Origin of the sequence: Pseudomonas sp. IC_126 (assembly GCF_004331835.1) — a bacterium.
Lineage (GTDB): Bacteria > Pseudomonadota > Gammaproteobacteria > Pseudomonadales > Pseudomonadaceae > Stutzerimonas.
Genome location: NZ_SJSS01000004.1, coordinates 168,856 through 397,830, shown reverse-complemented (window position 1 = coordinate 397,830; position 228,975 = coordinate 168,856). Strand labels below are relative to the sequence as shown.

207 protein-coding genes, 2 tRNA genes, 1 other RNA gene, 3 pseudogenes and 1 riboswitch (2 of these 214 cut by a window edge) are annotated in these 228,975 nt (G+C 60.7%); of the genes and pseudogenes, 113 read left to right on the top strand and 100 right to left on the bottom strand.

Annotation, left to right across the window (positions count from 1 at the left end; all coding sequences use genetic code 11):
• The 9 genes and pseudogenes from E0D86_RS15220 to E0D86_RS15185 all read left to right on the top strand — a co-directional run.
• A protein-coding gene (locus tag E0D86_RS15220) for an ABC transporter ATP-binding protein (RefSeq protein ID WP_131650873.1) crosses the window boundary here: on the top strand, positions 1-88 show its 3' portion. 839 nt of this gene lie to the left of the window's left edge; 88 of the gene's 927 nt are visible here — the last part of the coding sequence; the start codon falls outside the window, past its left edge; the stop codon is at positions 86-88.
• The gene (locus tag E0D86_RS15215) at positions 85-912 is read left to right on the top strand and encodes an ABC transporter permease (RefSeq protein ID WP_131650872.1); all 828 of its coding nucleotides are present in this window, start codon (positions 85-87) and stop codon (positions 910-912) included. The genes E0D86_RS15220 and E0D86_RS15215 overlap by 4 nt, the downstream gene beginning before the upstream one ends.
• Before the next feature lie 25 nt (positions 913-937).
• Complete coding sequence (locus tag E0D86_RS15210; RefSeq protein WP_131650961.1) at positions 938-1,501, top strand: nitrous oxide reductase accessory protein NosL; 564 nt, start codon at positions 938-940, stop codon at positions 1,499-1,501.
• Between the two features lie 13 nt (positions 1,502-1,514).
• Positions 1,515-1,697 carry a twin-arginine translocase TatA/TatE family subunit gene (gene tatA / locus E0D86_RS15205; protein ID WP_177493057.1) on the top strand — a complete coding sequence of 61 codons (183 nt, stop codon included), beginning with the start codon at positions 1,515-1,517 and terminating at the stop codon, positions 1,695-1,697.
• A 990-nt stretch (positions 1,698-2,687) separates the two neighbouring features.
• Positions 2,688-3,878 carry an NnrS family protein gene (locus tag E0D86_RS15200; RefSeq protein WP_131650871.1) on the top strand — a complete coding sequence of 397 codons (1,191 nt, stop codon included), beginning with the start codon at positions 2,688-2,690 and terminating at the stop codon, positions 3,876-3,878.
• 111 nt (positions 3,879-3,989) lie between these two features.
• Positions 3,990-4,733, top strand: a complete 744-nt coding sequence (locus E0D86_RS15195; protein WP_131650870.1) for an SDR family NAD(P)-dependent oxidoreductase — start codon at positions 3,990-3,992, stop codon at positions 4,731-4,733.
• Positions 4,734-5,122: 389 nt separating this feature from the next.
• Positions 5,123-5,398 (top strand): annotated as a pseudogene (locus tag E0D86_RS21990) (methyl-accepting chemotaxis protein); the annotation flags it as partial.
• Between the two features lie 30 nt (positions 5,399-5,428).
• Positions 5,429-5,863 (top strand): CZB domain-containing protein, encoded by a 435-nt coding sequence (locus tag E0D86_RS21985; RefSeq protein ID WP_371924079.1) that lies wholly within the window; start codon positions 5,429-5,431, stop codon positions 5,861-5,863.
• 219 nt (positions 5,864-6,082) lie between these two features.
• On the top strand, positions 6,083-7,222 hold the full coding sequence (locus E0D86_RS15185; protein WP_131650868.1) for a CBS domain-containing protein: 1,140 nt from the start codon (positions 6,083-6,085) through the stop codon (positions 7,220-7,222).
• A 9-nt stretch (positions 7,223-7,231) separates the two neighbouring features.
• Here the strand turns inward: E0D86_RS15185 and E0D86_RS15180 are convergent, their stop codons facing one another.
• The 4 genes from E0D86_RS15180 to nirJ form a co-directional block, all read right to left on the bottom strand.
• Positions 7,232-8,095, bottom strand: a complete 864-nt coding sequence (locus tag E0D86_RS15180; RefSeq protein ID WP_131650867.1) for a LysR family transcriptional regulator — start codon at positions 8,093-8,095, stop codon at positions 7,232-7,234.
• A 248-nt stretch (positions 8,096-8,343) separates the two neighbouring features.
• Complete coding sequence (locus tag E0D86_RS15175; RefSeq protein WP_131650866.1) at positions 8,344-9,864, bottom strand: nitrite reductase; 1,521 nt, start codon at positions 9,862-9,864, stop codon at positions 8,344-8,346.
• The gene (gene cobA, locus E0D86_RS15170) at positions 9,855-10,691 is read right to left on the bottom strand and encodes a uroporphyrinogen-III C-methyltransferase (protein WP_131650865.1); all 837 of its coding nucleotides are present in this window, start codon (positions 10,689-10,691) and stop codon (positions 9,855-9,857) included. The genes E0D86_RS15175 and cobA overlap by 10 nt, the downstream gene beginning before the upstream one ends.
• 78 nt (positions 10,692-10,769) lie before the next feature.
• Positions 10,770-11,963 carry a heme d1 biosynthesis radical SAM protein NirJ gene (nirJ, locus tag E0D86_RS15165; protein ID WP_131650864.1) on the bottom strand — a complete coding sequence of 398 codons (1,194 nt, stop codon included), beginning with the start codon at positions 11,961-11,963 and terminating at the stop codon, positions 10,770-10,772.
• 355 nt (positions 11,964-12,318) lie between these two features.
• Here nirJ and E0D86_RS15160 point away from each other — a divergent pair.
• A pseudogene (locus E0D86_RS15160) lies at positions 12,319-12,523 on the top strand (aminoacyl-tRNA hydrolase); the annotation flags it as partial.
• On the opposite strand, the gene E0D86_RS15155 reads toward E0D86_RS15160, so the two are convergent.
• The 11 genes and pseudogenes from E0D86_RS15155 to E0D86_RS15105 all read right to left on the bottom strand — a co-directional run bounded on the left by E0D86_RS15155 (position 12,507) and on the right by E0D86_RS15105 (position 20,350).
• The gene (locus tag E0D86_RS15155) at positions 12,507-13,130 is read right to left on the bottom strand and encodes a hypothetical protein (protein ID WP_131650863.1); all 624 of its coding nucleotides are present in this window, start codon (positions 13,128-13,130) and stop codon (positions 12,507-12,509) included. The pseudogene E0D86_RS15160 and the gene E0D86_RS15155 sit on opposite strands and share 17 nt — an antisense overlap.
• The gene (locus E0D86_RS15150; protein ID WP_131650862.1) at positions 13,127-14,281 is read right to left on the bottom strand and encodes an AAA family ATPase; all 1,155 of its coding nucleotides are present in this window, start codon (positions 14,279-14,281) and stop codon (positions 13,127-13,129) included. The genes E0D86_RS15155 and E0D86_RS15150 overlap by 4 nt, the downstream gene beginning before the upstream one ends.
• A gap of 61 nt (positions 14,282-14,342) precedes the next feature.
• A pseudogene (locus E0D86_RS15145) lies at positions 14,343-14,702 on the bottom strand (IS30 family transposase); the annotation flags it as partial.
• Positions 14,703-14,848: 146 nt separating this feature from the next.
• Positions 14,849-15,349: an Lrp/AsnC family transcriptional regulator gene (locus tag E0D86_RS15140; protein WP_131650861.1), complete on the bottom strand. Its 501-nt coding sequence runs from the start codon at positions 15,347-15,349 to the stop codon at positions 14,849-14,851.
• Entirely contained in the window at positions 15,324-15,767 is a 444-nt protein-coding gene (locus E0D86_RS15135) for an Lrp/AsnC family transcriptional regulator (protein WP_131650860.1), read from the bottom strand. The genes E0D86_RS15140 and E0D86_RS15135 overlap by 26 nt, the downstream gene beginning before the upstream one ends.
• Positions 15,760-16,275 (bottom strand): Lrp/AsnC family transcriptional regulator, encoded by a 516-nt coding sequence (locus E0D86_RS15130; RefSeq protein ID WP_131650859.1) that lies wholly within the window; start codon positions 16,273-16,275, stop codon positions 15,760-15,762. Before E0D86_RS15130 ends, E0D86_RS15135 begins: the two co-directional genes overlap by 8 nt.
• Positions 16,272-16,730 (bottom strand): Lrp/AsnC family transcriptional regulator, encoded by a 459-nt coding sequence (locus tag E0D86_RS15125; RefSeq protein ID WP_131650858.1) that lies wholly within the window; start codon positions 16,728-16,730, stop codon positions 16,272-16,274. The genes E0D86_RS15130 and E0D86_RS15125 overlap by 4 nt, the downstream gene beginning before the upstream one ends.
• 1 nt (position 16,731) lies before the next feature.
• The gene (locus E0D86_RS15120; RefSeq protein WP_131650857.1) at positions 16,732-17,907 is read right to left on the bottom strand and encodes a cytochrome D1 domain-containing protein; all 1,176 of its coding nucleotides are present in this window, start codon (positions 17,905-17,907) and stop codon (positions 16,732-16,734) included.
• On the bottom strand, positions 17,904-18,245 hold the full coding sequence (locus tag E0D86_RS15115; protein ID WP_165914250.1) for a cytochrome c: 342 nt from the start codon (positions 18,243-18,245) through the stop codon (positions 17,904-17,906). Before E0D86_RS15115 ends, E0D86_RS15120 begins: the two co-directional genes overlap by 4 nt.
• Before the next feature lie 25 nt (positions 18,246-18,270).
• Positions 18,271-18,585: a c-type cytochrome gene (locus tag E0D86_RS15110; RefSeq protein ID WP_131650856.1), complete on the bottom strand. Its 315-nt coding sequence runs from the start codon at positions 18,583-18,585 to the stop codon at positions 18,271-18,273.
• Positions 18,586-18,640: 55 nt separating this feature from the next.
• A complete protein-coding gene (locus tag E0D86_RS15105) occupies positions 18,641-20,350 on the bottom strand; it encodes a nitrite reductase (RefSeq protein ID WP_131650855.1) in 1,710 nt (569 codons plus the stop codon).
• Positions 20,351-20,708: 358 nt separating this feature from the next.
• On the opposite strand from E0D86_RS15105, the gene E0D86_RS15100 reads away from it, so the two are divergent.
• From E0D86_RS15100 to E0D86_RS15075, 6 genes are all read left to right on the top strand, one after another.
• Positions 20,709-21,488: a CbbQ/NirQ/NorQ/GpvN family protein gene (locus E0D86_RS15100; RefSeq protein WP_165914251.1), complete on the top strand. Its 780-nt coding sequence runs from the start codon at positions 20,709-20,711 to the stop codon at positions 21,486-21,488.
• Positions 21,472-22,059, top strand: coding sequence for a cytochrome c oxidase subunit 3 (locus E0D86_RS15095; RefSeq protein ID WP_131650853.1), 588 nt, complete (start codon positions 21,472-21,474; stop codon positions 22,057-22,059). The genes E0D86_RS15100 and E0D86_RS15095 overlap by 17 nt, the downstream gene beginning before the upstream one ends.
• 10 nt (positions 22,060-22,069) lie before the next feature.
• The gene (locus E0D86_RS15090) at positions 22,070-22,318 is read left to right on the top strand and encodes a cytochrome C oxidase subunit IV family protein (RefSeq protein ID WP_131650852.1); all 249 of its coding nucleotides are present in this window, start codon (positions 22,070-22,072) and stop codon (positions 22,316-22,318) included.
• Between the two features lie 546 nt (positions 22,319-22,864).
• Positions 22,865-23,305: a cytochrome c gene (locus tag E0D86_RS15085; protein ID WP_131650851.1), complete on the top strand. Its 441-nt coding sequence runs from the start codon at positions 22,865-22,867 to the stop codon at positions 23,303-23,305.
• Positions 23,306-23,308: 3 nt separating this feature from the next.
• Positions 23,309-24,736, top strand: coding sequence for a cbb3-type cytochrome c oxidase subunit I (locus tag E0D86_RS15080; RefSeq protein WP_131650850.1), 1,428 nt, complete (start codon positions 23,309-23,311; stop codon positions 24,734-24,736).
• Between the two features lie 75 nt (positions 24,737-24,811).
• Positions 24,812-26,656: a nitric oxide reductase activation protein NorD gene (locus tag E0D86_RS15075; protein WP_131650849.1), complete on the top strand. Its 1,845-nt coding sequence runs from the start codon at positions 24,812-24,814 to the stop codon at positions 26,654-26,656.
• 95 nt (positions 26,657-26,751) lie between these two features.
• On the opposite strand, the gene E0D86_RS15070 is transcribed toward E0D86_RS15075, so the two are convergent.
• From E0D86_RS15070 to ytfE, 4 genes are all read right to left on the bottom strand, one after another.
• Positions 26,752-26,943, bottom strand: a complete 192-nt coding sequence (locus tag E0D86_RS15070) for a DnrP protein (protein ID WP_131650848.1) — start codon at positions 26,941-26,943, stop codon at positions 26,752-26,754.
• Between the two features lie 123 nt (positions 26,944-27,066).
• Positions 27,067-27,750, bottom strand: a complete 684-nt coding sequence (locus tag E0D86_RS15065) for a Crp/Fnr family transcriptional regulator (protein ID WP_131650847.1) — start codon at positions 27,748-27,750, stop codon at positions 27,067-27,069.
• Positions 27,751-27,912: 162 nt separating this feature from the next.
• On the bottom strand, positions 27,913-28,425 hold the full coding sequence (locus tag E0D86_RS15060; RefSeq protein WP_131650846.1) for a DnrO protein: 513 nt from the start codon (positions 28,423-28,425) through the stop codon (positions 27,913-27,915).
• Between the two features lies 1 nt (position 28,426).
• Positions 28,427-29,098 carry an iron-sulfur cluster repair protein YtfE gene (gene ytfE, locus E0D86_RS15055; protein WP_131650845.1) on the bottom strand — a complete coding sequence of 224 codons (672 nt, stop codon included), beginning with the start codon at positions 29,096-29,098 and terminating at the stop codon, positions 28,427-28,429.
• 158 nt (positions 29,099-29,256) lie between these two features.
• Here ytfE and norR point away from each other — a divergent pair, with 158 nt between their 5' ends.
• From norR to E0D86_RS15030, 5 genes are all read left to right on the top strand, one after another.
• A complete protein-coding gene (gene norR, locus E0D86_RS15050) occupies positions 29,257-30,786 on the top strand; it encodes a nitric oxide reductase transcriptional regulator NorR (protein ID WP_131650844.1) in 1,530 nt (509 codons plus the stop codon).
• A gap of 122 nt (positions 30,787-30,908) precedes the next feature.
• Positions 30,909-31,118 carry a hypothetical protein gene (locus tag E0D86_RS15045; RefSeq protein WP_131650843.1) on the top strand — a complete coding sequence of 70 codons (210 nt, stop codon included), beginning with the start codon at positions 30,909-30,911 and terminating at the stop codon, positions 31,116-31,118.
• Positions 31,119-31,591: 473 nt separating this feature from the next.
• Positions 31,592-32,587, top strand: coding sequence for a peptidase U32 family protein (locus E0D86_RS15040; RefSeq protein WP_131650842.1), 996 nt, complete (start codon positions 31,592-31,594; stop codon positions 32,585-32,587).
• Between the two features lie 14 nt (positions 32,588-32,601).
• On the top strand, positions 32,602-33,492 hold the full coding sequence (locus E0D86_RS15035; RefSeq protein ID WP_131650841.1) for a U32 family peptidase: 891 nt from the start codon (positions 32,602-32,604) through the stop codon (positions 33,490-33,492).
• A complete protein-coding gene (locus E0D86_RS15030; protein ID WP_131650840.1) occupies positions 33,486-33,983 on the top strand; it encodes an SCP2 domain-containing protein in 498 nt (165 codons plus the stop codon). The genes E0D86_RS15035 and E0D86_RS15030 overlap by 7 nt, the downstream gene beginning before the upstream one ends.
• 41 nt (positions 33,984-34,024) lie before the next feature.
• Here the strand turns inward: E0D86_RS15030 and E0D86_RS15025 are convergent, their stop codons facing one another.
• Positions 34,025-34,420: a putative zinc-binding protein gene (locus tag E0D86_RS15025; protein WP_131650958.1), complete on the bottom strand. Its 396-nt coding sequence runs from the start codon at positions 34,418-34,420 to the stop codon at positions 34,025-34,027.
• Positions 34,421-34,516: 96 nt separating this feature from the next.
• Complete coding sequence (locus E0D86_RS15020) at positions 34,517-35,194, bottom strand: Crp/Fnr family transcriptional regulator (RefSeq protein ID WP_131650839.1); 678 nt, start codon at positions 35,192-35,194, stop codon at positions 34,517-34,519.
• 231 nt (positions 35,195-35,425) lie between these two features.
• On the opposite strand from E0D86_RS15020, the gene E0D86_RS15015 reads away from it, so the two are divergent.
• The 3 genes from E0D86_RS15015 to E0D86_RS15005 all read left to right on the top strand — a co-directional run bounded on the left by E0D86_RS15015 (position 35,426) and on the right by E0D86_RS15005 (position 38,450).
• On the top strand, positions 35,426-37,441 hold the full coding sequence (locus tag E0D86_RS15015; protein ID WP_131650838.1) for a ribonucleoside triphosphate reductase: 2,016 nt from the start codon (positions 35,426-35,428) through the stop codon (positions 37,439-37,441).
• A gap of 152 nt (positions 37,442-37,593) precedes the next feature.
• Entirely contained in the window at positions 37,594-37,758 is a 165-nt protein-coding gene (nrdD, locus tag E0D86_RS15010; RefSeq protein WP_131650837.1) for an anaerobic ribonucleoside-triphosphate reductase, read from the top strand.
• Positions 37,755-38,450: an anaerobic ribonucleoside-triphosphate reductase activating protein gene (locus tag E0D86_RS15005; protein ID WP_131650836.1), complete on the top strand. Its 696-nt coding sequence runs from the start codon at positions 37,755-37,757 to the stop codon at positions 38,448-38,450. Before nrdD ends, E0D86_RS15005 begins: the two co-directional genes overlap by 4 nt.
• 650 nt (positions 38,451-39,100) lie before the next feature.
• Here the strand turns inward: E0D86_RS15005 and E0D86_RS14995 are convergent.
• Both E0D86_RS14995 and E0D86_RS14990 read right to left on the bottom strand, forming a co-directional pair.
• Complete coding sequence (locus tag E0D86_RS14995) at positions 39,101-39,943, bottom strand: oxaloacetate decarboxylase (RefSeq protein WP_131650835.1); 843 nt, start codon at positions 39,941-39,943, stop codon at positions 39,101-39,103.
• A 31-nt stretch (positions 39,944-39,974) separates the two neighbouring features.
• Positions 39,975-40,793 carry an aminotransferase class IV family protein gene (locus E0D86_RS14990; protein ID WP_131650834.1) on the bottom strand — a complete coding sequence of 273 codons (819 nt, stop codon included), beginning with the start codon at positions 40,791-40,793 and terminating at the stop codon, positions 39,975-39,977.
• A gap of 72 nt (positions 40,794-40,865) precedes the next feature.
• On the opposite strand from E0D86_RS14990, the gene E0D86_RS14985 reads away from it, so the two are divergent.
• A complete protein-coding gene (locus E0D86_RS14985; RefSeq protein WP_131650833.1) occupies positions 40,866-41,216 on the top strand; it encodes a MerR family transcriptional regulator in 351 nt (116 codons plus the stop codon).
• Positions 41,217-41,659: 443 nt separating this feature from the next.
• Here E0D86_RS14985 and E0D86_RS14975 read toward each other — a convergent pair whose 3' ends face one another.
• From E0D86_RS14975 to E0D86_RS14960, 4 genes are all read right to left on the bottom strand, one after another.
• On the bottom strand, positions 41,660-43,036 hold the full coding sequence (locus E0D86_RS14975) for a 4Fe-4S binding protein (protein WP_131650832.1): 1,377 nt from the start codon (positions 43,034-43,036) through the stop codon (positions 41,660-41,662).
• A complete protein-coding gene (locus E0D86_RS14970) occupies positions 43,033-43,890 on the bottom strand; it encodes an FTR1 family protein (protein WP_131650831.1) in 858 nt (285 codons plus the stop codon). Before E0D86_RS14970 ends, E0D86_RS14975 begins: the two co-directional genes overlap by 4 nt.
• A 76-nt stretch (positions 43,891-43,966) precedes the next feature.
• Positions 43,967-44,299, bottom strand: a complete 333-nt coding sequence (locus E0D86_RS14965; RefSeq protein WP_131650830.1) for a cupredoxin domain-containing protein — start codon at positions 44,297-44,299, stop codon at positions 43,967-43,969.
• Positions 44,300-44,313: 14 nt separating this feature from the next.
• The gene (locus E0D86_RS14960; RefSeq protein ID WP_131650829.1) at positions 44,314-44,847 is read right to left on the bottom strand and encodes an iron transporter; all 534 of its coding nucleotides are present in this window, start codon (positions 44,845-44,847) and stop codon (positions 44,314-44,316) included.
• Positions 44,848-45,158: 311 nt separating this feature from the next.
• Between E0D86_RS14960 and mdtD the strand changes: the two genes are divergently transcribed.
• On the top strand, positions 45,159-46,568 hold the full coding sequence (mdtD, locus tag E0D86_RS14955; RefSeq protein ID WP_131650828.1) for a multidrug transporter subunit MdtD: 1,410 nt from the start codon (positions 45,159-45,161) through the stop codon (positions 46,566-46,568).
• 12 nt (positions 46,569-46,580) lie between these two features.
• Here the strand turns inward: mdtD and E0D86_RS14950 are convergent, their stop codons facing one another.
• The 3 genes from E0D86_RS14950 to E0D86_RS14940 all read right to left on the bottom strand — a co-directional run bounded on the left by E0D86_RS14950 (position 46,581) and on the right by E0D86_RS14940 (position 48,325).
• On the bottom strand, positions 46,581-46,793 hold the full coding sequence (locus tag E0D86_RS14950) for a hypothetical protein (protein WP_131650957.1): 213 nt from the start codon (positions 46,791-46,793) through the stop codon (positions 46,581-46,583).
• 174 nt (positions 46,794-46,967) lie between these two features.
• A complete protein-coding gene (locus E0D86_RS14945) occupies positions 46,968-47,267 on the bottom strand; it encodes a hypothetical protein (RefSeq protein WP_131650827.1) in 300 nt (99 codons plus the stop codon).
• 50 nt (positions 47,268-47,317) lie between these two features.
• On the bottom strand, positions 47,318-48,325 hold the full coding sequence (locus E0D86_RS14940) for a TerC family protein (RefSeq protein WP_131650826.1): 1,008 nt from the start codon (positions 48,323-48,325) through the stop codon (positions 47,318-47,320).
• Positions 48,326-48,661: 336 nt separating this feature from the next.
• On the opposite strand from E0D86_RS14940, the gene E0D86_RS14935 reads away from it, so the two are divergent.
• Positions 48,662-51,235, top strand: a complete 2,574-nt coding sequence (locus E0D86_RS14935; RefSeq protein WP_256681233.1) for a mechanosensitive ion channel family protein — start codon at positions 48,662-48,664, stop codon at positions 51,233-51,235.
• Positions 51,236-51,357: 122 nt separating this feature from the next.
• Here the strand turns inward: E0D86_RS14935 and E0D86_RS14930 are convergent, their stop codons facing one another.
• The gene (locus E0D86_RS14930) at positions 51,358-52,491 is read right to left on the bottom strand and encodes an SRPBCC family protein (protein ID WP_131650825.1); all 1,134 of its coding nucleotides are present in this window, start codon (positions 52,489-52,491) and stop codon (positions 51,358-51,360) included.
• An 88-nt stretch (positions 52,492-52,579) separates the two neighbouring features.
• Between E0D86_RS14930 and E0D86_RS14925 the strand changes: the two genes are divergently transcribed.
• Positions 52,580-53,488, top strand: coding sequence for a LysR family transcriptional regulator (locus E0D86_RS14925; protein ID WP_131650824.1), 909 nt, complete (start codon positions 52,580-52,582; stop codon positions 53,486-53,488).
• A 457-nt stretch (positions 53,489-53,945) separates the two neighbouring features.
• Here the strand turns inward: E0D86_RS14925 and E0D86_RS14920 are convergent, their stop codons facing one another.
• Entirely contained in the window at positions 53,946-54,770 is an 825-nt protein-coding gene (locus E0D86_RS14920; RefSeq protein WP_131650823.1) for a hypothetical protein, read from the bottom strand.
• 436 nt (positions 54,771-55,206) lie between these two features.
• On the opposite strand from E0D86_RS14920, the gene E0D86_RS14915 reads away from it, so the two are divergent.
• From E0D86_RS14915 to E0D86_RS14880, 8 genes are all read left to right on the top strand, one after another.
• Complete coding sequence (locus E0D86_RS14915) at positions 55,207-55,437, top strand: AlpA family transcriptional regulator (RefSeq protein WP_131650822.1); 231 nt, start codon at positions 55,207-55,209, stop codon at positions 55,435-55,437.
• Between the two features lie 495 nt (positions 55,438-55,932).
• Positions 55,933-56,631, top strand: a complete 699-nt coding sequence (locus E0D86_RS14910) for an inovirus Gp2 family protein (RefSeq protein ID WP_131650821.1) — start codon at positions 55,933-55,935, stop codon at positions 56,629-56,631.
• Between the two features lie 100 nt (positions 56,632-56,731).
• Entirely contained in the window at positions 56,732-58,882 is a 2,151-nt protein-coding gene (locus E0D86_RS14905; RefSeq protein ID WP_256681232.1) for an NERD domain-containing protein, read from the top strand.
• 134 nt (positions 58,883-59,016) lie between these two features.
• On the top strand, positions 59,017-59,172 hold the full coding sequence (locus E0D86_RS14900) for a hypothetical protein (RefSeq protein WP_131650820.1): 156 nt from the start codon (positions 59,017-59,019) through the stop codon (positions 59,170-59,172).
• Positions 59,173-59,220: 48 nt separating this feature from the next.
• Positions 59,221-60,792: a hypothetical protein gene (locus E0D86_RS14895; RefSeq protein WP_131650819.1), complete on the top strand. Its 1,572-nt coding sequence runs from the start codon at positions 59,221-59,223 to the stop codon at positions 60,790-60,792.
• A 538-nt stretch (positions 60,793-61,330) separates the two neighbouring features.
• Positions 61,331-64,594, top strand: coding sequence for a DISARM system SNF2-like helicase DrmD (gene drmD, locus E0D86_RS14890; protein ID WP_256681231.1), 3,264 nt, complete (start codon positions 61,331-61,333; stop codon positions 64,592-64,594).
• A complete protein-coding gene (locus E0D86_RS14885; protein ID WP_177493056.1) occupies positions 64,591-69,681 on the top strand; it encodes an Eco57I restriction-modification methylase domain-containing protein in 5,091 nt (1,696 codons plus the stop codon). Before drmD ends, E0D86_RS14885 begins: the two co-directional genes overlap by 4 nt.
• Positions 69,681-75,632, top strand: coding sequence for a DEAD/DEAH box helicase (locus tag E0D86_RS14880; protein ID WP_131650818.1), 5,952 nt, complete (start codon positions 69,681-69,683; stop codon positions 75,630-75,632). Before E0D86_RS14885 ends, E0D86_RS14880 begins: the two co-directional genes overlap by 1 nt.
• A gap of 114 nt (positions 75,633-75,746) precedes the next feature.
• On the opposite strand, the gene E0D86_RS14875 is transcribed toward E0D86_RS14880, so the two are convergent.
• The 6 genes from E0D86_RS14875 to E0D86_RS14850 all read right to left on the bottom strand — a co-directional run bounded on the left by E0D86_RS14875 (position 75,747) and on the right by E0D86_RS14850 (position 79,933).
• On the bottom strand, positions 75,747-75,929 hold the full coding sequence (locus tag E0D86_RS14875) for a hypothetical protein (protein ID WP_131650817.1): 183 nt from the start codon (positions 75,927-75,929) through the stop codon (positions 75,747-75,749).
• Positions 75,930-75,939: 10 nt separating this feature from the next.
• Positions 75,940-76,437: a DNA repair protein RadC gene (gene radC, locus E0D86_RS14870; protein ID WP_131650816.1), complete on the bottom strand. Its 498-nt coding sequence runs from the start codon at positions 76,435-76,437 to the stop codon at positions 75,940-75,942.
• Positions 76,438-76,465: 28 nt separating this feature from the next.
• The gene (locus E0D86_RS14865) at positions 76,466-77,368 is read right to left on the bottom strand and encodes a hydrolase or metal-binding protein (protein WP_131650815.1); all 903 of its coding nucleotides are present in this window, start codon (positions 77,366-77,368) and stop codon (positions 76,466-76,468) included.
• Positions 77,369-77,459: 91 nt separating this feature from the next.
• Positions 77,460-78,464, bottom strand: a complete 1,005-nt coding sequence (locus E0D86_RS14860) for a YqaJ viral recombinase family protein (protein WP_131650814.1) — start codon at positions 78,462-78,464, stop codon at positions 77,460-77,462.
• A gap of 74 nt (positions 78,465-78,538) precedes the next feature.
• Entirely contained in the window at positions 78,539-79,507 is a 969-nt protein-coding gene (locus E0D86_RS14855; RefSeq protein WP_131650813.1) for a DUF932 domain-containing protein, read from the bottom strand.
• A gap of 96 nt (positions 79,508-79,603) precedes the next feature.
• Positions 79,604-79,933 (bottom strand): hypothetical protein, encoded by a 330-nt coding sequence (locus tag E0D86_RS14850; RefSeq protein ID WP_131650812.1) that lies wholly within the window; start codon positions 79,931-79,933, stop codon positions 79,604-79,606.
• A 177-nt stretch (positions 79,934-80,110) separates the two neighbouring features.
• Here E0D86_RS14850 and E0D86_RS14845 point away from each other — a divergent pair, with 177 nt between their 5' ends.
• A complete protein-coding gene (locus E0D86_RS14845; protein ID WP_165914249.1) occupies positions 80,111-81,334 on the top strand; it encodes a dsDNA nuclease domain-containing protein in 1,224 nt (407 codons plus the stop codon).
• A 33-nt stretch (positions 81,335-81,367) separates the two neighbouring features.
• Complete coding sequence (locus tag E0D86_RS14840) at positions 81,368-83,095, top strand: hypothetical protein (protein ID WP_131650810.1); 1,728 nt, start codon at positions 81,368-81,370, stop codon at positions 83,093-83,095.
• A gap of 16 nt (positions 83,096-83,111) precedes the next feature.
• On the opposite strand, the gene E0D86_RS14835 is transcribed toward E0D86_RS14840, so the two are convergent.
• The 6 genes from E0D86_RS14835 to E0D86_RS14810 all read right to left on the bottom strand — a co-directional run bounded on the left by E0D86_RS14835 (position 83,112) and on the right by E0D86_RS14810 (position 91,471).
• The gene (locus E0D86_RS14835; protein ID WP_131650809.1) at positions 83,112-84,368 is read right to left on the bottom strand and encodes an integrase domain-containing protein; all 1,257 of its coding nucleotides are present in this window, start codon (positions 84,366-84,368) and stop codon (positions 83,112-83,114) included.
• A 184-nt stretch (positions 84,369-84,552) separates the two neighbouring features.
• Positions 84,553-84,931: a transfer-messenger RNA gene (gene ssrA, locus E0D86_RS14830) on the bottom strand.
• Positions 84,932-85,081: 150 nt separating this feature from the next.
• Positions 85,082-85,390: a hypothetical protein gene (locus E0D86_RS14825; RefSeq protein ID WP_131650808.1), complete on the bottom strand. Its 309-nt coding sequence runs from the start codon at positions 85,388-85,390 to the stop codon at positions 85,082-85,084.
• A 163-nt stretch (positions 85,391-85,553) separates the two neighbouring features.
• The gene (locus E0D86_RS14820) at positions 85,554-88,388 is read right to left on the bottom strand and encodes an FAD-binding and (Fe-S)-binding domain-containing protein (RefSeq protein WP_131650807.1); all 2,835 of its coding nucleotides are present in this window, start codon (positions 88,386-88,388) and stop codon (positions 85,554-85,556) included.
• A gap of 52 nt (positions 88,389-88,440) precedes the next feature.
• On the bottom strand, positions 88,441-89,610 hold the full coding sequence (lldD, locus tag E0D86_RS14815) for an FMN-dependent L-lactate dehydrogenase LldD (RefSeq protein WP_131650806.1): 1,170 nt from the start codon (positions 89,608-89,610) through the stop codon (positions 88,441-88,443).
• Between the two features lie 166 nt (positions 89,611-89,776).
• Entirely contained in the window at positions 89,777-91,471 is a 1,695-nt protein-coding gene (locus tag E0D86_RS14810) for an L-lactate permease (RefSeq protein WP_131650805.1), read from the bottom strand.
• Positions 91,472-91,742: 271 nt separating this feature from the next.
• Between E0D86_RS14810 and E0D86_RS14805 the strand changes: the two genes are divergently transcribed.
• A complete protein-coding gene (locus tag E0D86_RS14805; RefSeq protein ID WP_131650804.1) occupies positions 91,743-92,525 on the top strand; it encodes a GntR family transcriptional regulator in 783 nt (260 codons plus the stop codon).
• A gap of 52 nt (positions 92,526-92,577) precedes the next feature.
• On the opposite strand, the gene smpB is transcribed toward E0D86_RS14805, so the two are convergent.
• Entirely contained in the window at positions 92,578-93,060 is a 483-nt protein-coding gene (gene smpB, locus E0D86_RS14800; protein WP_131650803.1) for an SsrA-binding protein SmpB, read from the bottom strand.
• Between the two features lie 237 nt (positions 93,061-93,297).
• On the opposite strand from smpB, the gene E0D86_RS14795 reads away from it, so the two are divergent.
• Positions 93,298-93,732, top strand: coding sequence for a type II toxin-antitoxin system RatA family toxin (locus E0D86_RS14795; RefSeq protein ID WP_131650802.1), 435 nt, complete (start codon positions 93,298-93,300; stop codon positions 93,730-93,732).
• Positions 93,725-94,045 carry an RnfH family protein gene (locus tag E0D86_RS14790; protein ID WP_131650801.1) on the top strand — a complete coding sequence of 107 codons (321 nt, stop codon included), beginning with the start codon at positions 93,725-93,727 and terminating at the stop codon, positions 94,043-94,045. Before E0D86_RS14795 ends, E0D86_RS14790 begins: the two co-directional genes overlap by 8 nt.
• A gap of 33 nt (positions 94,046-94,078) precedes the next feature.
• Here E0D86_RS14790 and E0D86_RS14785 read toward each other — a convergent pair whose 3' ends face one another.
• Complete coding sequence (locus E0D86_RS14785) at positions 94,079-94,579, bottom strand: outer membrane protein assembly factor BamE (protein ID WP_131650800.1); 501 nt, start codon at positions 94,577-94,579, stop codon at positions 94,079-94,081.
• Between the two features lie 93 nt (positions 94,580-94,672).
• On the opposite strand from E0D86_RS14785, the gene fur reads away from it, so the two are divergent.
• Positions 94,673-95,080, top strand: coding sequence for a ferric iron uptake transcriptional regulator (gene fur, locus E0D86_RS14780; protein WP_131650799.1), 408 nt, complete (start codon positions 94,673-94,675; stop codon positions 95,078-95,080).
• Between the two features lie 57 nt (positions 95,081-95,137).
• On the opposite strand, the gene recN is transcribed toward fur, so the two are convergent.
• Positions 95,138-96,811, bottom strand: a complete 1,674-nt coding sequence (gene recN, locus E0D86_RS14775; protein WP_131650798.1) for a DNA repair protein RecN — start codon at positions 96,809-96,811, stop codon at positions 95,138-95,140.
• Positions 96,812-97,064: 253 nt separating this feature from the next.
• On the opposite strand from recN, the gene grpE reads away from it, so the two are divergent.
• The 8 genes from grpE (at position 97,065) to E0D86_RS14735 (ending at position 107,252) form a co-directional block, all read left to right on the top strand.
• Positions 97,065-97,634 (top strand): nucleotide exchange factor GrpE, encoded by a 570-nt coding sequence (gene grpE, locus E0D86_RS14770; RefSeq protein WP_131650797.1) that lies wholly within the window; start codon positions 97,065-97,067, stop codon positions 97,632-97,634.
• A gap of 99 nt (positions 97,635-97,733) precedes the next feature.
• Positions 97,734-99,647, top strand: coding sequence for a molecular chaperone DnaK (gene dnaK, locus E0D86_RS14765; RefSeq protein ID WP_131650796.1), 1,914 nt, complete (start codon positions 97,734-97,736; stop codon positions 99,645-99,647).
• 120 nt (positions 99,648-99,767) lie between these two features.
• On the top strand, positions 99,768-100,895 hold the full coding sequence (gene dnaJ / locus E0D86_RS14760; protein WP_131650795.1) for a molecular chaperone DnaJ: 1,128 nt from the start codon (positions 99,768-99,770) through the stop codon (positions 100,893-100,895).
• An 84-nt stretch (positions 100,896-100,979) separates the two neighbouring features.
• Entirely contained in the window at positions 100,980-101,786 is an 807-nt protein-coding gene (gene dapB / locus E0D86_RS14755; RefSeq protein ID WP_131650794.1) for a 4-hydroxy-tetrahydrodipicolinate reductase, read from the top strand.
• 178 nt (positions 101,787-101,964) lie between these two features.
• Positions 101,965-103,113, top strand: a complete 1,149-nt coding sequence (gene carA / locus E0D86_RS14750) for a glutamine-hydrolyzing carbamoyl-phosphate synthase small subunit (protein ID WP_131650793.1) — start codon at positions 101,965-101,967, stop codon at positions 103,111-103,113.
• 35 nt (positions 103,114-103,148) lie between these two features.
• A complete protein-coding gene (gene carB, locus E0D86_RS14745; protein WP_131650792.1) occupies positions 103,149-106,370 on the top strand; it encodes a carbamoyl-phosphate synthase large subunit in 3,222 nt (1,073 codons plus the stop codon).
• Complete coding sequence (greA, locus tag E0D86_RS14740; RefSeq protein WP_131650791.1) at positions 106,367-106,843, top strand: transcription elongation factor GreA; 477 nt, start codon at positions 106,367-106,369, stop codon at positions 106,841-106,843. The genes carB and greA overlap by 4 nt, the downstream gene beginning before the upstream one ends.
• 10 nt (positions 106,844-106,853) lie before the next feature.
• Positions 106,854-107,252: a DUF4149 domain-containing protein gene (locus E0D86_RS14735; protein WP_131650790.1), complete on the top strand. Its 399-nt coding sequence runs from the start codon at positions 106,854-106,856 to the stop codon at positions 107,250-107,252.
• Positions 107,253-107,279: 27 nt separating this feature from the next.
• Here E0D86_RS14735 and E0D86_RS14730 read toward each other — a convergent pair whose 3' ends face one another.
• On the bottom strand, positions 107,280-107,591 hold the full coding sequence (locus tag E0D86_RS14730; RefSeq protein WP_131650789.1) for a YhbY family RNA-binding protein: 312 nt from the start codon (positions 107,589-107,591) through the stop codon (positions 107,280-107,282).
• An 82-nt stretch (positions 107,592-107,673) separates the two neighbouring features.
• On the opposite strand from E0D86_RS14730, the gene rlmE reads away from it, so the two are divergent.
• The 16 genes from rlmE (at position 107,674) to E0D86_RS14650 (ending at position 123,614) form a co-directional block, all read left to right on the top strand.
• Entirely contained in the window at positions 107,674-108,300 is a 627-nt protein-coding gene (rlmE, locus tag E0D86_RS14725) for a 23S rRNA (uridine(2552)-2'-O)-methyltransferase RlmE (protein ID WP_131650788.1), read from the top strand.
• Positions 108,301-108,507: 207 nt separating this feature from the next.
• Positions 108,508-110,418: an ATP-dependent zinc metalloprotease FtsH gene (gene ftsH, locus E0D86_RS14720; RefSeq protein WP_131650787.1), complete on the top strand. Its 1,911-nt coding sequence runs from the start codon at positions 108,508-108,510 to the stop codon at positions 110,416-110,418.
• 13 nt (positions 110,419-110,431) lie between these two features.
• Positions 110,432-111,283 carry a dihydropteroate synthase gene (gene folP, locus E0D86_RS14715; protein ID WP_131650786.1) on the top strand — a complete coding sequence of 284 codons (852 nt, stop codon included), beginning with the start codon at positions 110,432-110,434 and terminating at the stop codon, positions 111,281-111,283.
• A 10-nt stretch (positions 111,284-111,293) separates the two neighbouring features.
• Entirely contained in the window at positions 111,294-112,631 is a 1,338-nt protein-coding gene (gene glmM, locus E0D86_RS14710) for a phosphoglucosamine mutase (RefSeq protein ID WP_131650952.1), read from the top strand.
• 66 nt (positions 112,632-112,697) lie between these two features.
• On the top strand, positions 112,698-113,453 hold the full coding sequence (gene tpiA, locus E0D86_RS14705) for a triose-phosphate isomerase (RefSeq protein WP_131650785.1): 756 nt from the start codon (positions 112,698-112,700) through the stop codon (positions 113,451-113,453).
• Between the two features lie 4 nt (positions 113,454-113,457).
• Entirely contained in the window at positions 113,458-113,841 is a 384-nt protein-coding gene (gene secG / locus E0D86_RS14700) for a preprotein translocase subunit SecG (RefSeq protein WP_131650784.1), read from the top strand.
• A gap of 7 nt (positions 113,842-113,848) precedes the next feature.
• Positions 113,849-113,934, top strand: a tRNA-Leu gene (locus E0D86_RS14695).
• A gap of 92 nt (positions 113,935-114,026) precedes the next feature.
• Positions 114,027-114,103, top strand: a tRNA-Met gene (locus tag E0D86_RS14690).
• Between the two features lie 128 nt (positions 114,104-114,231).
• Positions 114,232-114,690 (top strand): ribosome maturation factor RimP, encoded by a 459-nt coding sequence (rimP, locus tag E0D86_RS14685; RefSeq protein ID WP_131650783.1) that lies wholly within the window; start codon positions 114,232-114,234, stop codon positions 114,688-114,690.
• 48 nt (positions 114,691-114,738) lie between these two features.
• Entirely contained in the window at positions 114,739-116,220 is a 1,482-nt protein-coding gene (gene nusA / locus E0D86_RS14680; RefSeq protein WP_131650782.1) for a transcription termination factor NusA, read from the top strand.
• A gap of 29 nt (positions 116,221-116,249) precedes the next feature.
• A complete protein-coding gene (infB, locus tag E0D86_RS14675) occupies positions 116,250-118,736 on the top strand; it encodes a translation initiation factor IF-2 (protein WP_131650781.1) in 2,487 nt (828 codons plus the stop codon).
• Between the two features lie 100 nt (positions 118,737-118,836).
• Positions 118,837-119,226: a 30S ribosome-binding factor RbfA gene (gene rbfA / locus E0D86_RS14670; protein ID WP_131650780.1), complete on the top strand. Its 390-nt coding sequence runs from the start codon at positions 118,837-118,839 to the stop codon at positions 119,224-119,226.
• Positions 119,227-119,229: 3 nt separating this feature from the next.
• Positions 119,230-120,147 carry a tRNA pseudouridine(55) synthase TruB gene (truB, locus tag E0D86_RS14665; RefSeq protein ID WP_131650779.1) on the top strand — a complete coding sequence of 306 codons (918 nt, stop codon included), beginning with the start codon at positions 119,230-119,232 and terminating at the stop codon, positions 120,145-120,147.
• A gap of 119 nt (positions 120,148-120,266) precedes the next feature.
• Positions 120,267-120,536, top strand: coding sequence for a 30S ribosomal protein S15 (gene rpsO / locus E0D86_RS14660; protein WP_003280896.1), 270 nt, complete (start codon positions 120,267-120,269; stop codon positions 120,534-120,536).
• Positions 120,537-120,705: 169 nt separating this feature from the next.
• Positions 120,706-122,811 carry a polyribonucleotide nucleotidyltransferase gene (gene pnp, locus E0D86_RS14655; protein WP_131650778.1) on the top strand — a complete coding sequence of 702 codons (2,106 nt, stop codon included), beginning with the start codon at positions 120,706-120,708 and terminating at the stop codon, positions 122,809-122,811.
• 431 nt (positions 122,812-123,242) lie between these two features.
• On the top strand, positions 123,243-123,614 hold the full coding sequence (locus tag E0D86_RS14650) for a BON domain-containing protein (RefSeq protein WP_131650777.1): 372 nt from the start codon (positions 123,243-123,245) through the stop codon (positions 123,612-123,614).
• Between the two features lie 62 nt (positions 123,615-123,676).
• On the opposite strand, the gene E0D86_RS14645 is transcribed toward E0D86_RS14650, so the two are convergent.
• The 17 genes from E0D86_RS14645 to dksA all read right to left on the bottom strand — a co-directional run bounded on the left by E0D86_RS14645 (position 123,677) and on the right by dksA (position 143,833).
• Positions 123,677-123,985, bottom strand: coding sequence for a DUF2845 domain-containing protein (locus E0D86_RS14645; RefSeq protein ID WP_131650776.1), 309 nt, complete (start codon positions 123,983-123,985; stop codon positions 123,677-123,679).
• A gap of 11 nt (positions 123,986-123,996) precedes the next feature.
• A complete protein-coding gene (locus E0D86_RS14640; protein ID WP_371924075.1) occupies positions 123,997-124,293 on the bottom strand; it encodes a DUF2845 domain-containing protein in 297 nt (98 codons plus the stop codon).
• Positions 124,293-127,226 (bottom strand): DUF748 domain-containing protein, encoded by a 2,934-nt coding sequence (locus tag E0D86_RS14635; RefSeq protein ID WP_131650774.1) that lies wholly within the window; start codon positions 127,224-127,226, stop codon positions 124,293-124,295. Before E0D86_RS14635 ends, E0D86_RS14640 begins: the two co-directional genes overlap by 1 nt.
• 85 nt (positions 127,227-127,311) lie before the next feature.
• Positions 127,312-128,328, bottom strand: a complete 1,017-nt coding sequence (locus E0D86_RS14630) for a class I SAM-dependent rRNA methyltransferase (protein ID WP_131650773.1) — start codon at positions 128,326-128,328, stop codon at positions 127,312-127,314.
• An 82-nt stretch (positions 128,329-128,410) separates the two neighbouring features.
• Positions 128,411-129,589: an acetyl-CoA C-acetyltransferase gene (locus E0D86_RS14625; RefSeq protein WP_131650772.1), complete on the bottom strand. Its 1,179-nt coding sequence runs from the start codon at positions 129,587-129,589 to the stop codon at positions 128,411-128,413.
• 93 nt (positions 129,590-129,682) lie between these two features.
• Positions 129,683-130,558, bottom strand: coding sequence for an oxygenase MpaB family protein (locus E0D86_RS14620; protein ID WP_131650771.1), 876 nt, complete (start codon positions 130,556-130,558; stop codon positions 129,683-129,685).
• Positions 130,559-130,674: 116 nt separating this feature from the next.
• Positions 130,675-132,339: a glucose-6-phosphate isomerase gene (gene pgi, locus E0D86_RS14615; protein WP_131650770.1), complete on the bottom strand. Its 1,665-nt coding sequence runs from the start codon at positions 132,337-132,339 to the stop codon at positions 130,675-130,677.
• A 352-nt stretch (positions 132,340-132,691) separates the two neighbouring features.
• Complete coding sequence (panD, locus tag E0D86_RS14610; protein ID WP_003298244.1) at positions 132,692-133,072, bottom strand: aspartate 1-decarboxylase; 381 nt, start codon at positions 133,070-133,072, stop codon at positions 132,692-132,694.
• A gap of 98 nt (positions 133,073-133,170) precedes the next feature.
• Complete coding sequence (gene panC / locus E0D86_RS14605) at positions 133,171-134,034, bottom strand: pantoate--beta-alanine ligase (RefSeq protein ID WP_131650769.1); 864 nt, start codon at positions 134,032-134,034, stop codon at positions 133,171-133,173.
• Positions 134,031-134,831, bottom strand: a complete 801-nt coding sequence (gene panB / locus E0D86_RS14600; protein WP_131650768.1) for a 3-methyl-2-oxobutanoate hydroxymethyltransferase — start codon at positions 134,829-134,831, stop codon at positions 134,031-134,033. Before panB ends, panC begins: the two co-directional genes overlap by 4 nt.
• A gap of 166 nt (positions 134,832-134,997) precedes the next feature.
• Positions 134,998-135,492, bottom strand: coding sequence for a 2-amino-4-hydroxy-6-hydroxymethyldihydropteridine diphosphokinase (gene folK, locus E0D86_RS14595; RefSeq protein WP_131650767.1), 495 nt, complete (start codon positions 135,490-135,492; stop codon positions 134,998-135,000).
• Positions 135,492-136,892 carry a polynucleotide adenylyltransferase PcnB gene (locus tag E0D86_RS14590; RefSeq protein ID WP_131650766.1) on the bottom strand — a complete coding sequence of 467 codons (1,401 nt, stop codon included), beginning with the start codon at positions 136,890-136,892 and terminating at the stop codon, positions 135,492-135,494. The genes folK and E0D86_RS14590 overlap by 1 nt, the downstream gene beginning before the upstream one ends.
• Positions 136,893-137,545: 653 nt before the next feature.
• Positions 137,546-138,964, bottom strand: coding sequence for a sigma-54 dependent transcriptional regulator (locus E0D86_RS14585; RefSeq protein WP_131650765.1), 1,419 nt, complete (start codon positions 138,962-138,964; stop codon positions 137,546-137,548).
• Between the two features lie 202 nt (positions 138,965-139,166).
• Positions 139,167-142,121, bottom strand: a complete 2,955-nt coding sequence (locus tag E0D86_RS14580; protein ID WP_131650764.1) for a sensor histidine kinase — start codon at positions 142,119-142,121, stop codon at positions 139,167-139,169.
• Positions 142,105-142,281: a hypothetical protein gene (locus E0D86_RS14575; protein WP_003095129.1), complete on the bottom strand. Its 177-nt coding sequence runs from the start codon at positions 142,279-142,281 to the stop codon at positions 142,105-142,107. Before E0D86_RS14575 ends, E0D86_RS14580 begins: the two co-directional genes overlap by 17 nt.
• 112 nt (positions 142,282-142,393) lie before the next feature.
• The gene (gene gluQRS / locus E0D86_RS14570) at positions 142,394-143,296 is read right to left on the bottom strand and encodes a tRNA glutamyl-Q(34) synthetase GluQRS (protein WP_131650763.1); all 903 of its coding nucleotides are present in this window, start codon (positions 143,294-143,296) and stop codon (positions 142,394-142,396) included.
• A gap of 93 nt (positions 143,297-143,389) precedes the next feature.
• The gene (gene dksA, locus E0D86_RS14565; protein ID WP_131650762.1) at positions 143,390-143,833 is read right to left on the bottom strand and encodes an RNA polymerase-binding protein DksA; all 444 of its coding nucleotides are present in this window, start codon (positions 143,831-143,833) and stop codon (positions 143,390-143,392) included.
• A 193-nt stretch (positions 143,834-144,026) separates the two neighbouring features.
• Here dksA and E0D86_RS14560 point away from each other — a divergent pair, with 193 nt between their 5' ends.
• Together E0D86_RS14560 and sfsA are read left to right on the top strand one after the other, a co-directional pair.
• Positions 144,027-145,199 carry a pyridoxal phosphate-dependent aminotransferase gene (locus E0D86_RS14560; protein WP_131650761.1) on the top strand — a complete coding sequence of 391 codons (1,173 nt, stop codon included), beginning with the start codon at positions 144,027-144,029 and terminating at the stop codon, positions 145,197-145,199.
• Positions 145,199-145,906, top strand: coding sequence for a DNA/RNA nuclease SfsA (sfsA, locus tag E0D86_RS14555; protein WP_131650760.1), 708 nt, complete (start codon positions 145,199-145,201; stop codon positions 145,904-145,906). Before E0D86_RS14560 ends, sfsA begins: the two co-directional genes overlap by 1 nt.
• A 6-nt stretch (positions 145,907-145,912) precedes the next feature.
• Here sfsA and E0D86_RS14550 read toward each other — a convergent pair whose 3' ends face one another.
• The 4 genes from E0D86_RS14550 to E0D86_RS14535 all read right to left on the bottom strand — a co-directional run bounded on the left by E0D86_RS14550 (position 145,913) and on the right by E0D86_RS14535 (position 149,581).
• Positions 145,913-147,232 (bottom strand): sorbosone dehydrogenase family protein, encoded by a 1,320-nt coding sequence (locus E0D86_RS14550; protein ID WP_131650759.1) that lies wholly within the window; start codon positions 147,230-147,232, stop codon positions 145,913-145,915.
• 43 nt (positions 147,233-147,275) lie between these two features.
• Positions 147,276-147,809: an MgtC/SapB family protein gene (locus tag E0D86_RS14545; protein ID WP_131650758.1), complete on the bottom strand. Its 534-nt coding sequence runs from the start codon at positions 147,807-147,809 to the stop codon at positions 147,276-147,278.
• A 64-nt stretch (positions 147,810-147,873) separates the two neighbouring features.
• Entirely contained in the window at positions 147,874-148,896 is a 1,023-nt protein-coding gene (locus tag E0D86_RS14540) for a DUF5924 family protein (protein WP_131650757.1), read from the bottom strand.
• 202 nt (positions 148,897-149,098) lie between these two features.
• Positions 149,099-149,581 carry a DUF2726 domain-containing protein gene (locus E0D86_RS14535; protein WP_131650756.1) on the bottom strand — a complete coding sequence of 161 codons (483 nt, stop codon included), beginning with the start codon at positions 149,579-149,581 and terminating at the stop codon, positions 149,099-149,101.
• 981 nt (positions 149,582-150,562) lie between these two features.
• Here E0D86_RS14535 and E0D86_RS14530 point away from each other — a divergent pair.
• On the top strand, positions 150,563-151,474 hold the full coding sequence (locus tag E0D86_RS14530; protein WP_131650755.1) for an SDR family oxidoreductase: 912 nt from the start codon (positions 150,563-150,565) through the stop codon (positions 151,472-151,474).
• Between the two features lie 66 nt (positions 151,475-151,540).
• Here E0D86_RS14530 and dauA read toward each other — a convergent pair whose 3' ends face one another.
• The gene (gene dauA / locus E0D86_RS14525) at positions 151,541-153,259 is read right to left on the bottom strand and encodes a C4-dicarboxylic acid transporter DauA (RefSeq protein WP_131650754.1); all 1,719 of its coding nucleotides are present in this window, start codon (positions 153,257-153,259) and stop codon (positions 151,541-151,543) included.
• Positions 153,260-153,444: 185 nt separating this feature from the next.
• On the opposite strand from dauA, the gene E0D86_RS14520 reads away from it, so the two are divergent.
• The 3 genes from E0D86_RS14520 to E0D86_RS14510 all read left to right on the top strand — a co-directional run bounded on the left by E0D86_RS14520 (position 153,445) and on the right by E0D86_RS14510 (position 156,318).
• Positions 153,445-153,732 carry a PA4642 family protein gene (locus E0D86_RS14520; protein WP_131650753.1) on the top strand — a complete coding sequence of 96 codons (288 nt, stop codon included), beginning with the start codon at positions 153,445-153,447 and terminating at the stop codon, positions 153,730-153,732.
• 315 nt (positions 153,733-154,047) lie between these two features.
• Positions 154,048-155,553: a malate dehydrogenase (quinone) gene (mqo, locus tag E0D86_RS14515; protein ID WP_371924078.1), complete on the top strand. Its 1,506-nt coding sequence runs from the start codon at positions 154,048-154,050 to the stop codon at positions 155,551-155,553.
• A gap of 180 nt (positions 155,554-155,733) precedes the next feature.
• Positions 155,734-156,318: a YajG family lipoprotein gene (locus tag E0D86_RS14510; RefSeq protein ID WP_131650751.1), complete on the top strand. Its 585-nt coding sequence runs from the start codon at positions 155,734-155,736 to the stop codon at positions 156,316-156,318.
• 300 nt (positions 156,319-156,618) lie between these two features.
• Here the strand turns inward: E0D86_RS14510 and E0D86_RS14505 are convergent, their stop codons facing one another.
• Entirely contained in the window at positions 156,619-157,995 is a 1,377-nt protein-coding gene (locus tag E0D86_RS14505) for a DUF1329 domain-containing protein (protein ID WP_131650750.1), read from the bottom strand.
• 426 nt (positions 157,996-158,421) lie between these two features.
• Between E0D86_RS14505 and E0D86_RS14500 the strand changes: the two genes are divergently transcribed.
• Positions 158,422-158,697 carry a hypothetical protein gene (locus tag E0D86_RS14500; RefSeq protein ID WP_371924074.1) on the top strand — a complete coding sequence of 92 codons (276 nt, stop codon included), beginning with the start codon at positions 158,422-158,424 and terminating at the stop codon, positions 158,695-158,697.
• A gap of 23 nt (positions 158,698-158,720) precedes the next feature.
• Here E0D86_RS14500 and E0D86_RS14495 read toward each other — a convergent pair whose 3' ends face one another.
• A complete protein-coding gene (locus tag E0D86_RS14495) occupies positions 158,721-159,884 on the bottom strand; it encodes a 1-acyl-sn-glycerol-3-phosphate acyltransferase (RefSeq protein ID WP_177493055.1) in 1,164 nt (387 codons plus the stop codon).
• A gap of 105 nt (positions 159,885-159,989) precedes the next feature.
• On the opposite strand from E0D86_RS14495, the gene E0D86_RS14490 reads away from it, so the two are divergent.
• From E0D86_RS14490 to E0D86_RS14475, 4 genes are all read left to right on the top strand, one after another.
• On the top strand, positions 159,990-160,172 hold the full coding sequence (locus E0D86_RS14490) for a CPXCG motif-containing cysteine-rich protein (protein ID WP_131650747.1): 183 nt from the start codon (positions 159,990-159,992) through the stop codon (positions 160,170-160,172).
• A complete protein-coding gene (locus E0D86_RS14485) occupies positions 160,173-160,433 on the top strand; it encodes a DUF2007 domain-containing protein (protein WP_131650746.1) in 261 nt (86 codons plus the stop codon).
• A 77-nt stretch (positions 160,434-160,510) separates the two neighbouring features.
• Positions 160,511-161,131: an SOS response-associated peptidase gene (locus E0D86_RS14480; RefSeq protein WP_131650745.1), complete on the top strand. Its 621-nt coding sequence runs from the start codon at positions 160,511-160,513 to the stop codon at positions 161,129-161,131.
• Between the two features lie 154 nt (positions 161,132-161,285).
• Complete coding sequence (locus tag E0D86_RS14475) at positions 161,286-162,095, top strand: M48 family metallopeptidase (RefSeq protein ID WP_131650744.1); 810 nt, start codon at positions 161,286-161,288, stop codon at positions 162,093-162,095.
• 21 nt (positions 162,096-162,116) lie between these two features.
• Here the strand turns inward: E0D86_RS14475 and E0D86_RS14470 are convergent, their stop codons facing one another.
• From E0D86_RS14470 to E0D86_RS14455, 4 genes are all read right to left on the bottom strand, one after another.
• Positions 162,117-162,560 carry an ester cyclase gene (locus tag E0D86_RS14470; RefSeq protein WP_131650743.1) on the bottom strand — a complete coding sequence of 148 codons (444 nt, stop codon included), beginning with the start codon at positions 162,558-162,560 and terminating at the stop codon, positions 162,117-162,119.
• Between the two features lie 83 nt (positions 162,561-162,643).
• Complete coding sequence (locus E0D86_RS14465; RefSeq protein WP_131650742.1) at positions 162,644-163,231, bottom strand: TMEM165/GDT1 family protein; 588 nt, start codon at positions 163,229-163,231, stop codon at positions 162,644-162,646.
• 111 nt (positions 163,232-163,342) lie between these two features.
• Positions 163,343-163,448: riboswitch (yybP-ykoY riboswitch) on the bottom strand.
• A gap of 44 nt (positions 163,449-163,492) precedes the next feature.
• Positions 163,493-164,491, bottom strand: coding sequence for a class I SAM-dependent methyltransferase (locus E0D86_RS14460; protein WP_131650741.1), 999 nt, complete (start codon positions 164,489-164,491; stop codon positions 163,493-163,495).
• 62 nt (positions 164,492-164,553) lie between these two features.
• Complete coding sequence (locus tag E0D86_RS14455; protein ID WP_131650740.1) at positions 164,554-165,516, bottom strand: 2-hydroxyacid dehydrogenase; 963 nt, start codon at positions 165,514-165,516, stop codon at positions 164,554-164,556.
• Between the two features lie 55 nt (positions 165,517-165,571).
• Between E0D86_RS14455 and E0D86_RS14450 the strand changes: the two genes are divergently transcribed.
• Positions 165,572-166,201 (top strand): LysE family translocator, encoded by a 630-nt coding sequence (locus tag E0D86_RS14450; RefSeq protein WP_131650739.1) that lies wholly within the window; start codon positions 165,572-165,574, stop codon positions 166,199-166,201.
• A gap of 176 nt (positions 166,202-166,377) precedes the next feature.
• Positions 166,378-168,060: a fatty acid--CoA ligase gene (locus tag E0D86_RS14445; protein ID WP_131650738.1), complete on the top strand. Its 1,683-nt coding sequence runs from the start codon at positions 166,378-166,380 to the stop codon at positions 168,058-168,060.
• A 2-nt stretch (positions 168,061-168,062) separates the two neighbouring features.
• Here E0D86_RS14445 and E0D86_RS14440 read toward each other — a convergent pair whose 3' ends face one another.
• Complete coding sequence (locus tag E0D86_RS14440) at positions 168,063-170,159, bottom strand: ATP-binding protein (RefSeq protein ID WP_256681228.1); 2,097 nt, start codon at positions 170,157-170,159, stop codon at positions 168,063-168,065.
• Between the two features lie 475 nt (positions 170,160-170,634).
• Here E0D86_RS14440 and E0D86_RS14435 point away from each other — a divergent pair, with 475 nt between their 5' ends.
• The 3 genes from E0D86_RS14435 to E0D86_RS14425 all read left to right on the top strand — a co-directional run bounded on the left by E0D86_RS14435 (position 170,635) and on the right by E0D86_RS14425 (position 177,386).
• Complete coding sequence (locus E0D86_RS14435) at positions 170,635-171,291, top strand: OmpA family protein (protein WP_131650737.1); 657 nt, start codon at positions 170,635-170,637, stop codon at positions 171,289-171,291.
• Positions 171,292-171,446: 155 nt separating this feature from the next.
• Positions 171,447-175,160 (top strand): response regulator, encoded by a 3,714-nt coding sequence (locus E0D86_RS14430; protein WP_131650736.1) that lies wholly within the window; start codon positions 171,447-171,449, stop codon positions 175,158-175,160.
• A gap of 96 nt (positions 175,161-175,256) precedes the next feature.
• Positions 175,257-177,386 (top strand): bifunctional diguanylate cyclase/phosphodiesterase, encoded by a 2,130-nt coding sequence (locus E0D86_RS14425; protein WP_131650735.1) that lies wholly within the window; start codon positions 175,257-175,259, stop codon positions 177,384-177,386.
• 62 nt (positions 177,387-177,448) lie between these two features.
• On the opposite strand, the gene E0D86_RS14420 is transcribed toward E0D86_RS14425, so the two are convergent.
• The 3 genes from E0D86_RS14420 to E0D86_RS14410 form a co-directional block, all read right to left on the bottom strand.
• Entirely contained in the window at positions 177,449-178,357 is a 909-nt protein-coding gene (locus E0D86_RS14420) for an acyltransferase (protein ID WP_131650734.1), read from the bottom strand.
• A gap of 255 nt (positions 178,358-178,612) precedes the next feature.
• Positions 178,613-180,721, bottom strand: a complete 2,109-nt coding sequence (gene pta / locus E0D86_RS14415) for a phosphate acetyltransferase (protein ID WP_131650733.1) — start codon at positions 180,719-180,721, stop codon at positions 178,613-178,615.
• 106 nt (positions 180,722-180,827) lie between these two features.
• Positions 180,828-182,015 (bottom strand): acetate kinase, encoded by a 1,188-nt coding sequence (locus E0D86_RS14410; protein WP_131650732.1) that lies wholly within the window; start codon positions 182,013-182,015, stop codon positions 180,828-180,830.
• A 230-nt stretch (positions 182,016-182,245) separates the two neighbouring features.
• Between E0D86_RS14410 and E0D86_RS14405 the strand changes: the two genes are divergently transcribed.
• The 4 genes from E0D86_RS14405 to E0D86_RS14390 all read left to right on the top strand — a co-directional run bounded on the left by E0D86_RS14405 (position 182,246) and on the right by E0D86_RS14390 (position 185,236).
• A complete protein-coding gene (locus E0D86_RS14405) occupies positions 182,246-182,731 on the top strand; it encodes a peptidylprolyl isomerase (protein WP_131650731.1) in 486 nt (161 codons plus the stop codon).
• A gap of 104 nt (positions 182,732-182,835) precedes the next feature.
• Positions 182,836-183,318, top strand: a complete 483-nt coding sequence (locus E0D86_RS14400; RefSeq protein WP_131650730.1) for a glutathione peroxidase — start codon at positions 182,836-182,838, stop codon at positions 183,316-183,318.
• A gap of 147 nt (positions 183,319-183,465) precedes the next feature.
• The gene (locus E0D86_RS14395; protein WP_131650729.1) at positions 183,466-184,062 is read left to right on the top strand and encodes a TetR/AcrR family transcriptional regulator; all 597 of its coding nucleotides are present in this window, start codon (positions 183,466-183,468) and stop codon (positions 184,060-184,062) included.
• 64 nt (positions 184,063-184,126) lie between these two features.
• Entirely contained in the window at positions 184,127-185,236 is a 1,110-nt protein-coding gene (locus E0D86_RS14390; RefSeq protein ID WP_131650728.1) for an NADH:flavin oxidoreductase, read from the top strand.
• A gap of 89 nt (positions 185,237-185,325) precedes the next feature.
• Here the strand turns inward: E0D86_RS14390 and E0D86_RS14385 are convergent, their stop codons facing one another.
• From E0D86_RS14385 to E0D86_RS14355, 7 genes are all read right to left on the bottom strand, one after another.
• Positions 185,326-185,931, bottom strand: coding sequence for a flavodoxin family protein (locus E0D86_RS14385; RefSeq protein ID WP_131650727.1), 606 nt, complete (start codon positions 185,929-185,931; stop codon positions 185,326-185,328).
• 57 nt (positions 185,932-185,988) lie between these two features.
• Positions 185,989-186,747 carry a sulfate transporter CysZ gene (gene cysZ, locus E0D86_RS14380; protein WP_131650726.1) on the bottom strand — a complete coding sequence of 253 codons (759 nt, stop codon included), beginning with the start codon at positions 186,745-186,747 and terminating at the stop codon, positions 185,989-185,991.
• 326 nt (positions 186,748-187,073) lie between these two features.
• Entirely contained in the window at positions 187,074-187,415 is a 342-nt protein-coding gene (locus E0D86_RS14375) for a HopJ type III effector protein (RefSeq protein WP_131650725.1), read from the bottom strand.
• Entirely contained in the window at positions 187,412-187,705 is a 294-nt protein-coding gene (locus tag E0D86_RS14370) for a DUF1244 domain-containing protein (protein WP_131650724.1), read from the bottom strand. Before E0D86_RS14370 ends, E0D86_RS14375 begins: the two co-directional genes overlap by 4 nt.
• A gap of 98 nt (positions 187,706-187,803) precedes the next feature.
• Positions 187,804-188,178 (bottom strand): dihydroneopterin triphosphate 2'-epimerase, encoded by a 375-nt coding sequence (gene folX / locus E0D86_RS14365; RefSeq protein ID WP_131650723.1) that lies wholly within the window; start codon positions 188,176-188,178, stop codon positions 187,804-187,806.
• A 16-nt stretch (positions 188,179-188,194) separates the two neighbouring features.
• A complete protein-coding gene (folM, locus tag E0D86_RS14360; RefSeq protein WP_131650722.1) occupies positions 188,195-188,905 on the bottom strand; it encodes a dihydromonapterin reductase in 711 nt (236 codons plus the stop codon).
• A 162-nt stretch (positions 188,906-189,067) separates the two neighbouring features.
• Entirely contained in the window at positions 189,068-189,712 is a 645-nt protein-coding gene (locus tag E0D86_RS14355; RefSeq protein ID WP_131650721.1) for a PilZ domain-containing protein, read from the bottom strand.
• Between the two features lie 214 nt (positions 189,713-189,926).
• Here E0D86_RS14355 and E0D86_RS14350 point away from each other — a divergent pair, with 214 nt between their 5' ends.
• Both E0D86_RS14350 and E0D86_RS14345 read left to right on the top strand, forming a co-directional pair.
• A complete protein-coding gene (locus E0D86_RS14350) occupies positions 189,927-190,379 on the top strand; it encodes a flavodoxin (RefSeq protein ID WP_131650720.1) in 453 nt (150 codons plus the stop codon).
• A gap of 101 nt (positions 190,380-190,480) precedes the next feature.
• Positions 190,481-191,257 carry a class II aldolase/adducin family protein gene (locus E0D86_RS14345; protein ID WP_131650719.1) on the top strand — a complete coding sequence of 259 codons (777 nt, stop codon included), beginning with the start codon at positions 190,481-190,483 and terminating at the stop codon, positions 191,255-191,257.
• 3 nt (positions 191,258-191,260) lie between these two features.
• On the opposite strand, the gene E0D86_RS14340 is transcribed toward E0D86_RS14345, so the two are convergent.
• A complete protein-coding gene (locus E0D86_RS14340; protein WP_131650718.1) occupies positions 191,261-191,845 on the bottom strand; it encodes an ACP phosphodiesterase in 585 nt (194 codons plus the stop codon).
• A 404-nt stretch (positions 191,846-192,249) separates the two neighbouring features.
• On the opposite strand from E0D86_RS14340, the gene E0D86_RS14335 reads away from it, so the two are divergent.
• The 3 genes from E0D86_RS14335 (at position 192,250) to E0D86_RS14325 (ending at position 194,345) form a co-directional block, all read left to right on the top strand.
• Entirely contained in the window at positions 192,250-193,410 is a 1,161-nt protein-coding gene (locus tag E0D86_RS14335; protein WP_131650950.1) for a phosphatidylserine/phosphatidylglycerophosphate/cardiolipin synthase family protein, read from the top strand.
• A gap of 44 nt (positions 193,411-193,454) precedes the next feature.
• Positions 193,455-194,036, top strand: a complete 582-nt coding sequence (locus E0D86_RS14330; RefSeq protein ID WP_131650717.1) for a DJ-1/PfpI family protein — start codon at positions 193,455-193,457, stop codon at positions 194,034-194,036.
• Positions 194,037-194,120: 84 nt separating this feature from the next.
• Positions 194,121-194,345 carry a VF530 family DNA-binding protein gene (locus E0D86_RS14325; RefSeq protein ID WP_131650716.1) on the top strand — a complete coding sequence of 75 codons (225 nt, stop codon included), beginning with the start codon at positions 194,121-194,123 and terminating at the stop codon, positions 194,343-194,345.
• 197 nt (positions 194,346-194,542) lie between these two features.
• Here E0D86_RS14325 and E0D86_RS14320 read toward each other — a convergent pair whose 3' ends face one another.
• A complete protein-coding gene (locus tag E0D86_RS14320) occupies positions 194,543-196,066 on the bottom strand; it encodes a fumarate hydratase (protein WP_131650715.1) in 1,524 nt (507 codons plus the stop codon).
• A 355-nt stretch (positions 196,067-196,421) separates the two neighbouring features.
• Between E0D86_RS14320 and E0D86_RS14315 the strand changes: the two genes are divergently transcribed.
• Entirely contained in the window at positions 196,422-197,552 is a 1,131-nt protein-coding gene (locus E0D86_RS14315) for a diguanylate cyclase (RefSeq protein ID WP_131650714.1), read from the top strand.
• Complete coding sequence (locus E0D86_RS14310; protein ID WP_131650713.1) at positions 197,545-198,480, top strand: iron-sulfur-binding ferredoxin reductase; 936 nt, start codon at positions 197,545-197,547, stop codon at positions 198,478-198,480. Before E0D86_RS14315 ends, E0D86_RS14310 begins: the two co-directional genes overlap by 8 nt.
• A gap of 80 nt (positions 198,481-198,560) precedes the next feature.
• Here the strand turns inward: E0D86_RS14310 and pyk are convergent, their stop codons facing one another.
• A complete protein-coding gene (gene pyk, locus E0D86_RS14305) occupies positions 198,561-200,015 on the bottom strand; it encodes a pyruvate kinase (protein ID WP_131650712.1) in 1,455 nt (484 codons plus the stop codon).
• Between the two features lie 169 nt (positions 200,016-200,184).
• Between pyk and E0D86_RS14300 the strand changes: the two genes are divergently transcribed.
• The 4 genes from E0D86_RS14300 (at position 200,185) to sbcB (ending at position 203,060) form a co-directional block, all read left to right on the top strand.
• Positions 200,185-200,562: a tol-pal system YbgF family protein gene (locus tag E0D86_RS14300; protein ID WP_131650711.1), complete on the top strand. Its 378-nt coding sequence runs from the start codon at positions 200,185-200,187 to the stop codon at positions 200,560-200,562.
• 38 nt (positions 200,563-200,600) lie between these two features.
• Complete coding sequence (locus E0D86_RS14295) at positions 200,601-201,029, top strand: DUF4124 domain-containing protein (protein WP_131650710.1); 429 nt, start codon at positions 200,601-200,603, stop codon at positions 201,027-201,029.
• 49 nt (positions 201,030-201,078) lie between these two features.
• On the top strand, positions 201,079-201,513 hold the full coding sequence (locus E0D86_RS14290) for a PilZ domain-containing protein (RefSeq protein ID WP_131650709.1): 435 nt from the start codon (positions 201,079-201,081) through the stop codon (positions 201,511-201,513).
• 119 nt (positions 201,514-201,632) lie between these two features.
• Positions 201,633-203,060, top strand: coding sequence for an exodeoxyribonuclease I (gene sbcB, locus E0D86_RS14285; protein ID WP_131650708.1), 1,428 nt, complete (start codon positions 201,633-201,635; stop codon positions 203,058-203,060).
• Positions 203,061-203,139: 79 nt separating this feature from the next.
• Here sbcB and mvaT read toward each other — a convergent pair whose 3' ends face one another.
• Positions 203,140-203,517, bottom strand: a complete 378-nt coding sequence (gene mvaT, locus E0D86_RS14280; RefSeq protein ID WP_131650707.1) for a histone-like nucleoid-structuring protein MvaT — start codon at positions 203,515-203,517, stop codon at positions 203,140-203,142.
• A gap of 415 nt (positions 203,518-203,932) precedes the next feature.
• On the opposite strand from mvaT, the gene purU reads away from it, so the two are divergent.
• The 3 genes from purU to E0D86_RS14265 all read left to right on the top strand — a co-directional run bounded on the left by purU (position 203,933) and on the right by E0D86_RS14265 (position 206,526).
• Positions 203,933-204,784 (top strand): formyltetrahydrofolate deformylase, encoded by an 852-nt coding sequence (gene purU / locus E0D86_RS14275; protein ID WP_131650706.1) that lies wholly within the window; start codon positions 203,933-203,935, stop codon positions 204,782-204,784.
• Between the two features lie 26 nt (positions 204,785-204,810).
• Positions 204,811-204,996, top strand: a complete 186-nt coding sequence (locus tag E0D86_RS14270) for a hypothetical protein (protein WP_131650705.1) — start codon at positions 204,811-204,813, stop codon at positions 204,994-204,996.
• 63 nt (positions 204,997-205,059) lie between these two features.
• The gene (locus tag E0D86_RS14265; RefSeq protein ID WP_131650704.1) at positions 205,060-206,526 is read left to right on the top strand and encodes a helicase HerA-like domain-containing protein; all 1,467 of its coding nucleotides are present in this window, start codon (positions 205,060-205,062) and stop codon (positions 206,524-206,526) included.
• A gap of 69 nt (positions 206,527-206,595) precedes the next feature.
• Here E0D86_RS14265 and E0D86_RS14260 read toward each other — a convergent pair whose 3' ends face one another.
• The 3 genes from E0D86_RS14260 to yaaA all read right to left on the bottom strand — a co-directional run bounded on the left by E0D86_RS14260 (position 206,596) and on the right by yaaA (position 210,035).
• Entirely contained in the window at positions 206,596-206,805 is a 210-nt protein-coding gene (locus E0D86_RS14260) for a hypothetical protein (RefSeq protein WP_131650703.1), read from the bottom strand.
• Positions 206,806-207,131: 326 nt separating this feature from the next.
• On the bottom strand, positions 207,132-208,577 hold the full coding sequence (locus tag E0D86_RS14255; protein ID WP_131650702.1) for a mannose-1-phosphate guanylyltransferase/mannose-6-phosphate isomerase: 1,446 nt from the start codon (positions 208,575-208,577) through the stop codon (positions 207,132-207,134).
• 681 nt (positions 208,578-209,258) lie between these two features.
• On the bottom strand, positions 209,259-210,035 hold the full coding sequence (gene yaaA / locus E0D86_RS14250; protein WP_131650701.1) for a peroxide stress protein YaaA: 777 nt from the start codon (positions 210,033-210,035) through the stop codon (positions 209,259-209,261).
• 137 nt (positions 210,036-210,172) lie between these two features.
• Between yaaA and dmeF the strand changes: the two genes are divergently transcribed.
• The 5 genes from dmeF to moaE all read left to right on the top strand — a co-directional run bounded on the left by dmeF (position 210,173) and on the right by moaE (position 214,057).
• Complete coding sequence (gene dmeF / locus E0D86_RS14245; protein WP_131650700.1) at positions 210,173-211,120, top strand: CDF family Co(II)/Ni(II) efflux transporter DmeF; 948 nt, start codon at positions 210,173-210,175, stop codon at positions 211,118-211,120.
• A 261-nt stretch (positions 211,121-211,381) separates the two neighbouring features.
• Positions 211,382-212,770, top strand: a complete 1,389-nt coding sequence (locus E0D86_RS14240) for a PhoH family protein (RefSeq protein WP_131650699.1) — start codon at positions 211,382-211,384, stop codon at positions 212,768-212,770.
• 117 nt (positions 212,771-212,887) lie between these two features.
• A complete protein-coding gene (gene moaC, locus E0D86_RS14235) occupies positions 212,888-213,358 on the top strand; it encodes a cyclic pyranopterin monophosphate synthase MoaC (RefSeq protein WP_131650698.1) in 471 nt (156 codons plus the stop codon).
• Positions 213,355-213,603: a MoaD/ThiS family protein gene (locus E0D86_RS14230; RefSeq protein ID WP_131650697.1), complete on the top strand. Its 249-nt coding sequence runs from the start codon at positions 213,355-213,357 to the stop codon at positions 213,601-213,603. The genes moaC and E0D86_RS14230 overlap by 4 nt, the downstream gene beginning before the upstream one ends.
• Before the next feature lies 1 nt (position 213,604).
• Entirely contained in the window at positions 213,605-214,057 is a 453-nt protein-coding gene (gene moaE / locus E0D86_RS14225; RefSeq protein WP_131650696.1) for a molybdopterin synthase catalytic subunit MoaE, read from the top strand.
• A gap of 2 nt (positions 214,058-214,059) precedes the next feature.
• Here the strand turns inward: moaE and E0D86_RS21420 are convergent, their stop codons facing one another.
• The 4 genes from E0D86_RS21420 to E0D86_RS14210 form a co-directional block, all read right to left on the bottom strand.
• Positions 214,060-214,224: a hypothetical protein gene (locus E0D86_RS21420; RefSeq protein ID WP_165914247.1), complete on the bottom strand. Its 165-nt coding sequence runs from the start codon at positions 214,222-214,224 to the stop codon at positions 214,060-214,062.
• Positions 214,225-214,376: 152 nt separating this feature from the next.
• Entirely contained in the window at positions 214,377-215,786 is a 1,410-nt protein-coding gene (rhlB, locus tag E0D86_RS14220; protein WP_131650695.1) for an ATP-dependent RNA helicase RhlB, read from the bottom strand.
• 98 nt (positions 215,787-215,884) lie between these two features.
• A complete protein-coding gene (locus tag E0D86_RS14215) occupies positions 215,885-216,820 on the bottom strand; it encodes a GGDEF domain-containing protein (protein WP_131650693.1) in 936 nt (311 codons plus the stop codon).
• A gap of 213 nt (positions 216,821-217,033) precedes the next feature.
• The gene (locus E0D86_RS14210) at positions 217,034-217,690 is read right to left on the bottom strand and encodes an alpha/beta hydrolase (protein WP_131650691.1); all 657 of its coding nucleotides are present in this window, start codon (positions 217,688-217,690) and stop codon (positions 217,034-217,036) included.
• A gap of 339 nt (positions 217,691-218,029) precedes the next feature.
• On the opposite strand from E0D86_RS14210, the gene E0D86_RS14205 reads away from it, so the two are divergent.
• From E0D86_RS14205 to E0D86_RS14180, 6 genes are all read left to right on the top strand, one after another.
• Entirely contained in the window at positions 218,030-219,058 is a 1,029-nt protein-coding gene (locus E0D86_RS14205) for an amino acid ABC transporter substrate-binding protein (protein WP_131650690.1), read from the top strand.
• An 88-nt stretch (positions 219,059-219,146) separates the two neighbouring features.
• Positions 219,147-220,331, top strand: a complete 1,185-nt coding sequence (locus E0D86_RS14200) for an amino acid ABC transporter permease (protein ID WP_131650688.1) — start codon at positions 219,147-219,149, stop codon at positions 220,329-220,331.
• Positions 220,332-220,341: 10 nt separating this feature from the next.
• A complete protein-coding gene (locus E0D86_RS14195; RefSeq protein WP_131650687.1) occupies positions 220,342-221,439 on the top strand; it encodes an amino acid ABC transporter permease in 1,098 nt (365 codons plus the stop codon).
• 10 nt (positions 221,440-221,449) lie between these two features.
• Entirely contained in the window at positions 221,450-222,226 is a 777-nt protein-coding gene (locus E0D86_RS14190) for an amino acid ABC transporter ATP-binding protein (RefSeq protein ID WP_131650685.1), read from the top strand.
• Positions 222,227-222,402: 176 nt separating this feature from the next.
• Positions 222,403-226,299, top strand: a complete 3,897-nt coding sequence (gene purL / locus E0D86_RS14185) for a phosphoribosylformylglycinamidine synthase (RefSeq protein ID WP_131650684.1) — start codon at positions 222,403-222,405, stop codon at positions 226,297-226,299.
• A gap of 197 nt (positions 226,300-226,496) precedes the next feature.
• Complete coding sequence (locus E0D86_RS14180; RefSeq protein ID WP_131650682.1) at positions 226,497-226,814, top strand: YqfO family protein; 318 nt, start codon at positions 226,497-226,499, stop codon at positions 226,812-226,814.
• A gap of 32 nt (positions 226,815-226,846) precedes the next feature.
• Here the strand turns inward: E0D86_RS14180 and E0D86_RS14175 are convergent, their stop codons facing one another.
• Both E0D86_RS14175 and E0D86_RS14170 read right to left on the bottom strand, forming a co-directional pair.
• The gene (locus E0D86_RS14175; protein WP_131650680.1) at positions 226,847-227,347 is read right to left on the bottom strand and encodes a murein L,D-transpeptidase family protein; all 501 of its coding nucleotides are present in this window, start codon (positions 227,345-227,347) and stop codon (positions 226,847-226,849) included.
• Positions 227,348-227,372: 25 nt separating this feature from the next.
• Positions 227,373-227,927, bottom strand: coding sequence for an NUDIX hydrolase (locus E0D86_RS14170; RefSeq protein WP_131650678.1), 555 nt, complete (start codon positions 227,925-227,927; stop codon positions 227,373-227,375).
• 196 nt (positions 227,928-228,123) lie between these two features.
• Between E0D86_RS14170 and E0D86_RS14165 the strand changes: the two genes are divergently transcribed.
• A complete protein-coding gene (locus E0D86_RS14165) occupies positions 228,124-228,738 on the top strand; it encodes a CoA pyrophosphatase (protein WP_131650676.1) in 615 nt (204 codons plus the stop codon).
• A gap of 2 nt (positions 228,739-228,740) precedes the next feature.
• A protein-coding gene (locus E0D86_RS14160; protein ID WP_131650949.1) for a gamma carbonic anhydrase family protein crosses the window boundary here: on the top strand, positions 228,741-228,975 show its 5' portion. It continues 290 nt past the right edge of the window; only the first 235 of its 525 coding nucleotides appear in the window; its start codon is at positions 228,741-228,743; its stop codon lies beyond the right edge, outside the window.

Here is a 228,975-nt window from a genome sequence, read left to right as displayed (position 1 = left end):
CGAGATCCACCAGCCGTCGCTGGAGGATCTGTATCGCTACTACATGGAGCGCGCCGGCGATGTGCAGGCGGCGGAGGGCAAGGCATGAACCAGGTCTGGAATATCGCCCGCAAGGAACTCAGCGACGGCCTGCGTAACCGCTGGTTGCTGGCCATCAGCCTGTTGTTCGCGGTACTGGCCGTGGGCATCGCCTGGCTCGGGGCCGCCGCGTCGGGGCAGGTGGGCTTCACCTCGATCCCGGCGACCATCGCCAGCCTGGCGAGCCTGGCCACTTTCCTGATGCCGCTGATCGCGCTGCTGCTGGCCTATGACGCCATCGTCGGCGAGGACGAAGGCGGCACCCTGATGCTGTTGCTGACCTATCCGTTGGGCCGCGGACAGATCCTGCTCGGCAAGTTCGTCGGTCACGGACTGATTCTCGCGCTGGCGGTGCTGATCGGCTTCGGTGGCGCCGCACTGGCCATCGCCTTGCTGGTCGAGGACATCGAATTGGGCCTGCTGCTCTGGGCATTCGGCCGCTTCATGATTTCCTCCACGCTGCTGGGCTGGGTGTTCCTTGCCATGGCTTACGTGCTCAGCGGCAAGGTCAACGAGAAATCCAGTGCCGCTGGGCTGGCGCTGGGCATCTGGTTCCTGTTCGTGCTGGTGTTCGACCTGGTGCTGCTGGCGCTGCTGGTACTCAGCGAGGGCAAGTTCAGTCCGGAATTGCTGCCCTGGCTGTTACTGCTCAACCCCACCGACATCTATCGGCTGATCAACCTGGCCGGCTTCGAAGGCGGCAGCGCCATGGGCGTGCTGTCGCTGGGCAGCGAACTGCCGGTGCCCGGTGCGGTGCTCTGGCTGTGCCTGCTGGCCTGGGCCGGGGCGTCGCTGCTGCTGGCCTATGGCATCTTCCGCCGTCGGCTGGCCTGATTTCTTCGTTAAAGGAACTGCAATGATGAATGCGTTATACGTACAGGCTTCTCGAGCGCTGGTTGCCATCTTGCTGCTGGGGTTGGCCGGCTGTAATGAATCCGAGCAGGTGGAGCAGGTGCTGGAGCCGGTCGCTTTCCATGCCAACGATGAGTGCCATGTCTGCGGCATGATCATCACCGATTTCCCCGGCCCCAAGGGGCAGGCGGTCGAGAAGGGCGGCGTACGAAAGTTCTGCTCCACGGCGGAAATGCTTGGCTGGTGGCTGCAGCCGGAAAACCGCGTGCTGAACGCCAAGCTGTACGTTCACGACATGGGTCGCAGTACGTGGGAGCAGCCTAACGACGAATACCTGATCGATGCCACCAGCGCCTATTACGTGGCCGGAACCGGCCTCAAAGGTGCAATGGGTGCGGTGCTGGCTACGTTCGCCGAGGAGGCCGCCGCACAGAAGCTGGCTTCCGAACAGGGCGGGCGGGTACTGCGCTTCGAGGAAATCGATCAGTCGGTGCTTCAACAATCGTCGGGTATGCAGCATGGCATGGCCGATGACCACAACGCTCACAGCGGTCACCAGACCGGACACTAATGAGGTAACGAAAATGATGGGTATCAGTATTTGGCAGCTTCTGATCGTGTTGCTGATCGTGGTGATGTTGTTTGGCACCAAGCGCCTGCGTGGCCTCGGTTCGGATCTGGGTGGCGCGATTAGTGGTTTTCGTAAATCCATGAGTGATGGGGAAAGCGCAACGCAGGGGGATGCGGTTAAGCAGGAGTTGAAATAAGGTTTTCGTATTTCATGGACTGGCAGGTTTGGGTGTGTTGATTGGAAGTTCTGGGTTCATAAGGGTTTATCGAGCTGCTTGATGGCTTGGTTTCGCCCTGCTGGGCGAGTCACTTTTTTCAGTCGCGAAAAAAGTAACCAAAAACGCTTGCCCCTGCATCCGGCCCTTCGCTTCGCTCCGGGTTCGTTACTCGCTTCGCTCGCCCTTCGGGCCAGCCTTCGGCTGTTACTACGCTGCGCTCCGTTTCGCTCCACCGCCGCTCCGAGGGTCGCCGTACAAGGGCCATCCATGGCCCATTACGGCTCTCGCCGCGTCCTGCGGCTCGCCCCTCTGCGCGACGATTCCGCTCACCCTCCTGACGGGGCGGCTGGTGTCGTCTGTTGGCCCGCGTATAAAAAGCGAAGCCAAAGCAAGTCCGGGTCTTAACGATCTTCCAGGCGACTCGGACCCTGTCCCCTTCAGGAGGCCGAGTGGAGGTGTTGCGCAGGGGACGAGCGGCATGGATGCCGCGAGAGGCTTAAAGGGCCATGGATGGCCCTTGTAAGCCGGGCCCCGGAGCAGCGCCGGAGCGAGGGAAGTTTTGCGAAGCAAAACCCGGATGTTGGGGTGGCCTTCTTTTTGGTTCCTTTTTCTTGGCCAAACAAGAAAAAGGGACTCGCCCAGCAGGGCGAAACCTGAAGTGTCAGCGCACTCGGTAATCGCCCTGATCTCCAAAGTGCAAGCCTAAACGAGCTGGCAGTACCAATAAGCGATACGACTGCCATCACGCTCACGCACGAAACCCCCATCCAGACTCCCTGGCACCGGGCCTAAAGCCCTGCCAACCGTCGGCACCAATGCGGCTCGGCAAAAAGATGATTGCAATCAAGTCTGTCAGAGCCTCCTAACCTGTAGAAAGTAATCCTGGCTCCGCGGTATCGGGAGCAATCACCGCTCTATCCGCCGGGACTACACCCTGCTGGCAGACACGAAGAAGTTCAGGAGGCCTTTGTGCAAGTTATCGATCGGCGAAAAGCCCTGAGTATCCCGCCCTTGTGGCGGCTCGCCTTTCGCCCGTTTTTCCTCGCCGGCAGCCTCTTCGCCATGCTCGCGATCCCGCTCTGGGTCGCCGCCTGGACGGGCTTTTGGCCCGGTTTTCAGCCAACCGGCGGCTGGCTGTCCTGGCATCGCCACGAGATGCTGTTCGGTTTCGCCATGGCCATCGTCGCGGGTTTCCTGCTCACCGCCGGGCAGACCTGGACCGGCCAACCCGGTGTGTCCGGCAACAAGCTGATGGCACTGGCCGCCGTCTGGCTGCTGGCGCGGCTGGGCTGGCTGTTCGGCCTGCCGCTGGCGCTGGTGATCCCGCTGGATCTGCTGTTCATGCTCGGCGTGACCGGGCTGATGGCGCGCATGCTCTGGGTGGTCAAGCAGAAGCGCAACTACCCGATCGTGGCGGTACTCACGCTGATGATCGGCGCCGATGTGTTGGTGCTCTGCGGTATCGCCCAGGGCAACGACGGCTTGCAACGCCAGGGCGTACTCGCCGGGCTGTGGCTGGTGGCGGCGCTGATGGCCATCATCGGCGGACGCGTAATCCCCTTCTTCACGCAGCGCGGCCTCGGTCACGCCGAGGCGGTGAAACCTTGGGTCTGGCTGGATGTGGCGTTGCTGGTTGGCACCGGCCTGATCGCGGTGCTCTACGCCGCAGGCGTCGCATTGCAACAAAATCTGCTGATCGGCGCGCTGTTCCTCGCTATCGCCGCCGGCCACCTGCTGCGGCTGGTGCGCTGGTACGACGGCGGCATCTGGCGCGTGCCGCTGCTTTGGTCGCTGCACGTGGCGATGCTCTGGCTGGTGGTCGCAGCGGCGGGGCTGGCGCTGTGGAATTTCGGCTTGCTGAACAGCTCCAGCCCTTCGTTGCATGCGCTATCGGTGGGCTCCATGAGCGGCCTGATCCTGGCGATGATCGCCCGCGTCACGCTTGGCCACACGGGGCGTCCGTTGCAGCTGCCGGGTGGCATCGTCGGTGCCTTCGTGTTGTTCAACCTCGGGGCGGCCTCGCGAGTGTTCCTGTCGGGCCAGTGGCCGGTGATGGGCCTCTGGCTGGCGGCGATCTGCTGGGCGCTGGCCTTCGCGCTCTACGCCTGGCGTTATGCGCCGATGCTGCTGAGCGCGCGGGTCGACGGCCATCCAGGCTGATCGTTCCGTACCAAGCACTGCCTGCTTATTCATTCAACTGAGAAACCGCTGCCTGTCCAGTTCCGGGACGGGCAGCCTGCGGCTCGGCGGACGCCGGCATCGGAGATGATGATGAAAAGTGAATTCAAAGACCGCCTGGCAGTCGTCACCGGCGCCAGTTCGGGGATCGGCCTGGCGCTGTGCGCGGCGCTGCTGCAACGTGGCGCGCGGGTGCTGGCCATGTCGCGCAGCCTCGGCGGCCTCGGGCAATTGATCGAAACCTATCCCGAGCACTTGCACCGGATCGCCGGTGACGTGACATCGGCGGACGATCTGGCCGCGTTGCGGTGCCGCGCGACGGAACTCGGTCCGGTGGACTATCTGGTGCCTAACGCCGGCATCGCCGAGCTGGGCGATAGCCTCGACATGGCCTGTTTCGACCGGCAATGGGCCGTCAACGGCGCCGGTGCGCTGAACACCCTGGCCGCGCTACGCACCGAACTGGCCAAGCCGGCGTCGGTGGTCTTCATCGGTACGTTCCTGGCGCGCGGGACCTTCCCCGGCCTCGCCGCCTATATCGCCAGCAAGGCCGCGCTGATCGCCCAGGCGCGCACGCTGGCGGTGGAATTCGCGCCGCTGGACGTGCGCATCAACGTGGTTTCGCCGGGACCGACCGCGACGGCGATCTGGGGCTCGCTGGGCCTGGCCGACGAGCAGTTGGAGCAGGTTGCCGAAGGCGTCAGCAAGCGCCTGCTGCCGGGACATTTTCTCGAGTCCGCGGCGGTCGCCAACGTCATCCTGTTCCAGCTGTCCCAGGGCGCCCGTGGCGTTTACGGTCAAGACTGGGTCGTCGACAACGGTTACACCATCAACTGATCGCGAGGCTGACGATGTTCAAATGGAAGCGGACCGCCCAGGATCTTCAGCAACAGCGCGATGCTCTGCAGCGGACCTGCACCGGCCAGGCTGCGCGTATCGCGGCGCTGGAAGAGCAAGTGGCGGCGGCCAACGCGGAGAGCGCCGCGGGTAAACGCCAGCTGGACTATTACCGTGGCGTGGCCGGCAACCTGGTGCGCTTCAGCGATTCGGTGGCGCACCTGGGCGACTCATTCGAATACCTCACGGGCCGGCTCGGCGACAACCGCGATCGTGCGGAGCAGGTCGCCGATGCGGCGCTGAGCAACCAGCAGCACTTCGGCGAATTGCGCAGCAAGGCTGTCGACATGGAGCGCGGGCTCAACGAGGCTTCGCAGAAGGTCGACACCCTTGCGCAGCATTCGCAGGAGATCAATGGCATCGTCGATCTCATCAGCGGCATCGCCAGTCAGACCAATCTGCTCGCGCTCAATGCCGCCATCGAGGCGGCGCGGGCCGGGGAGTCCGGTCGCGGCTTCGCCGTGGTCGCTGGCGAGGTGCGAACACTGGCGGAAAAGACCGCGCTGGCCACGGCCGACATCGTGCGCAAGATCACCGAGGTTCAGCGCGAGATCGCCCATGTGCACGACTACATTCAGCTGCAGGGCGAACTGGCCCAGGGCTTCAGCCGAACCACCGAACGTGCCGTTGCCGCCATGCGACAGCTGCATCAACTGGCTGGCACCATGCGCCAGGGCATCGAGCATTCGTCGTTCCGTGCCGGCGTCGAACTGGCCAATCTCGATGAGCTGTCGCTGAAGTTCGTCGTCTATAACCATGTGCTCGGCTCGGGCGATCCAAGGCCGTCGGCTCTGCCCAGCGAGCGCGACTGTCGCTTCGGTCGCTGGTATTACGCTCAGAGCAACCGTGGCATGCAACGGCTGGAGCAATTTCAGCAGATCGAGCGGCCCCATATGGCGGTGCATCACCAAGGGCAGCAGGCGCTCGATGCATTCGGTCGGCATGCGCTGGAAGATACGCTCACGTACCTGAGCAGGATGGAGGAGGCCAATCTGGAGGTGATGCGCATCGTCGCGGCGCTGATCCGAGAACACGAAAAGGCCGCTCAGCCGGTGACCGAGGCGTCGTAGCCAGACTGCCGGGACCGGTTACGTTCTGCGCGCGCCTGCTTGGTGCAAAAATATTGCGGGCGCGATTCAATAGTATTCATTGGCGATGTACTGGCGGCGCGCCGACAATGTCGCGCGCTTTTGACCGGTGCGACGTTTCAGTGCACCGGCCTACACAGCTAGCCTCGCGCAGCGAGCGCCGTCGGCTAGCGGAACGACCTCCCAACCAAAGCAGAAACAATGCAAGAACGCCTTCTCGACTGGTGCCGGTCTTTTGCGCCCGCGCCATTGTCCGCGCGTCCCGCTGAATGGCTGCGCGCCGCACTGGGCATTGGCCTGGCGCTGCTGGTGACGATACCTGCCTGTGCCTGGGTCTTCGGCACCTCGATTGCCCTGCCTCTCGCTGCACCGGCCGCCGCATCGGCGGTGCTGGTGTTCGTCGCCTCATCGAGCCCTTTCGCACAGCCATGGTCGGTGCTGGCCGGCAACCTGTTCGCGACCGCCGTGGGCGTGGCGCTGGGCATCAGTGGCATGCCCATCGCCACCGCTGCCGGACTGGCCGGCGCGCTGGCGATCTTCTGCCTGTTCGGCCTGCGCTGCCTGCATCCACCCGGCGCGGCGCTGGCACTGGTCGCGGTGGTGGGCAGCCCGGAGATTCATGCGTACGGTTTTCAACTGCTCTATCCGGTGGCGTTCAACTCGGCCTTGTTGATCGCGGTTGCGCTGATCTACAACAACCTCAGCGGACACGCCTACCCGAAACCGCGCCCGCAGAAGGGCAACATTCATCACACGCAGGACGCACTGCCCAGCGAGCGGATGAGTTTCAGCGAGGATGACGTCGAGCGCGCGCTGGCGGACTTCGGCGAATACGTGGACGTCACGCGCGACGACCTCGCGCAACTGATCAAGCAGACCGAAAAGCACGCGTTGCGGCGCAGCATGGGCGAGATCACCGCAGGTGACATCATGTCCCGTGACCTTTACTGGAGCACACCGGACTGCTCGATCCAGCGCGCCTGGCAGACCCTGCGCGAGCACCGTCTGCATTCGATGCCGGTGCTGCAGCCTGACAGCCACAAACTGGTGGGCATCGTGACCCTGGTCGACCTGCTCAAGCACTTCCGCCCGGCGTCCGCGCGCATCAACTTCGGCCAGCTCAAATTTCTTCGCGGCGTGCAGCTTCGCGCGATCATGAGCAGCCCGGTGGTGTCGGTGACCGAAGACACTCACATGGTCGACCTGGTATTCCTGTTGTCCGACCGGGGGCTGCACTGCTTGCCGGTGGTGGACGACGAGCAGCGCCTGGTAGGCATGATCACCCAGACCGATCTGATCGCCGCGCTCTATCGGAACTGGCTCAAGCATCTTCCGGACTGATGGCCGTGCTCACTCGATCTGGTAGTTCCAGCGCGACCAGTCGTAGTCGTCCTGGGCCACTTCACGCAACAGTTCGATCGCCTTGAACAAGGCGGGCGACTGCGCCGCGCGCGCATACACCAGATAGACGGGATAGCTGAATTCCGGCGCGTGCTCGACGCGCTTGAGCGCACCTTCGTCCAGATAGCGTTGCACCACTCGCGTGCGGAAGTAGCCACGACCACCGCACTGCATCAGGTACTGCAGGGCCAGCGGGCCCAGGCTGAACGACATCGCCGTGCGGATGTGGCCCGGCAGCGCGAGATCGTGCTGTTGGCGAAACGCGGGGCCCCAATCCACATAGACGTAGGGCTCCGCGATGCTGCAGTGCTCCACCTGGATCAGCTTTTCTTCCAGTAGCTGCTCGACCTGCAGGCCCGGCCAGTATTCGGGTTGATGCACCAGCGCCGCGTCCAGTGCGCCAAGGTCGAGTTGCTTCTGCAAGGCGGTGCCGCTGTCCACCTCGTTGCGAAGCGCGTGATCGGGCATTTCCTGGCGCAGGCGCTGGACCCAGGCAAGCATCAGTGGGTTACACAGGCTCACCTCGGCGCCGAGCGACAGCAGATTGTCGAAACCGCGCGGCAACGGCAGGTCGCGCCGCGCGGTTTCCCAGGTCTGCACCAGTTGCGTGGCATAGGTGACGAAGCGCTCGCCATCACTGGTCAGCCGCGCGCCGGCGCGGTTTCGTATGAACAGCCGACAGCCGAGCTGCGTTTCCAGACTGCGTACTCGCGCGGTCACCGCCGTTTGCGTGATATGCAGCCGCTCAGCCGTGGCGACGAAGCTGCCGCTGCGAATGATCTCGAGAAAAGTGCGGGCGAGATCTATATCCATGGTCGGGGACTCATATCAATCGGGTCGATATGAAAGCAGCTTGGAATGAAAGATAAAAGTAGATAAGCCGATAACGTCACTGGAGGCTGAGGTAGCTGCGGTGGATCACTAGCCTGACGGCCTCGGTAGGGTGGGCTTCAGCCCACCGGGTACCATTTGGGCCCATTATGGTGGGCTGAAGCCCACCCTACGATCCTATAGCTTACGCCCCAGCCCTGAGCTTCCGGCGCTTCTATCGTCCTCCGCCTTCAATGCGATGTCCCTTCGGCGAATTCGATCTTGTTGCCGACGTTGTACTTGCCCGAGGGCTTGTTCATCGGGATGCGCTTGATCTCTTCAAGGGTGTCGCTGTCGTAGACGATCAGCGCGCCGTCAGTGTCCCAGACGCTGAGCAACAGGTGCTTGCCGTCCCTGGTGAACTCCACGTGCGCGGCGTTCTTGCCGGGCATCGGGCGCAGGGTATGGGCGACTTCCAGGGTCTGTTTGTCGATCAGGTGCACGGCATCGTTGTTGGGGCCGAAGAAGACGTCGGTCCAGGCGTACTTCGAATGCTCATGGCTGCGCATGAAGAAGCCCGGACCTTCGGTGGGAATCTCCTTGATCAGCTTCCAGCTCTGCATGTCGAGCACCGAGATCAGGCCCTTGCTGACATTCGGGGTGGCGAACACCCATTCGCCGCCGCGTCTCCAGTAGATGCCCGAACCCAGGTGCGGCATGCCGGGCAGCGGAATGTCGGTGACGGCCTTGCCAGTGTCGAGGTCGATCACCTGGCCGCCGTGGGCCTTGCGCGAGGTGGCGAGCAGGTGGCGATAGTCGGGTGTGAAGGAGAAATCATCGAGAAAGTCCGCGGCTTCGATGCGCCGAGGTTCGAAATCTGGCTCCCCGGCGTAGGAAAGCTCCCAGGCCTCCTTCACATCCTTCAGTGCGACCACGAAGCTGTCGCGCGGCGGCGCGGTGTAGACGGCGCTGACCCGTGATGGCGTGCCGTCCGCGCCGACTGCCGGGATGTGCTTGACCAGCGACAGGTCGCGGGCATCCAGCAGCACCAGGTTGCCCGGCAGATAGTTCCCCACCAGTACCCAGCGGCCGTCGTTGCTCACAGCCAGGTTGCGGGTATTCAGCCCGGCGCGGACCTCGGCGATCATGGTCAGGTTGTTGAGGTCGTAGACGCTGACCCAGCCGTCACGCGAGGCGAAATAGACGAAGCGTCCGTCCGGGGAAAACTTCGGCCCACCGTGCAGAGCGAAATGCGAGGGGAAGTTGGCCAGCTCCTCGAAGCGATCACCGTCGAGAACACGCACATGATGATTACCGGCCTCGACCACGACGAACAGGTTGAGCGGGTCGGCGCCGTGTTGAGGGCTGTCGGGCAGCTTGGCGACATCCACCAGCATCCGGTGGCTGGCGCGAATGTCGGCATCACTCCAGGTCGGCGGCACGGCGGAAGGCCGATAGAGGTAGCTGACCAGGCTGTCGATCTGCGCTGCGTCGAGCAGCGTCGAATAGGCCGCCATCTGGCTGGCCGGGCGGCCGTCCCGGATGACCTTGCGCGCCTCGTCCGGCTTGATCCGGCCAAGGCTTTCCGGCAACAGCGCGGGGCCGGCGCCACCGAGGCGATCGACGCCGTGGCAGCTTTGGCAGTGCTGCTGGTAGAGCGCATGGGCATCGATTGTCTCAGCGGCAGCGGCGCGCGGAATGGCCATGTCGAGCGCGACGAAGGTGGCGGCCGGCAGGGCGGCGGCCACCAGCAGGGCAGGAATCAGCCGCATAGGGCCTCCTTTTGCTCAGCGACGTCGCCACGCAGGCGAGCGGGGTACTGGACCTGCCGGCTATCGAACAGCCCGACCACCTTGCCGATCACCGTCAGCGTCGGCGGGGTCAGCTGCTGCTCTTCGGCCATGCTCGGCAATTGCTTGAGAGTGCAGCGCACCACCTGCTGATCTTGACGAGTACCGTTGCCGATCAATGCGGCGGGCGTATCCACCGGCAGGCCGGCGGCGATCAGATTGCGCGAGATTTCGCCGAGGCTGGCCAGCCCCATGTAGAACACCAGGGTCTGGTTGCCTTCGGCCAAGGCTGTCCATGGCAAGTGCAGCTCGCCGTTCTCCTGCAGGTGGCCAGTGATGAACTGGCAGGAATGGGCCAGATCGCGGTGCGTCAGGGGGATGCCTGCGTAGGTGCTGCAGCCGGCGGCAGCGGTGATGCCCGGCACCACCTGGCAGTCGATGCCGCGTTCGAGCAGGAATTCCAGCTCCTCGGCGCCACGGCCGAAGATGAAAGGATCTCCGCCCTTGAGGCGCACCACGCGCTTGTCCTGCCGCGCCAGGTCCACTAGCAGCTGATTGATGTGCGGCTGCGGGAGGCTGTGGTAGCCGCTGGTCTTGCCGACATAATGGCGGCTGCAGGTATCCGGCAGCAGGTCCATGAGGTCCTTACTGACCAGACGGTCGTAAACCACCGCATCGGCCTGTTGCAGTAGGCACCAGGCGCGCAGGGTGAGCAGACCCGGATCTCCAGGGCCGGCGCCAACTAGGGCGACTTCACCAGGGGCGAATGCGGCGCTCAGCGAAGCGGGGAGTGTGATTGGCTGGTCCATGCGGACTCCTGTGATTCTCATCAGGTTGACGGTTGCGCTTGGCTGAGTACGGTTCTGACGACCGCTGGGGTTGCTGATTTACAGGGCACTGATTTCCACGCTGGGGATGCGTACGGGAAGCGGCAACCCGATTTCCTCGTCGCTCAGGTAGCAGCCGGGGTCTTCCGCCCACAGGTCACCGGCGGCCCAGGCACGGGTACGGGTGTTGCCGTTGCAGATCGGTAGCCAGCGGCATTCGGCGCAGCGGCCCCCTACGGCGCGAGGGTGCTGGCGCAGTTCGCGCAGCAGCGGCTCGGGCTTGTCCAGCCAGAGTTGGCGGAAGCGCTGCCTGCGTACGTTGCCAACGGTGTGCTGCCACCAGTAGGTATCGGGGTGCACATCGCCGATGTTGTCGATGTTGGCGATACCGTTGCCCGAGGCATTGCCGCCCCAGGCGCGCAGCATCTGCTCCAGGCGGTCGCGATGCTGCGGCAGGCGCTCCTCGACCCACTGCAGCAGCAGGATCGCGTCGGCGTCGTTGTTGCCGCTGACGAAATCGGTCTCGCGGCCGTTCTGCACGTCGTTCCAGGCCTGCTCGAACAGTTGGCGCATGGCGTCGCGGGTCATCTGGTGATGCGCGTCGGCCTTGCGGCTGCGCTTGCCGCGCCCGCTGTAGTTCAGGTGCGAGAGATAGAACTTCTGCACGTCGTGCTCGCGCATCAGCGCCAGCAGGGCGGGCAATTGTGGGTAGTTGTTCTGCGTGAGAGTGGTGCGCAGCCCGACGCGAATGTCGTGCTGGCGGCACAGGTCGATGGCGTGCATCGAAGCGACGAAGCTGCCCTTGAGCTGGCGCCAGTCGTCATGCACCGCCTGCAGGCCGTCGATGCTGATGCCGACGTAGTCATACTTTGCCGCCGCTATCAGCTCGATATTGCCTTCGTCGATCAGGGTGCCATTGGTCGACAGCGCCACGAAGAAGCCTTTTTCGCGGGCATAGGCCGAGAGCTCAAAGATGTCGTCGCGTAGCAGCGGTTCGCCACCGGAAAGGATCAGCACGCGCACACCGGCATCGTGCAGATCGTCGATCACCTTCAGGGCTTCGGCGGTATCCAGCTCGTCGCGAAACTCGCTGTCGGCGGAGGTGGCGTAGCAGTGTTTACAGGTCAGGTTGCAGCGCCGCAGCAGGTTCCAGATGACCACCGGTGGGCGGGTTCCCGGTGTGCCTCGTGCACCGAGCACCGGGCCGGAATCCGGACGGGCCAGGGCGCGCAGGTAATGGCTGATTCGCAGCATGCGGTATCTCCTCGCAGAGACCGAACAGGCCTCCTTTGCGTGGGAGAATCGCCGAGGCGGGGGAGGCAAACCTTGATTGGAAACAAAAAAGTCCCGGATCGTTTGCCGGTGGGGGCATCGCGCCAGTGGCCTGTTCGTCGGGTGGTCAGCAGTCTGGCTGCCATTGGGTTTGGCGCGCTTGCGAGTGGCTGACACGGAAGCGAAAGTCCGCCCTTGGCCAAGGCGATGCATGGCCCCGCGTAGGGCAGTCGGCGCCTTTCCGGCCGCTTTTGGGTTCTGCACCGCTCGGAACCATGGATCGCGGCCAGGCGGAGCCGGGGTTATCCTGTCGGTCCGGCCATTCCGCGAGCCCGTCATGCCGCACATTTCCACTTCCGTCGAGCTGCCTGATAGCGAAATCGAGCTGAGCGCGACCGTGCCCAGGGCGCCGGCGGCAGAACGTCCACAAGGTATCCAGCGCGCTGCATCTGCGCTTTGATATCCGCGCCTCATCGCTGCCGGAGATCTACAAGGAGCGCCTGCTGGAGCTGCGCGACAGCCGCATCACCGCCGACGGGGTGCCTGTATGACTCGATGTGCGGCCTCGCGTATGGCATTTCTGGCCCGCAAAAGGCTTGGTGAGCGAGCGGCGGCTCTTTCCGGAGACCACTCGGCCTGCACCCAATCCACCAAGCGGCGGTTATAACCAATCCCCTGCCTGGCAACGGCTCCTGGTTGAGCAACCAAATCGTCTCTCACTGCTCTGGGTGCTCTTTGGGCCAGTCCGAGCAGATGCTGCTTGGGGTCCGGCAAAGTGTCCGGCTGCACCGGAAACCGGCCTGGATTTCCAAGCAAGTTTCCAAGCGCCTCATGGTCAGCAAGCAACCATGACTCAACCTCTCGCTCCGCAATGCGTAGTAACAGGTTTTGAGGGGATTGCCGACCAGCACCTAACCAATCTTCAAGCAGAACCAATGGGCAGGCCCGCCGATCCAAATCGGTCAGAACGATCACGATCTGGCGATTGGCCATCTGCCGCCAGCTATCCATCCGTGAGCGTAAGTACCCGAAGCCATTTCTTCTCAGCAACATCGGGGGAGTTTGTGCCAAAACCAAATGTTCTGACACCAGCTTCACGCCTACCGCTTCGCTGAGTTCATCCTCAGTAGCCAACACAACAGGCATCATTCCCAAAATCCTAGCTGGTTGACTGAACTGGGCCGCGTCTTCGGCAGTACCACCTCGGCCACCGAAAGTCCTGCTTCGAGGGCTAGAAATTCTTCATTTTGCAGGGTTCGTCCGGTTGAACCATCCGCTGTGGCTTCCAGCAGAATGACGCCACGTCCATCGATTCCTGGATTGCTGAGCAGCGCCTCGCTATGAGTACTAACAATCACTTGCCTCTTTGGTTTTCTGTTCTTTTGCAGGCGCTGAATAATGAGTGGAATCTCTCTGACGACCGCATCATTGAGTGAGATTTCAGGCTCCTCGAGCAGCAGCATGGAGCTGCCATCCAGAAAGGCCCACAACAATCCGAGCAATCGCAAGGTTCCATCAGAAAAATGCTCTTCTGACTGCCATCCCGCGTTGGGTCTGTGATGCGCATACAGCGCTTCCAAGTGAGGATGGCCCGAATCGTCCTTGACGAACCGCAACTCCTTGAATTGCGGCACAGCCAACGTTAAGGCTTCACCTATTTTCTTTAACCGGGTACTTCTGACTCGCTCCGTTGTTTTGGCGATTCGCTCCAGAAAGCTCTGGCCAAACGGATCATTTTCCAAAGGCCGTCCACCTAACTGATCCGCGAACTTCAACAACTGAGGCACGAGATGCAAATAAGTAATTGAGCCAAAGAACTCAGCGACCTCTCTAAATTCTGCATTGGCAGCAATCTGCTCAAGGCGTGTTTGGGTCAGCAGTACAGCATCATTGCTATCCTTCTGGTCAGGCCGCGCAAACAATTGCCTGCCTTCGTGCCAAACCTCTTCTTTCGACACCAGAATACGTTGCGCCCCCTTGCCTTCTGGTTTGAAACCCAGCACATAACGCCAATTGGGAACTTGATCATCTGGAGAACCCGAGAGCTCCACATCAATACAAACCTCGGGGTCCCGGCGTGCGTGAAGGCAACGCAGCTTACTGATTCCGCCTCGTGCGATTACCGCCGCCTGAAGCCCTCCACCTGCCGGTTTGCTGACATCCCGCAAGAAACGGAACACATCCAGAAGGTTGGACTTACCGGCAGCATTGGGACCAAGAATGTAAGTGATATCCCGCATCGGCGCATCAAACGATCTGAAGTTGCGCCAATTTTTCAATTTGACTCTTGTCACTTGCATCATTGATCTCCTTCAAAACTGCGCACGTTCTGGGCGATTGCAGGATCTGAGTGCAACACGGTTATTGAATTGAAGCAGGAACATCATGCCGCACAGCCAGGGCGTCGGCCATCAGCTCACCCATGACTTTCAATCGGACATTTGAATCGAAGCGCTTGCGTGGCCGCATGTTCAGTTGCAGGACTACGGTGACCAGCTCCTCGTGGCTGTGTACCGACAGGTCCGTGTCCTTGGGCAGACATGGCGGATCAAGGCATTGATGTTCTCGTTACTGCCGCGCTACTAGGGGCTGTGTGGTAGCAGTAGTAGATCTCCACACCGGTCTTCTGGTCCATTTCCGCGTGCCGAGTCTCTCGGCCCTGGTCGTAGGTCATGCTCTGCACACCGCCAGCCGCATGCGATTCAACGCCGCGCTGAGGCCCGCCTTCTAGAAGCTGCAAGGGAATGAAATAAGAGGCAATCAAGACAGCAAATCCTTTGCAGGCGGAGGGGATAACTTGAAGGTGGCTCCGTAGACAAAGCAATGGTTAAAAAGTCGCAGGGACGGCGCCGCGTATTCGCCTTCGGCTACACCCGCAACCCCGTCTTCTTCAATATCCGGCTGCTCACCAGCATCTCGTCCGCTCGGCACGCATCGCCGAGCAGTTGGCGAATCTGTGCCCGGTAATCCTTAATCTCTCCGGCACTGCGGCCGTGGACCATGGCGAACAGGTTGTAGCGCCAGCCGTCGCGGCGTGGGCGGCGGTAGCAGTGGCTTACGAAGGGCTGTGATCCGAGCAGCGGGCCGAGGCGGCCGATTTCGGCGTCATCGATATCCCACACGGTCATGCCGTTGTGCTTGTAGCCCAGGCGGTAGTGGTTGGGTACGGCGGCGATGCGGCGGATGGCGCCGTCGTCCTGCAACTGGCGCAGCAGGGTCAGCACGGCGTCTTCGTCGAGGTCCAGGCGTTCGCCGATCCACGCCCAGGGATTTTCCACCAACGGCAGACCGGACTGGGTGAGTTCCACCAGGCGGCGTATCAGCGCGGGGTCAGGCGGGCCATCAAACCGAGAAATGCAGACCGACATGGTAGGTCTCCTCCTTGGGCAGGTTGAGCACCGGCAGGCCGGTCTGTGACTCGATGTGGGCGATGGATTCGGCGATGCCCTCGGGCGTCGCGCAGCCAAGGACGAACCACATATTCCAGGCATGTTCGCGGCGATAGTTGTGGGCGACTTCCGGCATCGCATCGAGCTGCGCGGCGACCGCGTCGAAGCGCTCTTCGGGTACCGACAGCGCGGCCAGGGTGAAGGCGCCGCCGAGGCGTTCGATGTCGAACATCGGGCCGAAGCGGGTCAGGGTGCCGTCGTCCAGCAGCGCCTGGATACGGTCGCGCAGGGTTTGCGAATCGCTTTCCAGCTCTGCCGCCAGCGTTTGCCAGGGCTGGCGCACCAGCGGCAGGCCATGCTGCAGGCGGTTGATCAGGCGGCGGTCGAGGTCATCCATGGGCAAGCTCCCGAACGGCGGGCGGGGCGTAGCGGCCACCGCACTGCTTGAAAGCGCGGGTGCTGAACAGCAACTGGTGCGGCACATGGCTCAGCTGGTGTTCGGCCAGCAGGGCTTCGATCTGCTCGCAGACCTGTTCGCGTTCACGACCGTGGACCATGCAGAACAGGTTGTAGGGCCAGTCCGGCAGGCGCCGCGGGCGCTGGTAGCAGAGGTTGATGCCGGCAGCCTGGCCGAGGCGCCGACCAATTTCATCGACCTGTTCGTCAGGAATGTTCATGACCAGCATGGCATTGGCGCGAAAACCCATGGCGCGATGCTTGAGTACCACACCGACGCGGCGGAACAGGCCGTCCTCGCTCCAGTGGCGGACCTGTTCGAGCACCGCCTGTTCGCTGGCGCCGATGCGTTCGGCCAGTGCCTGGTAAGGGCGGGCGGCCAGTGGCAGGCCGGCTTCGAGCAGACGCCGCAGGTGCATGGCTTGCAGGTCGTCGAGAAGGGCGGTCATGGCGCGTCTCCGATGGGGAAACCCAGGTCGATGCGGTAGGCGCGGCGCATGGGCAGATCCAGAGGCGTGAGCCCGGTTTCCGCTTCGATCTGTGTCAGCAGGGTGTCGATATGTGCACGATCCGGCCCGGTGAGGACGAACCAGAGGTTGTAGTGGTGTTCGCGCAGGTAGTTGTGGTTGACCTCGGGGAAGCTGTTGATGCGGGCCGCCACGGCTTCTATTCGTGCGGGCGGCACGGCGAGGGCCACCAGGGTGCTGGCGCCGGCGCGGCTGTGCTCGAACACCGGCCCGATGCGTGAAAGCCCTCCGCCTTGCTCCAGTTGCCGGAGGCTGGCGAGAATCTCGTCTTCGCTGCACTCCAGCGCTTCGGCCATGGCGCGGTAGGGTTCGGCGCACAGCGGCATGCCATGCTGGAAACGGTCGATCAGGCGGCGGCTGAGGTTGTCGAGCTGCATGTCATAACCCCGTCTCGTGGGCGCGGCTGCTGAAGAAGATGCCACTCGGCGTCTGGGCCGGCAGGCGCTTGATCAGCTTCAGGGTGTAGGGGTCCCAGACCTGGATTTCGCCGCCGTCGCGCACCGACAGCCAGAGCTGATCGCCACGCGCGGTGAACTCCATGTGCAACACGGCAGGGCCGGGCTCCAGGGTGGCGATGATCTGGTGGGTTTCGCTGTCGATGACCTGGATCTTGCCGTTGTCCGGGTGGGCGAAGTTGACCCAGATCTGCCGCGCATCGGGACGCGCCATGACGAAGATCGGCTGGCCGGCGACGTCGATGGCGTCGGTCTGTTGCCAGTTTTCGCTGTCCATCACCAGCACGCGATGCTGGCCGACGGCGGGCACGAAGGTCTGGTTGCCGGCCACGGTCCAGCCTTCCAGGTGCGGCATCTTGTAGACCGGGAGTTTCTGCTGGCCACGGCCATAGCCGTCGAGGATGCGTTCGACGCCGCGCTCGGGATGCCAGAGGTCGATCTTGGCCATGCCGTCCTCGCCGAACAGGCCGGCGATGTAGTAGCGGCCCTCCGGCGTGAGCAGCGCATCGTAGGGCTGGTTGCCGATGTTCTCGAAGCGGCTGATCTGTGGCGTGCGGCCCTGGCTGAAGTCCAGCAGCCAGGTTTCGCCGGTATCGAACAGGCTGTAGATGAAGCGGCGGCCCGGTGCGTCGATGACGCCGACCACTCGCGAATTGCGGCTGCCGTCGGCCAGCGGCGTGGCCGGGATGTCAGCGACAAGTTCCAGCGTGGCGGCATCAAACACCTTGACCCCGCCCGGCTCGTAGTTGCCTACCGCGATCAGGCTACCGTCCTGGCTGATGGCGCCGCCGATGCTGTTGCCCCCCTGGATCACGCGCTTGTCGATGCGCTGGCGCAGCAGGTCGACCTTGGTCAGCCCGCCGTCGCGACCGAAGACGTAGGCGAAGCGCTGGTCGCGGGAAAATACCACCGAGGCATGGGACAAGTCGCCCAGACCCTCAATGCGCGCCAGGCTGCTCATGCCGCTGCTCTCGATCAGTTGCAGGCTGCCGGTGGCGCGCTCCACCACCACGCCCAGATCACCGGTGCCGCGCAGCGGTTGTTGCGCGCAGCCGAACAGCAGGCCGGCCGCAGCCAGCAGCAGGAAGGGACGGATCATGGCTTTGGATATCCTTCGATAAGCAGTTCGACCAGCCAGAGGATGTCCTGCTCGTCGAGCAGGGCATTCCAGCCGGGCATGGCGGTGCCGGGTCTTCCGTGGGTCACGGTGGCGATCAGGCTTTCGCGGGGTTTGCCGGCCAATGCGTCGCGGGTGATCGCGGGGCCGAGACCGCCGGTCATGCGCAAGCCGTGGCAGGAGCCGCAGTCCTGCACAAGGAGGTGTTCGAGCTGGGCCTGGCGCTTGGCATCGGGCGCCGCGGCCAGGTCAACGGAAATCAGGAGGAGGGACGCCAGGGCGAGCCCCAAACGTGATACTGCATGTCGGGACATTGTCATGACGTCCTCCTGGACGTTACTTCGATTACTTCTGGCTAAGAACCCACTCAGCGAGGATCTTGGCTTCTTCTTCGGTTACAGCGTTTGGCGGCATCGGGATCGGACCCCATACGCCCTGGCTGCCGTTCTTGATGTGGCCAGCGAGCGTGTCGGCAGCGCCGTCCTGGCCCGCGTATTTGGCGGCGACGTCCTTGAATGCCGGACCAACCAGCTTGGCATCGATGCTATGGCAGGCTGCGCAAGGCTTGCTCTTGAACAGCGCTTCGCCGTCCTGCGCCATCGCTGGTTGCAGCACCAGCGCACCGCCCAGGGCGAGCAGTGGAACTAGGATTTTCTTCATCAGTACTTCCTCAAGGCTAATGGGGAGGATCTTGATGTCCTCCCCGGTTTGACACTCAGTAGATGTCGTGCTGAGTGTTATGAACGTTAAATTTACCCGTTGGGGTAATCAATCTTTTGTCCCTGATCACCTTTTTCAGCTTCAAGGTCTTGTCATCGACCACCACGATAGCCGAATCCTCGTCTTGGCCGCTCCAGACGGAGAACCACACTTCATTACCGGCCTGGTTGTACTCGGGTTGTACGACACGCTTGGCGCCGTCTTTGATCCCTGACCAGTCGCCGATCGGCAGCACTTTGTAGCCGGCATCGAGGTTGTTGATATCGAATACCGCAGCCGATTGGCTGACCTTGGCGTCCGGGTGGAAGGTGGTGTCCAGATAGAGGTGGCTGGATTTCGGATGCGTCTTGATAAACAGCGATCCGCCGCCCTGGCCCTTAAGCGTCTGCACGACCTTCCAGGCGCTGTCCGGGTGCTTGTCCGGGTCGGTGCCGATCAGCGAGATGGTCTCGTCGCCCAGGTGGCTGGTGGCCCATACCGGTCCGAATTCGGGGTGCACGAAGTTGGCGCCACGACCTGGGTGCGGGATTTTGCCGACATCCACCAGCGCGGCCATTTTGCGGTCCTTGGAGTCGATCACCGCCACCTTGTTGGAGTTGTTCGCCGCCGTCATGAAGTAACGGTGGCTCACATCCCAGCCGCCATCGTGCAGGAAGGGCGCGGTGCCTATGATGGTGGTGGACAAGTTGTCGATGTCTTCGTAGTTGACCAGCATGACCTTGCCGGTTTCCTTGACGTTGACGATGAACTCGGGGTGCTCGTGGGAAGCGATGATCGCGGCCACGCGTGGCTCGGGATGGTATTCCTGAGTGCCGACGGTCATGCCGCGGGTGGAGACGATCTGCAGCGGCTCCAGGGTCTCGCCGTCCATGATGGTGAACTGTGGCGGCCAATAGTCACCGGCGATCACATACTTGTCTTCGTAGCCCTTGAACTTGGAGGTTTCCACCGAGCGCGCCTCGATGCCGACCTTGATTTCAGCGACCTTGACCGGCTCCTTGCCCCACAGGTCGATCATGTCGATCTTGGCGTCGCGCCCGATCACCAGCAGGTAGCGGCCCGAAGCGGACATGCGCGAGATATGCACGGCGTAGCCGGTGTCGATGGTCTTGACGATCTTCTTGGTGTCGCCGTCGATCAGCGCAATCTTGCCATCGTCACGCAGAGTGACGGAGAACAGGTTGGGCAGGTCCAGTTTGTTCATCTGTTTGGTTGGACGGTCCTCGGGCTTGACCAGCACCTGCCAGGAATCCTTCATCTGCGCCATGCCCCACTCCGGCGGAGTCGGTGGCGTGTGCTGGATGAACTTGGCCATCAAGGAGATTTCGTCTTTGGTCAGCGCATTGGAGGTGCCCCAGTTGGGCATGCCGGCGGGCGAGCCGTAAGTGATCAGCGCTTCGAGAAATGCCTGGCCGCGTTCCTGAGTGATGTCCGGCGTCAGCGGCTTGCCGGTGGCGCCCTTGCGCAGCACACCGTGGCAGCCGGCGCAGCGCTGGAAGTAGATCTCCTTGGCCTTGTCGAACTCGGCGGAGCTCAGATCCGGCGCGCCGGGGGAATGCATCACCTGGGCACTCGCTGGATCGATGCTGGAAGCGCGCCCCTTGTAGGCCGCATCGGCGCTTTCGGGATTGGCTGCCGCCTGGGCGACTGCCAGGCCGAGCAGTGAAAAGGCGGCGATGAAGCCCGCCAATACTGGTTTGCTCATACTCTTTTCTCCTTCTGACCGCATCTTGCGGTTCCTGCTAATGACGGCGATGTGGCAGTTCCCGGGGCTTGCTGTGCGCGGTTTGCATCCTAGAGAGAGCCGTTGCGAATGCGCTTGATGGCAATCAAGAGTGAACCCGGGATGGGGCAGGCGTGACGTCGTGTCGCGGGGAGATCGGGCTTGCAGTTCGGCGTCGCGTGCCGGCTCGGCGCCCATTTCGATTCGGGCTTGACCGTAATCAAGCTTCGCCGGCGGATGGCTTGAGGGGGCAGGGTGTGGCGGGTAGTTTGGACTTAGATGAATAACCAACTGCTGCAGTGAGGTATTGCCAATGAACGCGCCCGAGAACCTTGTCGGCCTGGCTGACGCGCCGTTCTATCAATCGCTGGGTAACGAAGAGGTGCTTTTCGAGCAGGCTTGGCGACATGGAATGCCAGTGCTGATCAAGGGGCCGACCGGCTGCGGCAAGACCCGTTTCGTGCAGTACATGGCACATCGTCTGAACCTGCCGCTGTACACCGTGGCCTGTCACGACGACCTGTCCGCCGCCGATCTGGTCGGTCGCCACTTGATCGGTGCGCAGGGCACCTGGTGGCAGGACGGCCCGTTGACCCGTGCAGTGCGCGAAGGCGGCATCTGCTATCTCGATGAAGTGGTGGAAGCGCGGCAGGACACCGCCGTGGTGCTGCACCCTTTGGCCGATGATCGCCGCGAACTGTTCATCGAACGCACCGGCGAAGCGCTCAAGGCACCGTCGGGCTTCATGCTGGTGGTCAGCTACAACCCCGGCTACCAGAACCTGCTTAAAGGTATGAAGCCCAGCACCCGGCAGCGCTTCGTCGCCATGCGTTTCGACTATCCATCGGCCGCCGAGGAGCAGCGCATCGTCGCCAACGAGGCGCAGGTGGATGCCGCGCTGGCTGCGCAGGTGGTCAAGCTCGGGCAGGCGCTGCGTCGCCTCGAACAGCACGATCTGGAAGAAGTCGCCTCGACCCGGCTGCTGATCTTCACTGCCCGCATGATCCGGTCCGGCATGAGCCCGCGCGAGGCCTGCATGGCGTGCCTCGCCGAGCCGCTTTCCGATGATCCGCAAACCGTAGCCGCGCTGATGGATGTGGTCGATGTCCACTTCGCATGAACACCTCACCCTGACGAACCGCCGGTTGCCGGGTGATCTGGCGATGTGGTTCTTCATCCTCGCCGAGCTGACGGTTTTCGCCATCCTGATCCTGGCGTTCGCCGTTACCCAGTTACTGAACGCCGAGACGTTTCACGAAAGCCGCGCGGCGCTGGACAGTTCCATCGGGTTGGTGCTGACGCTGAGTCTGCTGACCTCCGGTCTGCTGGCGGCGCTGGCGGTGGAGCAGGTGCGTCTGGATCGGCCACGTCGCGCAGCGGGATTGCTATTGGCGGCGCTGGTGACGTCCTGCGTCTACGTGGTGCTCAAACTCAACGAGTACAGCCACCTTTCAGGGCTGGGTCTGGGGCTTGAGCACAGCACCTTTTTCACGCTGTACTGGATTCTCACCGGCTTTCATTTCCTGCACGTATTGCTGGGGATGGTCATCCTCGGCTGGATGGCCGAGCGCTGCCGCCGGCAGGCCTACACCGCGCGTGACTGCGCCGGGCTGGAGTCCGGCGTGCTCTATTGGCACATGGTGGATATGGTCTGGGTGGTGCTGTTCCCGCTGGTCTACGTGATCAACTGACGAGGTCGTGATGTCTGCTTCGAAGGTGTTGATTGTCTGTTGGCTGGTCCTGGCCGCACTGTCCACGGCGACGGTGGCGCTGGGCAGTTCCGGCTCGACCCTGCTGCTCGCCGCGGCGGTGCTAGTCATAGCCCTAGTGAAGGGCTGGGTGATTACCGAGCGCTTCATGGAAATGTGCCATGCGCCGATGATGTGGCGCTTGCTGATGCTCGGCTGGCCGCTGGTGATGGCGGCTGGGGTGATCCTGACGCTGGTTTGAGTTGGGGCAGGCTGGGCGTTGGGGCGCGCTCTGGTGGGCTGAAGCCCACCCTACGGCCTGCGCGCCGCTTCTAGATCAACGCCAATGAGTAGGGTGGGCCGGGCGGCGTTCCGCTTCAGCCCACCAATATCGGCACGTTTGATTGCCCCCAAGCTCCGCATAGGCGCGTTGCGCTGGACGCCCTGCGTCTGTTTCAGCAAGTAGGGTGGGCTTCAGCCCACCTTTACAGAACAAGAGGCGTGCTCGATTGCCCCCACACCGAAGCAACCCCCTCTGCCCGGCACCTGGTCCCGGTTAGAACGCGATGTTTTTCCGGGGAGAGGGTTAGGGTGAGGGGCTACCCTCTTTGTCCTACACCGCCCCCCCAAAAAAACGCCAAAAACTTATATCACCCTTCTTCCCAGCCCCTTGCCGTGCCCTCAACGCTGCGCTTACGCACCTCATATAAACCCGACTAAAACGTTTGGTCTTTTTCTTGATTGCCATCAAGCAGGTTTCGATAGCTCCCTTCTTAAACTGGCCACGCCAAGCCATGAGGAGGCGACCATGTCCGAGACCTTCACCAAGGGGATGGCCAGGAATATCTACTTCGGGGGAAGCGTGTTCTTCTTCCTGGTATTTCTCGGCCTGACCTATCACACAGAGCAGACCTTTCCAGAACGAACGAATGCGTCGGAATTGACCGAGGCGGTCGTGCGCGGCAAGGAAGTCTGGGAAAACAACAACTGCATCGGCTGCCACAGCCTGCTTGGTGAAGGCGCCTACTTCGCGCCGGAGCTGGGTAACGTCTTCGTCCGTCGCGGTGAAGACGCGGCCTTCAAGCCCTTCCTGAGTGCCTGGATGAAAGCGCAGCCGCTGGGCGCGCCAGGACGCCGGGCGATGCCGCAATTCAACCTGAGCGAGCAGGAAGTCGACGATCTGGCGGAGTTCCTCAAGTGGACCTCGAAGATCGATACCAACAACTGGCCGCCAAACAAGGAGGGCTGAGAGATGAGCATCATGAATCCGCATCTCAAATTCCAATCGCAAGCGGTCGCCAAACCCTACTTCGTGTTTGCGCTGATCCTGTTCGCCGGGCAGATCCTGTTCGGTCTGATCATGGGCCTGCAGTACGTCGTCGGTGACTTCCTGTTCCCACTGTTGCCATTCAACGTAGCGCGGATGGTTCACACCAACTTGCTGATCGTCTGGCTGCTGTTCGGCTTCATGGGCGCGGCCTACTACCTCATCCCCGAGGAAGCGGATCGCGAACTGCACAGCCCGAAACTGGCGATCATCCTGTTCTGGGTGTTTGCAGCCGCTGGTGTGCTGACGATTCTCGGCTACCTGTTCGTGCCTTACGCCGGACTGGCGGAAATGACCAAGAACCACCTGCTGCCGACCATGGGTCGCGAGTTCCTGGAACAGCCGACGATCACCAAGATCGGCATTGTGGTGGTGGCCCTGGGCTTCCTCTACAACGTCGGCATGACCCTGCTCAAAGGTCGCAAGACCGTGATCAGCACGGTGATGATGACCGGGCTGATCGGCTTGGCGGTGTTCTTCCTGTTCTCCTTCTACAACCCGGAAAACCTGGCGCGCGACAAGTACTACTGGTGGTTCGTGGTGCACCTGTGGGTCGAAGGCGTGTGGGAACTGATCATGGGTTCGATGCTGGCCTTCGTCCTGATCAAGATCACCGGCGTCGACCGTGAAGTGATCGAGAAGTGGCTCTACGTGATCATCGCCATGGCCCTGATCACTGGCATCATCGGTACCGGTCACCACTTCTTCTGGATTGGTGCGCCTGAGGTCTGGTTGTGGCTGGGTTCGATCTTCTCTGCCCTGGAACCGCTGCCGTTCTTCGCCATGGTGCTGTTCTCGCTGAACATGGTGAACCGTCGTCGCCGGCAACATCCGAACAAGGCCGCATCGCTCTGGGCCATCGGTACGACCGTGACAGCGTTCTTCGGTGCTGGCGTGTGGGGCTTCCTGCACACCTTGGCACCGGTGAACTACTACACCCACGGTTCGCAGTTGACCGCAGCCCACGGCCACCTGGCCTTCTACGGTGCCTACGCAATGATCGTGATGACCATGATCAGCTACGCCATGCCGCGTCTGCGTGGCCTGGGTGAAGCACCGGATGCACGGGCTCAGCGCATCGAGATCTGGGGCTTCTGGCTGATGACCATCTCCATGGTTGCCATCACCCTGTTCCTCACCGCCGCTGGCGTGGTGCAGGTCTGGCTGCAACGCATCCCGGCTGACGGCGCGGCGATGTCCTTCATGAATACCGCCGACCAACTGGCCATCTTCTTCTGGCTGCGGTTGATCGCCGGGGTGTTCTTCCTGGTCGGGCTGGTCTGCTACCTGTACAGCTTCAGGCAGCGTGGCCGGGTTACCGCCGACGTACCTGCAGCAGTCGCTGCAGCCTGAGACTGACGCACGATGAACGACGGCCCGGCTGACCCAGCGGGCCGTCTTCGTTCGAACTGCGCTACGGAGATCGCAATGGCCTTTACCATCGAAGTCGAAGAGTGGGTCGGCAGCGTCTGGCACCGTTTCATCACCCGCCGCGCCAGTCCCGATTTTCCCGAGGCGTGCGTCGAGCTGGAAAGCATGCAGCGACCCTTGTCGGTCCTGTTCCGAGCCATGGGTGGCGCCAGCGGTATCGGCGTGGAAGCTGCCAATGCGCGCGACATGATGTTGCGGCGCAACCTGCTGCAACAGGTCGCCGGAACCTGCAAGCAATTGCCGGTCGCCTGGTGCGACGCGAGCAATCTGCGCCTGCCGCAACGCCTTGCGGTCTATCCGGAAGTTTCACTCAATCAGGATCTTTATCGCTGGCTGGCGCTGCTCGCAGCGCAGGCGGGCGAGATGCGCCACTGGGCGCGTGACAACCAGCGCTGGACCCAATCGATTCTCCAGCGCTTCCCTGCCATGCGGCCACGCTACGGGCGGTTGGTCGAGGCACACCTGCAACTGCGTCCCGACCCGGCCACGCTGCCGCGCGCCGAGGCCGCGCTGGAGCGCGCGCTCTGCCAAGCGTTGCGCGAGCCAGGCAGTGTCGCGCAGTTTCCACGCAGCGAAGTGGCACCCTGGCCGCTGCCAATGTGGCTGTACCCGGCAGAAAACCTTGGCGTGCCGCAAGCCACCGAGCTGGCCGAAGAGGATCAGGACAACACCCTGCAAGCCCCACCCACTGAGCAAAAGGGCATGCGCAAACGCGCCAAGCGGGTCGAGGAAACGACCGGCAAGGGCGGTTTGATGTTGTTTCGCCTGGAGAATCTGTTCAGCTGGTCCGAGCACGTCGAGCTGGATCGCCAGGGCGACGACAGCGAAAACGAGGATGCCTCGCGCGTCGCCGAGGACCTCGATGAAATCGCCATGTCTCGCCAGCGCATGCGCAAGGGCGGTGGTCTCAAGCTGCACCTCGATTTGCCGCCGTCGGACGTGGATGACATTCCGCTGGGCGAAGGCATCAAGCTGCCGGAGTGGGACTATCGCAAGCAGCGCCTGCAGGAGGATTTCGTCAGCCTGCAGATGATGCTGCCGCGCGGCTCGGAGCCCAAGGGCCTGCCGCTGCGCCTGAGCCCACTGGCGCGTAAGCTGCGACGGCAATTCGAGCACCTGCGCAACGATCGGCAGTGGCTGCGCGGCCAGCCGCAGGGTTCCGAGCTGGACATGCAGGCCTGGCTGGATTTCCACGTCGAGCGCCAGCATGGCCAGTGCGCCGAGCGTGGGCTATTCATGGAACAGCGACAGAGTCGGCGGGATCTGGCCTGTCTGCTGTTGGCGGACCTGTCGATGTCCACCGATGCGCACCTGGATGACGAGCACAAGGTGATCGACGTTATCACCGACAGCTTGCTGCTGTTCGGCGAAGCGCTGTCGGCGGTCGGCGATGAGTTCGCGTTGTACGGCTTCTCCTCGCTGCGCAGGCAGCAGGTGCGCATGCAGGAATTGAAAAGCTTCCGCCAGCGTTATGACGATGAAACGCGCGGACGTATCCAGGCGCTCAAGCCCGGCTATTACACCCGCATGGGCGCGGCGATCCGCCAGGCCACTGAGCTGCTTGGCAAATGCAAGCAGCGGCGCAAGCTGCTGTTGCTGGTGACCGATGGCAAGCCCAACGACCTGGACCTGTACGAAGGCCGCTACGGCGTTGAAGACACCCGCGAAGCGGTGCTCGAAGCCCGGCGCCAGGGCCTGCTGCCGTTTTGTATCACCATCGACCAGGAGGCCGGCGATTACCTGCCCTACATGTTCGGCGCCAACGGCTACACCCTGATCAAAGAACCGCAACAACTGCCGTTCCGCCTGCCGCAGCTGTACAAGCAGTTGACGAAGGGGTGATAGAGAGCTGGAAGTGTTGCGTGGAATTGGTGGGCTGAAGCCCACCCTACGAGGCAACGAGGCCCCGGTAGTAGGGTGGGCTTCAGCCCACCAGCCTAGAAAAGGTGCCGCGGCAACCAGACGATCATCGCCGCGCAGAATACGGTGAGCCCGATACAGAACCAGAAGAACTTGCGTTGGCGCCGTTCGCCAGCGGTGTCGGCGTGGGCGGGGAGGGGCATGCCGCAGTGGCTGCACTCGGCTTCTTTCGGTGGGTTGGGCTGCTGGCAGTACAGGCACAGGGGCATGGCGGTGTCCTCGTTACGTCGGGTCCAGCTTGCCACGCGTGGCGGTCGATTGAGGTTGACCGCAATCAACCGCCTGTCAAAGCCGCTGGCGCTGAGCCGAACGGCGCCGAGCCCCGTCTCCGATCACTCGAACTGTTCGAGACGCTGGGGGTCGAGAATGGTGATCTGACGGCCGTCCTGGGTGATGATTCCTTCGTCGATCAGGCGGCGAATGATCCGTGAAAAGGTTTCCGGCTGGATCGACAAATGGCCGGCGATCAGCTGCTTGGCCATCGGCAGTTCGAAGCTGTTGCCGTCGCCCTTCAGCCGCGCCAGCTGGGTCATCAGGTAGCGCACCACGCGGTGGGTGGCGTTCTTCAGTGACAGCGTTTCGATCTCGTTGATGCGCTGATGCAGCCGCACGCTCAGCTTGCCGAGCAGGGCGAAGGACAGTTTCTGGTTCGCTTCCAGCAGGCGCATGTAGGCCGTGTTGGAGAACCGATAGACCTGGCTCGGGCAAACGGCCTGGGCCGAGGCGACATAGTTGGGCGTGTCCATCAGCATCATCGCTTCGGCAAAGGTCTGGCGATTGCCGATCACCTCGAAGACCTTCTCCTGGCCGTCCGGGGTCAGGCGGTAGATCTTGATCGCGCCGGAAATCACGAAGTAGAACGAGTGAGCCGGTTCGCCCTGATGAAAGAGGTTGTCGCCCTTGTCGAGATTGAGCAGCTGGCTGGCGCTCATGAGCTCGTCCATCTGCTGATCGTTCAGCGGTTCGAACAGGTGGTGGCTACGGAGAATCTGGTTGTGTACGCGATGAAGCACCATGCAAGGCATCCTGTTTTCTAATAGTGGCCATCCGCAACCTGCCTGCTTGAGGCGGTAACGCGGCGCTGATTCGGTACTGAGCCTAGCGCAGCCGCGTGGCTCGAGTATTGATGCAGTCCAGTGTCCGGGTCGAACGGCACCGACGCTGCATCGTGGATCGTTTCAATGATCAGCTGTTGCCGATTCGCTCCAATGCGGCGCGGCGAACACGTCGGGGTAGCGGTGCAGCGTAGCCAGGACGAGCTGCGCGCCCTGTTCCTGCTCGGCAGTTTCGGCCAGCGCCTTGGCGCCCTTGAGCAAATCGGCCAGTAGACCATGCAGGGCGGCATCGGCTTGCTCGGTCAGCTCGCAGTGGGCGATCAGGAAGGAGACGTTGTCTTCGACCGCCGTCTGCAGCTGCTTCGCCGTCCGCGCGTCGATGGATGCCGAACCGTCCGGCAGTGCGACATTCACCGCTTCACGCAGCTGCGTCATGCCTTTGCGCAAGGCGGCGTCGGTCGGCCATTGCTGATCATGAATGGACGGTGCCGCAGCTGAGTGCCCGTCATGCCCGTGGTTGTGAGGGGTGGCGGCTTGTGCGCTGTCGACGACCAGATCGAGTGCCACGCCGCTGGCCAGTGCCAGCATCGACGCCATGGCTACGCCCCATGCCAAAGGTTGGATAACTGCTTTCATATCAGTGCGCCGCTGCGTTGACGAACAGGATGTTGTTTTCCAGATGGATGTGCTGCATCAGGTCGTTGCGTAGCTCCTCCAGCCCACGATAGAGCGCGCGCCAGGTGTTGCAGGCGTTCGCCGGTGGGGTGATGTCGTGGGTCAGCTCGGCCAGGCGCTCCAGGGCGGCGCCGTGCTGATCGTGCTCGTAGCGCATCACGGCGATCGGGCCCTGGGTTTGCGGCAACTGGATATTGCGTCGCAGCATCGGAAAGAGGATCTGCTCTTCCTTGAGCATGTGGCTTTCGAGTTCCTGCTGCATGGTCCACAGGTGCTCGGCCAGGCCGATCGGGCAGTCGGCCTTGTTGCCATGCACCTGCTCGACGCGGCTGGCCAGCCGAATCAATTCGGGAAACTGTTCGCGATGGCGCTCATGGAAGCGTTCGAGGATATGATCGATGAGGGTGTTGGCCGGCTCGCTCCGCCAATCCGGCTCGGCTGTCGGAGCGCTTTGCAGTGCGGCGAGTTCGCCGGCGATCGCCTCTGCATCAAGGCTGCGCTGCTGGGCTGCGTCGCGCAGTGGGGTATTGCCGCCGCAGCAGAAATCCAGCTTGTACTGGCGAAACACGCGCGTGGCGCCAGGAATGAGGCAGGCCAAGGTGCCCAGGGTTTGCTCGGTAAGCGCAGTCGTCATGGCGATGTTCCGTGTGGGTTGGCTGGATTAGGTTGACGGGACTAGCGCAAGCCTTGTGCCATGACGCAACTCATTGATTTTTAGGTTGAAAAAATCCGTGCTGGTGAAAATGACCTGAGCGGTTTAGGGTTTAAAAAACCTTGAGGGTATTTGTAACCATGATGGAAGAAGCGCTGCTGGCCGACCTCGTTACCGAATTGCCGAACGCCGTTCGCCTGCAACGACTGGTGCATACGCTGCATGAGCGCTTTCGCTGTGGCGCGGTGGTGTTGCTGCGCCTCGACGAGGACACGCTGCGTCCGCTGGCGGCGGTGGGGCTGGTGCAGGAGGCCCTTGGCCGGCGCTTCGTCGTAGCCCAGCATCCGCGGCTCGCCGCCATTCTTTCGCAGCGCGAACCCGCTTGGTTCGAACCCGACAGTCGATTACCCGACCCCTACGATGGCCTGCTCGACGAGCATGTCGGCGAACCCTTGCCGGTGCACGACTGCATGGGCGTCAGCCTGTTCGTGGAAGGCAAGTTGTGGGGCGCGCTGACCCTCGATGCGCTGCACGCCGGCACCTTCGATGACGAGGCGCGGCGCGACCTGCAGCGTTACACCCTAGTGATCGAAGCGGCGATCCGCATTACCCGGCTGGAGCACGAGAATCGCGGCCTGCGCCTGGCCCGCAGCGATGTGCTGGAAACCACGCAGGTGCCGGGCGACGGCGAAATTCTCGGGCAGAGTCAGGTGATCGCCGAGTTGCTGCGCGAGCTGGAAGTGGTCGCCGACTCCGAACTGCCGGTGTTGCTGCTGGGCGAGACCGGCGTCGGCAAGGAGCTGTTCGCCCGCTGGCTGCATCGCCATTCGCGGCGCCGGAACAAGCCGCTGGTGCTGGTCAATTGCGCCGCATTGCCCGAGTCGCTGGCCGAAAGCGAGCTGTTCGGCCATGTCAAAGGCGCGTTCTCCGGTGCGACTACCGATCGTCCTGGCCGTTTCGACGCGGCCAACGGCGGCACCCTGTTGCTCGACGAGGTGGGCGAACTTCCGCTGATCGTTCAGGCCAAGCTGTTGCGCACCCTGCAGAACGGTGAGATTCAGCGGCTCGGCGCCGACAAGCCGCGTCAGGTCGATGTGCGGATCATCGCCGCGACCAACCGCAACCTGCGCGAGAGCGTGCGTGACGGGCACTTCCGCGCCGACCTCTATCATCGTTTGTCGGTCTATCCGGCACCGATCCCACCGCTGCGTGAGCGCGGCAACGATGTGCTGATCCTGGCCGGTTACTTCCTCGAACTGAACCGCGCCCGGCTGGGCCTGCGCAGCATGCGCCTGTCGCCCGCCGCGGAGCGTGCGCTGCTGGGCTATGCCTGGCCGGGCAACGTGCGCGAACTGGAACATGTGATCAGCCGTGCGGCGCTGCGGTTGCTCAGTCGTGGCGCGTCGCGCAGCGAAATTCTCACGCTTGAGCCCGACCTGCTCGACCTGGATAGCACGCAGTCCGCCTCGCTCGCGCCGGTCGCCGACCCGCAGCCGCTGCCAACAGAAGTCGAAATCGTCTCATTGCGTGAAGCGGTCGATAACGCCCAGCGCCAGGCGATCGTGCGAGCACTGGAAGCCAGCGGCGAGAACTGGGCGCAGGCGGCTCGGTTGCTCGATGTCGATTCCAGCAACCTGCACAAGCTGGCAAGGCGACTGAAACTGAAGTAGCCGCCGGGCACGGGTTGGACCAAGGGCTGCGCACGCGTCGGACGCGTGCCGCCGATCGGCGCGAGTCGTCCCGATTGCCTGGTGGTCTAAGCTGCAGACCATTACCCATTAAGGAGATTTCCATGGCCCTGGACCATGACCAGTTCGACGCGTTGCTGACCGAGGCCCTGGCCCATGCGGAACGTGCAGCCAGCGAGAACAACCCGCAGCATTATCAACAGGCCTTCATCGCCAGCCTCCAGGCCATGCGGTTGTTGGCCGAAGAATCGGGTGCCTGGCGGCAAATGGTGGCGCGCGCCACGGAGGAGTTCGAAGGCGACGAGGGAATATAGAGGCCCGAGGCTGGACGGCCGTGCTCTTGCACTTGCGCCCTGATCACGCCCGCTCCTACGGTCAGCCGTAGGGTGAGTGCAACCCGCCATGCAGGGCTGAAGTCCCTACCTTTAGAGCTACAGATGCGCCATAGCTCACTGGTGGGCTGAAGCGGAACGCCACCCGGCCCACCCTACGAGTTGGAAGCTTGACGTTGCCTTTGTAGGGTGGGCTTTAGCCCACCGGCGGTGTAACGGCGGAATAAATTCCGCCTACGAAGCGCATGTCTCGACAGCCTTGTAGGGTGGGCTTTAGCCCACCGGTGGCGCTCAATATGTCGACGAATCATCCGCACTGCCGCGCCGCGGCTACCTTGACCTTCATCAATGCCGACCTTCGGTCATCTACCTAGACTGCCGGCTTTCCGTCCTCCCTGGACGGGCGCCGTTGCCGCCGGCACGGCGCGCATGTATCCGAATGTCTAGGAGTTGCCATGCACCTGGTCTGCCCGGCAGGAAGCCTGCCCGCGCTGAAGGCCGCCGTCCAGCAGGGCGCCGATGCCATCTATGTCGGTTTTCGAGACGACACCAACGCCCGCCATTTTGCCGGACTCAATCTGGATGAGAAGCAGCTCGACAAGGGCTTACAGCTGATCCGCGAGAAACGCCGGCAGCTCTACGTCGCCGTCAACACCTATGCCCAGCCGCAGGGCTGGTCGCGCTGGCAGCGCGCGGTGGACCAGGCCGCCGACCTGGGTGTCGACGCGCTGATCGCCGCCGACCCCGGCGTGCTGGGCTATGCCGCCAAGCGTCATCCGCAGCTCAATCTGCACCTGTCCGTTCAAGGCTCGGCGACCAACGCGGCGGCGCTGGCCTTTTACCAACAGCGCTACAACATCAAGCGCGCCGTACTGCCACGGGTTTTGTCGCTCAAGCAGGTCAAGCAGGTCGCGGCCAGCAGCCCGGTGCCGATCGAGGTCTTCGCCTTTGGCAGCCTGTGCATCATGGCCGAAGGACGCTGCCATCTGTCCTCGTACCTCACCGGCGAGTCGCCGAACCTGTGCGGGGTCTGCTCGCCAGCCAAGGCGGTGCGCTGGAGCGAGGAGCCCGAAGGGCTTACGTCACGATTGAACAACGTCCTCATCGATCGCTATGCCGAAGGCGAATCGGCCGGCTACCCGACGCTGTGCAAGGGCCGCTTCATGGTCAACGGCGAGCGCTTCCACGCGCTGGAAGAGCCCACCAGCCTGAACACCCTTGATCTGATACCCGAACTTGCCAGCATCGGCGTCACCGCGATGAAAATCGAAGGCCGCCAGCGCAGCCCGGCCTATGTCGAGCAGGTGACTCGCGTCTGGCGTGCGGCGCTGGATGCCTACCTGCAGGCGCCGCAGCGTTATGCCGTCCAGCCCGGCTGGCGCGAGGTGCTCGATGGCTTGTCCGAGGGTTCGCAAACGACGCTCGGCGCCTATCACCGGGCCTGGCAATGAACGAGGAACCAACCATGAAACTCAGCCTCGGCCCCGTGCTGTTTTACTGGGATCGCCAGCGCACACTGGAATTTTATGCCGACATGGCCAGCACGCCTCTGGATGTCATCTATCTGGGCGAGACCGTCTGCTCCAAGCGCCGCGACATGGGGCTGGACGACTGGATCGGGTTGGCGCGTGAGCTGGGCCAGCAATCGACGGCGCAACTGGTGCTATCCGGCTTGACGCTCGTCGAGGCGGCGTCCGAGCTGTCCAGCCTGCGCCGGCTCTGCGACAACGGCGAGTTGCTGGTGGAGGCCAACGACCTGGGCGCCGTGCATTACCTCTCCGAGAAACGCCTGCCTTTTGTCGGTGGTCCGGCATTGAATCTCTACAACGGCCATGCCCTGGCCGAGCTGGTCAGGAGCGGCATGCAACGCTGGGTGCCGCCGGTGGAAATCTCCGGGGCGATGATCAGGGATGCGCGCGCGCAGCTGTCACAGCTCGGTGTGCCGATTCCAGAGGTCGAAATCTTCGCCTACGGCCATCTGCCGCTGGCCTACTCGGCGCGCTGCTTCACCGCCCGCGCGGAAAACCGGCCGAAAGACGATTGCCAGTTCTGCTGCCAGAACTACCCCGAAGGCATTCCGTTGCTGAGCCAGGAAGGCGAGGCGCTGTTCACCATCAACGGTATCCAGACCATGTCGGCGTCGGTCAGCAATCTACTGGCGGACTATCCGGCATTGGTGGAAAGCGGCGCTGACCTGCTGCGTCTGAGCCCACGTGCATCGGGGATGTCCGAGGTGATCGCGGCCTTCGATACAGTACGCAAGGGCGGTCTGCCACCGCTGGCCGTCGACGGCTGCAATGGCTATTGGCACGGCCAGCCGGGCATGCTGCGCGCAGAGGAGGCCGGACTATGCTGAAGCCGCGCGCGCACCTGTTGAAACTGAGCGAGCACCTGCTGCCGCTAGCCGCACGGACGCCGTTCCTCCTGCAACGCATAGCGCTGGAACGAAGTCTCAATCAGGTCTTCGCCGAGCCGCTGGCCGAGGGCGCCTTCGAAGCGCTGGAAGGTCACTGGATGCGTCTGGAGGTCGTCGACCTCAAGCTGGCCTGGTGCCTGACCTGCGACCGACAGAAGCTGCGCATCGCCGAACAGGCGCCGGTGCAGGTCACCATTCGCGGCAACTGGCGGGAGTTCTTGCTGCTGGCCAGCCGTCAGGAAGATCCGGACACGCTGTTCTTCCGCCGCCGGCTGGTGATCGAGGGCGATACCGAGTTGGGGCTGTCGATCAAGAATCTGATCGACAGCCTCGACCCGGACATGCTGCCGCCCTGGCTGTGGAAAGTTTTGCAGGGTGCCGGAGAGGAAGTGGCACAGGCGGGCCGGGCGCAGCCTGCGGGCTTCTGCTGAGTACTGCGCCGCTCCGGCAGCGGCGCAGAGGTGGGGAATGGCTAGACCGAGTACAGCCGGGGGCGCGGCTTCATGCGGTCGCTGGCGATGATGCTGCACATGTCCTCGAACAGCGCATCGGCTTCTGACTCGGAGCAGTCTTCACGATAGCGCTTGCGCAGGCCGTAGCTGCTGAGAGTGATATGCACATCGGCGATAACGTCGTGCTGCGCCAAACAGGCGCGTGCGCAGTGCAGCGGGCAGCCGTCAATAGCCAGAATCGGGCGGCCCGAGTTGGCCTTGTTGACCAGCGAGCTGACCCGCCCGCCGACACCGGCGATGCAGGACATCTCCGCCAGCCCGGCACGGTCGAGGCGCACCGCGAGGGTGTTGGCCAGCTGCGCCACGTTGGAGCAGCCCGAGCAGGAATAGACCAGTGGAAGTGGCGGCGTCGACATGGCGTTCTCCAGTTCGGTAAGACGATTGTCAGTATCGCGGCCGAGGCGGCTGGCGCCTTTGACGATCATCAAGAAGCTGAGGCGATCGGTCGCAGGTCACTCCTGGTAGGCGGCCAGGCCCTGGCTATCGAGGATCTCGATGCGCCGACGTTGCACGCTGATCATTCCCGACTCGATCAAGCGGTGCAGGATGCGCGAAAAGGTCTCCGGCTGGATGCCCAGCTTGGACGCGATCAGGCGCTTCGGCACGTCGAGCGTGACCACGCCGCTGTCGTCCTCCTGCGATTGATAGAGAAAGCGCACCACGCGATGGCTGGCATTGGCCAGCGTCAGGGTGTCGATCTCGTTCATGCGCTGGTGCAGGCGAATGCTCAGGGTGGCGAGGATGTCGAGGCAGATGCTGGGGTGCTCTTCGAGCATCCGGCGGTAATGCTGGCCGTGCAGGCTGGCGACGAGACTGGCCTTGAGCGCCGTGGCACTGACCGGGTAGTTCGGCGTGCCGGTGAACAGCAGCGCTTCGGCGAAGGATTCACCGCCGCGGATAACTTCCACCAGCTTTTCCTGGCCATCGCACACCACGCGATGCAGCTTCACCTGACCACTGAACAGAAAGTAGAAGCGCTCGGCCTTGTCGCCCTGGTGAAACAGCGAGACGCCGGCCGGCAGCCGCTTGAGATTGGCCGAAGCACAAACCTCCTGCAGAGCCGCCTCGGGTAGGCGGCTGAACAAGTGGTGGCGGCGAAGCTCCGCAACAAGTGTCGTTTCGCTGAGCATGGTTCCTCCGCCGGTACGCGTCCGGGGTTGTTGAAGGTTGCATCCTATGAGTCTGGGTAATGGACCTTCCTTGATCACGGACAAGATCCGCGGCCGGGAGCGATCCGTCGGCTTTCGAAAACAGCTTGGGTGAATTGACGATGGTCAATTCGCTTCTGAGCTCAAGTCACTACATTTCACATCATCTTGTGTTCATTAATTTGTTTTAACTAGATATGGTGTGGAGGCGTAATGCCTGGGGTTGACGATAAGAATTGGCCCGTCTCGCTGCGCAAGCGTGACGGGCGACTGGTGGCATTCGAGCTGGACAAAATCGGTGCGGCGATCACGGCGGCGGGTCTCGCTACCGGTGAGTTCGATCAGGCCACTGCGCGACTGCTGGCCTGCGAGGTGCTGGCGCGATTGCCGCAACGCGTGGTGGAAGTGGAACAGGCGCAGGACGCTGTCGAGCGCGTGCTGATGGAGGCTGGGCATTACGCCACGGCGCGCGCGTACATCGTCTACCGCGAGCGGCATGGGCGGCTGCGTCGCGACCGCAAGGCCATCGTCGATGTTGCCTCCTCGATGAACGAGTACCTGTCGCGCGAGGACTGGCGTGTGCGCGCCAATGCCAACCAGGGCTATTCGCTGGGCGGGCTGATTCTCAACGTGTCCGGTAAGGTCACGGCCAACTACTGGCTGGACGAGGTCTACAGTCCGGAGATCGGCACCGCACATCGCGAGGGCGACCTGCACATCCACGACCTCGACATGCTGGCCGGCTATTGCGCCGGCTGGTCGCTGCGCACCCTGCTCAACGAGGGCTTCAACGGTATTCCCGGGCGGGTCGAGGCGGGGCCGCCGAAGCATCTGTCCAGCGCGCTGGGGCAGATGGTCAATTTCCTCGGTACGCTGCAGAACGAGTGGGCCGGCGCCCAGGCGTTCAGCTCCTTCGATACCTACCTGGCGCCTTTCGTGCGCAAGGACAACCTGAGCTACGGCGAAATCCGCCAGGCCATCCAGGAGTTCATCTACAACCTCAACGTGCCGTCGCGCTGGGGTACGCAGACGCCCTTCACCAACCTGACCTTCGACTGGGTATGCCCGGAGGACCTGCGCGAGCAGATTCCCTACATCGGCGGTGAGGAGATGCCCTTCGCCTATGGCGAGCTGCAGGCGGAGATGGAACTGATCAACCGCGCCTATATAGAGGTCATGCAGGCCGGCGATGGCCTGGGTCGGGTGTTCACCTTCCCGATCCCGACCTACAACATCACCCACGACTTTCCCTGGGACAGCGAAAACGCCGACCGCCTGTTCGAGATGACGGCACGCTACGGCCTGCCGTACTTCCAGAACTTCCTCAATTCGGACATGCAGCCCAATCAGGTGCGTTCCATGTGCTGCCGCCTGCAGCTGGACGTGCGCGAACTGCTCAAGCGCGGTGGCGGTCTGTTCGGGTCCGCCGAGCAGACCGGCTCGCTCGGCGTGGTGACCATCAACTGCGCGCGCCTGGGCTACCTGCATCAGGGTGACCGCCGCGGCTTGTACGAGCACCTCGATGCGCTGCTGGAGATGGCCAAGGAAAGCCTCGAGGTCAAACGCAAGGTCATCCAGCATCACATGGATGCCGGGCTCTATCCCTACACCAAGCGCTACCTGGGCACGCTGCGCAATCACTTCTCCACCATCGGCGTGAACGGTCTGCACGAGATGGTCCGCAATTTCACCGAGGACGCCGAAGGCCTGCACACGCTGGCCGGCCGCGCCCTGGCCATCGAGCTGCTGGACCATGTGCGGGCAGTGCTGGTGCGCTTCCAGGAAGAAACCGGTCACCTCTACAACCTCGAAGCCACGCCGGCCGAAGGCACCACTTACCGCTTCGCCAAGGAAGACCGCAAGCGCTTCCCGGACATCCTCCAGGCGGGCACGGCCGAGGCGCCGTACTACACCAACTCCTCGCAGCTGCCGGTGGGCTTCACCGACGATCCCTTCGAGGCGCTGGCGCTGCAGGACGAACTGCAGGCCAAGTACACCGGCGGCACCGTGCTGCACCTGTACATGGCCGAGCAGATTTCCTCGGCCCAGGCCTGCAAGAACCTGGTGCGCAAGGCGCTCGGTCGTTTCCGGCTGCCTTATTTGACGGTCACCCCGACATTCTCCATCTGCCCTGTGCACGGCTACCTGAGCGGCGAGCACGAGTTCTGTCCCAAGTGCGACGAGGTGCTGCTGGCCAACGCGTCGGCGGATTGCGGCTGCACGGCGTGAATGTGTAGGAGCAAGGCGGGGCGTCCCTCAAAGAGGGTTTCTACGCTCCTGCGTGGGAGCCTGCAGCAGGACGCTCCGCGTGATCAGCGTTTCCACGTAGAGCGTGAGGAACGAGCAACGTTTCACCCATCCGTTAGAAAAAGGAGCGACACATGAAAGCCCCCCAACTGCCCGAAGCCCAACGCCAGCGCTGCGAAGTCTGGACCCGTGTCATGGGTTATCACCGCCCGGTTACTGCGTTCAATCCCGGCAAGCAGTCCGAGCATCATGAGCGTCAGCATTTCACCGAGGCGGCCGCCCGGGTAGCCGCGGCGTGACGGCAAGCCTGCGGGTCGGGGGGCTGGTCCCCCTGACCACTCTGGATTTTCCCGATCATCTGGCCTGCGTACTGTTCTGCCAGGGCTGCGGTTGGCGCTGTCGCTATTGTCACAACCCGCAGCTGATCCCCGCCTGCGGCGCGCAGGAAAACTCCTGGGAGGAAATTATCGGCTTCCTGGAGCAGCGCGCCGGCCTGCTCGAGGCGGTTGTCTTCAGCGGTGGCGAGCCGACGCTGCAGCTGGCATTGCCCGACGCCATTGCCCAGGTGCGGGAGATGGGCTTCAAGATCGGCCTGCACAGCGCCGGCATCAAGCCGAAGCTGTTTCGTCAGGTGTTGCCGCTGGTGGACTGGGTGGGTTTCGACATCAAGGCGCTGCCGGAACACAGCACGCTGATCACGGGTATCGAAGGCAGCGGCGCTGCTAACTGGAAGAGTTTGGAGGCGTTGTTGGAAAGCGGCGTCGCCCATGAATGCCGCACGACCGTCCATTGGCAGTTGCTGGATGCCGAACGCCTCTGGGATATGGCGCAGCGCCTGCGCAAGCTGGGCGTCGAGCGCTTCGCCGTGCAATGCGTACGCACCGCCAAGATGCTCGACGAGACGCTCGCCGAAAGCTGCCCGTCGTACGACCAGCAAAAACTCTGGGATCGCATGGGGCAGCTGTTTCCGACGTTCGTCTTGCGTGGGTGACGAGATCTGACCGTTGCGGCATCGGTGGGCTGAAGCCCACCCTACGGATGACGACGCAGCCGAAGAGCTTGTACGAGGTGCCCGGTGCGCGCCCTACGAGGGCTTGAGCCAATCTTCAGCAAAGTAGGGTGGGCTTCAGCCCACCATGTCGACAGCCGTCCGCCATCCGGGTGACAGAAAAACTGTTTTCGCCTTGCCGTCTTTCTGCTTTTTTGTCAGGCGCACCGTTGTGGCATCGGTGGGCTGAATCGGAGTGCCGCCCGGCCCACCCTACGGTGATGACGCAGTCGCAGTGAGAGGCCGGCTCCGTGCTCAGCTCCAGCCCCAGAACTGCAGATACCAACCATAGCCGGCGACTGCGGTGCCCAGACCTACGCTGGCAAAAGGCGGTCAGTCGGCGCAGGCCGTTGGCGCCGTGGCGGCTGATGACCTGCCATGCCAGAAGAGGCTCCAGATGACCGCGCCGGCCAGCATCCGTATTGCGCGGGCGAGTCCGGGCCTCTTCGGTGATGAGGCCCGTAGGGTGCGTGATGAACCAGGGGCTAACCGTCTACTGGAAAGCGCCCATCGCCAGCGCGATCATGCCGAACAGCAGCGTACTGACCCAATGACCCTGTTGCGGCTGCTCGCCGACGATGAGCAATCGGGTGTCATCGTGTATCCGTCGGAGCAGCGCCAAGGAAAATCTGATTGAGTGCCGCGGCCGTTGGTGAGCCTGGAAAAGCATCGAACCGGCCATTTGCCAGAGCCTGAGCTGCGTTATGAAAGCCCTTCCATGCCGCGCGTGCCAAAGCTCCGCCAACGCTGATTCGTCTGACTCCCAGGTCCGATAGCTCGCTCACCGTTAGTTCACTATTCCAACCAATCAGCATGTTGACGGGTTTTGGCGCCACGGCCGAGACGACAGTCGCAATCTCATCGAGGGTTCTGATCCCAGGCGCATACAGGCAGTCGGCACCCGCTTCGGCATAGGCTTGCAGACGTCTGATCGTGTCCGGAAGATTGGGGCGCCCCACGAAGAAGTTTTCCGCACGAGCGACCAAAAGCGTGTTGGTGCCGCTTGCATCGATTGCCTTGCGTGCCGCGCGGATGCGCTCCACCGCCTCTTGGATATCCCGGAGTGGTGCCCGCGTATCGCCCGTTGAGTCTTCGATCGAGAAACCGGCCACCCCGGTTGCCACGACGAGCTGTACGCTTTCGAAAACGTCGCTGGGTGCTTCGCCGAACCCGCTTTCGAAGTCCGCATTGATTGGCAGATGAGTGGCCTGCACCATGCTCCGTACGTGTTCCAGAACGGCATCGCGCTTCATATATCCGTCCGGCTTCGCGCAGGACCAGGCGTGGCCGGAACTCGTCGTCGCCAATGCCTTGAATCCCATGCCTGCAAGCAGCTGCGCGCTGCCGGCATCCCAGGGATTGGGCAGCACGAAGCATCCGGACTCATGCAGCTTCCAAAACGAATCGCGCTTTGCGGATACAGTTGGGACGATCATAAGAACTACCTTTCGTTGCCATGCGGCTGGGTCAGGGAACAACGAATGCTGGTTCAGCCTGGTAAGCGTTGTGAAGCAAATCCAAGAACGGCTTCGATTCTTCGATGGCGCTGGGTCCAATAGCCGTAACCGCTACCCCGGGTGTCCAAGAATTCATAATTGCAGCCCCTGAAAAATTCGCCACATCGGCGGGTTTGATTTCTTCATGACGCTGCGGAACATCAAGGCGGGTTAACTGGCGCTGAACTATTCCCATCATGGTCCCTGTCAATATTTGCGCTTTGGGCCAAACGACGGAGCGACCATCCCAAAAAACAAGATTCCAAATCGTCGCCTCACTTAACTTGCCGTGCCGATCGGTAAACGCGGCGTCATCGAAGCCCTGCTCGACAGCCCGGTGCAAGTAATAGGTTTTCGCTCCCTCGCCGACGTGTTTGATAGATGGGAGAAACCGTTCATGCTCCACGATGCCAAGGCGCACCGGGCCTGACGGACCGTTGAACGGCAGGTCTGTGCGCACAAGAATGGCGGGCTCCGCCTCCATGCTCTTGGCGGTGAACTCCCCTTCTGGAGAGTAAACCGTGACGGTGAGCGACTGATCCGCCGGGCCATTTGCAATCGCAAGGCGGAAACTCCGAAGCACGTGCTCATCGGGCAGCGCCATGCCAAACAACCTGAGCGTAGCTTGCTTCAGGCGGGTCATATGTAGATCCAATCCCTTGACCTTCCGATTTCGGACTTGCATGGCGGTAAAATGCGCAAACCCCGAGAAAGCCAGAGGCATCATGTCATCAGCAGTTGCTGGCGCACCGTTGATGAGTGTCGGGTAAGTAGCGGCTTGGACAGACATTGCGTTGCTCCTGCGGTTTTGATTCGGAGCACGCACTCTAAAACCTGACAGCGCTGTTAGAGTCAAGGGCCTATGAAGATTGGTGAACTATCCAGGCGTAGCAACGTGAGTATTCGAATGCTTCGCTATTACGAAGCGCAGGGCCTTCTCAAGCCCCACCGCACGGAAGGCGGATTTCGCGAATACGGTCCGGTTGACGAGCAAACGGTTGAGCGGATCAAGCTTCTGGGCTCTGCAGGGATGACGCTTGCGACGATCAGGCAGTTCGCGCCTTGCCTGCGAGGGGAGAGTCTGGTCTTCGAACCATGCGATGAGCTGCGCACAACGCTACGTGACCAATTGGATCTCATCGACCAGAAGGCCAACAAGCTGATGCAAACCCGCAAGGTGCTCAAGAAATTTCTGCGTGACGTTGAGTCATGACATCCGAACATGCGTGTCTTCCTAATATCCGCCGCTGGACGAGTGCAGTCGCTCGATCTCAACGTCTACCTCACTTCACCGCTTCGCCGAAAACTCGCCCGATAGTTCGTCAGCTTCAGACGAACGTGCTGGCTCATATCGCCGCTGAGCATACACAGGCGTGGCCTCTCTTAAACTGAACACACCATGCAGGTAGAACTGCTCGCCGGCTTCCTTGGAGAAGGCCAGTTCGTTTTGGCTGACCAGAAATGACGAACCCACCCGTTACCGCGATCTTCCATGTCCTTCGTTTTGCGAAGGTGAGCAGGAGATCGGACCGTTGTGGCATCGGTGGGCTGAAGCCCACCCTACAGGTGAGCACGTAGCCGCGAAGTAGGGTGGGCCGGGCGGCGTTCCGTTTCAGCCCACCCTTCTATGCCAGGGCGCACAGGCCCGCGCCGAGCTCAGTTCCAGCCCCAAAACTGTAGATACCAGCCATAGCCGACGACCGCGGTGCCCAGGCTCACGCAGGCAAAGGCGGTCAGGCGGCGCAGGCCGTTGGCGCCGTGACGGCTGATGACCTGCCAGGCCAAATACAGGCTCCAAGCGATGGCACCGGCCAGAAGCAATGCGCGGGTTGGCTGCGCCCAGGCGAGGATGAAACCTTCATAGCGCAGCAGCTTGATGGTCGTCGCCGAGAGGCCGAGAAACAGTCCGGCGCCGCCCAGGGGCGTCAATGTCAGCGCCAGATGGTGGAACAGGTTGTCGCCCCGGTTCATCAGGCGTACCGCGCCGCGCAGCAGCAACCAGAGCGCACCGCCGATCAGCAGCGAACTGGCGCCGATGTAGGTCAGGATCGCCGCGCCGTCGAGCCAGCTGAAGGCATCATTGGCCTGCGGGTAGTGCGTCAGCAGCCACCAGGGTGCGTTGGCTTCGAGCGGCCAGAAGATGTCGCGATCGATCAGCCATTCGGCGGCGGTCTGCTTCAGCGTGATGAACCAGGGGCTGACCGTCCACTGGAAGGCACCCATGGCCAGGCCAATCATGCCGAAGAGCAGCAATGTGCTGTCCCAATGACCGTGTTGCGCCTGGTTACCGACGATAAGGATTTCCTGATTAGGTGAACGGGCGGCCAGGGCGACCGCGCCACGCTGACCGCTGCAACGACCGCAGGCATGACAGTCGCTGTTGCCCTGCATGCGACGAATGTCGATCAGTGGGGCGCAGTTGGGCGTGGCCAGTTTCGGCCCCTGATTGGCCTGCCAGCGCTCCTCGTCCACTTTGTAGTGGACCGGTGCGAGACGCGCCAGCAAGTTGAACACACCGCTTACCGGGCATAGATGCTTGCACCAGATTCGCTTGCCTCTTCCATAAAGGTAGCCAACCAGCATCGCCGCCACGGTCGAACCGCCGAGAATCAGCGCCGCGGCCCGGCCATAGTCATACACGCTGATCAGCTGGCCGTAGACGGTGGTCAGAATGAACGCGACGGTTGGCCAGCCGCTCCAGCGTATCCAGCGTGGCGTGCCCTTGTTCAGTCCGCGCCAGCTGATCCATTCGCTGAGCGAGCCTTCCGGGCAGAGCACGCCGCACCAGAGGCGGCCGAAAAGCACCATCGACAGCAGCACGAAGGGCCACCACAGTCCCCAGAACAGGAACTGGGCGAACACCGTGATGTTGTCGAGCATGCGCGCCTCGGAAGGCGGCAGCGAAAGAGCGGCAGGCACCAGCAGCAGGACCAGATAAAAGCCGACCACCAGCCATTGGATCAGGCGGATGGCCTTGGCATGCTGGCGCAGCAGATCGCCGATGCGCGCCAGCCATGGAGCGTTGGTGATCATGCGGTGCGGGCCTCCAGACGAGCCTCCGGTTTCGGTCGCAACCAGGCCCAGACGGCCAGCCAGTACAACCCCATCAGCACCACGGCCGCCAGTGACGGCATGGCGCGGTAGCCAGTCAGCCCCGCGACGGTGCTGCCTAGGGTGCCGCCGTCATCGAGCAGGGCGGAGGTGTCCCAGAGCGGATCGCCAAAGACGCTGTAGAACACTTCCGGTATATCCATGCCCATCAACTGGCCGCTGAAACGGTCGAGCCCGGCCATGAGCAGGGCCGCACCCAGCAGCAGCAACAGGGCTTCGCTGACTTTGAAGAAATGCTTCCAGGAAAACAGCCGACTGCCGGCTTGCAGCGCGGCGTAGCTGAGCAGCGCGAGGATGAAGCCGAGCACGCCGCCGATGACGAAGCCCATCAGATCCGTGCCTTGCTGCTGATGGCCGATGCCATAGAGGAACACCACCGTCTCGCTACCTTCGCGGGCGACAGCGAGCATCGCCAGCACCAGTAGGCCGATACCGCTGCCCTGGCTCAGGTGCGCGCTGGCGCCTTCGATCAGGCTGCGCTTGAGGTCGCGTCCGTGATGGTGCATCCAGCCGACCATCTGCAGGATCAGTAGGCTGGCCGCCATCAGCATGGCGCACTGGAACCATTCGCCCGCCGGACCGGCCAGCCAGTCGCCGGCCCTGAGAATGCCCCAGGCCAGCAGCGTCGCCAGGCCCAGCCCGGCAGCCACGCCACCCCAGAGCATGCGCAACGCATGGCGATTATCCGGTTGCTGGCTCAGCCAAGCATGCAGAATGCCGATGACCAGCAGGGCCTCGACGCTTTCGCGCCAGACGATGAACATGGATTGGCCCATGGCGCTTCTCCTGTTGGGTGGCCTGAGGGCGGGCTCGGTTTTGCTATCGAGACCTCAGCCGTGCAGACCACAGGGACTACTTGGCGATGATTTCCCCTTCGGGAAGATCCATGTGGAACTCGTCGAAGAAGGGGTAACGGCCCGGTTTCAGAGGGTGAATTACGACGAACGAGGTGACGCCGGCCGAGAGGACCTTTTCCACCCGTAGTGGCGTGCTTTCGAATTCGGTCGGGCCGCTGCCGGCGTTGTTGATGATGATCTTGAAGCGCTGCCGGGCCGGCACCTCGAGGGTTGCCGGCTCGAAATGGCCGTCGCGGATGGTCAGCTCGTAGGTGGGCAGGCCGGCGTGGGCGCCGCCGGCAAAGCCGACGACGAACAGGGGCAGCAGGTGCAACAGGACGCGTCGCATGGCTGGCCTCCGGCTCAATAGCCGCCTTTCTTGCCGATACCGGCGTAGGTGAACTCGTAGTTCAGCTCGCAGCGTTCGAACCAGGGCGCGACGCCGGTTTCCTTGTCGACGTGGCGACCGAACATGGTGTGACCACCGCCCGGCGGCAGGATGGAGAAGGTCAGTTGGTACTTGCCGGGCCCCATCAGCTTGACGTTGTCACCGTAATGCGGGCCGTCGTTGGCCACCATCGGGTGGAAGTCGCCTTCGATCTTCTCGTCCGAGCCTTTCTTGCTCAGCGAATATTTGATGTTCAGGTAGGGCACGAAGCTGCCTTCCTGCCAGCCGTTGCGGTTGTCTTCGGTGGCGGCAATGTCGGCTTCCAGATGGACGTCGGATTCGGCGGTGGCGCGCATCATGCCGGCCGGCTCCATTTCCACCGGTTGCAGGTACACCGCGCCGACTTCCATGCCGCCGCATTGCTGCGGCTCACCGATGGGGTATTCCTTGGCTTGGGCGAGGGGCGTCAGCATCAGTGATGCGATGGCGAGGGTAACGGGAATACGCATGTAGCCTCCGTGAGGAGCGTTATGAATGACGAAGCAAGACTCGCAGCTGCAAGGCTTAACGATAATGATTCGCGTCAATTCTGAAGGAAATACTTTGTTACGTATAGCGCGGTGCGGTCATAGTTATCCCGCCGTGATGGCTCAAGCGCGCGGCTGACCTGCGCTGGCAGCATCCCGCTGCGTTGAGTTGTCACACCCCTTGCGGCCGATCGTTGAAGGCATTGCGAAGACCGGCTGACCCCCGTGCTCGGAAATTTCTGCCTGTTCTCTGAGCTGCGGCCTACCATGTGCTTTTCGAATCAGGGGAGCCTATGCAAACCGTTGTGCTGGACGCCCGAACCGCCCGTGTACTGCCTTGGCTGGTCGCTATCGCGTTTTTCATGCAGACCCTCGACGGCACCATCCTCAACACCGCATTGCCGGCCATGGCGCGCGACCTCGCCGAGGACCCGCTGCGCATGCAAGGCGTGGTTATCGCTTACATGCTCACCGTGGCACTGTTGATACCGGCGTCGGGCTGGTTGGCGGATCGCTTCGGCACTCGGCGGATATTTTTCTCGGCGATCCTGTTGTTCACGCTTGGCTCGCTGCTCTGCGCGATGTCCACCAGCTTCAACCAGCTGGTGATCTCGCGGGTGATACAGGGCATGGGCGGCGCGTTGATGCTGCCGGTGGGGCGTTTGGTGGTGTTGCGTGCCTATCCGCGCAGCGAGTTCGTGCGCGTGATGACCTTCATCGCGTTGCCGGGCATGGTCGGTCCGCTGATCGGCCCGACTCTCGGCGGCTGGCTGGTGGAATACGCGTCCTGGCACTGGATCTTCCTGATCAACCTGCCGGTCGGCCTGATCGGCTGCATGGCCGCGTTTCGCTTCATGCCCGATCTGAAGAGCGCCGAGCGAATACGCTTCGACAGCTTCGGTTTCCTGCTTTTTGGTAGCGCGATGGTGCTGATCACCATCGCGCTCGAAGGGCTTGGCGACATGCACATGCCGCATGCACGCGTCCTGCTGCTCATCGTGATCGGCGCAGCCTGCCTGACGGCTTATTGGCTGCGTGCCGGACATGTCGACAAGCCGTTGTTCAGCCCGGCGTTGTTCCGCGTCCGCAGCTTTGCCGTGGGCATTTTCGGCAACCTGTTCGCGCGTCTGGGAAGCGGCGCATTGCCGTTCCTGCTGCCATTGCTGCTGCAGGTGGCGCTGGGCTATTCGCCGGCGCAGGCGGGCATGCTCATGATTCCATTGGCGCTCGGCGCCATGTTCATCAAGCCCTTGGCCAAACCGTTGATAGACCGTTTCGGTTATCGCCGCATCCTGATCGGCAACACGCTGCTGCTGGGCTCGCTGATCGCCAGCCTGGCGACGATCGATGCGCACACTCCGATGGTGCTTCTATTGCTGCACCTGAGTTTGATCGGCATGGTCAATTCCATGCAGTTCACCGCCATGAACACCGTGACCCTGGTAGGGCTGAGCAACCAGAACGCCAGCAGCGGCAATAGCTTGCTATCAGTGGTGGTGCAGTTGTCGATGAGCCTGGGTGTCGCTTCGGCGGGTGCGCTGCTGGGCGGCTTTACCGTGCCCGGAGCCGATGGCGAGGCCGTGCTTCGCGCATTCCACCTGACTTTTCTATGTATCGGTGCGATGTCGATGCTGGCTGCATCGCTGTTCTCTCAGCTCGACAGCAGGCGGGTTATGGCCGCCCGACTCATCGATGACGAATGACCGAGCGTCAGATCAACCGATGCACAGATCAGCTTCCTCTTCTTCCGGCATCTCGTTCGTCACGATCACGCGCGCGTGGTGGCTATCTTCGTCCTCCATGCGCAGGCCGAAGTAACGGGTGTCATTGGCATCCCAGAACGCTTCGACCTGAGCCATCGTGGCGGCCTCGAGAAGAACCTCCAGGCTGTGTTCCAGGACGATCGTATAGAGTTTTTCAGCAGACATGATCAACAGGCTCGCGCTCGATTCGGGACAGTGGCTGCGCCATTGCAGCGGTGATGTCATTCTGACAGCTAACGGCTTCACCACAGCGCCCACTCATCGCCTTCCTGTTGTCATCCGCTGAACGGTTGATGTGTCACTGCCTTGCGGATGAGCAGCCAGAGCCATTGAACGAACTCATGTCTCGACGCCCTCGCCGGACCAGGCCGGCGGCGCCTCGGCTTCGCGCTCGGGCTTGTCGTTCGATGTTTCTTCTTCGGGCTGGCCGAGCAGCTCATTGGCCGACTTCTGCACCTGATCGATCTGCTCGTTGAACGCATTGACGGTATCGCTGACAGCCTCGCGCGCCAGTTCCTGCACGGCCTGCTCGGCCTTCTCCGTGATCTTCTGCGCCGATTCCTCGGCGACCTCGCAGCCGGCCAAGATTGAGCCGATCAAGGCCACTAGCGTCAGGGAAGCAATGGATGCTGGTTTCATGTGTTATCTCCAACGGTGATGAAAGCCCCGACAAGCCGGGGGCGGTAGAGTTATGAATGGCGGTTCGTTTCGGTATCGGCGAGAGGCGGGTCGTTGCGGGTCTTCCACAGCGACAGCAGCACGCCACCGACCAGCAGGCCGACCGTAACGCTCAGGGAAATCGCCGGCGGAGTCTTGCCAATGATGCCGACCAGGAAGATCTTGCAGCCGATGAACACCAGCACCAGAGCCAGGGCGTACTTGAGGTAGGCGAAGCGATGAATCATCGCCGCCAGGGCGAAGTACAGCGCACGCAGGCCAAGGATCGCGAAGATGTTCGAGGTGTAGACGATAAACGGGTCCTGGGTGATGGCGAAGATCGCCGGCACGCTGTCCACCGCGAACACCAGGTCGGCACACTCGATCAGCACCAGCGCCAGGAACAGCGGTGTGGCCCAGACGACCATGCGGCCGCTGGCATCCGGCTGGCGCACGAAGAAACGCCCCTCATGCAGACCGTCCGTGACGCGCATGTGCCGACGCAAGAATTTCACCAACGTGTTTTCGGACAGATCCGGATGGTCATCGACCTTGCTGAACAGCATCTTCACACCGGTCAGCAGCAGGAAGACGCCAAATACATAGAGAATCCAGCTGAACTCGTGTATCAGCGCGGCGCCGAGGCCGATCATGATGGCGCGCAGCACGATCACGCCGAGAATGCCCCAGAACAGCACCTCGTGCTGGTACTTACGCGGGATGGCCAGGAAGCTGAAGATCATCGCCATGAGAAACACGTTGTCCATGGACAACGACTTCTCGATCAGAAAGCCGGTGTAGAAATCCATACCGGCGTCGCCGCCCTTGACCTGCCAGACCCAAAGGCCGAAGAGCAGGCCGGCCGTGATGTAGCCGGCGGACAACAACAGGCTTTCCCGGACGCCGATCTCGCGATGCTCACGGTGAAGCACCCCGAGGTCGAAGACCAGCAGGCTGATGACAATGGTGATGAAGACGAGCCACAACCAGGTGGCAGTGCCGAGGAACTCGGCCATGAAGAACGGTTCTAGGGTGCTCATGAGCCCCTCCTAAGTCGAAGTTGTACAAACTGCAACTCCGACATGGCAGCTGGGTAGCTGTCAGAGGGGCCCGGCGTCGCGGCGCTAATCTAGCAGGCGCCGTGTGCCGCTCAAGCAATCACTCATTGCAAGGTATTTCATCCTGACAGGCACTGGAGCTGTTGCTGTTTCAGCCGCTTACGCACCGTGACTACGCTGAACGGAGGGATGTACGCATTGCTTGAAACTCAGTGCCTCCCTAGATGCCCAATGCGAAGCGGTCACTGGGCTTATCGATCCAGTTCCTGTCTGGAACGCCAGTCCCGCTTCAGCCTACCCCAAGGTCCCATTCGACTCATGCATAGCTCACGTTCAAGATTTCTTAGTGTTCCGCTCATTGCCGCTCTGCTGCAGTTGGCTGCGCCGATGCAGGCGCAGGCGCAGAGTGATCCGTCGTTTCTGTCCGACGAGGTCTCTTCTCAGGATGCACGGCGTGCGGCCGAGGTGCTCCAGGATGAGGGGCGGCGCGCCGATGTTCTGGCGACGCTCAGAGTCATTGCGAACGACCAAACCGTGGTTGCGGCAGTAGATGGGACCGGTGCCGATGCCGATGGTGACGCGGCGCCGGCCGAGGCGCCGGTAGCGGCTGAACCAGAGCCGGAGCCGGTGATAACGCCTTTGGAGGAGGGCGGTCTGATAGCGCAGATGCTGGGGCAGGTCTCGCGTTGGGCCGATGGCCTTGGTCAGCAGGTGGGGCAGGTTAGGGATGCTCTGCTGGAACTGCCCGCGTGGTTCGATTCGATTTTCAGATCCCAGGCGGGCCGGGCATTGTTTGTCGATGCGCTGATCGCCCTGACGGTGGTGTTTTCCCTCGGTTTGCTTGTCGAGTGGGGCATGCGACGTTTACTGCGTAGACCCAGCATGGCCTTGCAAGAGCACGCGCGGGAGATCGAGGTGCGTGCGAGCGCTGCCGGGGCGGCTGAGCCTTCTCTACGTGTTCGGCAGCAGCCCGAGCAGATGGACGCCGAGCGTGCCGCCGCAGCGGCCGCTACCCAGCCTGAGCAGTCTGGCGTCGCACTGATGCAAACCATTCGAGACGGAGTCGAAAGGGTTGAGGCCATTCCTCTAGGCGGTTCCGAGCAGAAAGTTGCGGGGACCGCTGACGCGGGGCCGGCGATAGCCGGTGAAAGCGAAGAGTCGAAACCCGCTGCGGCAGAACCCAAGGGTCGGCATAACAGCAGCTTTGGCGACCATCGCGGTGCTCTGCGGCACTTGCCGTTCGCGCTTGGCATCTTTCTGCTGGATCTGTTGCCGCTGGTCTTTTTTTTCTGCGTTGCCGCGCTGGTCGCGCATCTTTACCCCAGCCTCGACGAGCGGACCCGCGAAGTCACCGGCGGGTTCGTTCTCGCTTACCTCTTCACCCGCTTCACCATGGCGGTGGTGCGCCTGCTGATATCGCCGACGGGCTATGGCCTGCGGGTTTTCAGGGTAAGCGGCGAGACGTCGCGGCTGCTGAACAGCTGGGCGCTGTACTTCGTGGCGCTGGCGGCTTTCGGTATCGCGCTGGCGGATGCGTTGCAGCATCTCGGCAGCGGTGCGGCAGGGCGCGCCGCTATCCTGAAATTCATCTCGCTGCTCGCCCATTTGATGATCGTCATGCTCATCTTCAAGCTGCGGCGGCCGGTGCGCGACGCCATCGCGCCCAAAGCGGGCAGCAGCGGGCCGCTCGTGCTGCTCCGCCATTGGGCCGCGCAGGTCTGGGCCATCGCCGCCGCCGCGTTTGTGATGGGCCTGTGGGTCGTCTGGGCTCTCGGCGTTGAGAACGGGTTTCCGAAGCTGATCGAGTTCATCGGGTTGACCGGTGGCATCGTGGTGCTCGGCCGCCTGGCCGCGGTACTGGCGCTCGGTGCGCTGGAGCGGGCATTCGTCGGTGACCAAGATGGTGATACCGATACTGCGCAAACATCAGATGGCGTGCGCAGCCGGTTGGTCGAGCAGCTGTATCCGCTGGTGCGCTGGCTCATGTCGGCGTTGATCGCCGTCTGTGTACTGGTCGCGCTCTTTCAGGCCTGGGGCTTCGATGCGATCAGCTGGTTCGCAGCGGGAACCATCGGCCGCAGCCTGGCCGGCGCCGTGATGACCATCGCGATTGCGGTGATCCTGGCATTGGTGGTCTGGCAACTGACCAATGCCGTGCTCGAGCGGCGTATCACCCGCTGGAGCGAAAGCGGGGAGCTGATGCGGGCCGCGAGGCTGCGCACGCTACTGCCGATGCTGCGTACGGGGTTGATGATAGTAATTTTGCTGGTCGTCGGCCTGACCGCTCTTAGCGAGGTTGGCATCAATACGACGCCTCTGCTGGCGGGCGCGAGCATCATCGGCGTCGCCCTGGGTTTCGGCTCGCAGAAGTTGGTCCAGGACTTTATCACTGGCATTTTCCTACTGATGGAAAATGCCATGCAGGTGGGCGACTGGGTGACCGTCGCGGGCGTCTCCGGCACGGTAGAAAATCTGTCGATCCGCACCGTGCGGTTGCGCGCGGGCGACGGTTCGTTGCACATCGTCCCGTTCAGCTCGGTGTCCACGGTCAACAACACCAACCGCGGCATTGGCAATGCTGCGGTACGGATCAGTGTTGGCTACGACACCGACATCGACCAGGCGATCGCCGAGCTGAAGAGGATCGGCGCTGAGTTGCGTGCTGACCCGGCGTTCGCCGACCTGATCATCGACGATCTGGCCGTATGGGGCGTCGATTCGGTGGATGGCTCGATGGTGACGCTGGCTGGGCAGATGCGCTGTATCGACAAGGGGCGCTGGGGCGTTCAACGCGAGTTCAACCGGCGCATCTTCGAGCACTTCCGCGAGCTGGGCATTCAGATCGCCGATCCGCGCGAGCGCTTCATGATGGCGCAGGAGCCGACCGCCTAGTTTTCATTCGTAGGCACTAGGGTCTGGCTGCGGCATTGCCGGTGGAGGCCGATGTGGCAATCCACCCAGCAAGCGCGGGGCCGGGCAGCCAAGGGCGGCCTGGCGCGAACCAGAGCAGCATGCTAGCGGGTCGGAGGCGGCGAAGACGCAGGAATCACTTTCTCGGCCACGGAGCTGAGATTACCCAGTAGGTCCGCCGAATCCTTCTCGATCCGCTTGTGCAGGAGGAAGTGGTTGGCCAGGCGCCCGATCAGGTGGGAGAAGCGATATTCCAGTGTGCGCGTGAACCGGGTCATCGTCCCCATCGGTTCGCACTCATAAGTCACGAACATCACCAGGCCGTATTTACCGCGCGCGCGTGCCTGCCAACGATGCCCTGGCACGTATTCGATGACATTCCAGAGCAGGTACCCCGCGCAGCCGCCCGTGTACTCAAACTCGGCGCCGGCAGGCAGTGGGCCGGCAGAGCCTTTTATCTCCACCGGATAGTGATGCCATTCGTGCCAGCGCGTTGGAGTGCTGAGATAGCCCAGCACCTGCTCCGGCGACCGGCAGATGTCGATGTGGTGCTGCACCGAGATCATCTTCTTGCGATCTTCGATATGGCCGTCGTTTTCCCAGTACATCGTCCCGTAAATCCAGTCCCAGAGCGGGAACACAACATTGAAGTTGAACCTGTGCATCAGGTCACGGGCGTGGTGCAACTCGTGCAGCCGACGCATCTGGCGCACCCATGGCAACTTCGAGATGGGATGCTGTTCCGGCAGATGTTCGCAGGCATGGAGAATTTCGTAGGCGAGGTAACCGAGCAATAGCGTTCCGCTGAACAGGGCCGCAATGTTGGTATTCCAATGGCTCAGCGCCCAATAGCTCGCCAAATTCACCGCCGCGAAGATGATGATCAGCCACGCCGGGAAAAAAATGACCCGCCAATCCTGGACGCGCTCGTAGCTCATCTGCCCATAAGCGAAGAAGCTGTGATGGTCGCCGGTATGCCGCTGGTAGAACATCTTGCTAAAGCGGCGTTTGAAGTGGCCCAGGTGCTGGTGAATCATGTACTCGCCCCAGTTCTGGAGGATCAGCGCTAGCGGCACCGCCAGCCATTCCCACGGTTGTACGTTCTCGGCACGGCTCCAGAGAAAACCAATGCAAAACGCGCCGAACAGAAAAACAAATCCACCATGCAGCCAGGCGTTGTAGCGGGGCTTGATGCTGGCGCGATACCGCGCGCGAAAGCTGGTCGTATCGAACTGCATGTCTTTGCCCCATCCAGTCTGAAAATTGACCGGACGATAGGGCGTGGAGCAATATTTTCCTAATGGATATTAAGAAAGTCCTTTATTCATGATTACGAATTTGCGACAGATTGACTTGAATCTGTTGTTGATCTTCGATGCGCTGATGCAGGAACAAAACCTGTCGCGAGCCGCTGTGCGCTTGCACTTGAGCCAGTCGACGGTCAGCAACGCCTTGGCCCGCTTACGCGAGCAGTTGGGCGAGCCCTTGTTCCAACGTACCTCACGGGGGATGGTACCTACCCCGCATGCGCATACCCTCTATGGGCCGGTGCGCCAAGCATTGCATCTGCTGCGCATCGGACTGGGTCCACAGGAAGCGATCGATGCCGAGAGCGACCTGCTGTTTCGGGTATCTATGAACGATTACGCGCAGGCCGTGTTTCTACCGGACGTTCTGGCGAAATTGCAGGCAACGGCGCCACGACTGGTGCTCTCCGTGCAGTCAGATAATGCAGACACCCTTGTAAAGCACCTGGGGACCGGCGAACTGGATCTGGCCATCGACTATCTGCACTTCGACGATGACGATCTGCATTACCAGCCGCTGCGTGAAGAAGAACTTGCGGTCATTGCCTGTGCGAATCACCCCGAGCTCAAAGGGCGGCTGACAATGGAGCAGTACCAGAATTGCCATCACGTCTCGGTTCATCCACGCGCCGGGCGTGGGTCGCCATTGGAGATCGTTCTGGGCTCTGCAAAAGTGCAGCGGAAGGTGCAGCTGCTCGTACCGCACTATTTGGCGATTCCCTCGATTGTTTCTCGCTCCCACCTGCTCGGAACCGTGCCCAGACCACTCGCCGAGCATTTCGCCCAACAGTACTCCCTCCAAATTCTCTCTCTTCCTATAGCCATGGCGCCGGTCCAGGTGAACTTGATCTGGCACAAGCAGCAAAACGCAGCCGTCGGGCTGAAGTGGTTGCGCGAGCAGATTGTCTCCGTAGTGAAGGCCCGATAAGAACGTATGCACGGCGGCGGCTGGCAACGGGGTCAGGCTGCCAATATCTCGGGGCGTATTCTGAATAGGCTTTACGCCTTCCCAGCTCGCTCAGCTCCCTGGGCGATTGGAATCTATCCATCGAGCGTACACCGTCATCAGCATGTGCTTTGACTAGCGGGCGCAGCGAGGCGGGAACACCATGCGGTAGTAAAAGATTCTGTGACGGTTCTGGGTGAGGTAGGTAGGGGCGAGTTTCATCCTAGGCATCTGTTGATGCCCCACTTGGATGTGACTACTTGATGTCACACCCGCCGAAACGGCAGGTCCAGACAGCACAAAGCCCCGGAGTACGGGGCTTTGTGCTTGAAGTGGTGGGCCGGGGTAATCTGAACAGTTAACTTAAGTGCATGATTTTATTTAAAAATTTTCGATTAGCTTTCGCTTTGGAATACCGTTTGGAATACCGTCATTCGATCTAAAGCTTCCGGAGAACCTGTCCGAGGTGCAGGCCGGTCTCGGCTTCGTTGAGAATGAGCCGCTCAAGGATTTTCGTCCTAGAAAGCTTATGCCCTTGAGCAAGTCTGTCGAGGGCGGTGTTGACATCGTTGGCGAGTACAAAGTTGTACTGCTTCTTGTTGGGCGAGTTCTCGCGCGTCTTTCGGGTGCCCCACCACCGCTTGATTTTGGCAACGTAAAGCTCCCTTTCGCCTAGGGTCGCATCACAGCGGTCAAAAAAATCCAGTAGCTCACTATGACTTGTGAAAGGGGGAGCGCTGCGGGTTAGTTGAGGCTGGTGCTTCTCCATCCAGTCCCAAGCCATTGAGCATTTTGATTCCTCGTCCTCTCCCTTGAACCAAGTGAAGAGCTTGTCGTGCTGTAGGTGCTCACGCCACGCATATTCAAGGTCGCTCACAGCCGTTTTCTTGTCGCTTAAGCGGGCGTTCCAGAGATCAAAGACTGCAATCACTTGCTGCCGGATCGGCAATGTCGCGAGTGGCTGTGGGAGTTGTCTTTCACCTATAGCTTGCAGAGTTTTCCGTACTAGCCAGGCCGGCTGTCGCCCATCCTTCGCAACCCATCGAAAGTCATAGTCGGCTAGAAACTGAGTGTCTTTGGCGTGCTCAAGGGCCGCTACGAGCTTTGGGGTGAGGTGCTCAGATATCTGCTTGCGCATGACATGGCTATTGAGCTGGCACTCGTCAAATTCAACTCCATCATTAGCCAGTGCATGCCATAGCCAGGCGATCTCCCTCACGGTCATCTTCATGGTGCGAATGAGTTCCGTTTCTACTCTGCCCATTTCAATCTCCAAGAGTATTTATGGATGAATTATAGACGGATTGAAGCGAATATCTATTTTGCTTTATAGATGTTTTGTAGGCGATTTTCTAGATGTTGAAAATTATGCCTGCTTCCCTGTTTTCAAGGGGTTTATGGCCTTTTTACGGGGCGCCATGCCATCCAGGCACTAACCGTTGCCCGGAGCCCCTTCATTAGTCGCGGCAACCTTAAGTTTCAATAGGTACCTACACGAACTGGCTGCGGACCCTTGGCAGTGGTCAATGGCCATGTAGTCGGAGCTGCCACTGCAATAAGGCCAAACGCAATTTTGGGAAGCTCAAGGTGCTGGCATAGGCCAAGGTGAATCGCCGATGCGTTCCGTCCTGGATGGGGTAGCCAGGTTTTTTCTAATTGCCTCTGCAGATCCTCTGAGCCACATACAGAGGAGCCTGCTCATGCGAATCATCCGTTTGAAAGAGGTCATCGATTCGACCGGTTTGGCGCGGTCGACCATCTACAAGCACATCGGGGAGGGCACCTTTCCGAAACCGGTTTCACTGGGCGACCGTTGCGTCGGTTGGGTCGACAGCGAGGTGCACGACTGGATCTTGGCTAGGATCGAGGAGCGTGACCTGGCAGAGGGTGCTGCGACGCGCTCCACCGGCCATCTGAGTGTGGCCAGTTAGATCTGAGTATCTGCGCCATGACTGGCTACGGTTGGTCATGGCGCTTATGCCGGCTGGCTTCTTCAGGCTGCTCGGCACTCGCCAGGAAGCCGGATCGATGTTGCTCCGCATCGATCCGGCAGACTCTGGCTAGGCATCGGTCCACCATGGGCTTTCGATCTGGTTTTTTTCCGGAATACGGTTTCAGCAAAAACTGTCGCTGTGGCTTGGTGATCGGGGTGGATTTTCCGAGCCAGTCGGAGCGGTCAGCTGCGGTGTGGGTAGTATGCTTTTACTAGCTATTACTACCCGAAGGGTTCCCACCTAACCCAGCAGTGGCAAGCATCACTGACCAGATCCCATGCACAAGGAGTCGGGTACTGAGCTACCACTTGAAGTGGCTAGCAGTACAACGCATGCGGATAGGTCAACCAAGTGTCGGTCGAGGAAAGGTAACGGTTAAAAAGTACACAGCTGACACAGGTTATGAAACTCAACCAACGAGAGGTCATAACCATGCTCAACGATACCGATACCACCCAGCGCTACCTGCTCCGTCATCCTGCCAATACCAATCTACATCTGCACTACGACAACACCTTTGAGGGCTTCCGCTTGATGCGTGACAAGGGGCCTTTCATTCGTGAGTACCTGTCCGATCTCAAGCACACCATCGAGCTGGCTTTGGCTGAATATCCGAGGCTCTTGGCCTTCAGAGTGGATCTCCGTTTGCCTCAGGGTGTCGAGCTGCCCGACTACGCCTATACGAACCAGGTCATCAGCCGATTCTTCGAATCGTTTACGAAGAAGATCCAGTACCACCAGGAGCGGGTGGCTGAGCGTGGCTATTCGCGTGGCTGCAAAGTACGGTACGTCTGGTCCCGGGAGGTCGGTCAGGGAGGCCGGCAGCACTATCACCTGTTGATCATGTTGAACCGCGATGCCTATTACACAATTGGGCGTCTGGGTTCAGATCGGGTGAATATGATCAGCCGCTTAGAGGACTCTTGGGCAGGCGCGCTACGGCTATCGGTCGACCAGGTGAGAGGACTTGTGCATATCCCGAAGGATGCTGAATACCGAATCGATCGTGAGATCCGTCGTGATGAGGTCGATGAGCTGCACGAGCTGTTCTACCGAGCCAGCTATCTGTGCAAGGTTGCTACGAAGTCCTACGGGGATCGTCAGCGATCATTCGGCACCAGCAATGGCTAATTGACTAGTGACTGCGCTCTAACACCGTGCTTGTGGAATCCTGGCCAGCCGATGGTTTAGGCTCAGGCCAGGAATCTACGGATGATGAGGGCGCTTTGGAGTGACGGAAAAAGGAGAGCGCTGCCGACAGCATTATCAGTCGGTATATGAACGGAATCAGCCAGAACTCAGCAAGGGCCGTGCTCTTGATGAAAGCTTGCATCATTTCCTCGACCAGCGCCCGGCGGGTAAGAACCTGTCAGCACTTGAGCGTGCGCAAGGTTTGGCGTCGGCATTGTTTTGGCTTGATGCGGATGCGGTTGCTCAATCCGAACTCGCCAGCCTTGCCCTTAGCCGGGTGCTGCATTTCGATAATGCAGTCAGTGCTGATCTACTGCTGCACATCGCTAGCCACAATCCAGACACCCTCCGGTGGGCAATCCGTTACTCGAAGCTGTTTGAGCGTACAGAGTCGCCGCTTTGGCTTGCGCTCAGTGCGGCTCTCGACGGGGATGAGTGGCGTGTCTTCTTCGGTGTCTGCGACCGTTTACTGGATCAGCTGAAGCCTTTTGATGAGCTGATAGCCCGCTCTGATAAGCAGCTTGAGCACTTATCGCTGCTGGAGCTTTTTTCCTACCTCAGTGTGCTGGCCTATCAGACGTTTTCTGAAGACGGTTCCGATGATCCTTCCGGTCAGCAGTGGAAGGTATACAGCCGCATCATCTTGAGGAAACTCCAGACTTGCCCGGAAGAGGACTTTCGCCTGACCGAGTCCCGGCTCGGGCAGTCGTTGAAGCGGCATTTGTCGCCGATTATTTTTCCTGAGTCGTCCGCCACGGATGCAGCCAGATGTCGTGAAAACCTCGAATGGCTGGCTGTTCTGATTGCAGCAACCCAAGAGCGGATCGATTACGAGGCTTCGATAGACTGGTTCTGCTTCGATCCGGAGTGCCGTTACCAGCTAAAGCCGGGCGAGTCGGTTATCTATAATCAGTCGGAGGCGGGAACAGAGCGGTGGCAACGCACCGGGCGTAAGAGTGATTTGCTTTGGCACTACTGGATGAATCGTGCCGTGCACGAATTCGCCCTCTCCGGTATGGCTGAACAAATCATCGGATCACCTGAGAATCATGAGCTAAACCAGCTGGCCTTTATCAAGGCGGTTCGCAGTCAGCTGCAGTTGCAGCAGATTTACGGCTTGGATGATCGCGTCTCGCTCAATGATGGTTCCCAAGTGCAGCTACATCACTTGCTGCTGGCAAGCGAGCTGACCTCGGTTTTCTTTCAGAAAGAGTTTATCCAGCCATTCCAGAGTCATCTGCGAGAATCGGGTGTGCTTGCCCAGGCGCTAGGGCGTTTGGCCATGAATGGCCTGCTTGCCGGGGAAAACCGGTTCCCACTGACCTGCTCCGAAGAGCAAGAAAAGATCCGCAAGATCACAGGCTGGACTGTTTGCGACGAACACCCGAAAGGCAGCGCAGATTCAGCCAAGGCCATCCTTACGTTTTGGACCAGCGACTTCAAATCTCTATCCCAGCAATTGAAGCAGCTACCCCGTATGCCTGCGCCGCGCCTGTACGAGCAGCCCTTCTACAAAATCGGACGCTATAGCTTTCAGTTCCCTTGGGTTGGCGCGCAGCAGAACAACCTGACGGCGGCCATTAATAACCTTCGGCGGGTAAATGCCCGTCGGGCTGACATGCAGACTGAAACCCAGCGCGTAGAACTCGCACTGGCCGAGAGTCTTCGGCAACGAGGCTTTGCCGTTGTGGTGGGTTATCGGCCACTGGCGACCGAAGAGGACGATGCCGGCGAAGTGGATCTGATCTGCCATCAGGATGGTGTGCTACTGCTGCTTGAGGTCAAGTCAGGCTATATCCGCTCGACCAGGCATGAGGTTTGGCTGCATCGCACCAACATATTACGTAAGGCAGCCTGGCAGTTACGCCGCAAGCAGGTGGCGGTACTCAGTGCGCTGATGACTGATCAAGACCTACGCGCCAGATTGGGCTATCGCGGCAAGAAGCCTGAAGCGGATCTGCACGCCTGGATCATCGACACGTCCATTGAGCTCGATGGCCATTCAGTCGATGGCTTCAGGGTGGTATCCCGTGAGGCGCTGGAGGTCATTCTGCGTGATGAGAAGCAGCTCCTCCGGCCCATAGATCAGGTTGACGAGGTAGGCCGAGGTTCGTTTTTTACTGACGGTTTTACTGCTGGCCAATTTGTCACCGTTGTTGAGTCGGGAGAGCTGTGGCAGGGCATCTGCTAGATGCTCGGCGGGCAATAGCTTCGCATATCTGTGGTGCAGCAGCGCTTTTAAAAGTTCGTCTCCAAAAAGCCCAGATACTGCGTTAAACCGGGTGGCTAGGATGCGACTTCCTAATCACCCAGCAGGAGACAATCATGTCCAAGCAACCTAGCACCACCGGCCAGCAGCGTCAGCAACACAATCATCGTTCGGATGCGCTGAACAATAATCGTGGCACGTCGGGCACCAACCCGACTAATGCCCACGCTCATGGCAATCGCGGTAAACAACTCAACCCCAACCAGCGCTAGGATCGCGCTCCCCCGGTTGTCACAGGCCGGGGGTATCAAGGATTTCAGATGAGTAGAGATACTTGCTTTGCCACCCAGGGCGAGCTGGTCAAGCTGGCTTACGATGCATTCGGCGTGCTTCCCCGCAAGGAAGCCAGCCATGACGACATCGACGAGACGCAGAAGAAAGCCATTCAAAAGCAGTTGGCGAGACTGGCCAAAGAAGAAGGCGGCCTGCTCCCGAATTTCGGGCAGGTGATTCAAACGCTCAGCAGCATCCTGACAGCGTATTTGCCCAGCATTCAGATAATGAGTGCCATGGGGGATCCGCTCGACGATCTGCTGGATCTCTACAGCCGGCTGGTTCGGGAAGAAGGCACCTACCTCAGCAAGGCAGAAACCCTCCGGTACTTCATCTCGACCAACGCAATCCCTTTGCTGGTCGTTTCGCTGAATCAGAGCATGCTCAAACACAGAATTGCAGACCTGGCGCTCGACACGCCGGAAGACACATTCTGGTACCTGCCTTCAGTCGCTGAAGATGGCAGCCTGGTAATGCCTCTGGAAAAGGTCATGCGTTGGGTCTATGCACGCTGTAATCTCTCGCAGACGCAGTTCCACTACCCAGGCAAGAACCCGCGAAGCGACAACAACACGCTTCAGCAGAACCTCGACAACGCCATCAAGTGGACGCGAGGCCCGAGGCTCCCGGCGCTTCCTGCCCTGTTTAAAAATTTCGAAGAATCCTTCGCCGCGCTGGCGCAAGGCGGTCGAGAGATACCCCAAGAGCTTCAGGCCAGCATTCTCGTCGCATTGATGGTCGCTCGGGTGTCGAGCTACCTCGCGAGGGAAATTACTGACGCCTACGATCATCAGTACCTCGCCGATGTTTGCCAACAATATCGCGAGTACGCCCTGTGGATCGCCGATGACGTCAACGAGTTCAAGGCGGAACTTGCGCCGGTGATGCAGCGGCAAGAATCCGCTGAATCGGCCCAGCGTTTGTGGCTTAACGCTTGCAGCCACTACTGGGCATTCTTCGACCACAAATTGGCCGCTGTCGCCGACACTGTGCAGCGGCTCAAGGACGCTCGTCCGGGAGCGCCACTACGAGACGATGTGCTCGCTGCACTCAAGAGTAAGTACGGCCTTTTTGCCGTTTGCTCCCACCTTGACCTGACACAGCGACACTCAGAATTTCCCACTCCCTATGGCTTTGGGGAGCTACTGTACGGAGGCTTTGAGCTCAAGAGTGACCCAGCAACCCAGCTGCATCAGATCGACACGTATGCCGCTCAGATAACGGCTTACGGACTGGATGAGCAGCTGTGCTGGATGGTGCCCTGGTTACGCGGGGTCTACCACTACCGTAAGGAAGAGTTCGAGGCTGCAATGCCGCATTTCCAGGCGGCCTTTGAAAATGCCAAGTACCGGGCAGGCAAAAACCAATACAAATTGGTGAACCAATTCGTCGAGATCGCTGCAAAAAATGATGACCGACGCGGCTTCAAGAAAGGCATTGAGTGGGCGCAGTACCTGGGCATTAAGGTGCGCTGGCTGCGTGATGATGAACCGACCGAGGAGAAACTTGATTACGTCTACTTCATGCTGAAAATGGCGCGGTATGACCATCAAATGTAGCGGGGGTGGATGCGCCGATCATGCCTGTGGGCGTCGTCGCTTCACGCGCTTGGCGGATGGCCAGACTGACTCGGCAGCAGTGGTATCGTCCTAGGAAGGAGGATCGTCGTGAATTGGCCAAGGAGCAAGGAAAAAAAGCATCGAATACGCGGATGCGACGATTAGCTTTATTCAAGCAGCACGATCATAAAGGTCGACCTGCATTACCGCATTGAAGCACAGGCCAGGCTTCGAGTTGTACGTATTCGATGACCTGGCTCGGCTAATTGCCGAGAAACGACGTAACCCTATTTTCGATCACCCCATCGATTACATCTACTCCGTGGAGCATGGTGATCGGACTGATGGCCGAGGCCTCCCTACCGACGCTACCTCTCAGATGTGGTTGATAGAACCCTCTGGCCCGATTCGCTTCAGGCGGTTAAGGTTCAGCATCAAATCGTATCTTCTTATGGCTATTAAGGATTTTTCGTTCTGAGCGAAGAAGCCCAGCTTTAAATAGCCATTTTGCTGACTTCAAACTTGAACGGAATCACCAATGTCTAATTTTGACGCAGCGGGCAGTCATCTGCCTCGCGTTGGCATGCTTGCCACCGTCCGTAACCGTCGTGGTGTGATCTCCTCCGTAGAGCCCTTTAGCGATAGCAAGACGTCTGCTTTGCTGCACTTGGTTACCATCGAGTTCAGCGATGCCGACGGTGACGCGGAAGAATCCCTGCTGTGGGAGCGTGAGCGTGGCCCGGTCGTGCTTGAACCCAATGCCCTGCCGCGCGTCGACCGTGAGCCGCCGATGAAACACGACGAGTTTCTCGCCCTACAGCGAGCAACCCGCTGGAGCGCGCTCACCCCCTTTCTGTCTGCCAGCTCAGCGCAACAGCGCTCCGAGCCGGTACCAACGGCGCCAGTCTACGGCGCCGTCAGCGTCGATGATTTCCAGCTGGTGCCATTGGCACGAGCCATGCGCATGCCGCGCGTTTCGCTGCTACTGGCCGATGACGTGGGGCTCGGCAAGACCGTTGAGGCCGGCCTGATCCTTGCTGAACTGATCCGCAAGCGGCGAATTCGCCGCGTACTCATCATTACCCCTGCTGCGCTGCGCACCCAGTGGCAGCAGGAGATGGAAGAGAAGTTCTCGCTCGGTTTCGACATCGTCGACAAGGCCGCTACCCACAAGCTGCAACGGGAAATGGGCCTGGATGCCAACCCCTGGCGCGCCCTGCCGAGGATCATCACTTCCTACCATTACCTGCGTCAGCCGGATGTGCTGGAGCAATTCATCGCCAACTGCGAGTCCATCAAGCAGCGTGGCGGTGCACAGCTCCCCTGGGATCTGTTGATCGTCGACGAAGCGCACAACCTGATGCCGTCGAACTTCGGTGAAGACAGTGACCTGGCCAGGATGCTACGGGTACTGACACCGTACTTCGAGCACCGACTGTTCCTCACCGCTACGCCCCACAACGGCCATACCCGGTGTTTCTCCGGCCTGCTGGAACAGCTTGATCCGGTGCGCTTCACACAAACTCCGGCGTTCACCGACAAAGAGCGCAAGATGATTGGGGATGTGTTGATTCGTCGTCTGAAAGGCGAGATCAACGAGCAGGACAGGCAGGCTGGTCGGACTCCGCGATTTGCCCGGCGTTACCTGGAACCGTTGCCGCTCTATATGTTCAAGGCGGAGAAAGAGCTGGCTGTTGCGGTTCGAGCCTTCTGTGCGCAACTGAAAAGCCTGATTCGCGCGGCCCCGGAAGCCCGCATGGTGCTCAACTTTGCCATCGAGATCCTGCGCAAGCGTCTGCTGTCCTGCCCGGTAGCCTTTGCCGACAGCTGGCTGCGCTTCAAGGAAGGTCTGGCCGCCAGAGATGCGCTGGAGTCCGCGGAAGTGGCCGCAGCACGCCGCGCCAGTGAAGAAGACATCGATGACGACCAGGAGCGGGAAAGCCGCAACCGCCATGCTGTGCATGTGGTCGGAGCTTGGATTCACCCCTATGTGGATGTCCTGGAGGACGAGATTGCGGCCGTGGATGCCGCGCTGACTGCTCTCGGGCTGGATAAGCAGCCCGTGACCAAAGCCAGGCCGAAGTCCGATGCCCGTTTCGAGCGTCTGCAGGAGCTGATCGGCAAGGAGCTGCGCAATGCCGAGCAGTGGAAGTCGGACGAGCGATTGATCATCTTCACCGAATACAAGACCACGCTCGACTACCTGGTGAACCGTCTGCACGCGGAGTATGGCGCCGATGCAGGCAGCATCAGCCAGCTCTATGGCGGCATGCATGAAGATGACCGCGAGGCGGTCAAGCGGGCCTTCAACGACCCCGAGTCGTCAGTGCGCATACTGGTGGCTACCGATGCGGCATCCGAAGGTCTCAACCTGCAGCACACAGCCCGCCTGCTGATGCACTACGAGATCCCATGGAATCCTTCGCGTCTGGAACAGCGTAATGGCCGTATCGACCGCCATGGTCAGTCGCGCGATGTCACCATTTTCCATTTCACCAGCGATGATGACGGCGACCTCCAGTTCGTAGCCCGGGTGCTGAACAAGGTTAACGACATCCGCGAGGATCTGGGCTCGGTAGGCGAGCTGTTCGATGCCGCTTTCCAGCGCCGCATGCTGGAGTTGAACGAAGAAAGTGACGTACTGAGCGATCTGGATCAGCAAATCGCCGGCCGGCGTGGTTCAACCAGCGATGCCAACGTACATACAGAGGATCGCGGTGAGGAGGAGAAGCAGCGTCTGCAGGCCCTGCTGGCTGATCTGGATCTGAATCCCGAGACCCTCAAGGGCACCCTGCGCCTTGCCTTGGGGCTCGGCGCCCCCCGCGAGGTTCTCGATGGCCCCGATGCTCAGGGCAGGATGCGCCTGCGTACACCGTTGCCCAGTCGCTGGCAGGCAGTGGTAGATGACAGCCTGCGTTTGCCTGCTCAGAAAGGTGTCAGCGGTGCCATGCCCTGGCTGGTGTTCGACAACAGTTTCTTTATCCACCACCTCAATGGTCGGCCGGTATTCCGCCCGTCTCCAGATACCGTCCTGCTGCACTTGGGGCATCCCTTGCTGCGCCAGTCCCTCAATGCCTTTGCCCGACTGCGCTTCCCAGGTGGGCAGAACGGCTTCCAGCCTAGCCGCTGGGTGGTGACCCACGGTCAGGTTCCGGCGGGTATCGAGGCCATGGTGCTGCTGACCTTGGAAGAGATGGCGATCAACGAGTTGCGGGAAACCTTCCATCACTGGACTCGCACCTTGGCTCTGCCAGTGCAGGGTGGGGAACTGGGTGAAGCGCTGCCTTACCAGGGGCCTCACCATGGCCAGCCTGGCCAGCTGTCCAGCGCTGACTTGCCTGCAGCACGCGAGCTCTGGGATGAGGTGGAGGATGAAGTGAAGGCCTTGATCACTCAGCACCGCACGGAACTGACCAGTACCCTGCGGCAGGAACTCAAGGGTGCCTTCGATCAAGCCAGGAACCATGAGAAGGAGGCCTTCGAGCAGCGCATCCGCGAAGTAGCAGCGCTGCAGAAAACGCAAAGTATCGACAAGCTCAAGCGTGAAATCGAAGAGCAACGGGCGGCCAGTATTCAGCAGCAACTGTTTGACGATGCCGATGCCCTTGCCGAAAAGCGTCTGCGCGATCTGGAGGACGAGCTCAAGCGTCGCCAGAACCAGTTCGGCGATCTGCAGGAGCGCCTCAGTACTGAAAAGGAACGCATCCTCGACAAGGTTCTGCCACGCCGCTTCGCGCTGCGCGGCGAAGCTCAGGTATTCCCGGTAACCATTGAAATCCGCTTCCCGGAGGCCCGCGCATGAGTCTGCACACGGATGGCTGGGCACAGCTCAAGCACGGCGGCCTGCTGATTTTCCCTGCCAAGCTCGATGAATTCTTCCCGACCGGTTCGCCGACCATGGCTGGTTACGAGGCGGAAAGGCTGCGTCGCGCGCTGACTGCCTTCGATGGCAGCAACGAAAGCCTTAGCCGGCTGCTCGACTATATCCTGCAGGATCTGACTGGCCTGCCCGCCGAGGAATGGCAGAAGGCCCAGAATGTCGATAGTCGCTGGACCGTACGCAGTTTCACCGGCGCACAGATCAAGCCGCGGCGCCTCTGGCAGGGGCCAGATGGCGAGACGCTGGCGCTGTTCGTGCCGGACGATGGTGGCTCGCGTCAGTTCTCTGGCCGCCTTGGCGTGGGACGCTCCCGTCAGTTGCTCGGCCGGGTGGTCGAGTGGCTGCGCCGTACCCAGCAACCGCTGGCGCTGGTAACCAATGGTCGGCAATGGCGGCTGGTGCATGCCGGTGCCGATTACGATGCCTGGTGCGAGTGGGATATCGATCTGTGGTTCGACGAAGGCCAACCTTCGGCGCAGACCGCCATCTGGCGTACGCTACTCAATCGCAACACCTTGCTGGCCGCCCAGGGCCAGTCTTCTCTGCTCGCGGCCATCAGCGTCTCGCGCAAGGGGCAGGCGGAACTGTCCAGCGTGCTGGGTGAGCGCGTCCGTCAGGGTGTGGAGGAGCTGATCACCGCCTCCCATGCGGCCATCGAGCAAGCTCAGCAGAACGGCCAGGCACACGACTACAAGGATCTCTACGTTGCCGGCTCGCGCATCATCATGCGCTCTATTATCACTCTGTTTGCCGAAGCACGCGGGCTGATGCCGGTTGATAACCCCATCTACCAGCAGGCCTACAGCCTGGAAGGCCTGCGTCACCAGCTGGATCGTCGTGCTGGGGGGCGAGGCAACGAACGCCTCAGCCAGGGCCGCAGCGCCTGGCCACGGATGATCGGCCTGTTCAACCTGATCCATGAAGGCTCCGCACATGAGCGCCTGGCCGTACCCCAGTATGGAGGTGCCCTGTTCGAGCCGGGCAATCCAGCCAGTGAAGACGGTATATCTCGTGCACTGGCACTCCTGGAGAATAGCCAGAACACGGTGAGCGACCTGCAGGTCCACAAGCTGCTGCGCCTGCTCACACGTACCAAAATGAAGGTACGCCAGGGCCGCAGCAGTCGCTGGGTGGATGCGCCTGTCGATTTCTCCACCTTGTCATCCGAATACATCGGCATCCTCTATGAAGGCTTGCTGGATTTCGAGCTGAAACAGGCCGCCGACGGCGACCCGGTAATCTTCCTTGCCGTGGGCAACCAGCCGGCGCTGACCCTCTCCCAGCTGGAAGCGATGGACGACAAGGCCATCAAACAGCTGTTCGAGGCGCTGAAGAAGAAGGACAAGGGCGGCACCGATGAGGGTGATGACGACAGCGAGGATGAAGGCGAAGAAACCGACAGCGAAGAGGCTGACGAAGAGGCCGTAGACGAAGACGCTGAGTCGCTCGATGAAGACAGCGAAGGGCCCCAGGACAGCGCAGATGCCGGCGATGTCCCGACCCTGAGCGAAGACCATCTGGCTCGGGCCAATGCCTGGCTGGAGCGTGCCGCGCTGCTGGCCGGGCTGGTGAAAAAGCCGCGAGGTCGTCGCCCTGCCAACAGCAATAACGATGAACAGCAAAAGGCGTTGGCTACTGCTGCCAAGCAGCTGTGCGCACGTCTGGTGGCTCCCGGCCAGTTCTACCTGGTGCGCTGGGGTGGTACCCGAAAGGGGGCCGGCACCTTCTACACCCGGCCGCAGCTAGCTGCGCCCACCGTGCGCCGTACTCTGCAACCACTGGCCTTTGATCCGGTTCACAGTGAAGTCGACCCACGTACCGGCCTGGAAACCGTGGTGGAGTGGGTGCCCAAGCGGCCGGAGCAGATTCTGGCACTCAAGGTCTGCGACCCGGCCATGGGCTCGGGCTCCTTCCTGGCAAGTGCGCTGCGTTACCTCACCGATGCGCTGACCCAATCACTGTTCCATCACAAGCTGATCGAGCGTAGTGAAGATGGCAGCGTGCCGCGCATGGCTGATGGTCAGCTGACTGAGCTGCTGAGTGACGAGCTGACCAAGCTTAACCCGCGCGAAGACGGCTTCGAGGAAGCCCTGCGTGCCCAGCTCAAGCGCCATATCGTGGAAAACTGCCTGTACGGCGTCGACCTCGACCCGCTGGCAGTAGAGCTCGGCCGCATGGCGCTGTGGGTGGAAACCATGGATCGCGATCTGCCGTTCGGCTTCCTCGATCACAAGCTCAAGGTCGGCAACGCCTTGGTAGGCACTTGGTTCGATACCTATCGCGACTACCCGGCCATGGCCTGGGAGCGTGAGGGTGGCGACAAGGACTACCAGAAGAACAAGCCCGACAACCTGATCAACCACTGGTACGAGGATGCCAAGGGCAAGAAGAAGGGTGATGTCTTCACCGATGCCATCAAGGCTCGCGCCAAGGCGGTACCGGAGCAGCTCAAGGCTATGCTCAGTGGCCAGCTCACCCTGGAGGGTGGGCTGGATGCCGGCAATGTGCATGACGAGTTGCTCAAGGTATTCCGCAAGCTGCATCGCCTGCCGGTGCACGAAAGCGAAAAGCGCGCTGAGGTCTACCGCAACGAGGTGCTGAATAACCTCCATTACCATGACCTTAAGGCGCGTATGGATCTTTGGTGCGCGCTGTGGTTCTGGCCGGGTGAGCGGATCGAACAGGCGCCCTTGCCGCGCGATTTTGTCAGGCCGGATGAGGACGCGCTGGCGATTGCGGCCGACGTGGCTCGCCAGCAGCGATTCTTCCACTGGGAACTGGAGTTCCCCGACGTATTCACCTCCACCCAGGACGGCTTCGATGCGCTGCTGGGCAACCCGCCGTGGGAAACCATGCAGCCAAACTCCAAGGAGTTTTTCTCTAACCACGATCCGCTCTACCGTGCCTACGGCAAGCAGGATGCGTTGGCCAAGCAACTCGACTACTTCCGCGCTTGGCCGCAACTGGAGCATAACTGGATTGCATACATCGCAAACTTCAAGGCTTTCGCCAACTGGATGAATGCGGTGGGGATGCCCTTTGGTGATCGTGTTACCGAAGACAAGGACGGTAAGAAGAAGCACGACCTGAATCTGGGTGGGCGCGGCAAGAACAGCTACGACGCCTCAGCAGCCATTCACAAAAAATGGCTGCAACAGCGTAAGAAGCGCAAGGGGTTTTCCGATACCGCGCACCCCTTTGTTCATCAAGGATCAGGCAAACCGTACCTGCAAAAGATGTTTCTGGAGCTGAGCCACGCCCTGCTGCGCAAACAGGGACGCATGGGCATGATTGTGCCTAGTGGTATCTACAGCGACAAGGGCACCAGTGACCTACGCGAGCTGTTCCTCAGCCAGTGCGACTGGCAGTGGTTGTTTGGCTTCGAAAACCGCGAAGGCATTTTCGATATCCATCGCTCCTTTAAATTTTGTCCGCTGATTGTGCAGAAGGGCGGGCAAACCCAGGCCATCCGCGCCGCCTTTATGCATCGTAACGTGGATGACTGGGAGCAGGCTGAGCATCATGTACTGGCCTATCCACGGGCGAGGGTGGAGGAATTCTCGCCTTATTCCAAAGCTATTTTAGAAATCAGCAGCGAACAAGACTTGCGTGTTCTGCAGAAGATTTACGCCAACGGCGTGCTGTTGGGTGACCAAAGCGAAAGTGGCTGGCGTATCAAGTTCCAGCAAGGCGATTTCAATATGACGTCCGACTCCAAGTTGTTCCCACCGCGGCCTAAGTGGGAGGAAAAGGGCTACTATCCTGACGAGTATGGTCATTGGCTGAAAGGTCCCTGGCGCGATTACAACGGCCCAAAACAAATACTTGACCGTGAGCCGGGGCTGGTGCTGTCGCGTGATAGGCAGCAGGCGATGCGGGTTGAGGAGATCGAGGATGTGGCGTTGCCAATATATAACGCCAAGATCTTTGATCTTTGGGATTTCTGTGTTTCCGGTTGGCTGTCTGGAAAGGGCCGCGGCGCGAAGTGGGAAAACATTGTATTCCCAAAGGTGATGAGGCCTGAATACTTAATAAGTTTGCGTGACTGGGCGGATGTAGGTGCAATCCACAAAACGAGCCGGCTGCTGTTTAAGGATATTAGTACTGCCGTTCACAAGCGCACAATGATGTCTGCTATTACACCAAACCTTCCGGCGGTTAATGCTTCGCCGGTGCTCTCGTGTAGCAGGTTCGATGGTGAGCTTGAGCTTCAATCAGTGCTTGGTTCTTTCGAGTTTGACTATATTGCCAAGTTCAAAATCGGCTACCTCCATCTGAATTACTTCATAGTGGAAGAGTGTGCGCTGGTCAGGCCTGATTCCATCAGTACTATGCGTGAGGTTATTAAAAAAATAAGTGCGCAGCTATCCTGTTGTGACGAGAGTTTTTCGCCCGCTTGGCTTGATGTGGTGCATTTTGATCCAAAAGCTTCATGGCGAAGCTTGTGGGCCGTAACAGATGCCGAGAGGTTGAGGCTTAGAGTTATCCTAGATGCGCTTATGGCGCATTTGTACGGCTTAGATGCCAATGATTTTTCTTGGATATTGAAAGATACGGATCATCCTCTGGAGTTTTTGAGAGTAAAAGCTAATACAAGGTCTCTCGACCAAAAGCGGTTCTGGCGCATCGATAAAGATAACGATCCCGAACTGCGTCACACCGTACTGTCGCGTGTTGCTTTTCACGACTTGAAGCAAAAAGGCCTCGACGCCTTCTTAACCCAGAACAACGGCGAAGGCTGGCTGATCCCGGAACAGCTGCGTCTGGCCGACTACGGTCTAGGCCACGATGAGCGCGCGCAGGAATACCAGCCGGTGGCTTCACGCCTGGGACCGCGCTTCTATGATTGGCAGGTGAGTGAGGACGTGGAGCGCTCCTGGCAGGAGTGTGCCGCTCATGCCGAGCTGATCCGCCGTATCGTGCCGCTGCCGGAGGTCGCAGAGACTCTAGGCGTGGCCGAGGAGCCGACCAGTTACACAGCAGATTTCACGCAGGGAGCACTGTTCTGATGCTGAACCCGATTACCTACACCGAAGATGTGGTTAGCGACTTTCTCCGCTACCAGCTCAGCACCTATGCCTTTGCAGATGAAAACCTCTACCGGCAGATGCGCCAACTGCTCAACCTGGAGCACACCCGCAACACCCCACTGCTGAAGGGACCGTACATTTCCCTGTCGCGCACTTTCATGAAGGGGGCCAGCCTCGATCAGCTGATCAGCGAGGGTGTACTGCACCCGCATGTTAAGCAGCTGTCGCCGTACCCGGGCGCTTACCTGCATCAGGAAAAGGCCTTCCGAGCTATCAAGGACGGCATCACCACTCTGGCGGCCACCGGTACTGGTTCGGGTAAGACCGAGTCCTTCCTGTTGCCGATCATTAGCCGCTGCCTGCAGCTGCGCGACGAGGGGGCCGCAGCGGGGATCACGGCAGTGATCGTCTACCCGATGAACGCCCTGGCGGAAGACCAGCTGCAGCGCATGCGCGAATTACTGGTGGGCACTGGCGTGACCTTCGGCATGTACGTCGGCAAGACGCCGAGGACCGATGCCGATGTCAACGGTGTGCGCCTGGCCCCGGGCAGCACGGTGGCTGATTACCGCAGCAAGCTGGCGCAAATGCAGCAGCAGAAGATGGACGTGGCCCTGCATCCGGCCGAGGAGCGGGTGAGCCGCGAGGCCATGCGCAAGCCCGGCCAGCAGCCACGTATTCTGCTGACCAACGTCAAGCAGCTGGAGCTGCTGCTCACCCGTCAGCAGGATCTGGAACTGTTCGACAACGCGCGTCTGGAGTTCATGGTCTTCGACGAGGCACACACCTTCACCGGTGCCGGCGGAGCCGAGACGGCCTGCCTGATTCGCCGTTTGCGCGCCTATTGCGGCAAGGATGAGAACAGCACAACCTGCATCGCCACCTCGGCGACTATCGCCGACCCTCGCCAAGGCATCGAGGCCGGACGTGAGTTCGCTAGTCGCTTTTTCGGTGTGGATGGCCAGAAGGTGGAGCTGATTGGCGAAGCCTACGAAGAGGACATCTGGGGTGAGCCGCGCAGGGTCAGTGCGCCGTTCAATGGCGATCAGGCACTGCAGCTGAAAACCGTGCTGGAGATGCTCAGCCAGCTAGATCGTGCCGAAGTCGAAGCAGCCGATCTGCAGGCTTTCCGCATCTGGTTCCAGACCACCAGCGGCATGCGCATGGCCGATGAAAACTGGCGTGCGGCCCTGAACCAGTGGCTGTCCCATAACGAGGTGGTGTACCAGATTGCCGAGGCGCTGCGGCGGCCCCGAGCGGTCGCCGCACTGCTAGAGGAGCTGAGGGCGATGCTCGGCCGCAGCATCACCGAAGAGGAAATTCTGATCTGGCTGGCACTGGGCGCGGCGGCACGCAACGGCGACCGCCCCCTGCTACGGCCGGTTGTGCATGGCTTCGTGCGCGGCGTCAGTGGTGCAGTGGTGACTTTCGAGGAGGGACAAGGGCTGAATACCCGGCTGTGGCTGTCGGCTGAGGATGCCATCGCCAATGCAGAGAGCCGTGACCCGGAGCTCAAGACCTTCCCGCTGTCCAGTTGTACGACTTGTGGACAGCATTATTTCGAGCACGGGCTGGAAGACTTCAACTTTACCGGTGATGAACCAGGTGGCGGCTCTGCTGAAGGCAAGGGGCGAGTCTGGCGCGCAGTAGACATCAATCTAGGTGGCGTGCGTGCGGTATCACTCGATCATCAGGTGGGCTCTGACGGTGAAGAGGAGCCACCACGCAGTGAGGTGCTGTTTGTTTGTCGCTACTGCGGCACCGCCCATGATCGACAGTTGCCCGAATGCGTCGGTTGCGGCCGCAATAAACCTTTCAAAGCGTTGCACTTCGTACAGCAAAAGCCTGAAAACATCGGCAAGTTGACCCGCTGTGTGTCCTGCGGCGCACACGGACGCCGAACAACCGGCAGCTATCGCGAGCCGGCCCGCCCGGTGCGTGCTACCGGTGTGGCCGATGTGCATGTGCTGGCGCAGAGCATGATCCATCGCGCCGAGCGCAAGCGTCTGCTGGTATTCGCCGACAATCGCCAGGATGCAGCATTCCAGGCCGGCTGGATGCAGGATCGTGCACGTCGCTACCGCCTGCGCGAGCTGATCTACAAGAAACTGCGCGAAGGTGCCGTATCGATCAGCGATCTGATTCTCTGGTTGGACAAGTTCCTCGATGCCGATGACGAACTATCCCGCGCCTTGATTCCCGAAGTGTGGCGGGTAGAGCCCAAGTCAGAAACCAGTCTGGCCCATGGTGAGGAGCGCAAGTGGTTCCTGCGTGCCCAGCTGCTGCGCGAGTTGACCCAGGGGAGCCGGCAAAGCACTGGTCTGGAGCCATTGGGGCGACTGAAAATCCAGTACAAGGGCCTGACTCCGGATCATCCGACTATCCAGAAGTGGGCGCGCCGGTTGGGCTGTACCGATGAAGAGTTGTGTGAAGGCATTGCCTCGCTGCTGGATGCCGCCCGCTCCCGTCGCATGCTGTTCGATCCGGTGACACGGATGTTCTCCAAGGCTTGGCTCGACGGCGAAAAAGAGGTGCTGCGCGGCTATCTGCCGAATATGCGTGGCGTGCCGGAGGCACTGGTCTTCGAGCGTGACAGTCAGCACGAGAAGACTCGCATCAAGCAGTGGTTCAGCAACTACGACACCACAGCGAAGCAGGCTTCCCGCAGTTGGGGAGTAGATCCTGACCTGCTGCAGGCATTCCTTCAGGACCTCTGGAGTCTGTGCAGTAACGAGCTGGAGGTGCTCACCCAGGTTCAGTTGAAAGGTGCTCGCGGCAAGAATCTGCCTGGCTGTCACGGTGCAGTCCAGGTGCATGCGGACAAGCTGGTGCTGATCCCGGCGACGGGCATGTATCGCTGCCAGACCTGCCGCCGCCTGCATGCGCGTGTAAATCCCGGCATGTCCTGCATGGCCTGGCGTTGCAACGGCAAGCTGGTATTTGAGGCAGAGAACCCGGACAACTACGATCTGCTGATGCTGGATCAGGAGTTTTCCATGCTGCGCGCGAGAGAACACTCTGCGCAGATCCCTGGCCCCGAGCGTGAACGCATCGAAAACGCCTTCAAAGGCGACAACGACCGCATCAACACGCTGGTCTGTACTCCGACGCTGGAGATGGGCGTCAACATCGGCTCGCTCGATGCGGTGCTGATGCGTAACGTACCGCCGTTGCCGGCCAACTACTGGCAGCGTGCTGGTCGTGCCGGCCGACAGTTCCGCATGGCGCTGGATCTGACCTATGCGCGCACCACCAGCCACGACCGGGCCTATTTCAACGAGCCTCTGAAGATGCTCGAGGGTCTGGTGGAGCCGCCCAGTTTCAACCTGCGCAACCCGGTGATGGTGACCAAGCATGTGCATGCCACGGTACTGACCACGCTGCTGCAGATGCTGCGCGACAAGAAGCTGCCCGAAGCTCAGGTCAACGCTCTGCAGCAATCCTTGCAGCTCTGCCTGCCGGGTCAAATCAAGCCCTATCTGTTCACCGCCGATGGCTTCGTGCGGGATATGCCGCTATCGGTCAAGCCGCTGGCGGAGCAGATCGCTATGCACCACGACACCCTGCTGCACGCGGTGCTGAAAGCCTTCCATCAGGGCTGGCCGGCCAGTGACCGCGAGGTGGTCAGTCAGGATCAACTGGCCGCTGTGATCAGCGGCTTTGCAGTGCAGCTGCAAGGCGTGATTGATCGTCTGTTCCAGCGACTGCAGTGGGCCTTGGGCCAGCTGGAGCGTCTGCGCAAGGTGGCCAGCAACAAGGGCGCGCTCGATGCGGACGAAGAAGCGCTACGCAGCCGCTGCGAGCGACTGGTGAAGAAGCTCAAGGGCGAGGCGAAGCGCAACCGCAATCAGGCCGAAGGCGTCGACGACACCAACACTTATGGCGTGCTGGCAGCTGAGGGTTTCCTGCCAGGCTATGGCCTGGATACCGGTGCAGTCACCCTGACTCACGTTGCACCGCGCCACAGCTCGGATATCAGCGACTGGGAGCTACGCCGCAACACCGCACTGGCTGTGCGTGAATACGTACCGGGTAACCTGATCTATGCGAACGCCCACAAGTTTGTGCCCCGGCACTTCCACCTGATCCCTGAGGAACCACTGGTGTTTGCCGTGGAAGTGGCCAGCGAGGCCATTCAGGAAGCCGGCCGCAGTGCTCAGTCGAATACTCAGGCGGCTTCGATGGCTGCCACGCAGATTCCGGGCGTGGCGATCTGCGATGTGGATGCACCACACCACTCCTACATCTCCGATGATGAGGACTACCGTTTCCAGATGCCTGTTGCCGTATTTGCCCAGGATCAGGGAAGGCATTCTGGGGGAGCGCTTTACGAGTGGGGCCAGGCCGAGCTGCAACTGAAACATGGCCTGCATATGCGCCTGGTGAACGTAGGGGCCGCCAGTCAGGTGCGCTCCAATGCCTTGATCGGTTATCCGCTGTGCCTGGTCTGCGGTGCCAGCCGCTCTCCGATGAGTGGCCCTCAGGAACTGGATCGCTTCAACGAATTTCACATCGAGCGCTGTGGTCGGCCGGCGCAGAACATCGCCTTTTATGCCGAGGTGGTAGCTGATGCATTGGTACTGCAGGACTGCCCATCACAGGAGGTGGCTTACAGCCTGATGGAGTCCCTGCGCCAAGGCGCCGCTGATGTGTTGGATATGGAAATTTCTGACCTTCAGGTGCAGGTTATCGGCAAGCCCGACAGCGAAGCAGTGGATGCACTGTTGTACGACCCGATGCCTGGTGGTTCGGGTTTGCTGGAGCAGCTGCTGGCGCACTGGCCGGATGTGGTTGCTGCCGCTCGGCGACTGGTGGAGGCGTGCCCCTCTGCATGCGAGGCATCTTGTGTGGACTGTTTGCAACATTTCCGCAACTCCTTCTATCACGACAAGCTGAATCGTCACACGGCGCTGGAGTATCTGGATGACTGGGGCTCTGGACTCAGGTTTGCTCACGATGTGGCACCTGTGCTGCCGGACAAGACGCTGACGCAGCAGCCGGGCAATGCGCCTGAGCAGCAGTTGGTAGCCTTGCTGAAGGCTGCCGGTATGCCGGCCTTTGAAACCGAGCGACCGATTCCTCTGCCGGGAAACATCACCACTCGGCCGGATGTGTATTTCCATGAGCCAAACGACCAGTACGAAGGCGTCTGCATTTATCTGGATGGTATGAGTGACCACCTGCATGGCAATGTCCAGACGGCAGCCAGGGACCGTCAGATCCGTCAGGAGCTGCTCAATACCGATTACGAAGTCATCGAAATCCAGTACCAGGAACTGTTCGACAAGACGGTGATGCGCGAGCACATGCGCCGCATTGCCCGGGCCGTACTCGGCAAGGCAAAAGCAAAGGAGCTGGCGGCCAGTGGCGATTGGTTTGACTCTGCAAGTAGCGCAATGGTTGGGGTGGTTGTATCCAGTGCCAAGGTACTGCCATTCAAAACTATCACCCCGAATGACGCGGGTTTTGAGCCCTATAACGGCTGTGTTCCATTAGCGGGTCTGGAGGCCGCTGCTGGTGCATGGAGCAAGCTGCAGGATGGGCTGCCTGATATGGCCGAACATGCAGACGACTGGGTCGTACTGGACGACAGCAAGTTGGAGCACGGCATGTTTGTAGCCCAGGTGGTTGGCCGCTCTATGGAGCCCTTGGTGCCGGACGGTAGTTACTGTCTGTTCCGGCCCGTGCCGACGGGTAGTCGGCAGGGCCGGAAGCTACTCATCTGGCATGCGGGTGTTGCCGATATCGAGACGGGCGGGGAATACACCTTAAAAGTTTACTCCAGTGAAAAAACTGCGAGTGATGATGGTGAGTGGCAACACGAGCGGATAACGCTCAAGCCACTCAATCCTGAGTTTGAGGCCTTGGTACTTGAGCCGGAGGAAGAGGGTGACGTTATTGCCGTCGCGGAGCTTCTAAGGGTGCTGTAAAGCGGAGGTATAAGTGCCTGTAAAGAGGTTAACTTCTGGATGAAACGGTAAAAAAAGAAAGTAGCCCGAAGACCGCATGGGTAGCCTCGCTGCTACTCATGCGGCTCTAGGCTTCTATCGATTTGCTTGCTCTAAAACCCTTACCAGTCGGTTGGAAATCCAGCACGCCAGCACCACCGCGATCAGCAGTGGCGGAAAGCGCACCATCAGTACCACCAGCAACAACATCGCCAGACAACACGCGAGGATGCCGGCAAACGCGAAAACCGCAGCGAAGGTCCGCATCAATAGCTTCATGCTCACCTCCTTATACGTAGCCCAGTTCCGCCAGCGATACGCAGCCTTCATGCCCCACGATGATGTGATCCAACGTCCGCACTCCGACCAGATTCAGCGCCTCCTTTAGTTTGTCGGTCAGCGTGCGGTCCGCCTGGCTGGGTTCGGGATCGCCGGAGGGGTGGTTGTGCACCAGGATCACGGCAGCAGCGTTGTGTTTCAGGGCGACTTTAACGATCTCCCGGGGGTAGACGCTTGCTCCGTCCAAGGTGCCCCGAAACAGCTCGTGAAAGGCAATGACCCGGTGCTTACAATCCAGCATCAGCAGGGCAAAGACCTCGTGTTCGTAGCCGTCGAGTAGCGCCTGCAGATGACAGAATACGTCCCGTGGTGCCGTCAGTTGCCGTCCCCGGCGCAGGCGTTGGCTGGCCAGCTGTTTGGCCATCAGCAAGATATCGGCTTCGGTGACCGGTGATTCGACCAGGTAGGTGCCAGCGGTCTCGCCGGCCTTGATTTTGTGCAGTCTCATACTCAGCTCCTTTGGCCTGGGACCAGGCTCAGGCGTTCAGGGATTGATGTTGTGCTTCCAACTTTTCAGCCAGGCTGGGTTTGCCCGACGTGTGCGATGCAGATTTTGGGGATGACTGAGCGCTGCCGCTCTCGATGGGCAAGAACTCCTCGACGATGGCACTGACGTCTTCCTCACTGTCCTCGAAGGCTCCGTTGCCGAAGCCACGCTTCGCCGCTTCGTCCAGCGCGGCCTGGTCGAAGCCCGCCGCTTGCTGCTGTTCATCCAGCTCTCCTGCCAGGCGCAGCGCCTCGGTCATGTCCATGCCGCTGCGCACGGTTAGGTCGGTGTAGAAGATCGGTGTGCCGTGGCTCTGCCGAGTGGATTTACCACGCAGGCGCAACTCCAGCGGTAGGCAGGCCAGGCGGTTGCCCGAGATGGCTTGGAAGTAGTGAAGGCGAGCGGCCAGGGTGCGGATGCTGTTGAAGCCAGTGGTGCGGAAAACGAAGCTGCCCAGCGGATCTTCATCACCGATGACCACGTTCAACCGACCATAGGGTTTGCAGGCCCCTTCCTTGGCCAGCGAGCAGGCGTCCGGTGAAGCGCACGGCATGGACTGCATACCGTCCTGGGTGACGCGCTTGCAGGTCTCACCATTGCCCACGCATAGCGGTCGCCCGGATTGCCGGTCGAACAGCGTGTAGTCAGCACGGAAGTTCAGCTCCGGTTCGTTGAACAGCAGGCGCACCGGAATGCTGCGCAGCTTGTCATCCTTGCCTTGGCGTAGCTCATCATTAAGAGGATGCACCAGCCAGCCATCGCGGCTCTGCACCTGGGAAGTAATGGTGAACTGATCATCCTTCTCCGGCAGGCGTTTACCGTTTCTCTCGATAACCTTGCCGATGGAAATCCGCCCGAGTACCGGCGGCGTGATAACCAGACCTTTAAGCATGGTGGTTCTCCTATGAAACGAAAAAAGGCCAGCCACGCAGCGCGCACTGCATGGTCTGACTAAAGGGGAGGAAGGGTGGGGAAGGTGAGATTTAGCCGATCAGGAAGCGCCGGGCACCGGGCTTGAGAAGCGAGTATTTGTCGCGCAGGTGCGGTCTGTCTCGGAGCAACCGAGCCACATCGAAGCCAATGCTGTCCTTGGCTTTGCGCCAGCTGACGTAGCCGTTGGTGAACTCTGCACGTGTGGCCTCGCCCATCGCTTGTTGCAGCATCTGCTTGAGCTGAGCCTCGCGCGCATGCTTTTTATCAATGATCTGGCGCAGGGCCTTGAGCTCGACGTAAGCCGCGGTCAGCGCCGGGTTGTCCCTGAAGTCCAGCGTCTGGCCATCGTCTTCTGGATACAGGCATCGCAATGCCGTTTCAGCCGAGGCCGTCCCATCCGCGGGTGGCGGCGTGTCGGTCTCGACGTATGTCCAGAACGTACGCTCCAGTTCGATTAGGTGAGCAATCATCGCCTCGTCGCGCTCGATGCGATGGATCTCCAAGTGCTGACCACCGAGCACAACCGCAACATCTGCCGCTTGCTTGCCAGTCACGGCGAGCTGGTGCATCACCTGCAACTGCACATATTCGGGTACGCCTTCTTTCCAGAGGCGTGCCCCGTTTATGCCGGCCGTCTTACATTCGAGAATTTGCACATCGTCGGCACCGATGACCTCGCGATCAATGTTGGCCAGCATCCAGGACAACTCAGGGTCCGGATGCTGCAGCACCGCATTGATGCGGCGAACCTTGTTGCCGGTGCGCTTGCTGTAGTGCCAAGCCACAATGGGCTCCAGGACGTTGCTCCAGTACATCGCGCTTTCTTCGTCATCGGGATCGGTTTTCGCCAGCCCGGTGTCGCGCCCGGTTTTTTCCAGCCACAGCTCCAGCTGCGACTTGTACGGGTTCAGGCCAACGGCCGCTGCTGCATCCGAGCTGCCAATGCCCTGTTTGCGTACTTCCAGCCACTCTTCGCGGGGCAGCTCCTTGGTACTGATCAGGCGCAGGGCGGAACGGGGTTTGCTGGTGTTGCGGTTCGATAAAATTGCTGTCACGGCGTCACCTTGCGGGCGTAAAAAAGCCCGATCAGCACGAAGCTGACCGGGCGATACGAATGATGGAGAGATGTTTAGGCTGCGAGCTGCAGCGCTGCATCCAGAGCGCGTTGCTTGATTTGCGCCCCTTGCCCAAACCAAGCGGAATCCAGTCGATATTCGGTGCTGCGTGCACGACGTTCGTGATCGACATACTCGGTCACGGCGTTGAGCAAACCCCAGGCGGTGCCGCGTGCCGACTCCAGCTGGCTGCCTCGGCCACGCCCCTCGTACAGCTCCTGCACCTTGCGCAGGGCGCGTTCATTCGGCAGCTGTTCGGGTAGCTGGCCGGTAGGGCTGACGTCGCACATGACGTTCATGAAGAAGCCCATCGCTTCATGCCATTGCACCTTGCGCTCGGCCAGATGGCGCATGCGGTACATGAAGTCGTCCCATTGCGAGACGGCGATGCCGAGTTGCTTCTTCACCAGATCGCCGTCGAAGCGGGTGCTGTGCGGCACCTTGATTGCCCGGCTGGTGCCGTCCAGGGCAATCGTCAGGGTGTTGTTACAGACCACGCGAACGGTGGTTGGGGTTGCGGTAGTAGCCAGGGTACCGTCGCACGAGGTGGCCAGTAGCAGATAGCCGTTCACCTGGTCGTTCCCCTTGATCGCCGTGCCTTGGCCGGTCCGCGCCAGGGCCCAAAACTTGCGGCCGCCCTTGAGCACACCAGCCGTCTCCAGCTCGTAGCCGGAGACTTCGGTGAGATCCCGGTAGAACTCCAGCACCTCGCGTGGCTGCACGGTGTGGTAACGCTTGGAGACCACCGACAACGGAGCCTTGGTGTCCGAGCGATAGAGCACCTTCTGGTCCGCAAAGGAGTGGATGGTGCCGAGATGGCCGATGGCGTCCGACTTGAAGTGAACGGGGCTTTCCTGGATCTGCCAGTCCATGCCGGCTTCCCGCTGCCAGACCTCGATGGGCTGCTTCTGCGGAAGGTTATTGCCCAGCCCGTGCCACGGGGTAGCGCCGACATAGGCCATTTGTTCGATTTGATGAGCCATGACGAATTTCCTTTGGGTGCAAGCCGGCATAAAGCGCCGCGCGAAGCGCAGCACCGGCTGGTAGTGATAGAGGAGAAGGGAAGCAGAGCCGCCTGATCAGGTCGGCAGATTGAAGCGATGCCCGCACAGCAGGCAGAGGTTATTAGCCAGGACGTGGCGGTCGAGTTTGTCGCCGAGCTGTGCGCCGAGAGCGCAGCCGCCGACACCGCCGACCAGACCGCCGAAAATGGCGCCTGAGACAGAGCCGATGGTGATGCCTACAGGGCCGGCGACGGAGCCAATGGCAGCGCCAGCCTTCCCACCAGCCAATGCAGCACTGACGCCACGTGCAGCACCGCCGACGGTGCCGACTGCAGCGGCGATCTTCATGGCCTGGTGGAAGGAAGCGACTTTGGGGGAGTTACAGCGAGGGCACTGCAATGACATGGGGCGAACCTTCTTGGTGGTGATGTCATTGCAGTTATGTAGGACTGAAATTTTTTCGAATTGAATCTGGTTGCGCGATGACAAATAGATACTCGAAATAGCCCGCCTGGCGTCCCCAATACCGACTCCGTGTATCAAGGCAACGGCTAGTTCCCATTCTTTACAGCGCCCCTGAATGTGGCCGATGATGCCGAAACGGAATTACTAGGGCAGCCATCGTTGGTGGCAATAACGCATAGGGAGGATGCTTTGACCATATCGGCTGGCGCCGCAGAATTATTGCTCGTCGCAAACAAACCTGGCCTCGCGGAGACAGGAGGAGGCCACGGGGCTAAGGGGGTGGACTTTCAGCGTTGGTGGGCAGTGCTCCGAATGGTGGAAATGGAGCAGGCGAATGAGCCGGATTTCTTGCTCCTCTTCGAAACCGTGCAAGATGTCACAGAGCTAGATTCAGCAAACTCACCCACGCGTGCCCGCGTTTATCAGGTGAAGAAGAAGGACCGTGGAGAGTGGAGCTGGTCTGTGCTCACTGGAACAACAGTGCCTGCGAAGAAGAAAAACTCGAAGCTAGCATCTCCCTCGTTTACAAAGGTCAGTGATAGCGCATTGGGAAAGCTTCAGCTCAGTCTTGCTGCCTTTGACAAACTCCCAGTCGAGGCGTACTTCATCTCAAACGCTGGCTGTGATATTCCCCTTGCGGCTGGGGGAAATGCCGCAACTTCGATGCCTTGCTCGCTAGCGGACTTTGCCCTTGAGCATGCTCAACTCTTGACTCAAGCCCTGCATACACTTGGGATCGATGGCTCACCTGCTCCCGATCTAACGAAGATCAAGCTTAAGAGGGTCGCCGTCCACCCCGATGAACCCAGTAGCCATGTCATCAAGTCGGCTCTAGAACTTTTAACAGAGCGCAGCCCGCCCCATGCAGGTCAGGCAGCATCTTTCGTAGAGTCTCTTGTCACGAAGATTTCACCTCTGGGCCGACACACCGATACTTGCTCATCTTTCGATGATCTTGTGAGGCAGCGTGGGTTCTCGCGGCAGGAGTTTATGTCTGCGCTCGGTGCGCTTGAGACCGTCCCGGACCATTCTGCCTATCTAAATGACTGGCTTACTCAACTGCAGAGTGAGGGCATGGACTTCATGGAGGTAACAGCTATCCGCGCACATGCTGCCAGAGTCGTGCGAGAGCAGCTTACGGGAGCAGCCCTACCCACTGTTCAGCCACTCCATGATTTCTGTGATGCCTGGCTCGACTCCAATGCACGCGGATCCGGCCTGTTACCGTATTTCGAGACGGCGCTAGCTGCGCTGAAGAAAAATTTTAGCGGCTTTCGCGATGCAGAACTTCTAGCGCGCTTTGCGATGAGGGCTATTAAGAAATGCGTGGACCAGAACTGAGACTTCTCGTTCGTAGCTTGAGAACTAAGAACTATGAAAAGCTTCCGCTTCGTAAACATCTGGCTGCTCTCGCATCGCGACAGGAAAGCGCGGCACGTAAATTTTCACCCGCAGAAGAACTTATTGAGGGGAAGGAACCACACAGGCAAGACCAGTCTGATACGGAGCCTCTTTGAGACTCTTGGCGCAAAACCTCAGGGCAAGCTAGAGGCGTGGGACGAAAACACGGCTTGCCTCCTCGAATTTTCTGTCGATGGACGTCACTTTTTCGCACTGCACCAGAACGGGCGGCGTGCATTGTTCAGCGCCAATCGCGAGATTATTGTCGCGACTTCTAATTTTGGGGAATGGTCGAAGAGCTTCTGTGATGTCACTGACTTTAACTTGGTGTTTACCGACAAGAAGGAATCTGAGATTCGGCCCGCCGATCCTGCATGTTTCTTCTTGCCTTTTTATGTAAACCAAGACGGAAGTTGGCAGGCTGAGTGGAACACATTTGGTGGGCTCAAAAGGTTTAGCTCGCCTTGGGGCTCCATTTTGGAGTATTTCACCGGCGTTTGCCCTCCTGAGTACTACCGTGCTAGGGCTGAGAAGGCTCAAGAGTCTAAGGTTCTTGAGGAGCATCGGCGTGAGTACAAACTCCTTGAACGCACTATAGAACGATTTAGTCGCACGCTTCCTTTATCCGGGCCAAAGGTCTGTGCCGAGAATTTTGCAGACGAGATTGCTCTGCTGACCCAAGAGGTTAATGAGCTTAATCAGAGGCAGGAAGTGCTACGAAATGCAGCTGTCCGTGAGCAAGACTTGCTTTCCAGTCTTGAGCAGCAGATTCGATTGGCCGACGATGCGCTCGCGGCTTATGACCACGATGCGAAGTACTTGCGCGCTGGAGATTCGGAGCCGCTGATTTGTCCGACTTGCAACGCCGAGCACACCAAGTCATTCCTCGATTTGCTCAATTTTGCTGAAGATGCGCGTGTGCTCCGTGAGCTCGCTGGGCGCCTTAGAGATGACGCAAATCAGGTGCGGCGCCGATGCGGCACTGCGTTGGCAGAGTTGAACACCCTAAATGGAAACTATCAGCGTATCTCAAAGCTGTTGGACACACGCAAAGGAGAGTTAAAGTTTCAAGATGTCGTTGGCAGTATGGGTGCAGAGAGTGCGTTTGCTGCCTTCGAAGCTGAGCGTAAGCATCTGCAAGAGGCCATCGATAAGGCTCTCGGTGCGGTCGATGCTTTAGAGGAGAAGATGAAGTCATTACGCGCCGCGAAAAGAACGCGAGCGATCTTAGACGACTTTAGGTCCTACTACATGACCGGTCGTGTTGCACTGCAGTTACCCTCTGTCGATGCATCAAAGATGAAGCTTACTGGCCGTCCTGATCTATCTGGAAGCGGAGGCCCTCGGTCAATCCTGGCTTACTACGCCGCATTGTGGCGAACCTGTCAGGGGGAGACCGGAACGTACGACGTACCAGTCGTAATTGACTCGCCAAACCAACAAGCTCAGGATGACATCAATCTTCCTGCTGTGCTCCATTTCATAGCCAAGGAACTGCCAAAGGACATGCAGCTAATTGTTGGCTTGGAGACCTCAACTGATTTTCCCTTCGATAGAGAAATACACTTGGACGTGAAGTACTCAATGTTGCGTGAGGACCAATGGGGGGAGGCGGAGGGGATTGTTGAACCATTGCTTAAAGAGATGTATGCAACGATGAAGTCCGATATCGAGGGACAGGACGACACCGTAGCGCGGTGACTTGGTCGTCTATTTGTCAGCGAATCGAAACGACTTTTCTGTCCCGAGTCTCCTTGATGGCCGACATCGAAAGGTTGCCGGTAGCTGCTTCCTGGATATGTTCGCTCCACCAAGCCATCATTGGGCGTCTGCGTTCGATGTAATCAGCCCGGTTGTAGGCGCTGCGGACCTCATCCTTGTCGACGTGAGCAAGCGCTACTTCGATCAGTTCAGGGTCCCAGCCATGCTCGTTGAGAATGGTGCTGGCCATTGAGCGCATGCCGTGGCTGACCAAGCGGCCTTCGAAACCCATGCGCTTCAGAGCCATGTTGGCGGTCTGGCTGTTGCAGTGGGTGCGAGGGTTCCGGTCTGCGGGGAAAACGTATTCACGATGGCCGCTGTAGGGCTTGATTGCTTCCAGTAATGCGACAGCCTGTTCTGTGAGCGGAATGATGTGCGTGCGGCGTTTCTTCATCCGCTCAGCTGGGATCGTCCAGATTTTCTTTTCGAAGTCAATGTCTGCCCAGCGGGTGGTCGCTGCCTCCGCTGGCCTGGTCATCGTGTGGAGCTGCCACTCGATCAGGCAGCGGGTCGTTCTTTTTATGCTGGCATTGGCAATTGCCACCATGAGTTCACTCAGCTCATCGGGAGGCAGTGCCGCCATGTTTTTCTTTTTCGGTTTCTTGAAAACGGAGCGGATGCCGCTGAGCGGGTTCGCGTGAATCAGCCCCGAGTTGACCCCGTAGGTCATGATCTCGTTGAGCCGCTGCGTCAGGCGTTTAACAGTCTCCAGGCTACCTTTGGTTTCAAGAGGCCTGAGCAGGTTTATGACCTTCGGTGCGGTGAGAGCGGAGATGGGAGTAGTGCCCAGATCCGGAAAAACGTGGAGCGTGAGCGAGCGCCAGACATCTTCGGCATAGGCTGAAGTTACTGAATCTTTTTTGAGCTCGAACCATGCTGTCGCGATGTTTTTGAATGTGTGCTCTGTAGCTGCTTTCTTGGCCAGACGCTCAGCATCGCGTATTTCCTTCGGATCCAACCCCTGCGCGACAATCTCCCTAGCTTCAACGGTTCGCTTGCGTGCCTGAGCCAGGCTCACCTCGGGAAAGGTGCCAAGACCCATGTTGATCCGTTTCTTCGTTACGGGATGGATATAGTTGAAATTCCATAGCTTAGAGCCATTGATTCTCACTCTCATCTGAAGGCCGTTGCCGTCAGTCAATGTATAGTCTTTCTCCTTCGGCTTGGCGGCTTTGACTTTGAGGTCTGAAAGGCGCGTGGCTTGGGCACCCATGATGTATTCCAAGGCTGTTTGTGTATTCCAAAATTTACCAGCGGAACGCTTGGAATACCACGTGGAATACACGGATCCTTAGATCCTGCTGGACGCTATCGGACCGTAATGATGCTAAAAGTCCCGTATTTGCTGGGTTTCAGGCACAAAAAAGGACGTCCGTGGACGCCCTTAGATGTGTATTTGGTGGAGCCGGGGGGATTTGAACCCCCGTCCGCCAGTTCTCCGCTGTCGGTACTACATGCTTAGCCAGATCTATTGAGTTAACTCCGCGCCGCCCGATTGGCAGGGTGCTTGGAGCGAGCTGTATGAGTTTTAACCGTTACGTCTACAGCGAACTTGGCGGCGATCCTGTTCTATCTGACAGTCATTTCGGGTTTACAGGCATCCCCTCATGACCGCTGGCGCCGAAGCGACCAGATGAAGGTTAGGCGGCTAGCGCGTACCCTTCGTAGTTGTCGTCGTTGGCAACTATAAGTTTGCAACAGTGGATTTACGAGTTCTGTTACCAACTCGGCATGCACCTAGAGTTTCGTTACCGGCGTCGAATCCTAATCGGCCCCATGAAGCGGTCTGCAGCTTCATGTGCGGCGCAGTCTACGCCAAAGCAGAGGCTGCGTCGAACGCTTGATGGATTAGGTAAGAGCGTCTTGTCGGATTTCACGGGCTCTGGCTGCGAAGAGCGGGCAGGTCACCTGCCCGCGCTCAGTGGGTCAGTTGCCTGCGCCTGAACCCGATCCGCTGGTGCCGCCGCTGCCAGAGCTACCTGGGCCTTTGAGTTCCTGCAGTGCCTTGGTCGAGTGGCTGATGCAGGCCTCGGTGTCGCCGGACTGCTGTGCCTGTCTGGCCTGTTCGATGTGTTCTTCGATCTGGCTCTTGGCTGGTTCTCCAAGGGTGGCCATGTTGGTGGCCATGTTGTCGTCGACCTCCTGCATGTTGAGTTCGCAGAGATTTTTATCGGCGGCGAACGCAGCGGGGCTGGCGAGCAGTGCGGCTGCGGCGAGTAGGGCTAATCGTTTCATGAGCGTCCTCCAGGGAGTTGTCTTCCCGGCGGGCCTGCCTGAATCAGTCTGTCGTGGCGGCGCCGAGGCGATTGGAGCCCTCAGACTGCCGGGCTCTAAATTTCGGACTGCGGCTGCGCTCAAGCGTTTCATTTTTATGATGGCATCCTTGTCCATCGGGTGTTCAGGCGGGCTGGCTGACCTTGCTGCGGCTGACGCGATCGACCAGATAGACCAGTCCGTGATAGTCGATCTCGCCATGGCGGGAGAGGCCGATTTCGCAAGTCCGGCTGGTGGAGATGCCTTCGCTGCACACCTGCACGGCGTTCTTGAGGCTGCGCAGCGCGTGGGCGTTGAGTTCCGGCGTGGTGAAGCCTTTGTCGCCAGCAAAACCGCAGCAGTGGATGCCTTCGGGGATCACCACCTCCTTTGCGCAGCGTCGGGCGATGTCGATCAATGCCTGGGCCTCGCCCAGGTGTTGTGTGCTGCAGGTGACATGGACGGCGATCGGCGCTTCCTGCGGGACGAAGTCCAATCGGTCGAGCAGGTGCGTGCGGATGAAACGCACCGGATCGTAGAGGTCGAGGCGCTGATCGGTCAGGCCTTGGACCATGCGCAGGGTGCAGGGGCTGGTGTCGCAGTAGATCGGGTCGAGCCCGCCGCGGCTGGCCTCAAGCAGCGCATCGAGCATCTGTTGGCGCTTGCGTTCGCCCTGCTCGGCATAGCCTTTGGAGGCGAACGGCTGGCCGCAACAGAGATCGTTCAGATTGTCCGGGAAGATCACTTGGTAGCCGGCTTTCTCTAGCAGCGTGCGAGTCGTGTCGAGCAGGGGCTCCTGTTCCTGATCGCGTGCTGCCGGGCCCATGGCGCGGGAGACGCAGGCGGCCAGGTAGATCACGCGCGGGCGCTCGTCCTGCGGGGCAGGCTTGGGCAGGTGCAGGCGCTGCAAAGGTTGCGGCATGGCCGGCGTCCACTGCGGCACGCGACCTTTGCTGAGCCTGGAGAATGTCGCAGAGGTTTTACTCAATGCCTTGGTGCCCATGATCAGATGCGCGCCGTTGGCGGCATGCAGCATGAAGCGCGTGCCCTGTACGGCGGTGCTGAAATGATCGGCCAGCCAGTTGGCGGTGCCGGTCTTATTGGCTTCTTTGCCGCGCAGTTTGCGCACCAGATCGCCGGTGTTGATGCCCACTGGGCAGCGCTGGGCACAGAGGCCAGTGGCGGCGCAAGTTTCCACGCCGTGATAGTGGTAGAGGCGTTCGATTTCGGTGGTATCGACGCCTGCGCGCTTCTTCGCCTGAATGTCGCGCCAGATGACGATGCGCTGGCGCGGTGTCAGAGTCAGACCGTTGGACGGGCAGACCGGCTCGCAGAAGCCGCATTCGATGCACTTGTCGACGATCTCGTCGGCGGCGGGCATCGGCTTGAGTTTTTTCAGGTGGATCTGCGGGTCTTCGGAGAGCACCACGTCCGGGTTGAGGACGCCGGTGGGATCGAGCAGGCGCTTGATCTTCCACATCAACGCGTAGGCTTCGCTGCCCCATTCCAGCTCGACGAAGGGCGCCATGTTGCGCCCGGTGCCGTGCTCGGCCTTGAGCGCGCCGCCGAACTCTACCGCCACCAGCTGGGTGACGTCGTGCATGAAGGCTTCGTAGCGAGCGACTTGCGCCGGATCATCGAAGCCCTGGGTGAAGACGAAGTGCAGGTTGCCTTCCAGCGCATGGCCGAACAGGATGGCTTCGTTGTAGGCATGCTTCTCGAACAGCTGGATCAAGCGGTTGACGCCTTCGGCCATGCGTTCGATGGGGAAGGTGACGTCCTCGATGATCACGGTGGTGCCGGTCTGGCGCACGGCGCCGACGGCGGGAAAGGTGTCCTTGCGGATGCGCCAGAGCTGGTTGTAGATCAACGGGTCTTCGCTGAAATCGACCTGCTTCTCCACCGGAAAATGGGCGATGGAAGCCATGATCAGGTTGATCTGTTCGTGCAGCAGCGACTGGCTGGCGGCGCGGGATTCGATCAGCAGCGCGCAGGCGTTGGCGGAAAGGTCCTTGACCCACTCCGGCAGGCCTTTCATGTTTTCTACCGAGCGCATGCTGCGACGGTCGAGCAGTTCCACCGCCGACACCGGTTGCTGCTTGAGCACCGGCACGGCCAGACAGCAGGTTTCCACATCGGGGAAGATGACCAGCGCGCTGGCCTTGTGCGGGTGGTCGGGCACGGTGTCGTAGGTCACTGCACTGATGAAGCCCAGCGTACCCTCCGAGCCGACCATCAGGTGGTTGAGGATGTCCAGCGGCTCGTCGTAATCGACCAGCGCGTTGAGCGAGAAACCGGTGGTGTTCTTCAGCCGGTACTTGTGGCGGATCTTGGCCGCCAGTTCGCTGTTGGCGCGGGTCTGGCGACCCAGTTCGGCCATCTCGTCAAGCAGCACGCCGTGGCTCTGGCGGAAGGCGCTGACACTGACGGCATCTTCGCTGTCGACCACGGTGCCGTCGGCCAACACCAGGCGCAGGCCAGCGAGGGTCTTGTAGCTGTTCTGCGCGGTGCCGCAGCACATGCCGCTGGAGTTGTTGGCGACGATGCCGCCGATCTTCGCCGCGTTGATCGAGGCCGGGTCTGGGCCGATCTTGCGGCCCAGCGGCGCCAGCACGGCGTTGGCGTTGGCGCCGATCACGCCGGGCTGCAGACGGATTTGTGAACCGCCGTTGCGAATTTCGCGGCCGTTCCAGTTATCGCCGAGCACGATCAGTACCGAGTCAGAGATCGCCTGGCCGGAGAGGCTGGTGCCGGCGGCACGGAAGGTCACCGGCACGTGTTGCGAGTGGGCCAGTTTGAGCAATCCCACCACTTCGGCTTCGGATTCGACGCGCACCACCAGCTTGGGTATCAGCCGGTAGAAGCTGGCGTCGGTGCCGAAGGCCAGCGTGGAAAGCGGGTCGTCGAAGCGCCGCTCCGCCGGGATCAACTGTTCGACTGCTGCGAGAAAGTCGCTCGGCAGGGTGGCAGGCGCGTTCATGCGGACTCCGGGAAATCAAACGGGCCGCGTCGGGCGCGCGGCCTCGTGGGGCTCATTCGACGTGTTTGGTGCTTTGGTACTGACCCAGCTCGCGAACCAGCGAATCGGTGGTGATTTCGCTGATGGACTTGGCGCCGGTCAGCACCATCGCCACGCGCATCTCCTTGTCGATCAGGTTGAGCAGGTTGGTCACTCCAGCCTCGCCGTCCGCGGCCAGCGCATAGGCGAAGGCGCGGCCAAGCATGATGGTGTCAGCGCCCAGAGCGATCATGCGAACCACGTCCAGGCCGCTGCGGATACCGGAGTCGGCGAGAATCTTCAGGTCGCCTTTGACCGCGTCGGCGATGGCCGGCATGGCGCGGGCGCTGGAAAGCACGCCGTCAAGCTGGCGGCCGCCATGGTTGGAGACGATGATGCCGTCGGCACCGAAGGTCACGGCATCGCGAGCGTCCTCGGCATCGAGGATGCCTTTGATCACCATTGGGCCGTCCCAGAACTCGCGAATCCACTCCAGATCCTTCCAGGAAATAGAAGGGTCGAAGTTGGAGGCCAGCCAGCCGATGTAGTCTTCCAGCCCGGTCGGGTGTCCGCGATAGGTGGAAATGTTGCCCAGGTCGTGCGGCTTGCCATGCAGGCCCACGTCCCAAGCCCAGAACGGATGGGTCATGGCTTGCAGCATGCGACGCATGTTGGCATTCGGGCCGCTCATGCCGGAGTGCGCGTCGCGGTATCGAGCGCCGGGGGTCGGCATGTCGACGGTGAATACCAGAGTGGTGACGCCAGCGGCCTTGGCGCGCTCCAGGGCGTTCTTCATGAAGCCGCGGTCCTTCAGCACGTAGAGCTGGAACCACATGGGCCGCTTGATTGCCGGCGCGACTTCCTCGATCGGGCAGACCGATACGGTGGACAACGTGAACGGAATGCCCTTCTTGTCCGCAGCGCGGGCGGCCTGGACTTCGCCACGTCGGGCGAGCATGCCGGTCAGGCCGACCGGTGCCAGGGCGACGGGCATGGACAGGGTTTCGCCGAACAGCTGGGTTTCCAGGCTGAGTTCGGACATGTTGCGCAGTACGCGCTGGCGCAGAGCGAGGCTGGCCAGGTCTTCGACGTTGCGACGCAGCGTGTACTCCGCATAGGCGCCGCCATCGACGTAGTGGAATAGGAAAGGCGGCAGTTTGCGTTTTGCAGCAGCGCGGTAATCCGTAGAGGCAGAAATGATCATCGTGTGTTCTCACCGAATGAAACGAGGTAAGTCTCGTGGTGCTCCCGTCTGTGACGAAGGCTGTGTTCCGATCTGGTTGTCCTGGTCAGGCGAGGCTGAGCGTGAACAGGACAGCATTCCAAACGTCGTTGCCCCGGGCGTACCGGGGCAACGGTCGTGCATTACATCAGACGCCAACCAGTGGGTCCGTCACGCCCAGCAGGTAGATCGCCAGCATGCCGATCACACCGGTGAACAGCACATAGTAAAGAGTAGGCCAAACGGTCTTGCGCAGCGTGACGCCCTCACGACCGAGCAGGCCTACGGTAGCCGAGGCGGCGACTACGTTGTGGATCGCCACCATGTTGCCCGCAGCCGCACCGACCGCTTGCGTCGCGACGATCATCGCGCCCGAAATGCCTAGCGACTGCGCAACGCCGAACTGGAACTGGCTGAACATCATGTTGCTGACTGTGTTGGAGCCGGCAATGAAGGCGCCCAGTGCACCTACGGAAGGCGCCAGTAGCGGATAAATCCCACCCACGCTATCGGCGACGTAACGCGCCATGATGATCGGCATGCTGGCCAGGTCCGCGCCGTTGACGCCGGAGTTGATCAAGATGCGCACCATCGGCACGGTGAACAGCAGCACGAAGCCGGCACTGAGCAGCACGCCACTTGATTCCTTCACGGCGGCCTTGAGCTCCGATGCGCGCATGCCGTGCAGGAAGAAGGTGATCAGCACCACCGCGACGAGAATACCGCCGGGCAGGAACAGCGGCTCGATACTGGCGCCGATTCCTGTCTCGCCAAGAATGTTACCGAAGGCGATGGATGCCGACTTCAGCGCGCTGCTGACTTCGGGAAAGACCCGGCTGATCACTAGGATCAGGCCCACCAGCACATAGGGCAGCCAGGCGCGGAAGGCACTCATCGGGCGCGCCGCGATGTCTTCCAGCTTCATCTCGACAGTGCCCAGCCATTCAGCCGGCCATTCCTTGGCATCGGCGAAATCCCAGGCGTTCTTCGGTGTCAGGAAGTTGAAGCGAGCCGCGGTTGTAACGATGGCCAGACCGATGAGACCGCCCAGCAGCGACGGGAACTCTGGACCTAGGAAGATCCCGGTCGCGACATAGGGTAGGGTGAACGCCAGGCCTGCGAAAATCGCGAAGGGCAACACTTCGAAGCCGGCTTTCCAGCTTTTCTCCTTGCCGAAGAAGCGCGTCAGCATCATTGCCATGACCAGCGGCATCACGGTGCCCACAATGGCGTGAGTGATCGCAACGCTGCTAGTGATCTGCTGCAGGAAAAGGTTCCAGCTGGAGCCCTGGGCGGCCAGTTGAGCACCGATGGTGGCGGTGTCCAGGCCACTGTTGATGCCTACCACGATAGGGGTGCCGACTGCGCCGAACGATACCGGCGTGCTTTGAACCAACATCCCCATCAGTACGGCAGCCATGGCCGGGAAACCGATGGCAACCAGCAGGGGGGCGGCAATCGCTGCCGGTGTGCCGAAGCCGGAAGCGCCTTCGATGAAGCATCCGAACAGCCAGGCGATGATGATGGCCTGGACGCGGCGGTCAGGGCTGACGGTGGTGAAGCCGGCGCGAATGGCGGTGATGCCACCGGAGTGCTTCAGGGTGTTCAGCAGCAGGATGGCGCCGAAGATGATCCACAGCAGGCCGAGGGTGATTACCAGGCCTTGCAGCGTCGAGGCGATGATCCGGTTGAAGCTCATATCCCAAACGAACAAGCCGATGGCAGCAGTGAACAGATAGACCAACGGCATGGCGCGGCTGGCGGGCCAGCGCAGGCCAATCAGCATGATGGCGGCGAGCAGAATGGGCGTGAAGGCGAAAAGTGCAAGCAGTCCGGTAGACATGTCAGGCTCCCCCTGTGGTTGGGTTCAGACAGGACCCTGAGCGGACCGTGGAGTAGGCGCCGGATAAAGATCTCATGATGAGTCCTCGTTATTATTGGCTTCCTGTAAATTGGTAATACCACTTAGCATGGAAGTGTCGCCAGCGTAAGAGCATCTCTGTTTTGCCGTCAATTAACTCGCTATAGACTTTGGTCGCAGGATCTACTCTTGCGAGTATTCAGCGCGATCGCTAGGCTCGTACTTATTGGTAAGACCACTCGAGGAGTGGAATATGGAAGTGGGAATGGTGCGTCACCGCCGGTTGGCGGATGACATCGTGACGCAATTGGAAGCGATGATTCTCGAAGGCACACTCAAGCCGGGTGAGCGGTTGCCGGCGGAACGAACTTTGGCGGAACAGTTCGGCGTATCGCGCCCGTCGCTGCGCGAGGCAATCCACAAACTGGTGGCTAAGGGTTTGCTGGTCAGCCGGCACGGTGGCGGAAACTTCGTGGCGCAGTCCCTGGGTACGACCTTCAGCGATCCGCTGTTACATCTGCTGGAGAACAACGCCGATGCTCAGCGTGATTTGCTGGAGTTCCGGCACACGCTGGAGGGCAGTTGCGCCTATTACGCCGCATTGCGCGCTACCGAGGTCGATCAGCAGCGCCTCGGTGAAGCCTTCGCTGCGCTACAGGATTGCTATTCGCGCGAGGGCGCCGTAAGCCGGGCGGAAGAAGGTGCCGCCGATGCACGCTTCCATCTGGCTATCGCCGAGGCCAGTCACAATACGGTCTTGCTGCACACCATCCGGGGTCTGTTCGATATGCTCAAACGCAATGTGGTGACCAACATTGGTGGCATGTATGCGTTGCGCGATGAGACGCGCAACATGCTCATGAAGCAGCATCAAGAGCTGTACGACGCGATTATCGGGCGGCGCGCGGACGAGGCGCGGGACGTGATCCACCGCCATATCAATTACGTGCAGGAGGTGCTCGCCGAAGGTCAGCAGGAGGCCCGCCGCCTGGCGCGCGCGCAGCGCCGGCATGGCGACAAGGTAAAGGGTTCGTAGCGAATCTGGCGCCGAAAACCGCCCGGGATGGCTTCAAGCCTCGGGCGCGGATCTAATCGTCCTTGCCCTTGGTGCGCATGGCGCGCTGGATCTCGCGGGCCGAATCGCGCTCTTTCTCGGTGTGGCGCTTGTCGAATTCTTTCTTGCCCTTGGCAAGAGCGATATCGCATTTGATCAGATGCTTTTTCCAGTACAGCGAGAGGGCGACGCAGGCGTAGCCTTTCTGCTGCACAGCACCGAACAGCTTGCCCAGCTCGCGCTTGTTGAGCAGCAGCTTTCGGGTGCGCGTCGGATCGGCGATGACATGGGTGCTGGCAGTGGTCAGCGGCGTGATGTGACAGCCCATCAGCCACGCCTCGCCGTCCTTGAGCAGCACGTAGCTATCCACCAGTTGCGCCTTGCCGGCACGCAGGCTTTTCACTTCCCAACCAGCCAGAACGAGGCCCGCCTCGAATTTCTGCTCGATGAAGTAATCGTGTAGCGCTTTCTTGTTCAGCGCGATGGTCCCGGGGGACTGTTTCTTCTGTTTGGCCATAGGTTGCGCATTATAGGGAGAGACGCTGCGGCTGGCGATAAGCGCTGAGCTGCGACGGCATGAAACTTGAGAGGGACGGGCTTATCCCCGACAATGTGCCATCTTTTCGTCCGCTCGTGCCGGTCGTGCTGCGTGCCGGAGGATTGTACGGGTGCCCTAATTCTTGCCATCGATGCCGTTGGCGTTCGTTTGGCTGTGGCGGTCTTTGGCTGTCGACTAATGAAGTAGAAGGTCTGCATGACGACACATATCCAACGCTCGGCATTGCTGCCATATCCGGCTCACGCATTGTTCGACATGGTCAACGACGTGGCCAGCTATCCCAAGTTCCTGCCCTGGTGTTCCGCCACAGAGGTGCTGTCTGCCAGCGAGACGCAGATGCAGGCCAGCATGACCGTGGCGAAAGCGGGCTTGAGTCAGCGCTTTCTAACCCGCAATGAGCTGCAGCCGGGCAAGCGCATCGAGATGCAGCTGGAGGAGGGGCCGTTCAGCCATCTGCACGGTATTTGGGAATTCAAGGCGCTAGGGGAGAAGGCCTGCAAGATCAGCCTGGACCTGACGTTCGACTACGCCGGGCCGCTGGTCAAGGCCACTCTCGGGCCGCTGTTCAATCAGGCGGCCAACACGTTGGTCGATGCCTTCTGTGATCGCGCGAAACAGCTCTATGGATAAGCAGGCCGTCTCCATCGAGGTCGTCTACGCCCGGGCAGACAAGCAGAAGCTGCTTCGCCTGACAGTGCCGCAGGGTACGAGCGTGCGTGCGGCGGCGCTGCAATCGGGAATGGATGCGCATTTTCCCGAGCTGGATCTGAATGCGGCGCCACTAGGGATATTCGGCAAGGCGGTGCTCAAGCCGGATGAGCGAGTGCTGGAAGAGGGCGAGCGGGTAGAAATTTACCGGCCTTTGATTGCCGATCCGAAAGAAGTACGCAAGCAGCGTGCCGCGAAGGCAGCAAAGAACAAGGCAGAGGCGACAGGGAGTTGACGAGCCCGGGCGATCCGGGCTCTGCCTCGCAGCTTAGTTGGTTTCCAGAGGTTCCGGGATCGGCACCGGTACCGGCTCGGCTGCATCGACATCGCGCTGAATTTGCTCCAGCAGCGAGCCTGGCGCGGGGCTTTCTTCCCCAGTTGCCGCGGGCTCGACGGTCGTCGGCTGGCCGCCTAGGATTGCCTCGTCACGGCTGACGCCAGGCATGAAGTCACCGGCCAGGCCTGCGAGTTGATCGTTGCCGTTGAATACCAGGCTGACTCGCTCCTGCTGGCGCTGCCCGCCGCCGGGCTGGATGCTGTACAGATAATCCCAGCGGCTGGCGTTGAAGGTATCGGTGATAAGCGGGCTACCCATGATAAACCGCACTTGTGACCGGGTCATTCCGGGGCGCAACTGGTCTATCATGTCCTGCGTAACGACATTGCCCTGTTGAATGTCGACCTTGTAAACCCCGGGGAATGAGCAACCGGCGAGTGCGAACAGGCCCACGAGCGTGAGGCTGGACAGCATGAGCTTGGCATTTTGCATCGGTGGGTGACTTCCACTATCTTGGCTGGGCAAAGCCTGGATCATACCCGTATTGAAGGAGGCTGCGAAACAGCAGCAACGAGAAAGCCAACCATGGTTGAAAATAGCGAACTACGCAAAGCCGGCCTCAAAGTGACCCTGCCACGGGTCAAGATTCTACAGATGCTGGATACCACCGATCGGCGTCATATGAGTGCCGAAGATGTCTACAAAGCGCTGATGGAGGCGGGCGAGGATGTCGGCCTGGCCACGGTTTATCGCGTGCTCACGCAATTCGAGGCGGCGGGGTTGGTGGTTCGCCACAACTTCGATGGCGGCCATGCGGTATTCGAGCTAGCTGATGGTGGCCACCATGACCACATGGTTTGCGTCGATAGCGGTGATGTCATCGAATTCTTCGATCATGACATCGAGAAGTTGCAAAAAGAGATCGTCCAGCGCCACGGCTATGAGCTCGTTGATCACAATCTGGTGCTCTACGTGCGCAAGAAGGCCGAGTGATTATTTAGTGCTGCGTAAAAAGGCGACCTTTCGGTCGCCTTTTTTCGTTGTGGCCGTTTACACCTGGACTGAGCTGATCATCTGGCGGGCGTGGGCCAGCGCTTGTTCGGTCAGGTCGACCCCGCCGAGCATGCGTGCAATCTCCTCGACGCGCTCGCCTTCCTGTAGCACGGCGACCGCCGTATGGGTCTCGTTCTGGCCGCGTGCTTTGTGCACGAACAGGTGGTGATGCCCCTGGGCAGCAACTTGGGGCAAATGGGTAACGGTCAGCACCTGTCCCTGTTCGCCGAGGCGGCGCAGCAGTTGACCTACCACTTCAGCGGTAGGGCCGCCAATGCCAACATCGACTTCGTCGAACACCAGTGTCGGTACGCGTGAAGTCTGCGCGGTGATCACCTGGATCGCGAGGCTAATTCGCGACAGCTCGCCGCCGGAAGCAACCTTCGCCAGTGGACGCAGTGGCTGGCCAGGGTTGGCGCTGACGAGGAACTCCACCTGTTCCAGCCCGTATGGAGGGTGCTCGCCTTCAGTGCAGGGCTTGAGCACGACGCTGAACTTGCCACCCGGCATACCTAGGCGCTGGATTTCCGTCTCCACCGAAGATGCGAGCGTCTCGGCTGCTTGCCGGCGAGCGTTGCTCAGCTCGGATGCCTTGTCCTGATAATGCCGGCTGTAGGCGGCCATCTCCTCGCTCAGGCGCTCCAGCGCTTCGTCATCAGCGTTCAGGCTTTCGAGTTCTTCCAGCAGGCGCTGCTGCAAGGGGGGCAGTTCGCTTGGTTGTACGCGGTGCTTGCGTGCCAGGGTATAGATGTTGTCCAGCCTTTCTTCCAGTGTCTGCTGGCGCTCGGGGTCGGCATCGAAATGATCGACGAAACGATTCAGTTCGCTCATGGCTTCCTCGACCTGGATCTGCGCGCTGGCCAACAGGTTCACCGCTTCAGCCAGTGCGCCGGGCTGGTTCTGGAAAGCGGACAGGCGTTGCAGGCTGCCGGTCAGTGCCGACAGCACATTACCGGCATCGCTTTCGCTGCACATGTCCATGACCTGGCGGCAGGCGCCGAGTAGCTGTTCGGCATTGGCCAGGTTCTTGTGCTCCTGTTCCAGTTGTCCCAGTTCACCTTCGCCAAGGGCGAGATTTTCCAGCTCTTCCAACTGATAGCTGAGGAGCTGATGGCGTGCGCGCTGCTCGTCGCTGCTATTGCTCAGGCGTTCGAGTGTCTGGCGGGTCTGGCGCCAGCGCTGTGCGGCCAGCTGTACCTGGCGCGCGAGTTCCTGGCTGCAGCTGTATTCGTCGAGCAGGCGCCGGTGGGTATCGGTTTTCAGCAGCGACTGGTGTTCGTGCTGGCTGTGGATATCGATCAGCAGCTCGCCGAGTGCCTTGAGGTCGCCCTGCGGGCAGGGGGTGCCGTTGATGTAGCCCCGCGAGCGGCCTTCGGCGGTGATGACGCGGCGCAGGATGCATGGGCCGTCATTGTCCAGGTCGCGCTCGGCGAGCCAGGCACGCGCATCGGGTATGTCGTCCAGATCGAAACTAGCAAGGATGTCGGCCTTGTCCGCGCCGATGCGCACCGCACTGCTGTCGGCGCGATCTCCCAAGGTAAGCCCGAGGGCATCGAGCATGATCGACTTGCCGGCGCCGGTTTCCCCGCTGATCACGCTCATGCCGCGCTGCAGTTCGAGATCGAGGTGTTCGACGATGGCGAAATTATGGACGGACAGATGAACCAGCATGGCAGGGCTCCCGAAAGCGTGGCTGGCTATTTATACAGTAGTTTTTGAGGCGGCTTCAAGCAGGAAGAAAAAGCAGTGACGAGCCGTAAGCTGCAAGCTCGAGAGGGAATACAAAGGTAAAGCATCTCGATGCAGCTCGAGCCGCTCATGCGTTTAGCTTGCTGGCCGCCCCTTGAACCAGGATTCCGTGCCCCCATATAGCGGCACAAGCGCGGGTTCGACAGCCCGCTGACGTTTTGATGAGGAGGATCGCATGGCCGACGAGCAGAACCTGGACAACCAGAACCCTGAAGAGAGCGAGGAATTGCAAGCCGAGGTGACCGAGGATCTGGCTGCGCGCGTGCATTCGCTCGAGGAGCAGCTGGCGGCGGCGCAGGACCAGTCTCTGCGGGTTGCCGCCGAGTTGCAGAACATTCGCCGCCGCGCCGAGCAGGACGTGGAGAAAGCGCACAAGTTCGCACTGGAAAAATTCTCGGGTGATCTGCTGGCGGTGGCTGACAGTCTGGAGCGCGGCCTCGAGCTGTCGAGCCCAGATGAAGAGGCCGTCAAGGCCGTGCGTGAAGGTCTCGAGCTGACGCTCAAACTGCTACTCGACACACTGGCACGCCATCAGCTGACGCAGCTCGACCCGCAAGGCGAGCCCTTCAATCCCGAGCATCATCAAGCCATGGCAATGGAAGAAAGCACCCACGCTGAGCCTGGCAGCGTGCTCAAGGTCTTCCAGAAGGGCTATCTGCTCAATGGCCGCCTGTTGCGCCCGGCAATGGTCGTCGTCAGCAAGGCGCCGGCGCAAACCCCGCCTTCGATCGACGAGAAGGCTTGAATTTCGGCTGCGGACCCCCATCTGGTAGCCAAGCGTTTTTGTGTTACCCGCAGCCGGTAAACAGGCGCGGATTTCATCCAAGATTTCGGAGATAGATAAATGGGCAAAATCATCGGTATCGACCTGGGGACCACCAACTCCTGCGTCTCTATTCTGGAAAACGGCAAGGCCAAGGTCATCGAGAACGCTGAAGGCGGTCGTACCACGCCGTCGATCATCGCGTATGCAAACGACGGCGAGATCCTGGTCGGCCAGTCTGCCAAGCGTCAGGCCGTGACCAACCCGCACAACACCCTGTACGCAGTGAAGCGTCTGATCGGCCGCCGCTTCGATGAAGAAGTCGTGCAGAAAGATATTCAGATGGTCCCGTACAAGATCGTCAAGGCTGACAACAGCGACGCCTGGGTGGAAGTGAACGGTCAGAAAATGGCGCCGCCGCAGATTTCTGCGGAAATCCTCAAGAAGATGAAGAAGACTGCCGAAGACTATCTCGGCGAGCCGGTCACTGAAGCGGTGATTACCGTACCGGCCTACTTCAACGACAGCCAGCGCCAGGCCACCAAGGATGCCGGTCGCATCGCTGGTCTGGACGTCAAGCGCATCATCAACGAGCCGACAGCGGCAGCACTGGCTTACGGCATGGACAAGGCCAAGGGCGACCACACCGTGATCGTCTACGACCTGGGTGGCGGTACCTTCGACGTATCGGTGATCGAGATCGCTGAAGTCGATGGCGAGCACCAGTTCGAAGTGTTGGCCACTAACGGCGACACCTTCCTCGGTGGTGAGGACTTCGACATCCGTCTAATCGACTACCTCGTCGACGAGTTCAAGAAAGAAAGCGGCATGAACCTCAAGGGCGACCCGCTGGCCATGCAGCGCCTGAAGGAAGCTGCTGAGAAGGCCAAGATCGAGCTGTCCTCCAGCCAGCAGACCGACGTCAACCTGCCGTACATCACTGCCGATGCGAGTGGTCCGAAGCACCTGAACGTGAAGATTTCCCGCGCCAAGCTCGAAGCGCTGGTCGAGGATCTGGTGCAGCGCACCATCGAACCTTGCCGCATCGCGCTGAAGGATGCCGGTATCGATGTATCGAAGATCGACGATGTGATCCTGGTCGGCGGTCAGACCCGCATGCCGTTGGTGCAGCAGAAGGTTGCAGAGTTCTTCGGTAAGGACGCGCGCAAAGACGTCAACCCGGACGAGGCCGTTGCCATGGGCGCTGCCATTCAGGGCGCGGTACTGGCCGGTGACGTCAAGGACGTGCTGCTGCTGGACGTGTCCCCGCTGACCCTGGGTATCGAAACCATGGGTGGCGTGATGACCGCGCTGATCGAGAAGAACACCACCATCCCGACCAAGAAGTCGCAGGTGTTCTCCACTGCCGATGACAACCAGAGCGCCGTGACCATCCACGTGCTGCAGGGCGAGCGCAAGCAGGCCAGCGGCAACAAGTCACTGGGTCGTTTCGACCTGGCCGAGATCCCGCCGGCACCGCGCGGCATGCCGCAGATCGAAGTCACCTTCGACATCGACGCCAACGGCATCCTGCACGTGTCCGCCAAGGACAAGGCCACCGGCAAGCATCAGTCCATCGTGATCAAGGCCAACTCCGGTCTGTCCGAGGAAGAAATCGAGCAGATGGTGCGCGACGCCGAGGCCAACGCCGAGGAAGACCGCAAGTTCGAAGAGCTGGCCGGTGCGCGCAATCAGGGTGACCAGTTGGTCCATGCGACTCGCAAGATGATCACCGAGGCTGGCGACAAGGCCACCGAGGAAGACAAGGCCAGCATCGAGAAGGCCCTTGCCGAGTTGGAAGTTGCTATCAAGGGTGACGACAAGGCCGAGATCGAGGCGAAAATCGCGGCGGTGTCCCAGGCCTCTACACCCCTGGCGCAGAAAATGTATGCCGAACAGCCTCAGGGTGGCGAAGGCCAGCCGGCCGGTGACAATGCGCAGCCTGGTGACGACGTGGTCGATGCCGAGTTCGAAGAGGTCAAGGACAACAAGTAAGCCTGGCTTACTCCGCTCCAGTCCGTCCCGACTGCGTTCGGGCGGGCCAGATCGCTGCGCGGGGGCTTGCTCCCGCGTCGGCGTGTTTGGAGGGTACGAATTTGAAGGTTCAGGAAATTTATGGCCAAACGTGATTATTACGAAGTGCTGGGCGTCGAGCGTGGCGCCAGCGAGGCGGAGCTGAAAAAGGCTTACCGTCGTCTCGCCATGAAGCACCACCCCGATCGCAACCCAGGGGATAAGGCGGCCGAGGAGAGCTTCAAGGAAGCCAACGAGGCTTATGAAGTGCTTTCGGACGCCAGCAAGCGCCAGGCCTACGATCAGTACGGCCACGCCGGTGTCGATCCGCAGATGGGAGCCGGCGCGGGTGCAGCCTATGGCGGCGCCAATTTCTCCGACATTTTCGGCGACGTGTTCAGCGATTTCTTTACTGGTGCCCGCGGCAGCTCCCGTGGTGGTGCGCAGCGCGGCAGCGATTTGCGTTACACCCTCGAGCTGGATTTGGAAGAGGCCGTGCGCGGCACCACCGTGACCATTCGTGTGCCGACGCTTGCCGAGTGCAAGACCTGCGATGGCTCCGGCGCCAAGAAGGGCACCAGTCCGGTTACTTGCACTACTTGCGGTGGCATCGGTCAGGTCCGCATGCAGCAGGGCTTCTTCTCCGTTCAGCAAACCTGCCCGCGCTGTCATGGCAGCGGCAAGATGATCTCCGACCCTTGTGGCAGCTGTCATGGCCAGGGGCGTGTTGAAGAGCAAAAGACGCTGTCGGTGAAGGTGCCGGCGGGTGTCGATACGGGTGACCGCATTCGCCTGACCGGCGAGGGCGAGGCCGGAACTCAAGGTGGCCCGGCGGGTGATCTATACGTGGTGGTCAACGTGCGAGAGCACGCGATCTTCCAGCGCGACGGCAAGCATCTGTATTGCGAAGTGCCGATCAGTTTTGCTGACGCGGCGCTGGGCGGTGAACTGGAAGTGCCAACCTTGGATGGTCGCGTCAAGTTGAAGATCCCCGAGGGCACCCAGACCGGCAAGCAGTTCCGCTTGCGTGGCAAGGGTGTGGCGCCGGTGCGCGGTGGTGCGGCGGGCGACCTGCTGTGCCGGGTTGCGGTGGAAACACCGGTTAACCTGAGCAAGCGCCAGCGCGAAATGCTCGAGGAATTCCGCGGCACGCTGCAGGGCGACACCTCTCATTCGCCCAAGGCCAGCGGCTGGTTCGAAGGTGTGAAGCGCTTTTTCGGCGATGTCTGAGCGGAAGCTGGAAGCTTGAAACCGGAAGCCTGAAGCGCGCCGGAGCAGCTTTCAGCTTCAGGCTTTCCAGCTTGGAGCTTTGTTATGCGACGTATTGCAGTGATGGGCGCCGCTGGGCGCATGGGCAAGACCCTGATCGAAGCGGTGCAGCAGACCGCTGGCGCCGCCGGACTTACCGCGGCGATCGATCGGCCTGATAGTACGCTGGTCGGCGCCGATGCCGGCGAGCTGGCGGCGATCGGGCGTCTGGGGGTGCCGCTGATTGGTGACGTGGCCAAGGTGGCAGATGAGTTCGACGTGCTGATCGACTTTACCCACCCTTCGGTCACCTTGAAGAATCTGGACGTGTGCCGGCGTGCCGGCAAGGCGATGGTGATCGGTACGACCGGTTTTTCCGACGCTGAAAAAGAACGCCTGGCTGCCGCTGCGAAGGATATTCCCATTGTCTTTGCCGCCAATTTCAGCGTTGGGGTCAACCTCTGTCTGAAGCTGCTCGATACTGCGGCCCGTGTGTTGGGCGACGAGGCTGACATCGAGATCATCGAGGCGCATCACCGGCACAAGGTCGATGCGCCATCCGGCACTGCGCTGCGCATGGGTGAGGTGGTCGCCGAGGCGCTGGGGCGCGATCTGCGCAAGGTCGCGGTCTATGGGCGCGAAGGCCAAACCGGCGCGCGCGAGCGGGACACCATCGGCTTCGCCACGGTGCGTGCCGGTGATGTGGTGGGCGACCATACCGTGCTGTTCGCTGCCGAAGGCGAGCGGGTCGAAATCACTCACAAGGCCTCCAGTCGCATGACTTTCGCCAAGGGCGCGGTACGCGCAGCTTTGTGGCTGGATCAAAAGCCGGCTGGGCTATACGACATGCAGGACGTGCTTGGCTTGCGCTGATTCGCCGTCGGGTGGATTGCGGCTGGACCGCAAGAGGGGTTTTCTGTAAGCTTCCCGCTTTAGTGTGTCCACTAAAAGTTGCGCAGAATGACTCCAATAAAAAGCGGGATGACCTTCACACGTCATCCCGCTTTTTTACAATCTGCGCCTGCTTCAGCCTTGATCTTTGGGAGGTCTCTTGACTAAGCCAGCCCCTACGCCAGCCATTCTGGCCCTTGCCGATGGCAGCATTTTTCGCGGCGAATCCATCGGCGCCGATGGTCAGACCATCGGCGAGGTGGTGTTCAACACCGCCATGACCGGCTATCAGGAAATCCTCACCGACCCGTCCTACGCCAAGCAGATCGTGACCTTGACTTACCCGCATGTGGGTAATACCGGGACCAACCCTGGCGATGCCGAATCCTGGAAGGTCTGGGCCGCCGGCCTGGTCATTCGCGACTTGCCTTTGTTGGCCAGCAACTGGCGCAACCAGCAGTCGCTATCCGACTATCTCAAGGAGAACGGCACCGTCGCCATCGCCGGGATCGACACGCGCCGCCTGACCCGTATCCTGCGCGAGAAGGGCGCTCAGGATGGCTGCATCTTGGCGGGTGAAGATGCGACCGAAGAGAAGGCGTTAGAGCTGGCGCGAAGCTTTCCAGGCCTCAAGGGCATGGACCTGGCCAAGGAAGTCAGCGTAAAGGAACGCTACGAATGGCGCTCCAGCGTGTGGTGCCTGGAAAACGACCAGCACGCGGAAACTCCGGCCAGCGAGCTGCCGTACCACGTGGTGGTCTACGATTACGGGGTGAAATACAACATCCTGCGCATGATGGTTGCGCGTGGATGCCGTCTGACCGTCCTGCCAGCGCAGACGCCTGCCAGCGAAGCGCTAGCGCTGAATCCCGACGGTATCCTGCTGGCTAACGGTCCGGGCGATCCGGCGCCGTGCGATTACGCCATCAAGGCCATCCAGGAGATCCTGGAAACCGATACACCGATACTCGGCATCTGCCTGGGCCATCAGCTGCTGGCGCTGGCTTCCGGCGCGACCACGGTGAAGATGCCCAATGGTCACCACGGTGCCAACCACCCGGTGCAGGACCTGGACACGGGCGTGGTGATGATCACCAGCCAGAACCACGGTTTTGCCGTAGACGAAGCCAGTCTGCCAAGCAACCTGCGCGCCACGCACAAGTCGCTATTCGACGGCACCTTGCAAGGCATCGAGCGCACCGACAAGGTGGCCTTCAGCTTCCAGGGTCACCCCGAGGCCAGCCCGGGCCCGCATGACGTAGCGCCGCTATTCGACCGATTCATCGAAGCCATGGCCAAGCGCCGTTAAGCCTGCCGACTGACCAAAGGATTCGAGAGTAGACCATGCCAAAACGTACAGATATCAAAAGCATCCTGATCCTCGGCGCTGGCCCCATCGTCATCGGCCAGGCCTGTGAGTTCGACTATTCCGGCGCCCAGGCCTGCAAGGCACTGCGCGAGGAAGGTTTCCGCGTCATTCTGGTGAACTCCAATCCAGCCACCATCATGACCGATCCGGCCATGGCCGACGCCACCTACATCGAGCCGATCAAGTGGGCCACCGTGGCCAAGATCATCGAGAAAGAACGTCCCGACGCGCTGCTGCCGACCATGGGCGGCCAGACCGCGCTGAACTGCGCGCTGGATCTGGAAAAGCATGGCGTGCTTGAAAAGTTCGGTGTCGAGATGATCGGCGCCAACGCCGATACCATCGACAAGGCTGAAGATCGCTCGCGCTTCGACAAGGCGATGAAGAACATCGGCCTGGCATGCCCGGTTTCCGGCATCGCGCACAACATGGACGAAGCTTACGGTGTGCTCGACAAAGTCGGCTTCCCTTGCATCATCCGTCCATCGTTCACCATGGGTGGCACCGGTGGCGGCATCGCCTACAACCGCGAAGAGTTCGAAGAAATCTGCGCCCGCGGTCTCGACCTGTCGCCGACCAGCGAGCTGCTGATCGACGAGTCCCTGATCGGCTGGAAGGAATACGAGATGGAGGTGGTCCGCGACAAGAAGGACAACTGCATCATCGTCTGCGCCATCGAGAACTTCGACCCGATGGGTGTACACACAGGTGACTCCATCACCGTCGCCCCGGCGCAGACCCTCACCGACAAGGAATACCAGATCATGCGCAACGCCTCCCTGGCGGTGCTGCGCGAGATTGGAGTGGAAACCGGCGGCTCCAACGTGCAGTTCGGCATCTGCCCGAACACCGGCCGCATGGTCGTTATCGAGATGAACCCGCGCGTGTCGCGCTCCTCGGCGCTGGCCTCCAAGGCCACGGGCTTCCCGATCGCCAAGATCGCCGCCAAGCTGGCGGTAGGTTACACCCTCGACGAACTGTCGAATGACATCACCGGCGGTCGCACCCCGGCGTCCTTCGAGCCGGCGATCGACTACGTCGTTACCAAGATCCCGCGTTTTGCCTTCGAGAAATTCCCCAAGGCTGACGCTCGCCTGACCACTCAGATGAAATCCGTCGGTGAGGTCATGGCCATCGGTCGTACCTTCCAGGAGTCGGTACAGAAAGCGCTGCGCGGTCTGGAGGTTGGTGTTTCTGGCTTCGATCCGAAGCTGGATTTGGCCGACCCGGAAAGCGAGAGCACACTCAAGCGTGAGCTCACTGTGCCTGGTGCTGATCGCATCTGGTATCTGGGCGACGCTTTCCGCGCCGGCAAGTCGGTCGAGGAAGTGTTCGATCTGACCCGGATCGACGAATGGTTCCTGGTGCAGATCGAAGATCTGATCAAGGATGAAGAACGCATCAAGACCATGGGCCTGTCCAGCATCGACCGCGATGTGATGTACAAGCTCAAGCGCAAAGGTTTTTCCGATGCGCGTCTGGCGAAGCTGCTTGGCGTGACCGAGAAGAACCTGCGCAACCATCGCCAGAAGCTAAAGGTGTTGCCGGTCTACAAGCGCGTCGATACCTGTTCGGCTGAGTTCGCCACTGACACCGCCTACATGTACTCGACCTACGAGGAAGAGTGCGAAGCCAATCCGTCGAGCCGCGACAAGATCATGATTCTCGGCGGTGGGCCTAACCGTATCGGCCAAGGCATCGAATTCGACTATTGCTGCGTACACGCGGCGCTGGCGATGCGCGACGACGGTTACGAGACCATCATGGTCAACTGCAATCCGGAAACCGTCTCGACCGATTACGACACATCGGATCGTCTGTACTTCGAGCCGGTGACGCTGGAAGACGTGCTGGAAATCGTCCGCGTCGAGCAGCCCAAGGGCGTGATCGTTCAGTACGGTGGCCAAACCCCACTGAAATTGGCTCGTGCGCTGGAAGAAGCTGGTGTGCCGATCATCGGTACTAGCCCTGACGCCATCGACCGTGCCGAAGATCGCGAGCGCTTCCAGCAGATGGTCGAGCGCCTCAATCTGCGCCAGCCGCCAAACGCGACTGCGCGTAGTGAAGAAGAGGCGCTGGCCGCATCTAAGGTCATTGGCTACCCGCTGGTGGTGCGTCCGTCCTACGTGCTTGGCGGGCGTGCGATGGAAATCGTCTACCAAGAAGAAGAGCTGCGTCGCTACATGCGCGAAGCGGTGAAGGTCTCCAATGACAGCCCAGTGTTGCTCGACCATTTCCTCAATTGCGCTATCGAGGTCGATATCGACGCGGTGTGCGACGGCGAGCATGTGGTGATCGGGGCGATCATGCAGCACATCGAACAGGCGGGTGTGCACTCCGGTGACTCGGCTTGCTCGTTGCCGCCGTATTCGCTGCCGGCACATATCCAGGACGAGATCCGCGATCAGGTCAAGAAAATGGCTCTGGAGCTCGGGGTTGTCGGTCTGATGAACGTGCAGATGGCGGTTCAGGGCGAGGATATCTTCGTCATCGAAGTGAACCCGCGTGCATCGCGTACCGTTCCCTTCGTCTCCAAGTGCATCGGTGTGTCGTTGGCGATGATTGCCGCGCGTGTCATGGCGGGCAAAACGCTGGAAGAAGTTGGACTGACCGAAGAGATCATTCCCAACTTCTATAGCGTCAAGGAGGCGGTGTTCCCGTTCGCCAAGTTCCCGGGCGTCGACCCGATCCTTGGTCCGGAAATGAAGTCCACCGGTGAGGTAATGGGCGTTGGTGACAACTTCGCCGAAGCCTTCGCCAAGGCGCAGCTGGGCGCGAGCGAGATTCTGCCGAACAGCGGCTGCGCGTTTATCAGCGTGCGTGACGACGACAAGCCCCACGTGGCTCAGGTCGCGCGCGATCTGATCGAGCTCGGTTTCGAGGTGGTTGGTACGGCCGGCACCGCCAAGATCATCGAAGCTGCCGGACTGCCAGTGCGCCGGGTGAACAAGGTGACCGAGGGGCGCCCGCATGTCGTCGACATGATCAAGAATGACGAAGTCACCCTGATCATCAACACCACCGAGGGGCGTCAGTCCATTGCTGACTCCTACTCGATTCGCCGTAATGCTCTGCAACACAAGATCTGCTGCACCACCACGCTCGCAGGTGGCCAGGCGATCTGTGAGGCGCTCAGGTTCGGTCCCGAGAAATCCGTGCGCCGCTTGCAAGACCTCCACGCAGGAATCAAGGCATGACTAAATACCCTATGACTGTCCAGGGTGCGCGAGCCCTGGAAGAGGAACTCAAACATCTGAAAACCGAGCTGCGTCCGCAGATTACCCAGGCCATCGCCGAAGCGCGTGAGTTGGGAGATCTCAAGGAAAACGCCGAATACCATGCCGCTCGGGAGCAGCAGGGTATGGTCGAGGCGCGTGTCCGTGACATCGAGGGCCGTTTGCAGAATGCTCAGGTCATCGACATCGCCAGCATCCCTCATACAGGCAAGGTAATTTTCGGCACCACCGTTGACATTGCCAACGTCGAAACGGATGAAACCGTGACGTACCAGATCGTTGGTGACGATGAGTCCGACATCAAGCGCGGCAAACTATCTGTCAGCTCGCCCATCGCCCGTGCCCTGGTGGGCAAGGAAGAGGGCGATGTGGTGGCAGTTAAGACGCCTAGCGGTGTGGTGGAATACGAGATCGTCGAGGTTCGCCATATCTGACCGCCAATCAATGCGCGCCGGGGTGATCAGCTGGCAGCTGGCCCAGACGTTCTGGGTCGGCGGCCTTTGGTTACTGCAATTCGTGGTGTTGCCGGCGCTGGCAAAAATTGGCCTGGCGCCGCTATTGATCGAAGAGATTGCATCCAGCCTTCGGCCACTGCTGGTGGGCTTTGCTGCGTTCTGTGTCGGGCTGCAGGCAATTGTATTAATCCAGTCCGAAGGCTTTCGCAGTCTTTGGCGAGATGTGCGTGGTCAATTGTTGTTGACCGTATTGCTGCTTGCGGCGAGCCACTTCGTCGTGCGCGCAGGCGTCATTGAATCAGCGTACTGGTTGGTTTTCAGCTATTTGGTAATGGGGTTGTGCGGGCTGATGCTGGTGCTGCAGGTCGCTCCCGGACGGGAGCGATAGGCTAAAGGCGCTGAAGGCGAAAGCGGTTCAGCCCTGAAAGCGATGCACATTCGATAGTTGCTTGTTTACTTTCGGATTCTTCCGGTAGACCAATGCCATCTTGCCGATGGATTGAACCAGTTCGCAGCTGCCGATCTTGCAGAGTTCTTCCATTACCGCATGGCGATCGTCGCGCTCGGTGATTCGCAGCTGTACCTTGATCAGCTCGTGATCGTTCAAAGCGCGCTCCAGTTCGGCCTGCACGCCTTCGGTCAGGCCGTTCTCGGACACGATCAAAACCGGCTTCAAATGATGGCCGATAGATTTGTACTGTTTCTTCTGCTCGTTGGTGAGCGGCATAATTCGACCCTTGCGTCAGAACTCTTGAAAACGGCGGCTAGTGTAACTGACACGTCCTGAGCCGCACAGATGAGGTATCAGCTTGGCACGTTCCAAGACCAGCCCGCGTTGGCTGAAAGAGCATTTCGATGACCCCTATGTGAAGATGGCGCAGCGCGATGGCTATCGTTCACGGGCTAGCTACAAATTGCTCGAAATCCAGGAAAAGGACCGGATTCTGCGCCCGGGCATGACGGTGGTCGATCTGGGGGCGGCTCCGGGAGGATGGTCTCAGGTCACCAGTCGTGTCATCGGTGACCGCGGCCGCCTGATAGCCTCTGACATCCTGCCGATGGACAGCATTGCCGATGTGACCTTCGTGCTCGGGGACTTTACCGAGGAGGAAGTCTTCGCAGAAATTCTCCAGGCCATCGGTGATACGCAAGTCGACCTTGTGATTTCGGATATGGCCCCCAATATGAGTGGGGTGAAAGTAGCTGACCAGGCGCGCGCGATGTTTCTCTGCGAGCTGGCATTGGATTTGGCGATGCGTGTATTGCGCCCCGGTGGCGATTTTTTGATCAAGATCTTTCAGGGAGAGGGTTTCGATGCCTACCTGAAGGACGTGCGGCAGAACTTCGACAAGGTGCAGATGCGCAAGCCTCTATCTTCACGGGATCGCTCACGCGAACAGTATTTGTTGGCGCGTGGCTATCGTGGCGAGGAGTAGTCCCTCGGAGCCCCTGCTCCAGTGGTCTGATAGCGATTCCGGCTGGCGCCAACTGCAGGATTACGGGCTAGCATGTTTCATATCGGGTTACAGACCAAGCTGCCCGTTCAGTAACGTTGTGTAGTAAGTTAGGCCGAGAGCGAACCATCGGCCGTCATGCGGGCTCTCGACAACGAGCTCGCTCTAGAGGGTAGTGAATTGAACGACATGGCAAAAAACCTGATTCTGTGGTTGATCATTGCCGCTGTCCTGGTGACGGTGATGAACAACTTTTCCAGCCCGACCGAGCCCCAGACGCTCAATTATTCTGATTTCATCGAGCAGGTGAAGGAAGGTGGGGTGGAGCGCGTGACCGTCGACGGCTTCGTCATTACCGGCAAACGCAGTGATGGTGAAACCTTCAAGACGATTCGTCCGGCAATTCAGGACAACGGTCTGATTGGCGATCTGATCAATAACAATGTGGTGATCGAAGGCAAACAGCCGGAGCAGCAGAGCATCTGGACGCAGTTGCTGGTCGCTAGTTTCCCGATCTTGGTAATCATCGCGGTTTTCATGTTCTTCATGCGTCAGATGCAGGGCGGAGCGGGCGGCAAGGGCGGGCCGATGAGCTTCGGCAAGAGCAAGGCGCGCCTGCTGTCCGAAGACCAGGTCAAGACCACTTTTGCCGACGTCGCCGGCTGCGACGAGGCTAAGGAAGAAGTAACCGAGCTTGTCGAGTTCCTGCGCGATCCAGGCAAGTTCCAGCGCCTTGGTGGCCGTATTCCGCGCGGTGTGTTGATGGTGGGGTCGCCAGGTACCGGTAAGACATTGCTGGCCAAGGCGGTCGCTGGCGAGGCCAAGGTTCCGTTCTTCACCATCTCCGGTTCCGACTTCGTCGAAATGTTCGTCGGTGTGGGCGCGAGCCGTGTGCGCGACATGTTCGAGCAGGCCAAGAAGCACGCGCCGTGCATCATCTTCATCGATGAAATCGATGCCGTCGGTCGTCACCGTGGCGCAGGTCTGGGTGGTGGTCATGATGAGCGCGAGCAGACGCTCAACCAGCTGCTGGTCGAGATGGACGGCTTTGAAATGAACGACGGCATCATCGTCATTGCTGCAACCAACCGTCCTGACGTACTCGATCCGGCATTGCTGCGCCCTGGTCGTTTTGACCGCCAAGTGGTGGTTGGATTGCCCGATATTCGTGGTCGCGAACAGATTCTTAAAGTTCATATGCGCAAGGTTCCGCTCGGCGACAGTGTCGAGCCGGCGTTGATCGCTCGTGGTACTCCTGGCTTCTCGGGTGCCGATTTGGCCAACTTGGTCAACGAAGCCTCGCTGTTCGCCGCGCGCGCTGGTAAGCGCCTGGTTGAAATGAAAGAATTCGAGTTGGCGAAGGACAAGATCATGATGGGCGCCGAGCGCAAATCCATGGTCATGTCTGAGAAGGAGCGCCTCAATACTGCCTATCACGAGGCGGGTCACGCCATTGTTGGGCGCGTCGTTCCTGAGCATGATCCGGTTTACAAGGTTTCAATCATTCCTCGTGGTCGGGCGCTTGGCGTCACGATGTTCCTTCCCGAGGAGGACCGCTACAGCTTGTCCAAGCGTGCTTTGATCAGTCAGATCTGCTCCTTGTTCGGTGGTCGTATCGCCGAGGAGATGACGCTTGGCTTCGATGGTGTTACGACCGGTGCATCGAATGACATCATGCGCGCTACCCAGCTGGCCCGTAACATGGTCACCAAGTGGGGCTTATCCGAAAAGCTCGGTCCTCTGATGTACGCCGAAGAAGAAGGCGAAGTATTCCTTGGGCGCAGTGCCGGCAGTCAGCACACCAATGTTTCCGGGGATACAGCCAAGCTGATCGACCTTGAGGTACGCAGCATCATCGATCACTGCTATGACACGGCCAGGCAGATTCTGGCTGACAACCGCGACAAGCTCGATGTGATGGCCGAGACGCTGATGAAATACGAAACCATCGACTCCGACCAGATCGACGACATCATGGCGGGGCGGACCCCGCGCGAGCCTCGCGATTGGCAGGACGGTTCAGGGCCAACGGGAACGCCCGTTCAGCCTGAAGGCGATCGCCCGCAGGCTCCAATCGGTGGCCCCGCTGGCGAGCACTAGCTAAGGCTTTTAAATGACTGAAATGTTGCACCCAACCCGGCTGTCTTGTGGCAGCCGGGTTCTTGATTTATCGCGTCCACATGTCATGGGCATCCTCAACGTCACGCCTGACTCGTTCTCTGACGGAGGCCGGCATGTCGGCGTCAATGCGGCGTTGCGTCACGCTGATGCGATGGTGTCTGCCGGTGCGACACTGGTTGATATTGGCGGGGAGTCGACGCGCCCGGGTGCACGTGTCGTTTCGCCGTTAGAGGAGCTGGAACGTGTGGCGCCGGTGGTCGAAGCGATATCGCGCGAGCTCGACGTGGTCATCTCGGTGGATACCTCGACGCCGGCAGTGATTCGCGAGAGTGCACGTCTTGGCGCTGGTCTGATCAATGACGTTCGTTCGCTTTCCCGCGACGGCGCACTGGACGCAGCGGCCGATAGTGGTCTTCCGGTGTGCTTGATGCACATGCGGGGCGAGCCGGCCAACATGCAGATCGATCCGCGCTACGACGATGTCGCGGCCGACGTGTTGGGCTTCCTGCGCGAGCGCATGGAAGTTTGTATTGGCTCGGGCATTCCTGTGGAGCGGATCGTGCTCGATCCCGGGTTTGGCTTCGCGAAGACCCTTTCGCATAATCTCAGTCTGTTTAAGCATATGGAGCAGCTTCACGAGTTGGGACGGCCGTTGCTAGTTGGTATCTCGCGAAAGAGCATGATTGGACAGACGCTCGGTCGTGATGTGGCGCATCGTCTCTATGGAAGCCTGGGGCTTGCCGCGCTCGCAGTAGCGAAGGGGGCCTGCATCCTGCGTGTGCATGACGTTGCCGAAACGATTGATGTGGTTCGAATGGTTGCCGCCGTGCAAGCGGCGGAATAGGAATTTAGTCATGGCTAGAAAGTATTTTGGAACTGACGGCATACGCGGCCATGTGGGGCAATTTCCAATCACCCCGGACTTTATGCTCAGGCTGGGGTGGGCGGCCGGGATGGCGTTTCGCAAGCAAGGCAAGTGCCGCATCCTGATTGGCAAGGACACCCGCATATCTGGATACATGTTCGAATCGGCGTTGCAGGCCGGGCTTTCCGCGGCAGGTGCCGACGTGCTGCTGCTCGGTCCAATGCCGACACCCGCGGTCGCTTATCTGACTCGTACCTTCCACGCTGACGCGGGTATCGTGATTAGCGCCTCGCACAATCCTCACCACGACAACGGCATCAAGTTCTTCTCTGGACGGGGTACCAAGTTGCCGGATGAGGTTGAGTTGATGATAGAAGAGTTGCTCGATACGCCAATGACAGTCGTGGAGTCCGCTCAGCTCGGCAAAGCATCGCGCATCAACGATGCTGCTGGTCGCTACATCGAGTTCTGCAAGAGCAGCGTTCCCACCAGTACCGACTTCTCCGGCATGAAGATCGTGCTCGATTGCGCCCACGGCGCGACCTACAAGGTGGCTCCTAGCGTCTTTCGTGAGCTTGGATCGGAAGTGGTGGTGATCGCTGCCCAGCCCGACGGGCTGAATATCAACGCCGACGTTGGATCGACTCACATCGCACAATTGCAGAAAGCTGTGGTCGAGCACGGCGCGGATCTCGGTATCGCCTTCGATGGTGACGGCGACCGAGTGATGATGGTCGACCACACTGGTGCGCAGGTGGATGGGGACGAGTTGCTCTACATCATCGCCACCGACTTGCAAGAGCGCGAGTGCCTGGCGGGCGGGGTTGTTGGCACCCTGATGAGTAACCTGGGCCTCGAGCTAGCACTGAAGACGCGCGACATTCCCTTCGTACGAGCGAAGGTTGGCGACCGTTATGTAATGGCGGAAATGCTAGAGCGTAACTGGGTGCTCGGCGGGGAAAACTCAGGGCACATTGTCTGCGCGCAGCATGTGTCCACCGGAGATGCCATCATCGCAGCGCTTCAGGTCGTGCTTGCTCTGAGGAGGCGCGGGCAAAATCTGGCGCAAGAGCGGCTGGCCTGGAACAAGTGTCCGCAGGTCCTGATTAACGTGCGTTTCGCAGGTGATCGAGATCCGATCTCGCACCCCCAGGTTCAGGCCGTCTGTGACAGTGTCACCGAGCGAATGGCTGGTCGGGGGCGTGTATTGTTGCGCAAATCCGGGACCGAGCCTTTGGTGCGCGTGATGGTCGAAGGCGACGACGAAAAACAGGTTCGCAACTACGCCGAGGAGCTAGCCAAAGTGGTTGCTGAAGTTTGTGCATGATTCCCGCTTGCCAGGTGTGTTGCCGTTGAGTACCATCTGCGCCCACTTTGACCGACGAGGTAAAGCATGCGTCGCCCACTGGTAGCTGGTAACTGGAAGATGAACGGTACCCGCGCCAGCGTCGCAGAGCTGATCGATGCGCTTCGTCAGCAGGATATGCCTGCCGAAGTAGAAGTAGTGGTATTTCCAAGCTGTCTGCATTTGGCGCAGGTAGTTAGCGATCTGGATGGCAAGGCGATCGCGGTAGGTGCCCAGGATTGCGCAGCGCAGGCTGGCTTCGGTGCCTTTACCGGTGAGGAATCCGCATCGCAGTTGGCTGATGTGGGATGCAAGTGGGTGCTGGTTGGCCATTCTGAGCGACGCCTGATAATGGGCGAGAGCGACGATGTGGTAAGTAGAAAATTCGCAGCGGCATTGGAGTGTGGGATGACTCCGGTGCTTTGTCTGGGAGAGACGCTTGAACAGCGTCAGGCCGGACAGACGTTAGAAGTGGTAGGGCGTCAGTTGGCTCGAATAATAACTGATGCCGGTATCTCTGCTTTCGAGCAAGCAGTTGTGGCATATGAGCCGGTGTGGGCGATAGGTTCCGGGCTCACGGCGACTCCGCAGCAGGCTCAGGAAGTGCATGCGGCCATTCGAGGGCAGCTGGCGCTGGAGGATCAACGTATCGCTGATGGCGTGCGTCTTCTCTATGGCGGCAGTGTGAAGGCGGAGAACGCTTTCGAGCTTTTCGAGATGGCGGATATTGATGGGGGGCTTATCGGTGGTGCCTCTCTGAAAGCGAATGATTTCGGCGCGATCTGTCGTGCCGCAGGGAACTGATCAGATGTTGCAGACTGTTGTGATTGTGGTGCATCTGCTGGTTGCCATTGGTGTGGTTGTGCTGGTGTTGCTGCAGCAGGGCAAGGGGGCGGACGCTGGTGCGTCTTTCGGTTCGGGTGCTTCGGCAACTGTTTTCGGGAGTCAAGGTTCCTCTACCTTTCTAAGTCGTTTTACTGCTATACTCGCCGGCGTTTTTTTCGTGACGAGTCTGGGGTTGGCGTTCTTTGCAACGCAGCAGGCCGATCAGATGTCGCAGGCAGGTTTGCCGGATCCGGCGGTGCTGGAAGTTCCAGTCAGCAAGCCAGTGGTTGAAGATGTTCCGGTCTTGGAATCTGCTCCGTCCGCGCCTAGCGCAGATGATGTGCCTCAGATTCAGGAGCAGCAGTAAGGTTTTTGCCGAGGTGGTGGAATTGGTAGACACGCTACCTTGAGGTGGTAGTGGCCATAGGCTGTAGGGGTTCGAGTCCCCTCCTCGGTACCAAACAAGCAGGCCCGCAGATGCGGGCTTTCTTGTTTTCAGGTGTTTGGGTTGACCTGTTTTGTATGCGGTCGTATAATTCGTGCCCAGTTTGACGCGGGGTGGAGCAGTCTGGTAGCTCGTCGGGCTCATAACCCGAAGGTCGTTGGTTCAAATCCAGCCCCCGCAACCAGTTAATGAGAAGCCCCTGTCGAGGGGCTTTTTATTAGCTTCAAGCCAGATCGCCGGCATCTACAGGCGATCATAAGGGATGGGCGTTTCGCCCATTTTTCATTTGTACAGCATGCGCGAGGGACTTCGATGTCGAGCAAGCTAGAACAGTTGCAGGCCTTGTTGGCCCCGGTGGTCGAGGCGCTCGGCTATCAATGCTGGGGCATCGAGTTCATTTCGCAGGGTCGGCATTCCTTGTTGAGGGTCTATATCGATCACTCCAATGGGATTCTTGTCGATGACTGCGAGAAGGTCAGCCGCCAGCTGAGCGGTATTCTCGACGTCGAGGATCCGATCAGTTCCGATTACACGCTTGAAGTGTCCTCGCCTGGTATGGATCGACCGTTGTTCACACTTGAACAGTACTCGGCGCACGTAGGCGAACAGGTCAAAATAAAGCTGCGCTCGCCCTTCGAGGGCCGGCGCAATTTCCAGGGTCTTCTCCGCGGGGTTGAAGAGCAGGACGTGGTAGTGCTGGTAGATGATCACGAGTATCTGTTGCCGATCGATATGATCGACAAGACCAACATAATTCCCCGTTTTGAGTGAATCGCGGATCCCGCGGACCCCAATGGATTGCGAAAGGCGAGGCGTACGATGAGCAAAGAAGTACTGCTGGTTGTGGAGTCGGTATCCAATGAAAAAGGCGTACCGGCCGGTGTGATTTTTGAGGCATTGGAGCTGGCTCTGGCCACGGCTACCAAGAAGCGCTTCGAAGACGAGGTGGACCTAAGGGTTGAGATCAATCGGCAGAACGGTAGTTACGAGACCTTCCGCCGCTGGACGGTGGTCGAGGAAGAGGATTTCGACGATCCGGCGCATCAGCTGACTGTCGATATGCAGCAGGCGCGTGAAGCCGACGCCAAGCTCGGTGACGTTCTGGAAGAGAAGATCGAGTCGATTGAGTTCGGCCGCATTGCTGCGCAGACAGCCAAACAGGTCATCGTGCAGAAGGTACGAGAAGCCGAGCGCGCGCAGGTGGTCGAGGCTTATCGTGATCGCCTGGGCGAGATCATCTCCGGCACGGTGAAGAAGGTTACCCGTGACAGCGTCATCGTCGACCTGGGCAACAATGCCGAAGCGTTGTTGGCTCGCGAAGATATCATCGCTCGCGAAACCTTCCGGGTTGGCGCTCGCGTTCGCGCGCTGCTCAAGGAAATCCGTACCGAAAACCGCGGTCCGCAGCTCATTCTGTCCCGCACCGCGCCGCAGATGCTGATTGAGCTGTTCCGTATCGAAGTGCCGGAAATCGCAGAAGGTCTGATCGAAGTGATGGGCGCTTCGCGTGATCCAGGCTCGCGCGCCAAGATTGCCGTTCGCTCCAAGGACAAGCGTATCGATCCGCAAGGCGCTTGTATCGGCATGCGTGGTTCGCGCGTACAGGCTGTATCCGGCGAAATCGGTGGCGAGCGCGTCGATATCGTGCTCTGGGACGAGAATCCTGCCCAGTTCGTTATCAACGCGATGGCGCCAGCGGAAGTCGCTGCCATCATCGTCGATGAAGATGCCCACGCCATGGATATCGCCGTCGGCGAGGATAATTTGGCTCAAGCCATCGGTCGCGGTGGTCAGAACGTGCGCCTCGCCAGTCAGCTGACCAGCTGGACGCTGAACGTGATGACCGAGGCGGATATCCAGGATAAGCAGCAGGCTGAAACTGGCGATATTCTGCGCAATTTCATCGAAGAGCTGGATGTCGATGAGGAACTCGCGCAGGTACTGGTCGAGGAGGGCTTCACTTCGCTCGAAGAGGTTGCCTACGTCCCAATGGAGGAAATGCTCGGCATCGAAGGCTTCGACGAAGAGATCGTCAATGAGCTGCGAACCCGTGCCAAGGATCGTTTGCTGACCAAGGCGATCGCAACGGAAGAAAAACTGGCAGATGCCCAGCCGGCCGAGGATTTGCTCGAGCTGGACGGCATGGACAAGGAACTGGCGGTCGAGTTGGCAATGCGGGGTGTCATCACCCGCGAAGACCTGGCCGAGCAGTCGATTGACGACCTGCTCGACATAGACGGCATAGATCAAGAACGTGCCGGCAAGCTGATCATGGCCGCCCGAGCCCATTGGTTCGAGTAAGTAATTTAGCGGCCTGAGGAGAGAAATGCATGACGCAAGTCACGGTGAAAGAACTGGCCCAAGTGGTCGACACACCGGTCGAGCGACTGCTGCAGCAGATGCGTGAGGCAGGACTGTCGCACACCAGCGCCGAGCAAGTAGTGACCGATAACGAAAAGCAAGCGCTGTTGGCGCACTTGAAGAGCAGCCACGGCGCCAAGGTGGATGAGCCGCGCAAGATTACGTTGCAGCGCAAGACCACCACCAAACTGAAAGTGGGTGGTAGCAAAACCATCAGCGTTGAAGTTCGCAAGAAGAAAACCTTCGTCAAGCGTAGCGCCGACGAAATCGAGGCCGAGAAGCAGCGCGAGCTGGAAGAGCAGCGTGCCGCTGAAGAGGCGGCTCGTCAGAAGGCTGCCGAGGAAGAGCGCCTGCGCGCCGAGGAAGAGGCTCGCCTCCAAGCGGAAGCAGCGGCGCAAGCAGCAGTTTCTGCACCAGTCGAGGCACCGGTTGCGGCAGTTACTCCTGAGCCCGCTCCGGCCGTCCCGGTCGAAGAGCGCAAGAAGGATGAGCCGCGTCGCACCGACAAGGCCCGGAGCGACGATGATGAGCGTCGTGATCGTAAACAGGCGCAGCATCGCCCTTCGCTGAAGGCCAAAGCGCCACTGTCGCGTACCGTCCGTAGCGGCGAAGACGATGCGGACGGCTTCCGTCGCGGTGGTCGCGGCAAGTCGAAGCTGAAGAAGCGCAACGCGCATGGTTTCCAGAGCCCGACTGGCCCGATCGTTCGTGAAGTTGCCATTGGCGAGACCATTACTGTCGGTGATCTGGCACAGCAGATGTCGGTCAAGGCGGCTGAAGTCATCAAGTTCATGTTCAAGATGGGCAGCCCGGTGACCATCAACCAGGTGCTGGATCAGGAAACTGCTCAGCTGATCGCCGAGGAGTTGGGCCACAAGGTCAAGCTGGTCAGCGACAACGCCCTGGAAGAGCAATTGGCTGAACTGTTGAAATTCGAAGGCGAAGCGATCACCCGTGCGCCGGTCGTGACCGTAATGGGCCACGTCGACCATGGTAAAACCTCGTTGCTCGACTATATTCGTCGCGCCAAGGTAGCGGCTGGTGAGGCGGGAGGCATCACTCAGCACATCGGCGCCTATCACGTGGAAACCGAGCGTGGCATGGTCACCTTCCTCGATACGCCCGGTCACGCTGCGTTTACCGCGATGCGTGCTCGTGGTGCGCAGGCGACAGACATCGTTATCCTCGTGGTCGCTGCCGATGACGGCGTGATGCCGCAGACGATCGAAGCGATTCAGCATGCCAAGGCCGCGGGTGTTCCGCTGGTCGTGGCTGTGAACAAGATCGATAAGCCGGGTGCCGACCTCGATCGGATCCGTAGCGAGTTGTCCGTTCATGAAGTGACTTCCGAAGAGTGGGGCGGTGATACGCCATTCGTGTCGGTTTCCGCCAAGATGGGTACCGGCGTCGACGACCTGCTCGAGGCCGTTCTGCTACAGGCCGAGATTCTCGAACTGACGGCAACTCCGTCCGCTCCGGGGCGTGGCGTTGTGGTCGAATCGCGTCTGGACAAAGGACGTGGCCCGGTCGCTACGGTTCTAGTACAGGACGGCACGCTGCGTCAGGGTGACATGGCGCTGGTTGGCTCGAACTTCGGTCGTATTCGCGCCATGCTCGACGAGAATGGTAAGCCGATCAAGGAAGCCGGCCCGTCGATTCCGGTCGAGATTCTTGGTCTCGACGGTACGCCAGACGCAGGTGACGAGCTCAGCGTGCTGGCAGACGAGAAGAAGGCACGTGAAGTGGCCCTGTTCCGTCAGGGCAAGTTCCGCGAAGTGAAACTGGCTCGCGCTCACGCCGGCAAGCTGGAAAACATCTTCGAGAACATGGGGCAGGAAGAGAAGAAGACGCTCAACATCGTCCTCAAGTCCGACGTACGTGGCTCACTCGAAGCGCTGCAAGGATCGCTCAGCGGTCTGGGCAACGACGAAGTGCAGGTTCGCGTGATCGGTGGCGGTGTCGGTGGTATCACCGAAAGCGACGCCAACCTGGCCCTGGCTTCCAATGCCGTATTGTTCGGTTTCAACGTTCGCGCTGATGCCGGTGCCCGCAAGATCGTCGAGCAGGAAGGTCTGGATCTGCGTTACTACAACGTGATCTACGACATCATCGAAGACGTCAAGAAAGCCCTGACCGGCATGCTTGGCAGTGACGTTCGGGAGAACATCCTCGGCATCGCTGAAGTTCGCGATGTATTCCGTTCGCCGAAGTTTGGCGCCGTCGCAGGCTGCATGGTCATCGAAGGCATGGTCCACCGCAATCGTCCGATCCGCGTTCTGCGCGACGACGTGGTCATCTTCGAAGGCGAGCTGGAATCCCTGCGTCGCTTCAAGGATGACGTCGCCGAAGTGCGCGCCGGTATGGAGTGCGGTATCGGGGTCAAGAGCTACAACGACGTCAAGGCTGGTGACAAGATCGAAGTGTTCGAGAAGGTCGAAGTGGCGCGTTCGCTCTAAGCAAAACGCTAGCTTGAAGCTGGAAGTCAGAAGCCGGAAGCCGCTCGTGCAGCTTCCGGCTTTGGGCTTCCAGCTTTCGGCTTTTAAGAAGGTATGAAAGATGGCAAAAGATTACAGTCGTACCCAGCGTATCGGCGACCAGATGCAGCGCGAGCTGGCACAGCTGATTCAGCGTGAAGTCAAGGACCCGCGTTTGGGTTTGGTAACCATTACCGGGGTCGAGGTCAGTCGTGACCTGTCCCATGCCAAGATATTCATCACCGTCATGGGCAAGGATGACGATGAAGACGCCGTCAAATCCAGCCTTCGGATTCTCAACGAAGCGAGTGGATTTCTGCGTATGCAGCTGGGCAAGGCGATGAAGTTGCGCACGGTGCCGCAGTTGCACTTCAACTACGACGCCAGCGTTCGTCGCGGTGTCGAACTGGCCTCGCTGATCGAGCGTGCTGTCGCGGAAGACCGCAAACACAGCGATGATGTTGGAGAGTAACGCGTGGCCCAGGTAAAACGTGTTCGCCGCGCAGTTAGCGGCATCATCCTTCTCGATAAGCCTCGTGGGTTCACGTCTAACGCGGCGTTGCAGAAGGTTCGCTGGTTGCTCAACGCCGAAAAGGCGGGGCATACAGGGAGTCTGGATCCGCTGGCGACCGGCGTGCTGCCGTTGTGTTTTGGCGAAGCCACCAAGTTTTCCCAGTATCTACTCGATGCCGACAAGGGCTACGAGACCGTTGCCCAGCTCGGCGTGACCACCACCACGGCTGATGCCGAGGGTGAGGTGATCGAGCGCAAGCCTGTCGCCGTCAGCGCGGCGGAGATCGAGGCGCTTCTGCCAGAGTTTCGCGGCGACCTGCTGCAAGTGCCACCGATGTATTCGGCACTCAAGCGTGACGGCCAGCCACTGTACAAACTGGCGCGTGCAGGAGAGGTAGTGGAGCGCGAGCCGCGTTCTGTTACCATTGCCCGCCTGGATTTGCTCTCGCTGGAAGACGATAGGGCGCGTTTGGCCGTCGCTTGCAGCAAGGGCACTTATATCCGCACGCTCGTCGAAGATATCGGGCTGAAGTTGGGTTGTGGTGCACACGTAGCCGAACTGCGGCGGACTCAGGCTGGACCTTTCGATCTGACCCAGACCGTCAGTCTCGAAGAGCTCGAGCGGGTCCATGCCGAAGGCGGGGCGGAGGCGGTGGATGCCTTTCTCAAGCCGGTCGATAGCGGGCTGGAGCATTGGCCGCTGCTGCAGCTTTCAGAGCACAGCGCCTTTTATTGGCTTCATGGTCAGCCGGTACGGGCACCGGAAGCGCCGAAATTCGGCATGCTGCGGGTGCAGGATCATAACGGTCGCTTCATCGGCATCGGTGAAGTGAGTGAGGACGGGCGCATTGCGCCGCGTCGACTGATTCGGTCGGAATGACCGATACGCAATGCGCCTCGGTGGTGTGTTGCGTCACGAGGATGGCTGTTGGCAGGCACGGTCAGCCCTCTTTTAAAACACGGGATGCGTCCCGGCCTGTTCACTGTAAGGAGCCCATCATGGCACTTAGCGTTGAAGAAAAAGCCCAGATCGTTAACGAGTACAAGCAAGCTGAAGGCGACACCGGTTCTCCGGAAGTGCAGGTAGCCCTGCTGACCGCCAACATCAACAAGCTGCAAGGTCACTTCAAGGCCAACGGCAAAGACCACCACTCGCGTCGTGGTCTGATCCGTATGGTTAACCAGCGCCGTAAGCTGCTGGACTACCTGAAGGGCAAGGACACTACTCGTTACAGCACCCTGATCGGTCGTCTGGGTCTGCGTCGTTAAGACGTAGCGAGCTGGAAGCCTGGAGCTGGAAGCTTGAAGTCGTAAGTTGGAGAAATCTCCGCTTCTGGCTTCGAGCTTCCAGCTTTTTGGCTTTTGCAGGAGAGATCGGGTCCGACTCCCGCCGCTCCCGCCAATTTCCCCCAAAGGCAACAGAGAGAAGGAAAGCACCGTGAACCCGGTAATCAAGAAATTTCAGTTCGGTCAGTCGACCGTAACCCTCGAGACTGGTCGCATCGCCCGTCAGGCATCCGGCGCCGTGCTGGTCACCGTTGATAACGACGTAACCGTGCTGGTCACGGTCGTTGGTGCCAAGACGGCCGACCCGAGCAAGGGCTTTTTCCCGCTCTCGGTCCACTACCAGGAAAAAACCTACGCAGCCGGCAAGATCCCCGGTGGCTTCTTCAAGCGCGAAGCACGTCCTTCGGAAAAAGAAACCCTGACTTCGCGTCTGATCGATCGCCCGATCCGTCCGCTGTTCCCGGAAGGCTTCCAGAACGAAGTGCAGGTCATCTGCACCGTAGTATCGACCAGCAAGAAGACCGATCCGGACATCGCTGCGATGATCGGTACCTCCGCCGCGCTAGCCATCTCCGGTATTCCGTTCAATGGCCCCATCGGCGCCGCGCGCGTTGCCTTCCATCCCGAAACCGGTTACCTGCTGAACCCGACCTACGAGCAGCTCAAGGCCTCCAGCCTGGACATGGTCGTAGCCGGCACCAAAGATGCCGTTCTGATGGTCGAATCCGAAGCTAAAGAGCTGACCGAAGACCAGATGCTGGGCGCGGTACTGTTCGCCCATGACGAATTCCAGGCTGTGATCCAGGCCGTTGCCGAGCTGGCAGACGAAGCCGGCAAGCCAACTTGGGACTGGCAGCCGAAAGCTGAAAACACCGAGCTGCTCAATGCCATCCGCAGCGAGTTCGGCGAGGCGATTTCCCAGGCCTATACCATCATCATCAAGCAGGATCGCTATGCGCGCCTGGGCGAGCTGCGCGAGCAGATCGTTGCCAAGTTCTCTGGTGAAGAAGGCCAGCCGTCCGCTGGTGAAGTGAAGGAAGCCTTCGGCGAGATCGAATACCGCACCGTTCGCGAAAACATCGTCAACGGCAAGCCGCGTATCGATGGCCGTGACACTCGCACCGTTCGTGGCCTGAACATTGAAGTTGGCGTGCTCAACAAGACCCACGGCTCGGCACTCTTCACCCGTGGTGAAACCCAGGCGCTGGTGGTGGCTACCCTCGGAACTGCCCGTGACGCGCAGCTGCTCGACACCCTGGAAGGCGAGAAGAAAGACCCCTTCATGCTGCACTACAACTTCCCGCCGTACTCGGTCGGCGAATGTGGCCGCATGGGCGCTACCGGCCGTCGCGAGATTGGTCACGGTCGCCTGGCCCGTCGTGGTGTAGCTGCCATGCTGCCGGGCGCTGACGAATTCCCGTACACCATCCGCGTGGTATCGGAAATCACCGAGTCCAACGGCTCCAGCTCGATGGCGTCGGTCTGTGGTGCTTCGCTGGCACTGATGGACGCTGGTGTGCCGATGAAAGCACCGGTTGCCGGTATCGCCATGGGCCTGGTCAAGGAAGGCGAGAAGTTCGCCGTACTGACCGACATTCTCGGTGACGAAGATCACCTGGGCGACATGGACTTCAAAGTTGCCGGTACCGCTAAGGGCGTCACCGCGCTGCAGATGGACATCAAGATCCAGGGCATCACCGAAGAGATCATGGAGCAGGCGCTGGAGCAGGCTCTGGAAGCGCGTCTGAACATCCTTGGCCAGATGAATCAGGTCATCGCGCAGTCGCGTACCGAGCTGTCGGCCAACGCACCGACCATGATTTCGATGAAGATCGATCAGGACAAGATCCGCGACGTGATCGGCAAGGGTGGCGCCACCATTCGCAGCATCTGCGAAGAAACCAAGGCCTCGATCGACATCGAAGATGATGGCTCGATCAAGATCTTTGGCGAAACCAAGGAAGCGGCCGAGGCTGCCAAGCAACGTGTACTGGGCATCACCGCCGAGGCTGAGGTCGGCAAGATCTACGTCGGCAAGGTCGAGCGCATCGTCGACTTCGGCGCCTTCGTCAACATCCTCCCCGGCAAGGACGGTCTGGTACACATTTCGATGCTGAGCGATCAGCGTGTCGAAAAAGTCACCGACGTGCTCAAGGAAGGTCAGGAAGTCGAAGTGCTGGTGCTGGACGTGGACAACCGCGGTCGCATCAAGCTGTCGATCAAGGACGTGGCGGCGGCGAAAGCTTCGGGCGCCTAACGCAGCGATACTAAAAGGACCCTTAGGGTTCTTTTCGATTGAGACGAACCCCGCCAAACGGCGGGGTTTGTTTTTTCAGGCAGGGTATCTTTTCTAACGGTCTCTTGGGCTGATAGCTAGCTGGTACCTGAGCTTGCGACGATTCATCCAGCCGGCCACGCAACGCACGGCTTTCGTTAGTTGCTCGTCGTCGCGTCAGGTCGTGCTTGTAGCCTATCGAGCAGCGGAAGATTCAGCGCGTTGTTGCAAGTTGCACGCTTCGCTGGACTGGAACATGCAGTGTGCTAGTGGCGTTCAGCTACTTGAATTCTCAACCTATTGATTTTATTGATATTTAAAAAAACAAAAAGATGGCATGGCGCTTGCGATATTACCTGTGAATCTGCGTCGGAGTGATGACGCAGACATTTGAAGAAAAACAGGAGTGCCATATGAACATTCAGAACTCTCTTACCGCTGTTGCCGTCGCCGCTGCTCTGAGCTTGCCGATGGCAGGTGCCGCTTTCGCCGACACCACTCCAGCACTGGATAAGACCGATACCGTCATGCTGGCAACCAACGACACCATGAAGGAAGCTGGTGACGCCACGTCCGATACCTGGATCACCACCAAGGTGAAATCGTCCCTGCTGGCCGAAGACGCTACACCGGGCATGGATATCGAAGTGGAAACCAAAGACGGCGTTGTATCGCTGTCAGGCACTGTAGCCACCGAAGCTGAGCGTGAGGCGGCGATCAATAAGGCCAAGTCCATCAAGGGCGTACGTGAAGTCTCGGCAGACGGCCTGAAAGCTGCCGACTGATATTCGCTGCCGTCGCAGTAACAAATGAAGCCCCACTTTACAGTGGGGTTTTTATATACGTTTCAGCGACCGCGCTGGCTTTCGATCCGGCGCAGCCGGTTTCCTTCGAAACGCAAGAAATGGTACATGCCGTTGGTTGGGCCGTAAGTCCATTCCTCAACTGGGACCTCATGGCGAAAGCCATAGTCATCGAGGATTTCCTTGTAGCCAACCAGGGCGGAGCTGGAGGGCTCTCCACACTTGTTGCTGACCTCGCTGGTGGACGCTTCAAGGCTAACGAGCGCACTGCCGCAGCGATGCGTAGAAGACGCATGGGCATCGATGGAGAATACGAGCAGGCTCAGCAGGAGCAGGAGTGAACTGGGAGACATGTTGGGGCCTCTTAACGAGCGCGGCGGGATTCGATGCGTATCAGCCGGTTGCCTTCGAACGTAAGGATGCTGAGCATGCCGTTGTCGGGCCCATACAACCATTCCTCGACTACCATTTCCCGCCTGGCGTGTGGGCCCAGCGCGTAGCCGACCAGATCCCGCCGCACTGGCGCGCCACACTTGTTCTCAACTTCGAAGGGCCGATCGCCGGTACTGATCAGCGCGCTGCCGCAGCGTAGCGTTTCCGCTTGGGCGAAAGGGGCGGCCAGGATGGTGCTGAGCAGCAGGGTATGGATTATGGCTGGCATCATTCGCTTCCCAGATGCAGGGGCGTTGGGATCTGTCCTTCTTGCTCGGCTTCCGCAATGCCGGTGTCTAGCAGGTACACACGCGAAGCATCGAGGCCAGCCTGGTCGACCAGATAATCCTTGATCGAAGCGGCGCGGGCGCGGCTCAAGCGGCGTAGCAGGGCAGTGCTGTCGGCTCGGCTGGTCAGTATGGCGTCGCGCATCTTCTCGCTGCGTACCTGCTCGTCGAGCTCGCTCCATTGAGTGGGCGGTTGTTGGCCGAGACGGCTGCGATAGATGCCTTCGAGCATGGCGGCTTTCTCCTCATCGCCAATTTCCAGTTGCCCAGCGTCGGCAGGTACCTTGTCGCCGCGACGCTGCAGCATCTTGTACCAGGTTTCCTGATATTCGTTCTGCAGCCATTGTTCGGCCAGCAGCGGTCCGTCGGCCTGAGGTGAGCTCTGTCCTTCGACTTCGAGGCGCAACACGGGGCGCTCATTCAGCGCACGACCCAGGGTGACCAGGTTGGCGCGCGCCGGCTGATCAAGTTCACTGCTGCCGGGTGCGAAGAGCACTTGGCTGAGATCTTCCTGGTTGCCGCCGACGACACCGGCGAGAAATTTGAACGGTGCTTTGACGGCACGAGTCAGGAGGTTGCGCAGCGTCTGCCAGACGATCGGCATGACATCGAACTGAGGGTTGTTGAGGTCGCCCTGAACCGGCAGCTCCAACGAAATCGTGCCACGACTGTCCTTCAGCAGCGCGACGGCCAGGCGTACTGGCAGATCGACCGCTTCGGGACTGTCCACCTTCTCGCCAAGCTGCAGCTGTTGCAGCACGACCTTGTTCTCGGCGTTCAGTTGGCCCTGCTGAATGCGGTAGTGGAGATCGAGATCCATGCGCCCTTTGCGGATGCGATAACCGGCGAACTTTCCAGAGTAGGGCGAAAGGTTGGTCAGTTCGACCTGCCGGAAGCGCGTGGCGATATCGAGGCTCTGCAGCGGATCGAATGGCGTGAGGTTCCCTTTGATGCTGACTGGCGCATAGCGATCAACCTTGCCGTTGATGTCGACCGAGGCCGGTTGCTGCGCCTGGTTGTCGATCGTACCGATCTCGCCGCTGAGCTCCTGCACGGCCGTTATGAAGGGAGGGCGCAGACTGAGGTCGGAAAAATTGGCCGAACCCTCATTGATGGTAATGCCCCCTATGCGAATACCCATCGGCTCTGCTTGCTCGGTTGTCGCAGTAGCCGCGCTATCGCTGTCGGCCGCGGTCGTCTTGTCCACCAACAGATCATTGATATTGGTGGTGAGGTCCGGATTGATGATGAAGCGCGCGTAGGGTTGGGTCAGGTCGATGCGTTCGATCTGCAACTGTTGGGGATGCTGGTAATCCAGCCCGCCGAGTTGCAAGCGCTGCCATTTGACGAAGTCGCGATTGTTGATGGTATCGAGCGTATGCAGCTGGGTAATCTCGGCTGCCCCTCCGAGATTGAACGCCAGTGGTTCGGTGCCGGTCAGCTCAAGTTCCAGCTGACTGGCCAGCATGCCGCTGCGCAATTCGAGATGCACGAAAGGCGTCAGGTAGGCCTGAGCGATGCGCAGGTCGATATCCTGCGTGCTGATGCTCAGTCGTCCAGACGCAGGCTGCAATTGCAACTGTCCCGCCGCTTGCAAGGTGCCCTGGTTGCCTACGCCGGTGGTCAGTTCCAGCCCGAAAGGCGAAGTGCCCAGGCTGTCGAAATCGGACACGGCAAGATTAAGCGGACCCAGCTGCAGCGCGACCTCATCCGCCGGCACACGGTCACGCAGATGTACCCGGTAGTCGCGTAGCTGGGCGTCACTCAGCAGCACCTGCCAGGCTGTCGACTGGTCGTCGGCGGTAGCTGCTTGTACGGGTCCGACGGTGTCCGTCTGTTCGGCGGTTTCCGGCTGGGTGTTGGCGGACGATGGGGTCAGCAGTTTCTGCCAGTTCAGCTCGCCGTCGGGTTCGCGGGTTACCCAGGTTTCCAGAGCATCGCTGCGCAGCTGGCCGATCACAACCTGTTGCTTGGTCAGATCCAGTGATGTCTGGCTGATTTCAAGCTTGTTCAGGCGAACCATTGGCTGCCCGTCGGCGGTATCGAGTTCGAGTGGTGCCAGTTGGGCGTTCAGGTTGCTCAATTGCAGCTCGGTGCGCTCCGCCAGATCGAGCCGATAATCGCTGGCGAAACTGAGCCGGCCTTGCTGCAGGCGCAGTGGTACGGCGTCATGGGCGTAGGCCCAGAAGTCCTTCAGTGCCAGATTGCTGATTTTCAGCTGGCCGGACGAGCTGATGGTTGGCGCCAGATTGAACTGTCCGTTCCAGTCCACCCGGGCACCGCTGGGGCCGGTCGCGACCAGCACCGCATCGGCTGCGTCATCCGAGCGGGTGGCGAAGTTCAGCAGCTCGAAATTGAGTGAGTCGAGGAGGAAGTCGATGGGCTCTTCAGGGCGCTGGTCGGCGAAGCGGACCGAGCCCTCCACCAGCTGCAGTCGGTCGATATGCAGAGCGAAGGGTTCTTCCGGCTCTTGCGGCTCTTCATCTTCAGCAGACGGTGGCAGGTCGAACAGTCGTGTCAGGTTGAGCGTACCGTCTTTGTCGAACACCACTTCGGTGTGCAGCTGGGTCAGCTCGATATTTTCTATCTGCAGGGCGCGGTGCCAGAGGCTGCTCCATTGCAGATCGAGATACAGACGTTGGAAGCCGAGCTGCGGCTGATCAGCCTCGCCGAGGCGCAGGTCGTACAGCGTCAGTTCGAGACTGAATGGGTTGAATTCGATTCGTTCCAGGCGCGCCGGCACCGTCGCGTACTGGATTAGTTGCTGGTTGACGACACGCTGGGCGACACCAGGCAGTATCAAGAAGCCAAGCAGGCAATAGCAGACCAGTGCGGTCATCAGGCCGATGAGTGCGCGCTTCATTCCGTTGGGCATGCGGACCTACATTCCGAGCGATGGACTGCCTTGGAGTATGGCACGCCATGCGGGTTCCTCTATGCCACCGGTAACCCGTACCGCTTCACAATTGCAGCGTGAGAATCTTCAATGGCGGTCGCCCGTCGGCGGAAGGGAAGTCCAGCGCCGGCGACAGCACTTGGCAATCGCGTACCGGCCGTCCGGCCTTCGTTGCGCACCGCAGAACCTGCTCGCGCCAGTTGTCGAGGTCGACCTTCGCCAGGTTGTTGCAGCAGACCAGCACGCCATCTTCAGCGGTGACAAGCAGTGCAGGCTTGAGCAGGCTCTGATAATCGCGCAACAGATCGACGGTGCCGAATGCGCTTTTCGACCAGGCTGGCGGATCGAGCAAGACCAGATCGAACTGTTGCGGTGCAAGGCGCGGATAGTCGGGCAGCGCTCGCCCGCGGCGCTGTGGGACCGGCAAGCCCGCCAACTGACGGATCGCCGGAAAATAATCCGACTGGATGAACCGCATCGGCGCCAGTTCGGGATTGAGCGCGCCGTTCTCCCGTCCGACCGCGAGGTTGCTTTCGGCAAAGTCCAGATTGCACACCTCACGCGCACCACCTGCAGCCGCGCAGAGGCCGACGCCACAGGTGTAAGCGAACAGGTTGAGCACCGACTTGCCGGCGCTGTTGGCCTTGACCCAGCCGCGTGCGTTGCGCAGATCGAGAAACAGCAGCGGATCCTGCCCGCTGTGCCGCGCGCGGACTCGGTAGTTCAGGCCCCATTCCCGACCGACCTGATCGTCCAGCGCCGCCGGATCGGCGCGATAGACCGAGTCGCTGCGGTCGATACGCGAGTTCCCCTGGGAGCGGTCGTTGTAGACCAGCGAGAGGGTTTCGCCGAGGGCGGTGCAAAGCTGTTCGTGCACGGCCAGTAGCACGTCGCGTTCGAGCGGCTGATGAAAGCTTTGCACCAGCAACTGCGGGCCGTAACGATCGATCGTCAGGCCGGGCGCGCCTTCCTGGCTACCGTGGAAGAGTCGGTAACAGTCGGTGGCCTGGTCGTGCAGTTGGTCGAGCAGAGTTTCGCGATGGCGGAAGGCGGCGCGCAGCGCCTGTTCGAGAGAAGGCATGCGCGGCGACTCGGAGGGGAGGGCCGCGCAGTTTATCGGAAATAGCCGGCGCTGGGCCGGCTGGGTGCTTAGCGGCGCGCGATCAGCGCTCGATCGCCAGCGCAACGCCCTGACCGCCGCCGATGCACAGCGTTGCCAGCCCTTTATGGGCGTCGCGGCGGATCATTTCGTGCAGCAGGGTGACCAGGATGCGGCAGCCGGAGGCACCAATCGGATGGCCGATGGCGATGGCGCCGCCGTTGACGTTGACCTTCTTCGCGTCCCAGCCGAGTTCCTTGCCGACTGAAAGCGCCTGGGCGGCGAATGCCTCGTTGGCTTCGATCAGGTCGAGCTGATCGAGGCTCCAGCCTGCCTTTTCCAGGCATCGGCGGGTGGCCGATACCGGGGCGATGCCCATGATCGCCGGATCGACACCCGCATTGGCGTAACCGGCGATACGCGCCAGTACCGGCAGACCCAGCGCCTTGGCCTTGTCTGCACTCATCAATAGCACGGCGGCGGCGCCGTCGTTGAGGCTGGAGGCGTTACCGGCCGTTACGCTACCGTCCTTCTTGAAGGCGGGCTTGAGCTTGCTCAGGCTCTCGGCTGTGGTGCCGGCGCGCGGCTGTTCGTCGGCTTCGAATACCAGCGGATCGCCCGTGCGCTGCGGAATCTCGACCGGCGTGATCTCGGCGCCGAAGCGCCCGGCCTCGATGGCGGCAACCGCCTTCTGTTGGGAGGCAGCGGCGAAGGCATCCTGTCCCTCTCGGGTAATGCCGTACTTCGCGACGAGATTTTCGGCGGTGATGCCCATGTGATAGTCATTGAAGGCGTCCCACAGGCCATCCTGGATCATGCTGTCGAGCACCTTGCCATGACCCATGCGCAGGCCCGTGCGGGCCGCCGGCATGACATAGGGCGCCAGGCTCATGTTCTCCATGCCGCCGGCAATCACTACTTCGGCGTCGCCGCAGCGGATCGCCTGTGTCGCGAGGTGCAGCGCTTTCAGGCCGGAGCCGCAGACCTTGTTCAGCGTCATGGCTGGGACCGCGGCGGGCAGGCCGGCATTGATTGCAGCTTGGCGCGCCGGGTTCTGGCCGGCGCCCGCGGTAAGAACTTGCCCGAGGATGACTTCGTCCACCTCGGCGGGGTCGATGCCTGTTTGTTGCAGCAGACGTCGAATCACCGCCGCGCCCAGGTCGGCTGCAGGAATATTGGCCAGCGCGCCCTGAAAGCTGCCGACGGCGGTACGGGTGGCGGCGACAATGACGACTTCTTGCATGCAGGTTGACCTCGAAAAGAGCGGAATTCGCGCGGGGCGCCCATGTTGGCATACCGCTTTGGGCGGCTCCAATTGCGGAACCTGCCGGTCACGTTAGCGGCTGGGCAGTCCCATGCGTCGGCGTGCCCGATGTACCGAACCGTTGCGCACGGCCCAGCGCAGCACTGGAGCGGTGCGTCTGACGCCGAACCGTATCAGCTGGCGCTGAGCCGGGCTCTGCTGCAGTCCGAGCATGGCGCTGGCCCAGTCCGGTAGCAGCTCGACTCCCGCCTGCATCATCAGGGCGCCGAATGGCCGGGCCAGCGCGCTGGGTGCCGGTGCGTCGAACAGCACGCGGAGAATCTCCCTCGAGCGCTCGTCGCACTGCAACTGCGGCTGTACCTCTTGCAGATACTCCGCAACCTGCTTTCTTGAACGCGGCACCTGGCATGCGCCAAGAGACTCGGCGATCCGTGCGACCTCATCGTAATAACTATCCTGATCATCGCCAGACAGCGCAGGGTTGAGGTAACGCAGGTGCGCCTTGAGAAAACTGCTGACCTCGGCTACGTGCACCCAGGTCAGCAGTTCGGGATCGTAGGCGGCGTAGAGGCGGCCATCGGCTGCATGACCCGTGATCTGCAGATGGATCGAGCGGACACGCTCGATCAGCCGTTGTGCATCCGCCTGGCTGCCGAAGGTTGTCGCCGATATGAATTGCCCGGTACGCCGCAAACGACCGAGCAGGTCCTCGCGGAAGTTCGAATGATCCCAGACGCCGGCCAGCGCCAGCGGATGCAGGGCTTGCAGCAGCAACGCGGAAATGCCGCCGATCAGCATCGAAGTGAAGTCACCATGGACCCGCCAGCAGACCGAATCCGGGCCGAACAAGCCTGGGTCGCCCGGCGGCTGTTCATAGTCGACGCCGCCAATGGCCAGGCCGGTGAGGCTGAGCACCTGTGTTTCGATGCGATGGCGGATGAATTCCATGACCGGCGTTTCTGCAGCGATTAGAGAGCCGGAATGTTACCCGATGGATGCCGTTACCGATTCAGGGCGAAGCGGGGTTCAACCGGACAGCGTTTGCCGCCCGGTTGCACGTAGGCTCAGCCGCGATGGCGACCGCGGAAGAAATCGATCAGGCCCTGGGTCGAGGCGTCTTCGGCTGGCGGTGCGTCGAAGCTGGTCATCTGACCGTACACGGCCTTGCCCAGATCCTTGCCCAGCTCCACGCCCCACTGGTCGAAAGAATTGATCCCCCAAATCACGCCTTGTACGAACACCTTGTGCTCGTAGAGCGCAATCAGCGCGCCGAGGCGGCCGGGGCTGATGGTCTCCATCACCACGGTATTGCTCGGGCGATTGCCTGGAATCACTTTATGCGGCGCCAAGCGCTCAATCTCGGCTTCGCCAAGCCCCTTGGTCCGCAGCTCGGCTTCGGCTTCCTCGCGGGTCTTGCCGCGCATCAGTGCTTGGCTCTGCGACAAGCAGTTCGCATACAGCCACTCATGGTGGTCGGCCACCGGGTTGTGGCTGACCACGGGCACGATGAAGTCGGCCGGAATCAGCGGGGTGCCCTGGTGCAGCAGCTGGTGATAAGCGTGCTGGCCGTTGGCGCCGACGCCACCCCAGATCACCGGGCCGGTGCCGCAGGAGACCGGCGTACCGTCCTGGCGCACGCTCTTGCCGTTGGACTCCATGTCCATCTGCTGCAGGTGTTTGACGAAGTTGCGCAGGTAATGGTCGTACGGCAGGAAGGCGTAGCTCTGCGCGCCCCAGAAGTTGTGGTACCAGACGCCAAGCATCGCCAGCAGCACCGGCATGTTGCTTTCGAACGGCTCGCTGAGGAAGTGACTATCCATGCTGTAAGCGCCGGACAGCAGATCTTTGAAGTTGGACATGCCGATGGCCAGCGCGATCGGCAGGCCGATGGCTGACCACAGCGAATAGCGCCCGCCGACCCAGTCCCACATCGGGAAGATGTTCTTTTCGCGGATGCCGAACTCAACGGCGGCCTTTTTGTTGCTGGTCACCGCGATGAAGTGGCGGTAGAGCTTCTCCTCTGTGCCGCCCTTGCCGAGATACCAGGTACGTGCGGCCTGTGCATTCTTCAGCGTCTCGAGCGTGCCGAAGGTCTTGCTGGAGATGATGAATAGTGTGGTTTCCACGTTCAGCTTGGCGGTCACTTCGCGGAATTCGCTGCCGTCGATGTTCGCCAGGTAATGCGTGCGCACGCCATGCTGAGTGAAGGGCAGCAGTGCCTCGGAGACCAGCTGCGGACCGAGGAACGAGCCTCCGATGCCAATGTTCACCACGTCGGTGATGGTCTTGTCGCTGAAGCCGCGCCAGAGATTGTTGTGGATGCGCGTAACGATGTCGGTCATCTGCGCCAGCGCGGCGTGCACGTCGCGCATGATGTTCTGCCCGTCGACCATAACTGAATCGCCCATCGGGCGGCGCAAGGCGGTGTGCAGGACCGGACGATTTTCCGAGGCGTTGATCCGCTCGCCTTCGAACATGGCGCGCGCGGCCTGCTCGACGCCGGCTTCACGGGCCAGGTTCACCAGCAGGGTGCGCGTCTCGGGTGTGATCAGGTTCTTCGAATAGTCGAGAAACAGGCCGCAGCAGGAAACCGACAGATCATCGAAGCGTGTCGGGTCGGCCTTGAATGCGTCGCGCATGCTGAAGTTCTGCATGGCAAGGCGGTGTTCTTCCAAGGCCTTCCAGGACGACAGGCCGGTGGCATCGAGAGGGTGCTCGTAATAGCTCATGGTAGTGCGGCTTCCTTTGCTTGGCGGACTGTCTCGATTCTGCGCCGCCCCAGGTGTAGCCCTGGAGCTGCGGTTGGACAGTCATTCGATGATGCTGACACGCTGGCACTCATCCTGAATGCATCGGGCGCGTACCGCTTCGATTCAATGAAGCGAGGGTGGCGCATCCTGCGCCGCCGAGACAGTCTGACTGGGAAAAACGCCCGGCGTTCCGAATGCTCGCCGCGCCTGCTACCGATACCCGCCATAGCCCTCGATGACCATTACAGATTCGCGCGTCAGGGGGAACCCTTAGGGCACAAAAAAGCCCGCAACGCGAAGGGCGTGCGGGCTTTCAAGCACTCATTCGCAGTCAGGCGACCTGGACCGGAATGGCGTTGCTTGTGTGGCTGAGTTCGCCATCTGCGCCCATGTAGAGGACGTGTGGCTTGAAGCTGGCCAGCTCGGCCTCGCTGTAATGGGCGTAAGCGCAGATGATCAGGCGATGACCTACGCCGGCCTTGTGCGCGGCTGCGCCGTTGACAGAGATGATCTTCGAACCCTCTTCGCCACGGATGGCGTAAGTGGTGAAGCGCTCACCGTTGTCGACGTTGTAAATCTGGATCTGCTCGTATTCACGAATGCCGGCCAGGTCCAGCCAGTCGCCGTCGATGGCGCAGGAGCCTTCGTAATCCAGCACCGAGTGGGTTACCTGGGCGCGGTGCAATTTGGCCTTGAGCATGATGGCGTGCATGGCGGGTTCCTCCGGGTGCGCAAGCGGCGCAGAGTGTGCCCGAACCCACAAGTGTGATCAAGACCGGGGACGGGCAGGGCGGTGCCGATGGTCGGCGGTTATACCGATGCGGGTCTGATATCGACCAGCAGGTTATCGATCAGGCGGGTTTTGCCGAGAAATACCGCTGCGAGAATGATCAGTTCGCGTGTATCGCCTGTGGCTGGCTGCAGATCCGTCGCGTTGCGAATTTCCAGGTAGTCGGGACGTAAGCCGGCTGCCTGCAGTGCCTGTTGTCCCTCGGCCCGTAGCGTCGGGTAGTTGCGATGCCCGTTGCGAATCGCGTCTGCCAGCTGGTTCAGCGTGCGATACAGGGCTGGAGCGATGGCGCGTTCCTCGGTATTGAGGTAGCCGTTGCGCGAGGATAGTGCCAAGCCGTCTTCGGCACGCATGGTTGGCTGGCCAATGATCTGCACGGGCATGTTCAGGTCGCGAACCATGGTGCGGATCACCGCCAACTGCTGGAAGTCCTTCTGGCCGAATACGGCAAGATCGGGCAGTACCATGTTGAACAGCTTGCTGACGACGGTCGAGACACCATCGAAATGGCCGGGTCGGCTACCGCCACAGAGCCCTTCGGATACCCCCGGCACCCGCACGATGGTCTGCATCGACTGGCCGTGGGGATACATCTCCTCGACGCTGGGTGCGAACAGCAGATGGCAGCCCGCCTCGAAGAGCTTTTCCTGGTCCGCCGTGAGCGTGCGCGGATAACTGGCCAGATCCTCGTTCGGGCCGAACTGCAACGGGTTGACGAAGATGCTGGCGACCACAAAATCCGCGCGCTGGCCGGCCTTCTTCACTAACGCGATATGTCCTGCGTGCAGGTTGCCCATGGTCGGCACGAAGCCGATGCGTTTGCCCTCGCCACGTGCGCGGGTCACCGCGGCGCGCAGGTCGGCGACGGTTTTCACCACGTTCATGACGAGAATCCGTGTTCGGCGGCTGGGAACTCCACGCTTTTCACCGCCTGGACGTAGGCAGCGATGGCGGATGTGATGTCGCCGTGTTCGCGCATGAAATTCTTCACGAATTTAGGCGCGCGTCCGCTGAGGGACAATCCGAGCATGTCGTGCAGGACCAGTACCTGACCATCGGTGGCGCTACCGGCGCCGATGCCGATTACTGGCACCGAAACCGCCTGGGTGATGCGGGCCGCCAGCTCGCTGGGCACGCACTCGAGCAGCAGCATGGCAGCGCCCGCCGCCTCGAGCGCCTTGGCGTCGGCAATCATCTGCAGCGCCTGGGCCTCTTGGCGGCCTTGCACCTTATAGCCGCCCAGTATGTTGACGGTCTGTGGCGTGAGACCCATGTGGGCGCAGACCGGGATGCCGCGTTCGGCCAGCAAACGGATGGATTCGGCCAGCCATGCCGCACCCTCGACCTTGACCATGTGCGCGCCGGCCCGCATCAGCGTGGCCGAGTTGTCCAGGGTCTGCTCGATGGTGGCGTTGGCCATGAACGGCAGATCGGCGACGATCATCGCGCCACGGTTGCCACGTTTGACGCAGGCGGTGTGGTAGGCCATCTCTTCAATGGACACCGGCAAGGTGCTGTCGTGACCTTGCAGGACCATACCCAGCGAATCGCCGATCAGCAGCATCTCGACTCCCGCTTCGCACGCGGTCTTGGCGAAGGTGGCGTCATAGCAGGTGAGCATGACGATCTTCTCGCCTTTCTGCTTGAGGCCTTGCAGGGTGGTCAGGGTTACGTCTGGCATGAATGCCGTCCTCCTAGAGCCTCTGAGGGATCACGGTAGTCGGAGCGTCACCGATGGGCAGGATTACCAATTCGATGCGTGCCGGCAGAGGGCGCTTATAGTCCTGATGGCGGCGAGCTAAGTCAATCGTGAGTGTTACCCACACGTTACATCTGTTACCGGTGGGTTACAGCGGTTCGTCGAGGCGTTCGAGGCCTTCGAATGGGCAGGCTGCCAGCAGATCGGCTAGGTTGCGTCCATCTGGAAGCTGCAGATGCTGCGGTGCAATTTCGGCGAGTGGATAGAGCACGAAGGCTCGGGCATGCAGATGATAATGCGGGACGGTCAGGCGCGGTTCGTTGAGTAACCGATCGCCGAACAGCAGGATATCGAGGTCCAGTGTTCGCGGTCCCCAGCGCTCTGCCTTGCGCTCGCGTCCCTGAGCCTTTTCGATGGCTTGCAGCGCGTCGAGCAGATCCAACGGGGCCAGCAAGGTATCGAGCGCGGCGACGGCATTGTTGTAGCGCGGCTGATCCGGTGGGCCGAGCGGGTCGCTGGCATATAGCGAAGACACCGCAACGAGCCGAGAAGAGGGGACGTCCGCCAATGCCCTGAGCGCACCGCGCAACTGCTCGCGTGGTTCGGCCAGATTGCTGCCCAGACCGATATAAACCCGTTCCATTATTCGTCGGAGGTCGGTGCGCTTTCGTTCGGGCCGCGCTTGCGTCGATTGTTGCTGCGGCGGCGTTTGCGCGGTGCTCCGCTGGCGTTGTCCTTGCTGCTGAGGCCGCGAATCATGTTGCGACGTTCGCTGTCGCTGGCCTCTTGGTAGTCGGTCCACCATTCGCCCAAGCCGTCGGTCTGCTCGCCGGCACTCTCGCGCAGCAGAAGGAAATCGTAGCCCGCACGAAAGCGCGGATTGTCCAGCAACTGATCGGCGCGACGACCCTGGCGGCGCGGCAGACGCTCCTGCATGTCCCAGATTTCCCGCATCGGCATGGTGAACCGTTTGGGTATAGCGGTGCGTTGGCACTGTTCCCAGATCAGCTCATGCGCGGCATCCTGCATCGCCGGTATGGGCGGCAATCCTCTGGCCTGCGCTTCGGCGACGCGCGCCGGCAGCGCCGGCCACAGCAGGGCGGCGAACAGGAACGCGGGAGTGACGGGCTTGCCCTGGGCAATGCGCTGATCGGTATTGGCCAGCGCATTGCGGATCAGCGTGTCGGTGTACTCGGGATTGTCTTCCAGCGCCTCGGCGCTAGCCGGGAATAGCGGCGCGAAAAGGTCATGCTCCAGCAGCAAGTCGAAGGTGCGCTCAGCCTTGCCGCTGAGGAACAGCTTGATGATTTCGTCGAATAGGCGGGCTGAGGGTACATCGTTCAGCAGATCGGCCAGTTCGGCAATGGGTTCGGCGCTGTGCTGCTCGATCTCGAAGTCCAGTTTGGCGGCGAAGCGGACCGCTCGCAGCATGCGCACCGGATCTTCCTGATAACGCTGCTCGGGATCGCCGATCAGGCGGATCAGCCTATTTCGAATGTCATGTACGCCATGGGTATGGTCGAGGATGCGCTCGGTCGAGGGGTCGTAATACAGCGCGTTGATCGTGAAGTCGCGACGCTGGGCATCGTCTTCCAGGCTGCCATAGACGTTGTCGCGCAGGATGCGGCCGCTTTCGTTGCGCGAAGCCAGGTGGCTGGCCTCGTCGTCATCCTCTTCCGGATGATTGGCGCGGAAGGTGGCGACCTCGATGATCTCGCGTCCGAAATGTACATGGACCAGCTTGAAACGTCGACCAATGACCCGAGCGTTACGAAATTCGGCGCGTACTTGCTCAGGCGTGGCGCTGGTGGCGACGTCGTAGTCCTTTGGGTCCAGATCCAGCAGCAGATCGCGGACACAACCGCCCACGACATAAGCCTCGTACCCGGCATGCTGAAGCCGCTCGACCACGCTGACGGCATGTCGGCTCAGATCATTGCGGTGCAGCGAGTGCTGCCGGCTGGACAGTATTTCGGGTGTGCGACGGGGATGCGGCAAACGGCGCAGGGGCAAACGAAAAGACTGGAACAGCTTTTTCAGCATGGGAGGCACTGTGTGGCGAAAGGACTGAGTGGCGAGGCGAATGGCCACGAACGAGCGTGGATTCTAGCACCGGGAGCCGGGATGGTGAACGAAGCGCGGGGAGGTGTCAAAAACGGCCGGGGCCAGAAAGCACTAAGGGGAGCCGAAGCTCCCCTTTTAAATGATGTCGCGTGCTTTGTTGTTATTAGTATTTCGGGCGTGTTGTTTTTATTTGATCACCCGTTCCTTTCAGCTATCGCTTCCAGGAATTGCTCCTACATTGGGAGCAAAGAGCAAACGGATTGCTTTGGTCGCTGACTTGCCATCGATCATATGATCCAACCAGTTCAGGCTCTGCTTATGCAGTTTTTGTTGTTCTCAGCCTGGTTGTGGGGCAAAACCCCATTTGGCAGTTCCTCTCCAAAAGAATCAGTTAGCTACGCCTCCGCCTTCTTGTATTTATTCTGCTAGAGCCGGTACGTCTTGTTCTTATTGTGGGTCTGCTTGTTATTGTTGTTGTGCCAGATATAAAGCATTTGCTGTGCCAGTTTTCTAAAGTCCTTATAAAACAGCTGGTTAGCTTTTTTCATCGTCTTTTCGGCCTACAAAAAACCGGGTTCCCGTTACCGATGAACCCGGTTTCTGTTACGTCTCGATGGGGTGGGTAACAACCGCTACCCGGTGGCGCTCGATTTGCGTCGCGGGATTCCCAGACGCTGGCGACGCTCCCATAAGCATTTCCGGCTGATGCCCAGCTTGCGGGCAAGTTCGGTCTCGGTCATGTGATCCTGATGCTCGAGCACGAAATGCTGGAAGTAGTCTTCCAGGGAAAGGTCCTCGGTCGGCTCGTTGTTGGTCGAGGCGGCGCCGCCCAGCGGAGCGCAGGGCTCATCGAAGTCGTCGTCGAGAGCGTCGAATTCGATGTCGATGCCCAGCAGCTCCGCGCTGATTTCCTCGCTCTCGCTGAGGATAGCGGCGCGCTCGATGGCATTCTCCAGTTCCCGCACGTTACCCGGCCAGGCGTAGTGCCGCACCGCCTGCTCCGCCTCGCGGGAAAAGTGCATCTCATCGGAACCCATGCGTTCGCTCTGCCGCGCCAGAAACGCCTTGGCGATTTCCAGGACGTCGGCGCCGCGCTCGCGCAGGGGCGGCAATTTCAACGCGATGACATGCAGCCGGTAATAAAGGTCTTCGCGAAACTGGCCGTTCTTGGCCAGCGTTTTCAGGTCGCGGTGGGTCGCTGCGATCAGGCGTACGTCGACCTTTTGCGACTGGGTAGAGCCGACTCGACGGATCTCACCTTCCTGTAACACGCGTAACAGTCGCGCTTGTGCTTCCAGCGGCAGCTCGCCGATCTCGTCGAGGAACAACGTGCCGCCATCGGCCGCTTCCACCAGGCCGGCGCGACCGGCACTGGCACCGGTGAATGCACCTTTCTCATGGCCGAAGAGTTCGGATTCGATCAGGGTTTCAGGAATGGCGGCGCAGTTGACCGAGATCATCGGGGCCTTGGCGCGGCGGGAAAGATTGTGCAGCGCGCGTGCGACGAGCTCCTTGCCGGTGCCCGATTCACCCTGGATCAGCACGTTGGAATCGGTTGGTGCGACCTTGCGGATCTTGCTGAACAGATCCTGCATCGGGCCGCAGCGGCCGATGATGCCGATCTCGCCGTTACCGGAGCCGCTATCTGTTACCGGGCCTGCGGCGCTACGCGAGGCGGCAGCCGGAGCGGTGGCTGCCTGCTGTCGATCGTGGAGGATGCGAGCTACGGTCTGCAGCATTTCGTCGTGATCGAAAGGCTTGGCGATGTAGTCCACCGCGCCCATCTTCATCGAGTCTACCGCGGAGCGCAGGCTCGCGTAGCTGGTCATGATCAGCACCGGAGTGCCTTCGGCGAGCTTGATCAGCTCGGTGCCGGGCGCGCCGGGCAGGCGCAGATCACTGACGATGAGGTCGAAACCCGGAATGCTGTAGCGCTCCTGCGCTTCCTGCACCGATCCGGCTTCGCTGACTTCGTACTGGTTGCGTTCGAGGAGTCGGCGCAAGGCGGAGCGGATAATGGTTTCGTCTTCGACGATCAGAATATGTGACATCAGTACTCTCTCGACGGTCTGAAAGCGGCTGCAGCTCGGTAGGAAAGGGCGCGTCGCGGAGCCTGTTCCGCAGCCTGTGCAAGCGGTCGCGATGGGGCGGGGCCTGCCGCCGGGCTGGAGGCCACTTTCGCAAGCCCCGACTCGGCCGGTTCCCCGCTGAGTTGTACATGGCAGCTATGCCTGAACAACGCCCATCGCCTCGTCAAACAACGGTATCGTTCGTCCCGACATATCGCGGCAGGGTAATGCGGAAACGAGTTCCGCGTTGGGTTTCAGCATTTGCCGGACTGTCGATGTTGATCTGCCCATAATGCTCTTCCACGATCGAATAGACCAGCGCGAGGCCCAGTCCAGTGCCTTCGCCTGGATCCTTGGTAGTGAAGAACGGCTCGAAAAGACGGTCCAGAATCGATTGCGGAATACCGCTGCCTTCGTCTTCGACGATGAGGTAGACGGTCTGCTCGGACACCTCGCTGCGGACCCGGATCGCGTCGCCGGGCTCCGATGCATCGCGAGCATTGGATAGCAGGTTGATCAATACCTGAGCGAGACGCTGAGGGTCGCCTTCGGCCAGATGCTCGGGGTCGCACAGGTTGAAAAAGCGCACCTCGGTTCCGTGGCGGTTGAGCGACAGCAGAGCGATCGCATCCTGCGCCACTTCCGCGAGGCTGACCGGATAAAAATCCTGCTGCCTGCCGCCAGCGTGGGCAAAACTCATCAGCGACTGGACGATGCGCGAAACGCGCTTGGTCTGCTCGACGATCTGGTTGCTGATTTCGCTGATCTCATGATCGGCTTCGCGCTCCTCGCGTAGATTCTGCGCCAAGCAGGCGATGCCGGTGATCGGGTTACCGATTTCGTGGGCGACGCCGGCTGCCAGGCGCCCGATGCTGGCCAGGCGTTCGGAGTGCACCAAGCGGTCTTCCAGCTGCTGGGTTTCGGTGAGGTCTTCGATCAGCAGGACCAGGCCGCTGTTGCCGGGCGCCAGCGGCTCGGCGATGGCAGCCTTGTGCAGGTTCAGGCAGCGGCTGTGGCCGTCCAGTTGCAGTCTCTGCTTATGCAGGTGCTCGTCGCTCTGTCCGATGAAATCCATCAGCAGGCTCTGCCAGGGTTCGGCGATGGTCGACAGGCGCGAGCCGACCACTTGCAGCGCCGGAATCTCGGTAAGTTCCTCCAGCGCACGGTTCCACATCAGGATTTCCTGGTCCTTGGCCAATGAGCAAACGCCCATGGGCAGCTCTTGCAGGGTCTGGCGGTGATAGCGGCGCAGCGCATCGAGCTCCGCGGCGAGGCCGGTGAGGCGCGAGTGATAATCCTCAAGGCGGCTTTCGATGAAGTGGATGTCTTCGGTCACGTAGCCGCTCGCGCCGTTCTTGTAGGAGAGGAAATTCTCCACGATATCCTGGGCAACGCTCGGCCCCATCAGCCCGGACAGGTTCGCCTCGATGCGATCGCGCAGCCGGCGCAAGGCGTAAGGACGGTGTTCATCGAACGGCAGCTGCAGATCTCTCAGCGCCTGTTCCACCTCGCGCTGTGCGGTCTTGGCGCCCAGTGGCTTGGCGAGTTGCGTGGCGAATTCTTGTGGCGAGGCTGCGGCCAGTTCGCGTCGCTGTGGCCGGCGCACGTTCTCGACGGCGCAGGCTTCCGCCGCGGCCTGTTCCTCTGCGCTGGTCTCGGTGAAGATCGAGAACAGCGAGAAAGCCAGCACGTTGACCGCCAGCGAGGCGATCGCCGCCAGGTGCCAGCTGGTGTCGTCGAGCACGTAGACGACGTTGAACAGCGGGATGTAGATGCCATCCAGATTGCCTACCAGTGGCAGCAGCATGGTCAGCACCCAGACCGCGATGCCGGCCAGCAGCCCGACGATATAACCGCGGCGATTGGCGGTCGGCCAGTAGAGCACCGAGAGCACGCCCGGCAGAAACTGCAGCGTGGCGACGAAGGCGACGATGCCTAGGTTGGACAGGTCCTGCTCGGCGCCGAGCAGTAGATAGAAGCCGTAACCGGCCATGATGATTGCCAGGATCAGGCTGCGTCGGGTCCATTTCAGCCAGCGATAGATGTTGCCTTCGGTAGGCGGCTGGTACAGCGGCAACACCAGGTGGTTGAGCGCCATCCCCGACAGCGCCAGGGTGCTGACGATGATCAGCCCGCTGGATGCCGAAAGGCCTCCGACGAAGGCCACCAGCGTCAGCATTTCACTCTGCGCGCTGATGCCGAGGCCCAAGGTGAAGTATTCCGGGTTGGTGCTGACGCCGAGTTTGAGGCCAGCCCAGAGAATCAGCGGCACGGCCAGGCTCATCAGCAACAGATACAACGGCAGGCCCCAGCTGGCGCTCACCAGCGCCCGAGGATTGAGGTTCTCTGTGAACGTCATGTGGTACATGTGCGGCATGACGATGGCCGAGGCGAAAAATACCAGCAGCAGGGTTCGCCAAGGGCCTTCCTGCAACGGTGTGTGCAGTGCCTGCAACGCAGACTGATTCTGCAGCAGCCAGATCTCCAGCTGATGCGGGCCGCCGAACACGACATAAAGGGCATAGACGCCAATGGCGCCGAAGGTCAGCAGCTTGACCACCGACTCGAAGGCGATGGCGAACACCAGCCCCTCGTGCTTCTCGCGTGTCGCGATATGCCGAGCGCCGAAGAGGATGGTGAACAGCATGATCATCACGCAATAACCCAGCGCCACGCGCTCCTGCAGCGGCTCGAGCGTGAGAATGCCGATGGCGTCGGCTACCGCCTGAATCTGCAGGGCCAGCAGCGGCAGCATGCCGACCAGCATGACGATGGTGGTCAGCGCGCCGGCCCAGGTGCTGCGAAAGCGGAAGGCGAACAGGTCCGCCAGCGAGGCCAGCTGGTAGGTGCGGGTGATACGCAGGATTGGATAGAGCAGCACCGGCGCCAGCAAAAAGGCGCCGCAGACACCTAAATAAGTGGCAAGAAATCCGTAGCCGTACTGATAGGCCAGGCCGACCGTGCCGTAGAACGCCCAGGCGCTGGCATAGACGCCCAGCGACAGGGTGTAGGTCAGCGGGTGGCGGATCACCCAGCGCGGAATCAGCCCGCGCTCGCTGACCCAGGCGACCCCGAACAGCACCAACAGATAGGCGACGCTGATCAGGATCAGATGGCTGAGGCTAAAGCTCGTCTGCATCGCGCTGGCTCTGAAGGATGAAAGTCACCACGATGAGGATCAGCCACAACAGATAGGGCCGATACCAGGCGCCGTTGGGGTCGATCCACCAGTCCATGATCGCAGGGGAGAACAGATAGATCCCCACCACCAGGAGCAGCACCAGTCGGTAGATGTACATGCTGGAACTCGTGTCGGAAGTTGGGGGATGGTAAAGGAAGCAGCTGGAAGCTTGAAGCCGAAAGCTTGAAGCCATAGCGCGGCGATTCTCACACTTGGATTAGCTTCCAGCTTTAGACCAATTGCGCCTCAGCCAGCGTCAGTGTGCGCGGGATGAGGTCGGCATCCCAGCGCGGGACCGCCCAGGCGAGGACTTCGCCGGGCAGGGCGTCGTTCAGTTCTGGGGCGGTTGGTTGGCCGAGGGCGCGCAATGCGCGGAGCAGCAGCGGGGTTGCTTGCTCGGGTTGCAGGGGCGGTGAGCGGTAGCTTTTGCCCAGCTTGTGCCCGTCCGGCTGAATGATCAGCGGCACATGCAGATAGCGTGGCTGCGGCAGGCCGAGCAGTTCTTGCAGGTACAGCTGGCGCGGCGTGGAATCGAGCAGATCGGCACCGCGCACCACGTCGGTCACGCCCTGCCAGGCATCGTCCAATACCACGGCCAATTGATAGGCGAACAAGCCGTCGCGGCGACGAATGACGAAGTCGCCGACCTCGCGTCCCAGGTGCTGGCCGAATTTGCCCTGTACGCGGTCGGTGAAGCGATATTCCAGGTTCGGCACGCGCAGGCGAATCGCGGCGTTTTCCAAGGGCTGGCCCGCGTCGCGGCAGAAGCCAGGATAGGGCCCTGGATAGGCTTCGAGCTGCTTGCGCGAGCAAAGGCACGGGTAGGCCAGGCCCTCGCGCAGTAGACGCTCGATCGTTCCCTCATACACCGCGTGGCGCTCGCTCTGGCGCTGCATGGTGCCGTCCCACTCGAAACCATAGGCGGCCAGCGCCCGCACGATGGCGTCCTGCGCGCCGGGCATTTCCCGTGGCGGATCGAGGTCTTCCATGCGCAGCAGCCAGCGGCCGTCCATGGTACGGGCATCGAGGTAGGAAGCGAGTGCAGCGATCAGCGAACCGAAATGCAGGTAACCGCTGGGCGTCGGGGCGAAGCGTCCAATGTACGCGGGCGTCGAAAGAGGGGATGAAGGCATGGGGCCGGCTCGGGTGGTGGATCAGCGAGGCGGGATACTGCGCAGATGCGTGAGGTGGAAATGAAGCGGGGCGCCGAAGCGCCCCGTTCGGGATCAGGAACCGATCTGCTTTTCCTTGATCTCCGCCAGCGTCTTGCAGTCGATGCACAGCGTGGCAGTAGGGCGGGCTTCCAGACGGCGGATGCCGATCTCGACGCCGCAAGAGTCACACCAGCCGTATTCGTTGTCTTCGATCAGCTGCAGCGTCTCGTCGATCTTCTTGATCAGCTTGCGCTCACGATCGCGTGCGCGCAGTTCGAGGCTGAACTCTTCTTCCTGACTGGCGCGGTCGGCTGGATCGGGGAAGTTGGCCGCTTCGTCCTGCATGTGGTGCACGGTGCGATCGACTTCCTCCATCAGCTCCTGCTTCCACTTGTTGAGAATGCCGGTGAAGTGAGCGCGCATGTCGTCGCTCATGTACTCCTCACCCTTGGATTCCTTGTAGGGCACGAAGGCGCGAATCAATTGGTTGTTGGGTGTTGTTTTGGTAATGGGCATGGATGAACGCCTCTCGCTATGTCCATTGCGCAGGATAATGAAATCCCTCTGCCGGCCCGTGCCGGCCCTGCGGCTGCAAGCGGGCGAACTTACCAGATCGTATCGGGGTGCGCTACTCCCGAGTATCACGGTGGCTGCGGTGTCAGAGGGACCTTCGGTAGAATTCACGTTTTGTACTCTTCAGGACGGTCAGATGACCTCGTCATATAGCGCGCGTAGTCGTGCAATCGAACCCTTTCATGTCATGGCACTGCTGGCGCGAGCCAACGAGTTGCAGGTGCTGGGCCGTGACGTCATTCACCTGGAAATCGGCGAGCCGGACTTCACCACTGCTGCGCCCATCGTCGCGGCCGGTCAGGCTGCCCTGGCGGCCGGCCATACCCGTTATACCGCTGCCCGAGGGCTGCCACAGCTGCGCGAGGCGATTGCCGGTTTCTACAAGCAGCGCTATCAACTGTCTATTGACCCCGAACGCGTGCTGATTACTCCCGGCGGATCGGGTGCGCTGCTGCTTGCCAGCAGCCTGCTGGTCGATCCGGGCAAACATTGGCTGCTGGCCGACCCTGGCTACCCCTGCAATCGACATTTCCTGCGGTTGATCGAAGGCGCCGCACAACTGGTGCCGGTGGGCGCCGATGTCCGCTATCAGCTGACGCCCGATCTGGTCGAGCGCCATTGGGACCAGGATAGCGTTGGCGCCCTGGTCGCCTCACCGGCCAATCCCACCGGAACGCTGCTCAACCGGGACGAATTGGCGGGCCTATCTGCGGCGCTGAAGGCGCGGGGCGGGCATCTGGTGGTGGACGAGATCTACCACGGCCTCACTTACGGCACCGACGCCGCCAGCGTGCTGGAGGTGGATGACGAAGCCTTCGTGCTGAATAGCTTTTCCAAGTATTTCGGCATGACCGGCTGGCGCCTGGGCTGGCTGGTGGCACCGGAAGCTGCCGTGCCCGAACTGGAAAAGCTGGCGCAGAACCTCTACATCAGCGCACCGACCATGGCCCAGCATGCGGCGCTGGCCTGCTTCGAGCCGGCCACGCTGGAAATCCTCGAAGCGCGCCGCGCCGAGTTCGCCAGACGTCGCGATTTCTTGCTTCCGGCCCTGCGTGAGCTGGGTTTCGGCATCGCCGTGGAGCCCGAGGGTGCTTTCTATCTATATGCCGATATCAGCGCTTTTGGCGGCGATGCCTTCGCCTTCTGCCAGCACATGCTGGAAACCGAGTTCGTCGCGACCACGCCGGGTCTCGATTTCGGTCGTTATCAGGCCGGGCATCATGTGCGCTTCGCCTATACCCAGGATCTGCCGCAGCTGGAAGCGGCGGTCGAACGTATCGCTCGTGGCCTGCAGAGCTGGCAAGGCTGATGCGCTTCGCTACGCCCCTGGAAACGGGCCGGCTGGTCCGGCGCTACAAGCGCTTCCTCGCCGATATCGTCACCGATGCCGGCGAGCATCTATGCATACACTGCCCCAACACCGGTTCGATGCTCAACTGCATGGGTGAGGGCGCGCGTGTCTGGTTTCAGCGCAGTAGCGATCCCAAGCGCAAGCTGCCGGGCACCTGGGAGTTGGTGGAAACGCCGCAGGGGCGGCTGGCCTGCGTGAATACAGCGCGCGCCAATCGGTTGGTGGAAGAGGCTCTGTTGGCCGGCGTGATCGATGAATTGGCGGGTTTCACCGCGCTCAGGCGGGAGGTCGCCTATGGCATTGAAAACAGTCGGGTGGATTTCCGCCTGGATTATCCGACGGGGCCAGCGTTCGTCGAGGTCAAGAGCGTCACCCTTGGTTTTGGCGATACGGCGGTGGCGGCCTTCCCCGATGCGGTAACCACTCGCGGCGCACGCCATCTGCGCGAGCTGGCTGCGCTGGCGCGTGACGGTATACGCGCGGTGCAGTTGTATTGCGTGAACCTGTCAGGCATCGAGGCGGTCCGCCCTGCGAGCGAAATCGACCCGCTGTATGCCGCCGCGTTGCGCGATGCGGTGGCAGCCGGCGTCGAGGTACTGGCCTACGGCGTCGAGCTTTCGCCCGAAGAAATTCGCCTGTCGCGCCGGCTCCCGGTGATTCTGTGAATTCTCTCAGTCATCGTTTGGCGTCACGCGCCAGATGATGTCACCGACGTCATCGGCCACCAGCAGCGCGCCAGTCTTATCGACGGCTACACCCACCGGACGGCCCAAGGCTTCCTCGTCGGCGCTGAGAAAGCCGGTAAGGATGTCCTCGGCCGCGCCGTCCGGTTTGCCATTGTTGAACGGCACGAACACCACCTTGTAACCACTGCGTGGATTGCGATTCCAGGAACCGTGCTGGCCGATGAAGGCGCCGTGTCGGTAGCGCTCCGGCAGAAGGGAGCCTTCGTAGAACGTCAGCCCCATCGAAGAGGTATGGGCGCCCAAGGCGTAATCGGGAACGATGGCTTTTGCCACCCGATCCGGCCGTGGTGGCTGGGCGCGCTCGTCGACATGCTGACCGAAGTAGCTGTAGGGCCAGCCATAGAACCCGCCGTCCTGCACCGAAGTCATGTAATCGGGCACCAGATCGCTACCAATCTGGTCGCGCTCGTTGACCGTCGTCCAAAGCCCGCCGCTGTCCGGTTGCCAGGCCAGACCATTGGGATTGCGCAGGCCCGAGGCGAACAGGCGCAGGGTCTTTTTCTGCGGATCGACTTCCAGGATGGCGGCGCGGTTTTCCTCGGCCTCTATCCCGTTTTCCGCGACGTTGCTGTTAGAGCCGCTGGTGACATAGAGACGCGAACCGTCCTGGCTGGCGATCACGTTCTTGGTCCAGTGATGGTTGATCGGCCCGGCGGGCAGGTCGACGACTTTCTCGCTTTCGCTGTCGATACGGATGGCGCTCTCTTCATAGGGGAAGCGCACCAGCGCATCGGTGTTGGCGACATAGAGCTGATCACCCACCAGCGCCATGCCGAACGGTGAATTCAATCCTTCGAGGAACACGCTACGTTTTTCCGGCGTGCCGTCGCCATCGGAGTCGCGCAGCAGGGTGATGCGGTTGGCGCTCTGGCCGCCGGAGCCGGCTCGGGCCATGACCTTCTTCGTGATCCAGCCGCGCAGGCCCTTGTTGCCTTCCGGTTTTGCCGGCGCGTCACTTTCGGCCACCAGTACGTCGCCGTTGGGCAAGACATAAAGCCAGCGTGGATGATCCAGATCCCGCGCGAAGGCTTCGACCCGTAGGCCGGGCGCCGCTTGCGGCTTCGCTTCATCAGGCCAGCCGGTAGCCTTGGCGATCTTGACGGTGGGTATCAGTGATTCGTTCGGCTCCGGAAGGACCGGGTCCGGCCCGTAACCCGACTCCACAGGAACCGTTGCGGTATCGCCGCAGCCAGCAAGGATGAGCAGCAAGGTGACGGCGACAGGGTAGGCGTAGCGGCTTGGCATGGCGGTATCTGCTTGTGTGGCTCAGTTGTGAAGCCGCGCCGAATCAAGGGTGTGGTTCGCGGTCGCGGCCCTGTTTTTTATCGTGTTCGTCAACGGCCGTTTTGGTGGCGTGTTGCTCCAGCCGCGGCATGATCAGGAAGATGGCCAGCGCAAAGCAGGTAGTCAGTACTGCCGTTGCTTCGTGGCCGAGCCCGGCAGCGACGCCGATGGTGGCGGTCAGCCAGATGCCAGCCGCAGTGGTCAGCCCTTTGACGTCGCGCTGCGAGCTGCCCTTGAGAATGGTGCCGGCGCCGAGGAAACCGATCCCGGTAATGATGCCCTGCATGACTCGCGACAGATCCTCGAGTGGCATGCCAGCCTCGAGCGGTACCAGCACGAACAGCGCGGCGCCGAGTGCCACCAGCATGTGCGTTCGCAGGCCCGCCGCCTTGCCTTTGTATTCCCGTTCATAGCCCAGAATGCCACCGAGTGCCGCCGCCAGGAGTAAGCGCATCGACACGCGAATCAAATGCTCCAGATCAGGGATGTCGGAGAATTCCGATGCAACGGTGCGGCTCAATATTTCCCACCATTCCATGCATGCCTCCGCCTGGCTCCACGCTGGTGACTGTCTGAGTTCGAGTCGTGACAGGCATGGCGGTTCACTGGGTGACTTCGAAGCGCAGCATGCCGATCATTTGCCCGGCTTCGGTCAGGACCCGCACGCGCCAGCGGCCTTCCGGCTTGCCTGGGAAGTTGCGCTTGTGGGTCCAGGCGCGATAACCCGCCTCGCGTCCTCCGCTTATGTCCAGGGGAATGCGGTCGACGCGCCGGCCGTTGTGCTCCCAGACATGGTAGATGCGTTCCTTCAAGCCGCGTGGTGCATTGATTGCGGTAAAGGCATAGAGGCCATTGCCGTGCAGCTCCTGGCTGGATAGCTGGCGCAAGCGGTTGCCAGGCTTGCGCGAGGCATCGTCGATGCTCATGGTCACGGCAACGTCGGTCAGCCACAGCGTCGCCGGCGGGACCCAGGTGCGACCCACCCAACCCGCCAGCCCGACGCTGAGCGCAAGCAACGGGATGGCGATCAGGCTTTTCCAGTTCCATTCGGGGAAGAAGCTGAGAAGGCTGGGCAATGCCAGCAACACGGCAATGACCAGAGAGCACAGGTAGCTCTGCGGCGTGGACAGGTGAAAGATGATGGGCAGCGCCGTCAGCAGGACCGCGAACAACGTCAGCGCATGGAAGGCCAGATAGATCCAGCGACGCGGCGCCAGCCATTTGTAGTACAGCGGGTCGATCAGCGAGACCAGCGCGGCGACCCCCAACAACACTGTGAACGCCGACTGGCCACTGTTCCAAGTGGTGGTAATGAAGAAGAACGGAATGATGAAGAACAGGCTTTCCTGATGCACCATCTGCGTGACGTAACGCAGCAGCGGAGGCGGGACCTTCCAGCCGAACCGGCGCTCCACGCCGCGACGCAGGCTGTTTTCCAGCATCAACCAGAGCCAGCTGGCTAGCATCACTGCCGCGATCACCTTCGCCAGCCCGGCATGGCGCTCCACAAGAACGAAGCTGGCAATGCCCGAGCAGAATCCGAACAGCGCGACGACGCCTGGATAGCGAAGGATCAGGCGCGAGGCCAGATTGAAAAGGCCGGCAAGGCGGGATTTCAGTAGCATCTCGGTTTCACGCTAAGCGGTACCTTCTGTAACTGTTTGGGGCCGGCTGGAGACTGGAGAGTCTGTGCAAGCTAGTCGTCTGATTAATCGCGACACACGCGAATGCGCTATGCGTCTTCAGGCGGCGATTATCCGTTACCGAATAGACATTGGCTCCCTTGTCCGTTCAAGCGTGCTGAAGTCGGAACGCATGGATAGCTGGCTACTGACGATCAACAGTGGCCTGAACGATCGCAGCCCGTACATCCGTATAGGAACGTGCCGTTTCCGGCGACAGGCGTACCAGCGGCAAGCCGACGGTCTGGCTGAGTTCATCGAGAAAGGCATTGGCTTCGGTTGCCTGCTCCATCTCGATCGCGCAGCGAGGCTCCAGCGTCTCCCGGTCGCACAGTAAAAAGTCGAAGCGCGCCGCCGAAATCCGATTGACCGCCTGATACCAAGGGGCTCGCCGTGGTATCGCCGTCACCTCGATCACGTCGGCGACCCGTACCTTGCTGAGAATTAGATATTCGTCTGCCGCTTGCTGTAGTAGCGCCAGAAGTTCGGTTTCGCTTGGTTGAAAGAACGGGCGTTTCAGCTGGTAGGGCATGCGCAGCGCAGGATGCCTGTATTGTCGCTGCTTGATGAAGAAGACCAGGACGAAACAGGCGAACGCCACCAGTACCAGTCCTATGAAACCAGTCATTTCACCCCCGGCGATTGCGCGCGCGCCTGGGTTGTCGCAACAGGACGGACAAGCATGCGGATACTCCAGCTCAAGTTGAATTCGAACATTGGAGCGAGCGGATGCAGGTGAGTTCGTTCATCGCGACCGTGGTGGTCGTGTTTCAGCTGTGCGGGTTTGGGCGGGGTGTGTGGTCGCCTGCTTGAAAGCTAGATAGTTATCCCCGGTTACTGTGGAGAGGCTAGTGGATAAGCCCCGGCGAACACTATCGAGGCGCCGGTATTGCTGAGGTGTAAGCCATTGTTCGATTTTCATCCGCCGTGGGCCCGAGAAAGCGATGATGGCAAGCGGGCCGGTTAAACGACCGGTTCGCCAGCGCAACTGCCGGCGACAGCCGAAGCGTAATTGGCGAACAGTGTTTGAAAGAAGTTGAAGTTAGGCATCGTCGCGGTCCTTGTGAAATTGGAAGAAGGTTATCGCGCTGTATCGTCGGTCGCTCTTAGTTTATGGCCATGGCTACGATAGTCACTCGCGGTGCGTACAGTTATCCCCGTCCGCTGTGCAACGATCTGTGGATAAGCTCTTCGTGCTTTTCTATGTGCCGCGCCGATAGCGGTGTTGAGCAGGCTGGTTATTTTTTATCCAAGCTCGTCTTTAGAAGATGTAAGCCTTTGAAAATGCGCCATCAACAGGCCGAGTCGAGGCAAATAGATGAAACGGAGATGGGGTTTTGCACTTATCCCGCATAGCTGTGGGGCGTTCTGTGGATAAGGTGGGGAGATGAGCTGTCCGAGCCCGTTGCGGCTGGTTTGCAGACGGTCGTACAAAAAATAGCCAGCGTTGCGCTTGATCATTCGAACCGGCACCGACCTCGCTATCATCCCGCAGCGTTATGCCGCGGCATTCATTCATGGCCGTTTGATTGTGAGCCGTACTCGCCTCGTCGACACTCGCGGCACCTTTGCAACGTCATCCAATAACAATCTGCTGGAGGAATCTCGTATGACTGAAGCCATCCGCTTCGAAGACAAGGTGGTGATCGTGACCGGCGCCGGTGGCGGGCTCGGTCGCGCCCATGCACTGCTGTTCGCTCGTCATGGTGCCAAGGTGGTGGTCAACGATCTCGGTGGCAGCGCTCAGGGCGAAGGCGCCAACAGCTCGGCTGCCGATCGCGTGGTCGAGGAAATCCGTCAGGCTGGCGGTACGGCCGTCGCCAACCACGACTCCGTAACCGACGGCGAGAAGATCGTCCAGCATGCGCTCGACGCCTTCGGGCGCATCGATGTAGTGGTGAACAACGCCGGCATTCTGCGCGACAAGACCTTCCACAAGATGGACGACGCTGACTGGGATCTGGTCTACAAGGTGCACGTCGAAGGCGCTTACAAAGTCACCCGCGCCGCCTGGCCGCACATGCGCGAGCAGGGTTATGGTCGAGTAATCTTCACCGCGTCCACGTCCGGTATCTACGGCAATTTCGGCCAATCCAACTACGGCATGGCCAAGTTGGGTCTCTACGGCCTGACACGCACCCTGGCACTGGAGGGACGCAAGAACAATATTTTGGTCAATGCCATCGCGCCTACCGGCGGCACGCGGATGACCGAGGGCCTGATTCCTCCGCAGGTCTTCGAGCAGCTCAAGCCCGAGTTGGTCAGCCCACTGGTTGTGTACCTGGCCAGCGAGCAATGCCAGGAGACATCCGGGCTGTTCGAAGTCGGTGGTGGCTGGATGGGCAAGGTGCGTTGGGAGCGCAGCCTGGGCGTCGGATTCGATCCGAAGGCGGGCTTCGATGCCGAAGACGTCGCGGCCAACTGGCAGCAAATCTGCGATTTCGAGAATGCCGCGCACCCGGCTGACAACCTGGCAGCGTTGAAGGAAATGATGGCCAATCTGCAAAAGTTCGCCGGCTAAGCTGCCGCGTGGTACCGGGGCTCAGCGCGCAAACGCGCCCTGAGCCTATCACCGGATTTGAACGGGTCAGCCTGCTTTAGCCGGCAGCAGGCGCAAGGCCTTGGCGCGCGCCTGGGCCAGATCGCGCACGTAGTACAGGTGCCCTTCGAGCCGACGAATGCCGGCGCGGCGTAGCTTGAATCTCACTCGGGCATTGCTGCCGCAGAGAATCAGCGTAATGCCCTGCTTGCGATAGTCCAACAGCACGTTCTCCAGCGCCGCCAGAGCGGTCATGTCGAGCATCGGCACACCGCTGATATCCACGATCACGATCCGCACGTCCGGATTGAAACGTCGCAGTACGCTCAATGCCTTTTCCGCAGCGCCAAAGAACAGCGGGCCGCGAATCGCATAGGCTGCAACGTGCTCGGGTAGATCCTGGAGCAGCTGGTTCTGGCCATGACGCAGGCTGGTGGTATCGGTCAGCTCGCTCATCCGCTTGATGAACAGCCCGGCGGCCAGCAACAAGCCGACGCCCACCGCCAATACCATGTCGAACAGCACCGTCAGGATCAGGCAGGTCAGCAAGACCAGCACGTCGCTGCGCGGCGCGATGCGCAGTGTCCTGACCACATGCGGCGCTTCGCTCATGTTCCACGCCACCATCAGCAGCAATGCCGCCAGTGCCGCCATCGGCAGGTAGCTGAACAGCGGCGCGAGCCAGAGGACTGCCACTAGCACCACGCCTGCATGGATGATCGCCGCCAGCGGCGAGAAAGCGCCGGCGCGCACGTTGGTGGCGCTACGGGCAATGGCCGCGGTCGCAGTAATACCGCCGAACAGCGGCGCGACCAGATTGCCGAGGCCCTGGCCCAGAAGCTCGGCGTTCGGATCGTGATTGGTGCCGGTCATGCCGTCGGCGACCACGGCGCAGAGCAGCGATTCGATGGCACCCAGCATGGCGATGGCGAAAGCGGGCGCTAACAGTTGATGGAACAGCTCGAAGCTCAGTACCAGCGGTTGCCCGTCCGGGCCGGGCAGCAGCCAGGGCCAGGCGAAACCCGGAAGCAGCGGTGGGATGCCGGGATGCGCGACGCCATCGACCGTGTAGCTGAAACGCTCACCCAGTGTGGCCACGGCTAGACCGGACGATTCCAGCGCCATTCCTGCCAGCGCACCGACGATCAGCGCCACCAGATGACCGGGCACCTTGGGCACCAGGCGCGGCCAGACGATCAATATCGACAGGCACAACGCGGCGACGAGTGCATCGCCCAGCTGCGCGCTGGGCAGTGCGCGAGCCAGCATGCCCAGTTGTTCGACGTAGTGGTGGGGTTGTTCGGTAATCGTCAACCCCAGGACGTCCTTGAGCTGCAGGGTCGCGATAACGACACCGATGCCCGCAGTGAAGCCCAAGATGACCGGGTAGGGCACGAAGGCAATCAACTTGCCGGCGCGCAGCAGCCCGAGGGCGATCAGGATGAGCCCGGCAAGCATGGTGCAGAGCAGCAGGCCGCCGAGGCCGAACTGTTGGGTAATCGGCAGCAGAATCACCACGAAGGCTGCGGTCGGCCCGGATACGTTGAAGCGCGAGCCGCCAGTTAAGGCGATCAGCGGCGCGGCGATCAGCACGGTATACAGGCCATGCTGTGGCGCAACGCCGACTGCGATCGCCAGCGCCATGGCCAAAGGGATCGCGATGATCCCAACCGTCAGCCCGGCAGTGATGTCTCCGCGTAGCGCGGCGCCACCGTAGCCCGACCGAAGGGCCTGACGCCAGGCAGCGAATAACGGGGGAACGTTCATGGTGGCCACGTCCTGTGCGCAAAGCGCCAGTATAGGCGCCGGCTTGGTCTGCCTGAGGGCGACATCGCCGCCAAATCGAGGATTTTCATGTACGACCTTGGTCGCAAGAATCCCTGGCGCGTTGAGTGCGCTCGCCTCGCGGAGTAAACTGCCGCCCCCGTAAGGCCCGTCGAACCGGAGAACGCATGCGCAAAGACAAGAAACAGGTGATCGGCGAAGAGATCAGCGACGAAGCGATCAAATTGTTTCTCGAGCCGGAACCGGCTGATGAAACACCAGCGTCGTTGTACAAGCTGATCAAGGCCTACCGTGGGTTGCGAGTCGATGATTTCGAGCGTTTTCTGGGCTTCTTCGTCGAAGCCGGCTTCGACCTGAACGCGAAGGACGCCAAGGGGCAGGACTTCGTTGCGCTGATCGCCGATCAACGCCAGGCCGAGCCTTATATCGAACTGATCAAGGCCGCTCGCGGCTGATACAACGGCTTTGGCGGCAAGTCCGCCGGAGCAGGAAACACCCTTGACCCCGGCTGAGCAAGCGGCAGCCACAATCGTTTTTCTCGCTGCATGGATTCCGTAGAGCCCAGGCCTGTCGCCTCGCTCCGGGATGTTTCGAAGCGAGGGGAGAGAAGGCCAAAAGCCGTTCTCCCGACAGCGGACCGACACCCTTGGGTACCGGTCTTCGGGCACAAGCCCGAGCAGCGGCATGGAAACCTTCCTCCGTTTCTAGCCGCCTGGCTGGTGGTTCTACACGATGGCGTACTGCGGTCGTGACAGTTTAATGCTGTGATTCTGGAGAACGCGTTAATGACGCAACACGATAGCGAAGCCGTGGACTTGGTGCTGGTGGGAGCCGGCATCATGAGTGCGACTCTGGCAGTACTGCTCAAGGAACTCGATCCCAACATCAAGCTGGAGATCGTCGAACTGCAGGAGTCCGGGGCCGTCGAGAGCTCGAATCCCTGGAACAACGCTGGCACCGGCCACGCCGGATTGTGTGAGTTGAACTACACCCCGGACAGTAAAGACGGCTCGATCGATATCAAGAAAGCCGTCACCATCAATACCCAGTTCGAGGTTTCCAAGCAGTTCTGGGCGTATCTGACGGGTCGTGACGGCTTCGGCAGTCCCAAGGACTTCCTTAATGTCGTGCCGCATCTGAGCTTCGTTCGCGGCGAAAAGAACATCGACTATCTTAAGCGTCGCTTCGATGCGATGAAGACCCACCACGCGTTCGAGAACATGGTCTACACCCAAGACCGCGCCACAATGGAAGAGTGGATGCCGCTGATGATGCCGGGGCGTCCGGGCGACGAGCCGATCGCCGCCACCCGCGCGCTGAACGGTACCGATGTCAACTTCGGTGAGCTGACCCGGCAAATGCTGGTGTACCTCGAGAGCAGGCCCGGCGTGAAGATGTCCTATTTCCAGAAGGTCACCGGCCTGGAGCGCAACGGCAAGGGCTGGCGCGTGGAAATCAAGAACACCCGCGATGGCAGCAACCGCGAGATCGATGCGGGCTTCGTTTTCCTGGGCGCGGGTGGCGCGGCACTGCCGCTGTTGCAGTTGTCCGGTATCGAGGAAGGCAAGGGCTACGGTGGCTTCCCGGTCAGCGGCCAGTGGCTGCGTTGTGACAACCCCGAGATCGTCAAGCAGCATCAGGCCAAGGTCTACAGCCTGGCCGCCGTCGGTGCGCCGCCGATGTCTGTTCCGCACCTGGATACCCGCGTTGTGGACGGCAAGAAGTCGCTGTTGTTCGGGCCTTACGCGGGCTTCACCACTAAGTTCCTCAAGTATGGATCGCCGCTCGACCTGCCGATGTCGATCCGTCCGAGCAATCTCAAGCCGATGCTGGCCGTCGCGCGCGACAACATGGACCTGACCCGCTACCTGATCAAGGAGGTTCGCCAGTCCATGGCGGATCGGCTGGAAACCCTGCGAGGTTTCTACCCCGAAGCCAAGGCTGAGGACTGGCGCCTGGAAGTGGCCGGCCAGCGCGTGCAGATCATCAAGAAAGACCCGAAGAAGGGCGGCATCCTGCAGTTCGGCACCGAACTGGTCTCCGCCAAAGATGGTTCGATCGCCGCGCTGCTGGGCGCATCGCCTGGTGCGTCGGTCACGGTGTCGATCATGCTCGACCTGATCGAGCGTTGCTTCCCGGAGCAGGCGCAGAGCGAAGCCTGGAGCCGCAAGCTTGGCGAAATCTTCCCGGCCCGCGAGAAGGTGCTGCAAGCCGATGCTGCGGCGTATCGCGAAGTGAATGAGATGGTCGACAAGCGTCTCGGCCTGGTCATCTAGCTACAACGTTCGTGCTTCACTTGAAGCCGCGCCGCTTTGACGAGCTGCGCGGCTTTTTAATGCATGGCTCCCAGACGCGTGGTATTCGCCGGCTGATCCCCAGCAAGGCATCCGCTGTCAGGCCGTTGCACGGCTGGTTATACTGCGTGCCATTCATTCCTAACTTTGGAGAAAGACAGCATGCTGAAACGCCTGTTGTTCAGTCTTGCCGCCGCGTCGGCACTGGTGCTGACCGGTTGCGCGCATAGTCCGCAACAGCTCGATCCAACACCGAAGATCACTGGCACCATCAACCCTGTCGGTCAAGGGCAGCCGGTAACGGTACGCGTCGTGGATGGCCGGCCTTCGCCGACACTAGGTACGCGCGGCGGCCTGTATCCGGAAACCAGCGCCGTGATCGTGCCGAAGGAAAAAGTCGTACCCAAGCTTCAGGCTCAGGTCGAAGCGGCGGTACGTCTGCTGGGATTCACGCCATCAGCCAATGCCTATAACGCCCCGCAGCTGACCCTGACCCTAGCCGAGCTGAAATACCAGTCGCCGAAGGAAGGGCTCTACGTCACCGAGGCCACCATTGGCGCAACACTTCGTATCGAGGTGCAGAACGGCGGTCGTCGCTATACGGGTCGCTATGGCGCTTCGCTGAACCAGCGCTTCGGGATGGCGCCGAACGAGCAGACCAACACCAAACTGGTCAGTGAAGTATTGAGTGATGCGCTGAGCCGCGCATTCCGTGACCAGAGCATCGGTCAGGTGCTGGCTCAGTAACCTTCGGCGCTCAACCGGCCTGCCTGAGTCGCCGAAGCCCGCATCTCGATGCGGGCTTTTTGTTTCCATCCGAGCATTTGGTGAATTCCGATCTGTCGATCCGAGCGCAACCAGATGCTGCTGACGTCGCATTAGAAGCTGGCCGTCCGTTGTGCTCGTACGGCGGGCGGAAACCAAAAGGCCCGGGTCCGGTGCAATACCGAACCCAGGCCTTGAGCCCCTAACCGTAACTGTCCGACGCTTCTGGACAGTTCAGGGGCAGGATGTTCCTTGGTGGGCCATCAGCCCGCAGCGCTCGAATCAGCGCACGCCGGAGTTGCGCAGGGCAGCCGGGGTGTACTGGTTGGAGTTTGCTTTGTAATCGTAGGTGTAGGGATTCTTTTCCTCGTTCTTCATGCCCATCACCAGGTAACGGCCAGACACCAGGTCGTACAGGGTTTCCATCGCATACAGTGGAACCTGATAGTTGTAGACGTACTGGGCGTGGGCCTCAGCTACGCGCCACAGCGTGTCGCGACCGTCGTAGTGGTCGATCACAGCGGCTTGCCAGGTATCCTCGTCGATGAAGAAATGACGCTTGGCGTAGATGTGGCGTTCGCCAGTCTTCAGCGTCGCTTCGACTTCCCACACGCGATGCAGCTCGTAGCGCGTCAGGTCCTGGTTGATGTGCCCGGCCTTGATGATGTCGTCGTATTTCAGCGTCGGCGAGTCCAGGCGATAGGAGTTGTACGGGATGTACATCTCTTTCTTGCCGACCAGCTTCCAGTCGTAGCGGTCTGGCGCGCCGTTGAACATGTCCAGGTTGTCCGAGGTGCGCAGGCCATCGGCAGCGGTACCCGGACCATCGTAGGCGACCTGTGGCGCACGGCGTACGCGGCGCTGGCCGGCGTTGTAGATCCACGCCATGCGCGGCTCTTTCACCTGGTCCAGGGTTTCGTGTACCAGCAGAACGTTGCCGGCCAGCCGCGACGGCTCGGTCACCTGCTGCTTGAAATAGAACAGCACGTTGCCGTGCTTTTCAGGATTGAAATCGCTCAGGGTGTCGGTATACACCACTTCGTCGACGAACTTGACCAGGCTGTAACTGCCGTTGACCTGCGGTGTAGCCTGCGCTACGACCCGACGGGCAGAGCCGCCGCGGTAGCGCGTGATGTGGTTCCAGGCGACTTCAAGGCCATCCTGCGGAATCGGGAAGGCGACCGCTGTATCGAAGTTCGCCAGGCCATTGCCGCCGCGGACCAGTTCGGTCTGGGTTGCGTTCTTCTTCGCCGCGTCGTAGATCCGCTGCGGTACTGCGGCGCTGCGGCGGGTCTCGAAGACCGGCAGCCGGTAAGTGTCAGGATAACGCTTGAGCATGGCGATCTGGCCGGGGCTCAGGTTGTCCTTGTACTGTTCGTAGTTCTGCGCGGTGATAGTGAATTTGGGCTGATCGTTCGGGAATGGATCGCTGACGAAGCCATCGGCGGTAATCGCTGCGGCATCTTTCGGCAGGCCGCCCGTCCAGGCCGGAATGGTGCCGGCGGCGTTGCCGGCCTTCTCGGCTCCAATCGGGGTCAGGCTGTCGCCGAGCTTGGCTGCTTCCGATTCGGATACTGCCGCTATGGCTCCGTTTGCCAGCAGGGCACTTGCCAGCAAAGAGAGTGTGAGGGCCCCCGTCTTAAACTTGTTCTTATTCACTGTTCGGTCCTGTTGATCTTGATAACTGGTTCCCTGTGAGCCTACTGCCGTAAGCGCGGCGCTCTCAGGAGGCGACTTCCATGAAGTAGCGGGCCATTGGGCCCGGTAAATGACGCCACGGTCGTAGCGATTTACAAGTTGCCGTTTGCTCGATCCGCGGCAGTTTCGCCCAGTTGCTCAGGCCAGGCGCACGCTCTATTTCGGTTGCTCGAGACAAGATGAGGGTGAAGCCGGAAGGGACTATAAGTCAACAATCGAGACGGCGCCTACCTGCATAAATGGCACAAATACCCGGCAAATTGCCAGCTCAGGGGCGCGTTCCGTTTGGTCGGGAAGTGGCTGAAGCAGCGGGCGTGCTTAGGTAGACTCGCTGCCGCGTCACTGGTCGGTTCGAGCCAGTAGCTTTCGCGGTTCGTGGGGGTTGGATTGTTACTGAATATTGATATTTCGCAGCTGGCCGTTCTGGCCCCTCTGCTCAATTCGATGGCCTTACTGATTGCGATGTGCGGCGCCTGGTTGCTGCTGGCGACGCGCTGGCGTCAGCGGCTCGCGCTCGATGCGGCGCGGTTAACGGCAATTCAGTCGGCAGGGCGGCGGGCTGGAGTGGCGGCGACGCAGCGAATCGACCGGTTCTTCCATGGCTTCGGTCTTGGCAGCCTAGCGCTGGCCTGCTTGCTTTCCTGGTTTTCCCGGCTGATCTGATTGCCAGCCGGGTCTATTAAGCGTCAGAGGCTTAGACCCGCCTTGAGCTTGTGCTGATTGCGTACCGGAGTGGCGTACTGCTGGATCAGGTAAGGCTGCTGCACGCTCGGGCAGGCAGCCAATCGCTTGCTCCACTCGGCTTCGGCAGCGGCAATTTCCTCGCGGCTGAACAGTTCGGCGATCTCTGGTATCGGCAGCTGCGGATCGCGCCCATCCCATATCCGGTACGCCAGGTAATTCACCGGGAACAATCGGTAATCGCCAAGGATCTGCTGATCGATCGCGATGGCCAGTTGCTTGGGGTCGTCGGGAACATCGGTGATCGGCGTGCCGAAGCTGACGTGTACGCGCCCTTTATAGCCGGTGATGCCGAGTGCAATGCTGGTGTCATCTTCACCTGGCGCCTTGGTGTAGGTGCCGGTGGTGGCGCGGATATAGAGTTCGCGGGCCTTGGCCTGATCGCAGGGGTCGTACTCGTAGCTGATCGATACCGGTGTGGGTCGCAGCGCCGCCAGTGCCTCGGCGAAGGGCTCGTCCTTGCGGCTCATGTGCAGCATCTTCAGGATCGCCGAGTCGGTGCGGTCGTCGCCATCCTTGGCGCGCCCCTCGGCCTGAGCGATCCAGATCGACTCGCCGTCGTTGCGAATCGAGTGATTGATGTAGGCGGAGAGCACTTGATAGGCCGCGAGCTTCTCGCGCCGGCCGGTAACCGAACGGCGCACGATGAAGCTCTTGTTCAGTCGCATCAGATCGCTGACGAACGGGCGTTGCAGCAGGTTGTCGCCAATGGCGATACGTGGTGTACGCATTTTTGCGTGGAACACCGCGTAGTTGACGAAAGCCGGGTCCATCACGATGTCGCGATGGTTGGCCAGGAACAGATAAGCGCGGCCCGGCTGAAGGTCTTCCAGGCCGGAATAGGTGATGCCGTCCGTTGCACGTTCGATGGTGCGGTCCAGGTACAGCTCGATCCGCGACTGCAGCGTATCGACCGAATGAATGCCGGCGAACTCGCGCCGCAGGCGGTGCGCTATGAGTGGTTTCAGCATCCAGCCCATCGGGCTGGCCAAGCGCGGGAAGCGGAAATGCGCCAGGATGTCGAGGAACTCCCGGTCGGCGAACAGCCGCGCCATCACGGCAGGGACTTCAGCGTCGGCGTAGGGTCGGATGGCTTCGAATTCGTCCATCATGCTCTCTGTAAGAAACTGAATAACCCCAATCGTTTGGGGTCGGTATTAGGTGCTGGTGACACTGGACGGCGATTATAGCGGCAAGTCACGCGGGAGACGCTGATGCTCGAATCACAGGATTATCAATGCCCCTATTGCGGCGAAACGGTGGAGGCGCTGCTTGATCTGAGCGGCGGCGATCAGCGCTATATCGAAGATTGCTCGGTCTGCTGTCGACCAATCGTCTTCGATCTGCGAACCGATGGTGCGGACTGGCAGCTCGATGTACTGCGGGAGGATGAATAAATGCAGCGTATTTACGAGCCCCGCGATCTGCTGGAAGCCGAAATGTTGTGCGGCATGCTGAACGCCGAAGGGATCGAGGTGTTTCTGACCGGACGGCATCTGGTCGGTGCGGTCGGCGAGCTTCCGGCGGCTGGTCTGCTTGGGCTGATGGTGAATGGCGAACAGGCCGAGCGCGCGCGGCAGTTGATCGCTGAGTACAATGGCGCCGAGCCGCTGCCCGGTGACGAGCCGGAAAGCTATCCGGGCGAGCTCATCTGTTGAGGTAGGCCGAATGACCGTCCCACTGTCGTGCCGGTCGTCCGGTACGCTCGGCCCCTTTTTGCTACGAGTCTATTTTCATGTGTGGCCGCTATGCCCTGTTTCGCTGGAGTCCGGCCTTCGCCGCGCTGCCCGGTTTTCCCGCTGATCAGCAGCCGCATTGGAGCCTGGCGCCTGGCGCGTCGGTTCTGTTGCTGCGGCAGCTGAACCACGAGCTTCAGCTCGACAGTGTGCGCTGGGGGCTGACCCCGGCCTGGCTCACTGACTTCACACGGACACCGGCCCAGGCGCGGGCGGAAACACTGGCCGAGCAGCCGATGTTTCGTGACGCCTTTCGCCTTCGTCGCGGCGTGCTGCCGGCCAATGGCTTCTACGAATGGCGCGGCACGGCACGCAAGCGGCCGTTCTGGATGACCGCCGAAGATTCCCTGATGTATTTCGCCGCGATCTGGGAGGCCTATCCGGTGCAGGGTCACACTTATTTGAGCGCTGCGGTGGTGACGCTGCCGGCGGCCAATCAACGGCGGCCGCTGATGCTGGATCAGGCAGGGATGACTGTCTGGCTCGATCCCGAAACCCCCATGGAGACGCTTCAGGCGCTATTGGCGACGCCCCAGCCGCCACTGCGAGAGCGCCCCTTGGCGACATTTATCAACGACCCCAAACTGGACGCTCCAGAGTGCCTGACGCCAGTGAACTAGGCGTCCACTGTGACCATTGAGCGCGCTGCGCCAGTGATGCCGGCCATGTTGGCCAAGACGGTAATGCGGGACGGTGAGCGTTATGCCGATGGCTCGGTTGCCCGGCAGGCGGGCTCGCTCTAGCATACGGCGCAGAAATCACCGGAGACGCGACATGCCCAAACCGCATTCATTAACACTTTTTCTTGCAGCCTCCGCGCTTGCGGGTTGCCAGGCGGTCAATACCACCAGCGGTGGTGCAGTCGGAGTCGAACGCAAGCAATACATGTTCAGCATGTTGTCGACCGATCAGGTCAATCAGATGTATGCCCAGTCCTACCAGGAGACCCTGAGCGAGGCGTCCCAGAAGGGCGTGCTCGAGAAAAACAGCGCGATCAATAAGCGCGTGAATACCATTGCCCAGCGGTTGATTGCCGAAGTTCCGGCGTTCCGCCCGGATGCGGCGCAGTGGAACTGGGAGGTCAACGTCATCGACAGCCCGGAGCTGAACGCTAATTGCGGACCGGGCGGCAAGATCATCTTCTATACCGGGCTCATCGAGAAGTTGAAACTGACAGACGACGAAATCGCTGCCGTGATGGGCCATGAGATCGCCCACGCGCTACGTGAGCACGGTCGCGAGGCGATGTCCAAGGCTTACGGTGTGCAAATGGCGACGCAAATTGGGTCGGCCTTTGGCGTCGGTGACGGCAGCTTGCAGCTGGCCAACATGGGCGTCGAGTATCTGATGACGCTGCCCAACAGCCGCAACAACGAAAACGAGGCTGATCTGATCGGCTTGGAATTGGCGGCGCGCGCCGGTTACAACCCGAACGCGGCGGTCAGCTTGTGGCAGAAAATGGGCGCCGCCGGCGGCTCGGCACCGCCAGAATTCCTCAGCACGCACCCGTCCTCGAGCAGCCGCACGCAGGCGCTGCAGCAAACCATTCCGAAGGTGATGCCGCTGTACGAGCAAAACCGCTGAGTTCGTCGTGCCGCTGACCGATCAGGTCAGCGGCAACGTAACCGGAATCGGACTTTCCATGCCCAGCTGCTTACGGGCGCTTTCCAGATCGAACAGCGTGTTGATTTCTTCGATGTCGCCAGCCGGATTGAGCGTCCAGATCGACATGGCGGCGATGGTCAGGATCTTGTTGCTTGGTGCCAGTCCGAACACCGCTTTCTCCAGGGTGCCGAACAGCGTACTGGAGGTAACCACGCGGTTGCCTTCGCTGAGGCATTCGTCCACTACGACTTCCAGATCGGGTATTGCCTGGCGAATTTCGCGCACGATCAAACCGAAGCCGGCGTTGTTGACCGGCTGTGCAATGAACGAACTCTTATAGGTGAAATAACGGCTTTGTAGCTGTTCGGCCAACGCCAGTCGGCCTTTGCTCCAGCTCAGGTCGATGTGCTGCCGAACCCGCCGTTTTCGTTCCTCCGGTGACATGCCGCCTGCTCCCGTCAATGCCGCTAGAACGCGGTGAGGTCGCACTCTAGCAGCACCAGCGATGCGGCAATTTGCGCTGCGTATCAGACTGGAAGCATGCCGCTCAAGCTCAAGGCCTGGTAAACGGCATACAACGCCAGGGCTGCGAAGCCGATGGCGGCGATGCGGCGGATCAGCGTGAGCGGCATGCGGTCGGCGGCGAAGTTACCGGCCAGTACCACCGGTACGTTGGCGATCAGCATGCCCAGCGTCGTGCCGATGATCACCAAAATGAAATCGGGATACTGCGCGGCGAGCATGACGGTCGCCACCTGGGTCTTGTCACCCATCTCCGCTAGGAAGAAGGCGATCAGGGTGGCGACGAAAGGACCGAAGCGGCGTCCGCGCGAGGCTTCGTCTTCTTCGAGTTTGTCCGGTACCAGCGTCCACAGCGCCACGGCGGCAAAGGATGCGGCGAGAATCCAGCTCAGGATCGAGGGGGAGACCAGCGAGGATACCCAGTTGCCCACAGCTCCGGCGACGGCATGGTTGGCCAGAGTGGCGACGACGATGCCCCAGATGATTGGCATCGGGCGCCGATAACGAGCGGCCAGCAGCAGGGCGAGCAGCTGAGTCTTGTCGCCAATCTCGGCGAGCGCAACGATCAGGGTGGGGATGTAGAACGATTCCAAGCGGACTTCCTTGCAGGGGCGGGTCGACGAAATCACCATGACACGCAACGCCTGCCCGCCCCGGGTCAGGTGTACGTGTCATGGGTCTTGTCAAACCGGGCACGACTGCTGAAGCAGCCCGTGCGGGTCGCATGCGCCATGGTCTGTGGACCAAGTATGTTGACGCATGCCAGGCGAGCAGGACGCTCGCCGGAGACTACTCCCCCAGGACGGGCCGGAGTTTGCCCAAGCATGCCGCGTTGTGCAAGTCAGAGCTGGCAATCAGCCGCGTTTGGCGCGGTAGATGCGAAAGCCGTCCGCGTTGATGAGGGTTTCGCAGGGCCCTAGATGGGTCTCGATCAAGGGTGGATATTTGAGGAAGGCGTTAGCCACCAGGCGTAGCTCACCGCCGGGCCGAATATGACTGGCGGCGCGCTGCAGCAGGGTTTCGCTGGCCTCGTAGTGGGTATGCACGCCCTGATGGAATGGCGGATTGCTGATGATGGCGCTGCAGCCGTCCGGCGCGGCGTCGATGCCATCGCCGGCGATAACCTCGGCTTCCAGGTCGTTGGCTGCCAACGTCATGCGGCTGCTTTCGACAGCGAATGCATCGACGTCCAGCAGCACGACTTCGCTATCCGGATAGCGCTTTTTCAGCGACGCGCCGATGATGCCGGCGCCACAACCGAAATCCAGTAGTCGGCCGGTCGGCAAGCCGCCGAGTTGGTCCAGCAGCAATTCGGTGCCGCGATCGAGCCGGCCATGGCTGAATACGCCAGGCAGGCTGACGATCTGCAATGAGCCATCCGGCCGTTCCAGCTGAAAGTGTTGCGCCAGAGCCTGCAAGTCAGGCACCGGCGGGCTGTTTTCCACCCGGACCTGCCAAAGCTGGCAATGGCGGGCGCTGTCGAGCTTGCGCGCCTCGCCGAACGGTGCCAGCTGTCGGGCGGCCCGTTCGACACCGGCGCGCTTTTCGCCGACCAGATAGAGCAGGCCGCCCGGCAGTCTGGCTGCCAGTGCGTTCAGCAGGTAATCGGTCAGCTCTCGGGACTTGGGCAAAAACAGTACCGCTGCCTCGAAAGCAGTCGTGGGGGGCTCAACACCGAAGGTACAACGCCCGGCGAAACGAGCCTGCAGCCGCTGGTGATCCCCGGCGTGCCAGCTCCAGCCAGTGGCTTCGGGCAGTTGGCCGAGCAGATCATCGGGCTGCAAGCCGGCGAGCAGCAGGTTTCCGCTGAACAGGTCGGCCTGGCGCAGCAGCACTTCGCTTCGGGGATCCATGTTGCCTCCGGGCAAAAGCGGGCGAGCTTAGCAGCCTTGTCGCCGGCTGCATAAGCGGTGCGTCAGCCGACCTGGCGCTTCGGTGTGCCGGCGAAAAACGCCTCGGCGTTTTCGACCATCTGCCCAACGATGCGCTGCCGCGCTTCGCGGCTGCCCCAGGCGCTGTGCGGCGTCACGATCAAACGCGGCACGTCCGCCGCCAGCAGCGGGTTGTCATTGCTCGGTGGCTCGCTGATGAGTACATCGGTGGCGGCGCCGCCCAGATGCCCACTGCGCAGCGTGTCCGCCAACGCCTGCTCGTCGATCAGGCCGCCGCGGGCGGTATTGATGACGAATGCCGATGGCTTCATCAGCTGCAGTTCGCGGGTGCCGATCAGGTTGCGGGTCTGTTCGGTGAGCGGGCAATGCAGCGTCAAGGCGTCTACCTGAGGCAGCAGTGCGTCGAGCTCCAGGCGATCCGCACGCGGCGGGCGCCCCGGCAAATTGCCGGTCAGCACCTGCATGCCTAACGCTTCGGCCAGTCTGGCCACGGCGCTGCCCAGCTCACCATGACCGAGCACGCCGAGGGTCTTGCCCGCCAGCTCGACGATGGGGAAATCAAGCAGGCAGAATTGCCCGCTCTCCTGCCAGCGACCGCGGGCCACGGCCGCCTGGTAGTCGGGCAGTCGCGTAGCCAGCGCGAGTAACAACATCAGGGTGTGCTGAGCCACGGTGGCCGTACCATAGGCCTGACAGTTGCTGACTACGATGCCGCGCTGCCTGGCAGCCGGCAGATCGATGTTGTTGACACCGGTCGCGGCGACCAGAATCAGCTTCAGGTCGGGGCAGGCGGCGAACACCCTGTCGTCCAGCGCAATCTTGTTGACGATGGCGACTTCGGCGCCCTGCAGCCGTTCGATGAGCTGCGTTTCGCTGGTCTGTGCATGGCAGATCAGCTCATCGAAGGCTGACTGCAATGGCGTCAGGTCCAGGTCACCCTGGTCGAGCGGGGAAAAGTCGAGGAATACGGCGCGGCGATTGGTCATGGACTTTACTCGTATGAATCAGCAGGCAGATGCCCGGAAATAGCGGAGTCGATAGATGTACTGGATGGAATTTCTCACCGTGGCGCTGGTGCACCTGCTCGCTGTGGCCAGCCCCGGACCGGACTTTGCGGTGGTCGTGCGTGAAAGCGTGACCCGCGGTCAGCGGAGCGGCAGTTGGACGGCCATCGGTGTCGGCAGCGGAATTTTGCTGCATGTTGGTTATTCGCTGCTCGGGATTGGCCTGATCGTCTCGCAGTCGATCGTGCTGTTCAACCTGTTCAAGTGGCTGGCGGCCGGTTATTTGTTCTATCTCGGCTTCCAGGCGCTGCGCGCAAAGCCGATGGGTGTCGACGAGCTGGCGCCTTCCGGCGCCGGTGGCGTGCACTCGAGCCGACGCGCTTTCATGGTGGGATTCGTCACCAACGGCCTGAATCCCAAGGCAACGCTATTCTTTCTGTCGCTATTCACGGTGGTTATCGACCCTCATACCCCGCTCGCCGTTCAGGCTGGCTATGGGGTATATCTGGCGTTCGCGACCGGCCTGTGGTTCTGCCTGGTGGCCTGGCTGTTCAGCCGTGAGCGCGTCCGCGCCGGTTTTTCCCGTATGGGGCACTGGTTCGACCGGGTAACTGGCGCCGTGCTGATCGGCCTCGGCGTGCGTCTGGCGGCAAGCGAGATCGCTTGATCGGCACCTGTGCAATCTGCTGTTGCACAGTGGCGGCTCGGAGGGTGAACGGCTGCGATGCCGATGGTCGGAGTGGAGAGGTGCAGCGCAGTCCGGCGGCAAAGGCGCCGGCAGAATCGATAGCCGGATTCAGACCCTAGCGTGCCTCGCATAACATCAATAAAAAGGAAGCCCCTATGTTGCAGACCCGAGTGATCAAACCCGCCGCCAATGCCTACCAATATCCGCTATTGATCAAGAGCCTGCTGCTGTCGGGGCAGCGCTACGAGCGCACCCGCGAGATCGTCTATCGCGACCAACTGCGGTTCGACTATCGCACCCTCAATCAGCGCATCGCCCGGCTCGCCAACGTGTTGACCGCCGCCGGAGTCAAGGCGGGGGACACCGTGGCGGTCATGGACTGGGACAGCCATCGTTACCTCGAATGCATGTTCGCGATCCCGATGATCGGTGCGGTGGTTCATACCATCAACGTACGGCTATCACCCGAGCAGATCCTCTACACCATGAATCACGCCGAGGATCACTTCGTTTTGGTCAACAGCGAGTTTGCGCCGCTGTATCAGGCGATCGCCGGACAGCTCACTACGGTCAATAAGACCTTGCTGATCACCGATGCCGACGAAAAGACCTGCGACCTGCCCAACTGCATCGGTGAATACGAAAGCCTGCTGGAGAAGGCGGAGCCGCATTACGACTTCCCGGACTTCGATGAAGATTCGGTGGCGACCACCTTCTACACCACCGGCACGACCGGTGACCCCAAGGGCGTCTATTTCACCCACCGTCAGCTGGTGCTGCATACCCTGGCCGGGGCCGTGACGGTCGGTTGTCGCGAGAACCCGCAGTTGTTAGCGGCCGGCGACGTCTACATGCCGATCACGCCAATGTTCCACGTCCATGCATGGGGGCTGCCGTACATTGCGACCATGTTGGGGCTCAAACAGGTCTATCCAGGGCGTTACGATCCGGAGTTGCTGATCGAGCTGTGGCGCCGGGAAAAGGTGACCTTCTCCCACTGCGTACCGACCATCGTGCAGATGCTGCTCAACGCCAAGGCAGCCCAGGGCGTGGATTTCAGCGGTTGGAAGCTCACCATCGGCGGCAGCGCGCTGACTCGCGGTCTCTACGAATCGGCGCGTGCCTGCGGCATGCAGCTGGTGGCCGCCTATGGCATGTCGGAGACCTGTCCGTTGATCTCGGGTGCGCATATCAACGATGAGTTGCGTCAGGCCAGCGAAGACGAGCAAATCGGCTATCGACTCAAGGCGGGAATACCAGTGGTGCTAGTCGATGCCGCGATTCAGGGACCCGACGGCGGCTTCCTGCCGGCCGATGGCGCGTCCCAAGGCGAACTGGTGTTGCGCGCGCCATGGCTGACTCAGGGGTATGCCGGAAATCCGGAAAAGAGCGAAGAGTTGTGGGCGGGCGGATGGCTGCATACCGGCGACGTCGCGACCATCGACGAAATGGGTAACATCGATATTCGCGATCGCATCAAGGATGTCATCAAGACCGGCGGCGAGTGGCTTTCTTCCCTGGCGCTGGAAGGCTTGATCAGCCGCCACGATGCCGTGCGTGACGTGGCAGTGGTAGGCGTGCCGGATGAGCGCTGGGGCGAGCGACCTTTCGCCTTGCTGGTGCTGGGCGAGGGCAAGCAGCTCGATGCGCGGACGCTGCAGGGCTTTCTGGAGCCTGCGGTGGAGCAGGGGCATATCAACAAGTGGGCGATCCCGCAGCAGATCGCGGTCGTCAACGAAATTCCCAAGACTAGCGTCGGCAAGCTGGACAAGAAGCGTATACGGGTAGACATCGCACGTTGGCTGGAAGAGGGCAACAGCGCGATTTCGTCGGTTTAGACCTAGCCCGTATCCTGGCCAGGCTCCAACATGCTGCGAACCTTTTCTTCGAGGTCGGTGATGGTGAAGGGTTTAGTCAGGACTTCGTAATCCGACATGGTGTTGCTACGGTCCAGTACCGAGCTCTCGGCGTATCCGGTGATGAACAGTACGCGCAAGGACGGCCGTTTTTCCCTTGCCGCATCGGCAAGCTGGCGCCCGTTCATGCCGCCGGGAAGGCCGATATCGGAAATCAGCAGGTCCAGGTGTGCATCACTATCGAGGATACGCAAGCCGCTTGGGCCTTCGGCAGCCTCCAGGGTGTTCAGCCCCATTTCCTGCAAGACCTCCGTTACCAGGGTGCGAACGTTGGGCTCGTCATCCACCACCAGAACGGTTCGGCCCTCGACCGATGTGGAGGCCGGCTCAGGCGTCGCCGGCGCGTGCAGGCTGGCCGACTGGCCGTGATAGCGGGGCAGGTAAATCCAGACGCTGGTTCCTTCGCCCACGGTGCTTTCGATACGCACGGCACCGCCCGATTGCTTGGCGAAACCGTAGACCATCGACAAGCCAAGCCCGGTGCCTTCACCCAGCGGTTTGGTGGTGTAGAACGGATCGAAGACATAGCCGAGTCTCTCCGGCGGGATGCCGACACCGGTGTCGCGTACGCCGAGCGCAACATATTCACCTGGCGGCAGAGCGAGTTCTTCGGTGAGCGGCTCGCCCAGCACTAGGTTTTCGCTGGTCAATGTCAGCTGACCGCCATCGGGCATTGCGTCGCGGGCGTTGATGGTCAGGTTCAGCAGCGCGTTTTCCAGCTGATTGGTGTCGCAGAGTGTCAACCAAAGATCATCGGACAGCTGCGTCGAATAACTTACCAACGGGCCTATGGTGCGCTGCAGCAGCTCCATCATCCCTTCTATCAGGGCGTTCAGATCGGTAGGGCTGGGGTCGAGCGTCTGTCGACGGGAGAAGGCCAACAGGCGATGGGTTAGCGCCGTTGCCCGATTGGCTGAGGTCAGCGCACTGTGAATGTAGCGCTCCAAGTCCCCCGTGCGGCCTTGCTGCAGGCGTACGGACAGCAGCTCCAGCGAGCCGATTACACCCGCAAGCAGGTTGTTGAAATCGTGGGCGAGGCCGCCGGTCAGTTGGCCTACCGCTTCCATTTTCTGCGACTGGCGCAGCGCCGCCTCGGTTTTCGCCCGCGCGGCTACTTCGGCGTTGACCCGTTGTTCGAGGGTTTCGTTGAGGCGCTGCAGCGCCCGCTCGGTGCGTTTGTGCTGGGTGATGTCGAGACAGGCACCAACCATGTACGTGGGTCTATCGTTGCTATCGGTGAAAGTTTGCCCCTTATCGAATATCCAGCGCTCGGTGCCCTCCGGCAGGAGGACTCTGAATTGCATTTCCAGATCGTCACCGTAGCGCGCGCAGCGTTCGCACTGCTGGGCAATGGCAGCCCGATCGTCTGGATGAACCCTGTCGAGGAGATCGTCGAGCCAACCCGAAGTCAGCCCCTCCAGGCCGAATAGCCGCTGCATGGGCAGGTCCATGTCCAGGCGGTTATTACGTAAATCCCAATAGAAGGTGCCGGTGCCGGACGCCAACAATGCCGCATTCAGACGCTCGTCGCTCTCGCGCAGACGCAGCGCCGCCGATTCCTGCTCGAGCAGACTTTCGGTGACATCCTCGGCCTGGTGAATGATGTAGGCGACCTGGCCCTGTTCATCGAGCACCGGAACGTTGACGACGTCCCAGTAACGATTCTCGTAATGGTCGCGTTCGTCATGCGGGACGCGCAGCGGATAGCCGACCGTTTTCAGCTGTTGCGCGAGCCCGGTGCGTGTCACTTCAGCCAGTGATGCACGCAGCTGGTTGACGCCGGACGAGCTCGATACCGAAGTCGTTCCGCCGTCGTAGATATGGAACAGAGGATGACCAATGACGTCTTCACGACGCGTCATGGTCGCCCGCAGGCGCTCTTCGCTGGCGGCCACCATCGTGTAGTCGGCATCATTGGCGACCACGAGAAAGTTTCCAGGCAAGGCATCGAAGACGCGCTGCAAATCCGCAATGTCGATGGTTCGGCTCTCCGGCTGAGCGGCACGCCGTACGTGCCGCACAAAACAACTATTGGCTGTTTACGAAAAAATTCGGTTTCTGAGACTGTCAGAACTGCAATGCCGCATGTTGGTTCGCCCGACAGGCCTTGCAGCTCTGAATTCATAGCCGATCGGCCATGAAGCGTTGCGGCATCGCACAGTCTACGCCGGGCATTGATTACGCAAGACGAAGCCAGTGAGAGGCGATGTCCAGTTTCGCTGAGTTGGCCGCGCGATCTGCGGGGCGGCGATTATGCCACCATCGAGGGATGGAACAGTTAGATGGCTGTAGCGTCTCGACGAATGCAATTGAACGCCACCGCCTTCGATGTTGAGGACGATGCGCAAAAATCTTTTTGCCAGGTATTGATCCGGTGCGGGTTCGTCGGTCCGTTCCGGTTCTGCGCTCAGTCGGGTGTTAACCTAGCGCCGCATTTTCAGCCTGTGACGGATTCACTGCCGGCAGGCTGACGTCCCGGAGATGAAGGAAGTAATCATGAAAAAGCTCAGCAACCTGACCGTAGCCGCCGCCACCATCGCCCTGCTGGCGGGCTGTACCACTAATCCCTATACCGGCGAGCGCGAGGCCGGCAAAGCAGGCATCTATGGCGGTATCGGCGCGGTCAGCGGCGCGGTAATCGGTGCCGCCACGTCCAGCAAGAAGGACCGTGCCAAGGGCGCTCTGATCGGCGCGACGGTCGGCGGTGCTGCTGGCGGTGGCTATGGTTATTACGTCGATACCCAGGAAGCCAAGTTGCGTCAGACGCTGCAAGGCACTGGCGTTCAGGTTCAGCGCGAAGGCGATAACCTGACGTTGATCATGCCAGGCAACATCACCTTCCCCAGCAGCTCGGCTGATATCTCCAGTAGCTTCTATCCAACCCTGAACTCTCTCGTCCAGGTGTTCAAAGAGTTCAACAAGAACGGCATCGATATCGTCGGACACACCGACAGCACCGGTTCGCAACAGCTCAATCAGGACCTGTCCAACCGTCGTGCCCGTAGCGTGGCCGCCTACCTCGAAGGCAATGGTGTCGCCGCGTCACGAATTTCCTCTTATGGCGCGGGCCCGAGCCAGCCGATCGCCAGTAACGATACGGCGTCCGGTCGCGCCCAGAATCGTCGTGTAGAGATCAACTTGCGGCCGCTGTAAGTCGCTTCGAACAGGCGGGACTGCAACGGTCTCGCCTGTGGCATTTAAGTGACGCCATTTTTATATCTTTTCTCTATCCGCCATTGAACCTCTGGACGATACGCGACTCTGAAGCTCGTGACAGCGAGCCATAGTAGTGGCACTGAGGAGGTCGAATGGATGATCGTTCCGCTCTCCATTCCCGTAAGCCTTGGCTGCCATTGGTAGTAACGCTGGTTCTGATGGCGGGGCTCGGGGGATGGGTCGGCTGGCAATGGCATGTTCAGGAAGCGCGTATCCACGCAGAGCAAGCGCAGCGATTCAATCTGGTGGTCAACGACCTCGAGACTAGTCTGCGTGAGCGCATGCGTGCCTACGAGATGGTCATGCGCGGTCTGGCCGGCTTGTTCGTTGGGAGCGATACCGTCAGTCTGGAAGACTGGACTCGCGCTTCCGATCAGCTTCAGCTACAGGACTTCTATCCCGGCATCCAGGCGATCGCTTTATCGCGTCATGCGCGTGCGGATAACCTGGCTTCGGTGCTGGAGAAGATGCGCGACGGTGGCCGAAACGTCCGCATGTATCCGGCCGGTGAGCGCGCTGAATATCTGATCACAGACTACATACACCCCCTCGACTGGCGTAATCGCCGGGTGCTGGGCTTCGACCTGATGAGCGAGGGAACCCGCAGGGAAGCCGTCGTTGCCGCGCGTAATATTGGCACGCCAATGCTGACGGGGCCTTTGCGTCTCAAGCAGGAGACCGGGCAGAACGTTCAGGTGGGTATTTTGTTGTTTCTTCCCCTGTACCGGGTCGGTGAGCCCATCACCACCCTGGAGGAGCGCCAGAACGCCTTCGCCGGCACGCTACACGGTGCCTTTCGGCTGACCGACCTGTTGGAAGGCGTGCTGGGCTCGCGGAGCAAACTGTTTCAGATACAGCTGTTCGACGCCGGGGCCCCGGAGGAGCCGCTGCTGATGGGCCGTGCACCGGTCAGCGCCGATGCGAGTTTCCGCCGCACCCGAAATATCTATATGTACGGCCGTAGCTGGCAACTGGATGTGGCCAGTACGCCGGAGTACGAAGCCATCCTGACCCGAGCCAGCGGGGCCTTCAACCTGGCGGCTGGACTGTCCGCGGCGGTGCTGTTTGCGCTGTTGATAGGCGGCTACCTTTACCTGCGTGAACGGGCGCTGCGCAACAGCCAGGCGCTCGGTGCGCAACTTCAGGAGCGTGAGGCACGCTTCCGTCAGCTGATCGAGCAACTGCCCGTGGCGACCCTGATGTGCGATGGTCAGGGGCGAATCGAACTGGCCAACCAGAGCGCCGCTGCGCTGCTCGGAAGCAGTGCTGGTCTGCTCGCTGGCGAGCGTCTTGGCCGTTATGTACCCGGCGTGCTAAGCGAGGCTGCAGGTGGGCAGCGGCTGGAAACCAGCAATCAGGAAAGCCACGCGTTACGGGAAGATGGCACGCCGATACCGGTTTCACTGAGCCTGACCAGCTTCAATCGCGATGACGGTATCCACCACCTGCTCAATCTGGTCGATCTGCAACAGCGCAAACGGGACGAAGAGCGCTTCCGCAATGTCGTCGAGGCGTCGCCGAATGCCTTCATTCTGTTCGACCAGGAAGGGCGAATCGTCATGGTCAATCGACAGACCGAGCTGCTGTTCGGCTATAGCCGGCAAGAGCTGGTGGGCGAGCCGGTCGAGCTGCTGATCCCCGAGTCGATGCGCAAGATATATCTCGAGATACGCCATCGTTTCGCCCAGGAACCCGAGTCGCGCCGCCTGGGTGAAAACCGCGAGCTGTTCGGTCGTCACAGCGATGGTCGTCTGTTGCCCGTCGAGGTAGGTCTGTCGCCGCTGCGCAGCGGTGAGGAGCAGCTGGTGCAGGCCGTGGTGATCGATATCGGTCACCGCAAGGCGGCGGAGCGGCGTCTGCGCGATCAGGCCAACGAGCTGGTCGTTGCCAATCGCTACAAGTCCGAGTTCCTTGCAAACATGTCTCACGAGCTGCGTACGCCGCTCAACAGCATCCTGATCCTCAGCGATCAGTTGAGGCAGAATGCGGCGGCCAATCTGACCGAGAAGCAGGTTCGGCACGCCGATATCATTCATCGGGCCGGGCATGACCTGCTGCAGCTGATCAATGATGTGCTCGACCTGGCCAAGATCGAAGCGGGCCATATGCAGATCAAGCCGGAACCGCTCAATCTGGCTGAGCTACTGGCGGAACTGACCAATGGGCTCCAGCCGATGGCCGAGCAGAACGGGCTGGCGCTCGGTACCCGAATCGCGCCGGATGTGCCGGTGACGATCGTTACTGACCGCGCACGCCTGCAGCAGATTCTGCGCAATCTCGTCACCAACGCATTGAAGTTCACCGAGCAGGGCTTCGTGGATATCCATGTCACCTGCAAGCCGGCCGAGCAGCCTGCTGATGAAGACATGCTGCAGATCTGTGTGACCGATACCGGTGTTGGCATCGCTGAAGACCAGCACGAACGGATCTTCCAGGCCTTCCAGCAAATCGACGGCTCGATCAGCCGGCAATACGGCGGCGCCGGGCTGGGATTGGCCATCGCACGGCAGCTGGCCGAAGTGCTGGGCGGCGGTATTCATCTGCGAAGCGCGCCGGGTCAGGGTTCGAGTTTCACTATCGAGTTGCCGCTGAGACTGGCCGCAACCACGGAGATCCGGACGCTGCGGCCGTTTCAGCTCCGAGGCCAGGGCGGCGGCGTATTGATCGTCGAGGATGATGCCGATTTCGCTTCTGTGGTAGCTGAGGTCGGGCAATCTCATGGTTTTCCCAGCACCGTCTGCGGCACCGGACAAGAAGGTTTGGAGGCGTTGGAGCGCGACCGTTTCGCGGCCGTCATCCTCGATATCCTGTTGCCCGATATCAGTGGCTGGCAGGTCCATCGGGTCCTGCGAGAGGATGCCCGGCACCAGGGCACGCCGGTGTACATCATTTCGTGCGTGCCGCAGCCGCATGGCTGGTCCGATGACAATTCGCGCTATTTGCTCAAACCTGTGACGCACTCGGAGCTCGAACGCCTGTTCGTCGACCTGGCTCGGCAGGAAGCCAGTCCAACGCGATTGCTGCTCGTGGAAACCGAACCGGAGCGGCGACGTCAATTGCATGAGCATTTCGAGCGTCTCGGATACCGTGTCACCGACTGCCAGAGCAGCGAAGATGCGCGGCTGGCCTATGCGGAGCATGCCTTCACGGTACTGGTCATCGATTTCGATCTGCCTAACGAAGACGGCCTGGAGCTGCTCGAGGCGCTCGACAGGCTACGTTCGCTCAAAGATGCACGAGTCATACTGAACAGCCGGGCACCGCTTTCAGAAAAGAATCTGGAGCGGCTACGGCGTTACTCATCGGTTGCGTTGTCAAAAACAGAGGGACTGGAGCATATGGAAGATGCATTGAAGCCCGCTGTGGCTGAGGCTGAAGCTGTGGCGCTGAACATGGACGAGGTGGAGCATCCCTTGCTGGGGCGACGGGTGCTGTTGGTGGATTCCGACGTGCGGTCGATATACGCCATCAGCGCCCTGCTCGACGAGCAGGGGCTGCAAGTGGTGCCGGCTACGACAAGCACCGAAGCGCTTGAACGATTCGATGAGGATGCCTTCGATCTGGCGTTGGTGGACATGGCATTGCCCAATAATGACGGCCCTGCACTGATACGCCAGCTCAGAAACGACTATGGTTGTCAGGTGCCGATCGTGGCGCTGGCGGCCGGAGCCGATCCGGCCGTCCGCGATCAGAGCATTACTGCAGGTGCCGACGATTTTCTGTTCAAACCGGTCGAACGCGCCAAGCTGGTCGAGTTGCTGCGACGCTGCCTGGGGCGCGTCGATGGCCCTCACGAGAGTCCATGAGGAGAAGTACGTGACGCATCGTTCGTCCAGAGTCGGCCGCCGTGCCGCCGCCATTGAAATCGGAAGTAACTGCGCAGCGGGCAGGAGAGTCAGGTAATGGCGCGGGCACAAGCCAAATCACAACCTCGTACCCGCACGCTGCTGGTGGTGGACGATCGCGAAGCGAATCTGGTGGCTATGGAGGCCCTGCTCGGTGATGGCGACTGGCAGGTGCATACGGTCAATTCCGGCGAGGCTGCGTTGCAGGCGCTGCTCGATCTGGACGTGGAATTGGTCTTGCTGGACGTGCAAATGCCAGGCATGGATGGCTTCGAAGTGGCGCGCCTGATGCGTGGCAGCCCGCATACACGTTACACACCGATCATCTTCGTCTCGGCCATTGCGCATACCCGCGAGTCGGTGCTGCGCGGTTACGCAACGGGTGCGGTTGATTTCATCCTCAAGCCTTTCGATCCACAGGTGCTCAAGCACAAGATCAACACCCTGCTCAGCCATGAACACAACCGGCGCGATCTGCAGCTGCTGACCCAGCAGCTCGACAGCGCGCGCGCCTTCAACGCCTCGGTGCTGAACAACGCCGCCGAAGGCATCCTGGTCGTGGGTGAGGATGGCTACATCAGTTTCGCCAATCCGGCGATCGCGCAGATGCTGCACACCAGTGTCGATGATCTGCAGGGCACTGCGCTGGTCGATCATCTGGCCTCCCCGCAAATGCCCGAAGTCTGGCGCGATACCGACTTCTACAAGCAGTGGCGTAGCGGCAACACCTACCGCCTGCACGAGGCGCAGCTCTACACCGCCAATGGCGGTACCTTGCCGGTTGCCTTGTCCTCCTCGCCACTGCCTCGCCAACAGCGCTCGATGGTGGTGATCGCGCTCGACATGTCGGTGGTGCGTAACCTCCACGTCCAGCTGGAAACCCAGGCGGTAACCGATTCGCTGACCGGGCTGCTGAATCGGCGTGGGTTTCATCAGGCGCTGGAGTCGGCATTGGCGCGGATCGATCGGAACGGCAAGCGCATGGCCATCCTTTATATCGACCTCGACGGCTTCAAGCGCATCAACGACTCGCTAGGCCACGATGCCGGCGACGAGATTCTTTGCCGCGTCGCGCGGGTGCTGGAAGCCTGCATGCGTCCCTACGACATCATCGCGCGGATGGGCGGGGACGAATTCACCGCCTTGCTGGATTCCCTCGATCATCCCGAAGACGCGGCGAAAGTTGCAGAGAAGCTCATCGAACTGATTTCGGTCCGGCACACCATCAACGGCACCGACGTCACCTTGGGCGCGAGCATCGGCATCGCACATTTCCCCGATTGCGGGCAGAGCGTTGAAGAGCTGCTCCGCTCGGCGGACATGGCCATGTATGAGGCCAAGCGCGCCGGACGCCAGCAATACCGCTTCTTCTCCAGCGAAATGAATGGCCGCGCCCATGCGCGTCTGATGATGGAGGAAAACCTACGCAGCACCATCGAGCGCAATGGTTTCGCGCTGGCCTATCAGCCGCAGATAGAACTCGAGACCGGCGAACTGCGCGGATTCGAGGCTTTGCTGCGCTGGGATTACGCCGGACGCGGCGAAGTCGAACCCAACGTCTTCATCCCCTTGCTGGAGGAGACTCGACTGATCGATCGGGTTGGCGAATGGGCGCTGCGTGAAGGGCTGGCTCAATGTCGAGATTGGCGCGAGCGCTTCGGCGACAAGCTGATACTGAGTTTCAACGTCAGCCCGGTGCAGTTTGCCCGGGCTGGACTGATAGGCGAGCTACGCCGTCTGCTTGATGAGTATCAGCTCGACCCGCGCCAGTTGGAGCTGGAGGTCACCGAAGGCGCGCTGATGCAGGACCTGGAACAGAGCTGTGACAAGCTTCGGCAATTGCGGGAACTAGGCGTCAAAGTCGCGGTGGATGACTTCGGCACCGGCTATTCGTCACTGGCCTATCTGCGCCATTTCGATCTGGATACGCTGAAGATCGACCGGTTGTTCATTGCCAATATGCTCGACTCGCCCCGTGACGCGGCGGTCGTCAGCACCATCATCGACCTTGGGCGGAACCTGGAGTTGGAAGTGATCGCCGAGGGGGTTGAGACCCTGGCTCAGCGCGATTGGCTGATCGCCCATGGCTGCCAGGTCATGCAGGGCTTTCTGGTGGCGCCAGGCTTGGCCGTCGAGGACGCCCTGGTCTTTCCTCGGCGCATAGACTGGCAGCAACTCGACCGTTGAGATCGGGTGCCGCCGGGTTCAATGGAGTTGGCTCCGTCGCGGCCGCGAAACGGGACCAGACCCTAGCGACTTGGCGGATATTGGCGATGCAGCTCTTCGAGTTTGGCGTCCTTTTCGCTCCATAGCTCGTTGACCCACTCCTGGAAGCTGAGTCGATAACGCTCATCCTGATCGTAGCTGCGGTGCAGGAACTCAGCCGGGATGGGCTGCGAGTCGATGCGCATCACCACTTGGCTGATCCGACCACAGAGCAGATCCCAGAAGCTCGGATTGCCATTGGGGTAGTGGATGGTGACGTTGATTAGCGAAGTCAGTTGCTCACCCATCGCATCGATCACGAACGCAATGCCGCCGGCTCTGGGTTTGAGCAGATAGCGGTAGGGCGAAGCCTGCTCGGTGTGCTTGTCCTCTGTGAAACGCGTGCCTTCGAGAAAGTTGAACACCGACACCGGGTTGGTCCGGTAGCGCTCGCATGCCTTACGGGTCGTGGCCAGGTCCTGACCGCGCTTTTCCGGATATTTGGTCAGGTACTCCTTCGTGAAGCGTTTCATGAAGGGAAACTCCAGCGCCCACCAGCATAGGCCGATGACCGGCACCCAGATCAGCTCCTGTTTGAGAAAGAACTTCAGAATCGGCATTCGTCGGTTCAGCTGGTACTGCAGCATCAGAATGTCGGCCCAGCTCTGGTGGTTGCTGGTGACCAGATACGAGTGTTGCATGTCGACCTTTTCTAGCCCCTGCACATCCCATTCGGTGCGCCGCACCCGATCCATCCAGAAGCCGTTGACCGCCATCCAGGATTCGGCGATCCAGTGCATCCCGAAGCGCAGCGCGCGCTGAACGCGAGGAATCGGCAGCGCCAGCTTGAGCAGCGAAAGGAAGAATAGCGGCCAGCACCAGAACAGCGTGTTCAGCGCCAGGGTCAGGCCGGCGAGGGTGCCTCGCAGGGGGGCGGGAAGGAAGCTCAGCATAGGTCGTCTCGTCGATACGGCTGATTCGAGGCGCCAAGGGTAGCGATTGCGCGCCGAACTGCAACTGTCGCGAATGCCGGCCTAGCGACGTTTTCAAGCAGATAGGAAAAATGCAGGGGAGCGGGCGGCGCTCCATTACAGAACGTAGGGAGCGCCGCCCGCACACCTTAGGTTACTTGGGCGCGCTTTGGTGGGCTGAAGCCCACCCTACGGATTGGCTGGCCCTATCGCTGGTAGGGCCGCCAAGCTTGTGTTTCATGCTTCAGGCCTGCTGCCGTTGCTATCGGCCTGCAGCGCGGTGAGTGCGATGGTGAAGACGATGTCATCCACCAGTGCGCCGCGAGACAGATCATTCACCGGTTTGCGCAGGCCTTGCAGCATTGGGCCGACGCTGATCACGTTGGCGCTACGCTGAACCGCTTTGTAGGTGGTGTTGCCGGTGTTCAGGTCAGGGAAAATGAACACGGTCGCCTGACCAGCAACCAGGCTGTTGGGTGCTTTCTGTTTGCCGACGCTGGCGACCGACGCGGCGTCATACTGCAACGGGCCGTCGATTGGCAGGTTGGGTGCGCGCTCTTGGGCGATGCGTGTGGCTTCGGCGACTTTCTCTACCTCAGCGCCGCTGCCGGACGTGCCGGTGGAGTAGCTGATCATGGCTACTCGCGGATTCACGCCGAGGGCGACGGCCGACTCGGCACTCTGCAGAGCAATTTCCGCGAGCTCCGTGGCGCTCGGATTGGGATTGACTGCGCAGTCGCCATAGACCAGTACCTGATCCGGCAGCAGCATGAAGAACACTGAGGACACCAGGCTGTAGCCAGGGGCGGTCTTGATCAGCTGGAGCGCCGGGCGAATGGTGTTGGCGGTGGTATGCACGGCGCCGGAAACCAGGCCATCCACTTCGTCCAGCGCCAGCATCATGGTGCCGAGCACCACGGTGTCCTTGAGTTGCTCGCGCGCATCGCTCGGGGTGAGCCCCTTCGCCTTGCGCATCTCGCACATGGGCTCGACGTACTGATCGATGATCAGCTCCGGATCGAGAATCTCCAGGCTGGCCGGCAGGTTGATGCCCTGTTCGCGTGCGACCGCCTGCACTTCATCCGGCTTGGCCAGCAGGACGCAGCGGGCAATGCCTCGCTCCTGGCAGATAGCCGCGGCGCGAATGGTGCGCGGCTCGTTGCCTTCCGGCAGGACGATGCGCTTGTTCGCCTGCTGGGCGCGCTTGACCAGTTGATAGCGGAACGCCGGTGGCGAAAGGCGCAGCTCGCTACGCGGTACGCTGAGACGTGTGTGCAACAGGTCGGGCTGCAGGTGCGTGGCGATGAAGTCGGTCACCTGGCTGGCGCGCTCGATGTCGTCGGAAGGGGTTTCCTTGTTCAGGCCGAACAGGTTGGTCGCGGTGTCGTAGGACCCGGTCTGCACGGTCATCACGGGCAGGCCGCGGTCCAGGGCCGCCTTGCACAGTTCGAGAATGCGTGGGTCTGGAGCGAAGTCGCTGCACAGCAGCAGGCCCGCGAGATCGACCCCGTTGAGCGAGGCGAGGCTGGCAGCGAGGATGATGTCGTCGCGGTCACCCGGCGTGACTACCAGCACGCCGGGCTGGAGCAACTGCACGGTATTGGGAACTGCCCGGGCGCACAGGACGATCTTGCTCACGCGACGATGTTCGGCCTCGCCGGCGTGAAGCACCTTGGCATCCAGCAGCTGAGCGATGTCCCGGGTGCGCAGGGCGTTCAACTCCTCGGCGAAGGGAATCGCGCCGAGTAGCTGAAAATCCTGGGTGCCGAGCAGCGGTAGCTGTTCCTTCAGGCGTTCGACGAAGGCCGCCACGCCGTCGTCGCTCTTGACCTTGTTCAGGACCAGGCCGAGCACCTTCGGGTCCTTGGCGCCGCCGAACAACTGCGCTTGGATTTCGATGCGTTCGGCCAGGCGCTTGAGCGTGTCGTTGCCCTGCGCGGCGATCAGGATGATTTCCGCATCCAGACTCTTGGCCAGGTGCGTATTGATTCGCGAGGTGTGGTTGAACTCTCGCGTCGGCACCATGCCTTCGACGATCACTACGTCCTTGCCCGCTGCAACCTCCTGGTAGCGGCTGACGACATCTTCGAGCAGGAGGTCCAGTTCGCCATCGGCCAATTGGCGCTCCACCTGTTCCAACGGGAGCGGCTCTGGCGAAGAGATGTTCAGTGTGTTTTCCACCAGCACGCAGGAGCGCTCGCGGCCCTGATCGAGCGGAAAGGGCTGGGCGATGGGCTTGAAGAAACCGACTTTCAACCCGGCACGTTCCAAAGCACGGATCAGGCCGAGGCTGATGGAGTTGAGGCCGCCACCGAAACCGCAGGGGGCGAGGAAGAGCGTATGCATGGTGATCTCCTGTCGAGCAAAGGGCGAAGGCGATGCTGATTGGACAAAACCCGACGCCTTTCTCGGTCGTCGGGTTTTGCAGAGGCGCGTTCGTGTCGGCGGGTTGTCAGGCGTCGAGCAATGCCAGCGTGTCCAGCGCGATCTGGCGTTCTTCGTTGGTAGGAACGACCAGAACGCGCGGGCTGCCTGCGGCCTGGATTTCTCCACCGACGCCACGTGTGCAACGTGCGTTGGCTTCTTCGTCGAGTTTGAAATTGAACAGCTTGAGGTGTTCCAGGGTGCGGCTGCGCACCGCTACGGAGTTCTCCCCGATGCCGCCGGTGAAAATCAGGCCGTCGAGCTTCGGCAGGGCGCAAGCCATGCTCGCCAGGGATTTGGCCAGGCGATAGCAGAACACTTCGAAGGCCAGATTGGCGCCCGGATGGCCGGCAACACGTGCCTCGTACAGGGTGCGCATGTCGTTGGACAGGCCCGACAGGCCCTTCAGGCCGCTGTCATGGTTGAGCACGCGATCGATCTGTTCGAGGCTCCAGCCCAGCGTGCGGTTCAGGTAGCTGTGCAGGTTGGGGTCGACATCGCCGCTGCGCGTGCCCATCACCAGCCCTTCCAATGGCGTCAGGCCCATGCTGGTGTCGCGGCTTTCGCCGTTGACGATGGCGCAGGTCGAGCAGCCGTTACCCAGATGCGCGGTCAGCCAGCAGCTGTCACCCGCTGCCAGCCCGGTCATTTCGGCGGCACGCTTGCTGACATAGTTGTGGCTGGTGCCGTGGAAACCATAGCGGCGGACGTTGTGCTCCTTGTAAAGGAACTCGGGCACGGCGTAACGGAAGGCGTGTTCGGGCATGGTCTGGTGGAACGCCGTATCGAATACGCTGACTTGCGGCAGGGTAGAGAACAGCGCGATGGCGGCTTCGATGCCGACCAGGTTGGCCGGGTTGTGCAGCGGCGCCAGTTGGGCGCTGTCACGAATGGCCTTGAGCACGTGCTCGTCGATCAGGCTGGAGCCGGTGAAATGTTCACCGCCATGAACGACCCGATGTCCGATGCCGTCGAGCTTGCCGCCGGCCGCTTCCTGCGCGAGCGGTAACAATCGCTCCAGTGCGGCGCGATGGTCGGCGCCCGGGATTTCCAGCGTCTGCTTGTCGTCTCCCCGCTGCCAGTGAAGCACCGCTTCAGGACTGCCTATGCGTTCTGCCAGGCCTTGCAAAGGGAAGGTCGCTTGCGTTTCGTTGACCAGTGCGAATTTGATCGACGAACTGCCGCAGTTAATCACCAGGATGTTTCGAGCCGACATCGGTGCTCCTCGGGACGCGCATTAATTATTGGAAGTTTCGCTTAGCTTGCGTGAATGGATACTGACATAGCTCATGGCTGACCGATGCTCTCCAAAGGTTGTATGCGGCACCTCGCATCGTAGGGTTTTGTCAACCAGTTGCTGGTCCCGTTTATCCGGGCTCGGTTCGCAATCGTCGCAGCTCGCGGTTAAACTTCGACATCACATTCCCCAGCAAAAGGTTTTGCCTCATGCAGATTGCCGCGAACAAGGCTGTGTCAATCGACTACACACTCACCAACGACGCTGGTGAGGTAATCGACAGCTCGGCCGGCGGCGCGCCGCTGGTCTACCTGCACGGTGCAGGCAACATCATCTCTGGCCTGGAAAAGGCCTTGGAAGGCAAACAGGGCGGTGATCATGTGACGGTCGCCATCGAGCCGCAGGATGCCTACGGTGAGTACACCCCGGAGCTGGTAGCGACGCTCAATCGCGCCATGTTCGAAGGCGTTGACGAGCTGGAAGTCGGCATGCAGTTCCATGCATCCGGTCCGGACGGCGGTATGCAGATCGTCACTATCCGTGACGTCGAAGGTGATGACGTAATCGTCGACGGTAATCATCCGTTGGCTGGTCAGCGCCTGAACTTCGATGTCAAGATCGTCGACGTGCGTGATGCCAGCGAAGAAGAAGTTGCCCATGGCCACATCCATGGCGAAGGTGGTCATCACCACTGATCCCCTCGCAGCAAGCGGGTGGCGAAAGGCCCGACCGAGGCGGTCGAGCGACGAAGCGCTTCGGTAATGCCGGAGCGCTTTTTTTACCCTCTGGAGAAGAGCGAATGAGCGCGTTCCACGATTTGGTCCTACCCGGCCTCGCTGGCCAGGAGCTGTCCCTTGCGCCGCTAAAGAACCAGCTGACGCTGGTGGTCAATGTGGCTTCCGAGTGCGGCCTGACTCCTCAGTACGCCGGGTTGCAGGCGTTGCATCAGCGTTATCAGGATCGTGGTTTCGGTGTGCTCGGTATTCCCTGTAACCAGTTCGCCGCGCAGGAGCCGGGCAGCGACGCGGAGATCCTGCGATTCTGTAGTGAGAACTACGGCATCAGTTTTCCGTTGAGCAGCAAGCTCGAAGTCAACGGCCCGCAACGTCATCCGCTCTACCGCCTGCTGGCGGGCGAAGGGGCCGATTTCCCCGGTGACATCAGCTGGAATTTCGAGAAGTTTCTCGTCGACAAGGACGGCCGTGTGCTGGCGCGTTTCTCGCCTCGTACCGCCCCGGACGATCCAGCGCTGATCCAGGCGATCGAAAACGCGCTCGTCTGATCCTTCGCTTCTCTGCGCGGCGGTATTGCCGCTGCGCTTTTCCTTCTTCGCACAATCAACGCCCCGCCATCGTCGCGATCGTATCGGCGAAATAAGTGCCATGGATGATGCTGTTCGCGCGAGACGACCGGTCATATGCTCGGTTTCATGAACAGCCGAGCTCGAATCGACAAGCGTGAACTGATCCTGGCTAAAGGCGCGCAGGTGATGACCCGTCGTGGCTATCACGGCACCGGTGTGCTGGAGATCGTCCAGGCTGCCGGCATTCCCAAGGGGTCGTTCTATCACTACTTCGCCAGCAAGGAAGATTTCGCCCTGCAGGCCCTGGAGCATCTCTATACGCCACGTCTGGCGCGCTACCAGGCTGTGTTGACCAACCCTGTGCTGAGTCCGCGTGAGCGAGTCCTCGCTTATTACGCTGAACTGGTCGCGCATTTCGCTCGCCAGGAATCTCCGGAATATCACTGCTTTATCGGGAGCCTGAGCTTCGAGATGGCCGAGTTGTCGCAGCCGATCGGGTGTCAGGTGGAAGCCATTCTGCTGCGCTCCGTCGAGGTGCTGGCGGCCTGCCTCGAGCAGGCCCGCGATGCAGGAGAAATAGATCGGAGCACTGATTGTCAGGCGCTTGCCGAATTCATCGGCAACGCCTGGGAAGGCGCGCTGCTACGCATGAAAGTGGGTCGCAGTGTCGTGCCGCTGAACAGCTTTCTGACCCAGCTGGAGCGTCTGCTGACGTTGCGCTGATTTTTTGTGGCGAACGGTGAGACGACCGGTCGCTTTTGAACCCCGAATCAACAAGGAGACACCGATGTCCGCAGCCGTAAATGCCCTGTTTCAGCCATTCCAGCTTGGCAGTCTGCAACTGCCGACCCGCGTGGTAATGGCGCCGATGACCCGTTCCTTCTCGCCCAACGGTGTGCCGACTGCTGATGTCGTCGAGTACTACCGTCGCCGTGCCGCTTCGGGTGTTGGGCTGATCATTACCGAGGGCACCACGGTCGGCCACCAGGCTTCCAATGGTTATCCGCAGGTGCCGCGCTTCCATGGTGAGGATGCTCTGGCTGGCTGGAAGGCGGTGGTCGAGGCAGTGCATGCTGCGGGTGGCAAGATCGTTCCACAGCTCTGGCACGTCGGCAATGTGCGCCGCAAGGGTACCGAGCCGGAGCCGGAAGTGCTGGGGTATGGGCCGATGGAGAAGCGCAAGGACGATCAGGTCGTCGTCCACGGCATGACCAAGCAGGACATCCAGGACGTGATCGCGGCTTTCGCCCAGGCGGCTGCGGATGCCAAGGCCATCGGTATGGATGGCGTCGAAATTCACGGGGCTCATGGCTACCTCATCGACCAGTTCTTCTGGGAAGGTAGCAATCAGCGCACCGATGAATACGGTGGCAGTCTGGCCAACCGCTCGCGCTTCGCCATCGAGCTGATCAGCGCGGTGCGGGCTGCGGTGGGCGCGGAGTTCCCGATCATCTTCCGCTTCTCGCAGTGGAAGCAGCAGGACTACACCGCACGCCTGGTGACCACGTCAGAAGCGCTGGGCGAATTCCTCGCACCGCTGTCGGCTGCAGGCGTGGACATCTTCCATTGCTCTACACGTCGTTTCTGGGAGCCGGAATTCGAAGGTTCGGATCTCAACCTGGCCGGCTGGACACGCCAGCTCACCGGCAAGCCGACCATCACCGTGGGTAGCGTGGGGCTGGACGGTGAGTTCCTGCAGTTCATGGTCAAGACCGACAAAGTGGCGCAGCCGGCCAATATCGAAGGCCTGCTCGAGCGTCTGAACAAGGAGGAGTTCGATCTGGTTGCGGTAGGGCGCGCGCTGATCTGCGATCCGGATTGGGCGCTGAAAGTGCGTGACGGACGCATGCAGGACATCCTGCCGTTCAGCCGTGAGGCGTTGAAGACGTTGGCTTGAGCCTACGGGGTGGTGTGAAAAAAGCAGCAGCCGGCTTGCTGGCGAACGCGCCGTCGTGCGGCATCGCCGGCAAGCTTGCTCCCGTGCTGTCATTCAGCGCCGGGGTAGCCAGACTGTTTGAGCAGTTTCGCCAAGTGCACGGCGTTGCGAGCCAGCATCGCATTGGTATTGGCGGTTTTCTCGCGCGGGCCTGCATCCTTGTAGTCCGTCGAACCCATAGCCTCGCCGACCCAGTAGGTACAGCCGTTGGCGGGGATGCTGAAGCCCACATCGTTCAGCCCCTGGTACAGCTCGGCCACTACGTGGTGGGCGCCGTCTTCGTTGCCGACCACGGCGACGCAGGCGACCCGACCATAAGAGACCATCCGTTGCTGATCGTCGGTTTCGCTGAGAAATGCGTCGAGACGCTCGAGTACTCGTTGGCAGATGCTGGACGGATGCCCCAGCCAGATGGGCGTGCCCAGCAAAAGAATGTCTGCGGCGAGTATCTTCTCGCGGATCATCGGCCAGTCATCGCCCGGGCCTTCGTCAGAGGTCACGCCCGGTTTGATGTTGAAATCCACCGCGCGTAGCTGCTCGCAGGACACGCCGAGCTTTTCCAATTCCCGCTCGGCCTGGCTCAGCAGCAAGCTGCAGGACGACGTGTTGGGGGAGGCTTTGAGTGTGCAATTTATCGATAGTGCGGAAAGCGCCATTGGGAAGGGCTCCTGAATTCGATGTGTTCGAATCTAGACAGCAACCCCTCCCGCAGTTCACTGAGTGGCGACAGGCACCAAGTGTTTCTGGCCGCCTTCTCGAACCCAGAATAGGGTCGCGCCCGCTACAGCGGCAGGCATTATCAGCAGGTTCAACACCGGCACCAGCAGCGCGGCATAGGTCACCGCACCGAAGCTCAGGCTTTTCCAGCGCCTCTGACGCAGCCAGACCATCATTTCCGCCCAGCTCAGCTTGTTGTTGTCTGCCGGATAGTCGATGTACTGCACGGCCATCATCCAAATGCCGAACAGCAGCCACAGCGGCGCGGCGAACAGGTTGACCACCGGGATGAACGAGAGAATCAGCAGTGCTAGCGCGCGCGGGGCGAAATAGGCCAGCTTGCGTGCTTCACGGCCAATGGTGCGCGGCAGCATGGCCAGCAACTCGGCCCAACTGAACGGTGGCGAACTGTCTTCGCCGCGCGCCACCGTTTCGACCTTTTCAGCGAGAAAGCCGTTGAACGGGGCCGCGATGATGTTGGCGAGCATGGTGAAGGTGAAGAACATTATCAGCACCACCAGAATCACGAACAGCGGCCAGAGGATGTACTCCAGAAAAATCAGCCACTCGGGCAGGCTCGGCATGAACGCATCGACCCAGACGCCGAACTGGCGCAGAGCGATATAGATGAGCCCGCTGAACAGCAGCAGGTTGACCGACAGTGGCAGGATGACGAACAGCCGTAGCCCTGGGCTCAGGATTAGCTTCAGGCCTTCACGCAGGTACTGTGGGCCGGAAAGGGCAGCGATGGGCATGTGGAGTACTCCGGTAAGACGGTTCGGACCTTACCGGCTTTGGCTGAGTGGGAAAAGCCTGACAGGGTCTATGCAAAGCATTCGGCAACGCCAGCAAGGTGACTCCACGATTGAGGTCGGCTCACCGTTGCGGCAATCCCTGCAGTTTCGATTTGGCGGAACCGCACCGGCCTGTTTTTGCAGCCTTGGTCCAATAGCACCTGCCTATTCCGGCAATCGGGATTACGAAATGGCCGGCGTTGCTTCGGACCGTCAGACTTGCCCGGCCTCTTTGGTTTCAGGGCCGTCCATTATCAAGCCTTCCCCAAGTGCCTGGCCGGCCCTTTTTATTCCTTGGCTGTCAGCGGCTGCTGATCGAAGCGCACGCCCGGCAGGCCGGTTTCCATAAGTGCGCGGATGTTGCGGTGGTCGGTTCCGCTGGGGTTGGCTAGCACCGATTGATAATGCTCGCCGAACGCCAACAGCGCCTCTTCGGTGGTGAATCCTTCAAGCACTGCCAGCCCAAGCGTCTTACAAGAGCCTTCGTTTTCTCCGGCGGCGTTTTCCACGTTGCCGTTGATGAAGCGGCTTGGCTGGTAGTCATAGACGCTATCGATATAGGCCAGCGTCTCACTGAAAGGGTGCTTGCGATTGCGCAGGCTGGCGCGGAAGTCAGCAAGGCTGGTCATGAGTTTTGCCCCTTGTCGAAGGCGGCCTGCTGCTCGGGTGTGGCTTCCTTCTGGTAGCGCTTCTTCCACTCGGCGTAGGGCATTCCGTAAACCTCTTCGCGCGCCTCGTCGAGGCTGACTTCGATGTCCAGATCGTCGCCGGCGGCTTTGTACCACTTCGACAGGCAGTTGCGGCAGAAGCCGGCCAGGTTCATCAGGTCGATGTTCTGCGCATCGGGACGGCTGCGCAGGTGCTGGACCAGGCGGCGGAATGCGGCAGCTTCGAGTTCGGTGCGTTGTTGATCATTCATGTCGTGGGCCTCGGCGTTGCAGACGTGGGCGGGATCATAACCTTGGCGGTTGCCATGGGCCAGACAACGAGGCCGACCCGCCTTCCGGTGCGGGATGCTCAGTCGCGATGCGCGGCCAGCGTGATCGACACCGATTCGGCGAAGCGCAGCGCGTGGGGTTTGTCCACTTCGACCTCGGCGTAACGCACCTGCGGATGCGTCATGACCAGGTCGAGGATTTCCTGAGTGAGCCGTTCGAGCAGGGCGAAGCGGTTGTTCTCGACGTGTTGAATGATCGCCTTGGTGATGGTGCGGTAATTCAGCGCGCATTCGATGTCGTTGTCGCGCACGGCATCCGCTGCGGGATACAGCATCGTCAGGTTGATCAGCACGTCCTGCTGGTTGAGGATTTCCTCTTCCTTGATGCCGATGAAGGTGCGTAATCGCAGATCTTTGACGCGGATGCGCGCCATGGCGGGTTCCAGTCTAGGCATGGGATTCCTTCGCAAATCAGATCAAATGACGGCCGCCATTGACGGTCAGTGTGGTGCCGGTGACGTAGGGATTATCGAGCAGATAACGCAGGCTCTGGTAGATCACCTCGGCGCCTGGCTCGATACCCAGCGCGGATTTTGCCAGCGCCTTGCGTCGATAGTCCTCGTCATCGCCTTCGTTGAACTGTATCAGGGCCGGCGCGATGCCATTGACCTTGATGGCCGGTGCCAGGCTGGCGGCAAACGAAAGGGTGAGGTTGTCCAGCCCGGCTTTGCTGGCGGCATAGGCGGTGTGTTTCTTGCTGCCGATACGGGTGACATCGTCGCCGATATGGACGATATCGGCCGGACCTCCATGCCGCAGCAGCTGCGCGCAGTGAAGGTTGATCAGATAGGGCGCGAGCATATGCACGTCGAACATGCGCTGGAACACCTCGGCTTCCTCGCCCGATGCTTCGGGAAGCCAGTCCGATGCGTTGTGGACGATCGCACGTAGATGGCGGGTCTGCTGTTTGAGAGCTGCGATGAAGGCAAGAATGCCCGCCGCTCCGGAGAAATCCGCCTGCAAGGTCACGGCACCGCGTTCGCGTAGCCGAGCGAGGCTCGGTCGATCTGTTCGGTAAGTGACGACCACCGGTTGCCCATCATCGAGCAGGCGTTCAGCGCAATGCAGGCCGATGCGCTGGCTGGCACCGGTAATCAGGATTGGGGCCGTTGGCTGGGTCATGTCTTCTGGGGTCGACTGTCGCTGGTGAACGATCGCGCACGGCTGCGATGCTGGCGCCACGCATGGCCCGTCAGCTTACACCAGGGTGATTTCTGGCAGTACTCTGCAGCCTTTGAATGGCCGCGTCTGGCGAAGCTGCGCGGTATGAAACAGGAGCGAGCCCTACGAATGGCTGGGCGTGTCGACGAGCATGTCGACCGGGAGTTCCGGCTGCAACTCTGGATGCAGGCGCTGATGCTGTTCGTACAGATACGAACGGATGCGTTCGGCGTCCTTGCCATGTGGCTGTTCGACTTCATAGGCCGCCAACCCGTCTTCGGCAACGCGTACCCGGCGTGCGTCGATCATGAACGGTGTCTCGCCAGGCAGCGCCAGCCTCACATGCAGATGCTTGGGTGCCTTTTGGGGGCCGGCGTCCACCAGCAGCCCGTTGGGTGATAACTCATGGACGCTCAGCGCGGTCTCGTCACCGTTATCGGAGAGCAGGGGCAGGGGTTCGTCCAGGTGCAGGCGCCAGGCGCGAAGAACCGGCCCACGCTCGTATATGGTGGGGGGGGCGAGTTGTAGTCGGATTGTCTGAAGTTCGTCGCGGGTCAGCTGCAGCGGGAACGACATGCAGTAGTCGTCGAGTTCCGCGTCGAGCGTCAGGTTGGCTTTCGCTGCAAGCTGCAGCAGCAGGCCGTTGGCGCGCTCGCCGCCGTCGAGCTGAAAACCGCCCCGTGCTTCGCCCGATTCGGTTTGCGGGCCGCTGGTAAGTTGATTGATATACGCCAGCTCGGCGCTGGTGAGTACGGTCTTTTCTGGCATCAGATTTCCCTCTCAATGGCAGCAGGCCTGCCCATGCCTTGTGGCTGCGTCCGCAAATCCTCTGTCAGGACCGCCTTGCGACAACTTGCTGGACGATTAATTCCCTTGTCGCCTAGAGTCTGCGCGCCACCGTTATCAGCGTAGCTCCACCCAAGCGGGGCGTCGGTGCCAAATACGGCATAATGCTCGGCTTCAATTCGCAACGGAGCCCATTATGAAAGTCGCCATCCTTTCCGGTACGGTCTACGGCACAGCCGAAGACGTCGCCCGCCATGCCGCCGCAAAGCTGAAGGCGGCGGGTTTCGACGCCTGGCATGATCCGCGCGCGCAGCTGCCTCAGATTCTCGATTTCGGCCCGCAGGCGCTGCTGGTCGTAACCGCCACGACTGGCATGGGCGAGCTGCCCGACAACTTCATTCCGCTGTATACGGCCATCCGCGATCAGGTTCCGGTCTGGCAGGGCATGCCTGGCGGCGTCATCGCGCTGGGCGACGCCAGCTATGGCGATACCTTCTGTGGCGGTGGCGAGCTGATCCGTGAACTCTACGCCGAGCTGGGTATGCGTGAAACGCAGGAGATGCTACGCCTCGATGCCAGTGAAACGGTCACGCCCGAAAGCGACGCCGAGCCTTGGCTGGAACGTTTCGCTGCAGCCCTGCGGGGCTGAGCGTGTCCTCTGCGGACATCAGGCTGGCTGCAAAGGCGACTTCCGAACAGGCAGACGCTGGCTAGAATTCAGGCACCGTAAAACAACAAGAAGAGGTGCCCGTGACCGCTCTGCATTCGATCCAATCGCTGAAGAATCAGGTCAGTGCCGCCGAATGGCGGGCCCGCGCCGATCTGGCTGCCTGCTATCGACTGGTCGCCCTGCATGGCTGGGATGACCTGATCTTTACCCATATCTCGGCGAAGATCCCTGACACCGATGAATTCCTGATCAACCCCTACGGGCTGATGTTTCACGAAATGACGGCCTCCAGCTTGGTGAAGATCGATCTGGACGGCAACAAGCTGATGGACACGCCCTACGACATCAATCCGGCGGGTTACACCATCCACAGCGCCGTGCATAAGGTGCGTCACGACGTGGCCTGCGTGATGCACACCCATACCGCTGCCGGCGTGGCGGTGTCGGCGCAGAAGCAGGGGTTGTTGCCAATCAGCCAGCAAGCGCTGTTCGTACTCGCCAGCCTTTCCACGCATGGCTACGAAGGCGTGGCGCTCAACCATGATGAAAAGGCCCGCTTGCAGGCCGATCTCGGCGAAACCGGCTTCATGCTCCTGCACAATCATGGCCTGATGACCTGCGGCGGGAGCATTGCCGATACCTTTCTGATGATGTTCATCTTCCAGCGTGCCTGCGAAATACAGGTGATGGCCCAGACTGGCGGCGCCGAGCTGATTCCGATCCCCGAGCAGATTCTCGCCGGAGCCAAGGCCATGGCTGCCGGTGTTACGCGCAGCAAGCAAGGCATGGGCGGCGCGCTGGCTTGGCCGGCGCTGCTGCGCAAGCTCGATCAGCAATGCCCCGGTTACGACAGCTAATGGTTACTTCGTCTCGGCTTCGCTGAGCCGAACGAACGCCTGCAACTGCGGGTAGAAGTCGTGGAAATCCTGCTGGAGCGGCACATAGAGCCGTTCCAGCTCCTCGAACCCGCCGGCGAGGCCTTGCGGACGCGACAACCGGCTACTCATGCCTGCCACGACTTGTTCCATCACGGCGAAATTTCGGTAGCTGCCGAGCCAGTCCTGAGCGGCCATGCGTGGCGCTATCTGCGCTAGCTTGCCGGGCAACTCGGCTTCCTCTCGTAGAACCCGATACACGCGAGTGGTGAAGTCCTGCAAGGGCTCATCGGCGTAGTCATGCCAGTGCGCGGCTAGGCAGTGGTCGAAAAACAGGTCGATCAATATGCCGGCATAGCGTCGCCGTTCGCCGGGAAAACGCTGCTTGGCCTGTAGTACCAGTGGGTGGCTGTCGGTGAACGCATCGATCTGCCGGTGCAGGCGAATGCCGGCTTCGATATCGGCGGGCCAGCGGCCCTGTAAGGAGCCCTTGACGAAATCGCCATACAGGCTGCCGAGCAACTCGCCGGGCTGCGGGCCGCCAAGGTGGAGGTGTGCGAGATAGTTCATGGGGACGAGTTTAGAATCTTTTCCTGCTTCGCTGTTGCACGATAACGCTGAACAGTCCCTTGAGATGCTTGCCGCCTTAGTTGACATCGGGCTGTGACGTGATCGAGTTGCCGTTAGGGTGAAGGTCCATGGCTGCCAAAGCACCATCGGCGTTTTCGGTATGTCTGAACCGGTCTCGTTCGGCTCGTGGCGGAGATGTCGGACCGTTATATCCGGGAACTCTGCGCTGCCGTACGGACCTATAACAGGCGTGCCGCAACGGCGCTGGGCCATCGCTCCTGCGTTTGGCTGCTCATCGGAAGCACGCCGCAGAGAACTCATCAGGACACGGAATGAATGTCTAGCCGCTATAACGAAATCCTCCCTCGGAGCGCGGCTTCGGTTGCCCGGAGGCTCCTCTCGTGATGCTCGCCGGGGAGATTTTTCCTTGGCGAGACGGCAACCGTTTTCGCTTGCTGATCGACGGTCCGGCATTCTTCCCGCGGATACTGGAATGCATCGAGGCGGCAGAACGACGGATCGACGTTGAGCTTTATCTGGTAGAAGACGGCCAGTGCGCCGATCTGCTGATCGACGCATTGGCGGCTGCGGCCACGCGTGGTGTGAGGGTGCGTTGCCTGTTCGATGGCTTCGGCTGTTTGAAGCTGGGGCAGAAGGCGCGGCAGCGGCTATCCGACGCGGGTGTCGAGCTGCGTCAGTACAACCCGCTGAAACTGCGGCTGCGATTTCGCAACCTGCATCGCGACCATCGTAAGTTGATCATCATTGATGACAGTTGCTGCTTTGTCGGTGGTGCCGGGGCTACCGACGAGTTCTGGAACCCAACCAAACCGGATGAGCACTGGCACGAGGCGATGGTGGAAATCGCGGGGCCATTGATAGAGAACTGGCGGCGGCTGTTCGACACGCAATGGACACTATGCCTGAAGCGCCGTATCTGGCAGTTGCCGCTGCCACAACGGCTTCCGAAAATTCCGGCCAACCCCCGTGGTGGAGTGGGGCTGGGGCGGGTTGCCTACGCGGCGGCGCGGCAGCATAGCGACATCCTTCATAGCCTGCTGCGAAACCTGCAGCGCGCGGAACGGCGCATCTGGCTGGCGACCCCTTATTTCCTGCCCACGGGCAGGGTCCGCCGAGAGCTGATGCGTGCGGCAAGGCGCGGCGTCGAAGTGCGCTTGCTTCTGACCAGTCGCAACACCGATCACCCGTCGGTGCGCTACGCCGGCCAGCGCTACTACCCGAGACTGCTGCGGGCCGGCGTGCGTATTCATGAATATCAGCCACACTTTCTGCACTTGAAAGTGGTATTGGTCGACGACTGGGTCAGCATCGGGTCGTGCAACTTCGATCACTGGAATCTGCGCTGGAATCTGGAAGCGAACCTCGAGGCGCTTGATAAATCGCTCAGCACCGAGGTGGCGGAGAGCTTCGAGCGAGACTTTTCACACAGTTTGGAGATCGACCTGCAACGTTGGCACGCCCGCCCGCTGCGCCTGCGCCTTTATCAAAGAATGTGGGGGTTGCTTGATCGACTGGTGATCAACATATTCAACCGAAGCGGCTGACCGGGCGTTGGCCGTTAACCAACACTGACTGGGAGTGTGTTTCGATGGCTGCGAAGAAGATTCTGATGCTGGTCGGCGATTACGTCGAAGATTACGAAACCATGGTGCCGTTCCAGGCGCTGCAGATGGTCGGGCACAGCGTGCATGCCGTCTGCCCGGATAAGAAAGCGGGCGATACGGTGCGCACCGCGATTCACGATTTCGAAGGCGATCAGACCTATAGCGAGAAACCCGGCCACAATTTTGCGCTGAACTTCGATTTCGCTTCGGTGCGTGCCGAAGACTACGACGCGCTGGTGATACCTGGCGGTCGCGCACCCGAATACCTACGACTGAACGAGCAGGTATGCAACCTGGTACGGGCGTTCGACGACGCGAAAAAACCCATTGCTGCGGTTTGCCATGGCGCTCAGTTGCTCGCCGCCGCGGGCGTGCTGAAGGGCCGTGCCTGTAGCGCCTATCCAGCTTGCGCGCCGGAAGTGAAGCTGGCCGGCGGTGAATTCGTGGACATCCCGGTCGATCAGGCGCATACCGAAGGCAACCTGGTCACGGCACCGGCTTGGCCGGCGCATCCGGCGTGGCTGGCAGCGTTTCTGGAGCTGCTCGGTACGCGCATCACGCTGTAAGATGCTGACGGGACGAAGGACCTGGCATTCGCTGGGTCTTTTGCTATTGGCCGTTTCGGACGGTTTCGGATTCAGAGGCCCTCAGTGCGAGAACCCACAAAAGACCCGCTCCATGGCGTGACGCTCGAAGCCATCCTTGTCGAGCTACAGGCGCGGTACGGCTGGGATGGGCTAGCGCAGCGCGTCGATATTCGCTGCTTCAAGAGCGATCCCAGTATCAAATCGAGCCTGACCTTCCTGCGCAAAACCCCGTGGGCGCGGGAAAAAGTCGAGGCGTTGTTTATCAGGCTGCACCAAGCCCGGCAGTGACGTCACTGCTGTAAGTAAAAGGCCTGCACCGTGCCGCTTCGGTGAGACGCGCCTCACGGTGAATGCTCTCCCATGGGATCACCGATGATCATGGAGTCGGTAGGTCATTCAAAAACGACATGCCCTGAAAAACGAACCCCGCTTAATAGCGGGGTTCGTCATCACTCTGCGCCGGCAATAGCGGCACCTAGTTGAAGTTATTGCACTTCAACCGCCAGGTTTTCGGCAATCTTGCTCTGCCAGATCGCAGGCCCGGTGATGTGCACTGACTCGCCGTTAGTGTCTACAGCGACGGTCACCGGCATGTCCTTCACTTCGAACTCGTAAATGGCTTCCATGCCCAGTTCGGCAAAGGCCAACACCTTGGACTTCTTGATCGCCTGGGCCACGAGGTAGGCAGCACCGCCAACTGCCATCAGGTAGACGGCCTTGTTGTCCTTGATCGCGTCGATGGCGATGGGGCCGCGCTCGGATTTGCCGATCATGCCCAAGAGGCCGGTGCTTTCAAGAATCTGGCGGGTGAACTTGTCCATACGGGTCGCAGTGGTTGGGCCAGCCGGACCAACCACTTCGTCGCCCACCGGATCGACCGGGCCGACGTAATAGATGAAGCGGCCTTTGAGGTCCACCGGCAGCTCTTCACCCTTGTTCAGCATGTCGACCATGCGCTTGTGCGCCGCGTCGCGACCGGTGAGCATCTTGCCGTTGAGCAGGACGGTTTCGCCCGGCTTCCAGCTCTGTACTTCTTCCGGGGTGATGGTGTCGAGATTGACGCGACGCGCGCTCGGGCCGGCTTCCCAGACGATTTCCGGGTAGGCGTCTAGTGGCGGCGGCGTGAGTTCGGCCGGGCCGGAACCGTCGAGCACGAAGTGCGCGTGGCGGGTGGCGGCGCAGTTGGGGATCATGCACACCGGCAGCGAGGCGGCGTGGGTCGGGTAATCCATGATCTTGACGTCGAGCACGGTGGTCAGGCCGCCCAGACCTTGAGCGCCGATACCCAGCTGATTGACCTTCTCGAACAGCTCAAGGCGAAGCTCTTCGATGCGGTTCTGCGGGCCGCGAGCCTTGAGCTCGTGGATGTCGATGGACTCCATCAACACTTCCTTGGCCATCACCGCGGCCTTCTCGGCGGTACCGCCGATACCGATGCCGAGCATGCCCGGCGGGCACCAGCCGGCACCCATGGTCGGAACGGTCTTGAGCACCCAGTCAACGATGGAGTCGGACGGGTTGAGCATGGCCATCTTCGACTTGTTTTCCGAACCGCCGCCTTTGGCTGCGACGTCTACTTCGACTTTATCGCCAGGGACGATGGAGTAATGGATGACGGCGGGCGTGTTGTCCTTGGTGTTCTTGCGGGAACCTGCCGGGTCGGCCAGGATCGAAGCACGCAGGACGTTTTCCGGCAGGTTGTAGGCGCGGCGAACGCCTTCGTTGATCATGTCGTCCAGGCTCATGGTGGCGCCGTCCCAGCGCACGTCCATTCCCACGCGCACGAATACGGTGACGATGCCGGTGTCCTGGCAGATCGGCCGATGTCCGGTGGCGCACATGCGCGAGTTGATCAGAATCTGCGCCATGGAGTCACGCGCGGCTGGCGACTCTTCACGCAGATAGGCTTCGTGCATCGCCTGGATGAAATCGACGGGGTGGTAGTAAGAAATGAACTGCAAAGCGTCTGCAACGCTTTGAATCAGGTCGTCTTGCTTGATCACGGTCATGCAGCGCGTCCTCTTGGCGGGGCGGAGACGGGCGTGTCGAGAAGAGACCGACACGCGCGGGATAAAAAAGGCGCGGCAGTATAACCCGCCGACCGGGCGGGTACACAGACGGACCAAAGGTGAAGGGATGCACAGAGGAACCGGGGCGGCGCGGCCGTCAATCGATCATCAAACGAGAGAACGAGCCGCAGGCTTCATACAGGCGCAAGGTATATGAAGGTTTGTTGGCAGAAGGCGACAGAATGGTCGCAATCGAGTCGATCGATATCTCGCCGCAGCATCGAAACGGCTGCTTATGGGCTTTTTCGCTCGGTCAGCGTAAAGTGCGTCGAATTGCCACTATGGGATGGATTCCATGCGCACGCTTCGTGACGAAAGCGATCAGCAGGCGCTTCAGCAACTGGTGACCAAGCGTTTCGGCATGGCGGCCGGCACCTATGGCCTTGCTTTGCTTTTGACCTGGACCACCGTTGCCGGTGGGTTCTACCAGGCGCCGCTGGACACTGCGATAGTCGGTTCGGTGATGATTCTGGTCAGCCAACTGGTGTTCTTCGGGATCTTCTACCGAGGCCACAATCTGCGCTTTCGCGACCCCAGCCTGACCGAACCGCAGGTGCTGGTTGCGCTGATCTGGCTGACCTTCTTTCTGTTCAATCTCGGCGACAACCGCGGCTCGTTGCTGGTGCTTTATGTGCTGGTGCTGATGTTTGCGGTATTCCTCCATCCAAAGGTCTTCACCCGCTACGCCGTGCTGGCGCTGCTCAGCTTCGTCGGCATGTCGTTGTATGACGCTCAGTTGGGACAACTGCGCGACCCGCAGGTGGCGTTGCTGCAGACCGGTGTGTTGTTGGTCACTTTGATCTGGATGTGCCTGTTCGTCGGGTACGTCTATAAGCTGCGTCAGCGCATGCGCCAGCGTCGTTTCGCCCTCCAGGCGCATCAGGAGACGCTGCGCGGCATGATGAGGCAGCTGGAGGATTTGGCGTCCACGGACGAGCTGACCGGGCTGTACAACCGTCGGCATTTTCTCCGGCGAGCCGAGGAGGAACTGAACAGGCTGCGTGCGGGGCACCGATCCGGTCTCGCCCTGATCGATCTCGATCATTTCAAACGGATTAACGACCTGCACGGACACGCCACGGGTGATCGTGTGCTGCAGACCTTCGCCTCGGTGGCGCGCTCGTGTCTACGCGACGGCGACATACTCGCTCGTTACGGCGGCGAGGAGTTCGTGTTGCTGCTGCCGCACACCGACGCCGAGCAGTTCAGTGCCTGTTGTGAGCGCCTGCGCGAGGCGTTCGCCAATGCCCAGCCACTGGATGTGAATATGCAGGCAGGGCATCTCAGCCTGTCGGTCGGGCTTACGTTGCTCAATGCTGGCGATGATCTGGGCGAGGCGTTGCAACGGGCGGACGAGGCGCTGTACCGCGCCAAAGAAAATGGACGTAACCGCTGCGAAGCAAGCTGGGCGGCAGTCGATGCCTGAGATCCGTTGCGGGGCTCGGTCCTGGCGCGTGAGTGAGGGCAGCAACCTGCTCGATGCACTCAACTGCGCGGGTCTGAACGTGCCTTACAGCTGCCGTGCGGGGCGCTGCCATGCCTGCCTGGTACGGTGCGTGGCGGGTGAACCAGAGGATGCTCGCCCGGATGCGCTCGATGTCGGTAAACGTCTGCAGGGCTGGCGGCTCGCCTGTCAATGCACCGTGACCGAAGACGTCGAAGTCGCCCCGTTCGACCCCCAGCGAGAGGGCGTGGCGACGCGCGTGGAGGGGCTCGACTGGCTCGGTGGGGATGTTCTTCGGTTGCGCCTGATGCCCGATCGTCCTGTGCGCTACCGTCCGGGTCAGCATGCGCTGCTGTGGACTGGCGACGGTATCGCGCGTTCCTATTCGCTCGCCAGCGTTCCGGGCGAAGAGCCTTGGCTCGAGTTCCACCTGGACTGCGCCAGACCCGGAACCTTCAGCGAGGCGGCGCGCAACCTGATTCTCGGCGATAGCCTGCGTCTCGGCCAGCTGCACCAGGGCGCGCTGCATTACGACGTCGGCTGGCAGACCCAGCCCTTACTGCTATTGGCTGCCGGCACTGGGCTTGCGCCGCTCTGGTCCATCTTGCGCGAAGCGCTGCGGCAGGGGCACACCGGGCCTGTTCGGCTGCTGCATTTCTGTCGGGGTGAATCCTATCTGCGAGCCGAACTGGAGCGTCTCGCCGGGCAGCACGAAAATCTGAGCGTGAAATATTTCGAGCGGAGGCAGGCGCAAGACGTGCTGCAAGCGCTGCGAGTAGCGTCGCGGCAGGCGCGGGTTTTGATCTGCGGCGGCGCCGCTTTCGTCGAGGACAGCGCCAAGCACATGTTTTTGGCGGGGATAGCCCGAGGGCAAATCCTGAGCGATGCGTTCCTGGTCCGTCAGGCCTGAGCGAGGACGCCCGCGATTGGTTGAAAATGAAGCGTGCCGAAAAGGCATGGCAGCACGGGCCATGCCTTTCGGCGTGGTTGTCAGCTCAGTGGATCGCCGACGCGTAGGATCTTCATGGTATTGGTGCCGCCCGTGGAGTCGTGATAGCTGTCGCCCTTGGTCAGAATGACCCAATCACCCGGCTGCACGATGTTGCGCTTGACCAGTTCGTCTACCGCCGCCTGGCTGACTTTGTCGGCCGGCAGTGCGGCTGGGTCGAACGGAACGGTCTGCACGCCGCGGAACAACGCCACGCGGGCCTGGGCATCGCGATGCGGGGTGAAGGCGAAGATCGGCACCGAGGAGCGGATGCGCGACATGATCAGCGTGGTATAGCCGCTTTCGGTCAGGCTGATGATCGCCTTGACGCCTGGGAAATGGTTGGCGGTGTACATCGCCGCGAGCGCGGTGCTCTCGTCGCTGCGCTCGAAGCGCTGGCCGAGGCGGTGACCGGATTTGATGCTGGTCGGATGTTTCTCGGCGCCGACGCAGACGCGCGCCATCGCCTTGATCGCTTCGATCGGGTATTCGCCAGCGGCGCTTTCCGCCGACAGCATGACCGCATCGGTGTAGTCGAGCACGGCGTTGGCTACATCGGAAACCTCGGCGCGGGTCGGCATCGGGCTCTGGATCATCGACTCCATCATCTGGGTCGCGGTGATCACCACCTTGTTGTTGCGACGTGCGTGGAGAATGATCTTCTTCTGAATGCCAACCAGCTCGGCATCGCCGATTTCCACGCCCAAATCGCCGCGAGCGACCATCACGCCATCGCTGGCACGGATAAGCCCGTCGAGGGCTTCGTCGTCGGCAACCGCCTCGGCGCGCTCGATCTTCGCGATCAGCCAGGCGCTGGAGCCGGCCTCGTCGCGCAGGCGGCGGGCCAGTTCCATATCGGCGGCGTCGCGCGGGAATGAGACAGCCAAGTAGTCCAGCTGCAGATCTGCGGCCAGCTTGATGTCGGCCTTGTCCTTGGCGGTCAGCGCGGGTGCGGTCAAGCCACCGCCGCGACGGTTGATGCCTTTGTTGTCCGACAGCGGACCGCCGATCAGCACGGTGCAGTGCAATTCATCGGCGGTCGTCGCATCGACGCGCATGACCACACGGCCATCGTCGAGCAGCAGCTCGTCGCCGACGCTGCAATCCTTGACCAGGTCCGGATAGTCGATGCCGACCACTTCCTGGTTGCCAGCGTCGCGCGGGTGGGTGACGGAGAAGCGAAAGCTGTCGCCTTCGGCCAGCTCGATGCGCTTGTTGGTGAACTTGGCGATGCGAATCTTCGGTCCCTGCAGGTCGCCCAGCAGCGCGACGAAGCGGCCATGTCGTGCGGCGATATCCCGTACCAGTTGCGCCCGGGCGCGATGCTCATCCGGCGCACCATGAGAGAAGTTCAGGCGCGCGACATCGAGTCCGGCCAGGATCATTTTTTCCAGTACTTCCGGCGAGCTGCTGGCCGGGCCTAGCGTGGCGACGATTTTGGTACGGCGCGAAGTCATTCATTGCTCCTTTTTCTGAATGGGCCGGAGGCTACTATGGCGTGCGGCTGTAGTCATCGTTGGCTTTCACTACTCTTTAAGGGGCGGGACGGCACATCGTTCGGGCGCCGAGCGGGCTGCAGTTTTTCTCGTCATGGTCGATAAGCCGGCATCGGAGGATTACTAACCCATGCGAACCCTTGCCATTCTTTTTCTGGCCACTCTCAGCGTAGGCTGTAGCAGCAGAAGTGCACTCGACCGCCATCTTGATGCCGCCTATACCCATTACCGCAACGACGATTGCGACAAGGTGATGCTCGAACTCTCCCAGGCCGAGCGTCGCAGTCGTCCCCGTGACAACCTTCAGCCGGAAATTTCGCTGTTGCGTGGCCAATGCCTGGAGCGCCAGGGCTTGTTCGTCGATGCGGCGGAAACCTATCGATTCATCCAGGCCCGTTATCCAGCTAGCGAATACGCCTTCCGTGGCCGCGCCAGACTGGAGACGTTGCGTCAGTTGGGGCACTATCAACCCGAGGAGCGGGTAGTGACCCATCCCGTCAAACCGTGAAACTGAGCTGGTCATCGTGACTGGACGGGAAGGAACCCATGCGTGTCGCATCCATACTGTTCGCAGGCTTGCTGGTCGCGCCGTGTGCAACGGCTGGTATTTACCGCTGGGTAGATTCCCAGGGAAATGTACATTTCGGCTCGCAGCCGCGCGCCGGTGCTGAGCAGGTCGAGGTGCGACCGCAGGTCATCGAGCGTGACGACGCGACTCGCGAGCGGGAGGCGCGTACCGAACGATTTCACGAGGCCCGTCGGCAAGAGCAGCAGCTGGCCGATGACGCCGCCAGCACACGCCGTGCCGAGCGCGAGCAGACGTGCCGTCAGTTGCGTCAGGAATTGTCGAGTCTGTCCCGAGGTGGCCGCTACTTTCGTGCCGATGCAAACGGAGGACGGGTCTACTACAGTGATGAGGAGATAGGGGCGGCGCGGCGGCAGTTGGCCAGTCGTATCAGTCAGAGCTGCAGCTGAGCGGCGGGCGATGGTCACGGCAATCAAAACGTGCGGCAGGCAGGGAACGATGAACATGACCAATCAGCGCAGTATCCAGCGGCACCAGTTGCCGTACTACCTCAACGTTTTCAATCGTTTCACCGACAAGCCACTAGGTTTCATCGGCAACCTTTCAGAGACCGGGCTGATGCTCATCAGTCCCTATCCGATGATGGTCGATGCGCGCTTCGAGATGCGTCTGAAGATTCCCGGTCAGCATGGCCAGCTGCGTTGCGTCGACTTCAGTGCAACCTGCCGCTGGTCCCGTGAGGACGTCACGCCGGGCAGCTTCGATTCCGGTTTCGAACTAGTCTCCGCGCCCAGCGAAATACGTCACATGATCGACGCGCTGCATCATTACTTCAGCTTTCGTCCGATGTCGAGCATCCCGCCGGCCCGCCTGCCGCTCAACGATGCTCCACGGCGCACGGCCGTCGACGAGGATCACTGCCACGGTGGCTGAGCGATTCGGTTGCGTGGCCGGGCTTTGGTGGGTGGCGCTGATCGTTCGTGGTCCCGGTCAGCACGCCGGAAATGGTGCGCTGCTAGACTGGCGCCCGAACACCGATAGGGACGCCCCACGTGACATCCAGCATCTTCTGGTATGACTTTGAAACCACCGGTATTTCCCCGCGTTGCGACCGGCCGCTGCAGGTTGCCGGTATCCGTACCAACGAGGCGTTGGAGGAAATTGGCGAGCCGCTGAATATCTATTGCCGCCTCAGCGACGACATCCTGCCGCATCCGGCTGCGTGTCTGGTAACCGGCATCACCCCCACGACCTTGGCCGAGAAAGGCTTATGTGAGGCGGAGTTCATTACTCACCTGCATCAGGAGCTGGCGCTGCCGGGTACCTGTGGTGCGGGTTACAACACGCTGCGTTTCGATGACGAAGTGCTGCGCTACAGTCTGTACCGCAACTTCTTCGACCCGTATGCACGCGAATGGCAAAGCGGCAACAGCCGTTGGGATCTGATCGATCTGGTTCGCACCGCTTATGCACTACGCCCCCAAGGACTGGTCTGGCCGGAGGAGGACGGACGAGTGACGCTCAAGCTGGAGCGCCTAAGTGCGGCCAACGGCCTCGAACATCTACAGGCGCATGACGCGTTATCGGATGTGCGAGCAACCATCGCACTGGCCCGTTTGATACGGGATCGTCAGCCCCGGCTCTATGACTACCTATATAGGTTGCGCCGCAAGAATGCAGTCATCGAGCAGATCGAGCTTTTGAAACCGATGGTACATATCTCGGGGCGCTTTTCTGCCGCTCGGCATTATCTCTCCATAGTTCTGCCGCTGGCCTGGCATCCACGTAATCGCAACGCACTGATTGTTTGCGACCTCAACTCCGAATGCTCACCTTTGTGGGAAGAAACTTCCGATGATCTCCGCGAGCGGCTGTATACCCGGCGGGAAGATCTTGGCGAGAAGCTGCCAACCCCGCTGAAACTGGTACATGTGAACCGCTGCCCCGTATTGGTGCCCATGAATGTCTTGCGCGCCTCCGATATCGATCGACTGGGCCTGGATCTGCGTTGTTGCGAAACCAGGGCGCGCGATCTGCGCGGCCGAAAGGCAGAATGGAGCACGAAACTCGCCGATATTTATCAAGAGCAGGGGTTCGCTGACTTAGCGGATCCTGAGCAACAACTTTATGAAGCTTTCCTGGGCGAGCGTGATCGGCGTCTGTGCGAACAGGTCAGAAATCTGGTGCCGGCTCAGACTTCGAGCGAAGTGCCGCCGTTTGATGATGCGCGTCTACCGGAACTGCATTTTCGTTACCGCGCACGCAACTTTCCTGAATGCCTTTCGGCGGCCGAGAAGCAGCAATGGGATGAGTTCTGCCGGCAACGCTTAACCGCGCCCGAGTTTGGGGCGCCCAATACGCTGGAGCAATTCGAAAGTACTCTGCAAGCGCAGTTGACGACCGCGACCTCGCAGCAGGCGCAGCTACTTCAGCAATGGGCTTCGTATGCCCAGGGCTTGCGTGAGCGGTACCTTCGCTGATTTGAGCGGACACAAAAAAGCCATTTGATCCGCATGCGTGGCATGAGGCGTCAGATGGCTTTCAGCTGTAGCGGAATAATTAGCCGAGCAGAGTGGCCCAACCTTCAACCTCTTCCGAGCCCCACTGCGCTTTCCACTCTTTCAGCGTCTTGTGATTACCACCTTTGGTTTCAATCACTTCGCCGTTATGCGGATTCTTGTATTGCTTGATACGGCGGGCGCGCTTGGTTGCGGCTGGTGCCTTTGCGGTACGTTGTGTCTTGCTGTTTCGGGCATCCGGATCAAGCAGCGCAATGATGTCGCGAAGCGATTTTTGATATTCGCCCATCAGTTCACGCAGTTTGCCTTCGAATTCAAGCTCTTTTTTCAGCTTGTCGTCTGCAGAAAGAGATTTCAGGCGTTCCTGCAGTTCCTTGATGGCTTCTTCAGTGGCGCGGTATTCATTGATTAGCGACATGTGACTTCCTTGGTATAGGTTTGAACGCAAGTGTTGGTAATCATAGACAGCCGCAATGCTCAAGTAAATATAGCGTTGAATAAAGTTTGACTATGGTTCTCTTTGAAATTGGCCGTTAAAGCCGTTCAGTTAGTCTTCGGCGAAATAATTCTTCCTTGAAGTTAGCGCTACGTCAGGTCCCGGTTACCAGGCGCCCCGCTCTGCATCGGCGGAGTCGCTGTCCGCGACACAATATTACGAAACCGGTATCGGGCGCTGTATAGGATAACCCTCAGGTTATTGGGGTTCATGTGTACCTAAAATGGTGGCCCGGCGGCGAACACCGGGGAAGGGTGCGCGCTGGTGCGATCATGTGGTTACGGTTTTCTTCGCTGCGCTAGAATGCGCCACCTTTTTATAGCCGGAGTTAACTTTCATGCGCACGTTCAGGCTGGTTATTGCCTGCCCCGATGGCGTTGGCATTGTCGCCAAGGTCAGTAATTTCCTGGCCACTTACAATGGGTGGATCACCGAAGCCAATCATCACTCCGATCATCAGAGTGGCTGGTTTTTCATGCGTCATGAAATCCGTGCTGATTCGTTGCCGTTCGATCTCGCAGGTTTTCATCAGGCGTTCGCGCCGATAGCGCGTGAGTTCTCCATGGAGTGGCGCATTACCGACTCGGAACAGCGCAAGCGCGTGGTGCTGATGGCCAGTCGCGAGTCGCATTGTCTGGCCGATCTGCTGCACAGATGGCACAGCGGTGAGCTGGATTGCGATATTCCCTGCGTGATTTCCAATCACGACGACCTGCGTAGCATGGTCGAGTGGCATGGAATTCCGTTCTTCCATGTGCCGGTCAAGCCAGGACACAAGGAAGAGGCGTTTGCCGAGGTGTCGCGTCTGGTGCGTGAACATCAGGCCGATGTGATAGTGCTTGCCCGCTACATGCAGATCCTTCCGGCCGAGCTGTGTGAAGAGTTCGCGCAGCGCGTGATCAACATCCACCACAGCTTCCTACCTTCGTTCGTAGGGGCCAAGCCCTACCATCAGGCTGCGCAGCGAGGGGTCAAACTGATCGGCGCAACCTGCCATTACGTAACCGAAGAGCTGGATGCCGGGCCGATTATCGAGCAGGACGTGGTGCGTGTCAGTCACCGCGACAGCATCGAGGACATGGTGCGGCTGGGCAAAGACGTGGAAAAGATGGTGCTATCGCGTGGCTTGCGCTATCACTTGCAAGAGCGTGTGCTGGTTCACGGCAACAAGACCCTGGTATTCAACTGACCACCGTTTTCGGTACGGGAGGATGCATGACCGATCCATTGGCAAAGGCCGGTGCTAGCGCGCCGCCGATCATTGGGAGTGGTTGTACCCAGCGCTACGATCCGGAGCATCTCGGCGCTGAACTCGGAACCGACTTTCCTGGCGCCGAAGCGTTGTGGAAACAGCGGATTGCTGCTGAGGTCGCCGCCTCGGCGGCGCCGCCGACTGAATGATGGGTGAGGCGCCCGGCTGGCGTTGCTCGGTCATCCACGGTTATCCGTTCTGGAGACGGTCAGATGAAACATAACGATCGCGTCGTGCTGGGTGTGGATGCCACCGGTGAGGCCAATACGCATCCGCTTCGGCTGATCAATCGTCACGGGCTTGTCGCTGGCGCGACAGGGACTGGCAAGACGGTGACCCTGCAGCGACTCGCCGAGCAATTCAGCAATGCGGGCATCTCGGTGTTTGCGGCGGATATCAAGGGCGATCTGTGTGGGCTGGGTGCGACTGGAGCGCCCCAGGGAAAGATTGCCGAGCGCATCGCCGACATGCCTTGGCTCGCCCACCAACCGCAGGCCTATCCCGTGACGCTCTGGGACGTGTACGGCCTGAGCGGACATCCGCTGCGTACCACGCTTACCGAAATGGGCCCGCTGCTGCTGGGCAGCTTGCTCGAGTTGACAGATAGCCAGCAGGCCGCGCTCTACGCAGCGTTCAAGGTGGCTGATCGGGAAGGCCTGTTGCTTCTGGATCTGAAGGACCTCAAGGCACTGCTCGGTCACCTTAAGGCGCAACCCGAGGTGTTGGGTGAGGATGCGGCGCTGCTGACCAATGCGTCGTCACAGGCATTGCTGCGGCGGCTGGCGGGCCTGGAGCAGCAGGGCGCCGAAGCGTTGTTCGGTGAGCCGGTGCTGGCGCTGGAAGATATCCTTCAGCCTGCGCACGATGGGCGCGGCAGGATTCATCTTCTGGATGCCAGCCGGTTAGTGCATCAGGCACCCAAGATCTACGCGACGTTTCTGCTGTGGTTGCTGGCCGAGCTGTTCGAACAGTTGCCCGAGCGCGGCGATGCGGACCGTCCGCTGCTGGCACTGTTCTTCGATGAGGCGCACCTGCTGTTCAATGACACCCCGAAGGCGCTGCAGGACAGACTGGTTCAGGTCGTTCGGCTGATTCGCTCCAAAGGTGTGGGCGTCTATTTCGTTACCCAGTCGCCGGCGGATCTGCCAGATGATGTTTTGGCGCAGCTGGGGCTGCGTATCCAGCATGGGTTGCGGGCCTACACGGTCAAGGAACAAAAGGCCTTGCGTGCGGTAGCCGAGGGTTTCCGAGCCAACCCAGCGTTTTCCGCGCTGGACTCGCTGGTCGACCTCGGAATCGGTGAGGCGCTGGTGGGTGGGCTCGAAGACAATGGCACGCCGGCCATGGCCCAGCGCGTGGCTATCGCTCCTCCAGAGTCGAGAGTGGGGCCGCTCGACGATGAGGAAAGACGTGCACTAATTGCCGATTCACCGTTGCGCACACGCTACGAGAAGGCAATCGATCGGGAGTCCGCCTATGAAATCCTGCGCGAGCGGGTAGGGCAGGCAAGCAAGATCGAGCCACAGAAGAACACCCCGGCATCAAAGAATGAAGCAGGTGACGCTTTCGGTGATCTTGCCGAGCGAATGTTCAAGAGCGCCATGCGCCAAGCGGCGTCGCAATTAGGACGGCAATTGGCAAGGGGTTTGATGGGCTCGTTGCTCGGTGGGAAGCGCTGACCGGAAAAATAAAGAAGGGTGGTTCGGCTCGGGTCGCTTTGAATAGCAATCGGGCCGAGCACCGAAGAGTTATTCGGTCTCGGTTACCTTTTGCGATAGTTCTTTTTCTATTTTTTCCAATTCTTTCTGGAACACCTGATCGTGAACTGTCTGCTTTTTCCGCCAAGGCTTGCGTTCGGGGTCGGGCTGCGCGGCGTAGGTGGTTACTTCGCCCCCATATACGGTCTGGAAGCGCTTGGCCTGCCGTTCCAGTTCGGCGCGTAATTCATCTTTGGTCACTCTTTATCTTTCCTTCCTATAGTTTCGGCGCCGATGCACTGACCGATGCCGATAGCGGCACGGGCAGATAAGTCTGGCGATGGCTTTATTTAATGGGCTGGCCGGCTGCTTTGCAAGCATGGGGCATGAACAAGTGTATGCGAAAGTTATCGCAAGGCGCTGGGCTAACAGATTGTCAGCGTAACACCCGATGATTCGATGGTGTTCCCTGCTTATGTAACAGCGCTATGTTTCGTCTGAACTGAGTATTCATCAAATGGAGCTGCACTTCGTTCAGATACGACAAAGCCGCGCCTGACGCTGGCGCGGCTTTGGTGCAGCGTGATTCAGCGGGCCGAATGACTTGCTACATCGTCACGGGCGCGACCGTATACGTCGTCCAGTCGCTCGATGTCGTCTTCGCCGAGATAGCTGCCCGACTGAACTTCGATAATCTCCAGTGGAATTTTGCCGGGGTTGGCCAGTCGGTGAATGGAGGTTACCGGGATATAGGTCGACTGGTTCTCGGTCAGCAGGAAGGTCTTGTCATTGCAGGTCACCTGGGCGGTGCCGGATACGACGATCCAATGCTCAGCGCGGTGATGGTGCATTTGCAGGGAAAGCTGCGCGCCCGGGTTGACGCATATCCGCTTGACCTGGAAGCGACCGCCCATATCGACCGAGTCATACCAGCCCCAAGGGCGATACACCGCGCAATGGTTCACCGTTTCGGAGCGCTTCATGTCATCGAGCTTGTTCACCAGCTTCTTGACGTCCTGGACTTTATCCTTGTGCGCGATCATCGTCGCGTCCTTGGTTTCGACCACTACGATATTGTCCAGGCCGACCACGGTTACCAGTTTGCCGTTGCCGTGAACGAGGCAGTTGCGACTGTCTTCGACGATCACGTCGCCTCTGGTCACGTTGCCGTTCTCGTCCTTTTCCAGCACGTCCCACAGCGATGACCAGGAGCCAACATCGCTCCAGCCTGCCGACATGGGCACGACGCAGGCCAGTTCGGTCTTTTCCATCACTGCGTAGTCGATCGAGTTGTCTGGACAGCAGGCGAAGGTCTCCGGATCGATCAGGACTTCATTACCATTTTTGGCGCTGCGCTCCAGCGCGGCCCAGCAGGTGTCGTAGATGTCCGGGTCATGTTTTTTCAGTTCTTCCAGGAATACGCTGGCGCGGAACAGGAACATGCCGCTGTTCCAATAGTAATCACCCGACTCGACATACTGCTGGGCACGCGCTTCGTCAGGTTTCTCGACGAAGTTGGTGACGCGGTTGACGCCTTCCGGCAAGCCATTGCGCTCGTTGTGATCGCACTTGATGTAGCCATAACCGGTCTCTGGGCTAGTCGCGGGGATGCCGAACAGCACCATCTCACCGTTTTCCGCCGCGTTCGTGGCAAGCGCCAGCGAGCGCTGGAATGCTTTGTGGTCTTCGATCACATGATCCGCTGGGAGAACCAGCAAGAGTTCATCGCGGCCTTCTTCAATCAGCTTCATCGCCGCGATGGCGATTGCCGGTGCGGTATTTCGGCCGAAAGGCTCGAGCATAAGGCCCTGAATACTCAGCTTGCGTGCGGCCAGTTGCTCCTTGACGATGAAGCGGTGCTCCTGGTTGCAAACCAGCAGAGGCGGCTGCATGCCTTCGAAAGCGAGCCGCTCGATGGTTTGCTGGAACAGCGTCTGCTCAGCCGTGAGGGCGAGAAACTGCTTGGGGAACGCTTTGCGCGAAAGAGGCCAGAGCCGGGAACCGCTACCGCCTGAGAGGATGACCGGAATCATGTTGTTTCTCCTGAATCGTTGAGAAGGGGAGTTCTTCTTGTCCATTTGGCTGCACGGATTCGTGCGCGTCCTACGCTTCTGGTTGGCCTTCAGCTGCGGCTCGCCGCCAGGCTATTTTTTCCAGCAATGAAACTGCCTTCGGAGCCACTGCGTGGTCCGAGCATGGAATATGTGGTTTTGTCTGGACCGCAGACGCTCTTGGTGCTGCGGCGCTGATCACCGCTCCGAAATGGGTGGCCGCAAGCCCTCCAATCCGATACGGGCAGGTGTGCACTGTTTTCGGCTGCGCTCCGCCCCGCTGATTGTGGCGCGTGAGGCAAATGGCGGTGAGTCCCTATCTTGCTTCGGTCTGATCTCAGCGGATCATATGCAACGACCGTAGAGGGCCACTCTGGCTGATCCGTTGAGCTCTGTTTTGAAATCCACTGCACGTTCATGTGCGACGTCCCTTTCCATCTGGAAATGCCGGTACGCGCTTATGATTGCCGGTGCCTTCGGATAGTTCCCTGAGTAGCTGCCGCTGATCGGGGAGTTTTTTTGAATTGACGAATAAAGCTCGCCAGACCGCGAACTAGACGGCGACGTACGCTAGACGGCGTAGTGATCAGCGATGAATGGCAGGGCGAGAGAGGGAGCGGAAGAACCCCCGCGGCTTTCATCCGCCGCGAGGGGAGGGCGGGTTCAGGACTGAACGTCGCGCAGGAACACCAAATGGTCGCTGGATGAGTCAGACGGACTGTAACGATAGCCATCGTAAGCGAAGTCCTTCAGTTGCTCGGGCTGCTCGATGCGCTCTTTGATCACATAGCGGCTCATCAAGCCGCGCGCTTTCTTGGCGTAGAAACTGATGATCTTGTACTGGCCGTTCTTCATGTCCTTGAAATCGACATCGATGACGCGGGCATTCAAGGCCTTGCGTTTGACCGCGCCGAAATACTCATCTGAAGCCAGGTTGAGCAGGACGTCATCTCCTTGTGCCGCCAATGCGTCGTTTAGCCAGTTGCTGATGCGCTCGCCCCAGAAGGCATACAGATCCTTGCCTCGGCTGTTGACCAGTTTGGTGCCCATTTCCAATCGATAGGGTTGCATCAAGTCGAGCGGACGCAGAACCCCGTAAAGCCCGGACAGCATGCGCAGGTGCTTCTGGGCGAAATCGAAATCCGGTTCGGAAAAGTCGCTCGCATTCAGTCCTGTGTAGACATCGCCCTTGAACGCGAGAAGCGCTTGCTTGGCGTTGGCTGGTGTGAATTCGGGCGTCCAACTGCCGTAGCGGGCAACGTTCAGAGCGGCGAGCTTGTCCGAAAGATGCATCAGTTCGCCGACTTGTTGCGGCGACAGTTCGCGCAGCCCTTCGATCAACTGCTGGGCGTGGTCGAGGTGCTCGGGTTGAGTGAAACGTTGGGTCGTCGGTGCGGAGTCGTAATCCAGTGTCTTGGCCGGCGATATCACCATCAGCATGCATCGGTCTCCTTTGAAGGGGGCCGATTCTAGGCTTTATCGGTGCCATGGCTCCACCTATGGACTCGATTAACCAAAAGCTTGACTTTGCCGTGGGGGAAGGGGGCAAGCTCGGCATGCCGGATTCAGGAGCGCTTATGACCGACTGCAATCATTCACACTGGACGCCGTCTCATGACTATCGTCCGCTCGAACAAGGGGCCGAGCGACAGACCTGGGCGGTCGTGGTGCTGACCGGGTTGACCATGGCTGCAGAGATCGCCGCTGGCTACCTGTTCAATTCCATGGCGCTGCTCGCCGATGGCTGGCATATGGCGTCTCATATGGTGGCCATCGGCATGGCGGCGATCGCCTACCTGCTGGCGCGCCGCTACGCCAATGATCGGCGCTTCGCGTTCGGGACCTGGAAAATCGAGGTCCTTGTGGGGTTCGCGAGTGCCGTGCTGCTGGTCGTGGTGGCGCTGATGATGATCGGCGAGTCGCTGTCGCGCTTCTGGTCGCCGGCGCAGATCGGTTTCGACGAGGCGCTGTGGGTGGCGTTCATCGGGCTGGCTGTGAACCTGCTGTCGGCCTGGTTGTTGCGCGAGCAGCATGATCACCACGGCCACGGCCACGGCCACGGCCATGAGGCGGCGCCAGGGCGGGATCTCAATCGCCACGCGGCCTTCGTTCACGTGTTGACCGACGGGCTGACGTCGGTCGCGGCGATCATCGCTCTGTTGGGAGGCAAGTATTTCGGCTGGAACTGGTTGGACCCGCTGATGGGCATCATCGGGGCGGTGGTCATTCTGGTCTGGGCCAAAGGGCTGTTGCGCGACACCGGCAAGGCGCTACTGGATCGCGAAATGGATGATCCACTGGTGCAGCGCGTGCAGAAGCGTTTGGAGGCGGTGCCCGATACGGATGTGGCAGACCTGCACCTGTGGCGGGTCGGCCGCGCGCAATACAGCTGCGTCGTCACGCTCGTCACCCACCAAGCGTATTCGGCTGATCGCTACAAAGCCGAGCTGGCGGACTTCTCGGAGTTGGTTCACGTGACGGCGGAGGTGAACCGGTGCTGCAAAAGTGTCCGGGTTGATTATTGAGCCTAGTCAGCGTCTGGAAGCCCGCCAAGCGCAATTCGTCGTTTCGATAAAAAAACGTCGGCGAATGGAAAAAGACTTTTTCCTGTCATCAATTTTGCGGTATTACGACATCAAGACCGCCGAAACCTGCACTCACAGGTGGCGGCCTCTGGGTGGCCCCAAGCCCCTGCCTCCCAAGTCCGCTCACCTTGCGCACGGTGGTTTTTCTGCGGCGGAGAGCATTCGGCCCTCCGTCGTCCGGCTCCGAAAAGGTGATCGTGTATGGATGACTACGGCAGACCCCGCGCTACTCAGCCCACCCTTTACGTTCTCGATACCAACGTTCTGATTCACGACCCCAACGCGATATTGAATTTCCAGGAACACCAGGTCGCCATTCCGATGACGGTTCTGGAAGAGTTGGACAAGCTCAAGACCGGCAAGCACACCGTGGCGGCAGAGTGCCGCCAGGCGATCCGTCTGATCGACAAGGTGCTTGGCGACGCGACGCCCGAGGAGGTCGAACTCGGCGTGCCGATTCAGCGCGAGAAGAGCGGGCCCTGCGGCAGCCTGTCGATTCTCATGAGCAAGGGCGCCGACTCCAGCGCACTGCCGGAAGACCTCAACGACAACAAGATCATCAACCAGGTCGTGGACCTGCAGCGGCGTCACACGGGTGTTCCGGTGGTGCTGGTCACCAACGATATCAACATGCGTTTGAAGGCGCGGGCATGTGGCGTGGCCGCGGAGGATTATCACACCGACAAGCTGGTGGACGACGTGGGCCAGCTGTCGCGCGGTTATCACAGCCTGAGCGGGTCGTTTTGGGATCGCGTCAGCAAGGTCGATACCCATCAGGGACATGGACGAACCTGGCACCGTGTACAGCTAATCGACAACCTGCCGGCCGTGCACATCAATGAGTTCATCCTCGACGAGCAGGGCTTCGTCGGCTGGATCAAGGGCATCAAGGCGGACGAGCTGCTCTTGCTCGACATGCATCAGGAGCCGTTGCTGCATCAGGAGGCCTGGGGGCTTCGTCCGCGGGATATCCATCAGGCGCTGGCATTGTTTGCCTTGCTTGATCCAGACATTCACCTGGTCAATCTCTCGGGCGCCGCGGGCTCCGGCAAGACCATCCTGGCACTGGCCGCCGCCATCGAGCAAACCGTGGCGAGCAAGCGTTACCGCCGGATTATCGCGACGCGCAGCGTACAGGGGCTGGATGAGGACATTGGCTTCCTGCCTGGCACCGAAGCGGAAAAGATGGAGCCCTGGCTCGGCGCGATCACCGATAACCTCGAAGCGCTGCACATGGATGACGAGAACACCCACGGCAGCGTCGATTACATCCTGCAAAAGGTGCCGCTGCAGTTCAAATCGCTCAATTACATTCGTGGCCGTAGCTTCCAGCAGAGCCTGATCCTCATCGACGAGTGCCAGAACCTTACGCCGCACCAGATGAAGACCATCATCACGCGGGCAGGTAGCGGGTCGAAAGTTGTGTGCCTGGGGAACCTGGCGCAGATCGACACGCCCTATCTCTCAGCTACCAGTTCGGGACTGACCTATCTCACGGAGCGCTTCAAGGACTTCCCACACGGCATGCACATTACCTTGCAGGGCGTGCCTCGTTCGGTGCTCGCCGAATACGCAGAGGCCCATATGTAACCAAAGCACAAAGACCGATGGCAGCGCTGGAGAGCTGGACGGCGGCGGGCATTTCGTCCAGCCTCCAGCCTCCATCGGTTAGACTGGCGGCCTGTCCCAATAACAAAAAGGTTAGCAATGCTCACCCATCTCGATTCACAGGGGCGGGCCAACATGGTCGACGTTACCGCCAAAGCCGTTACGGCACGCGAGGCGGTGGCGGAGGCAAAGGTCCGCATGCTTCCCGAAACCCTGCAGATGATTCAGCAGGGCGGACACCCCAAGGGCGACGTATTCGCGGTCGCCCGCATTGCCGGCATCCAGGCGGCAAAGAAGACCCATGAACTGATACCACTCTGCCATCCACTGTTGCTGACCAGCATCAAGGTCGACTTGCAGCCCGAAGGGGACGACTGCGTGCGTATTCAGGCGCGCTGCAAACTGGCCGGCCAGACCGGTGTGGAAATGGAAGCGCTGACCGCGGCGAGCATTGCCGCGCTGACCATCTACGACATGTGCAAAGCCGTCGACAAGGGCATGGTCGTGGAAGGGGTGCGGTTGCTGGAGAAGCTGGGCGGGAAAAGCGGACATTGGCAGGTGTCGACATGATTCACGTGCAGTATTTCGCTCGTTATCGCGAAACCCTTGGGCTCGATGCCGAGCAGCTGGAGTGGAATACATCGCTTCGGCACGTGGACGACCTCAGACAGCAACTGCTGGCACGCGGCAGCGAATGGTCGGTACTGAGCGAGGGGGGCCTGATGTGCGCGCGCAATCAGGAGCTGTGCGGACTCGATGAGCCGTTGGCCGACGGCGACGAAGTGGCATTCTTTCCCACCGTGACCGGAGGTTGATATGAGCGTGCGTGTCCAGCATAACCCGTTCGATCCGGGCGCCGAACTCAATGCGTTGCACGCGGCCAATCTCGGTATCGGCGCGGTAACTAGCTTCGTCGGCTATGTTCGCGATTTCAACGATGGGCATGATGTCGCCGGTATGTTTCTCGAGCACGCGCCGGGCATGACGGAAAAGGCGTTGCAGAAGATCATCGAGGAGGCGACTGCGCGATGGCCCTTGCTCAAGCTGGTGATCCTGCACCGGGTCGGACGACTCGAGCGAGGTGAGCCGATCGTCTTCGTCGGCGCCGCCAGCGCACACCGCGAAGCGGCATTCGACGGTTGCCGCTTCGTCATGGATTACCTGAAGACTCGAGCGCCGTTCTGGAAGAAGGAAGACACCCCGTCCGGCCCGCGCTGGGTCGAAGGGCGCTGTAGCGACCAGGCCGCCGCCGAGCGGTGGCGGCAGTAACGTCAGCCGAAGGTGATCTGCAGTTTGTAGAACAGGGTGGAAAGCATCGACAGGATGCCCAGCCCGAGTAGCGCGACACCCCATCCCCGCTCGCGAAAGTTGAAGCCGGCGCCCATCAGGATGAAGCTCGCGATGATTAGTATCAGCATGGTGTCGATGTCGACCATATGCTTGGCTCCTGCTGTGAAGGGTTTCCTTCACTGTAGGTGCTTATAGGACTTGATGGGTGATTTGCGTCAGTTCGACTGCAGTGACAGGGCAATTCGGGCATAAAAAAGGCGAAGCCGCAGCGGCTTCGCCTTTTCGCTTTCTGAGGTACTCAGCGCTTGGCCGGAACGGGCGCCAGGAGCTCTGCGGGTGGCATTTCACAGCTGATGCTGCGGCCCAGCAATGCTTCGATGGCCGGCAGGGCGAAGGCGTCATCCTCGCCGGCAAAGCTGATCGAGGTGCCGCTGGCGCCGGCTCGACCGGTGCGGCCGATGCGGTGCACGTAGTCGTCGGGTACTTCCGGCAGGGTGAAGTTGATCACGTGACTGATGCCGTCGACATGAATGCCGCGCCCGGCTACGTCGGTTGCCACCATGACGCGAATCTTGCCCTTGCGAAAGCCTTCCAAGGCGCGGATGCGTTTGTGCTGAGGCACGTCACCGGACATCTGCACGGCGCTGATACCGTCACGGGTGAGGCGCTCCTCGATACGGCGTACCTCGTCCTTGCGGTTGGCGAACACCATCACGCGGGTCCAGTCGTTCTGAGTGATCAGGTTGTAGAGCAGCTTGTACTTGTCACTGCCCGCTACGGCGTAGACATGCTGCTCGACCGTATCACTTGCAACGTTAACCGCTTCGATCTCGACGATCGCCGGATCGGTGGTCCACTGCTTGGCGAGGTTCATCACGTCGTCGGTGAAGGTGGCGGAAAACAGTAGCGTCTGGCGCTCGCTCTTGGGTGGCGTCTGGCGAATGATCTGGCGAACTTGGGGGATGAAGCCCATGTCGAGCATGCGGTCGGCTTCGTCGAGTACCAGCACCTCGACCATGTCCAGATGCACTTCGCCTCGTTGGTTGAAGTCCAGCAGGCGTCCCGGTGTAGCCACCAGAATGTCGCAATAGCGGGACTCCAGCGCCTTGAGTTGCTTGTCGAAGTCCATGCCGCCGACAAAGCTCATCACGTTCAAGCCGGTGTACTTGGTCAGGTTCAGTGCGTCGTTGGCAATCTGCACCACCAGTTCGCGGGTCGGCGCAATGATCAGCGCCCGCGGCTCACCCATGTAACGGTCGCTGGGCGGCGGCGTCTGCAACAGCTGGGTGATGGTGGAAATCAGGAAGGCCGCAGTTTTGCCTGTGCCGGTCTGTGCGCGACCGATTGCATCGCGGCCTTTGAGTGTGAACCCCAGAACCTGTGCCTGGATCGGCGTGCAATACGGGAAACCCAGGTCATGAATGGCGTGCATCAGTTCCGGGGCGAGTTTGAAGTCATGAAAGCGCGTTTTGCCTTCGGCAGGCTCGACCTGGAAGTCTTCCAGTTTCCAGGCAGGGGCGGGGGGGGCTGCGGGTTTGCGTGAGCGCTCTCGGCGAGGCTTGGGCGCTGCTGCGTCGACCGACTGCTCGGTTGTTTCAGGGCGCGCAGGGCGAGGAGTGTCGATAGGTGTCGAGGTGTCGCTGGCAGGCTGGGCGGCTGGCAGCTCTGCCGGACCTTTGCCAAAAATTTTCTTGAGTGCTTTGAGCACGGTTTCCGTCTCTGTCTATAAGGTTCGCCCGCCAGTGTAATGCAAGAAGCAGATACGGCGAAGACTTGCTCTGAGCCGCCATCGCAGTTGCCCGCTCGTCAGCCGCAGACGCAGTTTCGTCCTTGCGCCTTGGCCTGATAAAGCGCCTGGTCGGCGATATGGATCAGCCTTTTCAAATCGTCATTGGGTTGCATCGGCGCGACGCCGATAGAAATCGTGACGCCCGGCAGCGTGCCGATCGGCGAGCGGAACGAAGTGATTTCATCGAGGCTCTGGCGCAGGCGTTCGCCAACGTTGCGTGCATCGACCAGTCCCATATCGGGAAGCAGGATCACGAACTCCTCGCCTCCGTAGCGCACCAGGCTGTCGCTCGGACGGAGCAACTTCCCAAGCGTGTCGACCACAAGGCAAAGCGCATGGTCGCCAGCCAGATGTCCGTGTCGGTCGTTGTAATCCTTGAACCGGTCGACGTCGAGCATCAGGAGCGACAGCGGTTGGCCGTTGAAGGCGCAGCGGGTGCTCTCGCGGTTATAAATATGTTCCAGCCAGCGGCGGTTGAAAGAGCCGGTCAGGGTGTCGACGTTGGCATTCTGCTCACTGTTGATGATCAGACGATCGCTCAGGCGAACACGCTGGCAAAGCAGTTCGGCAAGGTTTTGCATCAGTCTGGGCGACCGCGTCAGCAGCGGCATCGAGCGGCGATGAAGCCGCAGTAGTTCCGAAGACTCGAGCGCAACGACGTAAGCCGATGGCGGCAGATTGTCCATGAAGCTGATTTCGCCGGCGCAATCGCCAGGTCCAATGGCGCGTACGGGTGGGCTATCGAGCGAGTCGAGGTGGACGGCGAGTTCGCCACTGAGAACCAGGTAAAGATATTGATTGTGCTCCAGTGGCGTGAGCAGAACGTCTCCGGCGGCGAGCGTGCACGGCTCGAAAGCCTCCTGCATCAGCCGCAGGCAGGGTTCGTCGACATGCTCCAGAAGGCGCGCCTGTTTGAGGTGCCGCATCTCGGCCCGCCGTTCGGCAAGCTTCATTGCTGCCATATCCGGCTGGAAGGCTTATTCGTCATGACTATCGCAAGGGCCTTGTAATGACCGGCAGGGTCGGCTTCGTCTGGCCGCGATGTGCGTTGCAATGGCAGGCGCATCGAGTTTGTTCTACCAACCCCAAGCGTAGCCTTGTTTTGTGATCAGGACAGGCGCGCGGCATCACATTTTCTTCAGCTGCGCGCTCGCCTGTCTTGCCGATCAACCGAGGCGCGCAGTGAGCCAATCGCCGATGTCGCGGATCTCATCGAGCACCACTTCGTGGGCCATTGGATAGTCCTTCCACTGGGCCGAAACCTCGTTTTGCACCAGGCATTCATAAGCGGCTCGTCCCATAGCGGGCGGCACGACGTCATCTCTCGATCCGTGCAGGCAGAGCACCGGCAGGCTCGCCTGTAATGGCGACAGCTCCAGATCATCGTTGAAGGTAGGCGCGTAGGTCGACAACGCCATAACCCCGCCGAGCGGCCCGGCCCAGCGCAGGAAGGCGGTGTGATAGGCCACCGCGCCGCCCTGGGAAAAGCCTGCCAGGAAAATTCTCCTAGGGTCGATCCCGCTGTCGCGCTGCGCCTCGATCAGCGCTATCACGGCCTGCGCCGACTGCTCGAGTTGGGCCTGGTTAATGGCCCGAGCCGGGCTCATGGCGATGATGTCGTACCAGCTTGGCATCGCCCAGCCGCCGTTGATCGTCACCGCCTGGGTAGGCGCTTGAGGCAGCACGAAGCGTGTCTGCAGCAGGCGCTGCTGCAGCGCTTCGGCCACCGGTAGAAAATCGTAGCGATCGGCACCGAGGCCGTGCAGCCAGATGACGCATGAGTCCGCGGTGTTGGCAGGTTCGATGATCAAGGGGTCGCTCATGTTGGGCTCCGTCTGGGCGCCCGCCTCAAGTTGGGGCAGGCGCGAAAGGTGAATGCGGCAATATGCGGCGAGGTTACCTGCACCGGCCCGTGCGATGAAGCGGCAAGATAGCGGGAAATGCGCTTTCGCTCGATCTGGTATGCCGCTTGCTTTGGCCCTTGCGCCATCTGCGCCGGTGTCGTCTGCGTTCTTGCAGGCGAACGCATCGGGAGGAGTTGCCGATCATCAATCGGCGGCTAGACTCAGGTCAGGTCCTTCGGCCGTTACGTCGGCAGGCATATTGCGATGCAGGCGGAAGACCCCGACCCAGCAGAATAAAAAAGCAAACTGGAGGTTTCGATGACAAGGGTTAAATCCACACTGGCCGTGCTTGGTGCCGCGACACTTTTGGGCGCCAGCGGCTTGGCTCAGGCAGGGGCGACCCTGGATGCCGTGAAAAGCAAGGGCTTCGTGCAGTGCGGTATCAGCGACGGGTTGCCGGGCTTTTCATATGCCGACGCTAAGGGCGAGTACAAGGGAATCGATGTGGATGTCTGCCGCGCGGTAGCGGCTGCGGTATTTGGCGATGCGAGCAAGGTGAAGTTCAGCCCGCTGACCGCCAAGGAGCGCTTCACCGCACTGCAATCGGGTGAGGTCGACGTGCTTTCGCGCAACACCACCTGGACCAGTTCGCGCGACTCGGCGATGGGGCTGAATTTTACCGGCGTCACCTACTACGATGGCCAGGGCTTTCTGGTGAACAAGGAGCTCGGCGTGTCCAGCGCCAAAGAACTCGATGGCGCCACTGTGTGCATCCAGGCTGGCACCACCACCGAACTGAACCTCTCCGACTATTTCCGCGCCAACAGCCTCAACTACACACCCATCACTTACGACACCTCGGATGAGAGCGCCAAGTCGCTGGAGTCCGGACGCTGCGACGTGCTCACCTCCGACCAATCCCAGCTCTATGCCCAGCGCATCAAGCTGGCCAAACCGGACGATTACATCGTGCTGCCGGAAGTCATCTCCAAGGAGCCGCTCGGCCCTGCGGTGCGCCAAGGTGACGAGGAGTGGTTCGATATCGTGCGCTGGTCACTCTTCGCCATGATCAATGCCGAAGAGCTTGGCGTTACGGCGGCGAACGTCGAGGACACCGCGAAAAACACCAAGAACCCGGATGTTGCGCGTCTGCTCGGTGCTGAAGGCGAATATGGCAAGGATCTGAAGTTGCCGAAGGACTGGGCAGTGCAGATCGTCAAGCAAGTCGGCAACTACGGCGAAGTGTTCGAGCGCAACATCGGCTCCGGTAGTGAACTGAAGATCGAACGCGGGCTGAATGCGCTCTGGAACAATGGGGGCCTCCAGTACGCACCGCCGGTGCGTTGATCGAGCCGGGCCGGCGCATAGTCGGCCTTGTTTCAAGGATGAGCGATGCCGGTGCGCTCGTACCGGCGCCGCCGAATGAGGTTTCTTGATGCGAACCATTGCCAAATCGGGGGCGGCGCGCGGCTCGCTGCTCACGGATCCACAGGCGCGTGCCTGGCTGTTCCAGGTCATCGCCGTTATTACTGTCATCGCGATCGGCTGGTTTCTGTTTCACAACACCCAGACCAATCTTGCCCACCGGGGCATCAATTCCGGTTTCGGATTTCTCGACAACGCCGCCGGCTTCGGCATCCCTCAGCACCTGATCGACTACAGCGAAAGCGACTCATACGGCCGGGTCTTTTGGGTCGGTCTGCTCAATACGCTGCTGGTGAGCGTAGTCGGCATCATTCTGGCGACTATCATCGGCTTCATTCTCGGAATAGGCCGATTGTCGCCGAACTGGCTGATCCGCCAGATCGCCACTGTTTATATCGAGATCTTCCGCAACATTCCGCCGCTGCTGCAGATATTCTTCGTCTATTTCGCTGTGCTGGCCCCTTTGCCCGGGCCGCGCGACAGCCTGTCCCTGTGGGACATCATCTTCGTCAACAACCGGGGCATACAGATGCCTTCGCCGAGCGCGGGGGAAGGCTTCTGGCCGTTCTGGATCGCGATGTTCCTAGCATTGGCGGCCATCGTCCTGCTCAACCGCTGGGCGCGGGCCCGGCGTCATGCCACGGGGCAGTCATTTCCAGTGTTCTGGACCAGTCTCGGATTGTTCCTCGGGATTCCAGGGCTGTGTGCACTGGTGTTTGGCGGGCCGTTCCTCTGGGAGATTCCGGAACTGCAACGCTTCAACATTCGTGGCGGCTGGGTGGTGATTCCCGAACTTGTGTCCATCGTGCTGGCACTGTCGATCTACACGGCAGCTTTCATCGGCGAAACCGTGCGCGCCGGCATTCAATCGGTGAGCCATGGCCAGACCGAAGCGGCCGCTTCGCTGGGGCTGCGACCTAGTCGGGTGCTGCGGCTGGTCATCGTGCCGCAGGCCTTGCGCGTGATCATCCCGCCGTTGACCAGCCAGTACCTCAATCTGGCGAAGAACTCCTCGCTGGCGGCCGCCATCGGCTACCCCGACATGGTCTCGCTGTTCGCTGGCACGGTGCTCAACCAGACCGGTCAGGCGATCGAAACCATGGCAATCACCATGAGCGTTTACTTGGCTATCAGCATCAGCATTTCGCTGCTGATGAACTGGTACAACAAGCGCATCGCGCTGATCGAACGGTGAGGGCAGGCTCATGACGACTCATATGTTCAAGCCTGACCTGCCGGCACCTTCGCGCAACATCGGCGTGGTCGGTTGGCTACGGGCCAATCTATTTTCCAGCTGGATCAATACGTTGATGACGCTGGTCGGCTTGTATCTGATCTGGGTGATCGTCCCGCCGATCATCGACTGGGCCATCATCAAGGCTGACTGGACCGGCGAGACGCGCGCCGACTGCAGCCGGGAGGGCGCGTGCTGGGTGTTCATCCAAACGCGTTTCAGTCAGTTCATGTACGGCTTCTACCCGACGGAGCTGCGCTGGCGGGTGGATACCGCCGCCTGGCTGGCGATTCTCGGTGCGGCGCCTCTGTTCCTCCGGCAGATGCCGCGCAAGGTGCATTACGGCATCGGCTATCTGTTGCTCTATCCGTTGCTGGCCTACTGGCTGCTGCACGGCGGCTTCTTCGGTCTGGAAACGGTTCCGACGTCGCGCTGGGGCGGGTTGATGCTGACCATCGTGATCGCCGCAGTGGGCATTGCTGGCGCTTTGCCGATGGGCATCCTGCTGGCGCTGGGGCGCCGCTCGGACATGCCGGCGATCCGTGTGCTGTGTGTCACCTTCATCGAATTCTGGCGCGGCGTGCCGCTGATCACCGTGCTGTTCATGTCATCGGTCATGCTGCCGCTGTTCCTGCCCGAGGAGATGAACCTCGACAAGCTGATGCGGGCCATGGTGATGGTGATCTTCTTCGAGGCCGCCTACATCGCAGAAGTGGTACGCGGCGGTCTACAGGCGATACCCAAGGGCCAATACGAAGCGGCGGCGGCGATGGGTCTGGGCTACTGGCGCAGCATGGTCCTGGTGATCCTGCCGCAGGCGCTGAAGATGGTCATTCCCGGCATCGTCAACACCTTCATTGCGCTGTTCAAGGACACCAGCCTGGTGATCATCATCGGCCTGTTCGACTTCCTCAACAGCATCAAACGCGCAACTTCGGATCCTGCCTGGCTCGGCATGTCCACCGAGGGCTACGTCTTTGCCGCGCTGGTTTACTGGATTTTCTGTTTCGGCATGTCGCGCTATTCCATGCACCTGGAGCGCAAGCTCGACACCAGCCACCGGACTTAGGAGAGACACCATGAGCGATACATCACTGCAAGCCGGGCAGCCTGAGCGCTCCGGCGAACCGGTCATCCAGATGCAGGGCGTGAACAAATGGTTCGGCCAGTTCCATGTACTCAAGGACATCGACCTGAGCGTCACCCAGGGCGAGCGAATCGTGCTGTGCGGGCCCTCCGGCTCGGGCAAATCGACCACTATTCGCTGCCTCAATAGGCTCGAAGAGCACCAAAAGGGCCGCATCGTGATCAACGGCGTGGAGCTGACCAACGACCTCAAGCAGATCGAGGCGATTCGCAGCGAAGTGGGCATGGTTTTCCAGCATTTCAATCTGTTCCCGCACCTGACGGTGCTGCAGAACTGCACGCTGGCGCCCATGTGGGTGCGCAAGCTGCCGCGACGCCAGGCGGAAGAGATCGCCATGCATTACCTGGAGCGCGTGCGCATTCCGGAACAGGCTGACAAATTTCCCGGGCAGCTTTCCGGCGGCCAGCAACAACGCGTGGCCATCGCTCGTGCCCTGTGTATGAAGCCCAAGATCATGCTGTTCGACGAACCCACTTCGGCGCTGGATCCGGAAATGGTCAAGGAGGTGCTGGATACCATGGTCGGCCTCGCCGAGAGCGGCATGACCATGCTCTGCGTGACCCACGAAATGGGCTTCGCCCGCACCGTGGCCGACCGGGTGATCTTCATGGACAAAGGCGAGATCGTTGAGCAAGCCGATCCAGAGGTGTTCTTTACCAACCCAGTCAATGAGCGGACGAAACTGTTCTTAAGCCAGATACTGCATTAAAGAGCAGCGAGGGTAGGGTGGGCTTCAGCCCACCCATTGGATCTTTTGGACTTTGGTGGGCTGAAGCGGAGCGCCGCCCGGCCCACCCTACGGCGTACCCTGAGAACTGCCCCTTGCCCATCGTCATAGGCTAGAATACGCGGCCCGACTGCTCCCTCTCCGAGGCTGTTCCGACGATGTTGATCCTGCGCGGCGCTCCCGCTCTTTCCGCCTTCCGTCACGGCAAGCTCCTGGCACAACTGACCGCGAAGGTCCCCGCTGTAAGCGGGCTGTATGCCGAGTTCGCTCATTTCGCTGAAGTATCCGGCACGCTTGGTGCGGACGAGGAGCAAGTGCTCGCCCGGCTGCTCAAGTATGGCCCGAGCGTCCCTGTGCAGGAGCCGGCTGGCCGGCTGTTCCTGGTGGTGCCGCGTTTCGGCACCATTTCGCCCTGGTCGAGCAAGGCCAGCGATATCGCCCACAACTGCGGTCTCGGCAAGATCCAGCGCCTGGAACGCGGTATCGCCTTCTACGTACAAGGCGAGCTTGGCGATGCCGAGGCACAGCTGATCGCCGCTGCGCTGCATGACCGCATGACCCAGCTGGTGCTCGAGCGCTTCGAAGACGCCGCCAATTTGTTCAGCCACGCACAGCCCAAGCCGCTCACCGCAGTGGATGTGCTGGGCGGTGGCCGGGCCGCGCTGGAGCAGGCCAACGTCGAGCTGGGCCTGGCCCTGGCCGATGACGAAATCGACTATCTGGTGACCAGCTTCGAAGGGCTGGGGCGCAACCCCCACGACATCGAGCTGATGATGTTCGCCCAGGCCAACTCCGAGCATTGCCGGCACAAAATCTTCAACGCCAGCTGGGACATCGACGGCGAGAGCCAGGACAAGTCCCTGTTCGGCATGATCAAGAACACCTACCAGATGCATTCCGAGGGCGTGCTGTCGGCCTACAAGGACAATGCCTCGGTGATCGTCGGCCACGAGGCCGGGCGTTTCTACCCGGATGCCGCGACCGGCGAATATGCCGCGCACCGCCAGCCGGTGCATATCCTGATGAAGGTGGAAACCCACAACCACCCGACCGCCATCGCACCCTTCCCCGGCGCAGCCACCGGTTCGGGCGGCGAGATTCGTGACGAAGGCGCCACCGGTCGCGGCTCCAAGCCCAAGGCCGGGTTGACCGGCTTCACCGTGTCCAATCTGAACATTCCCGATTTCGAGCAGCCCTGGGAAAAGCCCTACGGCAAGCCCGAGCGCATCGTCACCCCGCTGGACATCATGATCGAAGGCCCGCTGGGCGGCGCCGCGTTCAACAACGAATTCGGCCGTCCGGCGCTGGCTGGCTATTTCCGTACCTTCGAGCAAAGCATCGAAACCCCTCGCGGCGAAGAAGTGCGCGGCTATCACAAGCCGATCATGCTCGCCGGCGGCCTGGGCAATATCCGTGAAGATCACGTGCAGAAGGGCGAGATTTCGGTCGGCGGCAAGCTGATCGTGCTCGGCGGCCCGGCGATGCTGATTGGCCTCGGCGGCGGTGCGGCCTCTTCCATGGCCACCGGCGCCAGCTCGGCGGATCTGGATTTCGCCTCGGTGCAGCGCGACAACCCGGAAATGGAGCGTCGTTGCCAGGAAGTGATCGACCGCTGCTGGCAGCAGGGCGAACAGAACCCGATCAAGTTCATCCACGACGTCGGCGCGGGCGGTCTGTCCAACGCCTTCCCCGAGCTGGTCAACGATGCCGGCCGCGGCGGCCGCTTCGATCTGCGCAACATTCCCAACGACGAACCGGGCATGGCGCCGCACGAGATCTGGTGCAACGAATCCCAGGAGCGCTACGTGCTCTCGGTGGACGCCGTTGATTTCGAGCGTTTCAAGGCCATCTGCGAGCGCGAGCGCTGCCCATTCGCGGTGGTCGGCGAGGCTACCGAAGAGCCGCACCTGACCGTGGCCGACAGCCATTTCGGCAACAAGCCGGTGGACATGCCGCTCAACGTGCTGCTCGGCAAGACGCCGCGCATGCACCGCAGCGCCAACCGCGAAGCCGAACTGGGTGATGATTTCAGCGCGGCCTCGGTCTATCTGGATGACGCCGTTGGCCGGGTGCTGCGCCATCCGGCGGTAGCCAGCAAGAGCTTCCTGATCACCATCGGCGACCGCAGCATCACCGGCATGGTGGCGCGCGATCAGATGGTCGGCCCCTGGCAGGTGCCGGTGGCTGACTGCGCCGTGACCACCACCAGCTACGACGTCAACACTGGCGAAGCCATGGCCATGGGCGAGCGCACCCCGCTGGCGCTGCTCGATGCCCCGGCCTCCGGGCGCATGGCCATCGGCGAAACCCTGACTAACCTCGCTGCCGCGCGCATCGAAAAACTCTCCGATATCAAGCTGTCCGCCAACTGGATGGCCGCCGCAGGGCACCCGGGTGAAGACGCACGCCTGTACGACACGGTCAAAGCCGTCGGCATGGAGCTGTGCCCGCAGTTGGGCCTGACCATTCCGGTGGGCAAGGACTCGATGTCGATGAAGACCCGCTGGGACGAGGAGGGCGCTGAGAAGAGCGTCACTTCGCCCATGTCGCTGGTCGTCTCCGGCTTCGCGCCGGTGGTCGATGTACGCAAGACTCTGACGCCGCAGCTGCGCCTGGACAAGGGCGCCACCGACCTGATCCTGATCGACCTGGGCCGTGGCCAGAACCGCATGGGCGCGTCGATCCTCGCCCAGGTGTACGGCAAGCTTGGCCGCCAGGCACCGGACGTCGACGATGCTGAGGATCTGCAGGCATTCTTCGCGGTGATCCAGGGGTTGAATGCCGATGGCCTGCTGCAGGCCTATCACGACCGTTCCGATGGTGGTCTGCTGACCACTGTGCTGGAAATGGCCTTTGCTGGTCATTGCGGGCTGAACCTGAACCTGGACGGTCTGCTGGACGATGCGGACGAGATTCCGGCCGTGCTGTTCAACGAAGAGCTGGGCGCGGTGATCCAGGTGCGCCAGGACGATACCGAAATCGTCTTGGCACAGTTCAGCGCCGCCGGCCTCGGCGATTGCGTGGCGGTGATCGGCCAGCCGGCCAACAATGGCTACATCTCGATCCGGCTTGCCGGCAGCGAAGTGTTCAGTGGAGATCGCCGCCTACTGCAACAGCAGTGGAGCGAGACCAGCTATCGCATCCAGCGCCTGCGCGACAACGTCGAGTGCGCCGATCAGGAATTCGATGCGCTGCTGGAAGAGGACAACCCCGGCCTCAACGTCAAGCTCAGCTTCGACGTCAACCAGGACATCGCCGCGCCCTACATCAAGCGCGGCGTGCGACCGCAGGTGGCGATCCTGCGTGAGCAAGGCGTTAACGGCCAGACCGAGATGGCGGCCGCTTTCGACCGCGCCGGCTTCGCCGCTGTGGACGTGCACATGAGTGACATTCTCTCGGGACGCATCAGCCTGGAACGCTTCAAAGGCCTGGTTGCCTGCGGCGGTTTTTCCTATGGCGACGTGCTCGGCGCCGGTGAAGGCTGGGCCAAGTCGATCCTGTTCAACAGCCGTGCGCGCGAGGAGTTCAGCGCTTTCTTCGAGCGCAGCGACAGCTTCGGCCTGGGTATCTGCAACGGTTGCCAGATGCTTTCCAATCTGCACGAGCTGGTGCCTGGTAGCGAGTCCTGGCCGCATTTCGTGCGCAACCGTTCCGAGCAGTTCGAGGCGCGCGTGGCCATGGTCCAGGTGCAGGATTCGCCGTCGATCTTCCTTCAGGGCATGGCCGGTTCGCGTCTGCCGATCGCGATTGCGCACGGGGAAGGGCATGCGGAGTTCGAAAGCGAGGAAGCACTGCTCGAGGCGGATCTATCCGGCACCGTTGCCCTGCGCTACGTGGACAACCATGGTAAGGTCACCGAGCGTTATCCGGCCAACCCTGGCGGCTCCCCGCGCGGTATCACAGGTTTGACCACGCGCGACGGTCGCGTGACCATCATGATGCCGCACCCGGAGCGTGTCTTCCGTGCCGTGACCAACTCCTGGCGCCCAGATGAGTGGCAGGAAGACGGTGGCTGGATGCGCATGTTCCGCAACGCGCGGGTCTGGGTCGACTGAAGCCATGCAGTACTGAGAGAAGCCCGGACACCTGCGCGTGCTCCGGGCTTTTTTGTGAACCAGTCACCAGCGTTTCGCTGAACCAAGCCCGCGGGGACACGTCTGATCGTTGATCGGTAGCAGTGCTTGATGTTTCGGCTTCTGGCAAATTGGTTTGTAAGCGGGCATCTGTTCCGCCCCTGGTTCCGGAGAGGCTGATGTACAAGCTGTGTTTCTATGTTCCCGAAAGCCATCTGGGCGAAGTCAAGGAAGCGGTTTTCGCAGCGGGCGGCGGTCGCATTGGGGCTTATGACCATTGCTGCTGGCAGGTGCTCGGGCACGGCCAGTATCGACCGCTGGAAGGCAGCCAGCCGTTCCTCGGGCAGCAGGGCCAGGTGCAGCCGGTTGCCGAGTGGAAGGTGGAACTGGTAGTCGCCGACGAATTGATCCACGACAGCGTCAAGGCGCTCAAGCGTGCGCATCCTTACGAAACGCCTGCGTTCGAGGTCTGGCGGTTGTCGGATATGGTTTTCTGAGAAGACGAAGCAGCGTCGGAGTTTCGACTGGCCTACGGACGAATCTCGATCAGCGTGCCGTCTTTCACCAGATTCCATATCTCACGCATGTCGTCATTCTTCAGCGCGATGCAGCCCTCGGTCCAGTCAAGGGTATGGAAAAACCACTCGGGGTATTCCTCATCCAGCGGCGTGCCATGAAGCATGATCATGCTGCCTGGTCGCGCGCCGTCGGCACGGGCGCGGGCCAAATCCCTGGCGTTCGGGTAGGAGATATGCATCGCCAGGTTGTACTTGTCGGACGTTTTGCGCCAATTGATCCAGTACAACCCTTCCGGCGTTCGCTGATCGCCTTCGCGCTGCTTGGGACCGGGCTGTTTCCCCAGCGAGACGCGATAGCTTTTCATCGTCACGCCCCGGCTGATCAAGTGCAGCTGGCGTTCCGATTTGACCACCAGCACCTTGTCGATAAACGAGGCATCGAAGACTGGCGCAGCGGTGGCATGGGAAAGAGTGGCAAAGGTGAAGCAGACGATCGCTAACAGCCAGCGCATGAGGCGTTCCTGAATCCTTACGACATCAGACCTGTCTGCGCGCCATCGGCATAGGTGCGATGGCTTCGTTGCGCACCGGGAAGGTCTGCTGCACCCGGTCGGCGAAAAAGTATTCTAGGGTACGGCCCACGGTCGGGAAAGCCAGCTCTGACCAAGGGATCTCGGCCTGGCTGAAAAGCTTGACCTCGAGACTCTCGTCTCCTGCACAGAATCGATCATCGAGCAGCTCGGCGCGAAAGAACGTGTAGACCTGGTTGATGTGCGGCAGGTCGAACAGCGTATAGAGACGCAGGCCCGTAACTCTGGCGCAGGCTTCTTCCAACGTTTCTCGCTCCGCTGCCTGCTGCATGGTTTCGCCGTTTTCCATGAAGCCGGCCGGCAATGTCCAATAGCCACGCCGTGGCTCGATTGCGCGCCGACAGAGCAATATAGAGTCGCCCCAGACGGGCAGGCAACCGGCAACGATCCGTGGGTTCTGGTAGTGAATCGTGTCACAGGCTGCACAGACGAAGCGGATTCGGTTATCTCCGTCAGGTATTTGTTCTGTGATTGTGCTGCCGCATTGGCTGCAGTATTTCATCGCGCTTCCTTCGGTCTACGGATCATCGTTACAGCCTTGGTCGAACACGCACGAGCTACCGCTCAGAACTAGTTTGTCGTGAGAAGTCCATTCGTGCCACTGCCGATTGCCGTCGAGCACGGTTTTGGTTGCGCCTGTCTTGGGCGCCTCGGTGATTCATGCCATGATGCTTGCCAAAGACGGAAAGAGACGTTTCATGCTGGACAAAATACTCCAACGGGTGCGTGACTATTCCCCGCATCTTCTGGAGCCGGAAGGCCGGATGCCCGAAGCGGCGGTCTTGATGCCCATCACCCGTGGCGATTCGCCGGAGCTGGTCCTGACCCTGCGCGCCAGTGGTCTATCCACTCATGGCGGCGAGGTGGCATTTCCCGGTGGCCGGCGTGATCCCGAAGATCGAGATCTAGTCCATACCGCATTGCGCGAAGCCGAGGAAGAAGTTGGCCTGGCTCCGGGGATAGTAGAAATCGTCGGACCGCTGAGCAGCCTCGTATCGCTGCATGGTATCCACGTCACGCCTTATGTCGGCATCGTGCCGGACTATGTCGAATACCGCGCCAACGATGCTGAGATTGCCTCGGTGTTTTCCGTGCCACTGGACTTTTTCTGCCAGGACGCGCGGGAGGTGACCCACCGAATCGATTACCAGGGTGTTGCCTGGTACGTCCCGTCTTACCACTATGGCGAATACAAAATCTGGGGATTGACGGCCATCATGATCGTCGAGCTGGTGAACCTGGTATACGACGCCGGGATCGAAATGCACAGCCCTCCCGCTTCTTATATCGATTTGAGCCAGAAGAGGTCATGATCGTGAAATATCGCCTGGGTGATTCCCGTGTCGAAACCCATCCCGAGAGCTGGGTCGCACCAAACGCTACTCTGGTCGGCAAGATCCGCCTTGATGCAGGGGCCAACGTCTGGTTCGGTGCGGTGCTGCGTGGCGACAACGAACTGATCCATGTCGGCGAAAACAGCAACGTGCAGGACGGCAGTGTCATGCACACCGACATGGGCTATCCGCTGACGCTGGGGACCGGCGTCACCG

Bases quoted from the DNA above. Each gene is read 5' to 3' on its own strand.
- E0D86_RS15215 (WP_131650872.1), top strand. From the start codon at position 85: ATGAACCAGGTCTGGAATATCGCCCGCAAGGAACTCAGCGACGGCCTG.
- E0D86_RS15210 (WP_131650961.1), top strand. From the start codon at position 938: ATGAATGCGTTATACGTACAGGCTTCTCGAGCGCTGGTTGCCATCTTG.
- tatA (WP_177493057.1), top strand. From the start codon at position 1,515: ATGATGGGTATCAGTATTTGGCAGCTTCTGATCGTGTTGCTGATCGTG.
- E0D86_RS15195 (WP_131650870.1), top strand. From the start codon at position 3,990: ATGAAAAGTGAATTCAAAGACCGCCTGGCAGTCGTCACCGGCGCCAGT.
- E0D86_RS21985 (WP_371924079.1), top strand. From the start codon at position 5,429: ATGCGACAGCTGCATCAACTGGCTGGCACCATGCGCCAGGGCATCGAG.
- E0D86_RS15185 (WP_131650868.1), top strand. From the start codon at position 6,083: ATGCAAGAACGCCTTCTCGACTGGTGCCGGTCTTTTGCGCCCGCGCCA.
- E0D86_RS15180 (WP_131650867.1), bottom strand. From the start codon at position 8,095: ATGGATATAGATCTCGCCCGCACTTTTCTCGAGATCATTCGCAGCGGC.
- E0D86_RS15175 (WP_131650866.1), bottom strand. From the start codon at position 9,864: ATGCGGCTGATTCCTGCCCTGCTGGTGGCCGCCGCCCTGCCGGCCGCC.
- cobA (WP_131650865.1), bottom strand. From the start codon at position 10,691: ATGGACCAGCCAATCACACTCCCCGCTTCGCTGAGCGCCGCATTCGCC.
- nirJ (WP_131650864.1), bottom strand. From the start codon at position 11,963: ATGCTGCGAATCAGCCATTACCTGCGCGCCCTGGCCCGTCCGGATTCC.
- E0D86_RS15155 (WP_131650863.1), bottom strand. From the start codon at position 13,130: ATGATGCCTGTTGTGTTGGCTACTGAGGATGAACTCAGCGAAGCGGTA.
- E0D86_RS15150 (WP_131650862.1), bottom strand. From the start codon at position 14,281: ATGCAAGTGACAAGAGTCAAATTGAAAAATTGGCGCAACTTCAGATCG.
- E0D86_RS15140 (WP_131650861.1), bottom strand. From the start codon at position 15,349: ATGTCGGTCTGCATTTCTCGGTTTGATGGCCCGCCTGACCCCGCGCTG.
- E0D86_RS15135 (WP_131650860.1), bottom strand. From the start codon at position 15,767: ATGGATGACCTCGACCGCCGCCTGATCAACCGCCTGCAGCATGGCCTG.
- E0D86_RS15130 (WP_131650859.1), bottom strand. From the start codon at position 16,275: ATGACCGCCCTTCTCGACGACCTGCAAGCCATGCACCTGCGGCGTCTG.
- E0D86_RS15125 (WP_131650858.1), bottom strand. From the start codon at position 16,730: ATGCAGCTCGACAACCTCAGCCGCCGCCTGATCGACCGTTTCCAGCAT.
- E0D86_RS15120 (WP_131650857.1), bottom strand. From the start codon at position 17,907: ATGATCCGTCCCTTCCTGCTGCTGGCTGCGGCCGGCCTGCTGTTCGGC.
- E0D86_RS15115 (WP_165914250.1), bottom strand. From the start codon at position 18,245: ATGACAATGTCCCGACATGCAGTATCACGTTTGGGGCTCGCCCTGGCG.
- E0D86_RS15110 (WP_131650856.1), bottom strand. From the start codon at position 18,585: ATGAAGAAAATCCTAGTTCCACTGCTCGCCCTGGGCGGTGCGCTGGTG.
- E0D86_RS15105 (WP_131650855.1), bottom strand. From the start codon at position 20,350: ATGAGCAAACCAGTATTGGCGGGCTTCATCGCCGCCTTTTCACTGCTC.
- E0D86_RS15095 (WP_131650853.1), top strand. From the start codon at position 21,472: ATGTCCACTTCGCATGAACACCTCACCCTGACGAACCGCCGGTTGCCG.
- E0D86_RS15090 (WP_131650852.1), top strand. From the start codon at position 22,070: ATGTCTGCTTCGAAGGTGTTGATTGTCTGTTGGCTGGTCCTGGCCGCA.
- E0D86_RS15085 (WP_131650851.1), top strand. From the start codon at position 22,865: ATGTCCGAGACCTTCACCAAGGGGATGGCCAGGAATATCTACTTCGGG.
- E0D86_RS15080 (WP_131650850.1), top strand. From the start codon at position 23,309: ATGAGCATCATGAATCCGCATCTCAAATTCCAATCGCAAGCGGTCGCC.
- E0D86_RS15075 (WP_131650849.1), top strand. From the start codon at position 24,812: ATGGCCTTTACCATCGAAGTCGAAGAGTGGGTCGGCAGCGTCTGGCAC.
- E0D86_RS15070 (WP_131650848.1), bottom strand. From the start codon at position 26,943: ATGCCCCTGTGCCTGTACTGCCAGCAGCCCAACCCACCGAAAGAAGCC.
- E0D86_RS15065 (WP_131650847.1), bottom strand. From the start codon at position 27,750: ATGGTGCTTCATCGCGTACACAACCAGATTCTCCGTAGCCACCACCTG.
- E0D86_RS15060 (WP_131650846.1), bottom strand. From the start codon at position 28,425: ATGAAAGCAGTTATCCAACCTTTGGCATGGGGCGTAGCCATGGCGTCG.
- ytfE (WP_131650845.1), bottom strand. From the start codon at position 29,098: ATGACGACTGCGCTTACCGAGCAAACCCTGGGCACCTTGGCCTGCCTC.
- norR (WP_131650844.1), top strand. From the start codon at position 29,257: ATGATGGAAGAAGCGCTGCTGGCCGACCTCGTTACCGAATTGCCGAAC.
- E0D86_RS15045 (WP_131650843.1), top strand. From the start codon at position 30,909: ATGGCCCTGGACCATGACCAGTTCGACGCGTTGCTGACCGAGGCCCTG.
- E0D86_RS15040 (WP_131650842.1), top strand. From the start codon at position 31,592: ATGCACCTGGTCTGCCCGGCAGGAAGCCTGCCCGCGCTGAAGGCCGCC.
- E0D86_RS15035 (WP_131650841.1), top strand. From the start codon at position 32,602: ATGAAACTCAGCCTCGGCCCCGTGCTGTTTTACTGGGATCGCCAGCGC.
- E0D86_RS15030 (WP_131650840.1), top strand. From the start codon at position 33,486: ATGCTGAAGCCGCGCGCGCACCTGTTGAAACTGAGCGAGCACCTGCTG.
- E0D86_RS15025 (WP_131650958.1), bottom strand. From the start codon at position 34,420: ATGTCGACGCCGCCACTTCCACTGGTCTATTCCTGCTCGGGCTGCTCC.
- E0D86_RS15020 (WP_131650839.1), bottom strand. From the start codon at position 35,194: ATGCTCAGCGAAACGACACTTGTTGCGGAGCTTCGCCGCCACCACTTG.
- E0D86_RS15015 (WP_131650838.1), top strand. From the start codon at position 35,426: ATGCCTGGGGTTGACGATAAGAATTGGCCCGTCTCGCTGCGCAAGCGT.
- nrdD (WP_131650837.1), top strand. From the start codon at position 37,594: ATGAAAGCCCCCCAACTGCCCGAAGCCCAACGCCAGCGCTGCGAAGTC.
- E0D86_RS14995 (WP_131650835.1), bottom strand. From the start codon at position 39,943: ATGATCGTCCCAACTGTATCCGCAAAGCGCGATTCGTTTTGGAAGCTG.
- E0D86_RS14990 (WP_131650834.1), bottom strand. From the start codon at position 40,793: ATGTCTGTCCAAGCCGCTACTTACCCGACACTCATCAACGGTGCGCCA.
- E0D86_RS14985 (WP_131650833.1), top strand. From the start codon at position 40,866: ATGAAGATTGGTGAACTATCCAGGCGTAGCAACGTGAGTATTCGAATG.
- E0D86_RS14975 (WP_131650832.1), bottom strand. From the start codon at position 43,036: ATGATCACCAACGCTCCATGGCTGGCGCGCATCGGCGATCTGCTGCGC.
- E0D86_RS14970 (WP_131650831.1), bottom strand. From the start codon at position 43,890: ATGGGCCAATCCATGTTCATCGTCTGGCGCGAAAGCGTCGAGGCCCTG.
- E0D86_RS14965 (WP_131650830.1), bottom strand. From the start codon at position 44,299: ATGCGACGCGTCCTGTTGCACCTGCTGCCCCTGTTCGTCGTCGGCTTT.
- E0D86_RS14960 (WP_131650829.1), bottom strand. From the start codon at position 44,847: ATGCGTATTCCCGTTACCCTCGCCATCGCATCACTGATGCTGACGCCC.
- mdtD (WP_131650828.1), top strand. From the start codon at position 45,159: ATGCAAACCGTTGTGCTGGACGCCCGAACCGCCCGTGTACTGCCTTGG.
- E0D86_RS14950 (WP_131650957.1), bottom strand. From the start codon at position 46,793: ATGTCTGCTGAAAAACTCTATACGATCGTCCTGGAACACAGCCTGGAG.
- E0D86_RS14945 (WP_131650827.1), bottom strand. From the start codon at position 47,267: ATGAAACCAGCATCCATTGCTTCCCTGACGCTAGTGGCCTTGATCGGC.
- E0D86_RS14940 (WP_131650826.1), bottom strand. From the start codon at position 48,325: ATGAGCACCCTAGAACCGTTCTTCATGGCCGAGTTCCTCGGCACTGCC.
- E0D86_RS14935 (WP_256681233.1), top strand. From the start codon at position 48,662: ATGCATAGCTCACGTTCAAGATTTCTTAGTGTTCCGCTCATTGCCGCT.
- E0D86_RS14930 (WP_131650825.1), bottom strand. From the start codon at position 52,491: ATGCAGTTCGATACGACCAGCTTTCGCGCGCGGTATCGCGCCAGCATC.
- E0D86_RS14925 (WP_131650824.1), top strand. From the start codon at position 52,580: ATGATTACGAATTTGCGACAGATTGACTTGAATCTGTTGTTGATCTTC.
- E0D86_RS14920 (WP_131650823.1), bottom strand. From the start codon at position 54,770: ATGGGCAGAGTAGAAACGGAACTCATTCGCACCATGAAGATGACCGTG.
- E0D86_RS14915 (WP_131650822.1), top strand. From the start codon at position 55,207: ATGCGAATCATCCGTTTGAAAGAGGTCATCGATTCGACCGGTTTGGCG.
- E0D86_RS14910 (WP_131650821.1), top strand. From the start codon at position 55,933: ATGCTCAACGATACCGATACCACCCAGCGCTACCTGCTCCGTCATCCT.
- E0D86_RS14900 (WP_131650820.1), top strand. From the start codon at position 59,017: ATGTCCAAGCAACCTAGCACCACCGGCCAGCAGCGTCAGCAACACAAT.
- E0D86_RS14895 (WP_131650819.1), top strand. From the start codon at position 59,221: ATGAGTAGAGATACTTGCTTTGCCACCCAGGGCGAGCTGGTCAAGCTG.
- drmD (WP_256681231.1), top strand. From the start codon at position 61,331: ATGTCTAATTTTGACGCAGCGGGCAGTCATCTGCCTCGCGTTGGCATG.
- E0D86_RS14885 (WP_177493056.1), top strand. From the start codon at position 64,591: ATGAGTCTGCACACGGATGGCTGGGCACAGCTCAAGCACGGCGGCCTG.
- E0D86_RS14880 (WP_131650818.1), top strand. From the start codon at position 69,681: ATGCTGAACCCGATTACCTACACCGAAGATGTGGTTAGCGACTTTCTC.
- E0D86_RS14875 (WP_131650817.1), bottom strand. From the start codon at position 75,929: ATGAAGCTATTGATGCGGACCTTCGCTGCGGTTTTCGCGTTTGCCGGC.
- radC (WP_131650816.1), bottom strand. From the start codon at position 76,437: ATGAGACTGCACAAAATCAAGGCCGGCGAGACCGCTGGCACCTACCTG.
- E0D86_RS14865 (WP_131650815.1), bottom strand. From the start codon at position 77,368: ATGCTTAAAGGTCTGGTTATCACGCCGCCGGTACTCGGGCGGATTTCC.
- E0D86_RS14855 (WP_131650813.1), bottom strand. From the start codon at position 79,507: ATGGCTCATCAAATCGAACAAATGGCCTATGTCGGCGCTACCCCGTGG.
- E0D86_RS14850 (WP_131650812.1), bottom strand. From the start codon at position 79,933: ATGTCATTGCAGTGCCCTCGCTGTAACTCCCCCAAAGTCGCTTCCTTC.
- E0D86_RS14840 (WP_131650810.1), top strand. From the start codon at position 81,368: ATGAAAAGCTTCCGCTTCGTAAACATCTGGCTGCTCTCGCATCGCGAC.
- E0D86_RS14835 (WP_131650809.1), bottom strand. From the start codon at position 84,368: ATGGGTGCCCAAGCCACGCGCCTTTCAGACCTCAAAGTCAAAGCCGCC.
- E0D86_RS14825 (WP_131650808.1), bottom strand. From the start codon at position 85,390: ATGAAACGATTAGCCCTACTCGCCGCAGCCGCACTGCTCGCCAGCCCC.
- E0D86_RS14820 (WP_131650807.1), bottom strand. From the start codon at position 88,388: ATGAACGCGCCTGCCACCCTGCCGAGCGACTTTCTCGCAGCAGTCGAA.
- lldD (WP_131650806.1), bottom strand. From the start codon at position 89,610: ATGATCATTTCTGCCTCTACGGATTACCGCGCTGCTGCAAAACGCAAA.
- E0D86_RS14810 (WP_131650805.1), bottom strand. From the start codon at position 91,471: ATGTCTACCGGACTGCTTGCACTTTTCGCCTTCACGCCCATTCTGCTC.
- E0D86_RS14805 (WP_131650804.1), top strand. From the start codon at position 91,743: ATGGAAGTGGGAATGGTGCGTCACCGCCGGTTGGCGGATGACATCGTG.
- smpB (WP_131650803.1), bottom strand. From the start codon at position 93,060: ATGGCCAAACAGAAGAAACAGTCCCCCGGGACCATCGCGCTGAACAAG.
- E0D86_RS14795 (WP_131650802.1), top strand. From the start codon at position 93,298: ATGACGACACATATCCAACGCTCGGCATTGCTGCCATATCCGGCTCAC.
- E0D86_RS14790 (WP_131650801.1), top strand. From the start codon at position 93,725: ATGGATAAGCAGGCCGTCTCCATCGAGGTCGTCTACGCCCGGGCAGAC.
- E0D86_RS14785 (WP_131650800.1), bottom strand. From the start codon at position 94,579: ATGCAAAATGCCAAGCTCATGCTGTCCAGCCTCACGCTCGTGGGCCTG.
- fur (WP_131650799.1), top strand. From the start codon at position 94,673: ATGGTTGAAAATAGCGAACTACGCAAAGCCGGCCTCAAAGTGACCCTG.
- recN (WP_131650798.1), bottom strand. From the start codon at position 96,811: ATGCTGGTTCATCTGTCCGTCCATAATTTCGCCATCGTCGAACACCTC.
- grpE (WP_131650797.1), top strand. From the start codon at position 97,065: ATGGCCGACGAGCAGAACCTGGACAACCAGAACCCTGAAGAGAGCGAG.
- dnaK (WP_131650796.1), top strand. From the start codon at position 97,734: ATGGGCAAAATCATCGGTATCGACCTGGGGACCACCAACTCCTGCGTC.
- dnaJ (WP_131650795.1), top strand. From the start codon at position 99,768: ATGGCCAAACGTGATTATTACGAAGTGCTGGGCGTCGAGCGTGGCGCC.
- dapB (WP_131650794.1), top strand. From the start codon at position 100,980: ATGCGACGTATTGCAGTGATGGGCGCCGCTGGGCGCATGGGCAAGACC.
- carB (WP_131650792.1), top strand. From the start codon at position 103,149: ATGCCAAAACGTACAGATATCAAAAGCATCCTGATCCTCGGCGCTGGC.
- greA (WP_131650791.1), top strand. From the start codon at position 106,367: ATGACTAAATACCCTATGACTGTCCAGGGTGCGCGAGCCCTGGAAGAG.
- E0D86_RS14735 (WP_131650790.1), top strand. From the start codon at position 106,854: ATGCGCGCCGGGGTGATCAGCTGGCAGCTGGCCCAGACGTTCTGGGTC.
- E0D86_RS14730 (WP_131650789.1), bottom strand. From the start codon at position 107,591: ATGCCGCTCACCAACGAGCAGAAGAAACAGTACAAATCTATCGGCCAT.
- ftsH (WP_131650787.1), top strand. From the start codon at position 108,508: ATGGCAAAAAACCTGATTCTGTGGTTGATCATTGCCGCTGTCCTGGTG.
- folP (WP_131650786.1), top strand. From the start codon at position 110,432: ATGACTGAAATGTTGCACCCAACCCGGCTGTCTTGTGGCAGCCGGGTT.
- glmM (WP_131650952.1), top strand. From the start codon at position 111,294: ATGGCTAGAAAGTATTTTGGAACTGACGGCATACGCGGCCATGTGGGG.
- tpiA (WP_131650785.1), top strand. From the start codon at position 112,698: ATGCGTCGCCCACTGGTAGCTGGTAACTGGAAGATGAACGGTACCCGC.
- secG (WP_131650784.1), top strand. From the start codon at position 113,458: ATGTTGCAGACTGTTGTGATTGTGGTGCATCTGCTGGTTGCCATTGGT.
- rimP (WP_131650783.1), top strand. From the start codon at position 114,232: ATGTCGAGCAAGCTAGAACAGTTGCAGGCCTTGTTGGCCCCGGTGGTC.
- nusA (WP_131650782.1), top strand. From the start codon at position 114,739: ATGAGCAAAGAAGTACTGCTGGTTGTGGAGTCGGTATCCAATGAAAAA.
- infB (WP_131650781.1), top strand. From the start codon at position 116,250: ATGACGCAAGTCACGGTGAAAGAACTGGCCCAAGTGGTCGACACACCG.
- rbfA (WP_131650780.1), top strand. From the start codon at position 118,837: ATGGCAAAAGATTACAGTCGTACCCAGCGTATCGGCGACCAGATGCAG.
- rpsO (WP_003280896.1), top strand. From the start codon at position 120,267: ATGGCACTTAGCGTTGAAGAAAAAGCCCAGATCGTTAACGAGTACAAG.
- E0D86_RS14650 (WP_131650777.1), top strand. From the start codon at position 123,243: ATGAACATTCAGAACTCTCTTACCGCTGTTGCCGTCGCCGCTGCTCTG.
- E0D86_RS14645 (WP_131650776.1), bottom strand. From the start codon at position 123,985: ATGTCTCCCAGTTCACTCCTGCTCCTGCTGAGCCTGCTCGTATTCTCC.
- E0D86_RS14640 (WP_371924075.1), bottom strand. From the start codon at position 124,293: ATGCCAGCCATAATCCATACCCTGCTGCTCAGCACCATCCTGGCCGCC.
- E0D86_RS14635 (WP_131650774.1), bottom strand. From the start codon at position 127,226: ATGCCCAACGGAATGAAGCGCGCACTCATCGGCCTGATGACCGCACTG.
- E0D86_RS14630 (WP_131650773.1), bottom strand. From the start codon at position 128,328: ATGCCTTCTCTCGAACAGGCGCTGCGCGCCGCCTTCCGCCATCGCGAA.
- E0D86_RS14625 (WP_131650772.1), bottom strand. From the start codon at position 129,589: ATGCAAGAAGTCGTCATTGTCGCCGCCACCCGTACCGCCGTCGGCAGC.
- E0D86_RS14620 (WP_131650771.1), bottom strand. From the start codon at position 130,558: ATGGAATTCATCCGCCATCGCATCGAAACACAGGTGCTCAGCCTCACC.
- pgi (WP_131650770.1), bottom strand. From the start codon at position 132,339: ATGAGCTATTACGAGCACCCTCTCGATGCCACCGGCCTGTCGTCCTGG.
- panD (WP_003298244.1), bottom strand. From the start codon at position 133,072: ATGCACGCCATCATGCTCAAGGCCAAATTGCACCGCGCCCAGGTAACC.
- panC (WP_131650769.1), bottom strand. From the start codon at position 134,034: ATGAACGTGGTGAAAACCGTCGCCGACCTGCGCGCCGCGGTGACCCGC.
- panB (WP_131650768.1), bottom strand. From the start codon at position 134,831: ATGCCAGACGTAACCCTGACCACCCTGCAAGGCCTCAAGCAGAAAGGC.
- folK (WP_131650767.1), bottom strand. From the start codon at position 135,492: ATGGAACGGGTTTATATCGGTCTGGGCAGCAATCTGGCCGAACCACGC.
- E0D86_RS14590 (WP_131650766.1), bottom strand. From the start codon at position 136,892: ATGCTGAAAAAGCTGTTCCAGTCTTTTCGTTTGCCCCTGCGCCGTTTG.
- E0D86_RS14585 (WP_131650765.1), bottom strand. From the start codon at position 138,964: ATGTCACATATTCTGATCGTCGAAGACGAAACCATTATCCGCTCCGCC.
- E0D86_RS14580 (WP_131650764.1), bottom strand. From the start codon at position 142,121: ATGCAGACGAGCTTTAGCCTCAGCCATCTGATCCTGATCAGCGTCGCC.
- E0D86_RS14575 (WP_003095129.1), bottom strand. From the start codon at position 142,281: ATGTACATCTACCGACTGGTGCTGCTCCTGGTGGTGGGGATCTATCTG.
- gluQRS (WP_131650763.1), bottom strand. From the start codon at position 143,296: ATGCCTTCATCCCCTCTTTCGACGCCCGCGTACATTGGACGCTTCGCC.
- dksA (WP_131650762.1), bottom strand. From the start codon at position 143,833: ATGCCCATTACCAAAACAACACCCAACAACCAATTGATTCGCGCCTTC.
- E0D86_RS14560 (WP_131650761.1), top strand. From the start codon at position 144,027: ATGACCTCGTCATATAGCGCGCGTAGTCGTGCAATCGAACCCTTTCAT.
- sfsA (WP_131650760.1), top strand. From the start codon at position 145,199: ATGCGCTTCGCTACGCCCCTGGAAACGGGCCGGCTGGTCCGGCGCTAC.
- E0D86_RS14550 (WP_131650759.1), bottom strand. From the start codon at position 147,232: ATGCCAAGCCGCTACGCCTACCCTGTCGCCGTCACCTTGCTGCTCATC.
- E0D86_RS14545 (WP_131650758.1), bottom strand. From the start codon at position 147,809: ATGGAATGGTGGGAAATATTGAGCCGCACCGTTGCATCGGAATTCTCC.
- E0D86_RS14540 (WP_131650757.1), bottom strand. From the start codon at position 148,896: ATGCTACTGAAATCCCGCCTTGCCGGCCTTTTCAATCTGGCCTCGCGC.
- E0D86_RS14535 (WP_131650756.1), bottom strand. From the start codon at position 149,581: ATGACTGGTTTCATAGGACTGGTACTGGTGGCGTTCGCCTGTTTCGTC.
- E0D86_RS14530 (WP_131650755.1), top strand. From the start codon at position 150,563: ATGACTGAAGCCATCCGCTTCGAAGACAAGGTGGTGATCGTGACCGGC.
- dauA (WP_131650754.1), bottom strand. From the start codon at position 153,259: ATGAACGTTCCCCCGTTATTCGCTGCCTGGCGTCAGGCCCTTCGGTCG.
- E0D86_RS14520 (WP_131650753.1), top strand. From the start codon at position 153,445: ATGCGCAAAGACAAGAAACAGGTGATCGGCGAAGAGATCAGCGACGAA.
- E0D86_RS14510 (WP_131650751.1), top strand. From the start codon at position 155,734: ATGCTGAAACGCCTGTTGTTCAGTCTTGCCGCCGCGTCGGCACTGGTG.
- E0D86_RS14495 (WP_177493055.1), bottom strand. From the start codon at position 159,884: ATGGACGAATTCGAAGCCATCCGACCCTACGCCGACGCTGAAGTCCCT.
- E0D86_RS14490 (WP_131650747.1), top strand. From the start codon at position 159,990: ATGCTCGAATCACAGGATTATCAATGCCCCTATTGCGGCGAAACGGTG.
- E0D86_RS14485 (WP_131650746.1), top strand. From the start codon at position 160,173: ATGCAGCGTATTTACGAGCCCCGCGATCTGCTGGAAGCCGAAATGTTG.
- E0D86_RS14480 (WP_131650745.1), top strand. From the start codon at position 160,511: ATGTGTGGCCGCTATGCCCTGTTTCGCTGGAGTCCGGCCTTCGCCGCG.
- E0D86_RS14475 (WP_131650744.1), top strand. From the start codon at position 161,286: ATGCCCAAACCGCATTCATTAACACTTTTTCTTGCAGCCTCCGCGCTT.
- E0D86_RS14470 (WP_131650743.1), bottom strand. From the start codon at position 162,560: ATGTCACCGGAGGAACGAAAACGGCGGGTTCGGCAGCACATCGACCTG.
- E0D86_RS14460 (WP_131650741.1), bottom strand. From the start codon at position 164,491: ATGGATCCCCGAAGCGAAGTGCTGCTGCGCCAGGCCGACCTGTTCAGC.
- E0D86_RS14455 (WP_131650740.1), bottom strand. From the start codon at position 165,516: ATGACCAATCGCCGCGCCGTATTCCTCGACTTTTCCCCGCTCGACCAG.
- E0D86_RS14450 (WP_131650739.1), top strand. From the start codon at position 165,572: ATGTACTGGATGGAATTTCTCACCGTGGCGCTGGTGCACCTGCTCGCT.
- E0D86_RS14445 (WP_131650738.1), top strand. From the start codon at position 166,378: ATGTTGCAGACCCGAGTGATCAAACCCGCCGCCAATGCCTACCAATAT.
- E0D86_RS14435 (WP_131650737.1), top strand. From the start codon at position 170,635: ATGAAAAAGCTCAGCAACCTGACCGTAGCCGCCGCCACCATCGCCCTG.
- E0D86_RS14430 (WP_131650736.1), top strand. From the start codon at position 171,447: ATGGATGATCGTTCCGCTCTCCATTCCCGTAAGCCTTGGCTGCCATTG.
- E0D86_RS14425 (WP_131650735.1), top strand. From the start codon at position 175,257: ATGGCGCGGGCACAAGCCAAATCACAACCTCGTACCCGCACGCTGCTG.
- E0D86_RS14420 (WP_131650734.1), bottom strand. From the start codon at position 178,357: ATGCTGAGCTTCCTTCCCGCCCCCCTGCGAGGCACCCTCGCCGGCCTG.
- pta (WP_131650733.1), bottom strand. From the start codon at position 180,721: ATGCATACGCTCTTCCTCGCCCCCTGCGGTTTCGGTGGCGGCCTCAAC.
- E0D86_RS14410 (WP_131650732.1), bottom strand. From the start codon at position 182,015: ATGTCGGCTCGAAACATCCTGGTGATTAACTGCGGCAGTTCGTCGATC.
- E0D86_RS14405 (WP_131650731.1), top strand. From the start codon at position 182,246: ATGCAGATTGCCGCGAACAAGGCTGTGTCAATCGACTACACACTCACC.
- E0D86_RS14400 (WP_131650730.1), top strand. From the start codon at position 182,836: ATGAGCGCGTTCCACGATTTGGTCCTACCCGGCCTCGCTGGCCAGGAG.
- E0D86_RS14395 (WP_131650729.1), top strand. From the start codon at position 183,466: ATGAACAGCCGAGCTCGAATCGACAAGCGTGAACTGATCCTGGCTAAA.
- E0D86_RS14390 (WP_131650728.1), top strand. From the start codon at position 184,127: ATGTCCGCAGCCGTAAATGCCCTGTTTCAGCCATTCCAGCTTGGCAGT.
- E0D86_RS14385 (WP_131650727.1), bottom strand. From the start codon at position 185,931: ATGGCGCTTTCCGCACTATCGATAAATTGCACACTCAAAGCCTCCCCC.
- cysZ (WP_131650726.1), bottom strand. From the start codon at position 186,747: ATGCCCATCGCTGCCCTTTCCGGCCCACAGTACCTGCGTGAAGGCCTG.
- E0D86_RS14375 (WP_131650725.1), bottom strand. From the start codon at position 187,415: ATGACCAGCCTTGCTGACTTCCGCGCCAGCCTGCGCAATCGCAAGCAC.
- E0D86_RS14370 (WP_131650724.1), bottom strand. From the start codon at position 187,705: ATGAATGATCAACAACGCACCGAACTCGAAGCTGCCGCATTCCGCCGC.
- folX (WP_131650723.1), bottom strand. From the start codon at position 188,178: ATGCCTAGACTGGAACCCGCCATGGCGCGCATCCGCGTCAAAGATCTG.
- folM (WP_131650722.1), bottom strand. From the start codon at position 188,905: ATGACCCAGCCAACGGCCCCAATCCTGATTACCGGTGCCAGCCAGCGC.
- E0D86_RS14355 (WP_131650721.1), bottom strand. From the start codon at position 189,712: ATGCCAGAAAAGACCGTACTCACCAGCGCCGAGCTGGCGTATATCAAT.
- E0D86_RS14350 (WP_131650720.1), top strand. From the start codon at position 189,927: ATGAAAGTCGCCATCCTTTCCGGTACGGTCTACGGCACAGCCGAAGAC.
- E0D86_RS14340 (WP_131650718.1), bottom strand. From the start codon at position 191,845: ATGAACTATCTCGCACACCTCCACCTTGGCGGCCCGCAGCCCGGCGAG.
- E0D86_RS14335 (WP_131650950.1), top strand. From the start codon at position 192,250: ATGCTCGCCGGGGAGATTTTTCCTTGGCGAGACGGCAACCGTTTTCGC.
- E0D86_RS14330 (WP_131650717.1), top strand. From the start codon at position 193,455: ATGGCTGCGAAGAAGATTCTGATGCTGGTCGGCGATTACGTCGAAGAT.
- E0D86_RS14320 (WP_131650715.1), bottom strand. From the start codon at position 196,066: ATGACCGTGATCAAGCAAGACGACCTGATTCAAAGCGTTGCAGACGCT.
- E0D86_RS14315 (WP_131650714.1), top strand. From the start codon at position 196,422: ATGCGCACGCTTCGTGACGAAAGCGATCAGCAGGCGCTTCAGCAACTG.
- E0D86_RS14310 (WP_131650713.1), top strand. From the start codon at position 197,545: ATGCCTGAGATCCGTTGCGGGGCTCGGTCCTGGCGCGTGAGTGAGGGC.
- pyk (WP_131650712.1), bottom strand. From the start codon at position 200,015: ATGACTTCGCGCCGTACCAAAATCGTCGCCACGCTAGGCCCGGCCAGC.
- E0D86_RS14300 (WP_131650711.1), top strand. From the start codon at position 200,185: ATGCGAACCCTTGCCATTCTTTTTCTGGCCACTCTCAGCGTAGGCTGT.
- E0D86_RS14295 (WP_131650710.1), top strand. From the start codon at position 200,601: ATGCGTGTCGCATCCATACTGTTCGCAGGCTTGCTGGTCGCGCCGTGT.
- E0D86_RS14290 (WP_131650709.1), top strand. From the start codon at position 201,079: ATGAACATGACCAATCAGCGCAGTATCCAGCGGCACCAGTTGCCGTAC.
- mvaT (WP_131650707.1), bottom strand. From the start codon at position 203,517: ATGTCGCTAATCAATGAATACCGCGCCACTGAAGAAGCCATCAAGGAA.
- purU (WP_131650706.1), top strand. From the start codon at position 203,933: ATGCGCACGTTCAGGCTGGTTATTGCCTGCCCCGATGGCGTTGGCATT.
- E0D86_RS14270 (WP_131650705.1), top strand. From the start codon at position 204,811: ATGACCGATCCATTGGCAAAGGCCGGTGCTAGCGCGCCGCCGATCATT.
- E0D86_RS14265 (WP_131650704.1), top strand. From the start codon at position 205,060: ATGAAACATAACGATCGCGTCGTGCTGGGTGTGGATGCCACCGGTGAG.
- E0D86_RS14255 (WP_131650702.1), bottom strand. From the start codon at position 208,577: ATGATTCCGGTCATCCTCTCAGGCGGTAGCGGTTCCCGGCTCTGGCCT.
- yaaA (WP_131650701.1), bottom strand. From the start codon at position 210,035: ATGCTGATGGTGATATCGCCGGCCAAGACACTGGATTACGACTCCGCA.
- dmeF (WP_131650700.1), top strand. From the start codon at position 210,173: ATGACCGACTGCAATCATTCACACTGGACGCCGTCTCATGACTATCGT.
- E0D86_RS14240 (WP_131650699.1), top strand. From the start codon at position 211,382: ATGGATGACTACGGCAGACCCCGCGCTACTCAGCCCACCCTTTACGTT.
- moaC (WP_131650698.1), top strand. From the start codon at position 212,888: ATGCTCACCCATCTCGATTCACAGGGGCGGGCCAACATGGTCGACGTT.
- E0D86_RS14230 (WP_131650697.1), top strand. From the start codon at position 213,355: ATGATTCACGTGCAGTATTTCGCTCGTTATCGCGAAACCCTTGGGCTC.
- moaE (WP_131650696.1), top strand. From the start codon at position 213,605: ATGAGCGTGCGTGTCCAGCATAACCCGTTCGATCCGGGCGCCGAACTC.
- E0D86_RS21420 (WP_165914247.1), bottom strand. From the start codon at position 214,224: ATGGTCGACATCGACACCATGCTGATACTAATCATCGCGAGCTTCATC.
- E0D86_RS14215 (WP_131650693.1), bottom strand. From the start codon at position 216,820: ATGAAGCTTGCCGAACGGCGGGCCGAGATGCGGCACCTCAAACAGGCG.
- E0D86_RS14210 (WP_131650691.1), bottom strand. From the start codon at position 217,690: ATGAGCGACCCCTTGATCATCGAACCTGCCAACACCGCGGACTCATGC.
- E0D86_RS14205 (WP_131650690.1), top strand. From the start codon at position 218,030: ATGACAAGGGTTAAATCCACACTGGCCGTGCTTGGTGCCGCGACACTT.
- E0D86_RS14200 (WP_131650688.1), top strand. From the start codon at position 219,147: ATGCGAACCATTGCCAAATCGGGGGCGGCGCGCGGCTCGCTGCTCACG.
- E0D86_RS14195 (WP_131650687.1), top strand. From the start codon at position 220,342: ATGACGACTCATATGTTCAAGCCTGACCTGCCGGCACCTTCGCGCAAC.
- E0D86_RS14190 (WP_131650685.1), top strand. From the start codon at position 221,450: ATGAGCGATACATCACTGCAAGCCGGGCAGCCTGAGCGCTCCGGCGAA.
- purL (WP_131650684.1), top strand. From the start codon at position 222,403: ATGTTGATCCTGCGCGGCGCTCCCGCTCTTTCCGCCTTCCGTCACGGC.
- E0D86_RS14180 (WP_131650682.1), top strand. From the start codon at position 226,497: ATGTACAAGCTGTGTTTCTATGTTCCCGAAAGCCATCTGGGCGAAGTC.
- E0D86_RS14175 (WP_131650680.1), bottom strand. From the start codon at position 227,347: ATGCGCTGGCTGTTAGCGATCGTCTGCTTCACCTTTGCCACTCTTTCC.
- E0D86_RS14170 (WP_131650678.1), bottom strand. From the start codon at position 227,927: ATGAAATACTGCAGCCAATGCGGCAGCACAATCACAGAACAAATACCT.
- E0D86_RS14165 (WP_131650676.1), top strand. From the start codon at position 228,124: ATGCTGGACAAAATACTCCAACGGGTGCGTGACTATTCCCCGCATCTT.